207 protein-coding genes and 1 tRNA gene (2 of these 208 cut by a window edge) are annotated in these 230,686 nt (G+C 59.8%); 122 read left to right on the top strand and 86 right to left on the bottom strand.

What is annotated here, in order from left to right; genetic code table 11:
• On the bottom strand, positions 1-666 hold the 5' portion of the coding sequence (gene tsaD, locus ACHQGU_RS05105) for a tRNA (adenosine(37)-N6)-threonylcarbamoyltransferase complex transferase subunit TsaD (RefSeq protein WP_395496073.1). It extends 447 nt beyond the left edge of the window; the window shows 666 of its 1,113 coding nt (coding positions 1-666); it begins with the start codon at positions 664-666; its stop codon lies beyond the left edge, outside the window.
• A gap of 172 nt (positions 667-838) precedes the next feature.
• Here tsaD and hemC point away from each other — a divergent pair, with 172 nt between their 5' ends.
• Complete coding sequence (gene hemC, locus ACHQGU_RS05110; RefSeq protein WP_062250647.1) at positions 839-1,912, top strand: hydroxymethylbilane synthase; 1,074 nt, start codon at positions 839-841, stop codon at positions 1,910-1,912.
• Between the two features lie 9 nt (positions 1,913-1,921).
• Positions 1,922-2,671: a uroporphyrinogen-III synthase gene (locus ACHQGU_RS05115; protein ID WP_395496074.1), complete on the top strand. Its 750-nt coding sequence runs from the start codon at positions 1,922-1,924 to the stop codon at positions 2,669-2,671.
• A 133-nt stretch (positions 2,672-2,804) separates the two neighbouring features.
• On the opposite strand, the gene secB is transcribed toward ACHQGU_RS05115, so the two are convergent.
• Together secB and ACHQGU_RS05125 are read right to left on the bottom strand one after the other, a co-directional pair.
• Positions 2,805-3,302 (bottom strand): protein-export chaperone SecB, encoded by a 498-nt coding sequence (secB, locus tag ACHQGU_RS05120; protein ID WP_043552122.1) that lies wholly within the window; start codon positions 3,300-3,302, stop codon positions 2,805-2,807.
• A gap of 124 nt (positions 3,303-3,426) precedes the next feature.
• Positions 3,427-3,945, bottom strand: a complete 519-nt coding sequence (locus ACHQGU_RS05125) for a histidine phosphatase family protein (protein ID WP_395496075.1) — start codon at positions 3,943-3,945, stop codon at positions 3,427-3,429.
• A gap of 164 nt (positions 3,946-4,109) precedes the next feature.
• Here ACHQGU_RS05125 and ACHQGU_RS05130 point away from each other — a divergent pair, with 164 nt between their 5' ends.
• The 4 genes from ACHQGU_RS05130 to ACHQGU_RS05145 all read left to right on the top strand — a co-directional run bounded on the left by ACHQGU_RS05130 (position 4,110) and on the right by ACHQGU_RS05145 (position 7,925).
• Entirely contained in the window at positions 4,110-4,787 is a 678-nt protein-coding gene (locus tag ACHQGU_RS05130) for a Tim44/TimA family putative adaptor protein (protein ID WP_043552126.1), read from the top strand.
• A complete protein-coding gene (locus tag ACHQGU_RS05135) occupies positions 4,784-5,629 on the top strand; it encodes a DNA-methyltransferase (protein ID WP_395496076.1) in 846 nt (281 codons plus the stop codon). Before ACHQGU_RS05130 ends, ACHQGU_RS05135 begins: the two co-directional genes overlap by 4 nt.
• A 125-nt stretch (positions 5,630-5,754) precedes the next feature.
• Positions 5,755-7,188 carry a cytochrome-c peroxidase gene (locus ACHQGU_RS05140; protein WP_395496077.1) on the top strand — a complete coding sequence of 478 codons (1,434 nt, stop codon included), beginning with the start codon at positions 5,755-5,757 and terminating at the stop codon, positions 7,186-7,188.
• A gap of 113 nt (positions 7,189-7,301) precedes the next feature.
• On the top strand, positions 7,302-7,925 hold the full coding sequence (locus ACHQGU_RS05145) for a Smr/MutS family protein (protein WP_062270895.1): 624 nt from the start codon (positions 7,302-7,304) through the stop codon (positions 7,923-7,925).
• Here the strand turns inward: ACHQGU_RS05145 and ACHQGU_RS05150 are convergent.
• Positions 7,890-9,050 (bottom strand): hypothetical protein, encoded by a 1,161-nt coding sequence (locus ACHQGU_RS05150; protein ID WP_395496078.1) that lies wholly within the window; start codon positions 9,048-9,050, stop codon positions 7,890-7,892. The genes ACHQGU_RS05145 and ACHQGU_RS05150 overlap by 36 nt on opposite strands.
• Positions 9,051-9,184: 134 nt before the next feature.
• Entirely contained in the window at positions 9,185-10,099 is a 915-nt protein-coding gene (gene hemF, locus ACHQGU_RS05155; RefSeq protein ID WP_062250663.1) for an oxygen-dependent coproporphyrinogen oxidase, read from the bottom strand.
• 176 nt (positions 10,100-10,275) lie between these two features.
• Here hemF and ACHQGU_RS05160 point away from each other — a divergent pair, with 176 nt between their 5' ends.
• The 4 genes from ACHQGU_RS05160 (at position 10,276) to ACHQGU_RS05175 (ending at position 14,169) form a co-directional block, all read left to right on the top strand.
• A complete protein-coding gene (locus ACHQGU_RS05160; RefSeq protein ID WP_395496385.1) occupies positions 10,276-11,538 on the top strand; it encodes a cytochrome bc complex cytochrome b subunit in 1,263 nt (420 codons plus the stop codon).
• Positions 11,535-12,404 (top strand): cytochrome c1, encoded by an 870-nt coding sequence (locus ACHQGU_RS05165; RefSeq protein WP_395496079.1) that lies wholly within the window; start codon positions 11,535-11,537, stop codon positions 12,402-12,404. Before ACHQGU_RS05160 ends, ACHQGU_RS05165 begins: the two co-directional genes overlap by 4 nt.
• Entirely contained in the window at positions 12,391-13,275 is an 885-nt protein-coding gene (locus ACHQGU_RS05170) for an S-methyl-5'-thioadenosine phosphorylase (RefSeq protein ID WP_395496080.1), read from the top strand. Before ACHQGU_RS05165 ends, ACHQGU_RS05170 begins: the two co-directional genes overlap by 14 nt.
• A gap of 81 nt (positions 13,276-13,356) precedes the next feature.
• Complete coding sequence (locus tag ACHQGU_RS05175; RefSeq protein WP_395496081.1) at positions 13,357-14,169, top strand: SDR family NAD(P)-dependent oxidoreductase; 813 nt, start codon at positions 13,357-13,359, stop codon at positions 14,167-14,169.
• 228 nt (positions 14,170-14,397) lie between these two features.
• Here ACHQGU_RS05175 and ACHQGU_RS05180 read toward each other — a convergent pair.
• A tRNA-Tyr gene (locus ACHQGU_RS05180) sits at positions 14,398-14,483 on the bottom strand.
• Between the two features lie 165 nt (positions 14,484-14,648).
• Here ACHQGU_RS05180 and panB point away from each other — a divergent pair.
• Positions 14,649-15,470 (top strand): 3-methyl-2-oxobutanoate hydroxymethyltransferase, encoded by an 822-nt coding sequence (panB, locus tag ACHQGU_RS05185; protein ID WP_062140796.1) that lies wholly within the window; start codon positions 14,649-14,651, stop codon positions 15,468-15,470.
• A 252-nt stretch (positions 15,471-15,722) separates the two neighbouring features.
• Here panB and ACHQGU_RS05190 read toward each other — a convergent pair whose 3' ends face one another.
• Positions 15,723-16,814, bottom strand: coding sequence for an NADH:flavin oxidoreductase/NADH oxidase (locus ACHQGU_RS05190; RefSeq protein ID WP_395496082.1), 1,092 nt, complete (start codon positions 16,812-16,814; stop codon positions 15,723-15,725).
• 95 nt (positions 16,815-16,909) lie between these two features.
• On the opposite strand from ACHQGU_RS05190, the gene ACHQGU_RS05195 reads away from it, so the two are divergent.
• Complete coding sequence (locus tag ACHQGU_RS05195) at positions 16,910-17,239, top strand: ArsR/SmtB family transcription factor (RefSeq protein ID WP_395496083.1); 330 nt, start codon at positions 16,910-16,912, stop codon at positions 17,237-17,239.
• A 116-nt stretch (positions 17,240-17,355) separates the two neighbouring features.
• On the opposite strand, the gene ACHQGU_RS05200 is transcribed toward ACHQGU_RS05195, so the two are convergent.
• The 6 genes from ACHQGU_RS05200 to argH form a co-directional block, all read right to left on the bottom strand.
• Complete coding sequence (locus ACHQGU_RS05200) at positions 17,356-18,096, bottom strand: trypsin-like serine peptidase (RefSeq protein ID WP_395496084.1); 741 nt, start codon at positions 18,094-18,096, stop codon at positions 17,356-17,358.
• 106 nt (positions 18,097-18,202) lie between these two features.
• Positions 18,203-19,189, bottom strand: coding sequence for a UDP-glucose 4-epimerase GalE (gene galE, locus ACHQGU_RS05205; RefSeq protein ID WP_395496085.1), 987 nt, complete (start codon positions 19,187-19,189; stop codon positions 18,203-18,205).
• 91 nt (positions 19,190-19,280) lie between these two features.
• A complete protein-coding gene (locus ACHQGU_RS05210; RefSeq protein ID WP_395496086.1) occupies positions 19,281-22,115 on the bottom strand; it encodes a DUF4175 domain-containing protein in 2,835 nt (944 codons plus the stop codon).
• Positions 22,112-23,455, bottom strand: coding sequence for a diaminopimelate decarboxylase (lysA, locus tag ACHQGU_RS05215; protein WP_395496087.1), 1,344 nt, complete (start codon positions 23,453-23,455; stop codon positions 22,112-22,114). Before lysA ends, ACHQGU_RS05210 begins: the two co-directional genes overlap by 4 nt.
• A 134-nt stretch (positions 23,456-23,589) precedes the next feature.
• Positions 23,590-23,733 carry a hypothetical protein gene (locus ACHQGU_RS05220; RefSeq protein ID WP_167375208.1) on the bottom strand — a complete coding sequence of 48 codons (144 nt, stop codon included), beginning with the start codon at positions 23,731-23,733 and terminating at the stop codon, positions 23,590-23,592.
• 2 nt (positions 23,734-23,735) lie between these two features.
• The gene (argH, locus tag ACHQGU_RS05225) at positions 23,736-25,196 is read right to left on the bottom strand and encodes an argininosuccinate lyase (RefSeq protein WP_395496088.1); all 1,461 of its coding nucleotides are present in this window, start codon (positions 25,194-25,196) and stop codon (positions 23,736-23,738) included.
• A 248-nt stretch (positions 25,197-25,444) separates the two neighbouring features.
• On the opposite strand from argH, the gene ACHQGU_RS05230 reads away from it, so the two are divergent.
• From ACHQGU_RS05230 to ACHQGU_RS05255, 6 genes are all read left to right on the top strand, one after another.
• Entirely contained in the window at positions 25,445-25,768 is a 324-nt protein-coding gene (locus tag ACHQGU_RS05230) for a hypothetical protein (protein WP_395496089.1), read from the top strand.
• Positions 25,769-25,862: 94 nt separating this feature from the next.
• Positions 25,863-26,720, top strand: a complete 858-nt coding sequence (locus ACHQGU_RS05235) for an N-formylglutamate amidohydrolase (RefSeq protein ID WP_395496090.1) — start codon at positions 25,863-25,865, stop codon at positions 26,718-26,720.
• A 244-nt stretch (positions 26,721-26,964) separates the two neighbouring features.
• Positions 26,965-27,840: a shikimate dehydrogenase gene (locus ACHQGU_RS05240; RefSeq protein WP_395496091.1), complete on the top strand. Its 876-nt coding sequence runs from the start codon at positions 26,965-26,967 to the stop codon at positions 27,838-27,840.
• A 50-nt stretch (positions 27,841-27,890) separates the two neighbouring features.
• Positions 27,891-28,478, top strand: coding sequence for a dephospho-CoA kinase (coaE, locus tag ACHQGU_RS05245; RefSeq protein WP_395496092.1), 588 nt, complete (start codon positions 27,891-27,893; stop codon positions 28,476-28,478).
• Positions 28,475-29,152 carry a DNA polymerase III subunit epsilon gene (gene dnaQ, locus ACHQGU_RS05250; protein WP_062250689.1) on the top strand — a complete coding sequence of 226 codons (678 nt, stop codon included), beginning with the start codon at positions 28,475-28,477 and terminating at the stop codon, positions 29,150-29,152. Before coaE ends, dnaQ begins: the two co-directional genes overlap by 4 nt.
• 145 nt (positions 29,153-29,297) lie before the next feature.
• On the top strand, positions 29,298-29,804 hold the full coding sequence (locus tag ACHQGU_RS05255; RefSeq protein ID WP_395496093.1) for a hypothetical protein: 507 nt from the start codon (positions 29,298-29,300) through the stop codon (positions 29,802-29,804).
• A gap of 109 nt (positions 29,805-29,913) precedes the next feature.
• Here ACHQGU_RS05255 and ACHQGU_RS05260 read toward each other — a convergent pair whose 3' ends face one another.
• The 6 genes from ACHQGU_RS05260 to purM form a co-directional block, all read right to left on the bottom strand.
• On the bottom strand, positions 29,914-31,026 hold the full coding sequence (locus tag ACHQGU_RS05260; protein ID WP_395496094.1) for a glycosyltransferase family 4 protein: 1,113 nt from the start codon (positions 31,024-31,026) through the stop codon (positions 29,914-29,916).
• Between the two features lie 8 nt (positions 31,027-31,034).
• Positions 31,035-33,224 carry a heparinase II/III family protein gene (locus ACHQGU_RS05265; RefSeq protein WP_395496095.1) on the bottom strand — a complete coding sequence of 730 codons (2,190 nt, stop codon included), beginning with the start codon at positions 33,222-33,224 and terminating at the stop codon, positions 31,035-31,037.
• 93 nt (positions 33,225-33,317) lie between these two features.
• On the bottom strand, positions 33,318-33,989 hold the full coding sequence (gene rpe / locus ACHQGU_RS05270) for a ribulose-phosphate 3-epimerase (protein ID WP_215753489.1): 672 nt from the start codon (positions 33,987-33,989) through the stop codon (positions 33,318-33,320).
• 63 nt (positions 33,990-34,052) lie between these two features.
• Positions 34,053-35,381 carry an RsmB/NOP family class I SAM-dependent RNA methyltransferase gene (locus ACHQGU_RS05275; protein ID WP_395496096.1) on the bottom strand — a complete coding sequence of 443 codons (1,329 nt, stop codon included), beginning with the start codon at positions 35,379-35,381 and terminating at the stop codon, positions 34,053-34,055.
• A 75-nt stretch (positions 35,382-35,456) separates the two neighbouring features.
• Positions 35,457-36,083, bottom strand: coding sequence for a phosphoribosylglycinamide formyltransferase (gene purN, locus ACHQGU_RS05280; protein ID WP_395496097.1), 627 nt, complete (start codon positions 36,081-36,083; stop codon positions 35,457-35,459).
• Positions 36,080-37,162, bottom strand: a complete 1,083-nt coding sequence (purM, locus tag ACHQGU_RS05285) for a phosphoribosylformylglycinamidine cyclo-ligase (protein ID WP_062140831.1) — start codon at positions 37,160-37,162, stop codon at positions 36,080-36,082. The genes purN and purM overlap by 4 nt, the downstream gene beginning before the upstream one ends.
• A gap of 102 nt (positions 37,163-37,264) precedes the next feature.
• On the opposite strand from purM, the gene ACHQGU_RS05290 reads away from it, so the two are divergent.
• The 10 genes from ACHQGU_RS05290 (at position 37,265) to ACHQGU_RS05335 (ending at position 51,446) form a co-directional block, all read left to right on the top strand.
• Positions 37,265-38,032: a chromosomal replication initiator DnaA gene (locus tag ACHQGU_RS05290; protein WP_252353723.1), complete on the top strand. Its 768-nt coding sequence runs from the start codon at positions 37,265-37,267 to the stop codon at positions 38,030-38,032.
• 85 nt (positions 38,033-38,117) lie between these two features.
• Entirely contained in the window at positions 38,118-40,217 is a 2,100-nt protein-coding gene (locus ACHQGU_RS05295; protein WP_395496098.1) for a S46 family peptidase, read from the top strand.
• A gap of 269 nt (positions 40,218-40,486) precedes the next feature.
• Positions 40,487-42,757 (top strand): RNA degradosome polyphosphate kinase, encoded by a 2,271-nt coding sequence (locus ACHQGU_RS05300; RefSeq protein ID WP_395496099.1) that lies wholly within the window; start codon positions 40,487-40,489, stop codon positions 42,755-42,757.
• A gap of 91 nt (positions 42,758-42,848) precedes the next feature.
• Positions 42,849-44,339 (top strand): Ppx/GppA family phosphatase, encoded by a 1,491-nt coding sequence (locus ACHQGU_RS05305; RefSeq protein ID WP_062249814.1) that lies wholly within the window; start codon positions 42,849-42,851, stop codon positions 44,337-44,339.
• Positions 44,340-44,517: 178 nt separating this feature from the next.
• Entirely contained in the window at positions 44,518-46,842 is a 2,325-nt protein-coding gene (locus ACHQGU_RS05310) for an adenylate/guanylate cyclase domain-containing protein (protein ID WP_062270857.1), read from the top strand.
• Positions 46,839-47,732 (top strand): MlaE family ABC transporter permease, encoded by an 894-nt coding sequence (locus ACHQGU_RS05315; RefSeq protein WP_395496100.1) that lies wholly within the window; start codon positions 46,839-46,841, stop codon positions 47,730-47,732. The genes ACHQGU_RS05310 and ACHQGU_RS05315 overlap by 4 nt, the downstream gene beginning before the upstream one ends.
• Position 47,733: 1 nt before the next feature.
• Positions 47,734-48,435, top strand: coding sequence for a hypothetical protein (locus tag ACHQGU_RS05320; protein WP_062249821.1), 702 nt, complete (start codon positions 47,734-47,736; stop codon positions 48,433-48,435).
• Positions 48,435-49,385 (top strand): MlaD family protein, encoded by a 951-nt coding sequence (locus ACHQGU_RS05325; protein WP_395496101.1) that lies wholly within the window; start codon positions 48,435-48,437, stop codon positions 49,383-49,385. Before ACHQGU_RS05320 ends, ACHQGU_RS05325 begins: the two co-directional genes overlap by 1 nt.
• Positions 49,382-50,317, top strand: coding sequence for a hypothetical protein (locus tag ACHQGU_RS05330; RefSeq protein WP_395496102.1), 936 nt, complete (start codon positions 49,382-49,384; stop codon positions 50,315-50,317). The genes ACHQGU_RS05325 and ACHQGU_RS05330 overlap by 4 nt, the downstream gene beginning before the upstream one ends.
• Positions 50,318-50,573: 256 nt before the next feature.
• On the top strand, positions 50,574-51,446 hold the full coding sequence (locus ACHQGU_RS05335; protein WP_231866215.1) for an ion channel: 873 nt from the start codon (positions 50,574-50,576) through the stop codon (positions 51,444-51,446).
• Between the two features lie 22 nt (positions 51,447-51,468).
• Here ACHQGU_RS05335 and ACHQGU_RS05340 read toward each other — a convergent pair whose 3' ends face one another.
• Positions 51,469-53,676, bottom strand: a complete 2,208-nt coding sequence (locus tag ACHQGU_RS05340) for an FUSC family protein (protein WP_408874600.1) — start codon at positions 53,674-53,676, stop codon at positions 51,469-51,471.
• A gap of 98 nt (positions 53,677-53,774) precedes the next feature.
• On the bottom strand, positions 53,775-55,958 hold the full coding sequence (locus ACHQGU_RS05345; protein ID WP_215753479.1) for an FUSC family protein: 2,184 nt from the start codon (positions 55,956-55,958) through the stop codon (positions 53,775-53,777).
• 254 nt (positions 55,959-56,212) lie between these two features.
• Between ACHQGU_RS05345 and ACHQGU_RS05350 the strand changes: the two genes are divergently transcribed.
• A complete protein-coding gene (locus ACHQGU_RS05350; RefSeq protein ID WP_395496103.1) occupies positions 56,213-56,587 on the top strand; it encodes a YidB family protein in 375 nt (124 codons plus the stop codon).
• Positions 56,588-56,702: 115 nt separating this feature from the next.
• Positions 56,703-57,230 (top strand): hypothetical protein, encoded by a 528-nt coding sequence (locus ACHQGU_RS05355; RefSeq protein ID WP_062140857.1) that lies wholly within the window; start codon positions 56,703-56,705, stop codon positions 57,228-57,230.
• Here ACHQGU_RS05355 and ACHQGU_RS05360 read toward each other — a convergent pair whose 3' ends face one another.
• Entirely contained in the window at positions 57,231-58,208 is a 978-nt protein-coding gene (locus ACHQGU_RS05360) for a hypothetical protein (RefSeq protein ID WP_231874727.1), read from the bottom strand.
• A 324-nt stretch (positions 58,209-58,532) separates the two neighbouring features.
• Here ACHQGU_RS05360 and ACHQGU_RS05365 point away from each other — a divergent pair, with 324 nt between their 5' ends.
• Positions 58,533-59,789, top strand: a complete 1,257-nt coding sequence (locus ACHQGU_RS05365; RefSeq protein ID WP_043552179.1) for a dicarboxylate/amino acid:cation symporter — start codon at positions 58,533-58,535, stop codon at positions 59,787-59,789.
• Positions 59,786-60,376 carry a GNAT family N-acetyltransferase gene (locus tag ACHQGU_RS05370; RefSeq protein ID WP_231558295.1) on the top strand — a complete coding sequence of 197 codons (591 nt, stop codon included), beginning with the start codon at positions 59,786-59,788 and terminating at the stop codon, positions 60,374-60,376. The genes ACHQGU_RS05365 and ACHQGU_RS05370 overlap by 4 nt, the downstream gene beginning before the upstream one ends.
• A gap of 135 nt (positions 60,377-60,511) precedes the next feature.
• On the opposite strand, the gene ACHQGU_RS05375 is transcribed toward ACHQGU_RS05370, so the two are convergent.
• The 11 genes from ACHQGU_RS05375 to ACHQGU_RS05425 all read right to left on the bottom strand — a co-directional run bounded on the left by ACHQGU_RS05375 (position 60,512) and on the right by ACHQGU_RS05425 (position 68,485).
• Complete coding sequence (locus ACHQGU_RS05375) at positions 60,512-61,414, bottom strand: NAD(P)-dependent oxidoreductase (protein ID WP_281701066.1); 903 nt, start codon at positions 61,412-61,414, stop codon at positions 60,512-60,514.
• A gap of 18 nt (positions 61,415-61,432) precedes the next feature.
• Positions 61,433-61,822 (bottom strand): cupin domain-containing protein, encoded by a 390-nt coding sequence (locus ACHQGU_RS05380; RefSeq protein WP_281701067.1) that lies wholly within the window; start codon positions 61,820-61,822, stop codon positions 61,433-61,435.
• Between the two features lie 28 nt (positions 61,823-61,850).
• Positions 61,851-62,393, bottom strand: coding sequence for an RrF2 family transcriptional regulator (locus ACHQGU_RS05385; protein ID WP_395496104.1), 543 nt, complete (start codon positions 62,391-62,393; stop codon positions 61,851-61,853).
• Between the two features lie 61 nt (positions 62,394-62,454).
• On the bottom strand, positions 62,455-62,913 hold the full coding sequence (locus ACHQGU_RS05390) for an N-acetyltransferase (protein ID WP_062249838.1): 459 nt from the start codon (positions 62,911-62,913) through the stop codon (positions 62,455-62,457).
• Between the two features lie 195 nt (positions 62,914-63,108).
• Positions 63,109-63,840, bottom strand: a complete 732-nt coding sequence (gene ccmI, locus ACHQGU_RS05395) for a c-type cytochrome biogenesis protein CcmI (protein WP_395496105.1) — start codon at positions 63,838-63,840, stop codon at positions 63,109-63,111.
• A gap of 4 nt (positions 63,841-63,844) precedes the next feature.
• On the bottom strand, positions 63,845-64,321 hold the full coding sequence (locus ACHQGU_RS05400) for a cytochrome c-type biogenesis protein (RefSeq protein WP_197463903.1): 477 nt from the start codon (positions 64,319-64,321) through the stop codon (positions 63,845-63,847).
• Positions 64,315-64,890, bottom strand: coding sequence for a DsbE family thiol:disulfide interchange protein (locus ACHQGU_RS05405; protein ID WP_395496106.1), 576 nt, complete (start codon positions 64,888-64,890; stop codon positions 64,315-64,317). Before ACHQGU_RS05405 ends, ACHQGU_RS05400 begins: the two co-directional genes overlap by 7 nt.
• Positions 64,887-66,872 carry a heme lyase CcmF/NrfE family subunit gene (locus ACHQGU_RS05410; protein ID WP_395496107.1) on the bottom strand — a complete coding sequence of 662 codons (1,986 nt, stop codon included), beginning with the start codon at positions 66,870-66,872 and terminating at the stop codon, positions 64,887-64,889. The genes ACHQGU_RS05405 and ACHQGU_RS05410 overlap by 4 nt, the downstream gene beginning before the upstream one ends.
• A gap of 121 nt (positions 66,873-66,993) precedes the next feature.
• Entirely contained in the window at positions 66,994-67,542 is a 549-nt protein-coding gene (gene ccmE / locus ACHQGU_RS05415; RefSeq protein WP_395496108.1) for a cytochrome c maturation protein CcmE, read from the bottom strand.
• A complete protein-coding gene (locus ACHQGU_RS05420) occupies positions 67,539-67,700 on the bottom strand; it encodes a hypothetical protein (protein WP_167347358.1) in 162 nt (53 codons plus the stop codon). Before ACHQGU_RS05420 ends, ccmE begins: the two co-directional genes overlap by 4 nt.
• Positions 67,697-68,485, bottom strand: coding sequence for a heme ABC transporter permease (locus ACHQGU_RS05425; protein WP_061492022.1), 789 nt, complete (start codon positions 68,483-68,485; stop codon positions 67,697-67,699). Before ACHQGU_RS05425 ends, ACHQGU_RS05420 begins: the two co-directional genes overlap by 4 nt.
• A 170-nt stretch (positions 68,486-68,655) precedes the next feature.
• Between ACHQGU_RS05425 and ACHQGU_RS05430 the strand changes: the two genes are divergently transcribed.
• Both ACHQGU_RS05430 and ACHQGU_RS05435 read left to right on the top strand, forming a co-directional pair.
• Positions 68,656-68,949 (top strand): YciI family protein, encoded by a 294-nt coding sequence (locus ACHQGU_RS05430; RefSeq protein WP_062143237.1) that lies wholly within the window; start codon positions 68,656-68,658, stop codon positions 68,947-68,949.
• Positions 68,950-68,951: 2 nt separating this feature from the next.
• A complete protein-coding gene (locus ACHQGU_RS05435; protein WP_062143250.1) occupies positions 68,952-69,368 on the top strand; it encodes an EVE domain-containing protein in 417 nt (138 codons plus the stop codon).
• 99 nt (positions 69,369-69,467) lie between these two features.
• Here ACHQGU_RS05435 and ACHQGU_RS05440 read toward each other — a convergent pair whose 3' ends face one another.
• A complete protein-coding gene (locus ACHQGU_RS05440) occupies positions 69,468-69,803 on the bottom strand; it encodes a TIGR01244 family sulfur transferase (protein WP_062249845.1) in 336 nt (111 codons plus the stop codon).
• A gap of 164 nt (positions 69,804-69,967) precedes the next feature.
• On the opposite strand from ACHQGU_RS05440, the gene ACHQGU_RS05445 reads away from it, so the two are divergent.
• Positions 69,968-70,936, top strand: coding sequence for a threo-3-hydroxy-L-aspartate ammonia-lyase (locus ACHQGU_RS05445; protein WP_395496109.1), 969 nt, complete (start codon positions 69,968-69,970; stop codon positions 70,934-70,936).
• A 123-nt stretch (positions 70,937-71,059) separates the two neighbouring features.
• Here the strand turns inward: ACHQGU_RS05445 and ACHQGU_RS05450 are convergent, their stop codons facing one another.
• Entirely contained in the window at positions 71,060-71,764 is a 705-nt protein-coding gene (locus tag ACHQGU_RS05450) for a hypothetical protein (protein ID WP_395496110.1), read from the bottom strand.
• Between the two features lie 369 nt (positions 71,765-72,133).
• On the opposite strand from ACHQGU_RS05450, the gene ACHQGU_RS05455 reads away from it, so the two are divergent.
• On the top strand, positions 72,134-72,970 hold the full coding sequence (locus ACHQGU_RS05455; protein ID WP_043552205.1) for an EcsC family protein: 837 nt from the start codon (positions 72,134-72,136) through the stop codon (positions 72,968-72,970).
• A gap of 80 nt (positions 72,971-73,050) precedes the next feature.
• Here ACHQGU_RS05455 and ACHQGU_RS05460 read toward each other — a convergent pair whose 3' ends face one another.
• Together ACHQGU_RS05460 and ACHQGU_RS05465 are read right to left on the bottom strand one after the other, a co-directional pair.
• Positions 73,051-73,233 carry a hypothetical protein gene (locus ACHQGU_RS05460; RefSeq protein ID WP_062143259.1) on the bottom strand — a complete coding sequence of 61 codons (183 nt, stop codon included), beginning with the start codon at positions 73,231-73,233 and terminating at the stop codon, positions 73,051-73,053.
• Positions 73,234-73,246: 13 nt separating this feature from the next.
• Positions 73,247-74,221 (bottom strand): 2-hydroxyacid dehydrogenase, encoded by a 975-nt coding sequence (locus ACHQGU_RS05465; protein WP_395496111.1) that lies wholly within the window; start codon positions 74,219-74,221, stop codon positions 73,247-73,249.
• Positions 74,222-74,381: 160 nt separating this feature from the next.
• Between ACHQGU_RS05465 and aat the strand changes: the two genes are divergently transcribed.
• The 4 genes from aat to ACHQGU_RS05485 are packed head-to-tail and all read left to right on the top strand — an operon-like array spanning position 74,382 to position 77,388.
• On the top strand, positions 74,382-75,059 hold the full coding sequence (gene aat, locus ACHQGU_RS05470; protein WP_062270840.1) for a leucyl/phenylalanyl-tRNA--protein transferase: 678 nt from the start codon (positions 74,382-74,384) through the stop codon (positions 75,057-75,059).
• 55 nt (positions 75,060-75,114) lie between these two features.
• Entirely contained in the window at positions 75,115-76,023 is a 909-nt protein-coding gene (locus ACHQGU_RS05475; RefSeq protein ID WP_062270838.1) for a hypothetical protein, read from the top strand.
• Positions 76,024-76,070: 47 nt separating this feature from the next.
• On the top strand, positions 76,071-76,709 hold the full coding sequence (locus ACHQGU_RS05480; RefSeq protein WP_395496387.1) for a hypothetical protein: 639 nt from the start codon (positions 76,071-76,073) through the stop codon (positions 76,707-76,709).
• Between the two features lie 34 nt (positions 76,710-76,743).
• Positions 76,744-77,388 (top strand): hypothetical protein, encoded by a 645-nt coding sequence (locus ACHQGU_RS05485; protein WP_395496112.1) that lies wholly within the window; start codon positions 76,744-76,746, stop codon positions 77,386-77,388.
• Here the strand turns inward: ACHQGU_RS05485 and ACHQGU_RS05490 are convergent.
• The gene (locus ACHQGU_RS05490; RefSeq protein ID WP_395496113.1) at positions 77,346-80,603 is read right to left on the bottom strand and encodes an AsmA-like C-terminal region-containing protein; all 3,258 of its coding nucleotides are present in this window, start codon (positions 80,601-80,603) and stop codon (positions 77,346-77,348) included. The genes ACHQGU_RS05485 and ACHQGU_RS05490 overlap by 43 nt on opposite strands.
• Before the next feature lie 38 nt (positions 80,604-80,641).
• Here ACHQGU_RS05490 and ACHQGU_RS05495 point away from each other — a divergent pair, with 38 nt between their 5' ends.
• Positions 80,642-83,788, top strand: coding sequence for a bifunctional [glutamine synthetase] adenylyltransferase/[glutamine synthetase]-adenylyl-L-tyrosine phosphorylase (locus ACHQGU_RS05495; protein ID WP_395496114.1), 3,147 nt, complete (start codon positions 80,642-80,644; stop codon positions 83,786-83,788).
• Positions 83,789-83,858: 70 nt separating this feature from the next.
• Positions 83,859-84,350: a thioredoxin-dependent thiol peroxidase gene (bcp, locus tag ACHQGU_RS05500; RefSeq protein ID WP_395496115.1), complete on the top strand. Its 492-nt coding sequence runs from the start codon at positions 83,859-83,861 to the stop codon at positions 84,348-84,350.
• A gap of 41 nt (positions 84,351-84,391) precedes the next feature.
• Here the strand turns inward: bcp and ACHQGU_RS05505 are convergent, their stop codons facing one another.
• The 3 genes from ACHQGU_RS05505 to ACHQGU_RS05515 all read right to left on the bottom strand — a co-directional run bounded on the left by ACHQGU_RS05505 (position 84,392) and on the right by ACHQGU_RS05515 (position 87,551).
• Entirely contained in the window at positions 84,392-84,796 is a 405-nt protein-coding gene (locus tag ACHQGU_RS05505) for a hypothetical protein (RefSeq protein ID WP_062272520.1), read from the bottom strand.
• 129 nt (positions 84,797-84,925) lie between these two features.
• On the bottom strand, positions 84,926-86,188 hold the full coding sequence (locus ACHQGU_RS05510; RefSeq protein ID WP_395496116.1) for an MFS transporter: 1,263 nt from the start codon (positions 86,186-86,188) through the stop codon (positions 84,926-84,928).
• Positions 86,189-86,258: 70 nt separating this feature from the next.
• On the bottom strand, positions 86,259-87,551 hold the full coding sequence (locus ACHQGU_RS05515) for a dicarboxylate/amino acid:cation symporter (protein WP_395496118.1): 1,293 nt from the start codon (positions 87,549-87,551) through the stop codon (positions 86,259-86,261).
• 175 nt (positions 87,552-87,726) lie between these two features.
• Here ACHQGU_RS05515 and ACHQGU_RS05520 point away from each other — a divergent pair, with 175 nt between their 5' ends.
• The 48 genes from ACHQGU_RS05520 (at position 87,727) to ACHQGU_RS05755 (ending at position 130,387) form a co-directional block, all read left to right on the top strand.
• Positions 87,727-89,007, top strand: a complete 1,281-nt coding sequence (locus ACHQGU_RS05520; protein WP_395496119.1) for a DNA recombination protein RmuC — start codon at positions 87,727-87,729, stop codon at positions 89,005-89,007.
• Complete coding sequence (locus tag ACHQGU_RS05525; protein ID WP_062272527.1) at positions 89,004-89,756, top strand: response regulator transcription factor; 753 nt, start codon at positions 89,004-89,006, stop codon at positions 89,754-89,756. Before ACHQGU_RS05520 ends, ACHQGU_RS05525 begins: the two co-directional genes overlap by 4 nt.
• Entirely contained in the window at positions 89,743-91,113 is a 1,371-nt protein-coding gene (locus tag ACHQGU_RS05530; protein WP_062141839.1) for a HAMP domain-containing sensor histidine kinase, read from the top strand. The genes ACHQGU_RS05525 and ACHQGU_RS05530 overlap by 14 nt, the downstream gene beginning before the upstream one ends.
• A gap of 116 nt (positions 91,114-91,229) precedes the next feature.
• Positions 91,230-94,403: an efflux RND transporter permease subunit gene (locus ACHQGU_RS05535; RefSeq protein WP_253555253.1), complete on the top strand. Its 3,174-nt coding sequence runs from the start codon at positions 91,230-91,232 to the stop codon at positions 94,401-94,403.
• Positions 94,400-95,746 carry an efflux RND transporter periplasmic adaptor subunit gene (locus ACHQGU_RS05540; protein WP_062141837.1) on the top strand — a complete coding sequence of 449 codons (1,347 nt, stop codon included), beginning with the start codon at positions 94,400-94,402 and terminating at the stop codon, positions 95,744-95,746. The genes ACHQGU_RS05535 and ACHQGU_RS05540 overlap by 4 nt, the downstream gene beginning before the upstream one ends.
• Positions 95,747-95,826: 80 nt before the next feature.
• Positions 95,827-97,359 (top strand): efflux transporter outer membrane subunit, encoded by a 1,533-nt coding sequence (locus ACHQGU_RS05545; protein WP_395496388.1) that lies wholly within the window; start codon positions 95,827-95,829, stop codon positions 97,357-97,359.
• 106 nt (positions 97,360-97,465) lie between these two features.
• Positions 97,466-97,897 (top strand): 50S ribosomal protein L11, encoded by a 432-nt coding sequence (gene rplK / locus ACHQGU_RS05550; protein WP_062141835.1) that lies wholly within the window; start codon positions 97,466-97,468, stop codon positions 97,895-97,897.
• Between the two features lie 4 nt (positions 97,898-97,901).
• On the top strand, positions 97,902-98,594 hold the full coding sequence (gene rplA, locus ACHQGU_RS05555; RefSeq protein WP_043552226.1) for a 50S ribosomal protein L1: 693 nt from the start codon (positions 97,902-97,904) through the stop codon (positions 98,592-98,594).
• 286 nt (positions 98,595-98,880) lie between these two features.
• Positions 98,881-99,405, top strand: a complete 525-nt coding sequence (gene rplJ / locus ACHQGU_RS05560; RefSeq protein WP_025826432.1) for a 50S ribosomal protein L10 — start codon at positions 98,881-98,883, stop codon at positions 99,403-99,405.
• A gap of 98 nt (positions 99,406-99,503) precedes the next feature.
• Entirely contained in the window at positions 99,504-99,878 is a 375-nt protein-coding gene (gene rplL / locus ACHQGU_RS05565) for a 50S ribosomal protein L7/L12 (RefSeq protein WP_062141832.1), read from the top strand.
• Between the two features lie 230 nt (positions 99,879-100,108).
• Entirely contained in the window at positions 100,109-104,281 is a 4,173-nt protein-coding gene (gene rpoB, locus ACHQGU_RS05570; protein ID WP_215753459.1) for a DNA-directed RNA polymerase subunit beta, read from the top strand.
• A 93-nt stretch (positions 104,282-104,374) separates the two neighbouring features.
• Entirely contained in the window at positions 104,375-108,550 is a 4,176-nt protein-coding gene (rpoC, locus tag ACHQGU_RS05575; protein ID WP_062141830.1) for a DNA-directed RNA polymerase subunit beta', read from the top strand.
• 350 nt (positions 108,551-108,900) lie between these two features.
• Complete coding sequence (gene rpsL, locus ACHQGU_RS05580; protein ID WP_025826436.1) at positions 108,901-109,272, top strand: 30S ribosomal protein S12; 372 nt, start codon at positions 108,901-108,903, stop codon at positions 109,270-109,272.
• Positions 109,273-109,286: 14 nt separating this feature from the next.
• Positions 109,287-109,763 carry a 30S ribosomal protein S7 gene (rpsG, locus tag ACHQGU_RS05585; protein WP_043552235.1) on the top strand — a complete coding sequence of 159 codons (477 nt, stop codon included), beginning with the start codon at positions 109,287-109,289 and terminating at the stop codon, positions 109,761-109,763.
• A 91-nt stretch (positions 109,764-109,854) separates the two neighbouring features.
• On the top strand, positions 109,855-111,045 hold the full coding sequence (tuf, locus tag ACHQGU_RS05590; protein WP_062272538.1) for an elongation factor Tu: 1,191 nt from the start codon (positions 109,855-109,857) through the stop codon (positions 111,043-111,045).
• Positions 111,046-111,149: 104 nt separating this feature from the next.
• Positions 111,150-111,458, top strand: coding sequence for a 30S ribosomal protein S10 (gene rpsJ, locus ACHQGU_RS05595; protein ID WP_007282720.1), 309 nt, complete (start codon positions 111,150-111,152; stop codon positions 111,456-111,458).
• Positions 111,459-111,468: 10 nt separating this feature from the next.
• Complete coding sequence (gene rplC / locus ACHQGU_RS05600; protein ID WP_043552239.1) at positions 111,469-112,152, top strand: 50S ribosomal protein L3; 684 nt, start codon at positions 111,469-111,471, stop codon at positions 112,150-112,152.
• A gap of 4 nt (positions 112,153-112,156) precedes the next feature.
• Positions 112,157-112,771, top strand: coding sequence for a 50S ribosomal protein L4 (rplD, locus tag ACHQGU_RS05605; RefSeq protein ID WP_395496121.1), 615 nt, complete (start codon positions 112,157-112,159; stop codon positions 112,769-112,771).
• The gene (locus tag ACHQGU_RS05610) at positions 112,768-113,103 is read left to right on the top strand and encodes a 50S ribosomal protein L23 (protein WP_043552242.1); all 336 of its coding nucleotides are present in this window, start codon (positions 112,768-112,770) and stop codon (positions 113,101-113,103) included. The genes rplD and ACHQGU_RS05610 overlap by 4 nt, the downstream gene beginning before the upstream one ends.
• Before the next feature lie 16 nt (positions 113,104-113,119).
• Entirely contained in the window at positions 113,120-113,950 is an 831-nt protein-coding gene (gene rplB, locus ACHQGU_RS05615; protein ID WP_043552244.1) for a 50S ribosomal protein L2, read from the top strand.
• A 13-nt stretch (positions 113,951-113,963) separates the two neighbouring features.
• Positions 113,964-114,242, top strand: a complete 279-nt coding sequence (gene rpsS / locus ACHQGU_RS05620) for a 30S ribosomal protein S19 (RefSeq protein ID WP_025826448.1) — start codon at positions 113,964-113,966, stop codon at positions 114,240-114,242.
• 1 nt (position 114,243) lies between these two features.
• The gene (gene rplV, locus ACHQGU_RS05625; protein ID WP_043552246.1) at positions 114,244-114,654 is read left to right on the top strand and encodes a 50S ribosomal protein L22; all 411 of its coding nucleotides are present in this window, start codon (positions 114,244-114,246) and stop codon (positions 114,652-114,654) included.
• Positions 114,655-114,657: 3 nt separating this feature from the next.
• Positions 114,658-115,335 carry a 30S ribosomal protein S3 gene (gene rpsC / locus ACHQGU_RS05630; RefSeq protein ID WP_043552247.1) on the top strand — a complete coding sequence of 226 codons (678 nt, stop codon included), beginning with the start codon at positions 114,658-114,660 and terminating at the stop codon, positions 115,333-115,335.
• Between the two features lie 18 nt (positions 115,336-115,353).
• The gene (gene rplP, locus ACHQGU_RS05635) at positions 115,354-115,770 is read left to right on the top strand and encodes a 50S ribosomal protein L16 (RefSeq protein ID WP_025826454.1); all 417 of its coding nucleotides are present in this window, start codon (positions 115,354-115,356) and stop codon (positions 115,768-115,770) included.
• A 1-nt stretch (position 115,771) separates the two neighbouring features.
• Complete coding sequence (rpmC, locus tag ACHQGU_RS05640; protein WP_061509090.1) at positions 115,772-116,011, top strand: 50S ribosomal protein L29; 240 nt, start codon at positions 115,772-115,774, stop codon at positions 116,009-116,011.
• A gap of 13 nt (positions 116,012-116,024) precedes the next feature.
• On the top strand, positions 116,025-116,297 hold the full coding sequence (gene rpsQ / locus ACHQGU_RS05645) for a 30S ribosomal protein S17 (RefSeq protein ID WP_043552251.1): 273 nt from the start codon (positions 116,025-116,027) through the stop codon (positions 116,295-116,297).
• Between the two features lie 18 nt (positions 116,298-116,315).
• A complete protein-coding gene (gene rplN / locus ACHQGU_RS05650; protein WP_006557767.1) occupies positions 116,316-116,684 on the top strand; it encodes a 50S ribosomal protein L14 in 369 nt (122 codons plus the stop codon).
• Positions 116,685-117,005 carry a 50S ribosomal protein L24 gene (gene rplX, locus ACHQGU_RS05655; RefSeq protein ID WP_043552253.1) on the top strand — a complete coding sequence of 107 codons (321 nt, stop codon included), beginning with the start codon at positions 116,685-116,687 and terminating at the stop codon, positions 117,003-117,005.
• A gap of 10 nt (positions 117,006-117,015) precedes the next feature.
• Positions 117,016-117,585, top strand: a complete 570-nt coding sequence (gene rplE, locus ACHQGU_RS05660) for a 50S ribosomal protein L5 (RefSeq protein ID WP_061509091.1) — start codon at positions 117,016-117,018, stop codon at positions 117,583-117,585.
• 83 nt (positions 117,586-117,668) lie between these two features.
• Positions 117,669-117,974, top strand: a complete 306-nt coding sequence (rpsN, locus tag ACHQGU_RS05665; RefSeq protein WP_025826462.1) for a 30S ribosomal protein S14 — start codon at positions 117,669-117,671, stop codon at positions 117,972-117,974.
• Between the two features lie 9 nt (positions 117,975-117,983).
• Positions 117,984-118,382, top strand: coding sequence for a 30S ribosomal protein S8 (gene rpsH / locus ACHQGU_RS05670; RefSeq protein WP_025826465.1), 399 nt, complete (start codon positions 117,984-117,986; stop codon positions 118,380-118,382).
• A gap of 10 nt (positions 118,383-118,392) precedes the next feature.
• Positions 118,393-118,926, top strand: a complete 534-nt coding sequence (rplF, locus tag ACHQGU_RS05675; RefSeq protein WP_061509092.1) for a 50S ribosomal protein L6 — start codon at positions 118,393-118,395, stop codon at positions 118,924-118,926.
• Complete coding sequence (rplR, locus tag ACHQGU_RS05680) at positions 118,926-119,288, top strand: 50S ribosomal protein L18 (protein ID WP_043552261.1); 363 nt, start codon at positions 118,926-118,928, stop codon at positions 119,286-119,288. The genes rplF and rplR overlap by 1 nt, the downstream gene beginning before the upstream one ends.
• Before the next feature lie 15 nt (positions 119,289-119,303).
• On the top strand, positions 119,304-119,882 hold the full coding sequence (gene rpsE / locus ACHQGU_RS05685) for a 30S ribosomal protein S5 (protein WP_061490106.1): 579 nt from the start codon (positions 119,304-119,306) through the stop codon (positions 119,880-119,882).
• Positions 119,875-120,060, top strand: coding sequence for a 50S ribosomal protein L30 (gene rpmD, locus ACHQGU_RS05690; protein WP_043552264.1), 186 nt, complete (start codon positions 119,875-119,877; stop codon positions 120,058-120,060). Before rpsE ends, rpmD begins: the two co-directional genes overlap by 8 nt.
• A gap of 1 nt (position 120,061) precedes the next feature.
• Entirely contained in the window at positions 120,062-120,553 is a 492-nt protein-coding gene (gene rplO / locus ACHQGU_RS05695) for a 50S ribosomal protein L15 (RefSeq protein WP_061509093.1), read from the top strand.
• A gap of 136 nt (positions 120,554-120,689) precedes the next feature.
• The gene (gene secY, locus ACHQGU_RS05700) at positions 120,690-122,048 is read left to right on the top strand and encodes a preprotein translocase subunit SecY (protein ID WP_061509094.1); all 1,359 of its coding nucleotides are present in this window, start codon (positions 120,690-120,692) and stop codon (positions 122,046-122,048) included.
• Positions 122,045-122,695, top strand: a complete 651-nt coding sequence (locus tag ACHQGU_RS05705; protein ID WP_062141825.1) for an adenylate kinase — start codon at positions 122,045-122,047, stop codon at positions 122,693-122,695. The genes secY and ACHQGU_RS05705 overlap by 4 nt, the downstream gene beginning before the upstream one ends.
• Positions 122,696-122,833: 138 nt before the next feature.
• Positions 122,834-123,211 (top strand): 30S ribosomal protein S13, encoded by a 378-nt coding sequence (rpsM, locus tag ACHQGU_RS05710; RefSeq protein WP_062141824.1) that lies wholly within the window; start codon positions 122,834-122,836, stop codon positions 123,209-123,211.
• Between the two features lie 67 nt (positions 123,212-123,278).
• On the top strand, positions 123,279-123,671 hold the full coding sequence (gene rpsK / locus ACHQGU_RS05715; protein ID WP_006557780.1) for a 30S ribosomal protein S11: 393 nt from the start codon (positions 123,279-123,281) through the stop codon (positions 123,669-123,671).
• A 112-nt stretch (positions 123,672-123,783) separates the two neighbouring features.
• Positions 123,784-124,803: a DNA-directed RNA polymerase subunit alpha gene (locus ACHQGU_RS05720; protein WP_043552272.1), complete on the top strand. Its 1,020-nt coding sequence runs from the start codon at positions 123,784-123,786 to the stop codon at positions 124,801-124,803.
• Between the two features lie 30 nt (positions 124,804-124,833).
• Positions 124,834-125,259 carry a 50S ribosomal protein L17 gene (gene rplQ, locus ACHQGU_RS05725; protein ID WP_043552274.1) on the top strand — a complete coding sequence of 142 codons (426 nt, stop codon included), beginning with the start codon at positions 124,834-124,836 and terminating at the stop codon, positions 125,257-125,259.
• A 317-nt stretch (positions 125,260-125,576) separates the two neighbouring features.
• The gene (locus tag ACHQGU_RS05730) at positions 125,577-126,905 is read left to right on the top strand and encodes an MFS transporter (RefSeq protein ID WP_395496123.1); all 1,329 of its coding nucleotides are present in this window, start codon (positions 125,577-125,579) and stop codon (positions 126,903-126,905) included.
• Between the two features lie 317 nt (positions 126,906-127,222).
• Positions 127,223-128,263 carry an ABC transporter substrate-binding protein gene (locus ACHQGU_RS05735; protein WP_395496124.1) on the top strand — a complete coding sequence of 347 codons (1,041 nt, stop codon included), beginning with the start codon at positions 127,223-127,225 and terminating at the stop codon, positions 128,261-128,263.
• A gap of 107 nt (positions 128,264-128,370) precedes the next feature.
• Positions 128,371-129,024, top strand: a complete 654-nt coding sequence (locus tag ACHQGU_RS05740) for an ABC transporter permease (RefSeq protein WP_233420016.1) — start codon at positions 128,371-128,373, stop codon at positions 129,022-129,024.
• Positions 129,021-129,833, top strand: a complete 813-nt coding sequence (locus ACHQGU_RS05745; protein WP_395496126.1) for an ABC transporter ATP-binding protein — start codon at positions 129,021-129,023, stop codon at positions 129,831-129,833. The genes ACHQGU_RS05740 and ACHQGU_RS05745 overlap by 4 nt, the downstream gene beginning before the upstream one ends.
• An 85-nt stretch (positions 129,834-129,918) precedes the next feature.
• The gene (locus ACHQGU_RS05750; RefSeq protein ID WP_062249789.1) at positions 129,919-130,158 is read left to right on the top strand and encodes a hypothetical protein; all 240 of its coding nucleotides are present in this window, start codon (positions 129,919-129,921) and stop codon (positions 130,156-130,158) included.
• Positions 130,159-130,210: 52 nt separating this feature from the next.
• Positions 130,211-130,387, top strand: coding sequence for a DUF1328 domain-containing protein (locus ACHQGU_RS05755; protein ID WP_043552281.1), 177 nt, complete (start codon positions 130,211-130,213; stop codon positions 130,385-130,387).
• Positions 130,388-130,450: 63 nt separating this feature from the next.
• On the opposite strand, the gene ACHQGU_RS05760 is transcribed toward ACHQGU_RS05755, so the two are convergent.
• From ACHQGU_RS05760 to ACHQGU_RS05780, 5 genes are all read right to left on the bottom strand, one after another.
• A complete protein-coding gene (locus ACHQGU_RS05760) occupies positions 130,451-132,007 on the bottom strand; it encodes an efflux transporter outer membrane subunit (RefSeq protein WP_062141820.1) in 1,557 nt (518 codons plus the stop codon).
• A gap of 8 nt (positions 132,008-132,015) precedes the next feature.
• Positions 132,016-135,312 carry an efflux RND transporter permease subunit gene (locus ACHQGU_RS05765; RefSeq protein ID WP_395496129.1) on the bottom strand — a complete coding sequence of 1,099 codons (3,297 nt, stop codon included), beginning with the start codon at positions 135,310-135,312 and terminating at the stop codon, positions 132,016-132,018.
• The gene (locus ACHQGU_RS05770) at positions 135,309-138,500 is read right to left on the bottom strand and encodes an efflux RND transporter permease subunit (protein WP_062272562.1); all 3,192 of its coding nucleotides are present in this window, start codon (positions 138,498-138,500) and stop codon (positions 135,309-135,311) included. Before ACHQGU_RS05770 ends, ACHQGU_RS05765 begins: the two co-directional genes overlap by 4 nt.
• A complete protein-coding gene (locus ACHQGU_RS05775; protein WP_062272844.1) occupies positions 138,497-139,756 on the bottom strand; it encodes an MdtA/MuxA family multidrug efflux RND transporter periplasmic adaptor subunit in 1,260 nt (419 codons plus the stop codon). The genes ACHQGU_RS05770 and ACHQGU_RS05775 overlap by 4 nt, the downstream gene beginning before the upstream one ends.
• Positions 139,757-140,023: 267 nt before the next feature.
• Positions 140,024-141,418, bottom strand: a complete 1,395-nt coding sequence (locus tag ACHQGU_RS05780) for an MFS transporter (protein ID WP_395496130.1) — start codon at positions 141,416-141,418, stop codon at positions 140,024-140,026.
• A gap of 112 nt (positions 141,419-141,530) precedes the next feature.
• On the opposite strand from ACHQGU_RS05780, the gene ACHQGU_RS05785 reads away from it, so the two are divergent.
• The 3 genes from ACHQGU_RS05785 to ACHQGU_RS05795 all read left to right on the top strand — a co-directional run bounded on the left by ACHQGU_RS05785 (position 141,531) and on the right by ACHQGU_RS05795 (position 143,713).
• Positions 141,531-141,836 carry a CsbD family protein gene (locus ACHQGU_RS05785; protein ID WP_395496131.1) on the top strand — a complete coding sequence of 102 codons (306 nt, stop codon included), beginning with the start codon at positions 141,531-141,533 and terminating at the stop codon, positions 141,834-141,836.
• Between the two features lie 126 nt (positions 141,837-141,962).
• On the top strand, positions 141,963-142,592 hold the full coding sequence (locus ACHQGU_RS05790; RefSeq protein WP_062249779.1) for a ribonuclease HII: 630 nt from the start codon (positions 141,963-141,965) through the stop codon (positions 142,590-142,592).
• Positions 142,589-143,713, top strand: a complete 1,125-nt coding sequence (locus ACHQGU_RS05795; RefSeq protein WP_062141814.1) for a site-specific DNA-methyltransferase — start codon at positions 142,589-142,591, stop codon at positions 143,711-143,713. Before ACHQGU_RS05790 ends, ACHQGU_RS05795 begins: the two co-directional genes overlap by 4 nt.
• Positions 143,714-143,824: 111 nt before the next feature.
• Here the strand turns inward: ACHQGU_RS05795 and ACHQGU_RS05800 are convergent, their stop codons facing one another.
• The 5 genes from ACHQGU_RS05800 to ACHQGU_RS05820 all read right to left on the bottom strand — a co-directional run bounded on the left by ACHQGU_RS05800 (position 143,825) and on the right by ACHQGU_RS05820 (position 151,778).
• A complete protein-coding gene (locus ACHQGU_RS05800; protein ID WP_395496132.1) occupies positions 143,825-144,433 on the bottom strand; it encodes an ankyrin repeat domain-containing protein in 609 nt (202 codons plus the stop codon).
• Positions 144,434-144,504: 71 nt separating this feature from the next.
• A complete protein-coding gene (locus ACHQGU_RS05805) occupies positions 144,505-146,676 on the bottom strand; it encodes a VWA domain-containing protein (protein ID WP_395496133.1) in 2,172 nt (723 codons plus the stop codon).
• Positions 146,677-146,681: 5 nt separating this feature from the next.
• Positions 146,682-149,684 carry a DUF4159 domain-containing protein gene (locus ACHQGU_RS05810; protein WP_395496134.1) on the bottom strand — a complete coding sequence of 1,001 codons (3,003 nt, stop codon included), beginning with the start codon at positions 149,682-149,684 and terminating at the stop codon, positions 146,682-146,684.
• Positions 149,681-150,754: a DUF58 domain-containing protein gene (locus ACHQGU_RS05815; RefSeq protein ID WP_395496135.1), complete on the bottom strand. Its 1,074-nt coding sequence runs from the start codon at positions 150,752-150,754 to the stop codon at positions 149,681-149,683. Before ACHQGU_RS05815 ends, ACHQGU_RS05810 begins: the two co-directional genes overlap by 4 nt.
• Before the next feature lie 4 nt (positions 150,755-150,758).
• A complete protein-coding gene (locus ACHQGU_RS05820) occupies positions 150,759-151,778 on the bottom strand; it encodes a MoxR family ATPase (protein WP_301272436.1) in 1,020 nt (339 codons plus the stop codon).
• A gap of 131 nt (positions 151,779-151,909) precedes the next feature.
• Between ACHQGU_RS05820 and ACHQGU_RS05825 the strand changes: the two genes are divergently transcribed.
• The 5 genes from ACHQGU_RS05825 (at position 151,910) to ACHQGU_RS05845 (ending at position 158,484) form a co-directional block, all read left to right on the top strand.
• A complete protein-coding gene (locus ACHQGU_RS05825; RefSeq protein WP_231866271.1) occupies positions 151,910-152,479 on the top strand; it encodes a DUF1285 domain-containing protein in 570 nt (189 codons plus the stop codon).
• Entirely contained in the window at positions 152,476-153,690 is a 1,215-nt protein-coding gene (locus tag ACHQGU_RS05830) for a CCA tRNA nucleotidyltransferase (protein ID WP_395496138.1), read from the top strand. Before ACHQGU_RS05825 ends, ACHQGU_RS05830 begins: the two co-directional genes overlap by 4 nt.
• 45 nt (positions 153,691-153,735) lie before the next feature.
• The gene (locus tag ACHQGU_RS05835; protein WP_395496140.1) at positions 153,736-155,523 is read left to right on the top strand and encodes an ABC transporter ATP-binding protein; all 1,788 of its coding nucleotides are present in this window, start codon (positions 153,736-153,738) and stop codon (positions 155,521-155,523) included.
• A 187-nt stretch (positions 155,524-155,710) separates the two neighbouring features.
• The gene (locus ACHQGU_RS05840) at positions 155,711-156,910 is read left to right on the top strand and encodes an HlyD family secretion protein (RefSeq protein ID WP_082782849.1); all 1,200 of its coding nucleotides are present in this window, start codon (positions 155,711-155,713) and stop codon (positions 156,908-156,910) included.
• Positions 156,907-158,484 (top strand): DHA2 family efflux MFS transporter permease subunit, encoded by a 1,578-nt coding sequence (locus ACHQGU_RS05845; protein ID WP_062141807.1) that lies wholly within the window; start codon positions 156,907-156,909, stop codon positions 158,482-158,484. Before ACHQGU_RS05840 ends, ACHQGU_RS05845 begins: the two co-directional genes overlap by 4 nt.
• Positions 158,485-158,635: 151 nt before the next feature.
• Here ACHQGU_RS05845 and ACHQGU_RS05850 read toward each other — a convergent pair whose 3' ends face one another.
• The 11 genes from ACHQGU_RS05850 to carA all read right to left on the bottom strand — a co-directional run bounded on the left by ACHQGU_RS05850 (position 158,636) and on the right by carA (position 175,299).
• Positions 158,636-161,041: a TonB-dependent receptor gene (locus ACHQGU_RS05850; protein ID WP_395496142.1), complete on the bottom strand. Its 2,406-nt coding sequence runs from the start codon at positions 161,039-161,041 to the stop codon at positions 158,636-158,638.
• A gap of 273 nt (positions 161,042-161,314) precedes the next feature.
• Positions 161,315-162,157, bottom strand: coding sequence for an SDR family oxidoreductase (locus tag ACHQGU_RS05855; protein ID WP_395496144.1), 843 nt, complete (start codon positions 162,155-162,157; stop codon positions 161,315-161,317).
• Positions 162,158-162,305: 148 nt separating this feature from the next.
• Positions 162,306-162,824, bottom strand: a complete 519-nt coding sequence (locus ACHQGU_RS05860; protein WP_395496146.1) for an RNA pyrophosphohydrolase — start codon at positions 162,822-162,824, stop codon at positions 162,306-162,308.
• The gene (locus ACHQGU_RS05865; protein WP_395496148.1) at positions 162,821-164,002 is read right to left on the bottom strand and encodes a divergent polysaccharide deacetylase family protein; all 1,182 of its coding nucleotides are present in this window, start codon (positions 164,000-164,002) and stop codon (positions 162,821-162,823) included. Before ACHQGU_RS05865 ends, ACHQGU_RS05860 begins: the two co-directional genes overlap by 4 nt.
• Positions 164,003-164,025: 23 nt before the next feature.
• The gene (locus ACHQGU_RS05870; RefSeq protein WP_395496149.1) at positions 164,026-165,477 is read right to left on the bottom strand and encodes a S41 family peptidase; all 1,452 of its coding nucleotides are present in this window, start codon (positions 165,475-165,477) and stop codon (positions 164,026-164,028) included.
• Between the two features lie 171 nt (positions 165,478-165,648).
• Positions 165,649-167,187: a murein hydrolase activator EnvC family protein gene (locus ACHQGU_RS05875; RefSeq protein ID WP_395496151.1), complete on the bottom strand. Its 1,539-nt coding sequence runs from the start codon at positions 167,185-167,187 to the stop codon at positions 165,649-165,651.
• Entirely contained in the window at positions 167,188-168,726 is a 1,539-nt protein-coding gene (gpmI, locus tag ACHQGU_RS05880; protein WP_395496153.1) for a 2,3-bisphosphoglycerate-independent phosphoglycerate mutase, read from the bottom strand.
• A gap of 88 nt (positions 168,727-168,814) precedes the next feature.
• Positions 168,815-170,011 (bottom strand): threonine ammonia-lyase, encoded by a 1,197-nt coding sequence (locus tag ACHQGU_RS05885; protein ID WP_062250989.1) that lies wholly within the window; start codon positions 170,009-170,011, stop codon positions 168,815-168,817.
• Between the two features lies 1 nt (position 170,012).
• The gene (gene greA / locus ACHQGU_RS05890; protein WP_062142243.1) at positions 170,013-170,486 is read right to left on the bottom strand and encodes a transcription elongation factor GreA; all 474 of its coding nucleotides are present in this window, start codon (positions 170,484-170,486) and stop codon (positions 170,013-170,015) included.
• 142 nt (positions 170,487-170,628) lie between these two features.
• Positions 170,629-173,883, bottom strand: coding sequence for a carbamoyl-phosphate synthase large subunit (gene carB / locus ACHQGU_RS05895; protein ID WP_062250990.1), 3,255 nt, complete (start codon positions 173,881-173,883; stop codon positions 170,629-170,631).
• Between the two features lie 6 nt (positions 173,884-173,889).
• Positions 173,890-175,299 (bottom strand): glutamine-hydrolyzing carbamoyl-phosphate synthase small subunit, encoded by a 1,410-nt coding sequence (gene carA / locus ACHQGU_RS05900; protein WP_395496156.1) that lies wholly within the window; start codon positions 175,297-175,299, stop codon positions 173,890-173,892.
• 180 nt (positions 175,300-175,479) lie between these two features.
• Here carA and ACHQGU_RS05905 point away from each other — a divergent pair, with 180 nt between their 5' ends.
• The 8 genes from ACHQGU_RS05905 (at position 175,480) to ACHQGU_RS05940 (ending at position 183,632) form a co-directional block, all read left to right on the top strand.
• Positions 175,480-175,935, top strand: coding sequence for a GatB/YqeY domain-containing protein (locus ACHQGU_RS05905; protein WP_395496158.1), 456 nt, complete (start codon positions 175,480-175,482; stop codon positions 175,933-175,935).
• Between the two features lie 311 nt (positions 175,936-176,246).
• The gene (gene dnaG, locus ACHQGU_RS05910) at positions 176,247-178,082 is read left to right on the top strand and encodes a DNA primase (RefSeq protein ID WP_395496160.1); all 1,836 of its coding nucleotides are present in this window, start codon (positions 176,247-176,249) and stop codon (positions 178,080-178,082) included.
• 156 nt (positions 178,083-178,238) lie between these two features.
• A complete protein-coding gene (gene rpoD, locus ACHQGU_RS05915) occupies positions 178,239-180,218 on the top strand; it encodes an RNA polymerase sigma factor RpoD (protein ID WP_062250996.1) in 1,980 nt (659 codons plus the stop codon).
• Positions 180,208-180,792: a GNAT family N-acetyltransferase gene (locus ACHQGU_RS05920; RefSeq protein WP_062250997.1), complete on the top strand. Its 585-nt coding sequence runs from the start codon at positions 180,208-180,210 to the stop codon at positions 180,790-180,792. The genes rpoD and ACHQGU_RS05920 overlap by 11 nt, the downstream gene beginning before the upstream one ends.
• A 156-nt stretch (positions 180,793-180,948) precedes the next feature.
• Entirely contained in the window at positions 180,949-181,422 is a 474-nt protein-coding gene (rpsF, locus tag ACHQGU_RS05925) for a 30S ribosomal protein S6 (protein WP_062142236.1), read from the top strand.
• A 5-nt stretch (positions 181,423-181,427) separates the two neighbouring features.
• Complete coding sequence (gene rpsR / locus ACHQGU_RS05930; protein WP_025827993.1) at positions 181,428-181,703, top strand: 30S ribosomal protein S18; 276 nt, start codon at positions 181,428-181,430, stop codon at positions 181,701-181,703.
• Between the two features lie 10 nt (positions 181,704-181,713).
• Positions 181,714-182,313, top strand: a complete 600-nt coding sequence (gene rplI, locus ACHQGU_RS05935; RefSeq protein ID WP_062142235.1) for a 50S ribosomal protein L9 — start codon at positions 181,714-181,716, stop codon at positions 182,311-182,313.
• 107 nt (positions 182,314-182,420) lie between these two features.
• Positions 182,421-183,632 carry a cyclopropane-fatty-acyl-phospholipid synthase family protein gene (locus tag ACHQGU_RS05940; RefSeq protein ID WP_215753436.1) on the top strand — a complete coding sequence of 404 codons (1,212 nt, stop codon included), beginning with the start codon at positions 182,421-182,423 and terminating at the stop codon, positions 183,630-183,632.
• A 4-nt stretch (positions 183,633-183,636) separates the two neighbouring features.
• Here ACHQGU_RS05940 and rsmA read toward each other — a convergent pair whose 3' ends face one another.
• From rsmA to cysG, 8 genes are all read right to left on the bottom strand, one after another.
• Entirely contained in the window at positions 183,637-184,476 is an 840-nt protein-coding gene (rsmA, locus tag ACHQGU_RS05945) for a 16S rRNA (adenine(1518)-N(6)/adenine(1519)-N(6))-dimethyltransferase RsmA (RefSeq protein ID WP_395496162.1), read from the bottom strand.
• Complete coding sequence (locus ACHQGU_RS05950; RefSeq protein ID WP_395496163.1) at positions 184,473-185,828, bottom strand: peptidylprolyl isomerase; 1,356 nt, start codon at positions 185,826-185,828, stop codon at positions 184,473-184,475. Before ACHQGU_RS05950 ends, rsmA begins: the two co-directional genes overlap by 4 nt.
• Positions 185,829-185,908: 80 nt before the next feature.
• Complete coding sequence (locus ACHQGU_RS05955) at positions 185,909-188,236, bottom strand: LPS-assembly protein LptD (protein WP_062251149.1); 2,328 nt, start codon at positions 188,234-188,236, stop codon at positions 185,909-185,911.
• Positions 188,237-188,242: 6 nt separating this feature from the next.
• Positions 188,243-189,355, bottom strand: a complete 1,113-nt coding sequence (lptG, locus tag ACHQGU_RS05960) for an LPS export ABC transporter permease LptG (RefSeq protein WP_062142232.1) — start codon at positions 189,353-189,355, stop codon at positions 188,243-188,245.
• Between the two features lie 17 nt (positions 189,356-189,372).
• Entirely contained in the window at positions 189,373-190,518 is a 1,146-nt protein-coding gene (lptF, locus tag ACHQGU_RS05965) for an LPS export ABC transporter permease LptF (protein ID WP_062272610.1), read from the bottom strand.
• Positions 190,519-190,695: 177 nt separating this feature from the next.
• Positions 190,696-191,523, bottom strand: coding sequence for an aldo/keto reductase (locus tag ACHQGU_RS05970; protein WP_062272612.1), 828 nt, complete (start codon positions 191,521-191,523; stop codon positions 190,696-190,698).
• A 137-nt stretch (positions 191,524-191,660) separates the two neighbouring features.
• Positions 191,661-193,331, bottom strand: coding sequence for a porin (locus tag ACHQGU_RS05975; RefSeq protein WP_395496165.1), 1,671 nt, complete (start codon positions 193,329-193,331; stop codon positions 191,661-191,663).
• A 432-nt stretch (positions 193,332-193,763) separates the two neighbouring features.
• Positions 193,764-195,173 (bottom strand): siroheme synthase CysG, encoded by a 1,410-nt coding sequence (cysG, locus tag ACHQGU_RS05980; RefSeq protein ID WP_062142250.1) that lies wholly within the window; start codon positions 195,171-195,173, stop codon positions 193,764-193,766.
• A gap of 183 nt (positions 195,174-195,356) precedes the next feature.
• Here cysG and ACHQGU_RS05985 point away from each other — a divergent pair, with 183 nt between their 5' ends.
• Positions 195,357-197,195 (top strand): ABC transporter ATP-binding protein, encoded by a 1,839-nt coding sequence (locus tag ACHQGU_RS05985; protein ID WP_395496168.1) that lies wholly within the window; start codon positions 195,357-195,359, stop codon positions 197,193-197,195.
• Entirely contained in the window at positions 197,182-197,874 is a 693-nt protein-coding gene (locus tag ACHQGU_RS05990; protein ID WP_082779895.1) for a GntR family transcriptional regulator, read from the top strand. The genes ACHQGU_RS05985 and ACHQGU_RS05990 overlap by 14 nt, the downstream gene beginning before the upstream one ends.
• A gap of 86 nt (positions 197,875-197,960) precedes the next feature.
• Here ACHQGU_RS05990 and minE read toward each other — a convergent pair whose 3' ends face one another.
• From minE to minC, 3 genes are all read right to left on the bottom strand, one after another.
• Positions 197,961-198,284, bottom strand: a complete 324-nt coding sequence (gene minE, locus ACHQGU_RS05995; RefSeq protein WP_062142227.1) for a cell division topological specificity factor MinE — start codon at positions 198,282-198,284, stop codon at positions 197,961-197,963.
• Complete coding sequence (gene minD / locus ACHQGU_RS06000; protein ID WP_062251008.1) at positions 198,281-199,096, bottom strand: septum site-determining protein MinD; 816 nt, start codon at positions 199,094-199,096, stop codon at positions 198,281-198,283. Before minD ends, minE begins: the two co-directional genes overlap by 4 nt.
• Positions 199,097-199,237: 141 nt before the next feature.
• Positions 199,238-199,936, bottom strand: a complete 699-nt coding sequence (minC, locus tag ACHQGU_RS06005; RefSeq protein WP_061507064.1) for a septum site-determining protein MinC — start codon at positions 199,934-199,936, stop codon at positions 199,238-199,240.
• Between the two features lie 175 nt (positions 199,937-200,111).
• Between minC and ACHQGU_RS06010 the strand changes: the two genes are divergently transcribed.
• Both ACHQGU_RS06010 and ACHQGU_RS06015 read left to right on the top strand, forming a co-directional pair.
• Positions 200,112-200,780: a glutathione S-transferase family protein gene (locus ACHQGU_RS06010; protein WP_061507063.1), complete on the top strand. Its 669-nt coding sequence runs from the start codon at positions 200,112-200,114 to the stop codon at positions 200,778-200,780.
• 83 nt (positions 200,781-200,863) lie between these two features.
• Positions 200,864-202,012 carry an NAD(P)/FAD-dependent oxidoreductase gene (locus ACHQGU_RS06015; protein WP_395496389.1) on the top strand — a complete coding sequence of 383 codons (1,149 nt, stop codon included), beginning with the start codon at positions 200,864-200,866 and terminating at the stop codon, positions 202,010-202,012.
• 6 nt (positions 202,013-202,018) lie between these two features.
• On the opposite strand, the gene rsmI is transcribed toward ACHQGU_RS06015, so the two are convergent.
• Complete coding sequence (gene rsmI, locus ACHQGU_RS06020; protein ID WP_253555511.1) at positions 202,019-202,999, bottom strand: 16S rRNA (cytidine(1402)-2'-O)-methyltransferase; 981 nt, start codon at positions 202,997-202,999, stop codon at positions 202,019-202,021.
• On the opposite strand from rsmI, the gene ACHQGU_RS06025 reads away from it, so the two are divergent.
• On the top strand, positions 202,987-204,408 hold the full coding sequence (locus ACHQGU_RS06025) for a penicillin-binding protein activator (RefSeq protein ID WP_395496390.1): 1,422 nt from the start codon (positions 202,987-202,989) through the stop codon (positions 204,406-204,408). The two genes, rsmI and ACHQGU_RS06025, sit on opposite strands and share 13 nt — an antisense overlap.
• Positions 204,409-204,492: 84 nt before the next feature.
• Here the strand turns inward: ACHQGU_RS06025 and ACHQGU_RS06030 are convergent, their stop codons facing one another.
• The 3 genes from ACHQGU_RS06030 to ACHQGU_RS06040 form a co-directional block, all read right to left on the bottom strand.
• The gene (locus ACHQGU_RS06030; RefSeq protein ID WP_395496171.1) at positions 204,493-206,103 is read right to left on the bottom strand and encodes a tetratricopeptide repeat protein; all 1,611 of its coding nucleotides are present in this window, start codon (positions 206,101-206,103) and stop codon (positions 204,493-204,495) included.
• A gap of 117 nt (positions 206,104-206,220) precedes the next feature.
• Positions 206,221-206,811, bottom strand: coding sequence for a CarD family transcriptional regulator (locus ACHQGU_RS06035; protein WP_043552352.1), 591 nt, complete (start codon positions 206,809-206,811; stop codon positions 206,221-206,223).
• 79 nt (positions 206,812-206,890) lie between these two features.
• Entirely contained in the window at positions 206,891-207,766 is an 876-nt protein-coding gene (locus tag ACHQGU_RS06040) for a bestrophin family protein (RefSeq protein WP_395496173.1), read from the bottom strand.
• Between the two features lie 314 nt (positions 207,767-208,080).
• Between ACHQGU_RS06040 and fghA the strand changes: the two genes are divergently transcribed.
• On the top strand, positions 208,081-208,947 hold the full coding sequence (gene fghA / locus ACHQGU_RS06045; protein WP_395496391.1) for an S-formylglutathione hydrolase: 867 nt from the start codon (positions 208,081-208,083) through the stop codon (positions 208,945-208,947).
• A gap of 207 nt (positions 208,948-209,154) precedes the next feature.
• Here the strand turns inward: fghA and ACHQGU_RS06050 are convergent, their stop codons facing one another.
• From ACHQGU_RS06050 to ACHQGU_RS06065, 4 genes are all read right to left on the bottom strand, one after another.
• Positions 209,155-211,506, bottom strand: coding sequence for an SIR2 family protein (locus tag ACHQGU_RS06050; protein ID WP_395496175.1), 2,352 nt, complete (start codon positions 211,504-211,506; stop codon positions 209,155-209,157).
• Positions 211,507-211,669: 163 nt separating this feature from the next.
• The gene (locus ACHQGU_RS06055; protein WP_062142083.1) at positions 211,670-212,224 is read right to left on the bottom strand and encodes a YdcF family protein; all 555 of its coding nucleotides are present in this window, start codon (positions 212,222-212,224) and stop codon (positions 211,670-211,672) included.
• A 65-nt stretch (positions 212,225-212,289) separates the two neighbouring features.
• The gene (locus ACHQGU_RS06060) at positions 212,290-213,240 is read right to left on the bottom strand and encodes a cell division protein FtsX (protein WP_215753584.1); all 951 of its coding nucleotides are present in this window, start codon (positions 213,238-213,240) and stop codon (positions 212,290-212,292) included.
• Between the two features lie 3 nt (positions 213,241-213,243).
• Positions 213,244-213,915 (bottom strand): cell division ATP-binding protein FtsE, encoded by a 672-nt coding sequence (locus ACHQGU_RS06065; protein ID WP_062272624.1) that lies wholly within the window; start codon positions 213,913-213,915, stop codon positions 213,244-213,246.
• A 267-nt stretch (positions 213,916-214,182) separates the two neighbouring features.
• On the opposite strand from ACHQGU_RS06065, the gene ACHQGU_RS06070 reads away from it, so the two are divergent.
• Positions 214,183-214,344, top strand: a complete 162-nt coding sequence (locus tag ACHQGU_RS06070) for a hypothetical protein (RefSeq protein WP_156482818.1) — start codon at positions 214,183-214,185, stop codon at positions 214,342-214,344.
• Between the two features lie 8 nt (positions 214,345-214,352).
• Here the strand turns inward: ACHQGU_RS06070 and ACHQGU_RS06075 are convergent, their stop codons facing one another.
• Complete coding sequence (locus tag ACHQGU_RS06075; protein WP_062272626.1) at positions 214,353-214,766, bottom strand: hypothetical protein; 414 nt, start codon at positions 214,764-214,766, stop codon at positions 214,353-214,355.
• A gap of 379 nt (positions 214,767-215,145) precedes the next feature.
• Here ACHQGU_RS06075 and ACHQGU_RS06080 point away from each other — a divergent pair, with 379 nt between their 5' ends.
• From ACHQGU_RS06080 to ACHQGU_RS06100, 5 genes are all read left to right on the top strand, one after another.
• Entirely contained in the window at positions 215,146-216,930 is a 1,785-nt protein-coding gene (locus tag ACHQGU_RS06080) for an ATP-binding protein (RefSeq protein ID WP_395496176.1), read from the top strand.
• Entirely contained in the window at positions 216,920-218,914 is a 1,995-nt protein-coding gene (locus ACHQGU_RS06085) for a response regulator (RefSeq protein WP_062142088.1), read from the top strand. The genes ACHQGU_RS06080 and ACHQGU_RS06085 overlap by 11 nt, the downstream gene beginning before the upstream one ends.
• A 62-nt stretch (positions 218,915-218,976) precedes the next feature.
• A complete protein-coding gene (gene hslV, locus ACHQGU_RS06090; RefSeq protein ID WP_253553246.1) occupies positions 218,977-219,582 on the top strand; it encodes an ATP-dependent protease subunit HslV in 606 nt (201 codons plus the stop codon).
• Entirely contained in the window at positions 219,582-220,895 is a 1,314-nt protein-coding gene (gene hslU / locus ACHQGU_RS06095; RefSeq protein ID WP_395496177.1) for an ATP-dependent protease ATPase subunit HslU, read from the top strand. Before hslV ends, hslU begins: the two co-directional genes overlap by 1 nt.
• Positions 220,895-221,338: a SufE family protein gene (locus tag ACHQGU_RS06100; RefSeq protein ID WP_395496178.1), complete on the top strand. Its 444-nt coding sequence runs from the start codon at positions 220,895-220,897 to the stop codon at positions 221,336-221,338. The genes hslU and ACHQGU_RS06100 overlap by 1 nt, the downstream gene beginning before the upstream one ends.
• Before the next feature lie 217 nt (positions 221,339-221,555).
• On the opposite strand, the gene ACHQGU_RS06105 is transcribed toward ACHQGU_RS06100, so the two are convergent.
• The 4 genes from ACHQGU_RS06105 to ACHQGU_RS06120 all read right to left on the bottom strand — a co-directional run bounded on the left by ACHQGU_RS06105 (position 221,556) and on the right by ACHQGU_RS06120 (position 227,583).
• Positions 221,556-223,880, bottom strand: coding sequence for a molybdopterin cofactor-binding domain-containing protein (locus ACHQGU_RS06105; RefSeq protein ID WP_395496179.1), 2,325 nt, complete (start codon positions 223,878-223,880; stop codon positions 221,556-221,558).
• Complete coding sequence (locus tag ACHQGU_RS06110; protein ID WP_062142092.1) at positions 223,873-224,346, bottom strand: (2Fe-2S)-binding protein; 474 nt, start codon at positions 224,344-224,346, stop codon at positions 223,873-223,875. The genes ACHQGU_RS06105 and ACHQGU_RS06110 overlap by 8 nt, the downstream gene beginning before the upstream one ends.
• Positions 224,347-224,366: 20 nt before the next feature.
• A complete protein-coding gene (locus ACHQGU_RS06115) occupies positions 224,367-225,698 on the bottom strand; it encodes a cytochrome c (protein ID WP_062142093.1) in 1,332 nt (443 codons plus the stop codon).
• A 412-nt stretch (positions 225,699-226,110) separates the two neighbouring features.
• A complete protein-coding gene (locus tag ACHQGU_RS06120) occupies positions 226,111-227,583 on the bottom strand; it encodes a mannitol dehydrogenase family protein (RefSeq protein WP_395496180.1) in 1,473 nt (490 codons plus the stop codon).
• Between the two features lie 308 nt (positions 227,584-227,891).
• On the opposite strand from ACHQGU_RS06120, the gene rpmI reads away from it, so the two are divergent.
• The 4 genes from rpmI to pheT form a co-directional block, all read left to right on the top strand.
• Positions 227,892-228,095, top strand: coding sequence for a 50S ribosomal protein L35 (gene rpmI / locus ACHQGU_RS06125; protein ID WP_006557067.1), 204 nt, complete (start codon positions 227,892-227,894; stop codon positions 228,093-228,095).
• A 14-nt stretch (positions 228,096-228,109) separates the two neighbouring features.
• On the top strand, positions 228,110-228,469 hold the full coding sequence (gene rplT / locus ACHQGU_RS06130) for a 50S ribosomal protein L20 (RefSeq protein WP_025825489.1): 360 nt from the start codon (positions 228,110-228,112) through the stop codon (positions 228,467-228,469).
• Between the two features lie 146 nt (positions 228,470-228,615).
• Positions 228,616-229,686 (top strand): phenylalanine--tRNA ligase subunit alpha, encoded by a 1,071-nt coding sequence (gene pheS, locus ACHQGU_RS06135; protein WP_253553255.1) that lies wholly within the window; start codon positions 228,616-228,618, stop codon positions 229,684-229,686.
• 3 nt (positions 229,687-229,689) lie between these two features.
• Positions 229,690-230,686 carry the beginning of a phenylalanine--tRNA ligase subunit beta gene (gene pheT, locus ACHQGU_RS06140; protein WP_395496181.1) on the top strand. The gene runs 1,463 nt beyond the window's last position, so the window shows 997 of its 2,460 coding nt (coding positions 1-997); the start codon lies at positions 229,690-229,692; its stop codon lies off the right edge, out of view.

The following is a 230,686-nucleotide window of genomic DNA, read 5'->3' on the forward strand; positions in this document are numbered from 1 at the left end:
ACACCCTGCGCGGCCCATTAGCGGGCGGGGCAGGGGGATGGCCTTCGGGTTGCCGGACTGCGCCAGTTTTTCCAGTGCGGGGCCGCCGGGCCAGCCAAGGCCGAGCATCTTGGCGACTTTGTCGAATGCTTCGCCCGCCGCATCATCAATGGTGCCGCCCAGCTTGCGGTAACGGCCCACACCTTCCACGGCAATGCACTGGCAGTGGCCGCCAGAGACCAGAAGCAACAGGTAGGGAAAAGCCGCTCCTCCCGGCACCAGACCGGGCAGGCGCGCCGTCAGCGCGTGGGCTTCTACATGGTTAACGGCCACAAACGGCTTGCCGAGTGAGAGCGCCAGCCCCTTGGCAAAACTGGCCCCCACAATCAGCCCGCCAATCAGCCCCGGCCCTGTGCTGGCGGCCACAAACCCGACCTTATCCGGAGTCATGCCTGCGTCTTTCAGCGTGGCCTGCACGAGTCCGGGCAGCAGGGCCAGATGGGCGCGGGCGGCAATTTCCGGCACCACGCCCCCAAAATCTGCATGGCCGTCCTGCGAGACGACCCTTTGAGCAAGGCAGACGCCCTCGCTGGAGAGGATGGCGCAGGCGGTCTCATCGCAAGACGATTCGATAGCCAGCACAGGTCCGGCAAGGGCGCTGTTTTTCGGCAGGTTCTGGTGGCTCATTGCCCTGTGGCTCCATGTGCTGTGATGGGAAACAAGCCCTGATATTCCGTATGCTGTCCGGGGTCGAAACGGTCTGCTGCGCGTGCCGTGCGTCTCTGGGGCGCAAGTTTTTCAGGCCTTTCGGGTATCATGGCTTCTTGTCCTCTCTCCATTCCCGGTAATAGACACTCTTATGGACTCAGCCTACCCTTCCTCGCCCGCCCCTTCGCCCGCGCTGCAGAAAGTTGCGGCGGAAGCGGCAGCTCGCCAGAAAAAGACCTCCGGGCATGCGTCCCGTCGTCTTCTGCCCCTCCGTGTCGGAACGCGAGGCTCCCCCCTCGCGCTGGTCCAGACCCGTGCCTTCCTGACCATGCTCACGCGCTTCTGCCCCGTGCTGCGGGATATGGGTGCGTTTCAGGAGCATCAGATCAACACCACGGGTGATCAGGTGCAGAACCGCCGTCTGGCTGAAATTGGCGGTAAAGGGCTGTTTGCCAAGGAAATTCACGAGGCCCTGTCTGACGGACGCATCGATTTTGCCGTCCACAGCCTCAAGGACCTTGAGACCACACTCCCCCCCGGCCTTGTGCTGGCCTGCACGCTGCGGCGTGAAGATGCGCGGGATGCGCTGATCCTCGGCCCCAACCTTGCCCCGACTGACCCGGATGATCCGTATTCCGCTCTGCCGGAAGGCGCGCTGGTAGGCTGTGCGTCTGTGCGCCGTCAGGCCCAGATGCTGCATGTGCGGCCCGACCTGAAATTCGGCCTGCTGCGTGGCAACGTGCAGACCCGACTCGACAAGCTGGCTGCCCGCCAGTGTGACGCGACGCTGCTGGCTCTGGCTGGCCTGCGTCGTCTGGGTATGGCGGAACGCGCCTCTCTGGTGCTGTCCCCCACCGTCATGGTGCCAGCCGCAGGGCAGGGCATTGTGGGTGTGACAGTGCGTGAGGACGATATTGAACTGCGCGAACTGCTGGCGGCCATTGAGGATTATGAAGCCCGCGCTGTCGCCACGGCAGAACGTGCCCTGCTGGCCGAACTGGATGGCTCCTGCCGCACGCCGATTGGTGGCTATGCGCAGTTGATTCCGGTTGTGGCGGGTGAAGAACCTAAACTGCACCTGACCGGCCTTGTAGCGCGGGAGGATGGGTCCTTCCTGCTCAAACGCGCCATCAGCGGCTCACCGGAAGATGCGGCACGTCTGGGTAAGGAACTGGGTGAAAGCCTGCGCGCCGATAGCCCCGCCGATATTTTTGAAGACAAGTAAGGCAGCCTGATGCCAACCCCCGGCACCAGCCCCGGCGTGCTGGTCACGCGGCCGGAGCCGGGGTTGTCTGAAACGCTGGCCGCTGTTTCTGCCGCCGGATGGGTGGCGTATGCCTCTCCGGCGTTGTGCATTACGCCCCATAGCCTGCGGGCTTTGCCGCACCACTTTGCCGCCTGTGTGCTGACAAGCGGGCAGGCCGTGCAGGCCGCACAGGCTTCTCTTCCCCCCACATGCCCAGTTTACGCCGTAGGTGACCGCACAGCGCAGCGCGCGCAGTCAGCCGGATTTACGGCTGTGCAAAGTGCGCGAGGCGATGCGGAGGCTTTGGCAGCGCTGATTATCCGCACCCGGACGCCAGAGTCTGGCCCGCTTTTGCTCCTCTCCGGCGCGCGGCAGGGCATGGAACTGGCGGACAGATTGCGGCAGGCGGGATTTCGGGTGGTGCGGCGTGTGGCCTACACAGCCCGGCCAGCCCGGCAGATTGCACCGGACGTGCTGTGCGCTTTGCGGGCAGGCGAGATTAGCCACAGCCTGTTTTTTTCTTCGGAAAGTGCCGTGAGTTGGCTGGCGGCTTTGCCCGAGGCGTATCGGGATGCCGCGTGCCGAACCACTGCGATTGTTATCTCGCAGGCGGCGGCAGCCGTGCTGGAAAAGGCCGGGTGGACGCACTGTGTGGTGGCGGAAAAACCCACGGCACAAGCGATGCTGGCGGCACTGGGTGTTTGCCCTGCGGGTCGGATCTTACGGTCTTCAGACTAGGGCGCCAGGAAGCTGGACGCAGGAAACGTGGAGGCACAAAAAAACCGGCCTCCGGAAAACTCCGAAAGCCGGTTTTTAAGAAACCGTTTAAAAACTGAGGCCCGCAGCATGTTACCGGCGCAGGCCGTCAGTCTCAGGCATTGCCAGCGGTCTGCGGGAATTCCGCACGCTTGGCCTGCCACAGGGCCACAAAGTCGATCGGCTGCAGCACGATCGGCGGGAAACCGCCGTCACGCGTGACATCGCTGATGATGTTGCGGGCATATGGGAAGATCAGACGCGGCACTTCAACCAGCAGCATCGGCTCAATCAGCTCCTGCGGCGGGTTGGTCAGGGTGACAACAGCAGCATAAGCCAGCTCGGCAATAAATACCGTGCGGCCAGCAGCGCCACCTTCCGTTTCCGGAGCTTCTTTTGCTTCGGTCTTGATGGCCAGCGTCACTTCATAAACGGACTCGTCGTCCTGAAGTTTGGAGGCCTGAACATCAATGTTCACGGCAATGTTGGGCTGAGAGCGCAGTGTAGCAAAAATTTCTGCGCCACCGGGCACTTCAAAGGACAGGTCCCGCGTGTACTGCAGGTTAATGGCCAGCGGAAGGGCGGGCGGGGCAGACTGTTCAGAGTCAGACATGGAAAAATGCGCTTTCGTAATCAGGTCACACTGAGGTCTTTAGCGGTAGCATGCTGGTCTGGCTTCGCCAACCGTCAGAATGAGACAGAAAAAATTAAAAGGATTTTCAGGCAGTAAGCCGGTGTCAGGCAGAAAGATGCTGCCAGTCCCCATTTTCCAGGCTCTCACCACACAGGCCGAGCAGGAACCACCAGTGGGAGACAACAAGCGTTGTTCCGGCATCCGGCTGCTGCGCCATAAAGGTGCGGAAACGCTGCACGCGGTTCTGCATCATGCCGTCACTTTCCGGTGCGGCCGTCCACCAGACTTCCTCCAGGGCATCAAAATTCAGGTGGGGCCAGCTTTCATACAAGGTGGAGGCGCACGAGCCTTCATCGCACGAATACATGGCGCGTTCCCGCACCAGCGGGGTGACTTCCGGCGTGATGTTCAGCGCGCGGGCAAGAGGGGTGGCGGTCTCCAGCGCCCGGGTGAAAGGGGAGACGAGGATGCGTGTAATGCCTTCCCCCGCCAGTTCCTGCACAAGGCGCTGCGCATGCACGCGGCCCCGGGTGGACAAGGGAGGGTCTGAGAGGCCGGGGTCACGCCCTGTGGCAGTGTACAGCCGGTTGAATTCGCTTTCGCAGTGCCGCAGAATAATCATGGTCTCAGCACTTAGGAACAGCGGCCGGACTTCCGCAAGGGGCAGAGAGAGTGTGCCGCACGCATTGTATCGGGCAGGGGGCTTGTCTATGTATAAAGACGAGGTCTCCTGAACGATAAGGCTGCGCCTGAAGCCCGGGCTGGTCGAACATGGACGTGTGACAGATGGATTTTTCTTTCGGCCATTTTCCGGTCGATCTGATTCTTTTCGCTCTTGTGGCGGCGTTTCTGGCGCTGCGGCTGCGTAGTGTGCTGGGCAAGCGCGTTGGCATTCAGCCGGCCCCCATGCCCGTGCCCCCGCGCCCGGATGCAGCGGGGAAGGTGATAGACGGCAAGGCGGAACAGGTTGAAGCCGTGGCCTATGATATCCCCGGTCAGGGCACACGGGTGGGCCAGCTGCTGCTGGATGTGCAGCGGCAGGACAGCACGTTTACGCCGCAGCAGTTTCTCACTGGTGTGCAGACCTCTTTCCAGCAGGTGGTGAAAGCCTTTGCGGAGGGGGATCGCGCAACCCTGAAAACCCGCCTGACCCCGGCTGTCTATGCCTCGTTTGAAGCCGCCATGGATGCGCGGGACGCAGCGGGTGAAAAACAGCGCAGTGAGATCAAAACGATTCGGTCTCTGGCGATTGAGGATGTGCGTCTGGTGACACTGGATGTTGGCACCGGGGCCTCCATTGATGTGCGGATTGTATCCGACCAGATCAGCCTGCTGACGGACGCACAGGGCCAGCCCGTCACCGGGACGGATGCTGTGACCGAATTTTCTGATCTGTGGACGTTTGAGCGCCTTCTGGGTGTTAACGGCAGCAGCTGGCGTCTGGCTTCGGCGCGGAGTGCGTGAGAGCACGGGCCGGGGCTAAACCCAAACCGCCTGCCCGAGCGCAGCGGTACAAGGTTGGCCAGCAACAGATTATCCGGGGGGACTGCCAGCGTGCGCTGCGGCGCATGGAGGCGGACTCCGTTGATGTCATCATCACGTCACCTCCCTACAATATCGGCCTGTCCTACCGGAGCTATCCGGACAGGAAGGAAGAGGACGAGTATCTGGACTGGATGCTCGACGTAGCACACGGCCTGCGCCGCGTGCTGCGGGCAGATGGCTCCTTTTTCCTGAATATTTCAGGCTCATCCGCTCAGCCCTGGTTGCCGTTTGAACTGGCGGTCCGGCTGCGGGACCTGTTCGTGCTGCAAAATCATATCTCGTGGGTGAAGTCTATTTCGGTGGGTGAGGACAGTTTCGGCCATTTCAAACCCATGAACAGCCAGCGTTTCCTCCACCGTGGGCATGAACATCTGTTCCACTTCACTCTGAGCGGGGACGTGAAGCTGGACCGGCTGAGTGCCGGGGTGCCGTATAAGGATAAATCCAATATTGCCCGCCGTGGGCATGAGCAGGACCGGCGCTGCCGGGGCGATGCGTGGTTTATTCCGTATGAAACTGTGCGGGACCGTAAACAGAAATTCGACCATCCGGGCACTTTTCCCGTGGCGCTGCCAGAGCAGTGCCTGCTGCTGCACGGGCAGGAAGAAGCGCAGGTGCTGGACCCGTTTATGGGTACGGGCACCACGCTGTTAGCCGCGCAACGCCTCGGTTGTTTTGGGGTGGGGATTGAAATTGACCCCGATTATGTCGCCATTGCGCGACAGCGTCTGAGAGAGGATCTGGAGGCTGCGGAAGACTGACAATCGAATGTTTAAATGATTTTTATGAAAATAATCGTTTTGACATTTTGACATGTATCAAACACAACCCTGGCAACAGCGAATAAAAGCTATGCAGTGTTTCTAAGAACTCAGGAGTTGTGGTGTTGCGCAGATTAATAGCCTCGTTAGTAGGGGTAGGTGTTCTGGCTTATGGTGGAACAATTGCCTTCCTTACCCATTTTGACCATGTGACGGCCCCCGAATTACCTGCTGCTTCACCGACGTTAAAAGACCCCGTGGCTCTTGCCGCCTTTAATGCTGTGCGGGAATCCCGCTGTGATTACTGCCACGCGACGGGCCGTGATCTGCCGTTCTATTTCAAGCTGCCGATTGCCAACCAGTTGATGGAAAAAGACCTGCATGAAGGTCTGCGTCATTTCCGTATTGAGCCGGTGCTGGAAGCCTTCAAGGAAGGCAAGCCGTCGACGGAAGAGCAGCTGTCCCGTATTGAAGAAGTCATTACGCAGAACCGTATGCCGCCGAGCATGTATCTTCTCATGCACTGGCATGCACACCTCTCTGACGGTGAGCGTCAGGCTGTGCTGAAGTGGGTGGAAGACACCCGCCGCAAATACTACGCCAACACGGGTGCGGCCTCCCAGTTTACCGGGGAGCCCATCCGCCCCGTGCCGGAAAGCGTGCCGGTGGATGCCGCCAAAGTTGCGCTGGGCCGCAAGCTGTTCTTTGACAAAAACCTCTCTGGGGACGGCACCCTGAACTGCGCAAGCTGTCATGACTTGAACCACGGTGGCGTGGACCATCTGGTGACGGCCACGGGCATTGGCGGCCAGAAAGGCCCCATCAATGTGCCGACGGTGTATGACGCGTACTTCAAGATTGCGCAGTTCTGGAACGGTCGTGCGGATGATCTGGCAGCACAGGCTGCTGGCCCCGTGATGAACCCGGTAGAAATGGGCTCGCATGACTGGGCCGGTGTGGCGCAGAAGCTGGCGGGCAATCCGGAATACGCGCCGATGTTCCAGTCCGCCTTTGGCACAGATGCGGCGATGGATCAGAACACCATCACCTCTGCGATTGCCGAGTTTGAAAAAACGCTGATCACGCCGGACAGCCCGTTTGATGACTATCTGAAGGGCAACAGCAGCGCGCTGAGCGAACAGGCCAAACGTGGCTATGAAAAGTTCAAGAGCATTGGCTGCTCTGGCTGCCACAGCGGCATTGGTGTGGGCGGTGGTGCCTATGAAGCGATGGGTCTGGAAGGCGATTACTTCAAGGATCGTGGCGGCAAGCTGACCGCTGCTGATGAAGGCCGCTATGATGTGACGCACAAGGACGAAGATCACTTCCGCTTTGTGGTCCCGACCCTGCGGAACATTGACCAGTCTGCCCCGTATTTCCACGATGGCAGCGTGAAGACGCTGGACGAGGCCGTGCGGAAAATGGCGAAATATCAGACGCCGGATGCGGCTATTTCTGATCAGGACGTGAGCGACATTGTGGCGTTCCTCAAGAGCCTGACCGGGAAGTATGAAGGTCACTCTCTGGCCGACATGGGGCAGCCTGCTCCAGCCCGGTAATGCGCAGAAAAAACGAGGGATCAGCCAGATAAATGCGCTGGTCCCTTGAAAGACGGCCCCTCGGCAGGTGATAAGCTTGCCAAGGGGCCGTTTTTATTTGGGAAGGAATACCAGTGGTCAGGCGGCGTCATCTCCGTGAAGAAGAAAAGGCGCTGTGGTCCATAGTGGTGCGGGACGTAGCGCCCTTGCACGTGCCGCGTGCCGGCCTATCCCCCGAGAATGCTACTGAAGATGAGCAGGCGACTGCGGCGGAAGAGGCCAAAGGCAAGCGTCTGGCTCTGGCCGCGCAGAAAAAACAGCCCCGGCATAAAAGACGTCTGACGACGGTGGATATCCCGCTGTTTGTGCCAGCTGCCGTGCCTCCTGTGCGGGTGCAGCATGTGGTGCAGCCGGTGGAGGAAATCGGGCGGCGTTCTCCGGGTGTCGATAATTACAGCTGGCGCACCTTTACCGACGGCAAGATGAAGGTGGAGCGGCGGCTCGACCTGCACGGCATGGTTGCGGAAGATGCGTTCCGCCGACTGATGGAATTTATGGATGTGTCGTTCCGGTGCGGCCTGCGCTGCGTGGAAGTGGTGACAGGCCTTGGCACCGGGCAGGAGGGCGGCATCCTGCGGCGGGAGCTGCCACACTGGCTGGCCCGCGCGGAGATGCGCCACCGGATTCTGGGCGTGACCTATCCCCATGCGGGGAATAAGGGGTCAGTCCGTATTCTGTTGCGTCGCCGTCGGCGGTAACGGCTTGCCCGCAGGGGCATCCCGCCAGCGCGGAATATTAACGGACAGCCACCGGCGGAGCGCCAGAATACGGTCCAGATCCGGCATCATATCCGCATAGAGTGTTGAGCAGGGAAGACCTGCAAAAAGCAGCTGATTCTGCTCCCGGGCGTGGGCGCGTAAAGCGGGCTCATTGGCAGCGACCTGTGCGGCGTGCCGGAACCGGGCGACCAGATCTGGCGGAGACAGGTTGGGCAGCATCAGCCCGGCTTTCAGGCTGGCAGCCGAAGCTGCTGTTTTCCACACGTCATAGAGCCGGCCTGCGGGCAGGCGCTTTCTTTCCTGTTTGAAAATGGTCGTGAAGTCAGGTGGCAGCCGCAGGCGCGGGGAGACTGAAGCCGGCAGCACATTGGAGAAAAGGGGCTGCGTGTTCGGCTCATCATCCTGCAGGGAGGCCATCCGTTCTTCATATTCTTCGTCAAACGGAAGCTGAATGACATCCACAGTGCCAGCCTTTAGCGCGGCAATGGCGGTGTCCGGCGTGCCGTAGCCCGGAGCGGGCAAAGGATGCATGCCCAGAAGGTCCAGAGCTACAAGGGTGGGCAGTTCCGGGCCGGAAACAGCAGAAACGGCCACGCGTAAGGGGCGGCCCTGCAGGAAGCTGGCAAAGCTGCGGTGCAGGCTGATTTTGCCAATGGTGACCGTTGGCTGACAGCTCATGAAAACGGGGAGCCAGCGCTGGGCATCGTAATGCACGCGGGGATCGCCCGTCAGAGCGGCAATCAGGCCGGAGCCGGGCACGACTAGGCCAGAAGGCGGGGTCGCCTGTTCCTGCTGAATGTCAAACAGATTGCCACCCGTCACACCATCCCAGCCGGTGGTCAGGCGGAGGGGGAAGGGATCTGCATAATGCATCTCTTCCGCAAGGATCGGGGCCAGCAGGGCGGCCCACTGGCCACAGATGCTCTCGGAGGAGCCGCCTACAATCAGCGGCGGCAGAGGCTGGGTATTCAGCGGCGTGGCGGAGCGTGCGGGGTGGCGCGGCAGCAGAGACGCGACAGCGGCGCCTCCCAGACCGCTCAAGAGCAGGCGGCGGGAGATCGGTCTGGCGGAAGAAGAATGATCTGGCTGATCAGTGCGCGGCACGTGTGAAAAACCTCCCAGTCGGCGTATCTGTCTGAGCGTCCTTAAAGGGGCGGGGCCGGGAGACTTAGGGAGTGGAGTCCTGCAAGCCCCGCCAGACCGCACCAGCGATCTGCGGCAAAATTACGGTTGGTCGCTCAGGGCCACTTCACTTCCGGCGGCATGCTCATCAGAATCGCTTCCGTATGGCCGCCGGTTTTCAGGCCAAACAGCGTGCCGCGGTCATGCAGAAGATTGAATTCCACATAGCGACCACGGCGGATGAGCTGCGCCTCGCGCTGTTCCGGCGTCCAGGGTTCCATCATCCGGTCGCGGATAATTTCGGGATAGGTTTCCAGAAAACCAAGGCCGACATCTTTGGTGAAGGCGAAGTCCTGCGCGGTGTCCCCGCTATCCAGCCGGTCATAAAAGATGCCGCCCAGACCGCGCGGTTCGTTGCGGTGCGGCAGGTAGAAATATTTGTCACACCAGGCTTTGAAGCGCGGATAATACTCGGGGTCATGGCGGGCGCAGGCCTGCTCAAACCCGGCGTGGAAACGGGCGGCGTCATCAATGGCTTCCGCACTTTCGGGGAACATGGGGGTAATATCCCCGCCGCCGCCAAACCAGCCCTGCGTGGTGATGATCATGCGGGTATTGAAGTGCGCGGCAGGCACCAGCGGGCTGCACATATGCGCCACAAGGCTGATGCCGGTTGCAAAAAAGCGCGGGTCTTCCGACGCACCGGGAATGGTGGCAGCAAATTCCGGGGAGAATGTGCCTTCCACCGTGGAGACATTCACGCCCACTTTTTCAAAAACGCGGCCCCGCATCAGGCTCATCACACCGCCACCGCCGGGGGTGCCGTCCTGATTCTGGCGGTTCCAGCTTTTGCGCTCAAACTGGCCTGCGGCTTCATGCCCAGGCAGGATAGGCGCGTTCTGCTGCACGGCGTCCTGCTCTATCTGCTCAAAGGCAGCGCAGATCTTATCACGCAGGGTTTCAAACCACTCTTTAGCTTCCGCTTTCAGAGCTGTATGGGCGGGCACAGAATACGCTTTGGTGGGAGTCATAGCCGGGTCTTTTTTCCTCTCACGCGCGGATGGAGGCTCACCCGCGCCTGCTAAAGGCCTTAGAGGTGCGCCTTCCTGACGATCATTGCAAGATCATGCCGTTCATCGTTAAACACGACAACACTGTTCTGTACGGCGTTCGGGATGCCGTGTCTGGCAGAGGTGAGGGGGAACGGATGGCAGGCACACCATCGTGTCAGGATCAGGCCTATCAGCCGCCAACGGGGCCGGTTTCGGTGCAGCCCGTGCCGGAAACGTCGGCTGGTTCCGCAGCGGGTGGTGCAGCTCAGACGCATACGGCCTATGGGTTTGTGCGGGAGTATATGGCGTTTCTCCTGCCGCGAGACCTCAACCTGCTGTGGACCATTGGCGCCATGCTGGTGGCCGTTCTGGCTCTGATGCTGCTGAGCGGCCTGACACTGGCGCTGACTTATACGCCCGATGCCTCGCTGGCCTTTACCTCTGTCGAAACGCTGGAGCGACGCGTGCCCTTCGGCTGGCTTCTGCGCAGTATGCATATGACGGGGGCTACGTTCTTTATGGCTGCCCTCTATCTGCATGTGTTTCGGGGGCTGTGTTACGGCTCCTACCGTGCGCCGCGTCAGGGGCTGTGGGGCGTTGGCACGGTTCTGCTGATGATGGTGATGATCACCGCCTTTGCCGGATATGTGCTGCCATGGGGCCAGATGTCCTATTGGGGGGCCGATGTAGCAGGCAAAGCTGTTGGCGCGATCCCGCTGGTAGGGAACACGCTGGAGCGGGTTTTTCTGGGCGGTGATGCACCGGGCACTGCCACATTGCACCGGATGTTCGTGCTGCACTTCACGCTCGCTTTTGCCATTGTCGGCATGGTCATCCTGCATGTGGCAGTTCTGCATGCCAGAGGCAGCACAAGCCCATCGGGTGCCATGGGGCAGAACCGGGCGCGGATGCTCCCGTTCCATCCTTATTTTACCGTCAAGGATGGTCTGGGCGTGGTGGTGCTGGCCATTCTGTTCACGCTGGTGATGTGCTTCTGGCCGGGGCTGGTGACCGAGGTGGAAAATTATCGCCCGGCCAACCCTTTGCACACCCCTGCGGACATTGAGCCAGAATGGTACTTTCTGCCATTTTACGGAATGTTGCAGGCTGTGCCCTCCAAGTTTTTCGGGTTGCTGGTATCGGGTGGTGCTGTGGCCATCCTGCTGTTTGTCCCCTGGCTGGACCGGGGTAATTCCGCCACTTTCGCGGTTGGTCGCTGGGGTGGCTTGCGCTGGCTGCCGCGTGTGGCGCTGGCGGTTCTGGTCTGTTCCTTCGTGCTGGCCGGGCTTGCGGGGCGGCATCATGTGCAAGGCGTCTGGTTGGTGGTCGGGCGATTGGCGACGCTGGGCTACTACCTCTATTTCCTCGGTTTTTTGCCGTTTTACAGTCGGTTGGCGCGTAAGGAGGCACTGTCTTGAAGGCGCGGATGTCTTTCGCGGCGCGGTCCCTTGCGGTTGGCCGCAGGGGGAACGTGCGCAGGCTACCGCAGGTGGTGGCGGGCGTGCTGGTGTGCTCCTTCGTGCTGGCCGGGCAGGGAGCGTTGACGGCCTCTGCACAGGCTGCGCCTCCCTCAGGTGCCCCGGCGCATGCGCCCGCACAGAACTGGTCTTTCAACGGGCCACTCGGGCATTTTGATCTGGGGGCTGTGCAACGTGGCTATGCTGTGTTTGCCGGTGTTTGTGCCTCCTGTCACAGCCTGACGCAGGTGCATTTTTCCGACCTTGGCGATATGGGCCTGACGCCTGAGCAGGTGGCAGCCCTTGCAGCCTCCTGGCAGGTTGCCGCAGGTCGGGATGCGGAAGGGCACCTTAAACATCGCAAAGCCACGCCGGATGATGCGCTGCCCCGGCCCTATGCTGACCCGGATGCCGCACGGGCTGCAAACCGTGGCGCGGTGCCCCCTGATCTGTCCCGTATCACGCAGGTCTATCCCGGCGGCCCAGACCGTGTGTATGCGCTGCTGACGGGCTATGCGCCAGTAAAGCCACCAACGGCGGAAGCCGGAGCTGCTCAACCCGAAGCAGGCTTTGCAAACCCCTATGCCATTGGCCACCGCACAGCCATGCCACCGCCTTTGCGGGATCATGCCGTAATGTATGCCGATGGCACCCAGCCCACTGCGCAGCAGGAAGCGCGGGATGTCACAGCCTTTCTCGCGTGGATTTCCAACCCGCATGCGGATGACAAACGCAGGCTGGGGGTTGGGGTTGGGCTCTATCTGTGTTTTCTCGCCTGTTTGCTTGTTATCCTGAAACGGAGAATCTGGTCTCATGTTGCAAAATGAAGTTGTGGAACCCGTCATCGGTCTTATCGGTGGGTCCGGTCTGTATGATATTGACGGGCTGGAAGAGAAGGAATGGCGCACTGTTGAAACCCCGTGGGGTCTGCCGTCTGACCAGCTTCTGTTTGGCAGACTGGATGGTGTGCGCTGCGTCTTCCTGCCGCGTCATGGCCGGGGGCATCCCATTCCGCCGTCTCGTCTGAACTACCGTGCCAATATTGCCGCGATGAAGATGTCGGGTGTGACCGACATTGTCTCGCTCTCTGCGGTCGGGTCTTTGAAAGAAGAGCTGCCGCCGGGGCATTTTGTGATTGTCGATCAGTTTATCGACCGCACCATCTGGCGGGAAAAAAGCTTTTTTGACACTGGCTGCGTGGCCCATATCTCCATGGCAGACCCGCTCTGCGCCCGTATTGGCGACGTGCTGGAAGCCCAGACCAAGGCGCTGAATATCGAAGCGACCCGTGGCGGCACATATCTGGTGATGGAAGGCCCGCAGTTTTCCACCCGTGCGGAAAGCAACCTGTATCGTTCATGGGGCTGCTCCGTAATTGGCATGACCAACATGCCGGAAGCGACTTTGGCGCGGGAAGCCGAGATTTGCTACGCGACCGTCGCCATGGTGACGGATTATGACTGCTGGCACGAAGACCACGATAACGTGACGGTAGAAAGTGTGGTGAAAACCATGCAGGGCAACTCCGCCAAAGCGAAGGCGCTGGTGAAAGCGGTGATTCCCGCCCTTGGTCAGCCGCGTGGCCTGTGTTCTGCCGGGTGTGACAGAGCGCTGGAATATGCCCTGATTACCGCCCCGGAAGCGCGGGACCCTGCGCTTATCAGCAAGCTGAAAGTCATAGCCGGGCGCGTACTGTAAGGCTGCTAACCAGGCAGCCTCTCTTGCACGTCTCACCAAAACGGGCGAATGCTAGCCAAAAGAATGGATGGCTTTGCTCTCGTGACGACTTCTGAACATCTTCGCTCTTTAACCCGCCCGCTGGCCCTTGTAACCGGGGCCGCGGGTGGCATTGGTGTGCCGCTTGTCAGCCGTCTGGTGGCGGCGGGCTACCATGTTCTGGCGCTCAGCCGGAGTGGGGGCGAGGAACAGCCATTTGTCACGCCGATATCGTGTGACCTGACAAAGCCTGAGCAGATTGAACATGTTGTCGCGCAGGTTGCAGCACTTGGCCGCCGCGTACAGGTGCTGGTGCATTGCGCCGGGGTGATTGTGCCGCAGCGCATGGGGGGCGGGGATACGGCCTCTGTTTCCTGCCAGCTGGCCGTCAATCTTGAAGCCCCCATTCTGCTGACCATGAAGCTGCTGCCACATATCCCCTCAGGCGGGCATGTGGTGTTCATCAACTCCATGGCCGCCCTCGTGCCGCTGGAGGGCAGCAGTATCTATACGGCCAGCAAATTCGGGCTGCGTGGCTTTGCGCTTTCTCTGGCGCAGGATGTGCGTAAACGCGGCATCCATGTCTCGTCCGTTTTTCCGGGCGCAGTCGATACGCCCATGCTTAAGCGCGAGATTGATAACGGTGGCTCACCGCTGAACTTCGTCACGGCGCCCGCTACGGCAGATGGCATTGCTGTCATTGTCATGGGCCTGCTGCGCCGCCCGCGTGCGGAAGTGTTCTGCCCCAGCTCAGACGGTATTCTGGCTCAGCTCATGCTGATGATGCCCCGCGTCTGGCGGCTGATCCTGCCAATCCTGCTCAAAAAAGGCCGCAAGGGGCTGCGGAAGTATCTGGATGGGCAGGGAAGGTGCTGAGGCGGCACTCCTGAGGGCTCATTTTCTCCGGTGCTGTGTTTTGCGGCTTTGACGGTGGAGATGGAGTGTGAACTTGCCGTGCACAATGCTGCGTGTGACTGGCACTCCATGCTGGCGTTTTGAGAGCGTGTACACGCAAAATTGCCCCACAGATGAAATCTGTAGAGTAAACGCAGCACAATTCGCATTTACGAAGTGCTAAGCAGCTATTTTTATTTTCAGGAAAAATGGTGGAGGAGGTTGGATTCGAACCAACGTAGGCGTACGCCAGCGGATTTACAGTCCGCCCCCTTTAGCCACTCGGGCACTCCTCCGGGGTTGTTGAGGGAGGAATTAGAGGTCAGGCGGCCTGTTGTCAACACTCTGTTTTCATTCTCTTTCCGTATTCAGGAAAAAACTTTGCGGGCGATGGGTGGACAGGGGTGCCATCAGGCGTGAAAGGTGCCGCTCAGCAGCTTTTTTGAGCAGGAGAGACAGTCTTGAGCAAACATGTGACAGCCAGACGGCACACCCCGCGGTCCCTCGCGGCGCTGGACGCCCCCATTGTCGCGCTGACGGCCTATACCACCCCCATGGCCCGCCTGATGGACCCGCATTGTGACCTCCTGCTGGTGGGGGATTCTCTGGGCATGGTGGTCTATGGCATGGACTCCACGCTGGCCGTCACGCCGGAGATGATGATTGCGCACGGGCAGGCCGTGGTGCGCGGCAGCCAGCGTGCCTGTGTGGCGATTGATCTGCCATTTGGCAGCTACCAGCAGAGCCCGCAGCAGGCCTTTGCTGTCTCGGCTGAAATCATGGCGAAAACCGGGGCTGGCTGCGTGAAGCTGGAAGGCGGCGTGGAAATGGCTGAAACCGTCCACTTCCTTACCCAACGCGGTATTCCGGTCATCGGCCATATCGGCCTCAAGCCGCAGGCTGTGCATACGCACGGCGGTTTCCGCACCGTAGGGCGTGGGAGCGAGGCCGAGCAGGTGATGCAGGACGCAAAAGCGATTGAAGCCGCCGGGGCTTTTTCCATTGTGATTGAAAGCACCATGGAGCCGTTGGCGCGTGAGATTTCAGAAACGCTTTCCGTGCCGACAATCGGCATTGGGGCCTCTCCGGCCTGCGGTGGTCAGATTCTTGTCGGGGAAGATATGCTTGGGCTTTTCTCTGATTTCACTCCGCGTTTTGTTAAACGCTTTGCGGCGATTGGCGAACAGGTGGACAAAGCCGTGGCAGAGTATGCCGAAGCCGTGCGCAACCGCAGTTTTCCGGGGCCGGAGCAGTGCGTTGGGATGCCAAAAAAGGAATCCTGAAAAACTGTTCGGGAGTAAGGTATTTTACAGAGTGTCTTTAAATGGCTGCTTTAAAAAAGCAAGCCAGAGGCGTGCTGGCGTAATTTGAGTCTGCGCAACAGGATTTTAAAATACCCTCTTGCTATCAGACTATATCTGAGAGAGCAGGGCGTATGGCTCCGTTCTCTCAGGCTTTTACAAAGAAATCATGTCCGCAAGGAACGCCTCTCTGTTCCCCGTGATTGGGACAAACAGAGAGGAATCTAGCAGGCTTTACTGGTAACGGTTCAGCCACCAGCCATACGGCGGGGGCAGAACGCCAGCGGGCTGCTTTTTATGCACGGCCCGCGCCGCAGCGTAGGGCCAGTGCGGGTCAGCCAGCAGCGGGCGGCCAAGAGCTACCGCGTCCAGCGTGCCGGTGCGGATCAGCGCATCAGCCTGTCGCCCTTCACTGATATACCAGGAGGTGGAAACGGGCAGGCCGGTTTCCTGTTTGATCTGGTGTGCATAGGGCGCCATGAACGCCGCACCCCACGGGATCTGGCCGTTTGGGGTGGAGAAGCCGATGCTCACATCCAGAAAATCCAGCCCGGATTCTTTGAGTTTTTTAAGCAGGGCGACGGAATCCCGCAGGTTTTCGTCATCATGGCCGTCAAATTCAATTACGCCAAACCGAATAGTCAGCGGCAGGTTTTCCGGCCAGACTTCCCGCACAGCCTCCAGTGTTTCCACCAGAAAGCGCCCGCGGTTTTCAGCAGAGCCACCATACTGGTCTGTGCGTTTGTTGGCGTCCGGAGAGAAAAAACTCTGCGCCAGATAGCCGTGCGCAAAATGCAGCATCAGCCACTGGAAGCCTGCATCCCGTGCGCGTTCCACGGCTTTGACAAAGTCTGCTTTCACGCGGGCAATATCGTCCAGCGTCATTTCCGTCGGCGTGCGGGGCAGGTTGGCACCAAACGGAATGGCAGAGGGGCCAATGGGTTGCCAGCCGCGCGGGTCGCCTTCAGGGATATGGTCGTCCCCTTCCCACGGCAGGTTAGCGCTTGCCTTGCGGCCTGCATGCGCAATCTGAATGCCCGGCACAGCGCCAGCCTTGCGAATGGACTCCACAATCGGGGCGAAGGCTGCCGCCTGCTCATCATTCCACAGGCCGAGGCAGCCCGGGGTGATGCGGCCTTCGGGAGAAACGCCCGTGGCTTCCACCACCACCAGACCGGAGCCGCCACGGGCTAGGCCGGCGTAATGCACATGGTGCCAGTCATTCGGCACGCCATCCTGCGCCATATACTGGCACATGGGGGCAACGGTAATACGGTTGCGTAAGGTGACGTCTTTTAAGGTATAGGGGTCAAAGAGAGTTGGCATGGATGAGGCCCTTTTTCAAAATGAAGCGGGTGAGTGAATAGTTCGACAATAATCGAACTATTATCGTGCGCAAGGGCAAAGGGCAGGAAAAACGTATGAAGCAGTATGAACATCCGCCTGCAGAGGCGTTTCAGTTAACGGCCATTCTGCATGCGCTGTCCGACCCGTATCGGCTGTCCATTGTGCAGAAACTCTCGGTTTTGCAGCCGCAACCCTGCGCTCCGTTGCAGGGAGACAGGCCGAAATCCTCCGTCTCTCACCATTTTAGCGTGCTGCGAAAAGCGGGGCTGGTGCGGACTCTGGTTGTGGGTGTGACTCACATGAACAGCCTGCGGGATGCTGAGCTGGAGGCGCGCTTTCCCGGTTTGCTGAAAACGATTCTGGAGGCTGCGGCGCGGAGTGCGGAACTAGCTGCGCAGGACTGACGGCGGCGGGGATGTCCTGCGTTTCCTGGAAGGGCGCACGTGGATGGCTGCCGAAAGTGTGTTGGCCCCTGCACGGTAAGATGGGGGATAGCGCATCGCGCCGGGAAGAAAAAACGCTATTGCGGATCTTCCGATGTGCCGCCCGGACTATTTAAGAGCGGCACAGCCTGACCGCCTGCGTGGGCGCTGCTCGCCAGAACCTGCACCCCCAGCACATGCCACCCTGAAGCGTCCTGATAGAGCAGGGGCGCGCCGCTGCTGCCGTGTGTGCCGGCGCAGTCATGGGAGAACAGAGGATTGCCGCTCCTGTCGTGCGTCAGGCCGGTCATATGGCAATGCAGATCCGCCGTGATGACGTCCGGCATGTTCTGCTCGTAGCCTCCCAGCACAACCGCCATACCGGGTTTAATGTCGTCGGGTGTGGTGCTGACGTGAAAGGCCTCATCCGGGCGCGCAACCGGGTGGTCCAGCACCAGTGTGGCATGGTCCAGCCCGGCACTCAGGCTTTCTTTAGTGGGAGAATAACCGGGGGGCACAATAAAGCGGACAACGCGCGCATGGGCCGTGAATTTATCGCCACTATAGGCGCGCAGAAAATGCACGCTGCTGGGCTGAACGAAACGTTGAGGCTGCGTGAGCCAGAGGCAATGGGCTGCTGTTTCCACCAATACAGGGCTGATCAGAAAGCCGGTGCAGCGGGAACCGAGTTCCGTCTGCACCCGGCCAATGGCAGACCACGGGGCCTGTGTGGTGGAGACGCGCTGCCGAGGGTCCGCAAAGGGCGTGACCCCGGCCAGATGAGTACGGTAGTCCGGCCCCTCTGCATAAGCAGGGAGAGGGGGTAACAGCAGGGACATGGCGGCCCCGGCTGTTACAAATGCGGCGGCCCCAAACCCCGCGGCCAAAGCCCTGTGTAATGTCTGCAAACAGACGGTATGCAGGGCCAAGGGAAAGTGTTTCGACTTAGTCTGCATAACCCTGCGGGTGGTCTTTGCGCCATGCAAAGGCGGTTTCCACAATACGGTCGATATCCGTGAATTCCGGAGCCCAGCCGGTGGCGGCCATCAGGCGTTTGGGGCTGGCCACCAGACACGGCGGGTCACCGGGGCGACGGTCACCGGCCTGCCATGGCACCTCGAGCCCGGTCACGCGGGCGACGCTTTCAATAATTTCACGGTTGGAATTGCCGCGCCCGGTGCCAACGTTAAACGTCACGCTCTTCTCGTTCAGCAGGGGCAGAACGGCCAGATGCGCGCGGGCCAGATCCGTGACATGCACATAGTCACGGATGCAGGTGCCGTCTGGCGTGGGGTAATCCTGCCCGAACAGGGTCAGAGCCGCGCGGCGCTTGAGGGCGGCATCGATCACCAGCGGGATCAGATGCGTTTCCGGGCGATGATCTTCCCCGGCGCGGCCGGCAGGATCAGCACCGGCGGCGTTGAAGTAGCGCAGGCAGGCGCTTTTCAGCCCATGGATACGGTCGGCCCAGTACAGGGCGCGTTCCACCATGTATTTGCTCTCACCATACGGGGAGCCGGGGTCAACAGGGGTGTCTTCGCTGATCGGTTCATCCCCGGCAGAGCCGAACAGAGCCGCCGTGGAGGAAAACACAAACCGTTTGATGCCGTGGCGCACGCAGGCATCAATCAGCCCGAAGCCGATGCCCGCATTGGCGGACATATAGAGCATCGGGTCCTGCATGCTCTCACCCACCAGAGAGAGGGCGGCAAAATGCAGCACACCATCCCACGGGCCATCGGCCAGCACGCGGTTCAGGCACTCCAGATCTGCCAGGTCCCCATGAATGAAAGTTGCCGCATCCGGCACGGCAGAGCGATGGCCCGTGCGCAGGCTGTCGAACACCACAACGTCATGCCCATCATCCAGAAGGGCAAGAATAACGTGGCTGCCAACATATCCGGCGCCACCAGTAACTAGAAAACGAGCCATGAAAGCCGATACTCATATCCATTAAAAGATGGCTGAGACCCTAGGGCTTTTGAGCGACCGGAAGCAAGGCCGAGGCGGCCCTTTTCTGGCTTCAGAAGGGTTTGAGCAGGCGGTCCAGATAGTCCAGTTCCTGCTGCGGGCGGGTGCGATCAGAATCGCGGCGGCGCAGTTCCTGCTCAATCTCACGCGCGCGCTGGCGGGCGACGTTATCGGGGATATGCGTGCCGTCGTCCGGGGCCTGATCCCCGCCTTCACCCATGCGACGCCCCAGCGGGTCACGCTTGTCTTTGCCGTTCTCCTGACCGTCGCTGTCATCCGCGTCATCAGAGGGCGAGGCTCCCCCATCGCCTTCGTCTGCGCTACCCTGACCTTGCGACCCTTCACCCTGTCCACCGGACTGGCCGCCACTATTGCCGCCAAAAGCAGGGAGGAAACTGGGTGTGGCGTTCTGGCCGTTGCCCTTCATGGTGTCCTGCATCTGCTGGCGGCTTTTGCGCAGGGCTTCCAGCACTTTTTCTTCCGCAGTGGCGGCGGTGGCATCATCCCCGTCGGCCAATGCCTTGCGGGCATCGTGCATGCTTTTCTGTGCGTCTGAGAAGGCCGGGGGCGTTTTGCCGGTCAGTTCCTTGAATTCGTCTTTCAGCTCATCCAATGCCCGGTCCAGCGCGTGCTGAGTGGCGCGCTCTGTGCGGCGTGCAGCGGCCTGCGCTTCGGCTTTGGCCGGGTCCAGAGCGGGTTGCTGCGCATCGCCTGAAGAGGCGTCTGGATGCTGAGGGGCTGCGTGCGGCGAGGGGGCATTCTGGTCAGTGCCCGGGGGCACGGGCAGACCCAGCTTACGCAGCAGTTCGGAGGTGGACATCGCGCCGTAATCTTCGTCGCCGTCTTCGTCCTGATCCATGTCGTTCTGCTGGCGGGACTGGGCGCGGAGTGTTTCATCCAGACGCGACTGTGCGTGGTCCAGCAGGGATGTTTCCTTGCCTGTCAGGTCCCGCAAGGCGGCGCCCTGTTCACGCGCTTTCTGCTGCGCCACCATCTGTTGCGCCATGGCTGCCATATCCTGCGGGGTGGCGTTGCGCATGCGCTCGGTGGCGTCTTCCATTTGTTGCAGCCGTTGCAGAGCATCGGCAGAATGGCCGTTGGCGGCATCACGCTGCAACTGCTGCATCAGGCGGGAAAAGGCCTTGTCCCCGGCTTTGGAAAAACCGGGCAGATCCGGAATGGCCGTATGTTCCCGCATGGCCTGCGCTGCGAGAGCCTGCATCTTGCGGGCAATGGCGTCTTTCAGGGTTTTCAGCCGGGCTTCCAGTTCCTCCCGCGCCTGCGGGGATTGCTGGCCGTCTTCCCGCATGTGCTGCAACTGCTGGGCCACGGCAGCCTGAGCGGCGCGTACCTCAATGGAGGCCTGAGCACTGGCGTCATCGCCTTTGCGGCGGTCTTCAATATCCAGCGCCAGATCCCACAGCAGATTAGTGGTGCTGGTGCGGGCGGTTTCCGTATCCACTTCCTTGTCGTCCAGCATGGCGACGAGGCTGGTGAGGGCTAGGAACATGCCCGTGTGGTCATTAATCGGGCCGGGGGTTTCGCCAAGGGCGGCGAGGTCTGTAGCGGTCTCGCTCCGGCTTTCGCGCCCCAGAGCAAAGCGTTTGCGCAGGTCCAGCACCGCGCGGGCCACGGGGGAGTGGAACACGCGCGCGCCCAGCCGGAAGGTGGCGGGTTTGCTCTGGCCCTCATGCCCGCTGACGGCAGTGGCCACCACGTTGCCGGTTACTTCCTCGCCCGCCCATGGGTCTTCTGAGAGGTCCGGCGTGCTGATACCCTTGGCTGATTTGGGATGACCGCTGAGAGGCAGAGGCACTGTGAGCGTGCGGGACGGCCCGCGCCCCGGATGAACCAGATGTAGCTGCACAGAGAGCGAGGCCAGCCCGTAGGCATGCGCGGCTTCATACGGCAGGCGGGTGCGCCAGTCTGTTTTGCCTGCGCCCGGGTTAGGGCCCCATGCAGCGGTCGGGGCCGCATCGGGAAGAACCGTGACCGGCCAGCGGGCCAGCGTGCGGCCTCGTCCCGCGACGCGCACAAGGCCGCTGTGGCGCAGGGTGACTTCAATTTTCCAGCTCTGACGGTCCAGTGTCTGACGCGCTTCATCCTGCATGACCAGCCCGCCTGCGCTGCGCAGAACGGGGTGGGAGGACAGGCCCGTGACAATAACGGTCAGCCGCGCGCCTTCCGGGACGGAAGGAGCGGGAGCATTGGGGTTGAGGAAAACGGGTGCTTCCGGCGCGTAAGCCGGAGGCGTGATCCACGCTTCCACATGCGCCATCGGCACGTCCGGATCATCCCGGCCGGGGATGAACGCGGCGAGAAGACGACCGGGCGCGGACGACCCCGCCATAACCCCGGTGCCAACGAAAGCCGCCAGCAGAGCCGCCCCAATCCAGCGGCGCGCCGGACTGGCAGGCAGCAAACGTGGCCATCCGGCGCGTAACGTGCCCAGAGTGGCCAGAACGCGCTGCTGATGCGCCTGCCACAACGGCTGCGGCAGGCCTTTGCGGGCACCGGCGGGCTGATCTGTCAGGGTGGCAAGCGGGCGGTTGTGGAGACCGGAGGCGCGTTCAATCCGGCGGTCAATGGCGTCCGCGGTGGGGGCCTTCAGGCGGGAGAGGTCATTATGCAGCCGCCATCCGCACAGGCTGAGCCATCCGGCGACTGCTACAAGCCGCAGGCCGTCCGGCAGGTGTTGCGGCAGGCGTAAAAGCCCCGCTACGCCATACACGCCAAGGAGCGCCAGCGTGGGCTGAAGAGCGGGCCAGAGCTGTTCGGTATGCAGCACAAAGGCCGCGTGCTGGCGGACGGTCGCCAGCCGGGCCGCCAGAGAACCTCCGTCCGCAGTGGAGGAGGCCAGATCCTGTTTCAGATCCGCCGTCTTCATGCGGTTCCGGCAAGGTGGGAGGGCACGCTTTCATCCTGCCACAGGGCTTCAAGCGGCTGGCGAGGGCGGATAACGTGCCATGAGCCCTTGTCCACCAGCACTTCCGCCGCCAGCGGGCGGCTGTTGTAGGTGGAACTCATCACAGCGCCATAGGCCCCGGTATCCAGAATAGCGACGCGTGCGCCGCGCTGCATGGGGGGAAGGGCGCGGTCCCGGGCGAAGGTATCGCCACTTTCACACACCGGGCCGACGACATGGGCCGGGGCAGCGGGCAGGGCGGCGTCATGCGGGCTGAGGGGAACAATGCCATGCCACGCATCATACATGCTGGGGCGCAGCAGGTCATTCATGGCGGCATCCAGCACAAGGAACGGGGCTTCATCACCACGCGCCTTGTTCAGAATAACGGTGCTGAGCAGCAGGCCGGAGGGGCCAACGGGCCAGCGCCCCGGCTCAATGGCCAGACGGACATTCAGGCCGCCGAGTTCCGCCCTGATGGCCCCGGCCAGTGCTTCCGGCTGGCCTTCCGGCTCGTTGCGATAGGAAATGCCAAGGCCGCCGCCGCAATCCACGACTTCAACCGTCTGACCCGCAGCGCGCACGGCCTGCACCAGTTCGGCAATGCGGGCATAGGCTGCGCGATAGGGCGCGACGGAAGTAATCTGGCTGCCTATGTGGGTGGAGAACCCGACCGCCCGGATGCCCGGCAGGCTTGCGGCTCGGGCGTAAAGGGCTGCGGCGTCATCATACGGGATGCCAAACTTGTTGGCGGCCAGACCGGTGGTGATTTTGGCGTGGGTTTTGGCGTCCACGTCCGGGTTCACGCGCAGGGTGATGGTGGCGTCTTTGCCCAGTTTGCGGGCAATGCCGGAAATAATGTCCAGCTCTTCCGCACTTTCCACATTGATCTGCCCGATGCCCAGACCGATGGCATGCTCCAGCTCGGCATCACTTTTACCCACGCCTGAAAAGACAATGTGGCTGGCCGGGATGCCGGCTTTGAGTGCGCGGGCCAGTTCGCCACCACTGACGATATCTGCACCAAAGCCTTCTTCACGCAGGAGAGAGAGAACGGCCAGATGGTCATTGGCTTTCACGGCGTAATGGATGGAGGCGTTCAGCCCGGCATCCTGCATGGCCTGCCGCATCCGGTGCATGCGTGCGCGCAGGGTGTCACCGCTCAGCACCCAGCAGGGGGTGCCGACTTTATCCGCAATGGCGTTAAGCGCCACGCCATCCAGCATCAGGCCGCAGAGCGGGTCCATTTCCAGAAACGGACGGCTGGCCAGCAGCTCCGCAACGGATGGGTCCGGGTCATGAAACGTCACATCATCGGCCATGGGGCGCGTAAGCCTTGAAAATAAAATGCTCCGGCACCCATGGGGCAGGGCGGCTTCTGCCGGACCCGGAGCGTGTTTGTTCTGTTATACCGCCAGCCTGACAGATTGCCAGTCATCATGCCAGTGCAGCCAGCTTAGTCGGCGGGCGGATAGCCCTGCGGATAAATGATTTTATCCTGCGGTCCCGGCGCATGGGGAGAGCCTTTTTTGCCGCAGCCGCTCAGCGGCAGGGCCAGCACGACCAGTGCCAGAAAACTGACAATCAGACGGATCTTCATGCTCAGGCCCCTTTGTGTTCAGCCACAGGTTCAGCGTCCAGTGCTGCCAGCCATTTGCGGGCTTCACGCTGCACATTGCTGCCGGCGGTGCCGCCCTCACTGGTGCGGGAGGCAATGGAGGCTTCAACCGTCAGTACGGAATAAATATCATCCGTAATGCCGGGTTCTTCCGCCTGCATCTCTGCCAGAGACAGATCGGCCAGATCCACGCCTTTTTCTTCCGCTTTGGCGACCAGACGGCCTGTAACGTGATGCGCGGTGCGGAACGGCACCTTGAGCACCCGCACCAGCCAGTCGGCAATGTCGGTCGCGGTGGAGAAGCCGGAGCCGGCCAGCGCACGCATCTGTGCCGTGTTGGCCGTCATATCCCGCACCATGCCGTCACAGGCGGCGAGGGAGAGGGCGGCGGCATCGGTGGCAGCAAAAACCGGCTCTTTATCTTCCTGCATGTCCTTGGCGTAAGCCAGCGGCAGGCCCTTCATGACCGTCAGCAGGCTGACAAGGCTGCCGGTAATGCGGCCCGTTTTGGCGCGCACCAGTTCAGCAGCATCCGGGTTGCGCTTCTGCGGCATGATGGATGAGCCAGTGGTGAACGCATCGGACAGCCGGATGAAGGAGAACGGTGAGGAACACCAGATCACAATCTCTTCCGCCAGACGGGAGAGATGCATGGCCATGATGGACAGAGCTGAGAGATATTCCAGCGCGAAGTCCCGGTCCGATACGGAATCGAGTGAGTTGGCCGTCGGGCGGTCAAAGCCCAGCGTGCGGGCTGTCATCTTCCGGTCGATGGGGAAGGACGTGCCAGCCAGTGCTGCTGAGCCAAGCGGGCATTCGTTCAGGCGTTTGCGCGTGTCTGCCAGACGGCCACGGTCACGGGCCAGCATTTCCACATAGGCCATCAGGTGGTGGCCGAACGTTACGGGCTGTGCGGTTTGCAGGTGGGTAAAGCCGGGCATGGGGTCTGAAGCATGCTCTTCCGCCCGGCGGGCGAGGGCACGCATCAGGGAAGCCACCTGCTGGTCCAGCCCGTCCAGCGCGTCACGCGTCCACAGGCGGAAGTCGGTCGCGACCTGATCATTCCGGGAGCGGGCGGTGTGCAGGCGTTTGCCGGGTTCACCAATCCGTTCGGACAGGCGGGCTTCGATATTCATGTGAATATCTTCCAGCGCTTCGGAAAATTCAAAGCGTCCGGCTTCAATATCCTGACCGATGGCTGTCAGGCCCTCGCGGATGGCGGCTTCATCCTCGGCAGAGATAATGCCGGTATGGGCCAGCATGGCAGCATGGGCCAGAGACCCTGCAATATCCTGCTTCCACATGGCTTTATCAAACCCGATCGAGGCGTTGATGGCCTGCATGATCTGGGAAGGGCCACCGGCAAACCGGCCGCCCCACTGCATGTTGGCGTCTGCTTTGGCCCCGGCGGCCGTGCTGGTGGTGTCCGTGCTGCTCAGAGACATGTCATGCCCCAACCCGTATCCTTAAAAAGTGTCTGTGTGCTGCATCCGGTGGGTCAGGCCCGTGGGTGCAGCGTGCAAAGCGTGCACCCTACTGATGCGCGCGCCGTGGCGCAAACCGTGAGGATACGCCATGATGCCGTTATCACCTGTTGTGAGGGCGGGGCTGCCCTGCTACGCGGCATGGGTTTTCGTAATGCGGGATCATCCCTATCTTGCGCAGGCAAGAGGAACAGGATTCCAAGGAGTTCATGACTATGAGTGCAACGAACAAACTTACGACCTACGCTGTGATTGATCCCGGCCCGAATGTGCTGCTGGAAGTCATGAAGGCCGCAAGCCCGATTGAAGCCGTGAAGAAAATCGAAGAGAAAATGCGCGGGCCTGAGTATGTGGCAGCCCGTTCCTACGATCTGGGCGGTGAAGAATCGCTGGAGGGGGCCGACCCGGTCTATCTGGTGTATGACCTGACGGACGCGGAACTGGATGATGAAGGCCTGACGGGTGAAGATGCCGGTCTGGTGCGCGCTCAGGCTGATGAAGCGGGCGTGGTTGTCTCTTCCGCCAAAGGCTGAGGCATGATGGTCTCTGGCAAAACGCCGGAGTGCTGAGCAGGAGGCCGCCCGGTTTTGTCCGTGGTGGCCTTTTTGCTTATTGGAAGGATGCAGGATGACGGACAGTACCGCAAAAACAGCTTCAAGTTTTGCCGTCTATGGCACCGATCAGGGCGGCCCCTTTGTGCTGGTGAGTGACCATGCAGGCCGCGCCGTGCCGCCCGCGCTGGGGGATCTGGGCGTGAGTGCGGAAGAGCGCGCGCGCCATATTGGCTGGGATATCGGGATTGATGGCGTGGGCCGTCATCTGGCCGCTCTGCTGCCTGCCATGCTGATTGAGCAGGTTTATTCCCGGCTGGTGATTGATTGCAACCGCGCCCCCGGTCACCCGACCTCCATTGTCAGCGTGAGCGACGGCACGGCGGTGCCTGCCAATGCGGGGCTGACGCCGGAGCAGATTGCCGACCGGCATGAGACCATTTTGCATCCCTATCACGGTCGTATTACGCAGGAACTGGATGCCCGTCTGAAAGCCGGTCGCCCGACGGCCGTTGTGGCGCTGCACAGCTTCACGCCGGAAATGCGGGGCTTTAAGCGCCCCTGGCATGCCGGCATTCTGCATAATCATGATTCGCGTCTGGCCCACATCATGCTCGACCTGCTGCGGCAGGATGGTCTGACGGTGGGGGACAATGAGCCTTATGCGCTGACCGATACGTCCGACTACACCATTCCGCTGCACGGTGAAAAACGGCAGCTGCCGCATCTGGAAATTGAAATCCGGCAGGATCTGATTGCTGATGAAGCTGGCCAGAAAGATTGGGCTGAGCGTCTGGCGCGCCTGCTGCCGGAGGCATGGGCGCAATTCTGCAAAATCTATGGGGCCAGTCAGATCACGGAAGCGCTCACCGCGCAGGATAACCAGCAATCCGCTCCGGCATCTGCAAAGCAGGCGGGTCAGGCCAGCCGGTAGTCTGGCAGGTAAGCGTGTGTCTTGGCTGAGTATAAGGCGAGAGAGAGTGGGACTGAAACGGAGAGGTATGCAGGTTGCATGCGTGCGTTTCAGAACTGTTCCGGTCGCTTTATGTGTCGCCTTTGCGTCCGTGTGTGTTGCCCTTAATGTTTGATAAAGCCATTTTTTGAAACAGAAGCCCCTTTCGCCGTCGGTGCGGAGGGGGCTTGCTCCCGTTTTCCCGTCTGAAACGCCAGAGAACAGCATGACCAAAACGCCCGATTCTGTTTCCACCAAACCTCAGATCATCACCGGCAAGGCACGTCTGGCCGGGGTGCTGGGCTGGCCGGTTTCGCACTCCCGTTCTCCCGCGCTGCATAATTACTGGCTGCGACGGTACGGGATTGATGGCGCGTATGTGCCGCTCCCCGTAAAGCCGGAACAGTTTGAAGCTGCCGTGCGCGGTTTGCAGGCCGCCGGGTTCCGGGGCGCGAATGTCACCATTCCGCACAAGGAAGCTGCCTGTGCGCTGGCGGATGAGCTGGACCCGTCCGCTCAGCGGGCCGGAGCAGTTAATACGCTGGTGTTTGAAGAGGATGGCCGGATTCGGGGACTCTCAACCGATGGCGGAGGCTTTGTGGCCAGCATGGACGCCAGCGGCATCAGCCTTCCGGCGTCTGGTCGGACGTTGCTGCTGGGGGCCGGGGGGGCTGCGCGGTCAGTCGCGGCGGCGTTGCAGGACCGGGGGCTGCATGTGGCCGTGACCAACCGCACACAGGCGCGGGCCGAGAGCCTTGCCGCTGTTCTGCCGGGGCTGGAGGTTGTGCTGTGGGAGACGTGGGAAGCCGGACTGGGCGGGTATGACCTGCTGGTGAACACCACCTCACTGGGCATGGAAGGCGGTCCGGACCCGATGTTCTGTCCGTCTCTGAAAGCGGCCTCTCATAAACTGGTTGTGGCGGATATTGTTTACGTGCCGCGCCTGACCCCACTGCTGGCTGAGGCAGAACAGCACGGCCTGAAAACGCTGGGGGGGCTGGGCATGTTGCTGCATCAGGCGCGCCTCGGTTTCCGCGAATGGTTCGGGCAGGACCCGGTCGTGGATGCGGAGACAGAAGCAACTGTGACGGCTAGCTTGTAACGCGCTGGCGGGGGAGCGCGGCGCGCATCAGGCAAACAGAAAGGTCTGAGATGAAGGTTGTGGGGCTGACAGGCGGAATGGGCATGGGCAAAAGCACCGTGGCCAGCATGTTCCGGCAGGCGGGCGTTCCGGTGTTTGATGCCGATGCCACCGTACGCCAGCTTCAGGCCGATCATGGCCTAGCCCTTGGGCCGATTGCGGAACTGGTGCCGCAGGCGGTGGTGAATGGGCATCTTGACAGAGCCGTTCTCCGGCGGGCCGTGGCGGAAACGCCGGGTCTGCTGCGGCAGCTTGAGGCCATTCTTCACCCAATGGTGCGGGCGGCCCGACAGGATTTTCTCAGCCGCCACCGTCGGCAGGGCGCACGCTGCGTGCTGCTGGATATTCCGCTGTTGTTTGAAACCGGCAGCCAGCGGGCCTGTGACCATGTCCTGCTGGTGTCCGCTCCGCCCCGTTTGCAGGCTGAGCGGGTGGCGCGGCGGCGTGGGTTGCCAAAAGCCGAGGCCCGGCGGCTGATGGTCCGGCAAATGCCCGATGCCAGAAAGAGACGGCTGGCGGATACGGTGATAGAGACTGGTGTGGCTCTGGGCGCAACGCAGCGGCAGGTTCGATCTCTGATTAAGGCACTAAAGGCATGAAACGCTCCATTCTGTTCGATACGGAAACCACAGGGCTGGACCCGGCCACCGGCGACAGGGTGATTGAAATTGCGGCCCTTGAGCTGGTGGGTGACCTGCCAACTGGCAAGAGCTACCGCGTATTGATTGACCCGGAGCGGGACGTGCCGGAAGAGGCCTCCCGCGTGCATGGCTTTACGGCAGCGGACCTTCAGGGGAAGCCGAAATTTGCCGAGGTTGTGGATGAATTTCTCAGCTTTATTGGCGATGACCAGCTGATTGCCCACAACGCCCGCTTTGACTTTGGCTTTCTGAATGCGGAACTGAAACGGGCGGGGCGTAAGCCGCTGGATCTCGGCCGCATGGTGGATACGCTGGATATGGCGCGTGAGCGCTTCCCCGGTATGCCCAACAGTCTGGATGCGCTGTGCCGCCGTTTTGGCATCGATCTGTCTGCCCGAACCACGCATAACGCGCTGCTGGACTGCAAGCTTCTGGCCGATGTGTATGTGGAGCTGATGGGCGGCCGCCAGCACGGGCTCGGGCTGGTGGCAGACGGCACCAACGGCCATGCCGTGATGTATGAGGGGCCGGTGAATCGTCGGGTTGTGCGGGTTGTGCCCACGCAGGAAGAACTGGCGGCGCACCGCGCTTTTGTGGAAGAACTCAAGGAACCTGTGTGGACTGCTGAATAGAGGCAGCATATCTTTTTAAAAAGGTTACTGTCTTTATGGTCTTGCCGTGTTTCTTCTTTCCGTAAAACATGGCAAGACGAAAAGGCGCTGCATCTGGATCCCCCGGACTTTGGCGGCCGCCATCCTGACAGCAAGGAGCCTGTTGATGCGCTCTGCATCCCTTCACATTGCGACTGCCCTGGCCTTGTGTGGTACATGGTCTTTGACCGCCTGTGCCCAGACGACGCTTGGGCCTGTAACGGGTGAAGTCTCGTTTCACACCAGTTCAGCCGATCTGGGTGTGGGCTATACGTGGGGCCATGGGGTTCTGACTTACGGCGGGCGGACCTATCCGTTCTCCGTCAAGGGCGCTTCCGCCGCAGCAATCGGCTATTCATCCGGTGACAGTGTGGGCAAGGTCTATAATCTCCAGCGGATTGAAGATTTTGCCGGTACGTTCTGGGCGCTCTCTGGTGAAGCAACCGTGGGGCGTGGCGTCAGCGGCCAGCTGATGGAAAATGACAACGGCGTGCGGATTCGTCTGGACTACACGCGCGGCGGTGCACGAATTGCTGCTTCTCCGTCTCGTCTGACTATCCGTTTGCTCAAAACGCCGGAGCAGTCTTCCGGTGAGCATACAGGCAGCGTAAAGGCCCATTCTGCGGCCAAATGAATTTTGAGATCTGACGGGGCGCAGAGGGTATGAGAGGGGCAAAGCCTCTCGCCTGCGCCCATCATTTTGTCTGCTTAGCGCACCAATTTTTTGACGGTCTCTGCGTTGCTCAGCCGCTGGTAAGCAAGCGGACTGTTTTCTGAATAATCTGCTTTTCTTCAAACAGTGCCAGAGCGCGCTGGCGTCCGGCTTGCCCCATGCGGGTGCGCAGGGGCACGTCCTGCACCAGCTGGCGCAGGGCCGCAGCGAGGGGTGCGACTGTAGCAGGTGGCACCAGCAGGCCGGTTTCTCCTGAGACAACCTGCTCGCGCGGGCCGCTGATATCGGTGCTGACCACGGGCAGGCCCGTCATCATCGCTTCGATAATGGACATGGGCAGCCCTTCAAAATGGCTGGGCAGCGTGAAGATATCCGCAGCAGCCAGAACCGCAGGCGTATCAGCCCGATACCCCAGACATTTCAGGCGCGAGCCAAGGGCGGCCTGTGCTTCGGCAAAGCAGCTATCCAGTGCTGCACCGTGGTCGGAGGTCAGTCGTTCGCCCACCACCCACAGTTCGGCTTCAGGCACGCTGCGCATGGCGTCCAGCAGTTCCGGATAGCCTTTGTGACGCACCAGACGGGAGACCACCACGATAACCGGCGTTTCTTCTGCCGTGCCCAGTTCCGCACGGATGCGGGCGCGGGCTGCCGGGTCTGGCCGGAAGCGGGAGCTGTCCCGTCCATTGCCAATGGCGATGGGGGTGCGGGCGATATGCAGCCGTCGGGCATCCTCGGCTTCTTCCTGCGAGACGGTGAGATAAACATCTGTGATGCGCCCGCAGAGAAATTCCAGAACCAGCGCCAGTCCGCGCCGCAGCGCAGACCCCGGCTGATTGAACAGAAAACCGTGGCAGGTATAGGCAATGCGGGGCACGCCACAGAGTTTGGCGGCCACGCGGGCCAGAATACCGCTGATGGGCATATGTGCATGCACCATGTCCGGTTTTTCCCGCCAGATCAGCCGCACCAGCGCCCAGAACGCCCGGGCCTGCGCCAGAGGGGAAAAAGAGCGGGCAAAGGGCAGCGTTTCCACCCGAAACCCGGCCTGCCGGGGCGGGGCGACCAAAGGGCCATCTGCACAAACCCCGACCACCTCATGCCCCTCTTCCCGCAGGGCGCGCATGAGGGGGAGAAGGAAGTGATTCAGGGAAAAATCGACGTTCGTGATTTCAAGAATTTTCACGCCCGGCCTTACTCAGTCATCAGGGTGAGTGCCCAGCGGACCGGGCGCATGGCCGGGGCGGAGGGGGCAGTTCCGGCAGGTTTGCTGGAAGCTGCGGATTCAGAGGCCTGTGCGGATGTCCCGTGCTCTGTGGGACCTTCCGTCTGCGGTGCATGGTCAGCCGCCGCATCCTGCCCGGCAAAAAGCGCCTCCGCCATGCTCGGCGTTTCCTGCGTGGCGTGTTCGGACTGGCCCGTATGGCTCAGGCCCGTCGTGCTGGCAGCCTGATAGGGCATGCTGTCGGCGGGAGGTGCATCATGCAGCAGCGGGCTGAAGGCGTCTTCTTCGCTGTGTTGCGGGGCTGCGGCGTAAGCTTCACCCTCCTGCACATAACCCTGCATGTCCGTCTGGGCGTAGGCATGGTCTGGGTAGGCGGCTGACGCATCCTGTTCGGCGTAGCCCTCGTTTTCTGGCTGATAGGCCTCGTGCTCAGTTGCCGCATGAGACTGGCCGTAAAACGCGTCCTGTTCACTGGCGGTGTGTGCGTGGTCGGCGGAATAAGCGGCATTGTCTTCCGGGTAGGTATCGCCCTGCGCATGGGCTGCGGCGTGGTCTGCACCGTGCGCCTCGGTTTCCAGAGCCTCTTCTTCGCCTTCAGCAGCACGTTCTTCCGGTGGTTCGGGTGCTTCTGGCGGGCAGAGGACAATTTGCAGAGAGTCCACGCGCTCGCCACTGCCCAGATAGACGCTGTCTTCCAGATAAGCGGCCACGTTGGCCTGAAACAGCCAGCTTTCTTCCTGCGTGTAGAGCAGGAAGCCGTGTTCGATTTCTTCCACGGTAATGTCCGGGTGCAGATGGAAGCGCACACAGAAATCCCGGCTTTCTGTGCCCTCAAGGGCTTCCGCCCCGCGCAGGGTCTGGCCATCCTTGCCCAGATAAAGCTGGCGGGAATACACGCCGCCGCCCTGGGGCTTGTAGCCATCATGCGTCATGTGCAGCCAGTGCGCGCCGTCCTGCGAGGCCTGTGCGCGCGTGACGGTTGGCCGGTGCGTAATGGCCCCGCTCTGGTTGCGCGTAAGGGGGGAGAGTGAGCCCATTTCCAGCACGGAATGCGCCGCCGGGACGCGCAGCGCCTCAGCCCAGCCACGCTGTGTGCTGGACCCGCAATTGACGATAATCCGCTGGCGGCCAGAGGAAAATTCAAAGGAAAGCATGCCCGCATGGGCCGTGCTGTCATAACCCGCCGGGGCGGGGCCGGAGGCATCGGCAAACAGCATGGTGCGGCCGCTTGTCAGGCGGATATAGCCGCTTTCCGGCTGGCTGGCGGCGACGACGCGCCCGCGGGAGGCACGGTTGAGCACCTGCTCGATCAACTGCGGGTCGCGTTCCCGGCTGCCGTTAAAGAGCATCAGCCCGCCATCCCCGTGCCGCATGGCGCGTAGGGCCGGAGCTGCGCGGTCGGCCACTTCCATCAGGCGGGAGGGCAGGGGCAGGCGGGCTGTCTGGAGAATGCTGAGCATTTCAGCCAGTTCCCGCACGGCCTGAAACTGGTCTTCCGGGCAGCGGGTGATGTGGCTCCCATCCGCAAGGAACTGCTGATCAATTTCCTGATCAATCAGTTTGAGATAGCGGGACAGAAATTCCGGGTGGTCAGGAATGGCGACAGCAACGGCGAGCAGGCCTTTCAGGGCTGTCAGCGCGCGCCAGCCACGGGCTCCCTCCGGCATCAGCGCCATAATGGAGCGGGCTTCCATAATCAGCGCAGCCATCAGGTTCTGCCGGAAATTGTCATCCGCAGCAGCAGCGAAAAATTCGTAATAGGAGAGCCACGCGGCCAGACGCGCCCCGGTTACGGAAGGGTCAGTAATCGGGCGTTCAGAGGCAGGCTGGCCAATCCATGTGGCGACCATGCTGCGCGCCTTGATGCGGGCGGATTCCGCACCCAGTTCCCGCAGGTCCCGCAGCCAGGTAAAGCCTTGCAGCCAGCGGCGATAGGCTTCCGGCCAGGCGGGGTTATCCCACTGCAAATGCTGGAGGTTGCGCACAACCCCTTCAAACAGGCTCTGGTTCCGCACCAGACGTTCACCCACCAGAGGGTCCCCCGGCCAGAGGTCTCGCAATGTCAGGGCCGGTGCGGCAGGCACACGGCTAAAACCACCCAGCGGGTTCCGCATGGCAAAGGTCAGACGGGCATCACGGGTCCAGCGGCGCAGGGGCATCAGGCAGGGAGTGCTCCGAAGTGAGAGGGCAGGGAGGACAGAGGATCTGTCAGGAGTGATAAAGCCCTGTGCAAAGGGGCGGAATGATCTGCATCATGCTGTAACTCGAGACCGCAGGGCGTCTATGGCTGCGGCGTAGTCCGGCTGAGCGTAAATCGCACTGCCGGCAATCAGCACATCCGCTCCGGCCTCTATCGCCAGAGGGGCGGTTTTCGGGTCAATCCCGCCATCGACGGCCAGACGGATGTCCCGGCCTGTGGTGGTAATCATTTCCCGCAGGCGGCGGATTTTGGGGAGCTGACTGGTCAGAAATTTCTGGCCGCCAAACCCGGGATTGACGCTCATTACCAGAATCACGTCCACCAGATCCAGAATTTCGCTCACCGCTTCTGGCGGCGTCGCCGGGCACAGCACAATACCGGGTTTGGCCCCAAGCGCACGGATATGCTGGAGCGAGCGGTGTGCATGTGGCCCGGCTTCAATATGAATAAGGATATGGTCCGCGCCAGCCCTGGCGAAGGCTTCCAGATACGGGTCAGCGGGCTCGATCATCAGATGCACGTCAAACGGCAGCGTGCTGTAAGGCCGCAGGGCTTTGACCACCTGTGGGCCGAAGGAGATGTTGGGCACAAAATGCCCGTCCATCACGTCCAGATGAATCCAGTCTGCCCCGGCTTTGGCCACGGCCTGCACTTCCTCGCCCAGACGGGCGAAGTCGGCGGCGAGAACACTGGGAGCAATAAGGGGGCGGGTTACAGAGTGCATAACTTTTGTTATCCGCAATCCCGCCGCCCGACGCAACTCTGTTAAAGCGCGTTTGGAAGATTGTTACGCAGGCACGATGAAGCGGGCTGCAAAAAAACCATCCATGCTGCCTTTGTCCAGCCACATACCCGGGTGGGTGCGCAGCCAGCCTTCCGGCGTAAGAGCTTCTGGCAGAAAGGAAAGTTCTTCCGGCGTAAAGGGGGAGGGGATCAGCCCCATCTCCTGCGCAGCGCGGGCGCGGGCCGGGCCTTCCTCATCCTGCAGGGAGCAGACGGCATAAATCAGCCGACCACCGGGGCGCAGCATGGATTTGGCCGCAGCAAGCAGCCGATCCTGTCCAGCTGTCAGCGCGTTCAGGTCACGCGGGCGTTTGACCCACAGCACATCCGGGTGGCGGCGTGCCGTACCGGTGGCGGAGCAGGGCGCATCCAGCAGAATGGCGTCAAACAGCGCATCCGGTTTCCATGTGGCAGCGTCGTCCTGCACAATCTGCACAGGGTAGGCCAGTCGCGCCATGTTTTCCTGCAGGCGCAGCAGGCGGGTCGCGTTCTGCTCCACCGCCGTCACGTCTGCGCCAGTGGCGGCAAGCTGCGCGGTTTTCCCGCCCGGGGCGGCGCACAGATCGGCCACGCGTTCACCCGGCTTGGCCGCGAGCAGGCGCGCCGGGAGGGTTGCGGCGGCGTCCTGCACCCAGAATGCGCCTTCCTCATACCCCGGCAGTTCCGTTACACGGGTGCCAGCGGGCAGGCGAATGGAGCCGTTGGGCAGTTCCACGCCGCCTTCCGGGGCAGTCGCGCCGGGGCGGAGGGTGATGTCCAGCGGGGCTTCATGACTGATCCCCTGAGCAATGGCGCGTGCAGCCCCTTTGCCCAGCGTGTTCCAGGAACTCCACAGCCAAGAGGGGATATTCAGGCGTGGCTGGTCCAGCCCTTCCAGCAGAGCGGGACCCTTATCGGCCACCTTGCGCAGCACAGCATTGGCCAGCCCGGCAAACGGGGCCAGCTTGCGGCGGCGCAGCAAAGAGACCGTGGTGCCAACGGCGGCATGCGGCGGTGTTTCCAGAAACAGCAGTTGCGCACAGCCCATCATCAGCGCCACGCGCACCGGTTCCGGCGGTTCCTTGCGCAGGAACGGTTCCAGCACGGTGCGCAGCGTGCCCATGTGGCGCAGGGTAGCTGCGGCCAGACGGTGTGCTGCCGCACGGTCACGCGGCGGGGCCTCGTGCTCGTTAGCAGAGCGGGACAGGGTGGTTTCCAGCATGCGCCGGTGTTCCACCACGCCGCACAGAATATCAAACGCAACGTCCCGCGTGGGGTCAGCAGGCTGGGGGGCGTTGTTCCGGCGCGCTGCATTGCGTCTGGGGTTACGGGGGCGGCGGGGTTCTGCTGTCATCAGCTCACTATCTGTTCAGGCAATCAGGTCAGGCCATAAAGGCGGGGGAGGTGGCAGGCCAGACCTGCCGGAGCATTACGCCACCAGCAGGGCGGCGTCTGCTGATGTCGGGGCTTGGCTCTTGGTCAGATACCGGCGAAGCACGTCGGGGTAGAGCTGGTGTTCCTGCCGCAGCACGCGCGCAGCAAGGGTATCAGCCGTATCACCCGGCAGAACTGGAACCGCTGCCTGCCCCAGAATGGGGCCTTCATCCATGCCTTCTGTGACCAGATGCACGGTGCAGCCGTGGATGCGCACGCCAGCGTCCAGCGCGCGCTCATGCGTATGCAGGCCGGGGAACACGGGCAGCAGACTGGGGTGAATGTTCAGCATTTTCCCCGCCCACTGGGTGGTGAGGAACGGCGTGAGGAGGCGCATATAACCCGCCAGACAGACGACTTCCGCCCCGGCGTCCCGCAGGGCGGCATTAACGGCGCGTTCATGCGCGTCACGGTCTTTTTTATACAGGCGGTGGTCGATCGCCACGGTCTCAAGGCCTGCGGCGCGAGCCATGTCCAGCCCCGGTGCGTCTGGTTTGTTGCTCAGCACAAGGCAGATGCGGGCGGGGAAGTCCTGCTGTTTGCACGCTTCAATCAGGGCCGTGGCGTTGCTGCCCCGGCCACTGAGCAGAATGGCGACCGGGGTTTTAGGCGTCTCACTCATGCTGCGTGAAAATCCGGGGACGCAACCATCTTCAGGCCAGCTTTGGCGGCGCTGTCAGCAGCCTTGGCGATATGGCCAATCAGCGTGCCCTCTTCGCCCAGTTCTTTCAAGCGGGCCAGAACTTCGTCCGGTTTGGGGGTGATGAGCACCATGCCCACGCCGCAGTTAAACACGCGCAGCATTTCTTCATTCGCCACGTCACCCGTGCGGGCCAGCCAGTTGAAGACGGGCGGGACAGGCCATGCGGCGTCAATCACAGCGTCCAGCCCGTCGGGCAGAATGCGGGGCAGGTTGCCCGGCAGGCCGCCACCAGTGATGTGCGCTGCGGCATGCAGCAGGCCTGCGCGATGCAGGTCCAGCACCGTACGGACGTAAAGTTTTGTCGGGGTCAGCAGGGCTTCACCCAGATTTTTGCCCGGTGCAAAGGCAGCCGGGTCCGTCCAGGCCAGATGGGCATCGGCCACAATGCGGCGCACCAGAGAATAGCCGTTGGAATGCACACCGCTGGAGGGCAGGGCAATCAGCGCGTCCCCGTCCGCAATGCCAGCGGGCAGCAGGGCGGAGCGTTCTGCCGCACCCACAGAGAAGCCCGCCAGATCATAATGCCCATCGGCATACATGCCGGGCATTTCGGCCGTCTCACCACCGACCAGCGCACAGCCGGACTGTTCACAGCCCTGCGCAATGCCGCGCACAACCTTGGCGGCACTTTCAACAGACAGGCGGCCCGTTGCAAAATAATCGAGGAAGAAGAGCGGTTCCGCACCCTGCACAATCAGGTCGTTCACGCACATGGCGACCAGATCAATCCCCACAGTTTCATGCAGACCCGTTTCAATGGCCAGCGTGAGCTTGGTGCCGACCCCATCCGTGCAGGAGACCAGCACCGGATCTTTAAAGCCTGCGGCCTTCAGGTCGAACAGCGCACCGAATCCGCCAAGGCCACCCATGGTGCCGGGGCGGTCTGTTGCTTTGGCTGCGGGTTTGATGGCGTCAATCAAAGCTTCTCCGGCTTCAATATCCACACCGGAGTCACGATAGGTGAGGCGGGAAGAGGGAGAACTGGAAGAAGACGTCATGACAGGTGCTCTTGGTCTGAAAGGGGTCGATGTAACGGATCGGGTAGGGTAGGAATCCCTGAGGACAGTCTTTACGGCAGGTGAAGCAACACGCAAAGCGGCATGAAACGGATTACGGAAACAAAAGAGGCCGCACAGCAGCCTGTGGCGGACGGAAAGGAGGGTGGAGTGAGCGGGCAGATTGCTCTGCCGTTCGCGCACCGCCCCCGATTCGGACGCTCAGATTTTGTGGCGGCTCCCTCCAATGCGGCAGCGCGCGGCTGGGTGCTGGATGCGGAAGCAATGTGGCGCTGGCCGGAAGGCCGCATGGCCCTGTGGGGGGAAAGCGGCACTGGCAAGACGCATCTGCTCTCCGTCTGGGCGGCGCGGCATGGTGCGCCTGTTATTGAAGGCCGCCGCCTGAATGAACAGGATGTGGCCAATCTGTTTCATGAAGGCGGGTTCCGCGCGCTGGCGCTGGATAATGCGGATCAGGTGCGGGAAGAGGCAGACCTTCTGCATCTGATCAATCTGGTGCGAGAGCGGCGGATGGCGCTGCTCATGGCTGGCCGGGCTTCCCCCGCGCGGTGGCGTGTCTCTCTGCCGGATCTGGCCAGCCGCCTGCGGGCCACGGCCTCTGTGCCCATTGGGCAGGCGGAGGAGGAATTGCTGCGGCGGCTGTTCCTGCGTTTGCTGGCGGAACGGCAGATGGTGGTGGCTCAGCCGGTGACGGAATGGCTGCTGCGGCGTCTGCCCCGCAATGCCGGAGCGATTCGGGATATGGCCGCCCGGCTGGATCAGGCGGCCCTTGCGTCTGGTGAAAAAGTGACGCGCGCTCTGGCCGCAGGCGTTCTGGAATCCTTGCTGGAAGACGACGCAGGGGCCTCTTAACGTCTTGCTCTGCGGGCGTGTCTGCGTCACTGTGCGGAACGATTTCGTTATAGTGTAACATTAACCTGAAAGTGGTTTCTGCATCATGAGCAGCTTTTTCAAGCGTTCTCTGTTGCCTCTGGCGGTGCTGGCGTGCGCTCCGGCGGTTCTTCCTTCCATCCCCTTCGCGCATGCGGATGAGGGGATGTGGACCATGGACCATCTGCCCGCAGACCTGATGAAGCAGCGTTACGGCTTTACCCCGACCGCCGCCTGGACGGAGCGCGTGACCAAGGCGTCCGCCCGTCTGGCACTGGGCTGCTCGGCCTCTTTTGTTTCCGCCGATGGGCTGGTGATGACCAATCACCACTGCGCCAATGAATGCCTCCAGCAGCTTTCCGGCAAAGGGAAGAACTACTTTCAGGATGGCTACAGTGCCAAAAGCCCTGCGGATGAGCAGCGCTGCCCTGCCATGGAGCTCAACCAGCTGGATAGCATTACCGACGTGACGGACCGGATGCAGACGGCCCTGCGCGGCAAGGATGGTGCGGCCTACACTACGGCGCGTCAGGCCGAGGAAAGCGCCATTGAAAAAGAATGCGCCAAGGATGACCCCAAGAAATGGCGCTGCGATGTCATCAGCCTGTATCATGGTGGTCGCACGGCGCTGTATCGCTACCGCCGTTATCAGGACGTGCGCATGGTGATGGCGCCGGACCAGAACGCGGCCTTCTTTGGCGGGGACCCGGATAACTTCAACTTCCCGCGTTATGATCTCGATATGGCGTTCATGCGTGTTTACGAAAACGGGAAGCCTGCCAAGGTTGAAGCCTTCCTGCCGTTTGACGCCGCAGGGCCGAAAGAAGGAGAACTGGTGTTCACCTCCGGTAATCCGGGGTCCACAGAACGTGAAGTTCCGCTGGCGGATCTGGAATTTTCCAGAAATGTGACGGTGCCGTTCATCATTGATAACTATTCCGCACTGGATGGCGCGCTGTGGCAGTACAGCCGGGAAAGCACGGCACATCATCAGGAAGCGCAGGAACGGGTCTTCGGGATTGAAAACAGCCTGAAAGTCTATCGTGGCCGCGTGGATGTTCTGTCTGACCCCAAACTACTGGATGCCAAGGCAAAAAATGAAGCCAGCCTGCGCGACTGGATCAACGCTGACCCCAAACGCAAGGAAGCCTATGGCGACCCGTGGGCGAAAAACGCACAGGCGCTGGCCGTCAAGAAGCGTATTTTCAAACCTTACGTGATGCTGGAAGGTGCTTTTGGGATTCAGGGTGAGCTGTTCCAGTATGCCAAGCTGCTGGTGCGCGCTGCGAACGAACGCCAGAAACCCGATGCTGAACGTCTGACAGCGTATCATGATGCCCGCCTGCCTGCGCTGGAAGCCGAACTCGGTTCCACGGCCCCGGTCTATCCTGATCTTGAAAAGACAGAACTCGCCTTTTCTCTGACCAAGCTGCGGCAGGTGCTGGGCGCGGATGATGAGATGGTGAAGCTGGTTCTGGGTAAAGCCGCACCGGATGATCTGGCGGAAACGCTGGTCAAGGGCACCAAACTTGCAGACCCCAAGGTGCGTCTGGAGTTCTGGAAAGGTGGGGCAGACGCCATTGCCGCCTCCAAAGATCCGATGATTGTGCTGGCCCGCAGCATCGAACCGCAGACCCGTGCCCTGCGTAAGCAAATGGATGATGAAGTAGCCGCTCCGTCTCGTCAGGCGAGCGAAGCGATGGCCAAGGCCCGTTTTGAGCGCGATGGTGTATCGTCCTACCCGGATGCCACATTTACGCAGCGTCTGTCTTTCGGTCAGGTCAAGGGCTGGGATGAAAACGGAAAAGCCGTGCCAGCCTTTACCTATTTCTCCGGCCTGTATGACCGCGCAACCGGGTCTGACCCGTTCAAGCTGACCAAGCCCTGGCTGGACGCCAAGGCGCACGTCAACATGAAAACCCCGTACGATTTTGTCTCGACCAATGACATTATTGGCGGCAACTCAGGTTCTCCGGTCATCGACTCTGAGGGTCATGCCGTGGGTCTGATTTTTGATGGCAACATTCACTCTCTGGGTGGGGATTTCTATTACGATGAAACCACCAACCGTGCTGTTGCTGTCGATACGGCTGCCATCATGGAAGCGCTGAAGGTGGTTTATAAAAATCAGGCGCTGGCTAACGAACTGTCTCAGGGGCATCTCTGAGATCTGACGCATGACCCGCAAGGCCTCGCCGCGTAAGGCGCAGGGCTTTGCAGGGGCAGCGCACACAAGCAACAGGCTCGCCGGGCAATGGCTCTGCGGGCCTGTTTTGCGTTCTGCGCAGGCTCTCTGGAATGCGAGCGACATAAAACCGTAACATGTGTCATTCTTTTCCAGTCAGAAGACTCTACAGTATGATGTTAAGTCTTAAGAGACGATGAGCCCTATGCCCGCAAGGCTGATGCGGGCAGGATGAGGGCAAACAGGGGAGAATGGGTGTGACGACGGGGCAGGACAAAAAGACGGGTCAATCAGCCGGAGCCAAAGTGCCCGCCCGCAGACGCACGCCGGCAGTTCGTCGAACCAGAAAAAAGCCGGTCCAGAAAAAGGTGACGCTGGACATGCCCGAGCGGTTTATCAACCGCGAACTCTCCTGGCTGGCCTTTAACCAGCGTGTGGTGGAAGAGGCGGATAACGCGCGCAACCCGTTGCTGGAGCGCCTGCGTTTTCTGTCCATCAGTGCCAGTAATCTCGATGAATTTTATTCTGTGCGTGTGGCCGGTCTTGTCGGGCAGGTGCGGGAAGGGCTGGTGGCGTTCTCGCCCGATGGTCTGACCCCTGCCGAGCAGCTGGATGCCGTGCGGGAACGCTGCGCGCAGCTTCTGCGTGAACAACAGCGTATCTGGGTAGAACTGCGCGGCCTGCTGGCGGATGCCGGTGTGGTGCTGTGTGAACCGTCTGATCTGGATGAAGCCGACCGCGCCTGGCTGCACACCTGCTTTATGGACCGCGTTTTTCCGGTGCTGACGCCGCTTGCGGTGGACCCGGCGCACCCGCTGCCCTTCATCCCCAACATGGGGCTGGCGCTCGGCCTGCGTCTGCTGCTGGCGGAAAACGGCGCGTTTGCCATGAACGCGCTGATCCTGCTGCCTGCGCAGGTTGAGCGGTTTATTCGCCTGCCCAGCAAAGACGGTGCAGGCAACCGCACGGTGCGCTTCATCCGTCTGGAAAACCTGATTACCCTATGTATGGACCAGCTTTTCCCCGGTCTTGTGGTGGGGGAAAGCGGTATGCTGCGCGTGGTGCGCGATACCGATGTGGAGTTTGAGGACGAGGCAGAAGACCTTGTCCGCTCTTATGAGAGCGCACTCAAACGCCGTCGCCGTGGCGTGGTGATCCATCTGGATATGGAAAAGCGCGTGCCGACGGAACTGGCGGACGCCATTGCCTCCGGGCTGGATCTGCCGCCGGAAGAAATTGCCGTCCATTCCGGCATGATCGGTGTGGTGGACCTCAAGCAGATGATTGTGGATGACCGCCCCGATCTCCTGTTCCCGCCCTACACGCCGCGCTTCCCCGAGCGGATTCTGGACTTCAATGGTGATTGTTTTGCCGCCATCCGGGCGAAGGATCTGCTGGTTCATCACCCGTTTGAAAGCTTTGACGTGGTGGTGCAGTTCCTGCGTCAGGCAGCGCTCGACCCCAACGTGATTGCCATCAAGCAGACACTGTATCGCACGTCCCGCGACTCCCCCATCGTCAAGGCGCTGATTGAAGCCGCTGAGGCCGGGAAGTCCGTCACCGCCATGGTGGAACTGCGGGCGCGGTTTGATGAAGAAGCCAATATTCGCCTCTCCCGCGCGCTGGAAGCCGCAGGTGTGCAGGTGGTGTTCGGTTTTGCGGACCTGAAAACCCACGCCAAGCTCAGCCTTGTGGTGCGGCGCGAGGGTAATCAGGTGCGGTCCTACGCGCATTTTGGCACGGGCAATTATCACCCGATTACCGCCAAGATTTACACGGACCTCTCCTTCTTTACCTGCAAGCCGGAACTGGCGCGGGATTCCGCACGCCTGTTCAACTACGTGACCGGCTACGCCATGCCGGCCAAGATGGAAGCCATTTCCTTCTCGCCCATCACTATCCGCAGCACGCTGCGGGAGTTGATTGAGGAAGAAATTGCGCATGTCAAAGCCGGGCGTCCGGGCACCATCTGGCTGAAGATGAATGCGCTGGTGGACCCGGATCTGATCGATTGCCTCTATCGTGCCTCCTGCGCCGGGGTGCGGATTATCGGGGTGATCCGGGGCATCTGCTGCCTGCGGCCGGGTGTGCCAGGGCTTTCTGAAAATATCCGCATCAAATCCATTGTCGGACGTTTTCTGGAACATTCCCGCATTTTCGCGTTCGGCAACGGCCATCGCCTGCCGTCTCGCTATGCCAAGGTCTATCTGTCCTCTGCGGACTGGATGACGCGGAATATGGACTGGCGGGTGGAAAGCATGGTGCCCGTCACCAATCCGACGGTGCATGCCCAGATGCTGGGGCAGATCATGGTCTCCAACCTCAAGGACAATCTGCAATCCTGGGGGCTGGAAGCCAGCGGCACATGGCGCAGGCTGACGCCGGGGGCGAGGCCTTTTTCTGCGCATGAATGGTTCATGACGCACCCGTCGCTCTCGGGCCGCGGCTCCGCTGCGCATGAAACACCACTCCGCGCACCGGCCTCTCTGCCGACGTCAAAAGACCTGATGTTTGATGACTGATTTCAGTCAGCAGGGCGGGAAAAGCAGAATGCGTGCTTTTGGCATCTGTTCTCGGTTTTCGTGAACGATTTTCGGGAGTAGAGTGCCGCCCATGCAGACTGATATGCCGCGCCGCTCGGCCGTTGTTGATCTTGGGTCCAATTCTGTGCGCCTCGTGGTGTTCGAGGGCGTATCGCGCAACCCTGTGCCTATCTTTAATGAAAAGGCGGTGTTGCGACTGGGCCGGGGCCTGACAGCAACAGGCAAGCTGAATGAAGAAGGCGTGCAGATGGCCATGGAAGTGCTTAGCCGCTTCCACGCTATTGCCCGTGCTATGGATGCGGACCCGTTTGAAATTCTGGCGACTGCTGCAGTAAGGGATGCGCTGAACGGGCCGGAGTTTGTCGACGCCCTGCGCAGGAACATGCCGGGGGTGCCCATCCGTATTCTGAGCGGGGAAGAAGAGGCCGATCACTCCGCCATTGGCGTGATGTGCGGCATTCCCGGCGCAAAGGGGCTGGTGGCCGATGTGGGCGGCGGCTCTCTGGAACTGATCCGTCTGGCGGAAGATGGTCGCCACGATGCCAATACCCTGCCGCTGGGCGTTATCCGCCTGAGTGACCGCGCCAGGGGAGACCTCGGCGTGGCGCGCACGCTGGCGGATGAGGATATCGGGCGCGTCAAATGGCTGTCTCAGGTCAAGGGGAACACGCTGTATCTGGTTGGCGGGGCATTCCGTGCGCTGGCCCGCCTGCATATTGCCCGCATGCAGTATCCGCTGAATATCGTGCATTATTATACGCTGGGGCTGGAAGAAGCGCGGGAGATGACCGGCTGGCTGCTGCATGCGCAGCGCCGCAGTCTGGAACGTCTGCCCGGTGCCCCCAAAAAACGTCTGGATGATGTACCGTTTGCCGCGACTGTGCTGCGCAGATTGCTGCGCAAGGTGCAGCCGGACCGGGTGGTGTTCTGCGTGGATGGCCTGCGGGAAGGGTGGTACATGCTGAATGTCGCCCCGGACTGCCTGCCGCAGGACCCGATGGACGTTGTGGCGCGGGATATGTGCGCACGGCTCGGCCGCAGCAACACGCTGCCGGATGTGCTGTGCCGCTGGACAGATGGCCTGCTGCCCAAGGAAAGCAGGCAGGAGCAGCATCTGCGGCGTATTGCCTGCCTTCTCTCGGATGTTGGCAGTCACGATCACCCGGAATATCGGGCAGAGCAGACCTACTGGCGTATCCTGCGCATGCAGGGCGTGGGGTTTGATCATGAATCGCGGGCCTGGCTTTCTCTGGCACTGGCCGTGCGCTATGCGGCGGATACCAATGCAGAGTTTCTGGGGACGTCCCGCACGCTGCTGAGTGAGGCCGCATGGCGGCGCGCCATCGTGCTGGGGCAGGCGCTGCGTCTGGCATATTCCCTTTCCGGTGGGACGGCGGTGCTGCTGGATGGCACGGCTCTGCTGTGGCAGCGCAAGGAGCTTGTGCTCAAACTTGTGTCATCCCGTGTGGCTGTGCGGGGGGAAACCGTGGGGCGTGGACTGGCCCGGCTGGGTCAGGCGCTGGATGTTTCCACCCGCTTTGAGTCTGATCTGGAAGCCTGATACAGCCTTTTGCCTGTTCTCTGTCAGGAGCAGATGTGTGCGGGGAGCAGGGCATAGAGGCTCTGCGCTGGCGGGCACAGTCATGGGACTGGACAAGCTGCGGCGTTCTGGGCACCTTAAATTTCAGACATCTGCCGGGGATGGGGATTTATGACCAGTAGTCAGGGGAAAAAGTGACGTGTCTTCTGATGAGATAGTCGATCCGACAGTGCAGAATGATGCGTCCGTGCGGCGTGTCCTGCTGCATCTGGTCCTGCCTTTTGGCTCGCTACTGCTGGTTGTAGGGGCAATTGTGGCCATTGGGCTGCATTCCTACCGCTCCACGCGGGCCGGTGTGGTCTCGCTGACCCATGAGCTTCTGGGCGCGGTCCAGCAGAATATTTCTCAGGAAGTGTCTGATTACATCATGCCCGCTGTGGCGGGGAACGTCATCGCCAGTGGCATGATTGCGCATGCGCCGCCGCAGGTGGCGGACCGGGTGTTTAATTCCTATGGCGCGGCCATGCTGCAAAGCGTGCCGCAGTTGCAGTCCTTCTATCTGGGGGATGAAGACGGCCATTTCCGCCTGATTACCCGTGGGCCTGATGGCAAAAATGAGGAACGCACCACGTTTGAAGTGCGTGATGGCAAGCAGGTCTATCACCGCGAATTCTATACGAATGACGGCGTAAAAACGGGTGAGGAATACACGGACGCAACCGGGTATGACCCGCGCAAGCGCCCGTGGTACAGCAATACGGAAGGCAAGACGGACGTCCAGTGGACGCAGCCTTATCTGTTCCCCTCCGCGCGCCAGTTTGTCATGACAAGCTCTCTGCGATTTAAGGCCGCAAACGGGCATACCTATGTTTTTGCCACCAATATTTCCCTGAATGAACTCAGCACGTTTCTGGATCATCTGAAGGTCGGCAAGACCGGGAACGCCATTATTCTGGACAGTAAGGGCCGGGTTATGGCGGGGCGTAACATCATGCAGCAGGCGGAAGCTGCCGGGTGGGACCCCAACAAGATGGTACTGGACCCCAAGACCCATCCGGTTTTTGCCCGTGGGTATGACCATTACCGGGTGCGGGGCTTTGGCCCGCGTAGTTTTGAGCTGAACGGCAAACGCTATGTGACCATTGCCTCACCGCTGAAAAGTTCTGCCGAGGGCTGGATTTTACTGCTGTCCGCCCCGGAAAATGACTTTGCCAGTTTTGCCCGCCAGAGCAGCCAGCAGAGCCTGCAATTTGCCGGGATTATCATAGTGTTCTCGCTGGCGCTGGCCGGGTTCCTTGTGCGGCAGGTGCGGCGTTCGGAACGAATGGCGCGCAAACTGGCGCAGCAGGGCGTGCAAATTACGCATGAAAGTGCCGCAGTGCAGCAGGTGGCCGTCACGCCGCGTCTGTTTGACCCGACTGCCGAACCTCTGGTGCTCACAGAACAGCTTGCGCACGTGACGGATGCGCGCCGGGCCAGCATCTGGCGCCTGCTGCATGACGGGCAGGCGCTAATCTGTGAAGATTCCTATGATCAGAAACAGGATGCGCATTCCGGTGGTTTTGAAATGTCCCGCGCGGAGCTGGGGGCGTTTTTTGAAGCCATTGAATCCGGTGATGTGCTGAGCGTTGAAAACGCGGCAGCGGATAATCGGACAACGCAGTTCGAGCGGCTGGTCATGCGTGAACTGGGCACCCGTATGCTCGCCATTTACCCCATTCATGGTCCGAAAGGCATTATCGGTGCCGTGGTGCTGGAAGATGCCCATATGGCCCCGCATCTGGTGTATTTTGTGGACCTGATGGCGTCTATTGCCGGGGTCAGACTGGCTGAAACGACGGAAGACACCACCACCGGGCACGGCCTGCCTGCCGATGAAGTTCCCGGTGCGGTCAATTCCGCCAGACCGCAGCCGCCACCACAGTATGATAATATGCTGATGCGTGCGCCGCAGGTGGCTGGCGTGACGACGTCCGGGATCTATCCGTCCGTTGCCGTGCTGGTCATCACCTTCTCCGATCCGGTGGTCGATGGGGATGCGGAAACGCAGGCTCTCCTCACGTTGATCAACCAACTGGCCACGGATGTGCAGCGCATCTCCAAAGAACGCGGCCTGTTTGGCGTGGAAGTGGCCGGCCATCGCATGATCTGCATGGCGGGCTGCACCACGGAGGAAGATCCGACAGCCATTATCCGTATTGCCGATGCTGCGCTGACCATGCGGGAAACCTTCATGGCGGCACTCGCGGCCGCTAATCTGGAACCCGTGTTTGCCATGGGGCTGGATTACGGCGCAGCCTTTGGTGGTGCTGTGGGGGAAGAGCCGAAAGTGTTCAACCTGTGGGGGCAGACGGTCTCTCTGGCGGAACTGATGGCGCAGGGCGCGACAGATGGCGGCACCATTCAGGTAACAGACCGGGTGTATCAGGCGCTGCGTGACCGGTATCTGTTCCGCTCACGCGGGTCCTTCTTTGCGCCGCATCTTGGGCTGGGTCGGGCCTATGTTCTGGCGGCGCGCCGATGAGTGGCGCGAACGAACCACGTAGTCCGGGTGGTGAACGGGACCCGATTTTAGAGGCAGATGCCTCCACCCATCCGCAGCACAGGCAGAAGTTCGTGCTGCATGAGTGGGTGCGGGAGAAGCTGGCCTGGACAGGCCGCCTGACGCGGCGGCAGATCCGCTTTTTCCTGATCATGCTGGGGGCAAGCTGGGGCGTTATCTTTGAGAGTTTTCGTTCTCATTCCTGGCGGCGGACCGTGCGCTACGAGTTCGGCACAACCCTCAACAGCGTGATTGGCGGCGGCCTGATCGCCACCATGTTTGCGGGCACACTGACGGGCGTGGCTGCGGTCTCGCAGACCATTTACTGGCTGGGTCTGGCGGGCATGGCCAAGATGACCGGCACCATTCTGATTGATGTGGTCATTCGGGAAATTGCGCCCATTCTGGTGGGCATCCTGCTGCTGGGCCGCAACGGCATGCTCTCCGTCACGGAGCTGGGCCTGCTAACAACAGGGGGAGAAATCCGCTCCATGCAGGCGCAGGGGCTGGACCCGTTTCTGCTGCTGGTCATGCCCCGTACGCTGGCGTTTACCGTGGGCGGCTTTACGCTTGGGATCCTGTTCTCCTTCGCCGCACTGGTGACAGGCTATATCATCAGCCGCATGTCCGGTGTGGTGACCAATCCGGTCTGGACGTTTCTCTATGACGTGATTACCGCCATGTCCCACGCGGATTATCTGGTGATCCCGCTCAAATTCATCACCGTCGGGTTTGTGGTGGGGCTGGGTGGCTGCCTGACCGGTCTGACCGCCACCAATGAAGATAATCTGCGCACCCTCCTGCCGCGAGGCTTCTCCCGCGGAATGCTGATTGTGATGGCTGTCAGCGTGCTGTTCAGTCTGGACTTGTAAGATGGATACACGCACTGCCGGACCGCTGCTGGAACTGAACAAGGCTGTGCCCTCTTTTGAGGAAAGCGGCCTGCCGCCCGTGCCCTTCAGCATGAAGCTGATGCCGGGGGACTGTATGGTGGTGGAAACCCGCTCCAGTTCCCGCGCCACCATGTTTGCGGATCTATGCTGCGGGCTTGTGCCGCTGGACGCAGGTGTTGTGAAGTTTATGGGGCTCGACTGGTCAGACCTGCATGACCGGGAAATGAATGCCCTGCGTGGGCGCATAGGTCGTATTACCCGCAGGCCCAGCTGGCCAGAGTTCCTGAACACGCACCTTGCCATCACCCTGCAGCAACTGCACCATACCACCCGCCCGATGGATGAGGTTGTGGCGGAAGCGGCCCGGCTGGCGGAATGGTTTGGCCTGCCCGGCCTGCCGGTTTTGCCGCCCAGCCGGTTGTCCGATTCCGATTTGCTGCGGGCGGCCTGCGTGCGGGCTTTTATAGGGCACCCCCGGTTGCTGCTTCTGGAAGACCCGCTGGAAGCAAGTCCTGTGGAACTGCAAAATCCGTTTCTCAGTGCGATAACGGACGCGCGGGACAAGGGGGCTGGTGTAATCTGGCTGGTGCGTAATAATGCCATCTGGCAGGGCTACCGACAGGGGATTACGAGTATGTGGCGCCTGGCTGATGACGGGCTTGTAGAAGTACGGACGGCATAATGTTCCAGATCCGCTTACGACAGAAAGTCAAACCACTCATTTCTCTGCGCTATGCGGATGAATGGGTTGGGTTCCTCGTGCTGCTCAGCGTGGTGCTGTTTGCTGGTGCCGTGGTTGAGGCCGGGGTGCTGCAGAACTGGCTGACACCGCCAGCGCGGCTGCACGTCACGCTGCCAGCCTCTGGCGTGGGCGGCCTGACTGTGGGGAGCGACGTGCAGCTGCTCGGCACCCATGCCGGCACCATTCGCGCCGTCAAGCTCAACCCCTCGGGTGAGATGTATGCCCAGGTGGATCTGGACCCGCAGGCCAAACCGTTTATCCGGCGGGACAGCACGGCCATTATCCGCAAGCAGTTTATTGTGACGGGTTCTTCCTATCTGGAACTCAGCCGCGGGCATGGGGATGCAATGGACTGGAGCTATGCGGTGCTGAGCGCCACACCCGCTCCCAACCCGGCGGACCAGATTACAGCCACGCTGAATGATATTCAGGCCCAGATCATGCCTGCCATTGCCAGTGCCCGGCACATGATGGCCGAACTCGACGCCACCATGACCGACATGCACGCGGGCAAGGGCACAGTGGGGCAATTGCTGACCAATGATGAACTGCTCAAGCAGGCGCAGGCGGCAGCTGTTTCTCTGAACACCGTGATTGATCGCCTCAAGCCGATTGAACAGCAGGTGTCCGGCATCATGACCAAGACGGATGGCACCATGAACAATCTGCGCTCTGCCTCGCATGACCTGAAAGGGGCCACCCCGCATCTGCCCGCTATTGCAGGCAGCGTGGAGGCCAGCACGGCTGATCTGCCCGCATTGCTGGCACAGGCCCAAACCACGCTTTACGGGCTGGAGAAGCTGACTGACCAGTTGCGTGGCATGTGGCTGCTGGGTGGGCAGAAAACCACTAAAAAGAACCGCCTTGCACCCCGGCAGGTGCGGCCATGAGGCGCGTTGGCTCTCTCGCTCTGCTCGCACCCTTGCTGCTGGCAGGGTGCGGCGGAGGGGCTGTGGAAGCACCCTCTGCGCGAGATGACGCCGCGTGGGATCAGGCGATGACGGCCGGGCAGGATTCCTTTGAGCTGGGGCGCTACAGCGTCGCTATTACCCAGTATCGCAAGGCCGCCGATCTGGCGCTGCTGCGGGATGATGGTGTCGCGGCGTCCGAAGCAGGGTATGACCTCGCCGTGTCGCAACTGGCGGGGGATGACCCGGCAGCAGCGGTTGAAACCGTGCAGACCACCCGGCAGGCTGCCGCTGTGCGCGGGCAGACTGCACGCCCGGAATTTGATCTGATTGAAGCGGCGGCCCGGTACCGTCTGCGGCAATATCCGCAGGCGATTGCGCTGGCATCTGGCGGCATGGCCTCCACCGATACAGCCTATGCCGCCCGTTCCGCCCTCGTGCTGGGGCTGGCGGCGGATGCAGGGCAGGATGCAACGGCGTTCCAGAAGGCTCTGGCCTATTTTAACGGATTGAAACCGCCACTGTCCCGCACGGAGCAGGCGGATAAGGCGGAAATTCAGGCGCGTGCCGTTCTGGCGTCCAACCCGGCACAGGCGGAGCAACTCGCAGAGCAGGCGGCGACCTTGCGGCGGGATGATGCCTCTTATCGGGATATGTCCCGTGCCTTGGCTCTGGCGGGGCAGGCAGCAGATCGCAGTGGCGACCACCAGAAAGCCGCCAGCTTGTGGGCGCGGGCTGCACAGAGCGCCTCCATGCAGGCTAACTCCGCCAACACGGTGGATGCCGCAACCGTCACGCAGGGTTCCAGTCTGCTGCGCGGCGGGGCGACAACAGCAGAGAGCGATGCGGCGCAATGGGCGCATCTGGCGGGTGGCGTCTCCCTGCATCCGTTTGCGGAGCCGAAGAAGCAATAAGCAAAATCGCTGCAAAGTGATGCGGATTTGCTATGCGTAATTGATGGAAGCAAGCCTTTCTGAGGCCGTGTATCACCGTCTGATCGCAGGGTCGCGCGGCATGGCGGCCTTTCAGACCAGAAGGGCGGACATGAAAAGCGTATTTCAAAAGCTGAAGGAAAAGCGTCAGGCGCGGCTGACAGCGCGTTACAACAGGCTGGACGATACGCCGCTTGAAGAGACAGGCAAGAAGTCTCATTTCACCACCAAGGAAGCCATGCGCCGGTTCCGGGCGCATGCGCTGGTGGAAGAAAAAGGCCACCGCGATGTAGTACGTGTCGGCCTGTCCGATAGTGTCTGGACGGACCTGTATCACCACGCTTTGACGGCAAGCTGGACGGCTTTTGTTTATACATCCGTTATTTTCTATTTTCTGATCAATCTGTTCTTTGCCCTGCTGTATCTGATCGCCCCTTCACAGGTGACGGGGGATGGCCAGCATACGCTGCTTTCCCTGTTCTTCTTTAGCGTGCAGACCCTCTCGACCGTCGGGTATGGCGGCATGGTCCCGGTGGGGCCCTATGCCAACATTGTGGTCTCGTTTGAAGTGCTGGTGGGGATGATGATCAACGCGCTGGCAACAGGCGTTGTGTTTGCCCGTTTTGCCCGCCCACGCGCGCGCATCATGTTCAGCAATACAGCGGTTATCAGTAATGAAAACGGCATTCCGGCGCTGTGTATTCGCATTGCCAACCTGCGGCTAAGCGTCATTTTATCCGTGGATGTGGAAGTCTCGCTGTCCCGACTGGTGATGAGTGAAAACGGGCATCTGGTGCGGCAGTTTGACCAGCTTTTGCTGGTGCAGTCGCATGTGCCGGTGCTGCGGTTTGCGTTTGTCATGGCGCATGTCATCGGGCCGGAAAGCCCGCTGCACGGCAAAAGCATGGCGGAACTGGAAAAGGAAGAAGCCGAAATTGTCGTGACAGTGACCGGCACGGACGAGGCACTGGGGCAGACCGTGTTTGCCCGAACTGCGTATCGGTTTGACCGGGTGCACCATAATCACCGGTTTGTGGATATCGTGCTCTCCCGTCCGGATGGCCGGATTGCCGTGGATTACACACGCTTTCACGATATTGAAAAACACTGAGAGAGCTGTGCAGAACGGTCCTTTAGGCCGCTGAAGGCAGGTGAAAGCGGCGGGTTGTGTCCAGAAAGGTGACATTGTCCGCCAGTTCCCGCTTCATCACTTCCAGACTGCCCACGGCGCGGGTCAGGTCCATCTGCAAGGAGAGGTTTGGCTCCCGCAGGGCTGCGGGCCGTAACTGCGCCAGCGCGTTGGCCGCGGTCTCCGCAGGCCGTGTGGTGTGACCATGCAGCGTGGCGATACTATGCATCACAGACTGCAAGAGTTGAGTCTGTTCTGGCGATAGGTCGTGATGCTCCAGCACATGCTGAATACGCAGCACCAGTAGCCCGACCGTCATGATCCCCATTGCCCCGGCCAGATAGGCTTCCGTCAGCGCATCGGGTTTAACGCCGGCATGGTGAATAATCTGCGCAATGCGTCCGCAGGAGCGGGCCATCCATTCTGCCGGACTAAAGGTGCTTTTCTGCCCGGCAAGCCTGCGTAAATCCCGCACCAGCTTGCGGCGCAGGCGCCAGCGTTCGGCAGCGGCATCAAATGGCAGCACAAGGCGGAAAGCCCAGACCCCCAGCGCAATCCCCAGAACAACAGCCGGGGTGGTGTTGAACCAGATAATCTCATTCATGCGGCTATGGTTGGCCGGGCCGATCATGAACGGCATGAAATTGTTATAGGCTGCGGCGGTACCAATGGAATTCGGGGCGCGGAGGGCAAGACCGCCCACCAGCATGGGGAAAAACAGGGAGGCCAGCAGGGTCTCATTACTGGCCTGATCCGGCAGGACCAGAAACACCAGAACCCATGAAACCGCAGCAGCCCAGACGGCCCCCCTCAGAAAACCACTTGAGGCCAGAACAGGATTTTCAAAAGAGGAAAAGCGTGTGCTGGTCACGGCCACAAACATGGCCAGCGTGGAGCCATCCGGCCAGGCGGTGACTTCCCAGATCAGGCCACCAATGCAGATGGCAGCGGCTGCACGCAACCCATTGTTGAGGGCCAGGACAGGATCTTTTTCGATGTGCTGCGCAAAACGGAAGTGGTCTTTGGGGTTGGGTTCCTGCGTTGCAATAAAATGCTCAAGGGCTTCATCCAGTTCCAGAATGAGCTTTGCAAGAGCGGTTGCCAGAATGCGGCTTTCCAGCAGGTCACGCATCAGCTCTTCGGAACTGTTGGGATGTGTTCTCGCCTGTTCAAAAAGGATCAGTGTATCCGTGGCAGTTTGCAGGCAGTTTGTGCGGGCGTGATACAGGTCTGCCCGGATCTGTCTCGCGGCGTCTACCGGATCAGAATCTTTGAGGTGATTCGGAATAGTTTTCAGGATTTGTGCAAAGTCTGAGAGCGATTTTTTAAACGTTTCTGGCAGCGGGGCGGCGGCTTCCATATGGATATGCATGCTTAGCCCGCGCGCCAGAAAGGTCGAGATACTGGCCAGCACGGCGCGGGCGTGGTCGCCCACATGCGCATGCGGTCCTAACTCGATTTCACTGAATTCTACCTGATCAGCCAGAGAGGGGATGCTGCCCATCAGCGCGCGGGAGCGGAACAGGCCATCCTTTTCCCCCAGCAGCAAACCGGTCATGCTCAGGCAGGCGCCGCTGAGAGCGTCCTGCAAGCGACTGCGAATTTCTTCATGCGCAACAGTATTCAGGCGAGGGGCGAACAGGCCCGCCAGCGTGCTTTCACACACAATGCCCAGCGTGATGTAGGTGGTGCGAGACATGGCGATCATAAACACATTGTCCGGCTGGTTCGCCGCACTCAGCACAATGATGGTGCAGGTAAAAGCCACCAGCACCAGCGCGTAGGACCGGAAGTTGCGCAGAAACGTCGCTTCCGCGCAGCAGGCCCCGGCTCCTAAGGCCAGCAGGGGGAACAGTAGCCAGGGTTCCTGCGGAAAGGCGGCCAGAAAGGCAATGCCACATATCGCGCCAATACAGGTGCCAATCAGTCGCCATTTGGCTTTGGAAATACTTTGTCCGCGCGAATTCTGCGCCACAATCCATGTGGTCATGGCAGCCCATTGCGGGCTGTCCAGTTCCATCCACAGCGCAAGGCTCAGCGCCAGTAGGGCCGCAAAGGTTGTGCGCAGGGCAAACCCCAGATTGGCCGGGGAGGGCGCAATCAGCCAGGCAAGGGGGGCATTTTCTGAAAGACCGGTTCGGCCCTGTGAGAGTCTGGTGGCCCACGCACGTATCTGCTGCGAAAGGCGATCAGAGAATGAAGACACATGCACGGACCGATTATTCCTCCAAGCCTTCTGTTATAACATGAAGGTGAGGGTCCGGTACATATTAAAATAGTTTTTCAAAACGGGGAGAAATGCGTTCCCCCTTACGCCGCCTTGTAGGGCTTGGAGGCATCAAGGAACACGGCGTTAGCATCCAGCTCGTGCGAGACGACGATCAGATACGCAATGGCGCGGGTCAGTTCGATACGGGTGGTGATGTTGGGTTCCATCGCTTCGATACGGCGCAGCGTATTGGTGGCGAGGCGCGCGCTCTGGGCGGTGCGGCCATATTTACCTGTAAAGCGGCTCATGCGGGCCATCACGACTTCAATCGGTCTGCGGGCTGAGCGCGGGATCTGGTTACGTTCAAGCAGGTTACGCAGGCGGATAATGTTGAGGCCGATGGTCATGGCGGCCAGTGTGCCCTGCAAACAGCCCTCAATGGTAGGAGAGGGCGTTGGGCCTGCATGGCGGATCAGCCGCGCAAAGCGGTCAATATTCCGGCCAATCCAGTTCTGGTTGAGCGGAATAGGTTCGGCAGAGGCCAGTGTGCGCAGGTCGCGCAGCAGCGTGCGGCGCATGCGCCAGCGTTCTGCCGCACTGCTGAACGGCATGACCGCCCGGAACATGATAACGGCAAACGCCACACCCAGCAGAATAGCGGCGGTGGTGTTGAACCAGGCAATTTCGTTTTCACGTCCCTGATTGAACGGGTGAACGAAGTTGGGCAGCAGCAGGGTATAGGCGGCGGCGTGCAGGGCCGTGCCAGCATTCCGGCTGGCCAGCCCGCCTGCAATCATGGGCAGGGCGAGGGAGGCGACCAGCATCTCGTAATTTTCCTGCGTGGGCAGCACCACAAACACAAGAAAGAAGGAAACGAGGGCCGCCCAGAGGCTCCCCACCATGAACTGCGTGGTGGCCACAACCGGATTTTCACGGGTGGCGAACAGGCCGCAGACAATGGCGACAAAGGTGATAAAGCCAAGGCCTGCGGACCATGCGGTGACTTCCCACACCAGACCCGCACTGGTAATGGCGACCGCCGCACGGATGCCGTTATACATGGCCTCGCGCTTGTCCACATGGGACTGGAGGCGGAAGTGGAAGTGATCTCCGCGGATAAAGTGCTGGCTGGCGTCATATTCCCGAATGGCCTGTTCCAGCTCACCCAGCAATTCATCCAGCGCGTTGTGCAGAATACGGCCATCCAGCAGCGCCTGAATTTCCGGATTATCCTGTACGCGGACCTGCTGCATGCTGATTTCGGTCGTCAGCGCATCCACAATCTGCTGCCGACATTCCCCTCGGATCAGGCGCAGGTTTTCCAGCAAATGCTGGACGGTATCGTCAGTTTCCAGCTGGGGCGGCAGGGCGTTGAGAAAAGCGCTGACTCTGGCCGCTGTGGCGCGGAAAACCGGCTGGTCTGTCTCCACATATTGCAGCCGGACGGCCATGCCCAGACCGCGGGAAAGCAGCACGGAAACAGCGGCGAGGGCAGCGCGGGCGTGGTCGCCCTCATGCCCGTGGGGGCCCATTTCCACTTCGGAAAATTCAATCTGGTCATTGATGGACAAAATGGGGCCGAACATGGCGCGGGAGCGCACAAGGGCTTCATCATCCCCGGAGAGCAGGCTGGAGACGGAGCCGGAGACATTCCCGAGCGCTGTGCGCAGCTTGTCACGGATGTTCCGGCGGGCTGTGGCGGCCAGATTATGGGCGAACAGCCCCGCCAGCACGCTCTCACACGTAATGCCCAGCACAATGTACGTGGCGCGGGACATGGCTGTCATGAACACGTTGGCGGGGTTGGGAATGGCCCCAATGGCAATGATGGCGCAGGTGTACCCGGCCAGAACCAGCGCGTAAGAGCGGAAGTTACGGACCAGCGTTGCCATCGTACAGCAAAGCCCTACCCAGATCCCCAGAGCCGGGAAGAACAGCCAGGCCTGCTGGATAAAGGCGGAAATCAGCGTGATGGACATCACCACGCCAATGGCGGTGCCGACCAGTCGCCATTTCGCTTTGGAAATACTTTCCCCGCGGGAGCCCTGCGCCACAATCCAGACGGTCATGGCGGCCCATTGCGGGTCATCCAGTTCCATCCACAGCGCAATGATCAGGGCGATCAGCGCCGCGGCGGTGGTGCGCACGGCAAAGCCGAGTGCGGGAAGGGATGGGGCAAACAGCCATCGCAGCCGGCCACTCTGCTGCTCGCCGGGGCGGCGCAGCGGGCGCAGATGGCGCAAGGGGCCGATGCGGTCGAGAAGGAAGACGGGGAGACTGGGCAAAGGTGCTACTTTTTCGGCTGCGGCTGTTTGAAGCGTTTCAGACTTTCAAAGTAGCCCGATTCCCTGAATTTTCCTTGAGGTGTCAGACGCATATCAGCTATCGGTCCATCTCAGTGGGGTGCCGGGATGATAAGAAAGGCAGTTATTGATCTCGCACATGACTGCTATTTGGTCCATGATCATCTTAACTGATGCCCGCCTGGAACAGTGTAAGACTTACACACAGGCTTAATGGAAAAGCAGAGAGGCTTTACATGTCCGATTTCATTCAGAACCTTGTTGGAAAAGTGGAAGGCGCACTTGGCGTCAGTCTTCAGGGGGAAATGCAGCAGCAGCTCCAGAAACTGCTCCAGCCTGATACGCTCCAGAGTATTCTGACGCAGGCTGATCAGGCCGGTCTGGGTGATAAGGTTCGGTCATGGATCAGCCAGGGTTCCAATGTGCCTGCAACGGCTGATGAAATCCGCGATATTCTGGGCAGCAGCACCGTGCATGATCTGGTGCAGCGCACCGGCCTGCCGGCTGATGCCGTTCTGACCACGCTGGCGCACTTCCTGCCGCAGGCCGTGGATAAAAAGACGCCGGAAGGCACGCTGCCGGCTCCGACCGAGGCAACAAAAGAAGCCTGAGGCTTTTACCTGCCCCCGGCCACTCCATGCGCCGGGGGTGGGGCTTTGCCACTGAGATGGCAAACTTGCACGATTGAAAGGTGCATCAAGCCAGACAATCCGTTATGATGCCCGCATGAACCTTGGTGAGCGCATCACACGTGTTGATAGCTGGCTGCTGGATGACCTCTGTCAGCCTCTTGCAGACAGGCTGCCCGAGCGCATGCCTGCGCTGGAAGTTGGCATGAGCTGCCAGCTTGGCTCTCTCCTGTTTTCTGCCGTGTCCATTATCGCCGTGTTCGTCATTGGCGGGATGGAAGACATCACCAACATGATGTTCAACGTGCTGGTCTGGGGCCTGTGCGTGACGTTCTTTATCGGCCTGAACCGCATGCGTGTTCTGGTGCAGCCCGGCAGGCCCAACCCGTTGCGCTATATGCTGGTGGGGGTGCGGCTGGTGTCCATCCCGTTTACGGCCTACGTGCTGTATCAGGCGTACGATGCACCTGCGCCGTTCCAGCTCCCCATGTGGTTTAACGCCCTCTCCAACCTCGTGTTTGTGGTGGGGCTGTATTTCATTTCCTGCCAGCCCCGGCCGCCGCAACGCCGCGCGCGGGAAGATATCTGGGCGCGGACCCCGCTGCAGGAAGCCGGGAACAGCTGATCAGAATACCGCGTTCACGGCAAACTGCGGGGCGACTTTAACCCCGGTATTATGCCCGGCGTAATAAACAGCAGCCCCTGCAATCACGCCCCAGCGTGGGTTCCAGTTATATTCAACCGCCGGTGCAATCTGCCAGTCCGTTGAGGCTGCGCTGATCTTGTTTACGCGCGTGCCCGCAGCGGTCCAGCCTTTCAGGTGCGATCCGTTGGCCCAGTCCCGCGCCAGATCCATTGCCAGAACCCAGCGCTGGTTAATGCCGTATTCCAGAGAAAACCCGGTCTGGCCGCTCATGCCTGGACGCCCCGTGCCATGAAAACCCGCTGAGGTGCCATAAGTGGTCATGTCGTGCAGGCGTGCGCTGGTTAAAGCATGCCGCCACCAGTTCCAGACACGCAGGCGGAGGGCATGGTTGCCGGGCAGGGTGTAGGTGGATTGCTCGGTAACGGCCACGCGGAAGACGTAGGCACCGGTCCCCGTGCCATCCTGTGTGCTGCGCAGGCGGGAATAGGCCCCCGTTGGCATGACGACACCGGCAAATAGGTTGAGGTCCGGGATAAAGCGTTTGGGGTCCGGGTGGAGAAACCGCCAGATGAAATCGACCGGGAAATCCCCAAATTGCGGGCCATGCGAATGGCCAGCGGTGTGCTTCCACCCATAACTGATGACCGTATGGGTCTGAATGCTGATGTCATCCGTAATGCCGTATTTCCACAAGGTGGAATTACTAAAGGTCTGCTGCCTTGGGTGGAGCGGGTGACTGGTGCCGTTTGATGCAAACGTGCCGACCGGCTGGCTGTAGGTATAATAAGGCTCGATCCCCAGATCCCCCGCATGAGACTTTGCGCCCGATGGTGAGACCAGAGAGCCGGTATACCACTGTGCAGCATGCGCCGGGCGGGAGGAGAGGCTTGCAAGGCATGATCCGACCAGCACCGCACACAAAGACCGGGAGCAGGGAGGGAACGATAGTCTGACCATAACCGTTAAAAACGCCTTATTTTTTTTCTCCTGGGCCGCAGAAGGCCAGCAAATGTGTTTAAGATCAAGAACAGGCGGAAGTTTTAACGAAAGATTTTATGGCTCTTATTGAAAGAGTCTGAGTTTTCTGCGGGTCTTGTGGAAATTTTATTTCGTTACACTTGGATATCGAAACTTTATTGTTACGATATTTTATCTATTTCATGGAGTCTGCTTTGTGGGGAAGAATTCATGATTTGAGCGCGGTCTGGTCTTCAAATATTGCCGCCAGTAGCGTAGAAACCGGCACAATAGTGATAAAAAATTAGAACAGGGAACAACGCGATGGCCATTGGGACGCAGCCGGTCAACACCAGACGGCGGACTTATGCCATTCTGATAGCCCTTGTTCTGGGTGTGATGAGCGGGCTTTTCATTCACACGCTCTCACCCGCTGTCATTCATTTTGCCGAACAGGCAGCAACCCTGATGACGGGGATTTTCCTGCGGCTGATCAAGATGGTCATCGCCCCACTGGTTTTTGCCACGCTGGTGAGCGGGATTGGCAAGCTGGGTGATGACAGTCAGGTTTTCCGTATCGGCGGCAAAATCCTGCTGTGGTTCATCAGCATGTCTTTTATCTCGCTGCTTATCGGGCTTCTGGCCGGGAATATCTTCCAGCCGGGTGCCGGGTTTGAGCCTCCGGCCGTGGAAGATCTGGCCAGCCTGAAGCACCCGTTCCTGCCGGTTGATTTCCTGCTGCATATCGTGCCGACCAGCGTTCTCGATGCCATGTCCCGCAATGACATTCTTCAGATTGTGGTGTTCTCCGTGCTGTTTGGTCTGGCCCTACCTGCTGCGGGTAAGGCTGGAAAGACCATGCTGGGATGGACGGAAGAACTGGGTCACATCATGCTGCGGATGACCGACATGGTCATGCTGCTCGCCCCCATGGCCGTTTTCGGCTCCGTTATGGGCAGTATTGCGCATAGTGGCGGCGGGATGCTGATCCAGTACAGCCGCTTTCTGGTTGAGTTCTACAGCACTATTCTGGTGCTCTGGGTTGTGCTGACCACACTGGCGTTTCTGGTGCTTGGTCCCCGGATTAAAGACCTGATCCGGGAGCTTATTCAGCCGCTTATTCTGGGTTACGCGACGGCCAGTAGTGAATCCGTCTACCCGCTGCTGCTGGAAAAGCTGGAAAACTTTGGCGTGCCGACCCGCATCAGCGGCTTTGTGCTGCCGCTGGGCTACAGCTTCAATCTGGACGGCTCCATCCTGTTCCAGAGTTTTGGCGCGCTCTTTATCGCGCAGGTGTATGACATCCACCTGTCCGCCATGCAGCAGTTCACCATGGTGCTGGTCATGATGCTGAGCAGCAAGGGCATTGCCGGTGTGCCGCGCGCGTCCATTGTCACACTGGTGGCCGTGCTGCCGCAGTTTGGCCTGCCGGAAGCCGGGATTACCCTGATCCTCGGCATCGACCACTTCCTCGACATGGCCCGCACCGCCACCAACGTGCTGGGCAACGGCTACGCCGCCGCCATTTCCGCCAAGTGGGAAGGTGTGCTGTCTGACGGGCCGACGGAGGATCGGCTGTGACAGACGACCCGGAGGGGAGTGGCTTCATGACGATCACAACAGAACGGCTGCGGTTGCGGGAATGGACTGATGAGGATCGGTCGCCATTTGCAGATATGTCCGCTGATCCTGATGTCATGGAGTTCATGATGCCTCTCCCCCGTGACAAGGCATTTGGTCCGTGGGTTGATGATCAGATCGCTCACATGCAGCAGCATGGCTTCTGTTTTTGGGCTGTTGAACGTAAGGAAGACGCCGCATTCATCGGGACCGTGGGCCTGCGCAGGGTGGGGTATGATGCCTCCTTTACCCCGGCAGTCGAACTCGGGTGGCGGATTGCGCGCCCGTTCTGGGGGCAGGGCTACGCGCCGGAAGCTGCAAAGGCCTGTTTGCAGTTTGGGTTTGAAACGCTGAATTTACCTGAAATTCTTGCCATCACCGTGCCAGCTAACCTTAAATCACGACGGGTGATGGCAAAGCTTGGTATGACGCATAATCCCAACGAAAATTTCGATCATCCCTATGTTCCGGAGGGACACCGTCTTCGTGGTCACGTTCTTTATCGGCTCCGTCGTGAGCAATGGGACAACGAGGCACATTGCTCCTAATCATGACACTGAGCAGGTAGGGGGGCTGACGTCCCGACGGAGGGCAGGTTGTAAGAGGCTATGTCACCTGCTGTCCTATAAGGTCGGAGCGGATAACCTGTTTCTTTCCTGTAGAAACAGGCCTCCGCTCTCTTTCTAAAGCCAGGGGAGTGGTTGCGGATTGAGGCTCAGGATTTCCAGCGCCTTGCGATTGGATGTTCCCGTCAGGTTGTTTTGATAATAAATGCTTTCCTCGCCCATCAGGCGAAGAGCCTCCTGCTCATTCATGTGGGGTGGAGGCGCAGATCCAATCCAGCGGGCATAGGCTGGCAACCACGCAGACATTTTTGTCGGCTGATTATCCACGACGTTATAAACCCCGGCAGGTGCAGTTAAAGCCGCGACCGTTGCCTGTGCGGCATCGTCCACATGGATAAAGGAAAACGTGCTGCTTCCTTTACCAATCAGCGAAATCTCGCCTTGTGCAAGATGGTGGCTGAATGCGCCATCCGGCCAGTACCATGTGCCCGGACCATAAAAGAAACCGTAGCGTAACCCGATACCGTCCATAGACGGTGCGCTCAGCACTCGCCTTTCCAGCTGCGCATACATGCGGGCACTTTGCCCAATCGTGCCGGGGGCGTTGAGCCGCAACGGAGAGGCCTCAGTGGCTAGCCCATCGCCGCCATCCAGATAGAAACCGGATAATTGCTGGATATAGCGCTGCACCCCGAAGGTGCTGGCTGCCGCAAACAGATTGCCGCCGCCTTCCAGACGTAATGTGCAATCGGCAGGAATGCGCTTTGCTAAGTCGAAAGGGCTGGCGGGAAGCGAGGTCAGCTGGTCGATCACTACGTCTGGCCGGAGACGCTCCATCAGATCAAAAACACTGCTCCGATCCAGCGCATTGCCTTGCAGTGGGTGCGCGCCGAGCGTTTCGATCGCTTTCAGACTCTCCGGGCGATGAGCCAGTCCCCACACGTCATGCCCCGCATCCCGCAGGCGCGTTATAAGCGGACGGCCGAGCGCTCCGCTGGCTCCGGCAACAAGAATTTTCATGGTGCGGTCTCCTTTGGCTTAATGCGCGGGAAAGACGAAGGGCGCTGCTTTATCCTTGACGAAGAATGCAAGGAAACGGGCAGGCTGCGTCTGGCTGGCATTACGCCCAACGAGATGAACGTCATCCGGCCCTTCAAAGAAGCTCTGCCCTTCTTTCAGAGTAACGGGTGCGCCTCCCGCGACCTGCATGGTGACGCTCCCTTTCAGGACATAGACAAACACGGAGGCATTATGTCTGTGGATGGGGTCTGAACCACCGGGTGGGTAATCGACTGTCAGCATGGCTCCTTCCTTGCCGGGAATGCCTTGCAGGTCATGCGTCATCAGAGGTGTGACTTTGGTCTCTGCGTGAAGAGGTGCAGCAAATAAACCTGCCGTTATGGCCGCGAGAATGGCAAATTTGCGCATACTCAATACTCCTTTTGAGAAGACGGGTTCAGGGTGTGTCAGACCGTCTGCGTTGTCTGACTTTGCTGGTGCGGCGGGTTTGAATACGCTCGTCAAACCATGAGTGCGCCTCTCCGAAGAAAGGAGGGGGAGCTTTGTCCCGCACTGATTGCGCCAGATCCGCCAGTGAGGTCTGTGCCAGTTCCCGCCGCATGGCCTGTTCCGCCCGCAGCATGACGGCATGAATTCCGCAAACACCCTGCGTTGCCCATTGGGGTGGGTGTTGGCCGAAGAGAACGCAGCGGCCTCTGATTTCCTGACAGTTAAACAGGCTTTTTTCGCCTTCAACAGCATCCACAACGGTGAGCACGCTGATCTCGCTGGCTGGTCTGGCCAGCGTGTACCCACCTTTCATCCCTTCGGATGCGGCGAGAAGGCCAGCCTTTTCAAGCCGGGGCAGGAGCTTGGCGACGAATGCCGCAGGGATGTTCTGAAGCTCCGCGAGGTCAAGACTGCTGACAGGTTCAGGATTGTCCACCAGCCAAAGCAGGCTGTGCAGGACATATTCGGTGCTTGCGCCGTAAAGTGACATACGCGGACCATATAAGTCCGCGTTTAGATTCGCAAGATTTTAAACCCGACTGAACCGTCGTTCAGATGGTCTTGTTCATATTGATGCCAGTTACGCGAAACCCACTGGCTTCATAGACATGCTGAGCGCGTGTATTGTCCGCCGCCACACGAAGCTTGATGTGTTTGAACCCTTGTTGGCTCAGGTTTTCTTCCAGAGTTTTTAAAGCTTGCTTTCCATAACCCTGACCCTGCTGGTCAGGGAGAATGTGGAAATCATAAATATAGACTGATTGATTATTTTGGTCGGGGCGATACCAAATATACCCGATGATTTCGCCAGATTTTATAATGCACAGAAGGGTTTCGCTTTCTGTGAGCGCGCCTTGAGGAAAGCTGGTTTCTATAGTTTCGTGTGCCTGCTTGAGAGAGTCTGAAAGAGATAAGCCGTAATTTTCTGATATCTCATGAGCATAATCGGATACAAAATAGTCAGTGTAACGAGAAAATTCGTTTTCCTGCATTGGTCTGAATGAAATCATAAAAGCTTTTCTACCTTTTGAATTCCGGTATTGATTTTGATTTGAAATATTGGAGGTCTGTCTCAATACAGAACTCAAATAAGTATTGGAGACTCTTTTGGCGTGGGCGCAATATTTGGTTAAAAGGCTGTTGGCACTATGGAAGTATAGTGCCAACAGCCTGCTTTCTGGTGAACTTTTCGGTTTAAAAGCTGCTCACGGATTATCCTGCTCATGCTCGCCCTCAGCAATGCGGGCCTGAATGGCGCCGCGCCAGGGGGCGTCTTTGGGGGCGGCGTCCAGCGCTTTGCGGAACAGGTCGAGTGCCTGCGGGGTGACGTGGCTTGCTGCGCGGGTCAGGGCCTCCCCGGTGCGGGCGGCAACTTCTGCGTCAAAGCCGAGGGAGAGGGCGTGGTTCCACGCTTCGGCGGCTTCCGCATAATGCTCGCGGGTCGCTTCGGCCTGCCCAAGCAGCAGGTAGCCCTGCCGCAGGTTGGGGTCGCCTGCGGGGATCATGGCCAGCGTGGCTTTCAGGCGCTGGACCACGGCATCACCGCGCGTGTTTTGCTCATGTTGCGCTACCAGACGCGGCCCGAGCGGCTGCGCGGGCAGGGAGGGCACGCCATTGGTCAGATACAGCCCAACTGCTGCGAGGGGGATCAGCCCCAGTGCGCTCCATACGGCGACTGGCGGAATGGCATCGTCCGCGTGTGTTGGGGCGGTGTCGGCCACCAGAATGCGGCGCTGGATTTCCAGCCGGGCAATGTCATGCTCCGCCGGGGCAATCAGGCCGATATCCAGATCACGATCAATTTCAGAAAGCTGGGCTTCATGCAGCGAGAGTGCCGCACTCCGTTCATCCCGGACCTGCCGGGTGCGTCGCCATAGGGGGAGGACCGCCGGAGCCAGAGCCAGACAGCTTAACAGCACAATGGAAAGCCAGATCATGCGCTCAGTCCTTCGTCAGGTCGGCCAGACGGGCCTTTTCTTCCGCTGTCAGCGGCGGGGGGGCAGCGGGGGCCGCATTGCGGCGGCGATAGGCGAAAAATGCAGTGGTCAGGCCCAGCAGCAGGGCCAGAACCGGCATGCTCCATAGCAGCAGTGTGCCGATGGAAAGCGGCGGACTGAGGCGAATGAAGTTGCCGTAGCGGTTCACCATCCAGTCCATGATCTGGCGGTTGCTCTCACCCTTGGCAACGTGTTCCCGCACCACGCGGCGCAGGTCCCGCGCCAGCCCGGCGCTGCTGTCCTCAATGGATTCATTCTGGCAGACCAGACAGCGGAGTTGAGAGCCAATGGCCTCGGCCCGTGCTTCTTCCTGCGGGTTGGGCAGCATTTCGGCAGGGTCATCCACGGCCAGAACCAGAACCGGGGCCAGCAGCAGGGCGCAGCCCAGAAACAGGGCGGACAGACGGCGCAGCATCATGATTTTTTCAGGCTTTCCAGCAGGGGCACCAGCGTGCCGCGGATGGTGTCCACATCCAGCGGGGCGGCGCTGTGCCAGCGGATAATGCCGCCGGGGCCGATCAGGAAGGTTTCCGGCACCCCGGAAATACCCCAGTCGATCCCCACACGGCCATCGCGGTCACTGCCCAGACGGGTGAACGGGTTGCCGGAATGCTTCAGGAACCCGGCTGCGTTTTCCGGGCGGTCCTTATAGGCAATGCCCCACATCGTCAGGTCATCCTTCAGGCCCATCAGGGTTGGCATTTCTGCAAGGCAGGGGATGCACCATGAGGCAAAGAAGTTGACCAGAACCGGCTGGGTGAGCGCGCGCAGGTCCTGCGCGCTGAAGCCCTGACCCGGCGCCTGATCCGGCACACTGAAATCAGGCACCGGGCGGTTGAGCACCGGCGCGTTGATATCATGCGGGTTGAAGGAGCCGTGCTGCATGCCGGAGAGCATCTTCCAGAAGCCAACACCAACAATCGCGGCTCCGGCCAGAGGGGCGGCCATCAGCAGCCGCCGGCGCGTCATGTTTTCAGGAAGGTTGCTCATGCTGCCGTCACCGTATTGGGGGAAGTTTTGGCACGGCGCGGTGCACCCACGCGCATGCGCCGGTCGGAAAGGGAAAGCACGCCGCCAATGGCCATAATCAGCGCACCCAGCCACATCCACGGGGCCAGTGGGTTGTAATGCAGGCGCAGTACGTAGGTGGGGGCGGCGTCCGTGCCGTGTTTGTCCCCCAGCACGCCATACAGGTCAGCCAGCAGATTGGTGTGGATGGAGACTTCCGTCGTTGTCTGGTTCTGGCTGTTAAAGCTGCGTTTGGACGGATGCATGATGGTGACAATCTTGCCGTTATGCCGCACCTCAAGGGTTGCAACCATAGCGGAATAGTTCGGCCCCGGTTCCTGCGTCACGTTGGTCAGCGTCCAGTCATAACCGGCCAGATGCTCGGTGGTGCCAACCGGCACTTCCACAATTTTGTGCTGGGCCTGAGACATGGCGGCCAGCCCCAGAATGGTCACGCCCACACCCGCATGGGCAATGGCCGTGCCAAAAATGGAGCGGGGCAGCATGCGGGCACGCTGGAGACTGCCGGAGAGCGGCATGCGGAACAGGCGCATACGCTCCGTGATATCGAGCACGGAGGCCGCAATGACCCACACCGCCAGCGCGCTGCACAGGATAGGCAGAATGCCGGACATGCCGAAGGTAAACACTGCAAACGCGACACCAGCCAGCAGAGCGGCAATCCACAGCCGTTGCAGCACCGGCCAGAGCTGGGCGCGCTTCCACGGCAACATGGGGCCAAAGCCCATGAAGATGAACAGCGGGATGGCCAGCGGAATGGTCGTGGCATCAAAGAATGGCTTGCCGACGGAAATGGTGCGGTCAAACAGCAGAGACATGAAGGGCGGATACATGGTGCCGGTCAGCACCACGGCGCATAGGGAGCACAACAGGATGTTGTTGAGCACCAGCGCACCCTCACGCGAGATGGGGGCGAACAGGCCACCCGCCGTCAGGGTAGGAGCGCGATAGGCAAACAGCGCAAGAGAGCCACCGATCACCACCGCCAGCAGGCCGAGAATGAAGATGCCGCGGGCCGGGTCATTCGCGAACGCATGCACGGAGTTCAGAATGCCGGAGCGGACGAGGAACGTGCCGGAGAGCGAGAACGAGAACGTGGCAATGGCCAGCAACACCGTCCAGATTTTCAGGCTTTCACGCTTTTCCACCACAATGGCGGAATGGATCAGCGCCGTGCCGGTCAGCCAGGGGATGAGGGAGGCGTTTTCTACCGGGTCCCAGAACCAGTAACCGCCCCAGCCCAGTACGTAATAGGACCACCATGACCCCAGCGCGATGCCGCAGGTGAGGAAGCACCATGCCGCCACCGCCCACGGGCGCACCCAGCGGCCCCATGCGGCATCCACTCGGCCTTCAATCAGGGCCGCAATAGCGAAGGCAAACGGCACCGCAAACCCGACATAGCCGGTGTAGAGAATGGGCGGATGGAAGGCGAGGCCCGGGTCCTGCAACAGCGGGTTCATGCCCTGCCCATCCATCGGGGCGGGCCAGACGCGGGCGAACGGGTCTGACGTGGTCAGACAGAACAGTTCAAACCCGGCAGCCACGGCCCCCAGAACAGCAATCACCCGTGCCCGCAGAGCAGACGGCAGGTTACGCCCGAAGGCGGCCACGGCAGCGCCGCAGATCCCGAGGATAAGCGCCCAGAGTAGAATGGAGCCTTCATGATTGCCCCACACACCGGTGATTTTATACAGCAGCGGTTTGGAGACCGCGCTGTTGGCCGCAATGTTCTGGACCGAGAAATCATCCGTAACGGCGGCGTACACCAGACAGAGGAAGGCCATCAGCAAGGCCAGAAGCTGCCCTACGGCCAGCCCCGGCGCGAGCATCATCACCCGTCTGTCGCGTCGTTGCGCACCGATAAGAGGCAGAATGCCCTGCGCGGCGGCAAGGATGCAGGCAAGGGCCAGCGCATAATGTCCGAGTTCAGGGCTCAGCATGTCAGAGGGATGTCTCCGGGTGGCGGGCTGTCAGAACAGCGTAAAAGAGGCTGGCAGGGAAAGAGACCTGCCAGACAGAGGCAAAAGACGCAAAAGGGGATGTGCGGCGTAACACAGGGTTTTAGTTGCCAGCCGGGGCAGGGGGCGCAGGAGCGCCGGACGCGGGAAGACCTTTCTTTGCGTCCTGCACCGTCATGCTGTTCCAGCTTGCTGCACTGGGCGGCGGGCCAAAGCGCGGGTCCCACTTGCCGGATTTTTTCAGGGCTTCCGCCACTTCCTTCGGCATGTAGGTTTCATCATGCTTGGCCAGCACTTCACTCGCCACAAACCCGTCCTTGTGCATGGTGCCGACGGCCACCACGCTCTGCCCCTCGCGGAACAGGTCGGGCAGGATGCCTTCATACCGCACGGTTACAGCGGCCTGACCATCTGTGACGTCAAAGCGGGCAATTGGAGTTTCCCCCCGTTTTTCCCGTTTGACGGAGCCAGCCACCACCATGCCACCCAGCCGCACGGTGCGGTCAGCCGGAGGCGCGGACGCCGCCACCTGAGAAGGCGTGACAAAGAAAACAATATCGGAGGAAAACGCCTTGAGCATGAGGGCTGCGGCAGCCCCCAGACAGGCAACGCAGGCGATAACGAGCCAGAGGCGACGTGTCTTGCGGGTCATAGAGACGAAGTGGCTCCTGTGGTGCGGTCCGAGGGGCGTTCAAGAACGGCCAGCCGCATACGGGCCTTTTTGAGGCGGAGGGCCGCCCCGATGGAGAGGGTCAGCGCGATGACAGTGGCCAGACCATAGCTGGCCAGAATATAGGGCAGATGCGTCATGCGGCGTCTCCCGAAGCATTGCCAGCGCGGCGGCGCGGGCTGGAGAGCAGGCTGCGGATGCGGCTTTCCATCACGGCGGCCCGGGTGCGGGCCAGCACAATGGCGGCAAACCCCAGCGAGAAGCCCAGCGTGGATAGAGCCAGCGGCCACAGCATGGAAGAGGACATGGTGGGCGCGCCTGTCAGCGTGATGCTGTCCGGCTGATGCAGGGTGTTCCACCACTGCACGCTGAATTTGATCACCGGCAGATCGACTGCGCCCGCAAGTGCGAGAATGGCCGCAGCTTTGTAGCCGCGCTGCGGATCATCAAACGCGCGGATGAGCGCGATATGGCCCAGATACAAAAAGAACAGCACCAGCACGGAGGTCAGCCGGGCGTCCCACACCCACCATGTGCCCCACATCGGCTTGCCCCACAGGGAGCCGGTGGCCAGACACAGTGCGGTAATGCAGGCACCCACCGGGCCGATTTCCACCGCAGCCAGATCCGCCAGCGGGTGCCGCCAGACGAGTGACAGTACGGCGCATACGGCAAGCCCGGCATAACCGGCAGAGGCCAGCATGGCGGCTGGCACGTGCACATACATAATGCGGACAGAATCGCCCTGCTGCCAGTCGGCAGGCGAGAAAAACAGCCCCCAGCCCAGCCCCGCGAGGGTGAGCAGCAGGGCTGGCCATGTCAGCCAGGGCTGAAGGCGTGCGCCCAGCTTGAGAAACCGGCCGGGATTGGCATACCGATGGAAGAATGTCCCGGCACGCGCGACGAGGGTCGGTGTGGCGCTCAAATGTCAGTCCGTTCCGTATCTCAACAAATCACGTGAGCTTGCAGGGGCCTTGCATGCAGGAGTTTCCTGCCCAGACATGCGCTCGCGCACCTTTTACATCATTCGGGGCATCTTGACACGAGGCAGTTATTCATGGGCGTCCTGTCCCGACAACACAGCGGAGAGAAGACATGTTGTTTGCCGTTATTTGCACAGATCGCCCCGGAGCCCTTGAAATACGTAAGGCTACGCGAGAGAAACATCTGGCTTTTCTGGAAAACTACAAGCAGGCGATTCAGTTCGCCGGACCTCAACTTGACGTGAACGGCACCCCCTGCGGCAGCCTCGTGCTGCTGGATGTGCCCGATCGCGCGGCGGCGGAAGGCTTTGCTGCGGCTGATCCGTATGCCGAGGTTAATCTGTTTGAAAGCGTGATCGTGCGCCCCCTGCGCACCGTGTTCCGTGATGGCGCGCTGGTGGAATAGCCATGGCCTACTGGTTGATTAAAAGCGAGCCGGACGCCTTTAGCTGGGATGAGCAGGTGGCTAATGATGTGGAACCCTGGACCGGGGTGCGCAACCATCAGGCCAAAAAGAATCTTGCTGGCATGAAGGTGGGAGACCGCGCCTTTTTTTACCATTCCAACGTGCAGCGCGCGATTGTGGGGGTGGTGGAAATTGTGCGCGAAGCCTACCCGGACCCCACGGCGGACAGCGGCAACTGGGTGTGTGTGGACGTGAAAACCGTTGGCCCCATGCCCAGCCCGGTTACGCTGGCGGATATCAAGCAGGATGAGGCGCTGGCGGATCTGGCTCTGGTCCGGCAGTCCCGCCTTTCAGTGTGTCCGGTTTCTGCGGAACACTGGCAGTATCTGTGCCGCATGGGCGGCTGGTCTGGCGACTGACGACCAGAAGCAGGCCGGGCTTTGTTCCCGCCGCATCAATAAAAAAGGGAGCACCCAGACCGGGCGGCTCCCTTTTTTGTTGGCCGTAGTCAGAGCGGCTTAGCCCTGTGTGGCAAGCGCCCAGAGCTGGCCCGCGCGGTTGCCGGAGCGGCAATAGCTGAAGATCGGGCCGGGCAGGGTGTTGAGGGATTCCTGCATGATGATCACGGCATCCGAAGACGGAGCCTGACCGCCAGCAACCGGAATGGAGATGAAGGACAGGCCAGCCTGCTTGGCGGCTTCCCCAATGGTTTCAGCCGTCGGCTGGCCCGGGTCTTCCCCGTCCGGGCGGGTGCAGATGATGGTTTTGAACCCGGCCTCTTTAATGGCGGGGATGTCGCTGACGGCAATCTGCGGGGCAACAACAAAATCGGGGGACAGGCTGCGATAGTTCATGGTCAATAAAGTCCTTTCAGACAGCATTCTGCTCACAAGCTCCCTGACCTTGTAGGCCCGGACAGAGCAAGCGGAAAGAGGGGGGCATACTGCTCTGGCTGTATGCCTGCCCTGAAATCCGGCATGGTGGGCTTGGATCAGAAAAAAAAGAAGGGCGGCGGGACATGCAGAAAGAACCGGGTTTTGCAGATGTTGTGGCAGCATCGGTGCGTCTGAAAGGGCATGCGCATCGCACGCCGGTTCTCACCTCTCGCTATCTGAACGGAGTGAGCGGGGCGGAGCTGTTCTTCAAGGCGGAAAATTTCCAGCGTGTGGGGGCGTTCAAATTCCGAGGCGCGCTGAATGCTATTCTGGCCCTGCCGGAAGCGGTGCGTCGCCGGGGTGTGGTGGCGTATTCCTCCGGTAATCACGCGCAGGGTGTGGCCTGTGCGGCGCAGCAGGCTGGGATTCCCGCCGTAATTGTCATGCCGGAAGACGCCCCGGTCATGAAGCTGGCTGCCACCCGGGGCTACGGGGCGGAAGTGGTTCTGTATGATCGTTACACGCAGGACCGGCAGGCGATAGGCGGCGCACTGGCCGCGGAGCGAGGGGCGACGTTGCTCCCTCCGTTTGACCATCCGGATATTATTGCCGGGCAGGGCACCGCAGCGCTGGAATTGTTTGAAGAAACCGGACCGCTTGATGCGTTGTTTGTGCCGGTTGGCGGCGGTGGTCTTGCCTCAGGCTGTGCGCTGGTTGCGCATGCGGTCTCGAAGGGGTGCACCGTAATTGGGGTGGAACCGGCAGCCGGGGATGATGCGCGACAGTCTCTGGCCGCAGGTCACATCGTGCAGATTGAGGTGCCCAAAACACTGGCGGATGGAGCGCAGACCACAGCCATCAGCCCGCTCACTTTTGGGATTATGCGCAGGCTTTTGCGGGAGATTGTCACGGTGGACGATGCCACGCTGGTTGCGACCATGCGCACCCTGGCGGAGCGGATGAAAATTGTCGTCGAGCCGACGGGCTGCCTTGGCGTCGCTGCCGCTCTTGCGGCTGCTTCCGAATGGAAGGGGAAGCGTGTCGGCGTGATTATTTCCGGCGGCAATGTTGATATGGCACGGTTTTCCAGACTGATGCAGGAGGGCGCGTAACACAGCCGGAGACTGAAAAATTAGTCGCGCTAAATTTTAAGGGATTTTTAAAACGCCTGTCCGGATAAGGGATAATTGTCCCTCTTGTCCCGGACAGGCGATGTGTAGGCTGTAAAGCCTGTTTTAGCGATGAATGAAATACAGGTCTGAATACAGGTCTTTCAGTGCGGCTTTGTTGGCCAGGCAGCGACGGACCAGATGGGCACGGAGGTCGAGCGCGCCTTGCTGCACGATCGGGTCTTTGGACGGTGCATCAAAGGCCGGATAGCGCTGGATGCAGGATTTCAGATCCGGATTGTTCATGTCCAGACCGGCTTCAATCTGCTTCATGGTCGCATCATATTCCTGCGTGACTTCCGCATCGGAATACCATTCGCTCAGCGCGGACTGCACCTTGTTGTTGCGGATCAGGTAGGTGAAGGTCAGAAACCCGTTTTCCGTGGTGCCATTGGGCAGTTTGGTGCTCAGGCGGCAGACGCGGTGGAAATACGGCGGCAGGCTGAGGTCCGGCATGGCGGTGGCACCCGTCACGCTGATCTGCATGGTCGGCTGGAAAGAGGAATCCGGCTTATCATCCCGGTCCGGCGTCTTGCTGGATTGCAGGCTGTGGTCGCGCTGCATGGCTTCGGCCAGAAGCGTGTCATACTGGTGGGAATAGCAGTAGGACGGGTCCGTCCGCGCATGTTCCAGCGCAGAATGATAGGCTTGCTGCTGCGGGGTCTGGGCGCAGCCTGTGGCAGCCAGAACGGCGGCAACGGAGCCAGCGCGCAGCAGATTCTGCCAGCGTGGGGTACGGGCCGGGCGGGAGGAAGGCGTGGTGTGCGACATGGAACAACTCCTGTTGGCGCACAGTCTGCGCCGGGATGGTCTCACTTTCGGCTGTGTAAGGTGTTCCGATGCACGTGACAACCACCGTGAAGTCTGACGCCAAAAGGGTTCACGCATGCCGGAAAACCACGGCAAAAATCAAAAAGGAAAAGGGATAGGAGGCAACTTCTTAGCCCGTGGGGCTTTTGTGAGGGAAGGTGGACATCGCTGTTCAGGAGATGGGAGGCATATGCCGGACGAGGGGCGGCCCGTGTCGCTTTTCGGGCGTGCTATGCTACACTCTCCTTTACAAAACAGACTATTGCGGGCGCTCGACTGCGCCCCGGCCCGGCCTTTCACGGCAGGGCAGAGCAAGCAGAAAGGGCGCAAATGAGTACGCAGGACATGACAGGGAGCGAGATGGTGACGCTCAAGCTCAGTGGTCACGATCTGGGAGAGCTGGAACACGCCCTCGCACAGGTCGAGTCTGGCAAAGGCGTTCTGGTACGTCTGGCGGACCTGATGGGCGGCGCTGTTGGCCACGCCACGCGGCTGGGTCTGCGTGGGTTGGGCATGGCTCCCGGCATGGAAGACAAGCTGCGTGGTCTGGCGGAAAGCGCCATTGCCCGTGCCTTTGATGTTGCCATTGTCGGGCTGCGCAGCCCCGGTGATGCTCTGGCGGAACCGCAGCCCTGGCGTGGCCCGGCGTTGCAGGCGGCTGTTGCCGTCTCCGGCGCGGTAGGTGGCTTTGCTGGATTGGCCGGTCTGGCCCCGGATATCAGCTTTACCACGTTGACCATCATGCGTGAGATTGGCCGCATTGCGCGCGAAGAAGGCGAGGATCTTTCCGACCCGGATGCACGCCGCGCCTGTCTGGAAGTATTCGCACTGCGGGCCTTCCCCAATGCGCGGAAGGCGGAGGATAGCGAACTGGGCTATTTCTCAGCCCGCGCGCTGCTGCGTGGCCGCCCGGTTGTGATGCTGATTGCGGAAGTTGCCTCGCATTACGGTCTGGCTCTGGGGCAGAAAGTCTCTCTTCAGCTTATGCCAGTGGCGGGTGCGCTGTGTGGGGCGTCGCTCAATACGGCATTCCTTAACCATTACCGGGCACTGGCGCGGGCGCACTTCACCATCCGTCGTCTGGAGCGTGAACATGGTCCGGTGGTGCGGGATACGGCTGAGGCCCTGCGGGATCATGTCGCAACGCGTAACGGTCGCGTTTCCTGAAGGGAGTGAGGCATTAAAAAAGCCGGAGGCAGATCCTCCGGCGTGGTCTCAAACGGTCTTATCAGAGAGCCAGCTTCCCCTCAGGAGGCTGGCTCTTTCTGTTTTTTGACCGGTGGCGGTTCCTCATCAATCAGCGTGCCGATGACGGCAAGAAACAGCATGAACCCGCCCACAATCATGCAGGTCTGCTGGTAGTGGAAGTCGATCAGTCTCACCACCACGCAGGCAAGAATACCCAGCAGGCAGGCTATTCTTAAGGTCATCAGTCTCTCCGGTTCAGGCCGTTACAGGGGTGACAAGCGGCTTATTGGCGGCGAGAGCGGCCACATTGTCCAGCGAGAGCATGCCCATGGCCGTGCGGGTTTCCACTGTGGCGCTGCCGGTATGGGGCGTCATGAAAATCTTCGGCAGGGCGAGAATGCTGGGGTTCGGGTTGGGTTCGTTCTGATAAACATCCAGCCCGGCATTAAACAGATGGCCGGAGCGCAGGGCGTCCAGCAGAGCCGTCTCATCCACCAGCGCGCCGCGCGCCGCGTTCACCAGCACACTGCCGCGCGGCAGCAGGCCGAACATTTTGGCTGTCATCAGCGGCGGTGCGCCGGGGGTGGCGGGCATGTGCAGGGTGAGAATGTTGCAGTGGGGCAGCATCTCTTCCAGATTTTCAAAATAGGTCGCGCCTTCCTCCTGCGCAGGGTCCAGCCTGCGGCGGTTATGGTAGAGCACCTTCATGTCAAAACCACGCGCCCGCCGGGCCACGGCCTGCCCGATGCGGCCCATGCCGACAATGCCCAGAGTCTTGCCGGTCACGCGCATGCCCAGCATCTCATCCATTTCCAGCGTGCGGCCCCAGCCGTTCTTCATCAGCGTGTAATATTCCGCAGCGCGGCGGCAGGCGGCCAGAATCAGCATCATGGTCAGGTCGGCATTACAGTCGGTCAGCACGTCCGGCGTGTTGCAGACTTTAATACCGCGGGCCAGCAGGGCGGGAACGTCCAGATGGTCCAGCCCGACACTGACGGTTGCTACCAGCTTCACACAGTCCGGAATGGCCGCCACATCCGCGCCTTTCAGTGGACAATGATGCGTGACCAGCATGGCAAACGCCTGCTGCTTTTCCGCCAGAGCCAGCATGCCAGCGGTATCCAGCGGCGCGTCGGGGGCAGGGGGAGCGGTAAAGTCGGTCTCAATCCGCTTTTCAACAGCGGCAGGCAGCCGGACGGCACGGATCAGGCGAGGCTTTTCGGAAGGCATGGGCGTTCCTTTTTTCAGTGGGACAGATTGAGTTTCCGTAATGACAGACTAGCATGACCCTTCAGAAAAGCCATGACGAGCGTATAACGACGGAAACGGACGCGGGATCAGGCGCGAGCGTTATAAAGAACGCAGATCTCATCTGTTTAAAGGAGGCGACATGACTGACGCGCTGACGCCGGAACTGATTTTAGGCGCGTATGCGGCCGGGATTTTCCCGATGGCGGCCGATGCGGATGATGACGAGCTGCAATGGTATGATCCGGACCCGCGCGGCATCCTGCCTCTGCGTGGTTTCCACCTCTCGCGCCGTCTGCAACGCACGGTGTTGTCAGGCCGGTTTGATGTCAGTGTGGATCAGGATTTCCCCGGCGTGATGAAGGCCTGCGCAGCGCCTGCACCGGGGCGTGAGGACACATGGATCAATGGTGAGATCTTCCGCCTGTTCTGTGCCCTGCATGACATGGGATACGCGCATAGCGTGGAATGTCGGCAGGACGGAAAGCTGGTGGGCGGCTTATATGGCGTGGCGCTGGGCGGCGCATTTTTTGGGGAAAGCATGTTCAGCCGTGCGACCGATGCCTCCAAGGTTGCGTTAGTGCATCTGGTGGCGCGGCTGCGGATTGGCGGCTTTATCGTGCTAGACACCCAGTTTGGAACAGACCATCTCGCCCGCTTTGGCGGGGAGGAAATTCCGGCAAGCCTGTATAAGGCAACCTTGGAACGCGCTGTCCAGATGATGCCATGTTGGCAGGCTAGCATTCCTGCAGATGAGCTGGAGGCTGAAATTCGCGCCATGCGGGCAGAGACGCAGGCGGCAGACTCTCAGGACAGTTAGGGACCGGCTCTGGGAGCAGAGCGGTCTGGATGAGAAACAGGAAAGACGAAGACGTATGACACACTGCCAGCCGGCCCGGACGCGCCGTATGCTGACCCTTTGCAGCCTTCTGGCCACCGCACCGCTGGCGGCAGGACTGCTGAGTCAGCCAGGCCATGCCGCCGAGACAGCAGCAACACCTGCGGCCCCGGCAGGCGCACCGGCTCCCGCCCCGCAGATGGACCACCCGCGCCTGATGCCCGGACGTGATGCCACTATTGATTACGTCTTTCAGCCGCGCCCGCCTGCGGGTGGGGGCCCCGCAACGGCCCTGCCGATTAAGGACCGGCATGTGCAGGTTCTGTTTTCCGGTGATGGCGGGTTGATGCGGATCAACTACATGCTCAGCATGGATGGCCCGGAAAGCCGGGGGGCGGTCATCATCAACCGGGCGGCGCAGGAAGTGATGATTATCCTGAACGACCGCAAGATTTATACCCGGCTGGTGCAGCAGGAGGTGGCGCGCAGTCCGTTCCTGCTGGACATGTCCATGAGTTTTACGCGCAAAGGCAAATCCGAAGTCATCGGCCAGCCCTGCACCCTCTGGGGCGTGGTCTCCGCGCAGGGGAATGGGACTGCCTGCGTGACGGATGACGGCTTTATTCTGGAGCAGGACGGCGTGGATGTGGATGGTCTGAACGGCCACCTCAAGGCGATGAAAGTCTCCTATGACGACGTGCCCGCCACCTCTTTCCAGCCGCCTGCGGGTTTTCAGGAAGTCACGCCGCATTCCCCGGGATCTCAGTCTGGTGGGAATGAGGACGGTTCAGCACCCCCTTCCGTTATGCGCGGGCCAACCAGTGTGCAGCAGCAGGAACATTCCAGCGTGCCCTCCGCCACAGGCGTTGTGCCGGGCGTTGGTCCTGTAACGACCCTGCCATCCACGGATTCCAACGCGCATGATGCGTCAGGCAATACGCCATGAGCGGGCTGCGTGCGCGGCGGCTGTTTGGTGCCGGGCTGGGTGTTATGATGGGTGTGGCCTCTCTGCCCGTGGCGCAGGCGCAAACGTCTGCTACGGGTACCGACGCAGGCAACGCTGTTTCCGCAGGTGCGAGCGGTGCTCAGGCGGGTGCCAATCCTGCCCCTGCGCCAGTCGCCCCGCAGGATGCGCCGTTTATCACGCCGTCTGTGGATGCGGATGTGCTGTATGAACTGACATCGCCCACCGGGGATGCGGTGATGAAGCAGCGGATGCGCTGGCAGGTGGGCAGCCTCCGTCAGCGGCTGGACCCGGAGGGGTCTGACCTGTTCATGATCACCTCCTGGCCCGAGCACACGCTGACCGTGGTGGACCCGAGCCGCAAGCGGAAGAGTGTGATGCCGGCCCCCAGTCAGGGCCTTACGCCGCCCGGTCACCCGGCCATGGTTGGCACCTATGCACGATTGGGTGGTTCCGTGGTGGCGGGGGAAAGCTGCATTATCTGGCGCACCAAAGACGCCGACGGACATGCAAGTGATGTCTGTTACACGGCGGATGGTCTGTTGTTGCAGGTTGCACAGCAGGGACAGATTACCGTCCGGGCGCTCCGTGTCAGCCGGGTGGCCCAGCCTGATGATGTGTTCGCCATTCCATCGGGCCTGAAGCAGGAGGCCCCCGCCAGACCGTAATCCGCCCGGACCGTTACGACGGAAAGGAAAGGGTATGCGGTTGCGTTACCCTGTTGTGCTGGGTCTGGCGCTCAGCGCGCTGATTGCGCCCGGCGAGAGGGCATCTGGACAGTCGGTGGACCATGCACCTCAAGATGCTGGTGCAGGCACATCCGCCGGGGCTCAGGCCGTTTCCATCTGTGTCAAACCTCCGCCGGGAGCGGCGCGGGATACGTTACTGGTCATACCCTCCGGCACTGTGCTGGTTGGTCAGGCTGCGCCGTCTGGCCGTCGGCAAAGTGCGCAGATGGAAGCCGTTGTTACCACAGAAACCGTAACGCTGACAGAAATGCAGCCCTGTAGCGGTGCGGATGCCTCCACGCTGGTGTCCCGCACGCGCCACTGGCTGGTGGACCCGGTGCGGCCTCAGGCGGCTGTGGTGTTACATCCGGTGGGGGAAGTCAGCGGCAATGGCGTGGATACGTCGTTTGAGGAAGAACCCGACGCGTTTCGCAGTGCTGTCAAAACAGGGGCCATTACGGCCCATGTGCAGGGCACCCTGAAAGAAACTGTCGCGCTGACGGAAACGCAGGCGGATATCCCTGAAGAGCCCGATAACAGCATGGGCCCGGACTGGGCGCACAGCACCGGCTGGGATCAGAACAGCTTACGCAAAACGCCGGGCAGCAGGACGGAATAGGGGTTTACGCTCAGATCCGGGTTTTCCAGCTTACCCGCAATGCCAAAGGTCATGGCAACAAGGCCGCCTTCTTTTTCCGGGCTGAACAGTTTGCCAATGCCGGGGAGCTTGCCGGGGAGTTTGTTGATGGCAAAAACCGGCACCACGGTCCCGTTCAGGTCGAGTGTGCTGTGGTCCAGATCAATCTTGCCCTCCAGCGTGGCTCCCAGCGCATCATTCCCCATGTGGCCATTCTCAATAGTCAGAACGCCGTCAGAAAACGCGACGGGCATGGTCAGGGTGGAGACTTCAAATTCCGGAGATTTGCGGGCATTTACCCAGCCATAGAGCGACAGATTGCGGGCCAGCAGCACCGTGGCAGGGGCTTTCTTCAGCACAAACGGGCTGACATGCAGCGTGCCTTTGAAGGGTGCTGTAGCCTGTGTGTCATCAAACGCACCATTTAGCGTGGCGTGGCCGCCCTGCACGTTGGGCAGGATGTTGAGGGCTGCCAGAAACCCGCCCATGTCCGGAATGGTCACATGTAGGGCGCGGGTGGCCCCTTTGGGTTCCAGCGTCATGGTAACGGGGGACGGTCCGCGCATGGCAAAACGCATGCGTTCCAGCCGCTGGCCGTTATCTTCAAAATGCCCGGTGACGGCCCGCAGGGGCTGCTTGGTCTGGCTGTAATACAGGGCGTTGGCCGTCATATCGATGGTCCAGGCGTTGCCCGGCGGCCCGTGCAGCTTGCCTGTCGCCGCTTCCGGCACATGCAGGCCGGGGGAGGCAGCCTGTTTGGGGGCGTTCGGGTCGCCCTCCATCAGGGGGGCGAGGTCCAGCGTATCGGCATAGACCCCCACCTGAATGGTTTTGTCCTGCGAGGCATAAGGGAGCACAAGGCGGGCATGGCCGGAGGAGCGTTCGATCTTGAAGGATGAAATCAGCAGTTCCGGTGCTGCTTTTTCCCGCAGCACGGCACGGCCCCGCACATCCAGTTCCGGCCCTGTGGCAAAAATTTTCTCAACGGAGGTAATCCGCCCGTCCAGCAAGGCGAGAGTGGCGGTGACCTGTGCCGTGCGGCCTGCTGCCTTATGCCAGAGGGGGATGACAATGCGGGAATGCTTCAGGTCAAGATTGATCTGAACCGTGCCCTGCTTGTTCGCCTGCCGGGCATAATCCACACCAAGATCGGCGTTGCCATAGAAATGGGAGCTGGTGTCGATGCCCGCAGCCGTCGCCGTTTCCGGCGTGATGCGGGTGAACAGATGTGCCTTTTCCGCAATTTCCTGCGGCTGCAGGGAGCGGAAGTTCATGAAATAGGTAATGTCTGACGGCAGGCCACCCAGCACGCCATGCCCGTTCAGATCCATTTGCTGCGTGGTGGCGGCAATCTGGAACGTGCCATTGGTAATGGCGCGGCCTGCGACAACATTGCCCAGATGGGTGTGGCTGACCTGTGCGTGGGCGTCCACGATCATCTGATCCGTTGTGACATCACTTTCCAGCGGCAGGGTCAGGGAGAATTTGGCGCTGGCCTGCCCGGAGGGGTTGGTAAAGCTGATGGGGTGGCGGGCCAGCAGATGCAGCCGCGGTTCAGCCAGCATGGCCAGCAGATCGCGCAGATTGCCGTGTAGCTCCGTGACAATGGTGCCCATCTGGTCCTTTTTGGACAGACCGGTAATTTCCATGGAGCCGGGACCTGCAGCGACGCGCCCGATACCGGTGGCCCCCACATTCTTATCGGCCCGGTCCACCAGCTGATAGGCGTGGTCGAAATGGATGGTCAGTTTATCGAGATCATTCACCTCAAGATGCGCATCCAGATGATGCAGCGGTGAGATGGGGCGCAGCCAGTGCACCGTAAGATCTGACCCTTCCACGCTCCCTTTGATGGAGGTGAGCTTGATGCCGTTCCAGCCTTTATCACTATGCAGCGTGACGGCGGTGTGCAGGTCATGCGCTGTGCCGTCGGTAATGTTGGTATCTACCCACTTCCGGCCACCTTTTGCCGCTTTGGCGGGCCAGTAATTGGCAATATCGCCAAACGGAATGGTGGGAATATCGAGTGCCATCTGGCCAGACAGCACGGTGGGGCTGAACAGGTCGGACGCATTCAGCTGGCCCGTCAGGCTGACGGTGATGCCACCGTTCACATCTTCCGGATGTTCCGGGTTCAGCAGGGCCAGCGTCAGACCTTGCAGCGTGATGGTGGCGGGCGTGTGGGTGGCAGAGCGGTGGTCAAGGGCTAGATGGGCCAGCAGAGACCCATGATTAAGCAGATAGGTGGAGCCGCCGCCCTGAAGTTCGCCTGCGCCGAGATCGGTTTTCAGGTCCAGCCCCTGCGGGAGCAGCCAGCTGCTGTGGGGGGCGGGTGCAAAGACGGTATCCGCCGTCAGGCTCACCGGCACATCCAGCGTTTTCAGAGCCGGGGCCAGACCGGCAAAGGTGCTGGGGCGCACGGGTGCGAGGGCTGCATGCCACTGGATGGTGCCGTGATCGGTCTGTGTGCCCTGTGCCGTGACACTCAGCCGTTCCGTGCTGTCCTGCTCTGCCTGAAAGGTGAGGGCAACGGAGCCGGTCAGACCATTGCCCCCATGCAGGCTGACGGCATGCAGGGTGGACGTGATGGGCGAGGCAATCCACTGCGTATGGGTCAGCCGGTCATCAATCGTAACCTGTGCGTCGGTCAGGCCAATGCGTTGCAGGGTGCTGGGGTCGAGCGTGTTGGTACTGTCAGGCGGCGTGGCAGGTGTGGGGGGCGCGTCCACATCCAGCCCGACGCTGCCATCTTTCTCACGCCGCAGGGCCATACGCACGCCGCTGAGGTCCACCGTATTCAGTGCCACGCTGCCGTGGATCAGCGCCAGCGGGTCGAGCGTGACGTTGGCGGACTGAATGGTATCGGTTGTGGTCTTGTCGGCTTTGAGAATGCGAACGTCATGCAATGAGAGCATAACAGGCACGCTCAATCCGTCCCGCAGGCCATTCCATGCCAGATCGGCCCGCCGCAGCGTGAGGGTCGCGGCGGCGGGCTGACCGGGCTGCCCGTTGAGGACTGCAACCGGCAGGAAGGGCCGGACAAAAGGGGTGACGTTAACCGGCCCGAACAGCATGCGCACCAGCAGAGCCGCCACACACAGCACCGGCAGCACCAGCACACCCACCGCCAGAACAGTCAGAACGCGCAGGGCCCGCTTGTGCAGGGGGCGCGGGAGGTCTTGACCCGTGGAAGTCAACGCAGCAACCCTTTGCGTTCAATAAGAATGGTCAGATTATGACAGCAAGCGTTGTTTCTTCTTACTTCCGGGATGTGCGGGCGCCGCGCGGTGCCCGCACGCGTCTGTGGCCCGATGCGAACTGGGCCGCGCCCGCTGATGCGCAGGCGGCTACGCATTTTGCGCAGGATATGACGCTGGCTTTGCAGGAGGCCGGAGGGCCGGGCGATGTGCTGAACCTGCCGGGTGCTGAAGGGCTGGTTGCCTGTCTGGGGGGCAACAGCCCGTATCTGTCTGATCTGGCACGGCAGGACCCGGTGTTTTTTGCAACGCTGGTGCAAAGCGGACCGGAGCCCTGTGCGAAGGACGTGTTTGCAGCATTTGCCGATTTTGACATCACATCGGGGCGAGAGTGTGTTGCCCGCTTCCTGCGCGAGGCCAAAAAACGCACAGCCCTGATATGCGCTGTGGCGGACCTTGGGGGATTCTGGTCGCTGGAGGAGGTGACGCAAACGCTCAGTCGGCTGGCGGACGCGGCGCTGGAGGTGGCTGTCAGACATTTGCTGTGGAGTGCTCATCAGGCTGGGCAGATTCAGTTACGAGACCCCAAACGTCCGGCGCATGCCAGTGGTTTTGTTGTGCTGGCAATGGGAAAACTAGGGGCACGGGAACTGAATTTCTCCTCGGATATTGATCTGATGGTGCTGTACGATCCGTCCGTGCAGTCTCAGCCTGATACCGTGCGGCGCGTCTTTATCCGTATGACTAGCGATCTTGTGGGCCTCATGGAAGCGCGGGATGCGGATGGCTACGTTTTTCGGACAGATTTGCGCCTGCGGCCAGACCCGTCCTCCACGCCTCCGGCAGTCTCCGTGCAGGCGGCCATCCAGTATTATGAAAGTCTGGGCCAGACATGGGAGCGCGCCGCCATGATCAAGGCGCGGCCGGTTGCAGGCGATATGGCGTTGGGGCGGCGGTTTCTGGCGGCCATTCGCCCGTTTGTCTGGCGCAGGCATCTCGATTTTGCGCTGATTGACGATATTCACGACATGAAGGCCCGCATTGACCGCTACCGCAAGGCGGGGCGCACCGGCCTGGCGGATCTGCCGGATGCGGTGCTGGCGGACCCGGCAGCCAGCCGGGACTGGCTGCTGGGCCATAACGTCAAGCTGGGGCAGGGCGGGATTCGGGAAATCGAATTTCTGGCGCAGGCCATGCAGCTTGTCTGGGGTGGGCGCGTGCCTGCGCTACGGGACCGCACCACCTTTGGCGCGCTGAAAAAACTGGTGGGGTCCGCCTACCTCCCGCGAGAGGAAGCAGAAGTGCTGGCGCGGACCTATCGGTTTTTGCGGGATGCGGAACATCGGTTGCAGATGCGGGCTGACCATCAGACGCATGATCTGCCGGACCGACCGGAGGCGTTTGATGCCTTTGCCGTGTTCATGAATTATACGGATGGCGAGGCACTGGCGCTGGAAATGCTGCCCCGTATGCGGGAAGCCCGGCGTATTTTTGAGCGGCATTTTGCCACCCCGCAGGTGAGCGCCCCCGTACAGGATGCGACCCTTCTGGCCGTGGCCCCGGATGATGAAAATTCTCCGGCCTTGCTGGAACGTCTGGGTTTCCCCGCTGCACAGACAGAAGAGGCGGTGCAGGTGCTGGCCCGCTGGCAGACCAACAGCCTGCGGGCGCTGCGTTCCGAGCGGGCCCGGGCCTTATTGCGCGGTTTGTTGCCTGCGTTGCTGGCCAGTTTTGCAGCGCGTAGTAACCCCTTGGCCTGTCTGCGCCGTTTTGAGGCCTTGCTGGCGCGTCAGCATGCCGGGGTACAGTTGCTCTCCCTGTTCGAGCGGAACCCCGCGCTGATTGACCGGATTGCCGCCCTGTTTGATTCCTCGGCCTTTCTGGCGAACCATCTGGCCGATACGCCCTCTGCCCTGGAAGGGCTGCTGGAACCCGAGCCCGAAGAAGGCCGCAACGTGCTGGACCGCCTGCGGCATCTGGCGACGGAAGTGGATTCAGCGGAACTGCTGGTGACAGCCCTGCGGCCTCTGTTGCGCGGGGAGGAGTTTCGTCTCTCCGTAGCTGTTCTGGAAGGTCGGCTGGGAGAAAATGAAGCCGAGAAGCAGCGGACCGCATTAGCCGATACCATCATGATCGTGCTGATGCGGGCCGTGGAAAAGGAGCATCAGCAGCGCTATGGCCGCGTGCCCGGCGGCGGCATGGCCGTGTTAGCGCTGGGCAAGGCGGGCTCTCGGGAGATGATGCCGGGGTCTGATCTGGATCTGCTGCTGGTGTTTGATCACCCGGAAGATGTGCAGGCCAGTCAGGTGCCGGAGAACGCACTCAGACTTCAGAATGGTCTGTCGGTGCGTGCGCCCCGGTCTCTGGCGGTGTCGCAATATTATACCCGTCTGGCTCATGCTTTTATTGCAGCACTCACCGCTCCCGGCCCGGAAGGCCCGCTTTATGCGGTGGATATGCGGCTGCGTCCCTCCGGTGCGGCGGGTCCGGTCGCCGTCTTCCGCACCGCGTTCCTGAAATACCATGAGGACGCCGCCTGGACATGGGAACGCATGGCGTTGACCCGCGCCCGTGTGATTACGGCCCCCGTGGCACTCAAGGCGCGCTTGCAGGGCGATCTGGTGCGGATTTTGAATGGCGATCTGCGCAAGCCGCGACCCTCCGCCGAAACGCTGCTGGAGGATGCCCGGCATATGCGCGCCCGTCTGGCGCGGGATCTGCCAGCCTCCAGCCCGTGGGATATCAAACGCCGGGCCGGCGGGTTGATGGAGGTCGAGTTCATCGCCCAGATTCTGCAACTGGTGGCAGGCACGAAAGATGCCAGAAACCCCTGCACACGGCGGGCGCTGGCGCTGCTGAAAAAAGGCGGCTTGCTGAGTGCGGCGGAAACAAAACTGCTGCTGGAGGCCGATGCCGTCTGGCGACAGCTGCAATGTTTGCTGCGGCTGCTGTGCGGCCCTGTGCCACCGGTTGATCTGGAGCGGGGACTGGCGCCCGGTGCGGTAAGAATCCTGCTGCGTGTGATGGGAGAAGCCACTCTGCCGGACCTGATGGCGCGCACCGCGCATCTGGCGCAGGCTGTGCGGCAGATCTTCGAGCATCGCGTCGGGCCGGTTGGTGGGGAGGCCAGCTTTGCGGAAAAAGCTGCTGAAGAACGTTCCGCACCCTCAGCCGTTGAGTTTTGAAGGCTGCCTGACAGGGAAATTTTTCAGGCAGCGTTTTCCGATACATCATTTTTCAAGGAAAGAACCGACCATGACAGACACGCAGGACACCACAAAAAACGGCCTGAAAGAGGGCGATATCGCTCCGGATTTCAAAATGGAGGCCAGCCGGGGCCGCACCGTCAGTCTCGCGGAGCTGAAAGGCAAACCGTTTGTGCTGTATTTCTACCCCAAGGCAGACACACCCGGCTGCACCAAGGAAGCCTGTGGCTTCAGTGAGGCTCTGGGGCAGTTTGAAGGGGCGGGGCTGACCGTGATCGGCGTCTCGCGCGATCCGCTTAAAGCGCTCGATAAATTTGCTGAGAAATATGACCTCACATTCCCGCTGGCTTCAGATGAAGCAGGGAGCGTGACGGAAGCCTATGGCGTGTGGGTCGAAAAATCCCTCTATGGCAAAACCTATATGGGGATTGATCGCACCACGTTCCTGATTGGGGCGGATGGCAAAATCGCCCGTATCTGGAAAAAGGTGAAAGTGCCGGGCCATGTGGAGGCTGTGCTGGACGCCGCGAAGGCTCTTTAACAGCACGCCTCCTGCAATCAGGGCCCTCAATCCGGCTGGGGTTACCAGCCGGAGTAATAGCTGCCGGGGGCGGCGTAATAGCCCGGAGCAGGAGCCACCGGCACTGCGGGCACCACCGGCACGGCATAGCCCATAGCGGGCGGCGGCGGAGGTGGCGGCGCATAAGCCACCGGCGGCGGTGCGGCATTGCCCATGGCAGCACCGGCCAGAGCGCCAACAGCCAGACCACCAATCAGCGCGCCGGCAATGGCACCGCCACCGGGGCCACGGTGCCAGCCTCTGCGCGGGCCACCACCCCAGTAACCACCACGCGGCGGCGGAGGCGGACCACCCCAGCCGGGACGGCCCCAGCCGCCGCCCGGATGCGCCTCTGCGGCGGGCAGTGTCGCCAGTGTCGTGCCTGCAATAAGGGGCAGGGCGAGAAGAAGTTTTGTCATACGGCGCATCGTGTGCCTCCTCGAAACTGACAGAGGAAACACCGGAGCGTCTCCTCTTCACGTCCTAATAACGCGCTGCCTCATGGCAATTTCAAGGCCGCTTCCGGGCAATTTGTGTCCCTTAAAAAAGGGCGACTGTTATCCCTGATCAATCACGGTTGTCCGGGGCAGGGTTAGCACCGTCAGCAGCGTGACAAGGGCGCAGGCGGACACGTAATAGGCAAACCACATCTCGTGCCCCGCCTGTTTGCACCACAGTGCGACATATTCCGTTGTGCCGCCAAAGACGGACACCGTAACAGCATAAGGCAGCGCCACACCCAGCGCGCGGATGCGGGTCGGGAAGAGCTCCGCCTTCACCACCGCATTGATGGAGGTGTAGCCAGAGGCGATAAACAGCGCGCCCGTGATCAGCCCAAATGCGGCCCATGCAGAGTGAACACCGGAGAGAATGGTCAGCAGCGGGACGGTGCCCAGCGTAGCGCAGACGCCAAAATACAGTAGCAGCGGGCGGCGACCAATGCGGTCAGACAACGCCCCGAACGCAGGCTGGATGGCTGCAAAAATAATCAGGCAGGCGGAGGAGATCAGCGTTGCAGTCTCTTTGGGAAAACCCAGCGTGTTGGCAAGGTATTTCTGCATATAGATGGTGTAGGTATAGAAAATGACCGTACCACCCAGCGTCATGCCACAGACCGTCAGCACGGCACGCGGGTGCTGAAGCAGGACGCGTAGTCCCCCTTTTTCCTTCTGTGTGCTCGTCTTTTTAAAACGCTCGCTCTCCTGCATGTGGCGACGCAGCCAGAACACCAGCAACGCTCCCATCGCCCCGATAACGAACGGCACGCGCCAGCCCCACGCCGCAATCTGTTCCGGTGTGAGCAGGACATATTGCATCAGCAGTAGAAGCAGCAGTGCCAGCAATTGCCCCATAACCAGCGTGACGTATAGAAAGCCAGACCAGAACCCGCGATGTTCCGGGGTAGCCATTTCCGCCAGATAGGTGGCGGAGGCCCCATATTCCCCACCCAGACTGAGGCCCTGTACCAGTCGGGCCAGCAGCAGCACGGCTGGTGCCAGAAGGCCGATTTGCTCATAGGTCGGGCAGACGGCAATGGCCAGCGAGCCAAAGCACATGGCAGTGACGGAATAAGTCAGTGCGGTGCGGCGGCCATAACGGTCCGCCGCCATACCCAGAAGCCATCCCCCCACCGGACGCATGAAGAAGCCAACGGCAAAAATGGCTGCGGCATTCAGCAATTCTGCGGTTTGGTTGCCACGTGGGAAGAAGGCGTGTGCGAAATAGATGGTAAAGGAGGAATAGACATACCAGTCGTAATATTCCAGCAGGTTCCCGGCAGAGCCTGCCAGAATGCCACGAAGGCGCTGCGCCGTTGTCATTCCGGTTCTCATGTAAAATCTCGCATCTGATAAGAGGCTTTTAAAGGCTGAAAAAGGAGAGGGAGCGGCTTCAGATGTCTGATTTTCCGCTCAGGGCTTTGTGGAGTTTCTGTGTGTCCAGAGAGTTTTCCCAACGGGAAATAACAATGGCAGCGACCGCATTGCCGACCAGATTGGTCAGGGAGCGACATTCCGACATGAAGCGATCAATTCCCAGAATAAGCGCCATGCCACCGACCGGCACGCTGGGGACCACGGAAAGTGTTGCTGCCAGCGTGATAAAACCTGCTCCTGTGACGCCGGCAGCCCCCTTGGAGCTCACCATGGCAACAAGCAGGAGGGCAATCTGTTCCCCAAGGCCCAGATGCACGTCGGTCGCCTGCGCGATGAACAGGGCGGCGAGGGTCATGTAAATATTGGTGCCGTCCAGATTGAAGGAATAGCCCATGGGTACCACCAGCCCGACAATCCCTTGCGGGCAGCCAGCGTTTTCCAGCTTGGAAATCAGCCCCGGCAGGGCAGATTCAGAGGAACTGGTGCCCAGAACAATCAGCAGCTCTTCCTTGATGTAAGCCAGCAGGCGAAAAATGCTGAAGCCCATCATGCGGGTCACCAGCCCCAGAATACCGCAGACGAACAGAATGGCCGTCAGATAGAACGCCAGAACCAGCCCGACCAGATGCCCGATGGACGCCACGCCAAACTTGCCCACCGTAAAGGCCATGGCCCCGAAGGCCCCAATGGGGGCGACATACATCACCAGACGCACCACGCCGAAGACCAGCTCCGTCAGGCTGCGGAACAGGGTGAGAACTTTCTGCCCGCTTTCACCCATCTGCGCGAGGCTGACGCCGAACAGGATGGCAATCAGCAGCACCTGCAAAATCTCGCCCGATGTGAAGGCCCCGGCGGTGGTGCTGGGGATGATGCGCATCAGGAACTCCGTAAAGGAGTGGGAATGCGCTTCACTCACAAAACTGGCGACAGAGCCGGTGTCCAGCGAGGCAGGCTGGATATGCAGCCCCGCGCCGGGGCGGGCGATATTGGCCACCAGCATGCCGACAATCAGCGCCAGCGTTGAAAAACACAGGAAATAGGCCATGGCCTTTCCCGCCACGCGGCCCGTCTGCTTGAGGTCCGCCATCCCGGCAATGCCGGTGCAGACGGTCAGAAAAATGACTGGTGCGATGACCATCTTGATGAGTTTGACAAATCCATCTCCCAGCGGACGCAGGGCCGCGCCAATGTTGGGGAAGAAGGCGCCAACAAGAATGCCCGCAATAACCGCAATAATCACCTGAATATAAAACAGGTGCGCGCGGGAGGAGCCGGAGGGGGCGGAAGCAGTGGTAGGATGAGGCATGGCGAAAAGGGTATTTTCCCGGTTTGTTCATTATTCTTGTCAACGCTGGAGCAGCGCGGCAAACCTGAATGCTGTTGTATACAGGCTCTTCGTTGCATTGGCGTCATAATTTATTACGGGGACCAGATCAGCACGAACCGGCCTCCCTGCCGAGAGAAAATGAGACGGATCACGGATGGATGATGGAATAATGCTGGTTGTTGTGGCTTTGGGAGCACTTGCACTGGGGGCTGTGCTGGCCTGGCTGCTGGGTGGCGGCCGCAAGGGGCAGGGCGGGGCAGATGCGGATCTGCTGGCCCGGCTCTATGTGCTTGTGGAGCAGGAAACCGCCGCCGCCCGGACGGAATCCGCGCACCAGAGAACGCATCTGTCGGAACTGGAACGGGTGATGACCGGGCGCATTGAGCAGGTGCGCTCCGAGCTGGCTGAACGTCTGGCTGGCATGGTTGGCAGTATGGGGCGTGAGCAGGCCGAAGTGCGGGCTGCGCAGGCCGAGGCGCTGCGGGAAATGGCGGAAACCTCCGCCCGCCAGTTGTCCGCCATTCGTGTGGCGGTGACGGATCAGCTGCATGAGGCCGTAGAGCGGCAGATGCAGACCTCCTTCCAGCGTGTGCTGGAGCAGTTTAGCGCCATGCAGAAGGCCATGGGCGAAGTGCGGGCGATGACGGCGCAGATCAGCGACCTCAAACGGCTGTTCGGCAATGTGAAGACCCGTGGCGGCTGGGGAGAAGCGCAGCTCAAGGCCATTCTGGATGATGTGCTGCCGGAAGGGTCTTACGAATCGAACGTACGGCTGGGGCCGGGGAATGATGTAGTAGAATTTGCCATCCGCATGCCGGTGCGTTCCAGCACGCCGCCGGTGCTGCCGGTGGATAGCAAGTTCCCGACCGAAGCCTATGAGCGTTTGCTGAACGCCGTGGAGGAAGGCGATACGGTGGCCGAGAAAGCCGCCCGCAAATCGCTGGAAAGCACGCTGCGGCTGGAAGCACGAAAAATTGCGACCAAATATATTCACCCTCCGCGCACGGTGGAATTTGCCGTGCTGTATCTGCCAACCGACGGCCTCTATGCGGAAGCGGCCCGCATCCCCGGCCTGATTGATGAAATTGGCCGGACCTGCCGGGTGATGATTATGGGGCCCGCTCTCATGCCCGCTCTGCTGCGCACTGTGCATCTGGGTTATGTCACGCTGGCGCTGGAAGACCGGACGGAAACCATTGCCCGCCTGCTGGGCGCAACCCGGCAGGAAATGATCCGCATGGATGGCGTGCTGGAAAAACTGGCGCGGAATGCGCAGGCTATGTCAACATCCATTGAGGAAGCCCGCAGGCGCACCCGTGTGGTCAGCCGCCGCTTGCGGGAACTGGATGCCCCGGAGACGGAAGACGTAGCACTTAATCCTGAAATGGAATTTACTGGCCCTGAACCGGGGAAAACAGCATCAGGACAGTTATGACGGAAGAGACAGCACTGAACACAGATCCGGATACAGCACAGCTCGGCCAGCCCCGAGGCCCCGAGCAGTCCCGAGGCGTTGTGCTGCTGATAGAAGATGACAGCGCGATTGCTGAAGAAATTGTGGGCGAACTGACGGCCCATGGTTTTGAGGTGCGGCACGAGGAAACCGGCGATGCTGGTCTTACGGCTGCCCTCACGGGTGAGGCGCACGTCATGGTGGTGGATCGCCTGCTGCCGGGGATGGATGGCCTGAGCGTGATTGAGGCGGTGCGCCAGCGCGGCATCCGGACGCCGGTGCTGGTGCTGTCCGCTCTCTCCGCTGTGGATGACCGCGTGACCGGTCTGAAGGCAGGCGGCGATGATTACCTGACCAAGCCCTTCGCCATGGAAGAGCTGATGGCGCGGGTGGAAGCGCTGCTGCGCCGCCCGGATGATACGCGCAGCACCCAGTTGCGGGTAGGGCCGCTCTCCATGGATCTGATCGAGCGACGCGTCTGGCGGGATGGTCGGGAGATTGAGCTGCTGCCGCGCGAGTTTCGGTTGCTGGAATATCTCATGCGCAGGCCCGGACAGGTGCTGACCCGCTCCATGATGCTGGAAGATGTCTGGCAGTATCGCTTTATTCCGCGCACCAATCTGGTGGATGTGCATATCGGTAAGCTGCGCCGCAAGGTGGATGCGCCCGGAGAAGAGCCGCTGATCCGCAGCATTCGCGGCACAGGATTCCTGCTGCGTGTTCCTGACTGAGCTTTTCCGCACCGCAACCTTCCGCCTCACACTGGCTGCTCTGGCGGCCATGGCAGGCGTGATGGTGATGCAGTTCGGGCTGGTTTATACCCAGATGGAAGCGGTGGAATCCCGTCGCTCGACCGAACTGCTGCGTGGCGAGGCCCATTTACTGGCGCAAATGACGCCGGAACATCTGGAATATGTCATCCGCAAACGCGCAACGGATGATCTGCGGCTGGTCATCAGCAGTGCCGGACTGTTTGACGCCAGCCACGCCCTGATTGCCGGGGATCTGCACGCATGGCCCAAAGGGCTGGTGGCGGACGGCAAGCCCCATAATATCGAAATCTACCCGGAGGAGGGCGCAGCCTATCCGCTGCGCCTGCTGGCCGAGACCTTGCCGGATGGCACCATTCTGGTGCTGGGGCGCAGCTTTCACCTGCTGGCTGAGCAGAAGCTGATGCTGCGGCATGCCACGGTGGTGGCGGCCATTCCCACCCTGTTATTCGCCCTGTTGCTGGGCATGGTGCTGAGCCGCCGCGCCCTGTTCCGGGTGAAGGAAATGCACGAGGCCATTGACCTGATCATGGCGGGCGATATCCACGAGCGTCTGCCTGCCGGGAAGGAACGGGATGATCTGGAGCGTCTGGCAGGGAGCGTGAACCGTATGCTGGACCGTCTGGAGCACCTGATGGACGGAATGCGGGAGGTCGGCAACGATATTGCACATGATCTCCGCACACCGCTTTCCCGCGTGCGCGCCAAGCTGGAGCGGGCGCTGGCCTCTGGTGGCGAGCGCGAGGCGCTGGAAGATGCCGTCAGCGGGGCAGTCGGCAATCTGGACCAGTGTCTGGGCATTATCACCGCCCTGTTGCGGATTGCGGAGCTGGAAAGCAGCCGCCGCCGCGCCGGGTTTGCGATGGTGAACCTGAACGATCTGGGCGCTGATGTGGTTGATCTCTATGAACCGATTGCGGAAACGGAGGGGGTGACGCTGATTATGCAGCCGACCGCCGTGCCAGTCTGTCTGGACGGGGACCGGCATCTGCTGATCGAACTGCTGGTCAATCTGGTGGATAATGCCATCAAATTCACCCCAGAGGGTGGGGAAGTGACGGTGAGTGTAAGCCGTCAGGCCAGCACGGTCTATTTGACTGTGACCGACACTGGCATTGGCATCGCCCCGGAAGAACGAGGCGCGGTTTTGTCCCGCTTTTACCGCTCGGACAAGAGCCGCCATGTGCCGGGTAGCGGGCTGGGGCTCAGCCTCGTTTCCGCCATTGCCCACCTGCATGACGCGACGGTGCAGATCGATGCGGGGCCGGAAGGGCGTGGAACCCGCTTCACTGTTATATTTGTGTTACAACATTCCTGAAACGCCCAGATTAAAAGCATTTTTATTGGCGCTGAGAGGGGATGTCTGTATCTCAGTTTGTATGAGCGATTTATCTGGATGCTGGCGTTTAGACGTGTCGGCAGGGGCTGTCACGTATGAATGAGATTGTCGTAACGGCGCTTAAAAAGCCGTATACCTTTGTGGTGCTCTCCATTCTTATTCTGGTGTTTGGTATCAGAGGTGTCTTCACGACACCGACTGACGTCTTCCCCAGTATCAAGATCCCGGTGGTGGCCGTGGTCTGGACCTATACCGGCCTGATGCCGGAGGATATGTCCGGCCGTGTGGTTTATTACTACGAGCGCGCGCTGACCGCGACGGTGAACAATATCGAGCATATTGAAAGCCAGTCCTATTACGGCCGCGGGATTGTCAAAATCTTCTTCCAGCCCGGCACGGATACCGCCGTGGCGCAGACGCAGATCACCTCGGTCTCCCAGACGGTGATCAAGCAGATGCCCACCGGCTCCACGCCACCGCTGGTGCTGGCCTATAACGCCTCCTCTGTGCCGGTCATCACGTTGCAGGTCTCCTCGACCTCCATGACGGCCTCACAGATCTACGATATGTCGTCCAACCTCATTCGACCGGCGCTGGTGTCTGTTGCGGGGGCGGCCATCCCGAACCCCTATGGCGGCCAGCCCGGTAACGTGATGGTCGATCTGGACCCCGTCAAACTGCTGGCCCACCGGCTCTCGCCCATCGATGTGTCCAAAGCCCTTAACAGTCAGAACATTGTGCTGCCCGCGGGTGACCAGCGGATTGGCGCGTTTGACTGGATGGTGCAGACCAACGCCTCGCCGCGGGATATGGATGACCTCAACATGCTGCCCATCAAGCAGGTGGGGAATGCTGTGGTCCGCCTGCAGGACGTGGCGTGGGTGCATCAGGGCGGGCCGCCACAGACCAACCTCGTGCTGGTTAAAGGCCAGCAGGGCGTTCTGATTGTGGTCATGAAGAGTGGTGACGCCTCAACACTTGAGGTTGTGGCGGGCGTGAAAAAGCTGCTCCCCGGGATCGTGAAAACCCTGCCCGAAGGTGTCAACATCAAGGTGCTGAATGATGCCTCCACTTTCGTGAAGGAATCCGTGCAGGACGTGCTGCGGGAAATGCTGACCGCTGCCTGTCTGACCGGGCTTGTGGTGCTGCTGTTCCTCGGCTCCTGGCGCTCGACTGTCATTATCGCCACCTCCATTCCGCTGGCCATGCTGTGCTCCATTATCGGGTTGGGCTGGGCCGGGCAGACCATTAACGTCATGACCCTCGGCGGGCTGGCGCTGGCCGTGGGTATTCTGGTGGATGATGCCACCGTGATGATTGAAAACATCGATGCGCATCTCGAGATGGACAAGGATCTCGAGACCGCGATTATCGATGCCGCCAATCAGATCGTGATCCCGACCTTCGTCTCCACGCTGTGTATCTGTATCGTCTGGATGCCGCTGTTCCAGTTGACCGGCGTTGCGGGCTGGCTGTTTATGCCGATGGCTGAAGCCATCATCTTCGCGATGATCGCCTCTTTCATCCTTTCCCGAACCCTCGTGCCGACCATGGCAAAATACATGCTGGCCGCTCAGGTGGCTGCGCATGCCCATGGCCCGGTCGCGCCGAAAACCATTTTCGGCCGGTTCCAGAAGGGGTTTGAGCACAAGTTCGAGCAGTTCCGTCACGGATACCAGAACCTGCTGACCCATCTGGTCGCTACGCGCGGCACCTTCATCCCGGTGTTTGTGGTGTGTTCGCTCGGGTCTCTGGGGCTGCTGTTCTTTGTGGGGCAGGATTTCTTCCCGGAAATCAATTCCGACACCATGGCCATTCACATGCGCGCGCCGCTGGGCACCAAGCTCTCAGAAGCTGGCAAGATTTCTCAGCTGGTGAATGACGAAATTGAACGCACGCTGCCGGGGCAGGTGGAAAGTATTGTCGATAACTGCGGTCTGCCGTTCAGCCCGCTTAATCAGGCCTATATTCCCACCCCCACGGTCGGCACGCAGGATTGTGACCTCACGGTTTCACTGAAAGACCCGGACTCCCCGGTGGCGGAGTATCGCCGGATGATCCGCCATAATCTGGGCGAGAAATTCCCCGGTACGCAGATTTCCTTCCTGCCGGGCGATCTGACCGCCAAGATCCTGAACTTTGGTCTGCCGTCGCCGATTGATGTGCAGATTACGGGCCGCAACCTTGCGGAGAATTTCCGCTTTGCTAACCGTCTGGCCGATCGCCTGCGGCACGTCACGGGGCTGACAGACGTATCTGTCCAGCAGCCGATGACAACGCCCACCCTGCGGGTCAACACGCGGCGAACCTACGCGCTGGGCACCGGCATTACGGAATCCGACGTGGCGAACAACGCGCTGGTTTCGCTTTCCGGTAGCTCTCAGGTGGGGCAGGTCTACTGGCTGGATACCAAGACGGGTGTTTCGCATCTGATTGATATCCAGACGCCAGCGACCTTCCTGCAGACCATGAATGATCTGGAAATCACGCCCATTGATAAGGGTGACGGCAACCCGACGGGCCAGACGCCGCAGATTCTGGGTGGTCTGAGTCAGATCGTCCAGACCGGCACGCCGGGTGAAGTCTCGCACTATAACATTCTGCCGGTGTTCGACATTTACGCTTCTAACGAGGGCATTGATCTCGGCACGGTCTCCCGTGAGGTGGAGCGTATTGTGGATGAGGTCCGCCCGGACCTGCCGCATGGCTCCGCGCTGGAAGTGCGCGGGCAGGCTGTCACCATGAACAGCGCCTATGCGCAGCTGCTCGGTGGCCTCGCCATGTCCGTGCTGCTGGTCTACCTGCTGATTGTGGTCAACTTTCAGTCCTGGCTGGACCCGTTCATCATCATCACAGCCCTTCCGGGCGCACTGGCCGGGATTTCCTGGAGCCTGTTCCTGACGCACACCACACTTTCGGTGCCTGCGCTGACAGGGGCCATCATGTGCATGGGCACGGCAACCGCCAACGCCATTCTGGTGGTGTCCTTTGCGCGGGAGCGGCTGGAAGAGCATGGCGACGCCATTAAGGCCGCCATTGAATCCGGGTTTGAGCGTATTCGCCCCGTGCTGATGACGGCCTCCGCCATGATTATCGGGATGTTGCCAATGTCCCTCAGTAATTCTCAGAACGCGCCACTGGGCAAAGCCGTCATGGGCGGCCTGCTGGTGGCAACAGTTGCAACCTTGCTATTTGTGCCATGTGTTTTCGCCATGCTGCATAATCGAAAAAAGCCGACCACGACGACGGAACAGGGAGAAGGCGCATGAGCGGGTATCATGAAGACGGTGGCCAGCCGGAGCAGACCACACAGCATGATGCGGCGTCTTCCCGCAAAAGGACGATCGGGATCATCATTGTCGCGATAGTCGCCATTATTCTGGCGGTCGTCGGCATTGTGCAGCGGCAGGCGCATTACATGCATCTGGCCAGGGAAACGCAGGAAAACGCGATACCCGCCGTGCAGGTCATCTACCCGCAGCCGGGGCCGTCTGTCCGTACGCTCTCGCTGCCAGCCAATATCGCCGCATGGTATCAGGCTCCCATTTACGCGCAGGTCTCTGGCTACGTGAAAATGTGGTACAAGGACTTTGGGGCCGTGGTGAAAACCGGCGACGTTCTGGCGGAAATCGACACGCCGGGACTGGATGCCCAGTATGCCGCCGCCAAGGCCAATCTGGATGTGGCTCAGGCCCGCTACAAGCTGGCGCAGATTACGGCGCGGCGCTGGAAGGCGTTGCAGGGCACGCAGGCTGTCTCGCAGCAGGAAGTGGACGTGCAGGCTGCCAACGCCGAGGCCCAGCAGGCACAGGTGGAAGCCGCACGCCATGACGTGGAACGGTTTGCCGCACTTGAAGGCTTCAAGAAAATCGTCGCACCGTTTGATGGCATCGTGACGTCACGTTTTGCGGACGTGGGTGATTACGTCAACGCCGGGCGAGGGGATGTGGACTCTCACGGGAATGCCACGGAACTGTTCAGCGTGGCGGATGTGCATGCCATGCGCGTGTTCGTCGCTGTGCCGCAGGACTATGCGGACATTATCTCCCCGCGTCTGGAAGCCGATCTGAGCATCCCGCAATATCCGGACCGCACCTTCAAGGCGAAATTCCTGGCGACCGCGACCGCCTTTAACGCTTCGACCCGTACGGTGACGACGGAACTCACGCTGGACAACAAATCTGGCGAACTCTGGCCGAACTCCTACGCTACCGCCAACTTCAAGGCACCGGGTGACCCCGATATGCTGATCCTGCCGGAAGGTGCGATTATTTTCCGCGCGGAAGGCACGCAGGTCGCGCTGGTGGATGATTCCAACCATGTGCATCTGGTGGGTGTAACGGTCGGGACCAATCTGGGCACGACGGTGCAGATCCTGCGCGGTGTGAAGAAAACGGACCGCGTGGTGAACAGCCCCTCTGCCGGCCTGCTGGATGGCCAGAGCGTAAGGATTGTCAAAGGCACGCCGGGCTACAACGTCGCCCCCAAAAAGCCGACCCCGCCTAAGGCAGAGCAGAAGGCTCCGGCTGAAAAAGCCGAGCAGGGCAACGATGATATCCGCGCCATGCCGGAAGATAATCAGCCAGCGGCAGAAGAAGGAGGCCGCCCATGACAGGGTGCGCCGTGACGCTGCGACTGAAGCGGAGTTTTCTGGTTGGTCTTTCGCTGGCCACCATCCTCTCGGGGTGTGACATGGCCCCGCGCTACAACCCGACAAAACTGAAGCTGCCTGCCCAGTGGGAAGGGCAGAATCACGGGGTTCTTCAGCCCGGTCAGCCGGCGGATGATGCGATCCGCCCGGACTGGTGGACCATGCTGGGAGATCCGCAACTCAACCAGCTGGAAGAGCAGGCCATGCGCCTGAACCCGAGCCTTCAGGCGCAGGCGGAAGCCTTCATGCAGGCGCGTGATGTGGCGATGGAAGCCAAGTCCCACCTGTATCCGCAGGTCAATGGTGCAGCGAGTGGTGAGAAATATAAGGGCTCGCGCCACAGGCTGTGGCGCGGGGCAGGGTCCGCTGGGCCGGTCTATATGTCGTCCGAGCAATATTCGGGCACAGCGACATGGGAGCCGGATTTCTGGTCGGCCATCCGCAACAAGGTGCGCATGGCCAAGCAGGGCACGCAGGCTGAGGCCGCAGCCTATGCGCTGGCACGCCTGAGCCTGCAGGCCGAACTGGCGAGTGATTACGTGACGCTGCGTGGTCTGGATGCGCAGGATGCAGTGTATCGGGATTCCATCCGCTACTATCAGACGGCAGTGCAGGTCACCAAAATGCGTCTGGCAGGGGCGATTGCGCCGGGGATGGACGTCTCACGTGCAGAAACCCAGCTCTACACCACGCAGGCGCAGGAAACCGAAGTGCGCTCCCAGCGGGATGTGATGGAGCATGCCATTGCGGTGTTGGTGAATCAGGCTCCGGCCTCGTTCCATATCGCGCCGGTCACGCGTCTGGGGTTTGCTGAGGCGCAGCCGCCGGTTGCTCTGCCATCCACGTTGCTGGAACGGCGACCGGATATTGCCGAGGCCGAGCGGCGTATGGCGCAGGCCAACCGGGCGATTGGTGTTTCACGCGCGGCGTTCTATCCGCATATTACCTTCAACGCCATGACGGGCTTCATGGATAACGGGTTTGACCTCGCGTCTCTTTCCAACTCCATGTACCAGTTTGGCGTGCAGGCGCTGTTGCCGTTGTTTCAGGGCGGCCTGCGGCGTGCCGAGCTGCAACGCAACTGGTCGCAATACCGGGAGCAGGAAGACCTGTATCGCAGCACTGTGCTGGATGCGTTTCAGGAGGTGGAAGATAACCTGACGCGCACCAGCCGCCTGAAGACGGAAGCGCAGCAGCAGAGCAGCGCAGTGGATGCCGCCCTGCATACCCAGACCATGACCATGGCGCTCTATACCGGCGGCCTGACCAACTACCTTGATGTGGTGGTGGCACAGGTGGCGGCGCTGAACGCGCGTATTGCCCTTGTGCAGGTGCAGACCCGCGCTGTTGATGCGCGTGTGGAGCTGATTCGCGCGCTGGGTGGTGGCTGGTCTCGGGCAGAGCTGCCGCAGTCTGATAAAATCATGCCGTTCCACCCGTTGCAGTATGGTAATCTGCGCCATGCAGCCCCGCTTGGTGGCATCAGCACACAGACTGATCCGGCTGCTTCTGACCTGACATCGGGTAGTGCAAATATGCGTCAGCCTCTTGACATAAGCGGCGCGCACCGGTAAGCGCGCCTTTCCTATCGGAACGCGGGAGGCTCGTCCTGTGCCATAACCATGGCTCAGAGGAGTCGTGAGAACCGCGGTCCGGGTTCAATAATGAGGAGTCCCGGATATGGCCAAAAAAGTTGTTGGCTACATCAAGCTTCAGATTCCTGCTGGCAAAGCGAATCCTTCGCCGCCGGTTGGTCCCGCGCTCGGTCAGCGTGGTCTGAACATCATGCAGTTCTGTAAAGAGTTCAACGCCAAGACCCAGGGTCTTGAGCCTGGTATGCCGATCCCGGTCGTCATCACCGCTTATGCAGACCGCACGTTCAGCTTCATCACCAAGACGCCGCCGAACACTTATTTCCTGCTGAAAGCTGCCAAGATTTCCAAAGGCAGCCAGACGGTTGGTAAGTCTGCTGCTGTTGGTAAGGTGACCATGGGTCAGCTGCAGGAAATCGCAGAGCAGAAGTTCAAAGACATGAACGCTAACGATATCGATGGCGCTGTGCGGATGCTGGCAGGTTCTGCCCGCTCCATGGGTCTGACGGTGGAGGGCTGAGAGCATGGCTAAGAACAAGCGTATTGCCGCTGCACGCAGCAAAGTCACTCACGGTCAGTCTTACGGTCTGGACGAAGCTATTTCCCTGGTAAAGGGCAATGCAACGGCCAAGTTTGACGAAACAGTTGAAATCTCCCTCAACCTGGGCATCGACCCGCGTCATGCTGACCAGATGGTCCGCGGTTTTGTTTCCCTGCCGAACGGCACGGGTAAGACGCTGCGCGTTGGTGTGTTTGCTCGTGGCGCGAAAGCTGAAGAAGCAACCGCTGCTGGTGCCGACGTTGTTGGTGCTGAAGACCTGATGGAAAAAGTGCAGGCTGGCGAAATCGAATTCGATCGCTGCATTGCAACTCCGGACATGATGGCTCTCGTTGGTCGTCTCGGTAAGATCCTCGGTCCGCGTGGTCTGATGCCGAACCCGAAGCTGGGCACCGTGACCATGGACGTTAAGGGTGCTATCACGGCAGCCAAGTCCGGTCAGGTCGAATACCGCGCTGAAAAAGCCGGTATCGTGCATGCTGGCATCGGCAAGGCTTCTTTCGATGAAGCGAAGCTGATTGAAAATGCTCGCGCATTCATCGATGCCGTGCAGAAAGCTCGCCCGACGGGTGCAAAGGGCACGTATCTGAAAAAGATCGCTCTTGCGTCCACCATGGGCCCGGGCGTTCAGGTCGATATCTCAGCTTTCGCAGGCTGAGTTTGAGATGCTGCTGTGCCGGGCTTCGGTCTGGTGCGGCACATTAAGGGAAGTGCCTTCGGGTTGCTTCCCGATCCTGTCCGAGATCACACGTGGCCTTGTGCCGTAAAAAACCTTACAGGTTTGCGCGTGTAAGACGGGGATGCTGGTTGCAGGCTGTTTTTCGGCAGGCTCCGGGTATTCCGTTTGAAGGACAGGCGAGCGGATTTCACACTGTTTTTGTGAAATCCTGAGGGCAACCCGCTTTATTCGGCCAAGGCTGGATGAAGCAAGACGGAGACGGGATTTGAACCGTACGGAAAAGCAGGCCGCTGTTGCCGCCCTTGCCGCCGTGTTCGCCGAAACGTCCATGGTTGTGGTGACCCAGAATGCTGGGTTGACCGTAGCTGATGTGACGGATCTGCGACGCAAAGTGCGTGCAGCGGGTGCAACTTACAAGGTCGCAAAAAACCGGCTGGCAACTCTCGCCCTGGATGGGACCCAGTTCGACGGCATTAAGCCGATGCTTAAAGGACCGACTGCTCTTGCATGGGCAGCTGATCCGGTAGCAGTGGCAAAGGTGATCGTCGAGTTCGCCAAAACCAATGACAAGCTTGTGCTGGTCGGGGGTTCTCTTGGTTCGCAGGTGCTTGACGCCAACGGACTGAAGGCTCTGGCCGAACTGCCGTCTCTGGATGCACTGCGCGCGCAGCTCGTGGGTCTTATCTCCACGCCCGCTACGCGTATCGCAGGTGTTGTTCAGGCGCCGGCAGGGCAGCTTGCCCGGGTTTTTGGGGCCTATGCCAAAACGGGTGAGGCGGAAGCCGCCTAAAGCACGCCTTCATCTGAAGACGTGTTCAAGAAATCGCATGGCCTTCCACCGGGGAGGTTGTGCTTTGCAAACCAGTGTTTATATTAGGAAGTCTAATCATGGCTGATCTGAACAAGCTCGTTGACGAACTGTCTGCTCTGACCGTTCTCGAAGCTGCTGAACTCTCCAAGCTGCTGGAAGAAAAGTGGGGCGTTTCCGCCGCTGCTCCGGTTGCTGTTGCTGCTGCTGGTCCGGCTGCTGCCGCTGCTCCGGCTGAAGAAAAGACCGAATTTGACGTCGTTCTGACCAAAGCTGGCGACAAGAAAATCAACGTCATTAAGGAAATCCGTGGCATCACGGGTCTGGGCCTGAAAGAAGCCAAAGACCTGGTTGAAGGCGCACCGAAGACCGTTAAAGAAGGCGCTAGCAAAGACGAAGCCGAAAAAATCAAGAAAGCTCTTGAAGACAACGGCGCCAGCGTCGAAATTAAATAAGTTTGCCAAAGTCCCGCTGCCTCAGGGTGGCGGGGTAATGGAAAAGGTTTTCGGGTGGGGGTATGTTGCCTCTGCCCGTTTGCCTGTTTCGGATCCGGTTCGGAGCAGGTATAGAGGCCGGGGTCTTCCCGGTATCAGTGAAGGCCGGTTACTACAGATCGGACCATCAGGCTCGCGGTAGAGCGCGGCGGGCCTGATGGTCCGAGACAAAGGGCAGGGCAGGAGCGACGATGAACGCAATCACCAAATCGTTCACAGGACGGAAGCGGATTCGCAAGAGTTTCGGGCGGATCCCCGAAATCGCTCCGATGCCGAACCTGATTGACGTGCAGCGGGCGTCTTACGAGACGTTTCTTCAGGCGAATGTGTCGCCTGATGCGCGCACGCCGACAGGTTTGCAGGAGGTTTTCCGGTCTGTATTCCCGATTAATGACTTTGCAGGTCGCGGGCGGCTGGAATTCGTTAGCTACGAATTCGAAGAGCCGAAATATGATGTTGAAGAATGCATTCAGCGCGGGCTGACCTATTCCGCTCCGCTGAAAGTGATCCTGCGTCTCATTGTATGGGACGTGGATGAAGATACGGGTTCCCGCTCCATCCGGGATATCAAGGAGCAGCCGGTCTATATGGGCGACATGCCCCTGATGACCGACAACGGGACCTTCATTATCAATGGCACCGAGCGTGTTATCGTCAGCCAGATGCACCGGTCTCCCGGTGTGTTCTTTGACCACGATAAGGGCAAGACGCACTCTTCCGGTAAATATCTGTTTGCCGCACGCGTCATTCCGTATCGCGGTTCCTGGCTGGACTTCGAGTTCGACGCCAAAGATCTGATTTATGTGCGTATCGACCGGAAGCGTAAGCTGCCTGTCACCACGCTGCTGTATGCGCTGGAAGGCGAGGCATCTGCCGCTGCCCGTAAGGCGAAAATGGCTGAAGGCGGTGACGTCGACGCTCTGGATATCAAGGGGATGGATGATAATGAAATCCTCTCCTACTTCTATGACACCGTCACCTTCACCAAAACGGCTAAAGGCTGGGCGCGTCCGTTCGATGCGGACTCTTTCCGTGGTCTGAAGCTGCTGGCACCGCTGGTTGACGCAGAAACCGGCGAAGTGGTTGCTGAGGCAGAAGCCAAGCTGACTGCTCGTATGGTGCGCAAGATCGCTGAAAAAACCCGCGAAGTGCTGGTTGGCGAAATTGACCTTCTGGGCCGCTTCATCGCCCGGGATATGGTCAATCTCGAAACAGGCGAGATCTACGCAGAAGCTGGTGATGAGATCACGGAAGCAACGCTGACGGGTCTTGACGACGCTGGTGTAACAGAGCTGCCGGTTCTGGCGATTGATGCTGCCAAGGGTCCGTGGATCCGCAACACGCTGACGGTTGATAAAAACACCGCGCGTGATGAAGCGCTGATCGACATCTACCGCGTCATGCGTCCGGGTGAGCCGCCGACGGCTGAAACCGCTGACGCCATGTTCCATGGTCTGTTCTTCGATCCCGACCGTTACGACCTCTCTTCGGTCGGTCGTGTGAAGATGAACATGCGCCTTGATATCGATGTGCCGGATACCGTGCGCGTGCTGCGCAAGGAAGACATCCTGCGCACCATCAAGGTGATGTGTGAACTGAAGGACGGCCGCGGTCAGGTCGACGATATTGATAACCTTGGTAACCGCCGTGTTCGCTCGGTTGGTGAACTGATGGAAAACCAGTATCGCGTTGGCCTGCTGCGTATGGAACGCGCTATTCGTGAGCGTATGGGCTCCGTCGATATTGATACGGTCATGCCGCATGATCTGATCAACGCGAAGCCTGCTGCTGCTGCTGTGCGTGAATTCTTCGGGTCTTCCCAGCTGAGCCAGTTCATGGATCAGACCAACCCGCTGTCTGAAGTCACGCATAAGCGTCGTCTCTCAGCGCTTGGCCCGGGTGGTCTGACACGTGAGCGCGCAGGGTTTGAAGTCCGTGACGTTCATCCGACCCACTATGGCCGTATCTGCCCGATTGAAACGCCTGAAGGCCCCAACATCGGTCTGATCAACTCTCTCTCCACCTACGCCAAGGTGAACAAATACGGCTTTATTGAAACGCCGTATCGCCTGGTGAAAGACGGCGTTCTTCAGGATGGCTGGAAATATCTTTCCGCCATGGAAGAAGAAAAGCTGGTGGTGGCACAGGCCGACGCCAAGCAGGATGCTGATGGCACCCTGACGGGTGATCTGGTGTCCGTGCGTCGTGGCGGGGACTTCCGTCTCGTGCCGCCGACCGAAGTGACGGCTTGTGACGTTTCTCCCAAGCAGCTGGTTTCCGTCGCTGCTGCGCTCATTCCGTTCCTTGAGAACGATGACGCGAACCGCGCACTGATGGGCTCCAACATGCAGCGTCAGGCTGTGCCGCTGGTGCGCTCTGATGCGCCGCTGGTTGGCACAGGGATGGAAGCCGCAGTGGCTCATGACTCCGGTGCAACAATTGTTGCCCGTCGTCAGGGTATTGTGGATCAGATCGACGGTGCTCGTATTGTTGTGCGTGCAACCGATGAGAACGGGTCTACGCAGGGCGTTGATATCTATCGTCTGCGGAAATACTCCCGCTCCAACCAGTCCACCTGCATCAACCAGCGCCCGCTGGTGCATGTTGGGGATACGGTTCGCGCTGGTGACATCATTGCCGATGGTCCGTCCACGGAGCTGGGTGAACTGGCTCTGGGCCGTAACACGCTTGTCGCGTTCATGCCCTGGAACGGTTACAACTTCGAAGATTCGATCCTGATCTCCGAACGTATTGCGAAGGATGACGTGTTTACCTCGATCCATATCGAGGAATTCGAAGTCATGGCGCGTGATACCAAGCTGGGTCAGGAAGAAATCACGCGTGATATCCCCAACGTGGGTGAAGAAGCGCTGCGTAACCTGGACGAAGCCGGTATCGTTTACGTCGGTGCTGAAGTGAACCCCGGTGATATCCTCATCGGTAAGGTCACGCCGAAGGGTGAAAGCCCGATGACGCCGGAAGAAAAACTTCTGCGCGCCATCTTCGGTGAAAAAGCGTCTGACGTGCGTGACACGTCTCTGCGTCTGCCGCCCGGCACGACCGGTACCATTGTTGACGTCCGCGTGTTCTCACGCCGCGGCGTGGACAAGGACGAGCGTGCAATGGCGATTGAACGCGCCGAAATCGAACGTCTGTCCAAGGACCGTGATGACGAGCGCGCCATTCAGGAACGCTCCTTCTATAGCCGTCTGCGTGAAAAGCTGCTCGATCAGACCGCAGGCGCTGGCTTCAAGGGTATTCGCTCCGGCACCGTGATTACGGATGAAGTTCTGGACGAAAACCCCCGTGGCACCTGGCGCAACATTGTTGTGGCGTCTGATGAGGTCATGGCTGAGCTGGAAACACTGCGTCGTGAATTTGATGCCTCTGTGGCAAAAATTCAGGCTCGCTTTGAAAGCAAGGTTGAAAAGCTTCAGCGCGGTGATGAACTGCCGCCCGGCGTGATGAAGATGGTCAAGGTGTTTGTCGCGGTGAAGCGTAAGCTGCAGCCGGGTGACAAAATGGCCGGTCGTCACGGGAACAAGGGTGTGGTTTCTCGCGTGGTGCCTGTTGAAGACATGCCCTTCCTGGAAGATGGCACGTCTGTGGATATCGTGCTGAACCCGCTGGGTGTGCCGTCACGTATGAACGTGGGGCAGATTCTGGAAACGCATCTTGGCTGGGCTTGCGCCAACCTTGGTCGTGGCATTGGTGAACTGGTGGATGAATACCAGCGCACTGGTGAAAAGCGTCAGGAACTGCTGGACCGTCTGAAAGACGTGTATGGGCAGAATATCTATGACGAAGCCATTGCCGATATGGACAACCGCGAGCTGACCGAGTTGTGCAACAATCTGCGCAAGGGCGTGCCGATTGCAACGCCGGTGTTCGATGGGGCCTCCATCCCGGATATTGAAGCCATGCTTGAAAAAGCCGGTGTTCATAAATCCGGTCAGTCTCAGCTGATTGACGGGCGCACGGGCGAGCCGTTTGAGCGTAAGACCACGGTTGGTTACATTTACATGCTCAAGCTGCATCACCTTGTGGATGACAAGATCCATGCTCGTTCCATCGGTCCGTACTCCCTTGTGACTCAGCAGCCGCTGGGTGGTAAGGCGCAGTTCGGTGGTCAGCGCTTTGGTGAAATGGAAGTCTGGGCTCTTGAAGCCTATGGTGCTGCGTATACGCTGCAGGAAATGCTGACGGTGAAATCGGATGACGTGTCCGGTCGAACCAAGGTCTACGAAGCCATTGTGCGTGAGCAGGATGACTTTGAAGCCGGTATTCCGGAAAGCTTTAACGTTCTGATCAAGGAACTGAAGTCCCTTGGCCTGAATGTTGAGCTGGAGCAGGGGGCCAAATAAAGGTGACCCTTAGCAGCACGATCCGTTTTTATTTTGAGGGGGAGGCCGGAATGACGATTCCGGCTCCTCATTTCCCTTTGGGGGCTTCGGCACATGAATGAACTCATGAAAATTCTTGGCCAGACCGGCCAGGCGATGACCTTCGACCAGATCAAGATTCAGCTCGCATCGCCTGAGCAGATCCGGTCCTGGTCGTTTGGTGAAATCAAGAAGCCCGAGACAATCAACTACCGGACATTCAAGCCGGAGCGTGATGGTCTGTTCTGCGCACGTATTTTTGGCCCGATTAAGGACTACGAATGCCTGTGCGGCAAATACAAGCGGATGAAGTTCCGCGGTATTGTCTGTGAAAAATGCGGCGTTGAAGTCACCCTGGCAAAAGTGCGGCGCGAGCGGATGGGTCACATCCAGCTGGCCAGCCCTGTTGCCCATATCTGGTTCCTGAAGTCTCTTCCGAGCCGTATCGGTCTGATGGTCGATATGACGCTGAAAGACCTCGAAAAGGTTCTGTATTTCGAGAACTATCTGGTTCTTGAACCCGGCACGTCTCCGCTCAAGCAGTATTCTCTGCTGACGGAAGAACAGTATCTCGACGCCATGGATGAATATGGTGAAGAGGGTATTGAAGTCGGGATTGGCGCTGAAGCCATCAAGAAGGTGCTTGAACGCATCGACTGTGATGCCGAAAAGGTCGAACTACGTCAGGAACTGAAAGAGACGACGTCTGAAGCCAAGCGCAAGAAGCTTGTCAAACGTCTGAAGCTGATTGAGGCCTTCTCAGAAAGCGGTTCCCGCCCTGAGTGGATGATCCTTGATCTGGTTCCCGTCATTCCGCCGGAACTGCGTCCGCTGGTGCCGCTGGATGGTGGTCGCTTCGCTACGTCCGATCTGAACGATCTGTATCGTCGCGTTATCAACCGTAACAACCGTCTCAAGCGCCTGATGGAGCTGCGTGCGCCCGATATTATCGTGCGTAACGAAAAGCGTATGCTTCAGGAAGCTGTTGACGCCCTGTTTGACAACGGCCGTCGTGGCCGTGCCATTACAGGTGCCAACAAGCGCCCGCTGAAGTCTCTGTCCGACATGCTGAAAGGCAAGCAGGGCCGCTTCCGTCAGAACCTTCTTGGTAAGCGCGTTGACTACTCTGGCCGTTCGGTCATCGTGGTTGGCCCGGAAATGAAGCTGCACCAGTGCGGTCTTCCCAAGAAAATGGCGCTGGAACTGTTCAAGCCGTTCATCTACTCCAAGCTGGAAAAATACGGCCACGCCACAACCATTAAAGCTGCAAAGCGCATGGTTGAAAAAGAGCGTCCGGAAGTCTGGGATATCCTTGAAGAGGTCATCCGCGAGCATCCCGTGATGCTGAACCGCGCACCGACCCTTCACCGTCTCGGCATTCAGGCGTTTGAGCCTGTGCTGGTTGAAGGTAAGGCCATCCAGCTGCATCCGCTCGTTTGTACTGCGTTTAACGCGGACTTCGACGGTGACCAGATGGCTGTGCACGTACCGCTGAGCCTCGAAGCCCAGCTTGAAGCACGCGTGCTGATGATGTCCACCAACAACATTCTCAGCCCGGCAAACGGTAAGCCGATTATCGTGCCGTCTCAGGATATTGTTCTTGGTCTGTATTACCTCAGCCTCGAAACGCCTGAATTCGGTGTGACGCCGGACCGCAACGAGTATGACGACACCACTGGTAAACTGACGACCAAAGGTGCACCGTCCTTCTCGTCCATCGGTGAAGTGGAATACGCTCTGAATGCCGGCGTCCTGAAGCTGCACGACAAAATCCGTGCCCGTTTTGAGACGATCGATGCAGACGGCAAGAAGCACCACGAAACGGTTGTGACCACTCCGGGCCGCGTGCTGATTGCTCAGATCCTGCCGAAGAGCGAAGCCATTCCGTTCTCGCTGATCAACAAGCAGCTGACCAAGAAAGCCGTGTCTGACGTTATTGATACGGTTTATCGTCACTGTGGTCAGAAAGAAGCGGTGATCTTCTGTGACCGTCTGATGGCACTTGGTTTCCGTCACGCGGCAAAAGCCGGTATTTCCTTCGGTAAGGATGACATGATCATCCCGGCTGAAAAGAAAGTGCTGGTTGACCGCACGGCGGCTGAAGTGAAGGAATTCGAACAGCAGTATCAGGATGGTCTGATCACGGCTGGCGAACGCTACAACAAGGTGGTGGATGCCTGGTCTCGCTGCACGGACGAAGTCCAGGCTGCGATGACCAAAGAGATTTCCCGTCAGGAAGTCGGTAAGCCCATCAACTCTGTGTGGATGATGAGCCACTCCGGGGCTCGTGGGTCACCGGCGCAGATGAAGCAGCTTGCTGGTATGCGTGGCCTGATGGCCAAGCCTTCTGGTGAGATTATTGAACAGCCGATTATTGCGAACTTTAAAGAAGGTCTCTCGGTTCTCGATTACTTTACGTCTACCCATGGTGCACGTAAGGGTCTGGCCGATACCGCTCTGAAGACCGCAAACTCCGGTTATCTGACGCGTCGTCTGGTCGACGTGGCGCAGGACTGCATCATTGTCGAAAATGATTGTGGCACCGAGCGCGGCCTGACCATTCGTGCGGTGATGGATGGCGGTGAGGTTGTTTCCTCTCTGTCCGAACGGATCCTCGGCCGGACACTGGCTGCAGACGTGATCGATCCGGCTTCTGGTGAGGTTGTTGCGCCGCGCAACTGCCTGATCGACGAAGCCGACGCAGAACGCATTGAAGCATCCGGCGTGGAAACGGTTCAGATCCGCTCTGTGCTGACCTGTGACAGCCGCGTTGGCGTGTGTGGCCACTGCTATGGCCGTGACCTTGCACGAGGCACGCCGGTCAACATTGGTGAAGCTGTCGGTGTTATTGCCGCCCAGTCCATCGGTGAGCCGGGCACTCAGTTGACCATGCGTACCTTCCATATTGGTGGCGCGGCGCAGCGTGGTGCTGAGCAGTCCATGATCGAAGCGTCTCGTGACGGTAAAGTGGTTATTCGTAACCGCAACGTCGTGCAGAACAGTCAGGGCGTGCCGGTTGTCATGGCCCGTAACTGTGAAATCCTGCTGACGGACGAAGCTGGGGTCGAAAAAGCCCGCTATCGTGTGCCGTATGGTGCTCGTTTGCTGACGACGGAAGGTGCGGAAGTCACACGCGCTCAGAAACTGGCCGAGTGGGACCCCTATACCCTGCCGATCATCACCGAGAAGGCTGGTAAGGTTGAGTATCTTGACCTGATCGACTCCATCACGCTTGTCGAGCGTATGGATGAAGTGACGGGCCTGACTGCCAAGACTGTGGTGGACTACAAGCAGGCAGGGAAGGGCGTTGATCTGCGTCCGCGCTTGCAGCTGAAGGACGCCAAGGGCGATGTGATCAAGCTGGATAACGGCAACGATGCCCGTTACTTCCTGCCGCCTGAATCACTTCTGTCTGTTGAAAACGGTGCGGAAGTTCATGCGGGCGACGTTCTGGCACGTCTGCCGCGTGAAGGGTCCAAGACCCGTGATATTACCGGTGGTCTGCCGCGTGTGGCCGAGCTTTTCGAAGCCCGTCGCCCGAAAGACCATGCGATTATCGCGGAAATGGAAGGCCGTGTTGAGTTTGGGAAGGATTACAAGTCCAAGCGCCGCGTTATCGTGAAGAACGATGAGACGGGTGAAGAGACTGAATATCTGATCCCCAAAGGCAAGCATGTGTCCGTTCAGGAAGGCGACTTCGTCGAGAAGGGCGATCCGCTGGTTGATGGTCCCCGCGTGCCGCATGACATTCTGAAAGTCATGGGGGTTGAGGCTCTGTCCGACTACCTCGTGAACGAAATTCAGGATGTGTATCGTCTGCAGGGCGTGAAGATTAACGATAAGCACATTGAAGTCATCGTCCGTCAGATGCTCCAGAAGGTCGAAATTCTGGAGCCTGGTGATACGACGTATCTCATTGGCGAAACCGTTGATCGGATTGAGTATGAGACCGAGAATACCAAGCGCATGAATGCTGGGGAGCGCCCTGCGCTTGCTATGCCGGTGCTGCAGGGTATTACCAAGGCCTCTCTGCAGACCCAGTCCTTCATCTCTGCTGCATCCTTCCAGGAGACCACACGTGTCCTGACAGAGGCTGCAACGGCAGGGAAGGTGGATACCCTGAATGGTCTGAAAGAGAACGTCATTGTCGGTCGTCTGATCCCGGCTGGTACGGGGAGCGTCATGAACCGTCTGCGGGCAATCGCAGCGTCTCAGGATCGTCAGCGCGTCGGGCGGTCTGCTGCCGAGTAAAGAGCAGGCGTCATTAAGACGTTAGAAGAGGAGGGATCAGGGCTATGCTCTGGTCCCTTTCTTTTTATGTGAGGGCTTCTTTCTTCTTTTCGCGGTCGAGAATCGCGTACCCCGCTTGACTTAAGGGGGGGGGAGAGGTAGTTAGCAGCCCTCAGCTTCTGCTCCCGTGCCGGAGCGGAGGTAAATTCGTAATTCTTGTGTAAGCATGCGGTTGGCTTTCTCTGGGAAGTTAGAGCCGGATGCCTAGATAGCCCCACACGGGTGTTGTTGCCTGGTGGGTTTTTCAAATGACAGTCGGCAGCCGATAAAAAGGTTAGCCGGCCGAACTGTGTAAGGATCGGGAAAGGCGCATGCCGACCATCAACCAGCTCATTGCCAAGGGGCGCAAGCCTGCAGTCAAGCGCAACAAAGTGCCCGCGCTGCAGAGTTGCCCCCAGAAACGTGGTGTTTGCACCCGTGTTTATACGACGACGCCTAAAAAGCCGAACTCCGCACTGCGTAAAGTTGCAAAGGTGCGTCTGACGAACGGCTATGAGGTGGTGAGTTATATTCCGGGTGAAGGCCACAACCTTCAGGAACATAGCGTCGTGCTTATCCGTGGGGGTCGTGTAAAGGATCTTCCGGGTGTGCGTTATCACATCCTTCGCGGTGTCCTGGATACCCAGGGTATTGCTAAGCGTCGTCAGCGGCGTTCGCTCTACGGCGCGAAGCGTCCGAAGTAAGAGGAAGTTAAGGTATGAGCCGCCGTCACCGCGCTGTTAAGCGTGAGATTCTTCCTGATCCGAAGTTCGGAGATATTGTCATTACGCGTTTCATGAACGCTCTGATGTATGATGGCAAAAAATCCACTGCGGAGAGGATTGTTTATGGAGCTCTCGAGGCGATGGTTCGCCGGAGTGGAGCTTCTGCAGATCCGGTCGCATTGTTCCACAATGCTCTGGATAACGTTAAGCCTGCAGTAGAAGTTCGCTCTCGCCGCGTTGGTGGTGCGACCTATCAGGTGCCTGTTGAAGTTCGCACTGAGCGCCGTCAGGCGCTGGCCATCCGCTGGGTGATCGACGCTTCCCGCAAACGGGGCGAGAACACCATGCAGGACCGGTTGTCCAACGAACTGATGGACGCTGTGAATAACCGTGGCGCTGCTGTAAAGAAGCGTGAAGATACCCATCGTATGGCCGAAGCCAACAAGGCATTCAGCCACTATCGCTGGTAATCTTTTAGGTGTGGCATTCACTCCTTGTGGAGTGGGGGCGGACTTATTAAAAACTGCATCCCGATAAGTTTTCGGGGTATGGAGTAGAGAAATGGCTAAGGCTAAATTTGAGCGGAATAAACCGCACTGCAACATCGGCACCATCGGCCACGTTGACCATGGCAAGACGTCTCTGACGGCTGCTATCACGAAGACGCTGGCAAAATCCGGTGGTGCTGACTTTAAAGCATACGACCAGATCGATGCGGCTCCGGAAGAGCGCGCTCGTGGGATCACCATCTCCACGGCTCACGTGGAATATGAAACCGACAAGCGTCACTACGCGCACGTCGACTGCCCCGGACATGCTGACTACGTGAAGAACATGATCACGGGTGCAGCGCAGATGGACGGTGCTATTCTCGTGGTTTCCGCAGCTGATGGCCCGATGCCGCAGACCCGTGAGCACATCCTGCTTGCTCGTCAGGTTGGTGTGCCGGCTCTGGTTGTCTTCCTGAACAAAGTTGATCAGGTTGATGATCCGGAACTGCTTGAGCTGGTTGAAATGGAAGTTCGTGAACTTCTGTCTTCCTATCAGTTCCCTGGCGACGATATCCCCATCATCAAGGGTTCCGCTCTGGTAACTCTGGAAGATGGTGATCCGGAAGTCGGTGAAAACCGCGTTAAGGATCTGATGGATGCGGTCGACTCCTACATCCCGCAGCCGGAGCGTCCGGTTGACCGTCCGTTCCTGATGCCGATCGAAGACGTGTTCTCCATCTCCGGTCGTGGCACCGTGGTGACGGGCCGTGTCGAGCGTGGCGTTGTGAACGTGGGTGACGAAGTTGAAATCGTCGGCCTGAAGGACACCGTTAAGACGACCGTTACGGGCGTTGAAATGTTCCGCAAGCTGCTCGATCGTGGTGAAGCTGGTGACAACATCGGTGCGCTGGTGCGTGGCACGAAGCGTGAAGACGTTGAGCGTGGTCAGGTTCTGGCTAAGCCGGGCTCCATCACCCCGCATAAGAAGTTCAAAGCTGAAGCTTACATCCTGACGAAGGATGAAGGTGGCCGTCACACGCCGTTCTTCACCAACTATCGTCCGCAGTTCTATTTCCGCACGACCGACGTCACCGGCGTTGTTCACCTGCCGGAAGGTACGGAAATGGTCATGCCTGGCGATAACTGCGCCATGGATGTTGAACTGATCGCTCCGATCGCCATGGATGAAGGCCTGCGTTTCGCTATTCGCGAAGGTGGCCGCACCGTTGGTGCCGGCGTGGTTGCTTCTATCACCGAGTAATCGGTTAGAAGCCTAGGACTGGATGGCCCCGGCTGAGTCTTCGGCCGGGGTCTTACTTGGCGGCCGGGTTACCCCGGACCAGTAAAGTGTTGGACTAAGAAACAATGGACAACCAGAACATCCGCATTCGCCTGAAGGCGTACGATCATCGTGTTCTCGATAACAGCACGAAAGAGATCGTCAATACGGCGAAGCGTACGGGTGCGCGGGTTCGGGGTCCTATCCCGCTGCCGACGCATATCGAGCGGTTTACAGTGAACCGTTCTCCCCACGTGGATAAGAAGAGCCGCGAACAGTTCGAAATTCGGACTCATCGCCGCCTGCTCGATATTGTCGAGCCGACTCCGCAGACCGTGGACGCTCTCATGAAACTCGACCTCGCCGCTGGCGTGGATGTCGAGATCAAACTTTAAGGTCCAGACGATGCGCACCGGATTGATCGCAAAAAAGTTGGGCATGTCCCGACTGTTCAAGGAAGATGGCACACATGTGCCCGTTACCGTCCTGCATGTGGATTCCGTGCAGGTGGTTGATGTCCGCACCCAGGAGCGGGATGGCTACACAGCCGTTCAGCTGGGTATGGGCAAAGCCAAGGTAAAAAATGTCTCTAAGCCGAACCGCGGCCATTTTGCCCGCACAAAGGTAGAGCCGAAGAAGAAGCTTGCTGAATTCCGTGTAGCTGACGATGCTACGCTGGACATCGGTGCTTCTCTGTCCGCTGCTCACTTTGTTGTGGGGCAGAAAGTCGACGTGACAGGCACCAGCAAGGGTAAAGGGTTCGCAGGCGCCATGAAGCGCTGGAACTTTGCCGGTCTGGAAGCCTCCCACGGCGTATCCATCTCTCACCGTTCACATGGTTCTACCGGTAACCGTCAGGATCCCGGCAAGACCTTCAAGAACAAGAAGATGGCTGGTCATCTTGGCGATGAGCGTATTACCACGCTGAATCTTGAAATTGCTGCGATCGATCCGGAAAAGAACCTGATCATGATCCGTGGTTCCGTTCCCGGAGCTAAAAACGGTGTCGTTCTGGTCCGTGATGCGATTAAAAAAGCCCGCCATGTCGATGCGCCTTACCCGGCCGCTCTCGTGACGGCGGAGGGCTGAGGTCATGGAAATCGAAATCAAAACGCTTGATAACGGCACCGCAGGTTCTGCAACGCTCCCCGAGGCGCTGTTCTCCGTAGCACCGCGTAATGACATCATGGCGCGTGTTGTGCACTGGCAGCTGGCTAAGCGCCGCGCTGGTAAGCATAAGGTCAAAGGCATGGGCGAAGTGTCCGGCACGACCAAAAAGCCGTACCGCCAGAAAGGCACCGGTAGCGCCCGTCAGGGTTCTCTCCGTGCGCCGCAGTATCGTACCGGTGGCGCTGTCCATGGTCCGGTTGTGCGTGATCATGGCTACGACCTTCCCAAGAAGGTGCGTCGTCTGGGTCTGATTTCTGCGCTGTCCCAGAAAGCAAAAGAAGGCAAGCTTGTTGTTCTTCAGTCTGCTTCTGGTGTGGCACGCACGAGCGAACTGGCTGCAAAGCTGAAAACGCTTGGCTGGACGTCTGCCCTGATTGTTGACGCCGCTGTTGATGAAGGCTTCCTGCGCGCTGCAAGCAACCTGCCGCGCATTGATGTCCTGCCGACAATCGGTGCCAACGTTTATGACATTCTTAATCACGAGGTCCTGGCAATTACCCAGGCTGGCCTCGAGGGTCTGAAGGAGCGCCTGGCATGACGAACATTCTTGCTCTGCGCAAGAAAGCCGAGCGTCTTTCTCGGGAAGCGATGTACGACATTGTTCGTTCTCCGCTGATCACCGAGAAAGCAACTGCGCTTTCAGAGAAAAATCAGGTTGCTTTCAAGGTTGCGATCTCTGCAACCAAGCCTGAAATCAAAGTGGCTGTGGAAACACTGTTCGGCGTCAAGGTCGTTGGCGTTAACACGCTTGTCCAGAAGGGCAAGACCAAGCGCTTCAAGGGGCGTCTGGGGCAGCGTTCTGATATCAAGAAGGCGTTCGTCCAGCTTGCGGAAGGTCAGTCCATCGACCTTACCGCCAAACTGGCGTGACGTGGGGTAGGAACAAATGGCACTGAAGCACTTTAATCCCGTCACGCCGAGCCTTCGTGGTACGGTTCTGATCGATCGTTCCGACCTCTGGAAGGGCAAGCCGGTCAAGCAGCTGACGGAAGGCAAAAACAAGACGGGTGGTCGTAACAATAACGGTCGCACCACGTCTCGTTTCCGTGGCGGCGGGCACAAGCAGTCTTACCGTTATGTCGACTTCAAGCGTCGTAAATTTGACGTGCTGGGCACAGTTGAGCGTCTGGAATATGACCCCAACCGTACCGCCTTCATCGCGCTGGTGAAGTATGAAGACGGTGAACTGGCTTACATCCTGGCACCGCAGCGTCTGAAAGTTGGTGACAATGTCATCGCTGGCACGCGCGTTGACATCAAGCCGGGTAATGCGATGCCGCTGGCATCCATCCCGGTTGGCACGATCGTGCATAACATCGAACTGAAGCAGGGTGCCGGTGGCAAGCTGGCCCGCTCTGCCGGGACGTATGCACAGCTGGTTGGTAAAGATGCCGGCTATGCACAGATCAAGCTGCAGTCTGGTGAACTGCGTGTTGTGCGCGGTGAATGCATGGCAACGGTTGGGGCAGTTTCCAACCCGGACAACATGAACCAGCACATGGGTAAGGCTGGCCGTGCGCGCTGGCTGGGTCGTCGTCCGCATAACCGCGGCGTTGTGATGAACCCGGTCGACCATCCGCATGGTGGTGGTGAAGGCCGCACCTCTGGTGGCCGTCATCCGGTTACGCCATGGGGCAAGCCTACCAAAGGTTACAAAACTCGGGTCAACAAGCGTACGGACAGTCTGATTATCCGTCGTCGGAAGACCGGCAAGTAAGGGGCAATAGAAGATGGCACGTTCCGTCTGGAAAGGCCCGTTCGTCGACGGGTATCTGCTGAGCAAAGCTGAAACGTCCCGCGCGTCGGGTCGTAATGAAGTGATCAAGATCTGGTCACGTCGTTCTACGATCCTTCCGCAGTTCGTTGGTTTGACGTTCGGTGTTTATAATGGTCAGAAGTTCCTGCCCGTGCAGGTGACGGAGAATATGGTCGGACACAAGTTCGGCGAATTTTCTCCCACCCGTACATTCCACGGGCATGGGGCCGACAAGAAGTCGAAGCGGGGCTAAGATGAGCAAGCCGAAGCATCCGCGCACGCTCGCGGAAACAGAAGCGCAGGCGATTACGCGCAACATCCGGGTTAGTCCCCGCAAGTTGAACCTTGTTGCGGGTCTTATCCGCAACAAGCCTGCGTCTCAGGCTGTCGCAACCTTGACGTTCTCCAAGCGTCGCATCGCCCAGGAAGTCAAAAAGACCCTGGAAAGCGCGATTGCTAATGCCGAGAACAATCATCAGCTGGACGTTGACCAGCTGGTTGTAAAGACGGCTGAGGTCGGAAAGTCTATTGTCATGCGTCGCTTCCATGCGCGTGGCCGTGGTCGTTCCGCCCGTGTGGAAAAGTTCTTCAGCCATCTGAAGATTGTTGTTGCCGAACGGGCTCCGGAGCCCGAAGCAGCTTCTCCTGAGCAGAAGGCGGCCTGACGTATGGGACATAAAGTCAATCCAATCGGGCTGCGGCTCGGAATCAATCGCACCTGGGATAGCCGTTGGTACGCTGACTCCGACTATTCTCGTCTGCTGCACGAAGACCTGAAGCTGCGCGCTTTCCTGCGTCGCAAGCTGTCTGGTGCTGGCGTGTCTCGCGTTGTGATCGAACGCCCGGCTAAGAAGCCGCGCGTGACCATCTATGCGGCTCGTCCGGGCGTTGTGATCGGTAAAAAAGGTCAGGACATTGACGCTCTGCGCAAAGAGCTGACCAAAATGGCCGGTACGGAAGTGGCTCTCAACATTGTTGAGATCCGCAAGCCGGAAATCGACGCAACTCTGGTGGCTGACAACATTGCTCAGCAGCTCGAACGTCGTGTGGCTTTCCGTCGCGCCATGAAGCGCGCCGTGCAGTCCGCTATGCGTCTGGGTGCACAGGGGATCCGGATCAACTGTTCCGGTCGTCTGGGTGGCGCAGAAATCGCTCGTATCGAATGGTATCGTGAAGGTCGTGTGCCGCTGCATACGCTCCGTGCTGATATCGATTACGGGACGGCTACTGCACAGACCACGTATGGCGCTTGCGGTGTGAAGGTGTGGATCTTTAAAGGTGAGATCCTGGCCCATGACCCACTGGCTCAGGACCGCCGGGCGGCCGAGCAGGCCCCTCAGCGCTGAGGCGAAGGATAGAAGACAATGCTCTCTCCGAAGCGAACTAAATTCCGTAAGGCTCACAAAGGTCGTATTCACGGCCTGGCCAAAAGCGGTACGACGCTCAACTTCGGTACGTTCGGTCTGAAGGCTCTTCAGCCCGAACGTATCACCGCACGGCAGATTGAAGCCTCTCGTCGGGCTATCACCAGGGCGATGAAACGTGCAGGTCGCGTGTGGATTCGTATTTTCCCTGACCTTCCGGTCTCGACAAAGCCTGCAGAAGTGCGTATGGGGTCGGGCAAGGGATCTCCCGAATACTGGGTGGCCCGTGTGAAACCCGGTCGCATTTTGTTTGAAATCGAAGGCGTGCCGCCCGAGATCGCGCGTGAAGCGCTGGCTCTCGGTGCAGCAAAGCTGCCGATCAAGACGAAATTTGTGACCCGAATTGGAGATGCGTAAGATGGCGAAGGCAACAAAGCCCGCTGACCTGCGTGCCAAAACGGCCGATGAACTGAACGCGCTTCTGCTCGAACTGAAGCGCGAACAGCTCAATCTCCGGTTCCAGCAGGCAACCGGGCAGAACGAAGGCCAGAGCCGCATTCGTGTGGTCCGTCGTGAAATTGCGCGCATCAAAACGATCGTCGCGCAGAATACTGAGAAGTCTGCGGCAGGTGCGAAAACATCTGCTGCCATTTCCTGAAGGGAGTTGGACGATGCCAAGGCGCGTCCTTACCGGACGTGTGACCAGCGACAAGATGGACAAGACCGTAACGGTTCTTGTCGATCGTCGCGTCATGCATCCGCTGTATAAGAAGTTCATCCGTCGCTCTAAGAAATATGCAGCGCATGATGAAGAGAATGTCTGCAAAGTGGGCGATACCGTGCGCATCATCGAATGCACACCGATTTCCCGGCGCAAGACGTGGGCCGTGGTGGCACGCAACGGTGAGGTTGTTGATGCGTCCTCCGCTGGCGTGTCGGCGTAAGGTAAGGATATCTAGATCATGATCCATCCCGAGACCAACCTCGACGTGGCCGACAATTCTGGTGCGCGTCAGGTGCAGTGCATCAAGGTGCTGGGCGGTTCCAAACGGAAATCCGCCTCGGTCGGCGACGTGATCGTCGTGTCTGTCAAGGAAGCCATCCCCCGCGGGAAGGTGAAAAAAGGCGACGTACACCAAGCTGTTATCGTGCGTACCTCTTATCCGGTTCGTCGCCCCGACGGGAGCGCCATCCGTTTCGATAAGAATGCTGCTGTGCTGATTAACAAGCAGCAGGAGCCGATCGGCACCCGTATCTTCGGCCCGGTTGTTCGTGAACTGCGTGCGCGCAAGTTCATGAAAATTATCTCTCTGGCGCCGGAGGTTCTATAAATGGCTGCTCGCATTAAAAAAGGCGATACGGTTGTTGTCATCAGCGGTTCCTCCAAAGGGACCCAAGGTGAAGTTCTTTCCGTCCGCCCGGCTGAAAATCGTGCGATTGTGCGTGGCGTTGCAATGATCAAGCGTCACCAGAAAGCAACGCGCATGGGTGAAGAAGGCGGCATCATCACGCGTGAAGCCCCGATTCATCTGTCAAATCTGAAACTGATCGATCCGGCCTCCAAGAAGCCGACCCGCGTTGGGTTCCGCGTTCTTGAAGACGGACGGAAAGTTCGTGTTGCGAAAGCAACCGGCGAAGTGATTGAAGGCTGAGGGGGCGAGAATGAGTGAGTCTAAGGGCGTTCGTTCCGTTCCTCGTATGCAGGAACGTTATGAAGCCGAACTGCGTGCCAAGCTGCGCGAGCAGTTCGGTTACAAAAACATCATGCAGGTTCCTCGGCTGGAAAAAATTGTCCTGAATATGGGCGTTGGTGAAGCTGCGGGCGACCAGAAGAAGCTGGACGCTGCTGTTGCTGAAATGACGCTGATTGCAGGTCAGAAGCCGGTCAAGACTGTTGCTAAAAAAGCAATCGCGGGCTTTAAGATCCGTGAAGGTCTGCCGATTGGTTGTAAAGTTACGCTGCGTCGTGCGCAGATGTATGAATTCCTTGACCGTCTGGTCACGATCGCAATGCCCCGCATTCGCGATTTCCGTGGTCTGCCGGCAAATAAGGGATTTGACGGACGTGGTAACTTTGCTCTCGGTCTGAAAGAGCAGCTCGTTTTCCCGGAAATCGACTACGATAAAGTGGACGAAGTTCGTGGGATGGACGTGGTGTTCGTGACCAGTGCAAAGACGGATGCGGAAGCTAAGGCGCTTCTTAAAGCATTCGATCTGCCCTTTGCTGCCTGAGTGAAATAGGTTATCTGTCACCAGGTGTTGTTGTCTTGGAAAACCGTCGAAGGTTTTCGAAGGGTTCCGGAGGATAAAAATATATGGCTAAGACTTCTGCCATCACGCGCAATGCCAAGCGGACACGCATGGCTGCGCGGGACAAGGAAAAGCGTGCGGCGCTGAAAAACATCGTCATGGACCGCTCGCTTCCTGTAGAAGATCGGTTTGATGCGTCTTTAAAGCTGGCTGAACTGCCGCGGAATGGTTCACGCGTTCGCGTGCGTCTCCGTTGCAAACTTACGGGGCGCTCTCGCGGTAACTACCGCAAGTTTGAGCTGTGCCGTATCGCACTGCGTGATCTGGCTTCAAACGGGCAGATCCCGGGCCTGGTCAAAGCTAGCTGGTAAGGGCGCACAATGTCACTTTCTGATCCGCTGGGTGATATGCTCACCCGTATTCGTAACGCACAGCGTGCACGTCACGTGTCCTGTGTGTCGCCGGCTTCCAAGCTGCGTTCGAATGTTCTCGATGCCCTGCAGCGTGAAGGCTACATCCGTGGCTATTCACACGAAGAAATTCGCAAAGGCATCACTCAACTCCATATCGAGCTGAAGTATTCCGAAGGCGAGCCGGTTATTAAGGAAATTCATCGCGTGTCCCGCCCGGGTCGCCGTGTGTATTCCAAGATTAAAGAATTGCCGCGGGTGCGTGCTGGTCTCGGGGTTTCGATCCTGTCCACACCGCGTGGTGTTCTGTCTGATGTCGAGGCTCGCGCTGCCAATGTTGGCGGCGAAGTCCTCTGTCGCGTGTTCTGAGGAGGGATAAATGTCACGTGTAGGCAAATATCCCGTTGATGTTCCCGCCGGGGTGACTGTCTCGATTGCAGACGGTGTGTTCAAGGCGAAAGGGAAGCTGGGCGAACTCGCGTTGCCGCTTTCCTCTCACATTGAGGCGGAAATTTCAGACGGGAAAGTCGCGGTGCGTCCGGTTGGGACAGCAGCGCAGGCTCGTATGATGTGGGGTACAACCCGCGCACTGATTGCAACTGCAATCAAAGGCGTGTCTGAAGGGTTCTCAAAAGCTCTTGAGATTAACGGTACTGGTTACCGTGCTGCAGTGCAGGGTTCTAATCTTGTGATGAATCTGGGCTATTCTCACGACGTGGTTTATCCGATCCCGCAGGGTATCAAGATCTCCACGCCGCGTCCGACAGCTATTCTTGTCGAAGGTATCGACAAGCAGCGCGTTGGTCAGGTTGCTCTTGATATTCGCAGTTTTCGTAAGCCTGAGCCTTACAAAGGCAAGGGTGTGCGTTATGAGACGGAAACCATTCGTCGCAAGGAAGGCAAGAAGAAATAATGAGCACTCAGCAGGAACTGCGGAACCGTCGGCGTGCTCGCCTGCGTTTTCAGCTCCGTCGCAAGGCTGGTGGTCGTCCGCGTCTGTCGGTCTTCCGGTCTGGCAAGAACATCTATGCACAGGTCATTGACGATGTGCGTGGCTGCACCCTTGCTGCCGCTTCCAGCCTGGATAAAGAACTTCGTCCGTCTCTGAAGAGCGGTGCCAACAAGGATAGCGCTGGCGCTGTCGGTAAACTTGTTGCGCAGCGTGCTGTGGCTGCAGGCGTCTCCCAGGTTGTTTTCGACAGGGGGTCGTATCTTTATCATGGGCGCGTGAAAGCCCTGGCGGAGGCTGCCCGTGAGGGCGGTCTCTCCTTCTGAGGAAAGGATCACGTAATGGCTCGTGAACCAAGAGAAGGCGGTCGAGGCGGCCGTGATCGTGAACGCGAAGGTGATGAACTGGTTGATAAGCTGGTAACCATCAACCGTGTTGCTAAGGTTGTTAAGGGTGGTCGGCGCTTTGCCTTCGCTGCTCTGGTTGTCGTTGGCGACCAGAAAGGCCGTGTTGGGTATGGTGCTGGTAAGGCCCGTGAAGTGCCGGAAGCCATCCGTAAGGCTACGGAACGTGCCAAACGTGGCATGATCCGGGTGCCGATGAAGGAAGGCCGTACGCTGCATCACGATGTGGCTGGTCACTTCGGTGCTGGTAAAGTGATCCTGCGCTCTGCGGAAGCAGGGACTGGGATCATCGCTGGCGGCCCGATGCGCGCTGTCTTCGAAAGCCTGGGCATCAATGATGTGGTTGCTAAGTCCCTCGGGACCCGTAACCCGCATAACATGGTGAAGGCGACGTTCTCGGCGCTGGAACGGTGTGCAAGCCCGCGTTCTGTCGCCAACCGTCGCGGTAAGAAGGTTGCTGAAATCTTCGGTAAGCGCGACCAGGCTGCTTCGGCTGTGGAGGCTGCAGATGTCTGAGGCGAAAACCTTTAAGGTCACCCAGATTGCGTCCGGTAACGGTCGCAAGCCTGGTCAGAAAGAGACCCTTGTGGGTCTCGGCCTGAACAAGATCGGTCGTGAGCGGGTGTTGGAAGACACCCCCTCAACCCGCGGTATGGTCCGTAAGGTGGCCCACCTTGTGAAGGTGGAGGATTGATATGAATCTGAACGAACTGCGTGATAACGAAGGCTCTCGTTATCGCAAAAAGCGTCTCGGTCGTGGTATCGGTTCTGGCAAAGGCAAGACCTCCGGTAGAGGTGTGAAGGGGCAGAAAGCACGTGAAGGCGTGTCCCTGAACGGCTTTGAAGGTGGTCAGCTGCCGATCTATCGTCGTCTGCCGAAACGCGGCTTCAAGAACATCTTCCGCAAGGTTTATGCTCCGATTAACCTCGGTGCGATTGAAAAAGCCTTTGCAGAAGGCAAGCTTGAAGCTGGCGCGGCTGTGACGGAAGAAACGCTGAAGAATGCTGGTCTGATCGGCACGGGCAAATATGCCGGTGTGCGTATTCTGGCTGAAGGCGAACTGACCCGCGCTGTCACGTTCGAAGTGTCTGGTGCTTCTGCTTCTGCAGTGGCAGCTATTGAGAAAGCTGGCGGGTCGATTAAGGTCCTGGTAGCTCCCAAGGCTGCTGAAGCCAGCGCATCCTGATGCTTTGGCCAGAAGGACGGTTTCGTACTGTTCTTCTGGCCGATGCCTCTCCAGATGTGGTCTGGGTTAACTCTTAGACTATCATGACAGCGTCCCGCGTTACGTGGTGGCGCTGTTTGTGTGAAAGGACGGATGCATGGCTTCCGCGGCCGAACAGTTGGCTGCCAACTTTAATGTGGGCTCCTTTGCCAAGGCAACCGAACTCAAAAAGCGGATTTGGTTCACTCTTGGTGCGCTGATCATTTACCGTCTTGGTACTTACATCCCGGTTCCGGGGGTGGATGCCACGGTTATGGGGCAGTTGCTGGCCCAGCATCAGGGTGGCATTCTGGGCATGTTTAACATGTTCACCGGTGGTGCGCTTGGGCGTATGACCGTCTTTGCCCTGAATATCATGCCTTACATCTCTGCCTCGATTATCGTGCAGCTGATGTCTACGGCTGTTCCTTCTCTGGAAGCCTTGAAAAAAGAGGGTGAACAGGGGCGGAAAAAGCTTAATCAGTACACCCGCTATCTCACTGTGTTTATTGCTTTGTTTCAGGCTTACGGCATTGCTGTCGGTCTTGAAAACATGCACAGCGCGGCTGGATCTGCGGTTGTTAATCCCGGTGCGTTCTTTCTGGTTTCCTGCGTGATCACCCTGGTGGGTGGCACCATGTTCCTGATGTGGCTGGGTGAACAGATTACCTCCCGCGGTGTTGGGAACGGGATCTCACTGATTATCTTTGCCGGTATTGTGGCAAACCTGCCGCATGCGATGGCAAGCTTGTTCCAGCTTGGCTATACGGGCGCGCTTTCACCCTTTTTTGTGTTGGTGTTTCTTGTTCTGGCTGCGGTGACCATCACGTTCATCGTCTTCATGGAGCAGGCACAGCGACGCGTTGTGATCCAGTACCCCAAGCGTCAGATGGGGCAGAGGATGTTTGGGGGGGATACCACCCATATGCCTCTCAAAGTGAATACAGCGGGCGTAATCCCGCCGATTTTCGCATCATCTGTGCTGCTGATCCCTGTAACGATTTCTGGCTTCATGAACGGCAAATCCATGCCGGGATGGCTTTCGTTTCTGGGTGAAGAGCTGGGGCAGGGGCAGCCGCTGTATATGCTGTTCTATGCGGCGATGATCGTGTTCTTCTCGTATTTCTATGCGGCGGTTACGTTCAATCCGGCTGAGACGGCAGATAACCTGCGCAAGCAGGGGGGCTTTATTCCCGGGATTCGTCCCGGTGCTGCGACGGCAACCTACTTTGATAAGATTCTGACGCGCCTGACGACGATTGGCGCTGCCTACATGGTTCTTGTGTGTTTGCTGCCGCAGATTCTGATCAGCCGTTACAACGTGCCGTTCTACTTTGGTGGCACCAGTCTGATCATTATCGTGTCAGTCACGATTGATACCGTGACGCAGGTGCAGTCGCATCTTGTTGCGCACCAGTATCAGGGGCTTATGCGGCGCTCCCGTGGAGGCAAGAAGCAGAGGATTATCAGACGATGAACGTTATTTTTCTGGGACCTCCCGGTGCCGGGAAGGGGACGCAGTCCAAGCGGCTGGAAGAGCAATACGGTCTGGTGCAGATCTCAACGGGGGACATGCTGCGTGCAGAAGTTGCCCGGGGGTCTGACATCGGGAAGCAGGCGAAATCACTCATGGATGCCGGGCGACTGGTGCCGGATGAGCTGATTATTGCCATGCTGCACTCCCGGATTGCGCAGCCTGATTGTGCAAAAGGATTCATCCTGGATGGATTCCCGCGCACGCTCGGGCAGGCGGATGCTCTGGATAAGATGCTATCTGCCGAAAATAAAAAAATAGATGTGGTTTTGTTTCTGGATGTTGATGAAGACATTCTGGCTGACCGAATCTCCGGCCGCTTTACGTGCAGCAAGTGTGGCGCGACGTACAATGAAGTCTCCAAGCCTCCCCAGAAGGAAGGCGAGTGTGATGTGTGCGGAAGCCATGAGTTCAAGCGTCGGGCGGACGACAAGCGTGAAACGGTTGTGGAGCGCCTGAAGGAGTATCGGAATCTTACGGCTCCGATTCTTCCTTTTTACGAAAAAACCGGACGGCTTTATAAAATTAATGGAATGCTTCCGACCGCTCAGGTCACGGCAGACATTGAAGCTGTCATGGCTGGGAAGTGACAGCTCACGAAAAAGTGATCTGTTTTCGTTGACTTGTGCGGGTGGCCGGTATATTTCGCGGCCACTGATTGAAATCATGCATCCATGTGGATGCCAGTAGTGTTCGACCAGCGAGTTGGACCGACAGGAGTGTAAAGCGTGGCACGTATTGCCGGCGTGAATGTCCCGACGAACAAACGGGTTGTTATCGGGCTTCAGTATATTTACGGAATTGGCGCAACCAAAGCGGCTCAGATCTGCGAGAAAGTCGGCATTGCCGATGCAAAGCGCGTGAACGAGCTGAGCGATGACGAAATCGCAAAGCTGCGTGAAGTGATCGACGCCGATTATCGCGTTGAAGGTGATCTGCGTCGTGAAGTCGCAATGAACATCAAGCGTCTGATGGATCTGGGTTGCTATCGCGGTCTTCGTCACCGTCGCGGTCTGCCGGTGCATGGTCAGAGAACCCACACCAATGCCCGTACGCGTAAGGGTAAGGCTGTGGCTATCGCTGGTAAGAAGAAAGCCACGCGTTAATCTGATTTGTTGAGGATCTCCGGACGGCTTTTGCGGGCTTCTGGGCAGGGACTGAGGTAGGAAAACAATGGCGAAAGCCGCTACACCGCGTATTCGTAAAAAAGAGCGCAAGAACATTATTTCTGGCGTGGCACATGTTCTGTCCACGTTTAACAACACCATGATCACCATCTCTGATGCCCAGGGGAATGCAATTTCCTGGTCTTCCGCTGGTGCTCAGGGCTTCAAAGGCTCCCGTAAGTCTACGCCGTATGCGGCGCAGGTTGCTGCTGAAGATGCAGGCCGTAAGGCCCGTGAACACGGCATGGAAACGCTGGAAATCGAAGTCTCCGGTCCTGGGTCAGGGCGTGAGAGCGCTCTGCGTGCTCTGCAGGCAGTCGGTTTTTCCATCACCTCTATCCGTGACATGACCCCGGTGCCGCACAACGGTTGCCGCCCGCGTAAGCGTCGTCGCGTCTAAGCATTGAGGCTGTGCGGCTACCTTACAGTAGCCGCCGTCTTTTCGCTGTTCTGTTAATTTTCTGAGAAATCGCTGCATCAGCAGTGTTTTTTCATATTGAAAGGCCGGTACCTTGGTCCTTCAGAAAAACTGGCAATCTCTGATCAAGCCCGAAAAGCTTGAAGTCGAATCCGGTGTGGAACCGACACGTATTGCGACAGTTGTGGCAGAACCGCTTGAGCGCGGTTTTGGTATGACACTGGGCAACGCCCTGCGTCGTGTGCTGTTGTCTTCCCTGCAGGGGGCAGCTGTTACGGCCGTGCAGATTGACGGCGTCCTGCATGAGTTCTCTTCCGTTGCTGGCGTGCGCGAAGATGTGACGGACATTGTCCTGAACATCAAACAGCTTGCACTGCGTATGCATGGTGAAGGGCCGAAGCGCATGGTGCTGACGGCGACTGGCCCCGGTGAAGTGCGTGCCGGCCAGATCCAGACCGGGCATGACATTGAAGTCATGAATCCTGACCTGGTGCTCTGCACGCTGGATGACGGCGTGAAGCTGGGCATGGAATTCGTGGTGAACATGGGCAAGGGCTATGTCCCTGCTGCTGCAAACCGTCCGGAAGATGCGCCGATCGGTCTTATTCCGATTGATGCCATCTATTCTCCGGTTAAGCGCGTGTCTTACAAAGTGGAGCCGACCCGCGTTGGGCAGGTTACCGACTTTGATAAGCTGCTGCTGACGGTGGAAACCAACGGCGCCATCACGCCGGAAGATGCTGTTGCTCTTGCTGCCCGAATCCTTCAGGATCAGCTGCAGCTGTTCATCAACTTTGACGAGCCGCGTCCGGTTCAGGCTGAAGAGCCGCAGGATGACCTGCCCTTCAACCGTAACCTGCTGCGCAAGGTGGATGAGCTTGAACTGTCTGTTCGTAGCGCAAACTGCCTGAAGAACGACAACATCATCTATATCGGGGACCTGGTCCAGAAGAGCGAGCAGGAAATGCTGCGCACTCCGAACTTCGGGCGTAAGTCTCTGAACGAGATCAAGGAAGTCCTGACCTCCATGGGGCTTTCTCTGGGTATGAATGTGCCGGCCTGGCCGCCGGAAAATATTGAAGATCTGGCAAAGCGGCTTGATGAGCCGTTCTAAGTCCATATCTTACTGACTAGGAACTGAACTATGCGTCACCGGATGGCCGGCAGAAAGCTCGGCGTAACCTCTTCTCACCGCGCGGCAATGTTTCGCAACATGGCCGTTGCTCTCATCAAACACGAGCAGATCACGACCACTCTGCCCAAGGCGAAGGAACTGCGTCCCGTCGTCGAAAAGCTGATCACGCTGGGCAAACGTGGTGATCTGCATGCACGTCGTCAGGCTTATGCCATGCTGCGTGACGAAGTGATCGTGAAGAAACTGTTCTCTGCGATTGCTGAACGCTACAAAGGCCGCACCGGTGGGTATTCCCGCGTGATGCGCGCTGGCATGCGTTATGGCGATGCCGCCGACATGGCTGTGATCGAACTGGTCGACCGCGATGTCAGCGCGAAGGGCCAGGACAGCGGCCCCCGTCCGGAAGTGACGGAATCGCACGATCTGGCAGCCTGAGGCTTTCAGAGTTTGATTTGGGAGGCCGGCTTCTTCATGCCGGTCTCTTCTGCCACTCTGGCAGAGGCGCCCACACACGGTGGGCGTTTTTATCAGCCCGGATGTTGAGTTTTGCTCCGTCCAAGCGGCTGTATGGGTGAGATCTCACGATCTGTCTATTTCGTCTGAAGTCTGACGGATACCCAACCAAAAATCGTTTTTTTCGGTTCTTTGCGAGCACTCCCGCAAGGTCCCGTAAGGTGATGCGCCCAAAGCCCCCGCAATGAGGCGAGGTGTCTTTATTTCGTGCCGTCACCGCATGTCAGGAGAGCATGTAGATGCAGACAGCAACACAGCAGGAAAAACCACACTTAATAGACAGGATGGGCATACCACGTCCCTTACTCTGGGGCTTTGTCGGGCTTTTGCTATTCATGATCGGGGACGGGGTTGAAGCCGGGTATCTGGCACCGTACCTAGAAGGGCAGGGGCAGTCCTCCACACGCGTTGCACTGCTGTTTACCATTTACGGTGTTGCTGTTTCCATTTCATCCTGGCTTTCCGGCCCGCTATCTGACCTGTGGGGCCCAAAGAAGGTCATGTGGGCCGGCCTGTGGATCTGGGGTATTTTTGAAATCCTGTTCCTGCTGCTGGGCCTCCAGCCGAACAACTATCAGATGATGATGGTGGCCTATACGGCCCGTGGTCTGGGCTATCCGCTGTTTGCCTATGGCTTTCTGGTGTGGATTGCTGCGGCAACGCCGGCCCGTCAGCTTGGCTCTGCGGCTGGCTGGTTCTGGTTTGCCTTCTCGGGTGGTCTGCCCACGCTTGGTTCTCTGTTTGCCAGCTTTGCCATTCCGCGCATTGGGGAAATGGGCACGTTCTGGTCTTCTCTGATCCTGGTTATGGCTGGTGGCCTTGTGGCTCTGCTGTTCACACGCGAACCGCGTGGCATGCAGCGCCTTAGCCCGCCGGACGTGACGCTGAAGCAGGCCATGTTTGGCTCTATCAGCATCATCTGGAGAGAGCCGAAGACGCTGGTGGCCGGCATTGTCCGCACCATCAACACGTCCTCTGAATATGCTTTTCTGGTCATCATGCCGGGCGTGTTTACCAAGCTGGTCGGGTTCTCTCTGGAGCAGTGGCTGCAACTGCTGTCCATCGTGTTCCTGAGCAACATCATCTTCAACCTGCTTTCCGGGATGATGGCCGATAAGCTGGGCCCGCGGACGGTTGTGGCTGTTGGTGGCGGTCTTGGTGCGGCGATCTCTGTTCCGCTGTTCTATTATGTGCCGCTGTCCTTCACGCATAACTTCCCCATCGCCGCTGCCATGGGTGTGCTGTATGGGGCGTCTCTGGCGTCCTTCGTGCCGCTGTCTGGCCTGATGCCGCAGGTTTGCCCGCGTGAAAAAGCCGCAGCTCTGTCCATTCTGGGTCTTGGTGCTGGTGCCAGCACATGGGTTGGCCCGGCGATTGTGACCTGGTTTGAAGGCTGGCGCGGTGTTGAAGGCGTGATCTGGATCTTCAGTGGTCTGTATGTCGTCTCTGCGCTGCTGACGCTGATGATCACGGTTTCTCCGGAAGCTCGTGCGCAGATCCGCAAGGATGAACTGAGCGAAGCACAGGCCGACCGTGAAGCTGCGATGCATGCCGTCGGTAACCAGTAAAAACCGGGAGGCAAACGCCTCTTTGGTCTGAAGACGTCTGGTTTGTGAAAAACCGTGCCGCTTCCGGTTTCAGGGTGACCTGAAAGGAAGGGGCACGGTTTTTTGCTGTTTGGTGGTTTCGGTAATGGTGGCAGGAGCGTGCTGTGGTGGGGTAACCCCATCGCGGGCGTTTCTGTTTTTTTGTCAGGGTCTCAGATTACCCAGAAGCTATGGCGAAACGGAATAATCCCCATTTCCGATTGTAGCATTGACAGAGAGTCGTATTTTCTCACTATTACGTTTAGGTATTAAACGCTTTTTCTCAGCGTGGTGATGAAATGAAACGGCTCTTTTCCCGATTAATGGTTTTAGGCGCGTTGACGCTCTCCGTGCTGAGTGGCACGGCGCAGGCCGGCACGCCGGTAAGAATTGGCTACATCCCGGTTTTGGGATCGTCCGCACTGTTTGTGCTGGATGGCGAAGGCTGGGCGAAGGAAGCAGGGCTGGACCTCAACCTGGTGCGCTTTACCTCTGGCCCGCAGGCTATTCAGGCACTGGTGTCCGGCCGGATTGATGCCTATGTGGCCGGTGTTCTGCCGCTGTTGCAGGCACGGGCGCATGGGGCCGACGTGAAAGTGGTGACGGCTGCGTCTGTCGAAGAGCTGGAAGTGGTATCTCGCGGTGCGCTGAGTGCTCTGCTGCCTGAAGGAACAGAAGGCGGTCTTTCTCCTGATGCTCTGAAAGGCATTCTTGATAAATTCAGGCAGGAGCAGTCTCGCCTGCCGCGCATTGCCGCTCAGCCGTCAGGCTCTGTGCCGGATAGCCTGCTGCGGTTCTGGCTGCAGAAGCGCGAGGGGATTAACCCTGTCACATCATCCGTGAACATTATCGGCGTGGATATTGATGCCGCTCAGCAGGCCTTTCTGGCCGGGGCGGTGGATGCTGCTGTGCTGAGAGAACCGGCTCTGACGGTTGTGCGCAGCCGCCTTAAGGATGTCAGAACGCTGGCCAGCGGGCATGACCTGCTGCCGGACCAGCCCGGTTCTGTGCTGGCCATTGTCAAACCGGATGCGCCGGACCGTCAGGCATGGGCCAAAGTGCTGGGCGGCCTGTTTGTGCGGGCGACAACACTGCTGTCTACGCACCCGGATGAGGCTGCGCCGTTTGTGACCAAAGCGCTGGGTGGCGGCATTCTGAGCGAAGACGTTCTGAAAAAAGCCCTGGAAGGCTCGGCCTCCCGTTTTGTGAGTGACCCGACCCGCATTATCGAAGGTGTGCGGCAGGTGCAGGATTTTGAGGTTGAGCAGGGGCTTCTGCGTAAGGCGCAGCCGGTTGAAGAGCTGTTCGATCTGGACCTGTGGCGGCAGCTGAAACCGTGAAGGCTGCTCTTTCCCGACGGCAGCGCGTTGCGCTGTCGGGCCTTGGTCTGGTTGTGTTTTTTGGAGGTTGGGAAGCGGCAGTCCGCACCGGCCTCCTGCCGTCCGGCATGGTACCTGCGCCCAGTTCCCTCTGGCAGGCCTGGCTGGATGAAGTGCATGGCGGATTCTGGCAACAGGCCATTCTGGATAGCCTGAGCCATTATGCGCTGGGGCTGTTGTTCGGGTCCGTGCTGGGCGCGTTGATTGGGCTGCTGTGCGGCATGGTGCCGGTGCTGGATGCGTTTCTGGCTGGCATTGTGCATCTGCTGCGCCCGGTGCCGGGACTGGCATGGGTGCCGTTCGCCATTTTGTGGTTTGGGCTGAACACATCCGGGGCGACCTTTGTCATCGCCATTTCCGTCTTCTGGATCAATTTCTACGCAGCCTATGCGGCGGTGCGCAGTGTGGACCCGGAACTGTATGAACTGGCCTCAGCCTTCGGGCATGGCAGCTTTTTGGGGCGTCTGTTCAAGGTTGTGCTGCCGGCGTCTGCCCCCGGTGTGATGGCCGGGCTCAGAACCGGGCTGGGGCAGGGCTGGATGTCGGTTGTGGCGGCGGAGCTGTTCGGTGTGCCGGGTATTGGCGCACGGATGATGCAGGCCTCCAGCCTTCTGGCGACCGATGTGGTTGTGGTTTATATGCTGACCATGGCTCTTCTCTATGCGGTAACCGATTTTCTGTTCGGGTTTGTGCGTCTGCGTGTGTTGCGGTGGCAGGCATGAGTGATGCGACGCCGCTGGCGCGGCTGGATGATGTCGGGCTCTCGCATGATGGCGGGGAGACCTTTATTCTGCGCCATGTCAGCCTGAATTTGCACAAAGGTGAGTTTGTTGCCCTGTTGGGGCCGTCCGGTGTGGGGAAGTCCACGCTGCTGCGCGTGCTGATGGGGCTGAGCAAGCCGTCCGAAGGCACCGTGACAGGCCCGCAGGACGATGCTGGCGCGGCAGAAGGCCGCTCTGCTGGCAAGCGTCGGGCGCAGGCGCTGGTCTTTCAGGATGCGCGGCTGATGCCCTGGCGCTCGGTGCTGCGGAATGTTGCCTTTGGTCTGGAAGGGTTGGGGCTGAACCGGCAGGAAAAGCGGGAGCGCGCTCTGGACGCTTTGCGGCTGGTAGGGCTGGAAGAAGCCGCGGATCGCTGGCCCAAGCGGCTCTCTGGCGGCCAGCGGCAGCGTGTTGGCGTGGCGCGGGCTTTGACCGTGGACCCGGACCTGCTGCTGATGGACGAGCCCTTTGGGGCTCTGGACCCCATTACACGTAACAGTTTGCAGGATGAGCTGCTGCGGATCTGGCAGCAGACCCACAAGACAGTGCTGTTTGTTACCCATGATATTGAGGAAGCCCTGAAGCTGGCGACCCGTATTGTCGTGCTCTCCGGCTCACCCGCAGGGATTACCGGAGAGCTGACAATTGGGGCTGAGCAGAAGACGCCGGACTCTCCGGCCTTCAGAATGTATGCGGCCCGGCTGCGCGCCATGATTGCGGGAGAACCCGACCCCGGTGGCGCTCCTTACTGGCGTTCTGCTGAAATTTAATTTTTTTCTAAGAAAGTGCCGTCATGACGCATCTCTCTGCGCAAGAGTGCGTTATGAGGAGTCACGAGTAAGGGGAGGGTTTCCTATGAGCGACGAAAAAACAGTTGAGCACAAACTGGAAGACGGCATTGGCCGCGTGCAGGACGGTGCTGAAGACCTTTTCAACAAGGCAAAAGATAAGGCTGATGATCTGACCTCCTGCAACAAGGGCTGTGCCGCACTGGATGCGATGCGGGACTGCGTTGCAGATCAGCCTGTGATTGCAGCCTCATTTGCTGGGCTGCTTGGCTTTATTTTGGGCGCCGTGATTGCCCGCAAATCCTGATTTAAAGCAACCGACGGGTCTGTTGGTTCAAAACATATAAGGACGCACGTACATGCTGAAAATGGCGCTTTTCTTTCTGGTCATCTCCATCATCGCGGGCCTGTTCGGCTTTGGGGGGATTTCCTCCGCGGCTGCCGGAATGGCAAAAATTCTGTTTTTTATTGCGATTGTTCTGTTCGTGGTGTTCTTGGTCATTGCCCTGCTGGCAGGCCGGTCGCTCACCCGATAAACGGTTCAGCCCGCTTTAATAAAAAAGCCCCTGTCCGAAAGGAGAGGGGCTTTTTTTGTGACCTCAGTTTTTGTCTTTCTGAATGAAAGACGGCAGGAACGGATTATCCGTCTGCATGGAGTTCTTGCTGGGTAGTTCGGCCGCATCCCAGCCGCCGCCCAGATTTTCAATCAGTGTCACAGAATCCAGCATCCGGCTCTGCTGGATCTGGAGCGCGGTCTCCGCGTTGGAAAGCGCTGTAACTTCCGACGTGATGACCGTCGTATAAATCTCGGTGCCTGCCATATACTGGTTAAACGCCACATTCACGGCACGGTTGGAGGCTTTGACGGCGATATCCTGCTGGTCAGCCTGCTGAGCCAGTACGCGCAGGTTAGCCAGCTGATCTTCCACGCCTTGCAGGGCGGTCAGCACGGTCTGACGGTAAGTCGCGACGTAATAGTCGTAATTGGCATTGGCTTCATGCACCGCCGCAGTACGGCTGCCACCGGAGAACAGCGTTTCCGTGGCTGAGGCCCCCAGAGCCCAGATACGGTTAGCCACCTGCACCAGCGTACCCACCGGGTCCCCGCTATAGGAATAGGAGGCTGTGAGCTTTACGTCAGGGTAGAAGGCGGCAATGGCAGCGCCAATCTGGGCATTATATTCTTCCATCCGGCGTTCAGCCGCAGCGACGTCCGGACGGCGTTGCAGCAGGTCGGCCGGGACTGTCACCGGAATGGCCGGGATGCTGCGTGGCAGGGCGCCCGGGGCGATGGAGACATCCGCAGGGGCCTTGCCAATCAGAATGGCAATGGCGTGCTCATACTGCGCACGGGCCGCCTGTGTGGCGGTGGACTGGGCGCGGGTCTGCTCCAGCTGGGTCTGCGCCTGCAGCAGCGTGGTCGGGGTGGCTGTCCCGGCGTCATACTGGTTTTTGGTGATCTGGTAGGAGCGTTCATAGAACCTCACGTTCCGCTCCAGCAGGTCATGCAGGCTGTCCTGATAGCGCATGTTGAAATACGCCGTGGCGAGCTGGGCCTGATAGGACAGGCGCGCATTGGCGAGGTCCGCTGCGGTGGCCTGTGTTTCCGTCACCTGTGCCTGAATCTGGCGGCGGATCTTGCCCCACAGATCCAGATCCCATGAGGCCGTTGGCCCCATGCCGTAGGTGTTTTCCGTCGTGTTGGACGGGGTGTAGCCCGTAGAGGATGACCCATCCCCACCGTAATTGATGATGGTGCCGGAGGAGCGTGAACCACGGCCCGAGCTCTGCCGGTTGAAAGACAGGGAGCCGCTGAGCGTTGGGTAGAGCTGCGCGCGCACCGAGTTGATGGTCGCACGGGCGTTCCGGTAGCGGGCGTCATACTCCAGCACGTTCTGGTTGTTCAGCGCGACCTGTGCTTCCAGTTCGTTCAGCGTGGGATCGTTATAAATGGTCCACCATGTGCCCTTGGGCAGCTCCGCCAGAGCGGGTTTGGCATAGTTCCAGCCCGGTGCGGGGCGCAGTTCCTTGAACTGCGGGGAGACAATGGCGGACGGGCGCTTGTAGCTGGGGCCGACCATGCAGCCCGTCAGAATAAGCGGGGCCAGCAGGATACTCAGGCGGCGAGAAGACGGACGGAGAGGGAAATGCTTCATCGGGCGTATCAGGTATCTTGCATGTTGTGAGAGAGGCGGAGGGAGCGGGTGCGCCGCCGGGTAAAGCGCAGGCGTAACCCATCCATAACGAGGTAGATAACGGGTGTCGTATAGAGCGTGAGCGCCTGACTGACGATAAGGCCGCCCACAATCGCAATTCCCAGCGGGCGGCGCAACTCGGCGCCGTAGCCATTGGCGATAATCAGGGGCGCAGCCCCCAGAGCCGCTGCAACAGAAGTCATCATAATGGGCCGAAAACGCAGCAGGCAGGCCGTGCGAATGGCCTCCAGCGAGGACAGGTTCTGGTCTCGCTCGGCTTCAATGGCGAAGTCCACCAGCATGATGGCGTTTTTCTTGACGATGCCGATCAGCAGAATCACGCCAATCATGGCAATCAGTGAAAATTCCTCGCCGGCCAGTTGCAGCGCCAGCAACGCACCCACGCCTGCGGAGGGCAGGGTGGAGAGGATGGTCAGCGGATGCACGTAGCTCTCATACAGCATGCCCAGCGTAATATAGACGGCGGCAAGGGCTGCCAGAATGAGGATAGGTTCGTCATTCACCGTCTGCTGGAACTGCGCGGCATTGCCCGCAAAGCTGCCGTGGATGGTCGGCGGCATGTGCAGGGACACCTGCGCCGCCTGCAGAACCTGCGTGGCCGTCCCCAGAGAGACACCCTTGGCCAGATTGAACGAGATGGTGGTGGCGACGGACTGCCCCTGATGGTTGATGGACAGCGCTGTTTTGGCGGGCACCAGTTTGGAGACCAGCGTAAGCGGCACCATGGTTTCCGACGAGGTGCTGACCGCCGAGCCATTGGACGCGCTCGCGCCACCTGCCAGAGCGTTGGCAATCTGGTTCTTGAAGGACTGGCTGCTCAGGCTGGAAGAGCTGCTGTTGCCAGCGGAATCCAGACCAGAGGAATCCCGCCGGACACGCACGGTATTGGACTTTGTGCCGCCCCCGGCAGACCCGCCGGAGACACTGATCCAGACCTGATTGAGTGAATTGGGACTGGACCAGTGCTGAGGGTCCGCTTCCATCACCACATGATACTGATTGAGCGCGTTATAAATGACGGACGCTGAGCGCTGGCCGAAGGCGTCATACAGCGTATTGGCCAGAAGCTGGGGGGTAATCTCCACACGGGCAGAGGTGTTGCGGTCAATCTGCACATCAATAGCGGCACCGCCCTGCTGCACGTCGGAGGAGAGATCCGTAAATTCCGTGCGGTGTTGCAGGGCCGCCAGCAGCTTGCTGGTCCATGTATAGAGTTCGGAGGCGGACTCCCCTTCCAGTGTATACTGATACGAGGCATTGCTCTGCCGTGCCCCGGCCCGCACCGCGCCGGGCTGCATCAGGAAGAACTGCGCCCCCACCAGATGACTCAGCTTGCGTGTGACGCGGGCAATCAGATCGGTCGGGGTGTCTGAACGGTCGGCCTTGTCCTTGAGTTGCAGGAACAGGTTGGCCTGATTGGAGCCGCGCCCGCCGATAAAGCTGGAGACGCTCTGCACGTCCTTGTCTTTCAGGATGGTCTTCTGAACATCCACCAGCTTTTGCGACAGAGCGGTGAAGGAAATGGACTGGTCACCCTGCAAATGGCCCATCAGCATGCCGGTATCTTCCGTGGGGAAGAAGCCTTTGGGCATGTGGATAAACAGCGCCACAATCAGCGCCAGCGTAACCGGCAGGCTGAGCAGCACCAGTTTGCGGTGGCTGAGGGCCATATCCAGCGTGCGCGTATATCCTGCCTGCAGACTGTTGAGCACCGAGGTAATGGCCGCGGCGATGCGACGCAGAAAGGCCGGTGTGCTGCCGGGCTTGCGCGGCGTGAGCAACTGCGCGGCCATCATGGGGGTGAGGGTGAGGGACAGCACCATGGACACCAGAATGGTGATGGAGACCGTCATCGCAAATTCATGGAACAACCGCCCGGCCAGTCCGCCCAGCAGCAGAATGGGCAGGAACACCGCAATGAGCGAAATGGAGATGGAGAGCACCGTAAAGGCGACTTCACCCGTCCCGCGGATGGCGGCATCCCGCGCGGAATAGCCCTGCTCGATATAGCGGGCGATATTTTCCATCACCACAATGGCGTCATCCACCACAAAGCCGGTGGAGACGGTCAGCGCCATGAGGGACATATTGTCCAGCGAATAGCCGAGGGTGGCCATCACGCCGAAGGTCGCAACAATGGAGGTCGGCACCACGACGGCGGGGATGAGCGTCATGCGGCCGGAATGCAGGAAGGCCAGCACCACCAGCACCACCAATATTACGGAGATGATGAGGGTGTATTGCGTATCCGCCAGCGAGGCGCGAATGGTCAGCGAGCGGTCCAGCCCCACATGCAGATCGACCCCGCCGGGGAGGGCCGCCTGCAGGAGCGGCATTTTGGCGTTGATCTGGTCCACCGTTTTGATGGTGTTCGCCCCGGCCTGCGGGAAGACAACGGCAATGACGGAGCGGGACCCGTTGTAATAGCCAGCGTTGCGGAGGTCTTCCACGCTGTCCTGCACATAGGCCACGTCCGCCAGGCGCACCGGGCGGTTGTTCCGCCAGGCAATAATCAGATCGCGGTAATCCTGTGCGCTGCGGGCCTGATCGTTCGTATCCAGCGTAAAGCGCAGGCCGTTCTGGTCCACAATGCCTTTGGGCGTGTTGGCGTTGGCGGAGGCCAGCGCTGCCCGGACGTCTTCAAAGCTGATGCCGTATTTGTAGAGCGGGTGCGGGTTGATTTCCACGCGCACAGCCGGAAGCGCACTCCCGCTGATTTCCACTTCCCCCACGCCCTCAATCTGAGAAAGCTGCTGCTCCAGCACGTTAGTGGCGTAATCATACAGCTGCGGCTGGGTGTGGGTGTCTGACGTGAGCGCCAGAATCAGGATGGGCGCGCCGTTAGGGTTGGCTTTTGAATAGGACGGGTTTTGCCGCAGGGTTGAGGGCAGATCCGCATGGGCGGCCTGAAGAGCAGCCTCCACATCCCGCGCAGCCCCGTTGATGTCCCGCGAGAGCGCGAATTGCAGGGTGATGCGCGTTGTGTTCTGGGAGGACTGGGACGTCATTTCCGTGAGGTCCGCAATCTGGCCCAGATGCCGCTCCAGTGGTGCGGCGACCGCACTGGCGATTTCTTCAGGCGAGCCGCCAGCCTGACGGGCCTGCACCTGAATAACCGGGAAATCGACGTTCGGCAGGTCCGCAACCGGAAGGCTTCTGTACCCCAGCACCCCGGCAAGCAGAAGCGCTACGGTCAGCAGAATGGTGGCAACAGGCCGGTCAATGAAGATCCGGCTGAAGTTCACGAGTTAACCTGTCCGGCTGGAGGAGGCTGGGTGGGAGGCAGGTCATGGCGGTGGCGCCATGTATTCCAGCGGTGTGCCCATGTATCCAGCGTCAGATAGATCACCGGTGTGGTGAATAGCGTGAGCAGCTGGGAGAGTGCCAGACCACCAATAATGGTCAGCCCCAGCGGGTAACGCAGTTCAGACCCCGTGCCATTGGAAATGACCATCGGCACAGCGCCCAGCATGGCCGCCAGCGTCGTCATCAGAATGGGACGGAAACGCAGGGTGGCAGCCTGACGGATGGACTGGAGAGAGTCCATGCCGTGCTCGCGCTCGGCGTCCAGCGCGAAGTCGATCATCATGATGGCGTTTTTCTTCACGATGCCAATCAGCAGCACGATGCCGATAATGCCCATCACATCCAGATCGACCCCGGCCACAATCAGCGTCAGCAAGGCACCAATGGCGGCGGAGGGCAGGGTGGAGAGAATGGTGATGGGGTGAATGAAGCTCTCGTAGAGAATGCCCAGCACGATATAGACCGCGATCAGCGCTGCTGCGACGAGGAACAGCTCGTTGCTCAGAGAGCCTTCAAACGCGGCGGCTGTGCCCTGGAAGGACGTCTGGAAGGACGACGGCAGTTTGATCTCTTCTTCCACCTTGCGGATGGCCGCCGTGGCATCCCCCAGCGCGTAGCCGGGTGCGAGGTTGAAGGAGACGGTCGTGGCCGGGAACTGCCCGAAATGCGTAATCAGCAACGGGGCCTTGCCTTTTGTCACCGTGGTGACAGCGGCCAGAGGCACCAGTCCGGAGGTGGGGGAACGGGTAGGGCCGGAGGCGCTTTCTCCCGAGTTCCCGCTAATTCCGGGCAGGTAAATCTGGTTGAGCGAGGCGAGGTTGGTCTGGAAGGCCGGGTCTGCTTCCAGAATCACGCGGTACTGGTTGGACTGCGTATAGATGGTGGAAATCTGCCGCTGGCCGAAGGAGTCATACAGCACGTTATCAATGGTCTGCGGCGTGATGGAGTAGCGGGCCCCGGTGGTGCGATCCAGCGTGACATGGGCCACCAGCCCTTCGGCCTGAAGGTCAGACGTGACATCGGCCAGAGCCGGTTCCTGCCGCAGCCGGTCCAGCAGTTTGGGGATCCATGTGTTGAAGGTTGCGGAATCCGGGTTTTCCAGCAGGAACTGATACTGCGTAGCGGTGACGGTTGTATCCAGCGAGAGATCCTGAATGGGCTGCATATACAGCTTGATCCCGGCGACCTGCGACGTTTCCTCTTCCAGACGGCGTGCAATGGTCGAGGCACTGTCTGAGCGGTCATCATGCGGGCGCAGGTTGATAAGGAAGCGTCCCTGATTAAGCGTGGCGTTCTGCCCGTCCACCCCCACAAAGGAGGAGAGGGAGACCACATCGGGGTCTTTCAGCAGCACACGCGCCAGTTCCTGCTGGTGCTCCTTCATGCTCTCGAACGAGATAGCCTGAGAGGCAACGGAAATACCCTGAATGACGCCGGTATCCTGCGCGGGGAAGAACCCCTTGGGGATGATGAACGCCAGAACGCCGGTCAGCACCAGTGTGCCAACTGCCACAAACAGGGTCAGAACTCTGTGGGCCAGAACCACATCCAGAGCGCGGTCATAGCCGGCAATCAGCTTTTCCGTTGCCACTTCCATGCGGGCGGACCAGCGCTGGAAGGCGGTGGTGGCGTGGGCTTCATCATGCGGGCGCTCGCTGAGGATGCGGGCGCACATCATGGGTACCAGCGTCAGCGAGACCACGGCGGACAGGACGATGGTGATGGACAGCGTCAGCGCAAATTCATGGAACAGGCGACCAACCACATCGCCCATGAACAGCAGCGGGATCAGCACCGCAATCAGTGAGATGGTCAGCGAGATAATGGTGAAGCCGATTTCCCCGGCACCTTTGATGGCGGCGGTCATCCGGTCTTCGCCCGCTTCCACGTAGCGCGAGATGTTCTCAATCATCACGATGGCATCATCCACCACAAAGCCGGTGGCGATGGTCAGAGCCATGAGCGAGAGGTTATCCAGCGAGAAGCCGAGCAGATACATGATGGCCAGCGTGCCGATAATGGAAAGCGGCACGGACAGGCTGGGGATGATGGTGGCCGGAATGTTGCGCAGGAAGACGAAGATCACGCCAACAACCAGCACCAGTGCCAGAAACAGCTCGAACTCCACGTCCGAGACGGAAGCGCGGATGGTGGTGGTGCGGTCTGTCAGCGGGACAATATCAATGCCCGGCGGCAGCGCCTTGCGCAGGACGGGCAGGGCGGACTGAATATTGTCCACCACGGAAATGACGTTGGCCCCCGGCTGGCGCTGCACATTCATGATCAGCGCCGGGGTCAGGTTGGACCATGCGGCAAGCTGGGTGTTTTCCGCACCGATGACGACGGTCGCCACATCCCGGATCCGGACGGGCCCGCTGTTCTGATAGGCGATGACCTGATTGAGCAGCATATCGACATTGGTAATCTGGCCATCAACCCGCAGCGTTGCTGCACGGGTTGCACCGTCAAACGTGCCGGTCGGGGAGTTGACGTTGACGTTGCCAATGGTGGTGCGCAGCGTGTCCAGATCAATCCCGTAAGATGTCAGTTTGGGGATGTTGACGCGGACGCGAATGGCCTTGCGGTTGCCGCCAGAGAGCGTGACCAGCCCGACGCCGGAAATCTGACTGATTTTCTGGGCCAGACGGGTATCAACATAGTCTTCCACTTCCGGCAGCGGGATGGTGGAGGACGTGATGCCCAGTGTCAGCACGGGCGTGTCTGCCGGGTTGACCTTGGCGTAGACCGGCGGGGCCGGAAGGTCGGTCGGCAGGAGGGAATTGGCCTGATTGATGGCCGCCTGCACTTCCTGCTCCGCCACATCCATGGACATGGTGAGGTTGAAGCGCAGGGTAATGACGGACGCGCCCCCGGAGGAGCGGGAAGTCATCTGGTCCAGCCCCGGCATCTCGCCAAACTGGGTTTCCAGCGGGGCGGTGACAGAGGTCGCCATCACATCCGGCCCGGCGCCGGGGTAGAACGTCTCAACCGTAATAGTGGGGTAATCCACCTGCGGCAGCGCCGAGACCGGGAGGAAGTGGTAGCCCAGAAGCCCGCTCATCAGAATGGCGAGCATCAGGAGCGTCGTGGCGACGGGCCTGCGGATAAAGAGGCTGGAGGGGTTCACTGGGCAGGCGTACCGGCAGGTGTGGTGGTGGGAGACGTATCGGCTGCCGTCCTGGGATCAGGAATAGTGACCTTGCTGCCAGCGCGCAGGTGGTCCACGCCGTCCGTCACCACGCGGTCCCCGGCCTGCAGGCCGGTTTTCACGACCGTGTTCGTGCCGTCGGAAATCCCGATGTTGACCTGACGCACTTCTACCGTGCTGTCTGCCTTGACCACATACACAAACTGGCCGGAGGGGCCCGTCTGCAGGGATGTGGAAGGCACCAGAATGACGTTCTCCAGATCCTTCACCAGCAGGCGTGCGTTGACGAACTGGTTGGGGAACAGATGCTCATCGGTATTGGGGTAGATGGCGCGCAGGCGGACCGTGCCAGTGGCCGTATCAATCTGGCTGTCCAGTGTGCTGACGGTGCCGTCGGCAATCTTGGTGCTGTTTGAGCTGTCCCATGCTTCCACCTTCAGGGAGCCCTTGGCGCGGAGCTGTTCCGCAACCTGCGGGAGCTGGTCCTGCGGCAGGGTGAAGATGACGGAGATGGGTTGCATCTGGGTCAGCACAGCCAGACCGCCGGACTGACCAGCACTGAGGTAGTTGCCCTTATCCACCGCGCGGATACCGATACGGCCATCCACCGGGGCGGTGATGTGACAGTAGATCAGCTGAAGTTTCTGGTTATCCACCAGAGCCTGATCAGACTTGACGGTGCCTTCATACTGCTGGACCAGAAATTCCTGATCCCGCGCAGTTTTGGCGTCGATACTGTCCTGCTTGATCAGGCGCTGATACCGGGCGTTATCCACGCGGGCCTGCGCCAGTTGGGCTTTGTCGCGCTCAAGCTGGCCTTCATACTGAGCAAGCTGCACTTCATAGGGGCGCGGGTCGATAACGGCCAGCAGATCGCCTGCATGCACATGCTGCCCTTCCGTGAAGAGCACCTGCATCAGGTAGCCTTCCACGCGGGTCTGCACCGTTACGTTGGTGACAGGCACAACCGTCCCAAGTTCCGTCAGGACCACCGGCATGGTGCCGGTTTTGACGACCTGCACAGCAACGGGCTGGGCCGTGCTGCTATCGACGGCGGCATGGCGGCTGGAATGCTTGCCTGTTGTAGTTGTGTGGTGCGGGCGCAGGAAGGCAAACGCCAGCACGCAGACGCCAGCAACGGCTACGCCGCTCCAGAGGAGACGCTTTTTCCGGCTTGATGTGCGGGGAGGAGGCGTGGGTGAATCGGATCGTGTGTCCGTGGTATGATCATCCATAGGGCGCGCGGCTCGTTTCACCTGACAGCTAGAGTGGACAGCAGAGGCTGCAATGCAGCCCTGCGGGAAACCAAAGGGCACAGTAGCAGCTTTTCCCAACCGTTCAATTTCAATCCTGACAAGAAACTGACGGATGGGAGGCGGCTTCTGTTGTAACAAAAACAAGATTCGAGTTTACACGGACTGAAAGTGCCATCCAAGATTTATTACGGAAAGAGAACACTATCAAAGAGCGTTTAAAATAAGGTTTAAGATCGGAAGGCGGGGTCAGGATTTGTTGCCGCTCATGCTGGCTCCGGCCTGTGGGGAAAGACACGCCGCAGCCGGCACGGCCAGCATGGAGATGGTGCCCGTCACCAGAAAGGCGATTGAGAAATCATGCAGGGTGGGTGTGGCGTGCTGGCGGAGGATGTGCGTGAGCGTGAGCGTTCCTGCTGCCGTGCAGATGCCCACCGAGAGCATGAGCTGTTGCAGGGTGGAATAGAGGCTGGTGGCCGCACTCATGCGCTGCCGGGAAATATCCGCATAGGCGATGGTGTTATAGGCCGAAAACTGCGTGGCCTGCGCCATGCCGGCTACGAACAGAATCAGCGATAGCGTCCAGAGCGGCTGGCCTTTGTGGAAGCCTGCAATCAGAGCGAACAGAATGGCAGCGGAAAACCCGTTGGCCATCAGTACGCGCCTGAAGCCCCAGCGGGCCAGTGTGGCGGGCACAAAAGGCCGCATGGCAATGGCCCCGAGGGGCGCAATAAAGGTGATAGCCCCGCTCTGTGCCGCATTCAGGCCCGCGCCAATTTGCAGGAACGTGGGGAACAGGAACGGGAGTGAGCCGACAGCGACGCGGGACGCCGCGCCACCCACCACGGAAATGGCGAAGGTCGGCACGCGAAACAGGCTGAAATCCAGTAACGGGGCCTCCGTACGGCCCGCATGCAGGCTATAAAGCCCCATCAGGCTGCTACCGCCTGCCAGCATGCTCACAACCAGCATGCCGCCGCCTTCACCATGGCTGAAGAGTTCCGCTGCGATTGAGAGAATGGCAAGTCCGCCACCCGCCAGAACCATGCCGCGCAGGTCAAACGGTGGCGGGTTGGGCGCGCGGACATTGGGGATGAAGCGGCGCGTCAGCAGCAGCCCCACAAGGCCAACCGGGATGTTGAGATAGAAATTCCAGCGCCAGGACAGGTAGGTGGTGATGAAGCCGCCCACCACAGGCCCCATCAGCGGGCCGAGGGTGGCGGGAAGCATCATCCACGTCATGGTGCGCACCAGATCTTCCCGCGCTGTGCCGCGGAGCACCACCAGACGCCCCACGGGGACCATCAGTGCGCCACCAATGCCCTGCAAAGTACGCATACAAGCCAGAAAAATCAGGCTGGTAGAGGATGCGCACAGCACCGAGCACGCAACGAACATGATGATGGCGCCGGTCAGCACCGTGCGGCTGCCCAGCCTGTCGGCCAGCGCGCCGGAAGCGGGGATAAATATGGCCAGACCTATGATGTAGGACGTCAGCGCCACGGAGGTGGACACCGTATCAACATGCAGGCTGTGGGCGATGGAAGGGAGTGCTGTGGCCAGAATGGTGCCGTCCAGCTGCTCCATGAAGAACATGGAAGCGACGATAAGGGCGATCAGATGAGGGCGGCTTATAGACGGCATGCTAGCCAGAGACGTGTTTTTGCGGTCTGATGCAACAGAAGACCGTGCTCAAACGCTATTTTATGGCGACCGGCATTCTGAATACGGAACGGTCTAAAAAAGGAGAAAGTTTATGGCTGACGATAAGCTCAAAAACATCGGCACGAAACTCGAAGGCGCAGCTGATGAAGCCAAAGGCCGCGTGAAAGACGCAGCCGGTGGTCTGACGGGTGATCTGGGTCTGCAGGCCGAAGGCAAGTACGATCAGTTCTCCGGCATGGCACAGCAGGAATTTGCTGACCTGTATGAAGAAGGCGAGGGTGTGGTGGAAAAAGCCGTGACCTTCGTGCGGGATAAACCCTTGCTTTCACTGGGTATTGTGTCCTTCGTGGGCGTGCTGCTCGGCTGGCTGGTGTTCCCGCGTTCCAGGCGTTCCTGACAAAACATTTTCACCGGGACTCTTGCGCGTTCCGGTGAAAAGTGATTCTCCTCTTTCCACGGAGTCGGAATTGGTGCGACTCGGTTATTTTAACCGAGTCCTGCCAAACGAGTGGAAAGAGGGACCATGCCGGATTTTACACGGGAGCAGCAACACGGCGGACGCGTCGCCGGTGTTGATGAAGTCGGGCGTGGCCCGCTGGCTGGTCCCGTGGTGGCTGCCGCTGTGGTGTTTGGCGCTGGTGTGCCGGATGACCTTGCAGCCGTTATTGATGATTCCAAAAAACTGAAGCCTGCTGTGCGTGAGGCCATTGCGGCCCGCCTGCCTGATGTCCCCGGCATTGAAATTGGCCTGGGCGCCGCGTCTGCTACCGAAATTGATACGCTCAACATCCATCACGCTGCCCATCTGGCCATGCAGCGCGCCGTCGCGCGTCTGCCCCGTCTGCCGGACCATGTGCTGGTGGATGGAAACAAGCTGCCGTCTTTCGGGTGCAGTGCGGAAGCGATTGTTGGGGGCGACAGGCTCAGCCTTTCCATTGCAGCAGCATCCATCGTGGCCAAAGTGGTGCGGGACCGCATCATGGCCCGTCTTGACGTGCGCTGGCCCGCTTATGGCTGGGAACGCAATGCCGGATACGGCACCGTGGTCCACCGCGAGGCTCTGAGCAGCGTGGGGGTGACCCCGCATCATCGTAAAACATTCGGCACTGTGCGCCGGCAAATTGAACATCTTGCTATGGAGGGCCGGGCATGAGCGGCGCAAAATCAGTCACTATGGAACTTCCTCTTGATCAGATTCTGCGTGGCGAATGCGTGGAAACCATGCGCAGCCTGCCGTCTGGTTCTGTGGACTGCGTGTTTGCTGACCCGCCGTATAACCTCCAGCTGCGCGGTGAGCTGCGTCGCCCGGATGATTCCCTCGTGGATGGCGTGGATGATGACTGGGACAAGTTTTCCGATCTGGCTGAGTATGACCGCTTTACCCGCGCATGGCTGACGGAAGCGCGCCGCGTTCTGCACAAGGACGGCACCATCTGGGTGATTGGCTCCTACCACAACATTTTCCGCATTGGCGCGATCCTGCAGGATCTGGGGTTCTGGATTCTGAATGACATCGTGTGGCGCAAGTCCAACCCGATGCCGAACTTTCGTGGTCGTCGCTTTACTAATGCGCACGAGACGATGATCTGGGCTGCCCGCAGCGAAGACAGCCGGTATCGCTTCAACTATCAGGCCATGAAGGCCCTGAATGATGATGTGCAGATGCGCTCCGACTGGTATCTGCCGCTGTGCACAGGCAATGAGCGCCTGCGCAACGAACATGGCCTGAAGCTGCACCCGACGCAGAAGCCGGAAAGCCTGCTGCATCGCGTTCTGCTGGCCTCAACGTCTGTTGATGATGTGGTGCTGGACCCCTTCACCGGCACGGGTACCACGCCAGCTATGGCGAAGCGTCTCCGCCGTCGGTTTATCGGTATTGAGCGTCACCCTGATTATGTGGAAGCTGCTCTGGGCCGTGTGGCGCGGGAAGAACCGCTGTCTGACGATGCCGTGATGACCACGCAGGACAAGCGCGAAGCGCCGCGTGTGCCGTTTGGCAGTCTGGTTGAGCAGGGCCTTCTGTCTGCCGGTGTCGTTCTGGCTGACAAGAAGCAGCGCGTGCAGGCCACGGTTTCGCCCGATGGCACACTGGTGAGCGGCGACAAGCGCGGCTCCATTCACAAGATGGGCGCAATGCTGACCAATGCGCCGTCCTGCAACGGCTGGACCTTCTGGCACTTTGAGCGTGATGGCGTCTGGCTGCCGCTGGATGTGCTGCGGCAGGAAAGTCTGGTGCAGTCTGGCCGTGGGGCCAGCAACGTGATTTCTGTCTGAACCGGAAACGGGGCAGGGGCCGGTCAGGCTTCGCCCCGTTTGCGTCAGGTCGATGGTATAAAAAAAGCCGCCTCTTATGGGCGGCTTTTTTCGTGGCTAGACCTGATTCGTTTAGCTGCCGCCAAACCCGAGGAAGCCGATATCGGGGCGGGCAGCGCCACCGGATTTATCATAACGGCTGCTGGTCGCGGCTTCAGCATTATGTCGGCCAGCCGTGCCGCCAATGGTCAGATGGCCTGCGCCATTTTGGGTATCCATGCCGCGGGTTTGCGACGCGATATCGGTGCGCGGGCGGTCATCATTGCCGCGCATGGACAGTAGCAGGAAGATGATGGGGTTCCGGTTGAGGTCAATCGCCATATCCAGCGGCGTCTGACCCAGCATGTTGCGATGGTTCAGATCCGCACCACGGTTCACGGATTCCTTGGCAGAAAGCAGGCTGCCGCGATTGATGGCATCAAACAGTGCGGCGGTGGGTTCCATATCCGCATTGGTGCGGTCACCCTCCTCGTCATCATTGCCTTCGGCACCGGGGATGGAGGCCGGAGGGGCGGCGCGCTTCATGGCCTTGGCGGCTTCCGCTTTCTGGGCAGCTTCTTCAGCAGCCGCCTGCGCTTCAGCCTCGCGGGCGGATTGAGCCCAGACGGGCGTAGCACAGGCAAAAAGAAGACTGCCACCAACCATGAGAGCAGCCGGAGTAAAGCGGAAGAAACGGGTCATGATCTGTCCATAGGTGGAACCTGACTTCATTATTTATCACACCCGCGTGCGGGCGGAAAGGAAAACGGTAGTCAGCGCCGTCCTTCCCGCCACCAGCCTGCAAACAGCAGGCAGAGGGACAGGCCCAGCATCAGCCATGCAGGTAGCAGGGGCGTTGCACTTTTCCCCGTGACGACATGCGCGTTCCGGTGCGGGAAGCCCATCCAGTCCGCCCCGTGCCGGGTGCTGCCATCAGCCAGCCGCAGGGGCGGAACGCTGGGGGAGGCACTGTTATCCCCCGTCCAGAACACGCCGCCGCCAGAGGCTGAAACGACGGAGCCGATCCGGCTGGCTGTGGCCCGGAGATCTGCAAATTCCTGCGGGTCTGGCTGCACAGGGGCAGCAAAGGCTTTGTGCGTGCCGTCATCCACCTGCCAGATTCCGGGCTTATCGGCCTGCATGCGGCCCACGCTGAGGCCGGTTGCGTCTTCCTTATTTCCGGCGTCTTCCGCTGGCGGCTTTAAAGCCAGACTGATCGCAGGGCTGCCGGGCGGGGTCACGGTCACACTTTTTTGCGCGGCATCTGCCGTGCTGCGACGGGTAACGGTGAGTTCTCCTCCAGCAATCGCGGCCGTCAGTTGCTCTTCTTCCAGCTCCGGCTCTTTCATCAGCCAGTGTGAAATCCGACGCAGCAGTTCGGCCTGCGGGCCGCCACCACCTTCACCACGCGACCACAGCCAGATCTGGTCAGACAGCAGGAGGGCCACACGCCCCTGATCCACATGGTCCAGCACCAGCAGCGGAGCGTTATCCGGCCCGCTCATTAGCGTCTGGCCATGCGTGGAATCGGGCTTGAGGGCGCGATACCACGGACCCCACTGGCCAGGGACGGTCTGGGCTGTGTCTGCTGCACTGTTCTGTGGCGGCGCACCTGGCAGGGCAGCCGTGACCGGATGGCGGCGGCCTTCAGCCGTCAGCTTTGGGCGGAAACGCTGTTCGACCATGCCGCCTTCAGAGGGCACATGCGCGGGCAGAATGTCTCCCACAGGCGTGTCCTGCAACGTGCCGGGGCCAACAAATTCCGGCCCACCCGTCAGCAACAGGCCGCCACCTTTGCGCACAAAGCTGGCGATGTTGTTCAGATAGGCGTGCGGCAGAATGTTTCTGTTCTCGAACCCGTCCAGAATGATCAGATCAAACTGGTCGATTTTGTCCTGAAACAGCTCCCGCACGGGGAAGGCGATCAGCGCCAGATCAGAAAGGGGGGTGCCATCATCCTTGTCCGGCGGACGCAGAATGGTGAAGTGAATCAGATCAACGGACGGATCAGCCTTCAGCAAACGCCGCCAGACGCGCTCACCCTGATTGGGTGTGCCGGAAATCAGCAGAACGCGCAGCCGGTCCCTGATGCCGGTAATGTGGGTGACGGACTGGTTGTTGAGCTGTGAGACCTCGCCTTCCAGCGGGGCCACGGACAGGCTGACCAGCATCTGGCCCGGATGCGGCACGGGCAGGGAAATGTCCTGCGGGGAGCCTGTGCGCACGGGGATCACAACCGGATCCTCCCCATTCACCCGCAGGGTAACGTCTGCCTGTGCGCCGGGCGTGGTGCCCGGCCCGGCATCATCCACCTGCACGCGCAGTTTGGCGGGCTGGCCGACAATGGCGTAGGGCGGGGCTTGCAGAATGCGCAGTTGCCGGTCGGTTTCCTCGCCTTTGGCAGGCAGCAGGACATGCAGGGGTAGGGTGAGCCGTTTGCCGTCTGGCGTGGTGGGGCGCAGGCGGTCTGGTACGCTGGCCGGGATATCGGCCACCTGACCATCCGTAATCATGACCGCGCCTGCCAGCTGGTCCGGCGGAACATCGGCGGCGGCCTGTTCCAGCGCATCAAACAGGCGGGTGCCGTTATGGCCGGAATTGCGGACGGTGACGGTGCGCAGGTTCAGCCCATCCGTATGGGCCTGCGCCATCGTGCTGGCCGCCTGCCGGGCGATGGAGGCCCGTTGCCCGACGGACATGGAGGGCGACTGATCCACCAGCAGCAACGCCGTTTCCGGCAGCACATGCCAGCTTTCATGCAGGCGCTGCGGCCCGGCCAGCCATACCAGAACGGAGAGCATGGCCGCCAGCCGGAAGAAAGCCCCCTTGGTGCGGCGGAAAAGCGCATAGCCGCAGAGGATAACAGCAAGAATGCCAAGCGTTACCAGCACCCAGAGCGGCACCAGCGGAGCAAAACCAAGAGAGCGGGCGAGAGACTGAGGCATGGTGCTTATTCTCCCAGCCGCTTGAGCAACATGGGCACATGCACCTGATCGGCTTTGTAGTTGCCTGTCAGCGCATAAATGATGGTGTTGACGCCAAAGCGATAGGCCAGTTGGCGCTGGTCCGCACCATCAGGCAGGACGGCGAAGGGGGTATTGCCGCTTTCATCCACCGCCCAGGCGTGTGCCCAGTCTGCGGAGCCGATAATCACCGGGCTGACATCATCATTTTCGGCTTCTCCTTCCCGCGCGACCCAGACGGGCTGTTCCGCGTAACGACCGGGAAATTCGTGCAGCATATAGAAGGTGTGTGCCAGCAGATGATGGTCCGTCATGGTCATGAGCGGCGGAATGGGCAGGCCAGCCGTAACGCGACGCAGGGCCGAGCGCGTGCCGGGGGCATCACCCGCATAAGGGCCGGAAGGGTCAGTCTGACTGCCGGCATCCTGCCCCTGCGTATCAATCAGCACAATGCCGCCATGGGCCATGAAGGCGGTGAGGGCGGCGGTCATGGCTGGTGTCGGCGCGGCGTCCGGCGTGATGGGCCAGTAGAGCAGGGGGTAATAGCTCAGATCATCCTGCCCCGGCCTGACCCCATCCGGGTGGCCGAGCATGGCGGAGGTGCGGGCGTTGGTATAGTCCGACAAGCCCTGAAGCCCCTGCCGGGAGACGGCATCAATATCGTCATGCCCGGTGATGACATAGGCCAGCCGTGTTTCGAGCGCCGCTCCGGGGACAGGCGTCGGGCCGGAGGGGGCTGTGGCGGAAGACGGCGGGGACGAAACCGCTGCGGCATTGTCTCCGGAACCGGAACCGGAAGCTGATGCCGACGTGGAACTGGACGCTGTTCCGGCTTTCGTTCCAGTGGCTCCCGCGGAGGCCCCGACGGAGGCTGTTGGAGTATGCCCGGAAGACGCACTTTGTGCAGAGGCGAGAGCGGGGAGCGTCAGTGCACCGGCCAGCAGTAGAGACAGGCCATGTTTGCCCGCGCCGTGCTTTGTCATGGAGCGCAGAGAAAGGCCTGCACGCATGGCCAGAACCAGCAGGCCATCCAGCAGAAGCAAGACGGCTGCAGCACAGAGGAAGACCGGAGCCAGCGCCGTATCCGCCCTGCGTCCACCGGGGCTGGTGACGGTGCCGACCGGCGTTGCGGGGGTAAGTGCTGTGATCTGGCTGCTGGCATTCAGCGCACGGCGGGCGGCACGTGGACCATAGAGGCCGGGTGGATGGGCAGGAGAGACGGCTGTGCGGGCGAAGTCGCTCGCTTTCAGGCCGCGGGCTGCGGGCGGCGGCGGCCCGAGCACGCCGTCTCCATCCAGTGTGAGAACCGGGGCCAGAAGCGTGTCATCTGCCGGAATGGTCACGCCATTGGCGTGGTCTGTCAGCCTTTGCAGCATGGAGACAAACAGGCCGGAGAGCGGCAGGTTGGACCAGTCCGCCGTGCTGCTGACATGGAAGAGGATGATGTCACCCTTGCCCAATGCCGCGTGCGTCACCAGTGGCGTGCCATCGGCCAGCCGTGCCCAGCTATGGGCGGCGAGGTCCGCCACAGGGCTGGCCAGAACCTGCCGGGAAATGGTGACATCTGCCGGAATATCCAGCCCGTGGAACGGAGACGTAGCATCAAACGGGGCCAGCTTTTGCGGCGCGCCCCACGTCATGGTGCCACCGAGCTGGCGGGAGCCATCGAGCAAAGCGACGGGCAGCAGGTCAGCCGTTGGGTCTGCTGAAGGAGTGCCCGTTGCGGAGCGGGTTCCCGGTGTGTCTATATCGTCTCCCGCGGGGGCCTCAGGGGCAGCTTCAGCCCCATCTGCGTTTGCGCCATGTTGTGCGCCGGCCAGAGCGGGGCCAGCAAAGCGGATCAGTGTGCCGCCATTTTTCACCCAGTCCTTCACCTTCTGGCGGATGGCCGGGTTGGCCAGCGTGCCATCTGGTGCGATGATGACGGAGAGCGGCTGAGCGAGCAGGGTGGCCGGTGTGCCCTCATGAAGATCGGCCGTGGGGGCAAGGGCGCGGCGCAGATAGAACAGCGGGCCGATGAGCGGGGTGTCCGCTGCGCCGGAGGTCATGAGTCCGACAGGGCGCAGGCGATCCCCTTCATCAAACAGGAGCGTGGTTGCAGCACTGGCCTGACCGGCCAGAGAAAGCTGGTCAATCCGGTTGCGCACGGCTGTTGGCAGCGTGACGGGCACATCTATCTGCGAGGCGCCGGCAGGCAGAACCAGCGGCAGGACCGCCAGCGTGCCACCATCCTGCGCATGCACACGCACGGACAAGGAGCGTGGAGCGGGCTGTGGCAGAGCCAGAAGACGCGCCATCTGGGTGCTGTTGCGTTCAGCCGCCGGGGCAAGAGCCAGCACAGAGGCGTCCGGGAAATGGATTTCCTGCACCGGACCAAAAGCGCGCAGGGCGCGGGCAAAGGCGTCATCACCCGGGGAGGCGACGCCATCTGCCAGATAGAGCACGCTGCCATCGGCATGCGGCAGTTTGCTCAGCGCACGCGCTACGGCAGCGCGGTCTGTGCGCCAGGGGGCCGGGCGCATGCTGTCCAGTTCCTGCCGCACAGCGACGGCGGCGCGGGGGGCGGGGGGCTGGATTTCGTGGCCGTCGGCGGCGGGAGCGGTGCGGACAAACAGAATGGTGCGACCGGCGTGGTCGGCGTCATCCACCAGTCCTTGTGCTGTGGCAATGCGGCGGCCCCAGTCTGAGGCAGAGAACAGGCCATCATCCATGACCAGAAGCAGAGGGCCATGCCCGGTGCTGGGCAGGCGATCCCCCGGAAGCACCGGCTGAGCCAGCCCGAGAACCAGACAGGCCACAGCGGCAAGTCGGACCAGCAGAAGCCACAAGGGGGAGCGAACGGCGTCATTCTGATGCGGGAGCAAAGTGCGCAGCAGGGCGACTGCGGGGAAAATCTGGGCACGCGGAGCGGGCGGTGTGGCGCGGAGCAACCACCAGACAACCGGGAGTGTCAGCAGGCCCAGCAGGGCCAGCGGGGCAAGAAAGATCATGAGCGCACCCCGGACTGGCCAGACAGAAGAGCGTGAAGCGCCAGCAGCGTGGGCATGGGTGGTGCTTCCGTGCTGTGCAGAACAAGGTCATGCCCGTAACGGGTGGCGAGGGTGGCAAGCTGCGCGTTCCGGGCTTCGACCAGATGCACGTAGTCCTGTTGCAGGCTTTGCACGTTGGGCAGGTCGATCTCCGGTTCGCCTTCCAGCCCTTCAAACCGCACGCGGCCCTGATACGGCAGGGTGCGTTCAGCCGGGTCTGTCACCTGCACCAGATGAGTGCGAACGGGGCGACCGGCCAGATGATGCAGGCAGGTTTGAAAGGCGTCCTCCGCACAGAGAAAATCACTGACAACCAGCAGTTGTGCATAGCGTGGTAACACGGCGGAGGGAGGCAGTGCCGGACGCTTGGCCTCCGGTGTGCTGGCAAGCTGGGCCAGCCCTAAGGCCAGCCGTTCCAGCGGGCTGCCACCGGGGGGCAGAATGGCCGGGCCGGTGGGGGTGAGAAGCTGAACACGCTCCCCGTTCCGCAGCAGGAGGGCGGCGGTTGCGAGGGCAATCAGAATGGCGCTGTCCTGCTTTTCCGGCAGGGACGGGCTGGAGCGCCACACCATGGAGGGGGACAGGTCACACCAGATGAAAACGGTCTGGGCGGATTCGGCTTCTGTTTCACGCACATAGGCATGTGTGCTGCGGGCGGACTGGCGCCAGTCGATATGGCTGGCAGGCTCGCCGGGCAAAGCCTGCCGGTATTGCCAGAAGGTTTCTCCCCCGCCGGCGCGCCGCTGGCCGTGCTGCCCGGCAAACAGGGCTGCGGTAATATGGTCGGCCTGCAAGACCAGCCCCGGCAGACGCGCCGCCAGAGCGGAGGCCGTGTTGGTGCTGTTTGTTGCCAGAATCGGGGAGGAAACAGGCTGCCCGGTTCTGGGGCGCAAGGCTCCAAACAGACCGCCAGAGGAGTCAGTCGCGCTGCCGTTCGCTCCACGTCGTGCGGAGGGGCGCGCATCGGACGGCGCGCCCTGAGCGAACAGGCGGCGGAACAGGCTGGATGGAGAAAAAGCAGACCGGGCCAAAGGGTTAGCCCAGCCGGTTGACGAGCCGCGTCAGCACATCGTCCAGCTGCACGCCGTCTGCCCGGGCAGCAAAGGTCAGCGCCATGCGGTGCGCCAGCACGGGGCGGGCAAGGGCAATCACATCATCCAGACTGGGGGAGAGCCGCCCATCCAGCAGGGCGCGGGCACGGGTAGCCAGCATCAGCGCCTGTGCGGCACGCGGGCCGGGGCCCCAGGCGATCTGGCTGCGGAGGGTGTCATCCGGTGAGGTCTCCGGTCGGGCGGAGCGGACCAGAGCCAGAATGGCATCCACAATTTTTTCACCCACCGGCAGGCGGCGGACCAGAGCCTGTGCGTCCATCAGCCCGGTGGTGTCCATAATCGGCTGGGCCTGCGCGTCCTGCGTGCCGGTGGTGGCCAGAAGCATGGTGCGTTCGGCCTGCTCATCCGGGAAAGTCAGCGGGATTTGCAGCATGAAGCGATCAAGCTGGGCTTCTGGCAGCGGGTAGGTGCCTTCCTGCTCCAGTGGATTCTGGGTGGCCAGCACATGGAAGGGGCGGGGCAGCGGATGTTCGGCCCCGGCAATGGCCACGCGACGTTCCTGCATGGCTTGCAGCAGGGCAGACTGGGTGCGCGGGCTGGCACGGTTGATTTCATCCGCCATCAGCAACTGGCAGAACACGGGGCCGGGCACAAAGCGGAAGCTGCGGCGGCCGGAGGCGTCTTCATCCAGAATTTCACTGCCGGTAATGTCAGACGGCATCAGGTCCGGCGTAAACTGCACGCGGCGGGCATCCAGCCCCAGAACGGTGCCAAGCGTTGTTACCAGCAATGTTTTGCCCAGCCCCGGTGCGCCCACCAGCAGCGCGTGGCCACCGGCCAGAATGGCGGTCAGTGTCTGGCTGATCACTTTATCCTGACCAAAGATGATACGGGACGTTTCCTGCCGGGCACGCTGGAGGCGTTCACAGATCATATCCGCTTCACGCACGTCGGGCATGGTGGCAGGCTGGCTGGCGAGGGGCGATGTGTCTGATGAGGTCATGGGTCCAGTCTGACAGATACAGGGCTTACATCAAGCGGGGTATCATCCCTATATCATGCCCTAAGCAGTGAAACAGTCACGAACAGGATGATCCACCGGTGAATGCTGAAGGCCAAACCCAGAAGAATGCGGTGTCCCGTCACACCGCCTGCACGGAAAAAGCCGCAACGGGCGAGGCGCCGGGGAAGCTACCGTTTCTTATTCGTCGTGATGGCGTCTGGCTTTATCGCGGGTCCCCCATCAAGCGGAAGGAAATGGTCTGTCTGTTCGGCTCCTTGCTGACGCGGGATGAGGCGGGAGGGTATCTGCTGCGCTCCCCGTTTGAGACGGGCTATATTGACGTCGAGGACGTGCCCTTTCTGGCCGTAGAACTGGACTGGAAAGGCTGCGGCCGGATGCAGAAGCTCTGCTTTCGTACCAATGTGGATGAACCGGTGGTCGCTAGCCGGGAGCATCCGATTCGGGCCATCTGGAATGTGCCGAGTGAGGCCTGTGGCGATGGTGGCTGCCCTCCGTATCTGCTTGTACGGGCAGGAGAAGGCCAGTTCCCGATAGAAGCGCGGCTGTCCCGCCCTGTCTGGTATGAACTGGCGGCTTTAGCCGAGCCCGGCATGTGTCAGGGTGTGCCCTGCATGGGCGTGTGGAGTTGTGACTGCTTCTTCCCGCTGGCCCGGATGCCTGCCGAAAATTCCGACATATGATCACCGCACTGCAAGCCACGGAAACACGCCTTTCCCCGCAGCAAACGCACGCTCTGGGGCAAATCTGGCAGGTGCTGCCGGAAGCGCGTCTGGTCGGCGGTGTCGTGCGGGATTTGCTGGTGGGCCGCGCCGTGGCCGATATTGATATGGCAACCCCGGAGCCGCCGGAGCAGGTGCTGGAAACATTGAAAAAGGCCGGGATCAAGGTCGTGCCAACTGGTCTGGCGCATGGGACGGTGACGGCGGTGATTGACACAGCCCCGTATGAAATCACCACCCTCCGGCGCGATGTGGAGACGGACGGGCGGCATGCCGTCGTTGCGTGGACTTCGGATTGGCAGGAAGATGCTGCCCGGCGCGATTTTACCATCAATGCCATGTCGCGCGGGCGGGATGGCGTTCTGCATGATTATTTTGGCGGCCGGGACGACTTAGCGCAGGGCCGGGTGCGCTTTGTGGGGGAGGCCGCGACCCGCATTGAGGAAGATGCTCTCCGGATTCTCCGCTTTTTCCGTTTTCAGGCGCGGTATGGTGGCAGCCAACCGGACCCGGAGGCCATGCAGGCTATTACGCAGAATACGGCTTTGTTGCGCGGCCTTTCTGTTGAGCGAATCTGGTCCGAACTTAAACGGATTCTGACTGGCCCGAATGTGCCGGACGTGCTGACGCTCATGGATCAGGTCGGCGTGCTGGCGGTGCTGTTCCCGGAAGGCGTTGCGTGTGCGCGGCTGGTGCGGTTGGTGGAGGTTGGTGCCCCTGCCGATGCGGTCCTGCGTCTGGCGGCTCTGGCCCCGGAGGATAAGGCCGGGCTGGCGCGTCGTTTGAAACTCTCAAAGGCGGAGGGCGCGTTTTTGATTGGCGTGTCTGATGGTCCAGTGCCGGAACCCGGCATGACGGATGCCGATTTGCGCCGCTTGCTGGTGAAGGACGCACCGGAAGTGCTGCTGGGGCGCACATGGTTGCAGCAGGCGGAGAGGGCTGACGGCGTAGATCAGGATGACTGGCTTGCTCTGAGAAGCACGCTCTCTGCAATGTCTCCGCCAGTTTTTCCGCTGGCCGGGCGTGATGTTCTGGCCGCAGGCCACCCGCCGGGGCCGCAGGTTGGTGCGGTGCTGGAACAGGTGCGGGCATGGTGGCTGGCGGAGGGCTGTACGCCATCGCGGGAGGCCTGTCTGACCTTCCTGAAAAAGGTTTTAAAATCCCAAAGCTAGGGTGCCCCTTTGCATAGCGAGGCATGAGGCTGGTAGAGGTCTCGCATGACTTCTGCAAAGCCTGATGCTGCGGCTGCTGCCCGCCGCCGTTCCCTGCTGCCCGATGACTCACGCGTTCTGCTGCAACGCCTCTGGCGGGAGCAGGTGCGTCAACACCCTGCGCGTATTACTGCGGTGATTGGGCTGACGGTGCTGACCGCCGCTCTGACGGCTCTGTATCCGCTGGTCATTCAGCGGGCGCTGGACATGTTTGCCACACATGATTCCCGCATTCTGTATCAGGTGCCGTTGCTGGTGGTGCTCATCACCATTTCCAAGGCGGCCTCGCAATATGCGCAGACTCTGGCAGCGCAGGGGCTGGTGCTGGTGGTGATTCGTGGCTTACAGGGCGAGATGTTTGACCATCTGGTGCAAACTGACGTGACCCGTATTGAGAGGGAACCGCCTGCCAAGCTGGCCGCTCGCTTTACGACAGATGCCGTCTCCATCCGCGAGGCAATGATCCGCGCCGTCAATTCTCTGGGCGATGTGGTCACGGTGGTGGGGCTGATTGCTTCCATGTTCTACATGGACTGGGAACTGAGCCTGATTGCCGGTCTGCTGTACCCCATTGCCGCTGTGCCCATTCAAAAGCTCGGCAAGCGTGTGCGCCGGGCATCCGGTGGGATGCAGGAGAGAATCGGTGAGACGGCAGCCTTTCTGACGGAAAGCTTCTCTCAGGCCCGCACCGTTCGCGTGTACGGCATGGAGCAGAAAGAGAGCGCACGGGCCGCCCTGTCTTTTGATCATCTTTATAGCGCGATGCTGCGTATTACCCGTGGCCGTGCCCGTGTGGACCCTCTGTTGGAGGCGCTCGGCGGCTCTGCCGTGGCGGCTGTACTGGGTTTTGCGGGCTGGCGCGCAGCAATGGGCGGGGCGACGCTAGGGGACTTCTCCGGCTTTGTCGCGGCTCTGCTGCTGGCCGCACGACCGCTGCGGGCGCTGGGTGCGCTGAATGCGGCCTTGCAGGAAGGTCTGGCAGGCCTTGTGCGTGTGTTTGATGTGATTGATGAAAAACCGGCTGTGCTGGAACGGGCCGGGGCCACTACGCTGCCGCCGGGGCAGGGGCATCTGGCGTTTGAAGATGTCGGCTTTATCTACCCGGACGGGCGCGTGGGGCTGGATGGGTTGAGTCTTGAAGCCGCTCCCGGCTTTACCGTCGCTCTGGTTGGCCCCTCTGGCGCGGGCAAGTCGACGGCCCTGTCTCTGGTGCCGCGTCTGCATGATGTGACGTCTGGCCGGATCAGGCTGGACGGGGTGGACCTGCGGGATCTCACGCTCTCCAGTCTGCGGCATGCCATTGCCTATGTCAGTCAGGACCCGCTGCTGTTCGACCTCTCCATCCGCGATAATATTCTGATCGGGCAGGAAGATGCGTCCGATGAGGCCGTGCGGGAAGCCGCCCGAGCCGCTGCGGCAGAGCCGTTTATTCTGGCGCTGCCGGATGGGTATGACACGGTGGTTGGCCCCGGTGGCCAGCGCCTGTCCGGCGGCCAGCGGCAGCGCGTGGCGCTTGCTCGCGCTCTGCTGCGGAATCCGCGCCTGCTGTTGCTGGATGAAGCCACCAGCGCACTGGATAGCGAGAACGAGGCCGCCGTGCAGGAAGCGCTGAGCACGCTTCGCCATTCCCGCACCACCATTGTTGTCGCTCATCGGTTGTCCACCATCCGTTCGGCGGATCTGGTGGTGGTCATGCGGGAAGGGCGTGCGGTGGAATATGGCACGCATGACGAACTGATCGCGCAGGATGGTCTGTATGCCCGACTGGTCCGCACGCAGGGTCTGGATCGTTAAAGCGGGTCTTTTTTCCCACAGCGGATAAGGCTTTTTGGCTGGAATAGGGGCTGCGCGCTGCATGCACGCTTGAAGCCTTTTTCCGATCATGCCACATACTGACCGAACCGGTCGGTCAGCGGGGCGGGGGCGAGAGCTTCCGTGACTGGCTTTGTGTATGAAGTGTGTCTCAGGGACGGGAAACAGAATGGCCGAAGACCATAACGAACAGTCTGATGCAACGTCTGATAACGGGCAGGCCCCGCCGGAGAAAAAGAAAAGTGGGCGCGGCAAGGTTATTCTGACATGCGTTGTTATTGTGCTGGCGGTGGCGGCCGGGGTTTACTGGTTCCTGACGCGCAATGAAGTGGAAACGGACGACGCCTTTACCGCAGGCCGCGCCGTCTCCATCGCCCCGCATGTGGGCGGCTATGTGACGGAACTGCTGGTGAACGATAACCAGTTTGTTCGCAAAGGGCAGGTTCTGGCCCGCATTGACCCCAGAGACTGGCAGGCTGCGCGTGATAAAGCCGCAGGCCTTTTGGAAAAATCTCAGGCCGGTATGCAGGCCAGTGACATGATGCACATAGTTGCCATGCAGAGCTATCCGGGGCAGCTGGTCCGCGCGCAGGGGAACCTGGCGGCTGCCAAAGCGCAGTTGTTCAAGGCGGAAACCGATTATAAACGGCAGCATTCAGTCGAGCGCGCCGCAACCTCGCAGCAGGATATCGATTACGCCCGCGCTGCGCTGGAAGCCGCAAAAGCGCAGGTGCAGGAAGCGCAGGGTGCCGTGCAGATTGCCACCCCGGTGCAGCCGAACATCAGGAACGCGCAGATTACGGTCAGCCAGCAGGAAGGTCAGGCCAAAGCGGATCAGGCCGAGCTGGATAACGCAAACCTCAATCTGGAATGGACGGTGATCCGTGCTCCGTGTGATGGCTGGATTTCCCAGCGTAATCTGGAGCAGGGCAACTACGTCCGCGCCGGGCAGGTTGTGCTGTCCATTGTGGAGCCGGAAGTCTGGGTTATGGCCAACTACAAGGAAACGCAGATCACCCGTATCCGCCCCGGTCAGACGGTGGATATCAAGGTGGATGCCTATCCGTCTCTCAAACTGCACGGGCATGTCGATTCCCTGCAGAAGGGTACCGGGGCAACCTTCAGCGCCTTCCCGCCTGAAAACGCGACCGGCAACTACGTGAAGATCGTGCAGCGTGTGCCGGTGAAAATCCTGATTGATGACGGTCTGGACCCCAACCAGCAGCTGGCTCTCGGCATGTCCGTGATCCCCGTTGTGCATGTGGATACGCAGGGCCATTCCGACGCCGCGCCGCAGGATGTGCAGCAGGCCGTGGCGCAGCGCCAGAAAGCAGCCTCCACAGCTGGTCATGAGACCGCCGCGCAATGAGTGCTCAGGACGAGGTCGCCGCCGGAGGGTGGAAGCCCAAGCATAATCCATGGTCCGTCGCCTTCATTGTGACGATGGCGGCGTTCATGGAAATTCTGGATACGACAATCGTCAACGTGTCCCTGCCGCACATCGCCGGGAGCTTATCCAGCACCTACGATGATGCGACATGGACGCTGACGGCTTACCTCGTCGCAAATGGTATTGTGCTCACCATCTCCGGGTGGCTGGGTAAGGTTTTTGGCCGAAAACGGTACTTTCTGATCTGTATTGTGATGTTTACGGTCTCTTCCTTTCTGTGTGGCATGGCCACCAGTCTGGCGGAGCTGATTGTATTCCGCATGATGCAGGGCTTCTTTGGGGGAGGCCTGCAACCCAATCAGCAGTCCATTATTCTGGATAGCTTCCCGCCGGAAAAACGCGCGGCAGCCTTCGGGCTGACGGCGATTGCTGCGGTGGTCGGGCCGGTGATTGGCCCGACGCTGGGCGGCTGGATTACCGATAACTTCTCATGGCGCTGGATCTTCTTCATCAACGTGCCGTTCGGGATTCTGACAACGCTGGGTGTGGCGGCTCTGGTGGAAGATCCGCCGTGGGCCAGAAAGCGAAAAGCCCCGGTTGATCTGATCGGTATCAGTCTCATCACCATCGGGTTCAGCTGTCTGGAAGTGATGGTGGACCGTGGGGAAGATGCCGACTGGTTCGGCTCCACCTTTATCCGCGTGATGTGCGTGCTTGCCGTGCTGGGGCTGGGTGGTGCCGTGATGTGGCTGCTGCATACGGATAAACCTGCGGTGGATCTGCGGGTGTTCAAGGACCGCAACTTTGCCGTGGGCACGGCGATGATGGGGGCGATGGGCGCACTGCTTTATTCCTCTGCAATTATCGTCCCGCAGTTTGCCCAGCAGGTTATGGGTTACACGGCCACGCTGGCCGGGCTGGTTCTTTCTCCGGGCGGGATTGCGGTCATTATCCTCATCCCGATTGTGGGAAAGCTGATGAGCATTTTCAGCGTCCGTAGCGTCATCGCGTTAGGTTTTACGCTGATGGGGCTGTCGCTGTTCTTCTCAGCACAACTGACGCCGCTGCTGGATTTTAAGCATCTGGTCTTCTTCCGTATGAGCCAGACGGCATGCCTTGCGTTCCTGTTTGTGCCGCTTTCCACCATTGCGTATTCCACTATTCCGGGACATCTGAATGCGGATGCGTCGGCGCTGTTCAGTATGTCGCGTAACGTGCTGGGGTCTCTGGCTATTTCCGGGGCCACGGCGCTGCTGATGGAGCGCAAACAGGCGCATCAGGCGCATATGGTCCATTGGATGACGCCTTATAACCAGCCGTATAATGAGTATCTGACGCAGGCCCAGAACGCAGGCATCAATCGGGGGCTGACGCCTGAGAGTGCGCAGGCTGTGGCCCAGCATGTGCAGTATCTGGAGTTCTCCCGTCAGGTTGCCATGCTGACCTATAACGAGGTCTTCATGATCCTCGGGATTGGCGCGTTCCTGTGCGTGCCGTTCTGCTTCCTGCTGTCCAACATCAAAAGCGGCGGCAAGCCGACGGGCGCGCACTAGAGTGCGCTGTAACTCGTGATTCAAACAGATTGAATCACGAGGTTCCCGGAGGGCGAGGGAGGCCCGCCTTGATGCCGAACCTGATCTAATCCTTGCCGCTTTGCGCACGGCGCAGGAAGCCGCATATGCGTCAACCTCATCACAGCATGCTCTAAAAGCCGGTTGAGACGGAAACGACCCCGGCAAAGCCACCGCCCACAAAATAGGTGGGGGCCTTTCCCGTAATGGTGGTGCCGTAAACTCCCTGTGTGGTGCGGGCGTTTGCAGAAACACTGTTAACCCCCGACAGATAACCCGACTGACCAAGATTGATCAGGTTGAGCTGGATCTGGGGAGAGCGCGCAAAGCCTACCTGCCGCAGCCGGTAGCCCATGCTGAGATTGGCCGTCATAAAGCCCGGAATACGCTCATCATTCATAAAGGTGGAATAGGTGGGGCCCACGTAATTGAGCGTGAACTGACCAAACAGATGCGTGTCATCATAGGACAAACCAAGACTGCCGGAAAAATCGGGGGTGCGAATGGCCTTTTTGCCGCGTGTGGGCAGGTAGTCCATGCCTGATTTCAGGTTATTGTCGATGGTGGCGTGAATATACTGGCCCGAGAGATAAGGGCTGAAATGGTGCCAGGGCTTGAGGCCGACCTCAAGCTGTGCGCCGCGGGCTGTCTGCCCCCCTCCGTTGAGGGATTCCGTCACCAGCGCACCATTCAGGTTGCTTGTTGTACTGATCTGGCGATTTGTAAAATTGTAATTGAAAAGGGCGGCAGAGACGTTGACCTGCCCGATGTGGCGGTAGCCCACTTCTTCACCAATGGAATATTCGGGCCGTGTGTCACTGGTGGCGCTACGGGTCTGTGCGCCGGTGGCGACGCTGAAACGGTCATTATAGCTGGAAATGCCAGAGGGGGCGCGGAACCCCGTTGTCCCGTTCAGGAAGATCTGGTCGTGGGGCGTCAGGTCATAACTGGCGGAAAGCTGTGGCTGGGGCGAGAAATAGCTGGCCCCGTTGCGGTAGCGTGCGCCTGCAAGCTGATTGCTGACGGTGCGCGTAACCATAATGGCGCGAAACGTGGCGGAAAGCGTCAGTCGGTTGGACAGGGCACGAAAACGGTCCTGCACAAACAGGGCATTCACCTGCTGCACCAGATGCGAGTTGTAGGATGTCAGCGGGTCTCCTGATGCCGTCAGAATAGGGTAAGAACCCCGCATGTTGGAAACCCCGCCATCTGCATTCACTGCGGCATAACGGGAGGGGTTTGAGTAATCATAATAGGAATACCACGCGCCCCCTGTCAGGCTGTTGCGCCCTGCATCCCAGCGCAGGGACGCCGTGATGCCGGAATGGGCCTGCTTAAAGGTATCCGTCGCAACTGCGGTAATCAGGCCTGTTCCGGGGGCAGCACTGGCCTGTAGCGGCCCGGCGGGCTGGTTGCCCTGATAGCTGTGCTGCGGGTCAAGCGTGGTGCCAAACCCATCATACCCTGAGACATAAATGAAATAGGGTGTGAGTGAGAGATGGAAATGCTGGCTCAGCCTGAATTCCAGAGGGGCTGTCAGCAAGGTCTGGGCGCGGGCGTTCTCCTGCAACAGGTAATAGGAACTGTCACCCTCCGTATAATGGGATGAATAATTGAAATGGGTGCCACTGGCATTCCACTGCGTACGCGTCGGTGCGCGCAGGTAATATTGTCGCTGCCGGTTGAAGGAAAAAATGAACGAGGCCGAGCTGCCCTTGCCCCATTCCCGCAGCAGGCGGCTGTCCACATGGTAGCGTGGGCTGTCTCCGGCCCCGCGCCACTGGTTGGCATTGCGGTAGGAAAAGGAGGCAAAGCCGGTTACCCCTGTATGCCCTATTTCTCCACTATCCAGCCGCAGAAATTCTCGGTTGAGCGCATAGGATCCGTAAGAGAGATCCATAAAACCGCCTGCTGTTTTGCGCGGTTTGATCATGTGTACACTCAGCTGGCCGCCTACTGCGTTATAAAGCGGTGCCGTCGCTTCTGCTGCGCCCTGTGTGAGGGTAACGGAACTGATGTTTTCCGTATCTGCCGTGGCGGAGGTGTAAGGCATCAGGAAAAGCGGCGGGGCAGCGGGCACGCCTTCAAACAGATACCCGATTTCCGTCTGGTCCAGCCCGCGGATGGAAAGGCCCTGCTGGTCATCATTCGTGCCGAGCGGGTCATTGGCGGAATAAATCACGCCGGGCAGGGCGGCAATCATGGCCGTGGGGCTCTCAGTGGGGCTTTGGCGGGCAATGTAGTCTCGCGTCAGGCCGCTCTGCGCGTGGGGCGCATGCTGTTGCGGCATCAGGCCACCGCCGGCAGTGCGGCCCGTGGTGCCATCTGCGGTGGTATGGCTTTTGACGGTAACGTATTCCGGGTGCGCAGGTGCTGAGCTTTTCTTTTTCTGCTCGCGTGTTGTTTCTTCCGTTGTGGTGCTGGATATTTCCGTAGCGGCATCCGCCTCAGGCGTACCACACAGGCCGGATAATGCCGTTGCCAGCATAAGCATGGAGACGAGAGTGCTGTCGGGAAAAGAAGAGGAGGCGCGCGGCATGCAGGTCAGACTTTTCATCGGATTTTATTGATTTTTTCATAGCCTATCGGTCTTCTGGGAAGACTCAAATGTTATATCATAACATTTCTGTTAGGAGGCCTGTGAAGCATCGTCCAGCCTGCCTGCGCGCGCATTAAAGGTGCTTCGGGCGGTAGATACGGAAAGGGGGAAAGAGACGTGCTCTTCCCCCTTTTTTGTGCCCGCATGATGCGCCCGGGCTTTTTGTAAAACTCTGGAGATAAGCCCCGGTTTTGCGTGCCGGGGTTTATTGCATCAGACCGGTGTGCCGGGCTTGATATCGTAGGCTTTCTGGACAATTTCCGGGCGTGTGCCCAGACCGTCTGTGACTTTCTGTGTCCAGGCGGCGTCCATCTGTTCGCGCTGTTGCGGGATGATTTCCTTCGGCTCCACGTTCCGATAGGACTTGATGCTTCCGTTGATGACCCCAACTGTGGTTTTGAAAACCGGCTCCGGATCATACTGCTCATGCGGGAAGGCAATTTTACTGTAATCGAACAGGCGTTTTGACGGATCGTCTTCCCAGCTTTTCCATGTGTCAAACATGCGGTCATTAAAGCCGGTGAGGAACGGGCCGGGGTTGACGGTGGCAACCTCAATACCGAATTCGCGCACTTCCTGACTTAAAGATGCGGCAATGGCTTCCACCGCATGTTTGGAAGAGGAATAGGCTGCGGTGAAAGGATCTGCCGTGAGGCCTGCCACGGAGGACATGAATACGACCTTGCCCTTTTTCTTCGCCACCATTTTTCTCAGGACAATCTGCGTCAGCAGGACCGGGCCGATAATATTGACTTCATACTGACGGCGCAGGTTTTTAGCCGGGATATCGGCCACAGCGCCGCCTTCGGAAATGCCGGCGTTATTCAACAGAATATCAACATCCCAGTCTTCGGCCTTCTGGCGATCGCCATCATGCGTGACATCAAGCTTTTCAACCTGAAGCGTGACATTGCGGCTGCGGGCTTCTTCTGAAAGTTCGTAAACCTGCGGGGCAATTTCCACACCAGCGATGACGTCAAAGCCTTCGGCTGCAAGACGGAGAGCAACTTCACGGCCAAAACCCGTGCCTGCGCCTGTAATCAGGACTGTCGTCATGGTGTTTTCCTTTAAGCTTAAGGGAAGGGTGCTGCCGTCACGCCAGACAGCCCCCGTTGCTTAAAGGGACGCACAGCCTCGCCCGGAGTTCCGATCAACTCTCAGGCGGTTCTGGCAGGGGAGATATGTTTTTAGAGAAAAATGGGGATCAGACTGGCGTTGCGAGCGGCCCGAAATCCTGCACCAGACGCTCATAAATCGGCTTTTTGAACCCGACATTGCCGGAGGGCAGGTCGGCCAGTTCGATCCACTGGAAAGCATCAAATTCCGGGGGTGTCTGGGCGTCCAGCCGGATATCGGCATCGGTGCCGGTAAAGGCCAGCGCAAACCATTTCTGGGTCTGCCCGCGGAAGCGGCCACCCAGCGCCTTGCCGATCAGATAATCCGGCAGATCATACGTAATCCAGTCCGGATGTTCCTGCAGGATGCGCAGCGTGCAGGCATCTAAGCCCAGTTCTTCCTGCACTTCCCGGAAGACGGCTGTTGTCGGGTCTTCCCCTTCATCAATCCCGCCTTGCGGGCATTGCCAGACGCCTTCGGAAAGCGGGCCGCCTGCGCCGGGCTGGTCCGTGCGGCGGGCGATAAGGATACGGCCATCGGCCCGAAAAATCATGGCCGCGACATTCGGGCGGTAGGGCAGGCTTTCTGCCTTAGGGCTGGTGCTCATTGCGGAAGTCCGAGAGAGGTGGGGCCGTTCTGGGCGTTGGGTGTGGCGTTGTGAACGTTCACATGCATGGCGCCAGTTGCGGCTGTGGGCGGCGGCGGTGCCGGAGGTTTTGCTGGGGCTGGCGGCGGTGCGGGAAGGGGGGCAACCAGCATGCTGACGGGCACCAGCGTAATCCCGACATTGGTCAGATGCGGAATCCACGCCTTGAGGCAGGAAAGAGCCACGGGGCGCAAGGGGCCGATAACGCCAATGGCGCGCCCGTTCTTGCGGGCCAGCTGCTGGAGCCTGAGAAGCTGAATGTCGATCGTGACGATATCTGCATCGGTATTAATGGCGACATCAGCCGTGCCAATCAGCCCCGGCCCGTCGGACGTGGTTGCGGGTGTGGCGTTCAGATAAAACAGGCCGCGCTGATGCACGGCTGAGAGAATGGGTTTGAACGCCGGAGAATGCGGATATTCCCCGCCATTCTGCCCGGAAAACGCATTTGTCACCCCGGCATAGCCCGCCAGATGAGAGAGCGTTTCGTTCAGGTTCTCAATGTTTTTTCGCTCAGGCAGAGAGGCTTGCAGGGCATTCGGCAAAGCCTCTTCACCCGCGGCCTTGCCATTGGCAGGGCGGTCCTGCATCGGCAGAGAAAGCAGTGTTTCATGGTTATGCGTTCTGGCGCGGTCCATCAGGCTGCTCGGGTCCGACGCATACGGGGAAATAGCCAGAGAAACCGGGCCGGGTAGATTATCGATGGCCTGATTGCTCAGTTCATCATCAGATTGTCCAATGCCATCAATCAGTAGGGCGACCTGTGCATTGCCTGCGGGGACCGGCACTGCCGGTGCGGCATACACCTGCCGGGGCAGGAGGCCATGCGGACCGACTTTGGGCAGGGCAAAGCCCCCGGGGCCAAGGTCGCTTGTCAGCAGATCCCCCATGGGGGCGGGAATGTCCGTTTTGCTGGCTAATGCTGCAATGGCGGCGGGGGAGGTGGTGCCAACATCAATATCGTCCCCGCTCACCTCAGCATAAGGCGGCCCCATGATCTGCAGGGTGAGGGCAACAACCCCCGCCAGCGCCGTGCATCCGCCCCAGAAGTAGATAAAAGCGCGGCCAGATGCAGGCATCTTCTGCCACAGAGAAGCCCCGGAGGGCTTCCCGGGCGTGCCAGGAGATGAGCTGGACATAAGGGCGTTGGCTCCAGTTCGGGTTAGTGGTGCGCGTGGTCATCCTTAGCCGCCGGTGCCGGAGGCTTGGCGGCGGGCAGGGAGGATGACGGATCTGGCGCAGGCAGCCCGGCCATGGAGCGCACAACGCGCAGGCCCTGCTGGAGCTGGAAGTCCGTTGCAGGCTTGGTGTAGTCAAACTCCGGCCAGTTTGCCGGCGGTTCGCCCGGAATATCCTTGGCAATGGCGGGCAGGTCCGTGCGCGGAGAGGACTTGGTCTGGTTCCCGCCCTGATTTTTCAGGATATGTTCAAGGTCGGCTTCATGCAGGCTGAAGCCGGGGTCTTCCCGCGTTTCCTTCACGGCGATATCGGGCGTGATGCCCAGCCCCTGAATGGACCGGCCGGAGGGGGTGTAATACCGCGCTGTTGTCAGACGGATGGCCCCGTTCCCCGGAATGGGCATGATGGACTGCACGGAGCCCTTACCAAAGGATTTGGTGCCCAGCAGCACGGCGCGGTGATGGTCCTGCAGGGCGCCGGAGACGATTTCAGACGCGGAGGCAGAGCCACCGTTGATCAGCACCACAACCGGCAGACCATCGGTAATATCCGTGCCGTGGGCATCCCAACGCTGGCTGTCCTTAGGGTGGCGGGCGCGGGTGGAAACAATCTCGCCCGAGCGGATGAAGCTGGAGGAGACATCAATAGCCTGATTCAGCAGGCCACCGGGGTCATTCCGCAGGTCCACCACCAGTCCGGCCAGCTTGCCGCCAGCCTGCTGCTTGAGCTGGTTATAGGCCTTGAGCAGACCTTTTTCCGTTTCCTCATTAAACTGGGCAATGCGGATATAGCCAATCCGGTCATACAGTGCGGATTTGATGACCTCGATATGGATATTCTCACGCGTCAGCGTCAGGATAATCGGCTTGGGGGTTTTCTCGCGCACCAGCGTGAGGGTGATTTTGGTGTTCGGCTTGCCGCGCATTTTCTTCACGGCTTCATCAAGCGGGGTGCCGTCTACCGGATGGCCGTCCACGGCGATAATGTAATCACCCGGCTTGATGCCTGCGCGGAAGCCCGGCGTGCCATCGACGGGGGAAACCACGCGGATGTGTCCGTCCTGCTGCTGGAGCTCCAGACCAAGGCCGCCGAATTCGCCCTTCATCTGCACCATCATGTCCGCATACTGTTTTTCGGTCATGTAGGAGCTGTGGGGGTCAAGGCCTGTCAGCATGCCGTTGAGGGCATTGGTGATGAGGTCTTTATCAGAAACCGGCTCAACATAATCCGCCCGCACAAGGTCCAGCACAGTGCCGAACAGGGTGAGCAGGCGATAGGTTTCGGCATGGTTGCTGGTGGGAGAGGCGTCTGGAGCCTTTTCCGCCATGGCGGGGGAGGCGAGCATGCCTGCGCCGGGCAGCACTCCGGGGTGGGAGGCCAGGGCAAGGCCTGCCAGGAAAGTGGCGCCAAGCATCAGACCTGTGCGGAACTTCATGCGATCTCGTCTCCTGTCGCCGGGTGCAAAACCCGTGCGGTCGTGTCCTGTCGAATGTTACAGCGTATGGCTAACTTTGCCTTGTAGCGCAAAGCCCTGCCTGTGTCCGCCATGCAGTTGGGCGAGATTAGCCGCTTCCGCCGGGCAGGCAAACTGTCTGTCCGCTTTTCCTTACAGGAAAGGTGCCGGATTGACGGGTTTTTGCCCATGCCGGAGCTGAATGAACAGCGTGCCGGAACTGCCGGAAGAGCCCATATGCCCGATGGGCGCGCCTTTGGACAAGCCTTGCCCGGTCGCCACATCCAGCCCGGAAAACCCTGCCATCACAAAGCGATAATGCTGCCCGCAATTCAGAATGACCATCTGCCCGTAGGTGCGGAACGGCCCTGCAAAATCAACGCGGCCAGAACAGGGGGTGCGCACGCTGGCACCGGGCGCGGTGCGGTAGGTGATGCCCGTGGCTGGGCCAGATTCGGTCGCAGAACCCCATGTGCTGACGAGTGTTCCGACCACCGGGCGCGTGCCGCCGCCTGCGGGCGGATGGTCTGACAGGCCGGGACCTGCGGCTGAGGCCATGGCGGCCATTTTGCGCCGGGCGGCGTCGGCCCGTTCCTGCGCGCGGCGTCGGGCGGCTTCATCCCGCGCGGCCTGATGGGCTTTTTCTGCTGCGGCAATTTCTTTTTGCAGGGCAGATTCTGCATCAGCTTGCAGGGCATCCAGTCGGGAGACGGCATCCTGCAGGCTGGAGGCCTTCTGCGTAGCGCTCTGCAGGCGCACGGCAGCGGCACGGGCAGCGGCATTGGCCTGCTGCTGGGCTGCGCGGGCTTTTAAAGCCTGCTGCCGGACCTGATCGCGCTGGCGGCTCTGAGTTTCCTGCAACTGGCCGAGTGCTGCGAGTTTGGCGGTAAGGTCAGCATCCAGTGCGGTCAGCTTTTCCTGCCGGGCGCGCATGTCTTCGGCCTGATGTTCCAGCCCGCGAGACAGCCCGCGCAGCACCAGAAAGCCGGTGACGGCCTCACCCTGCGGCACGGGGGCGGCCAGCAGCGTATCGGATGGATACAGAGACAGCCGTTCGGCCAGCGGCAGAACCGGGGCGAGGGCTTTGGCATCTTCCGTCAGGGCGTCGCGCAGGCTGGCTTGCTCCTTACGGAGATCGGCAATGCGGGAATCGAGATCCGCGACCTGTTGTTCCGTAGTCTGAAGCTGGGCCGTGGCGGAGACGGTGGCAGCGGACAGAGCCGAGGCCTTGGCAGCACTCTGCACAGCGACGGCCTGAGCGGCCTCATTTTTAGCGCGAGAGGCCGTAACGGCAGCGGCCTGTGCGGCTTTCTGTTTGTCCATGGCGGCCCGCTGGGCCTGCGTGGCAGCGAGGGCGGCCTGTGCCTGCTTGACGGAGCGTTCGGCCTCGGCCTCCGCGCGGGTGGAGGCTGCGCGGGCTGCGGTTGAAGAGGACCGGGTGCCGGAAGAGGACGAGCGCACACGACTTGTGTGACCGGAGGCGCGATGGCTCGTGCTTTTTGGTGCACTATGCGTGGTGTGTGTTGTGTTTTTCTTAGCGGTGGCGGCCTGTGCAGGCGGGACGCAGGCCAGCAAGACGAAGATCCCGACAGGCAACATGCTCAAACCCCGGCTCCCATAGCCCCGGTCTCCCCACCCGCATTTTGCGGGCAGGGAATAAGGCAACAGGGTGGGAGGCAGGGTGAAAAGCATTCAGTCCGTTAGCAGGGAAGTCCCGGTCATGTCATCAGGTTTGGGCAAACCCATCATGTCCAGCAGGGTGGGGGCGAGGTCGGCCAGCCTTCCGTCTTTCAGCGTCTTGTTGCCAACCCCAAAGGCCACCAGCGGAACCACGTTCAGCGTATGGGCTGTGTGCGGCACGCCGGTCTCCGGGTCTTTCATGGTCTCACAGTTGCCGTGGTCGGCGGTGACCAGCAGAGAACCGTCCTGTTTTTTGAGGGCGTCGATAATGCGGCCCGTGCCGGCATCCACCGTTTCAACCGCCTTGATGGCGGCTTTCAGGACACCGGTATGGCCCACCATATCCGGGTTGGCAAAGTTCAGGACAATCAGGTCGTACTGTCCGCTTTCAATGGCGGCGACGGCTTTGTCCGTCAGTTCCGGCGCGGACATTTCCGGCTGAAGGTCATAGGTGGCAACCTTGGGGGACGGGACCATGATGCGGTCCTCACCCTCGAACAGCTTTTCGCGCCCGCCATTGAGGAAGTAGGTGACGTGCGGGTATTTTTCCGTCTCGGCCATGCGCAGCTGGGTGCGGCCTGCACGGGAGACGACTTCCCCCAGAATGTTTTCCAGCGAGTCCGGCGGGAACAGCACCGTCAGGCGTTCGGCCAGCGTGTCGCTATAATGCGTCATGCCCAGAACGGTGGAGAATTTCACTGCCTTGCTGCGTGTGAACCCGTCAAAATCCGGCTCCAGCATGGCGTCCAGAAGCTGGCGGATGCGGTCTGCCCGGAAGTTGAAGGAGAGCAGGCCGTCTCCATCTTTCATGCCCGTGTAGCCCTCGAGCACAGTCGGTTCGATAAATTCGTCCGAGATATCGGCCTGATACGCTTTGGTGATGACATCCTGCGCCGTCGCGGCTTTCGGGCCTTCTGCGCTGACCATTGCGTTGTAGGCTTTTTCCACCCGGTCCCAGCGTTTGTCGCGGTCCATGGCGTAATAGCGGCCAGAAACGGTGGCGATCTTCACGCTGTCCGGCAGGGCAGCGCGCAGGGTTTCCAGGTAGCCCTGTGCGGAACGGGGCGGGGTATCACGCCCATCGGTGAACACATGGAACGCCACCGGCACGCCAGCCTCTGCCACCATGCGGGCGAGGGCCGCGGCATGATCCTGATGCGCATGCACGCCACCGGGGGAGACAAGGCCAAGCAGATGGCAGGTGCCACCGGTTTTTTTCAGGGTGTTGATAAAGCTGGTCATGGCGGAACTGCGAGCCACGCTGCCATCCTGAATGGCGGTGGTGATGCGTGGCAGTTCCTGCATGACGACGCGGCCTGCGCCGATATTCAGGTGGCCGACTTCAGAATTGCCCATCTGGCCATTGGGGAGCCCAACGTCTTCCCCGCTGGTGCGCAGGAAGCTGCGGGGGCCATTTTTCCAAAGCGCATCAAAAACCGGGGTGTGGGCCTGCCGGACTGCGTTATCTGACGAGTCTTCTCTCCAGCCGAAGCCATCAAGAATAACCAGCATAACAGGGCGTTTCGTCTGGGAAGGTGCTGAAGCACTCATAGAACCATGCCTTCTTATTGTTTTATGGCGTGACTATGCCACTAAAACAGCTGGACACAAAATGCCTGGCAGGCATGGTTCCTAAGTGTTAGGCGCGGCGAACGATGTAGTGTTCGCCCAGTGCTTTGGTAATCAGGGCCGCGTGTTCCGGGTCCCGCGCTTCAATCATCACTTCAAGTTCAGCCGCCTGCACGGAGGGGGCTGCAAACAGGCGCTGATGAGAGACTTCGATGATGTTGCCGCCTGCTTCCCCAATGCTTCTGGAAATATCAGCCAGCACGCCGGGGCGGTCGGGAATTTCCATAATCAGGCGCAGGATGCGGCCATCACGCAGCATGGCGCGCAGAAGGGTGTTGGCCAGAATGCGGCTGTCGATATTCCCGCCAGAGATGGGCAGGGCGACCTTCTTGTCCCGGAACAGTTCCGGGTAGGTCATGACGGCAGCAAGACCGGCAGCGCCAGCCCCTTCGCTCACCTGCTTGGCGCCTTCAGCCAGCAGGGTAATGGCGGTTTCCACTGCGCATTCCGGCACCACCAGCACTTTGGAAACCAGCTTGCGGATAATTTCATCCGGGCGCTGGCCGATCTGCATGACGGCAATGCCCTCTGCAATGGTCGAACCACCCGAAGGATGCGTGGCCGGGCCGGGGAAGGCGGAGAGCGAGTTGTAGCTTTCCACCTGCACGCCAATCAGTTCCACCTCCGGTCGCATGGCTTTGGCCGCAACAGAACACCCGCCCAGCAGGCCGCCGCCGCCGATGGGGGCAACCAGCATGTCCAGCGGGCCTGCATCTTCAAACAGTTCCAGCGCACAGGTGCCCTGACCGGCCATGATCGCGGGATCATCATACGGATGGATGAAGGTGCGGCCTTCACGCGCCTGAAGGTCCTGCGCAAACAGCAGGGCTTCGGCAAAGCTTTCGCCTTCCAGAATAACCCGCGCGCCCCAGTTGCGGGTGCGCACCACTTTGGCCGCTGGCGTGAATTTGGGCATGACGATAACAGCATCAATACCCAGCAGGCTGGCATGGCGGGCAACGCCCTGCGCATGGTTGCCAGCCGAGACGGCAATCACGCCGCGCTTGCGCTCATCCTCGGACAGCAGCGCGAGTTTGTTGGCTGCTCCGCGCTCCTTGAACGAGCCGACAGCCTGAAGATTTTCCAGCTTCAGGGTAATGTCGGCGCCGGTCGCTTTCGAGAGAGACTGAGAGGAAATCGTGGGGGTGCGGAGTACATTGCCGTTGATCCGCGCCGCCGCGGCGGTGATATCCTCAAACTTCAGCATCTCAGATGAATTTCACAGACAGGATCTCATACGTCCGGTCACCACCGGGGGCGGGGACGGAAACGGTATCGCCTTCATGCTTGCCAATCAGGGATTTGGCAAGCGGGGAGGAGATGGACAGCAGGTTCAGCTTGATGTCCGCTTCATGCACACCAACAATCTGGTAGGTGGCTTCCTTGTCTGTATCTTCATCAACCACGGTGACGGTTGCACCGAACTTGACCTGATCACCAGACAGAGTTGTGGGGTCAATCACCTCAGCCGTGGAGATGATGCTCTCCAGTTCAAGAACGCGGCCTTCGGTAAAGGACTGCCGTTCACGCGCGGCGTGATATTCCGCGTTTTCCGAAAGATCGCCGTGGCTGCGGGCTTCCGCAATGGCGCGGATGATGGCCGGACGCTCTACAGATTTCAGATTACGCAGTTCGTCTTCGAGCCGCCGTAAACCTTTTTCCGTCATCGGAGTTTTCTGCAAGACATGTCCCCAGAATAAATCTGCCGGACGATCTGGCCGGCATGGAAGTTACAAAAAAACACGGGTACAGGCGGCCATGCCCTCAGGCAGGCCGCTTGCCCTGCGGAACGTGGAAGGCAGGCCCGAAGGCCCGCCCTCCTGTTCAGAACGATCCACTAAAGTATGACTGAAGCGGCGCAACTTCAAGCGGTCCTTCACGCATTGCCGCAATTGCATAGGTTGCAGCCCGTGCGCCGGCCATGGTGGTGTAGTGCGGAATGCCCAGCACAAGGGCAGAGCGACGGATGTCAAAACTGTCCGCCACGGACTGTGCGCCACGGGCAGTGTTGATGACCATCTGCACTTCACCCGAGCGGATGGCGTCCACACAATGCGGGCGGCCTTCCAGCACCTTGTTCACCACATCGACCTCAATCCCGGCATCACGCAGTTTTTTGGCTGTGCCGCGTGTGGCCAGAATTTTCAGGCCCATGCTGGCCAGTTGGCGGCCAAGAGCGGGCAGATGCGGCTTGTCACTTTCCCGCACGGACAGAAAGACCGTGCCAGAGGTGGGCAGGCGCACCCCGGCACCCAGCTGAGACTTGGCAAAAGCGCGCTCAAAGGACGTATCCAGCCCCATGACTTCACCCGTGGAGCGCATTTCCGGCCCCAGAATGATGTCCACTTCCGCAAAGCGGTTGAAGGGGAAGACAGCTTCCTTCACGGCCACATGCGGCACCACGGCGCGGTCATCCAGATTGAAGCTGCTCAGCTTGGCGCCAGCCATGACGCGGGCACCAATCTTGGCCACTGGAACGCCCGTTGCTTTCGCCACGAACGGCACGGTGCGGGAGGCACGCGGGTTAACCTCAAGAACAAAGATTTCCTGATCCTTGATGGCGTACTGCACGTTCATCAGCCCGACGATACCCAGCTCACGCGCCATGGCTTCGGTCTGTGCTTTCAGTTCCGTCACAATGGCGGGGGAGAGGGTGTAAGGCGGCAGGGCGCAGGCGCTGTCACCGGAGTGAATGCCGGCTTCTTCAATATGCTCCATTACACCGGCCACATACACGTCCGTGCCATCTGCAATGCAGTCCACGTCCGCTTCAATGGCTTCGTTCAGGTAGTGGTCAATCAGCACCGGGCCGGAGGCAATGTCATGTCCGGCAAGCTGAAGGGCACCGCGCATATAGCGCTGGAGGCCTGCACGGTCATACACGATTTCCATGGCTCGTCCGCCCAGCACGTAGGACGGACGCACCACAACCGGGTAGCCAATGCGTTCGGCAATATCCTCAGCTTCTGCCGGGGAGCGGGCAATGCCGTTGGCAGGCTGAAGCAGGCCGAGCTTGTGCAGCAGCGCCTGGAAACGTTCGCGGTCTTCCGCGCGGTCAATGGCGTCTGCCGGGGTACCCAGTAGCGGGATGCCCGCTTTTTCCAGCGCGTGAGACAGCTTGAGCGGCGTCTGACCGCCATACTGCACAATGCAGCCTTTAACGGTGCCGTTCTGCTGTTCCTTGCGGATCAGCGCGACCACATCTTCTGCCGTCAGCGGTTCGAAATACAGACGGTCGGATGTGTCATAGTCGGTGGAGACCGTCTCCGGGTTACAGTTGACCATAATGGTCTCAAACCCGGCTTCACGCAGCGCGTAGGCGGCATGCACACAGCAGTAATCGAACTCAATACCCTGACCAATCCGGTTCGGGCCGCCGCCGAGAATGACAATCTTCTCGCGGTCGGTCGGCTCGGATTCACAGGCCGGAGGGGCAAACACGCCTTCATACGTGGAATACATATAGGGCGTGCTGGAAGCGAACTCACCGGCACAGGTATCAATGCGCTTGTAGACGGCATTGACGCCGACCTGATCCCGCAGGGCGGACACTTCATCTTCCTGCAGGCCGGAGAGGCGGGCCAGCTGGATATCGGAAAAGCCCATGGCTTTCAGGCGGCGCAGGCCCTGTGCATCACGCGGCAGGCCGTGGTTCTGGATAGCGCGTTCAGCGTGGACGATTTTTTCCAGCTCACGCAGGAACCACGGCTCAAAGCGGCAGGCTTCGTTAATGGCTTCAACAGACAGACCGGCACGCAGAGCCTGAGCGGCCATCAGAATACGTTCCGGGCGCGGCTGGGAGAGTGCTGCGCGGAAGGCGTCTTCGCCCCCATCACCGGGTATCTCCACCGGGTCCAGCCCATGCAGGCCGGTTTCCATGGAGCGCAGGCCCTTTTGCAGAGCTTCCGTGAAGGAGCGGCCAATGGCCATAGCCTCACCAACGGACTTCATGGAGGTTGAGAGCAGGGCCGGTGCGCCGGGGAACTTCTCAAACGTAAAGCGCGGGATTTTGACGACCACATAGTCAATGGTCGGCTCGAAGGACGCAGGGGTGGAGCCGGTGATGTCGTTCTTCAGTTCATCCAGCGTGTAGCCTACAGCCAGCTTGGCGGCGATCTTGGCGATCGGGAAGCCGGTGGCTTTGGACGCCAGCGCGGAAGAGCGGGACACGCGGGGGTTCATTTCAATGACCACCATGCGCCCGTCTTTCGGGTTCACGCCGAACTGCACGTTCGAGCCACCCGTTTCCACGCCAATGGCGCGCAGGCAGGCAATGGAGGCGTCACGCATCCGCTGGAACTCTTTGTCCGTCAGCGTCAGGGACGGGGCGACGGTAATGGAGTCCCCGGTGTGCACACCCATCGGGTCGATGTTTTCAATGGAGCAGACGATGATGCAGTTGTCCGCTTTGTCGCGCACAACTTCCATTTCGTACTCTTTCCACCCCAGCAGAGATTCTTCAATCAGCACTTCCGTGGTGGGGGAGGCATCCAGACCGGAGGCGACAATCTGCTCAAACTCTTCACGGTTATAAGCAATGCCGCCGCCGGAACCGCCCATGGTGAAGGACGGACGGATGATGGTGGGGAAGCCGATTTTTTTGAAGGCTTCCCGCGCTTCTTCCATGCTGTGAGCAATGAAGCTGCGGGGGCTTTCAATGCCGATGGCATCCATGGCTTCACGGAATTTCTGACGGTCTTCCGCGCGGTCGATCACGTCGGCCTTCGCACCAATCAGTTCCACGCCATGCTTTTGCAGGAACCCGGAGGCATCCAGCGCCATGGCGGTATTCAGCGCCGTCTGGCCGCCCATGGTGGGCAGAATGGCGTCCGGCTTTTCTTTCAGAATAATGCGTTCAACGCAGTCCGGCGTGATGGGCTCCACATAGGTGGCGTCCGCAAGGCCGGGGTCCGTCATGATGGTGGCGGGGTTGGAGTTCACCAGAATGACCCGGTAGCCTTCTTCCCGCAGGGCCTTACAGGCCTGTGCGCCGGAATAGTCGAACTCGCAGGCCTGCCCGATGACAATGGGACCAGCGCCAATAATGAGGATGGAGCGGATATCTGTCCGTTTTGGCATGATGCGTTAGTCCTTGCTGCCGTGCGCATCAATCAGCGCGACAAACCGTTCAAAAAGATAAAAGCTGTCAGACGGGCCGGGGCTGGCTTCCGGGTGATACTGCACGGAAAAAGCCGGGAAGCGGTCAGACGCCAGACCTTCGTTAGAGCCATCAAACAGGCTGACATGCGTGACATGCGCGTCGCCCGGGAGGCTGTCCGCATCCACCGCAAAGCCGTGGTTCTGGCTGGTGATTTCCACGCGGCCTGTGCCCAGATCCTTCACGGGCTGGTTCGCGCCGCGGTGGCCACGGGCCAGCTTGTAGGTCTTGCCCCCCAGAGCGCGGGCCAGAAGCTGATGCCCAAGGCAGATGCCAAACAACGGCAGGCCAGCATTCAGCACACCCTGAATGGCCGGCACGGCATACTCCGCCGTTGCTGCCGGGTCACCGGGGCCGTTGGAGAGGAAGACGCCAGCGGGCTTGAGCGCCAGAATTTCTTCTGCCGTCGTGGTTGCGGGCACAACGGTTACGTCACAGCCCGCAGCGACCAGACAGCGCAGGATGTTGCGTTTCGCGCCGTAATCCACAGCTACAACCTTGCGGCGGTTTTCCGGAGCGGGGCGGGTGCCTTTCGGCCATTCCCACACGCTTTCGCTCCAGGTGTAAAGGGCTTTGCAGGTCACGGTCTTAGCCAGATCCATGCCTTCCAGCCCCGGCCATGCGCGGGTGGCATCCTGCAGGGCGGCCAGATCAAACTGCCCGTTTTCCGGGAAATACAGAGCCGCCGTCTGCGCGCCGTGGTCACGGATCTTCAGGGTGAGGGAGCGGGTATCAATCCCGGCAATGCCCGGAACGCCCTGTGCCTTCAGCCATGCGTCCAGACTTTCCGTGGCGCGCCAGTTGGCCGGTTCTGTCAGATCTTCCTTGGTGACGAGGCCAAGGGCCGCAATGCGGGAGGCTTCATCATCTTCCGGCGTGGTGCCCACGTTCCCGATATGCGGGAAGGTGAAGGTGATGATCTGGCCCGCAAAGGACGGGTCCGTCAGCGTTTCCTGATAGCCGGTCATGCCGGTGGAAAAGCAGATTTCACCGAGGGCAGGTTTCTGCGTGAAGGCGCCAAAGCCTTTCCCCCACAGAATGGTTCCGTCTGCAAGAACAAGGGCGGCGGTTGCGCCGTCCGGGCGGGCGTCTGGCATGGGTATTCCTGTTGTGCTGCCTCCCGGTGCCGGGGAGGATTGGTCTGGGGATGTGGGGCTGGCGGGGTCCAGATCTGTCAGCGAAAGACCTGTGGCGCGTGCTATGACGGGCCAGTGGCGGGATGGAATGGCCTGAGCCTGCCGCCATTTGCGGATAGCTTCTGTGCCAACGCCGGTCAGGCGTGCTGTTGCGTCCGGCCCGCCAAGTCGGGCAATGATGGTATCGATTGAAATGGGCATAAGGTAGACTGTGCCTCCCGTTCCGCATGGTTTAGCAGTCTGTGGAGTGGGTGGGAAGAAATTTCCCACCGGCTTGGGCGGGTTTTAATCCGGGGTGGGAAATTTCTTCCCATCTGATGATTTTATGCCACGCCTGTGCGGTGTGGCCTCTGATGTACATGATATGGAGTATGAGTGGTTATGTCCCTGCGTGAACGCCTGATGGCTGATCTCAAGACGGCAATGAAAGCCGGAGAAAGTGCGCGTGTGGGCACGATCCGCATGATTACGGCCAAACTCAAGGATGTTGAGATTGCGGGCCGCGCCAAGGGTGGCGAAGGGCTGAGCGAGGATGAAGGCCTGTCCGCCCTGCGCGGCATGGTCAAAACCCGCACCGAATCGGCCACCATGTATCGGGATGCCGGTCGCCCGGAACTGGCTGAGAAGGAAGAGGCGGAAATTGCCGTGATCCGTGGCTACCTGCCGCCGGAAATGGATGATGCCGCTCTGGAAGCTGCCGTGAAAGACGCGCTTGCCGCGACGGGTGCCGCAACCATGAAGGATATGGGTAAGGTCATGGGCGCACTGAAAGCCAAGTTCGGCGCGGGCCTCGATATGGGTCGTGCGAATGCGGTGGTGAAAGCCAGCCTGAGCTGAAAACCTCTGTGCGGACTGCTGCCCCGAATGGCGGTGGCAGCCCGCGCTGAGGCTACGCTGGTGGAGTTCGGCTCTGTCAGCGCCCGGAGTATGCTGAGGGAAATCCCGCCAGTGGCTCCGGCAGGGCGGAAAATGTCGCCCTAAAAAATATTTAGATGTACGGGGACGGATACTTTCGTTCCGAAGTCCTTTCATGTCGTCAGCAAAAATTCTGAGAGCTGCTGAACATCCTTTTGGTGCGGGCATCATCGTCCCCGAAACCATGTCGGTGGTGTAGTGTTTTATTGGCCTGCAGATGATATCACCCGCCTATGGCAATTGAGGCAGGCTTTCTGGATGAACTCCGTGCCCGCACGCCGCTGTTTTCAGTGGTGGGGCGGAGGGTTAAGCTTGCCCGGTCCGGCAGGAACTGGAAGGGCTGCTGCCCGTTCCATGGTGAAAAAACGCCGTCTTTCTACGTATATGACGATCACTTTCACTGCTTTGGCTGCGGTGTGCATGGGGATGTCATCTCCTTCGTCATGCAGATGGAAGGCAAAAGCTTTCCGGAGGCGGTGGAAGAACTGGCTTCTGCGGCTGGGCTGGATGTTCCCAAAGACACGCGACGCTCTCAGGAAGAAGTGGCGCACACCCGGTCTCTGGGTGAGGTGCTGGAGCTTGTGCAGGAGATCTGGTCGTCTGCGCTGTATTCGCCCTCAGGGCGGGCCGGGCTGGACTATCTGCTGGGGCGCGGGCTGACGCGAGAGACCATTGAGACCTTCGGGCTGGGCTGGGCCGGAGACGGGCGCGGGAGCCTGACGACGGCGCTGGCGGCCAAAGGGGTAACGCCTCAGATGATGGCGGAAGCCGGGCTGATGCGTCTGGATGAGGACGGACGCCCCAAGGGTGAACTGTTCTGGGGGCGCGTGACGTTCCCCATCCGCGACCGCAAAGGGCGGCTGGTGTCCTTTGGTGGCCGTATTTTGGGGGATGGTCAGCCTAAATATCTGAATGGCCCGGAAACGGCGCTGTTTTCCAAGCGGCGCCTGCTGTTCGGGCTGGATCGGGCGCGGGGGGCGGTGCGGGCGCCCCGGCCTAAAGGAACGCCTGCGACGGATCTGGTCGTGGTCGAAGGCTATATGGACGTCATTGCCCTGCATCAGGCCGGGTTTGGTGGCGCAGTCGCCCCGCTGGGGACCGCGCTGACGCCAGAGCAGCTTGAAGTGCTCTGGCAGGTCGATCGCGCACCGGTGCTGTGCTTTGACGGGGACTCTGCTGGCCGTCGTGCCGCGGCGCGGGCGGCGGAGACGGCTCTGCCACTGTTGAAGGAAGAGCGCTCGCTCCGCCTTTGCCTGCTGCCGGAAGGGGAAGACCCGGATAGTCTGGTGCGCTCACGTGGGGCGCAGGCGGTGGGGGATCTGTTCGCCTCGGCCAGTCCGCTTTCTGATGTGCTGTTTGATCTGCTGGCGGGAGGGGTGAGTAATCCGGGGCCGGAAGAGCGGGCGGCCTTGCGCCGCAAGCTTGTGGAAGCTGCGTCTCTCATTCCTGAAAAAAATCTGGCGGCAGAATATCGCTCCACGCTGCTGGATCGGTTTTTTGAAACCTTCCGGCGGAAGAAGGGTGGCGGCTCTTTTGGGAGGGGGAATTCTGCCCCTGGCGGCAGTGGTAGCCGCGTGCCGCAGGATATGCAGCCATCCCGCGTGGACCCTGTGCGGGAGCGGCAGCGTATTCTTCTCGCCCTCCTGCTGCGCTACCCGGAACTGGTGACGGAGGTGGAGGAAGCCCTCTGTCGCCTGAGCCTGCCGGAGGATTATTCCGAGCTGCGTGCCCTGCTGCTGGATATGTCCGCAGAGGGTCTGCTGCCCGAAGATGGCAAGACGCTGCTGGATGAACTGGCCGGCCGGGAGGAAGAGGTGCTGGTCCGATCCGTAATCACGGAAGGCCCTTTGCCGTTGAATCTGGAAGAAAAAGACACCTCGCTGGCTGTGGCCATAAGAACACAGTGGTGGCATTTTTACGGATTATTGAATTTTGGTCAGTTTCGAAAAGAAGTTGAGCAGGAGGTTGCGCGCTTCGCACAGGATGGGGCAGATATGGCGGAATGGAAGCGGCTACAGCCAAGGCTGGAGGCTTTGGCGGCGCTGCGGCGTGGGGAGATAGACGAGTAGTTTTTACGAGGCGTGGGGAATGTTCGGCCCGCGTTCCTCTTGACTTCGGGGGCAGTATATCCCACGTCCTGCCCGCCCTGGAAAACTGAACAATTTGTGTTGAGCTGGTCGTTCTGCAACTTGTCAGAATGCAGCGGGGGGAGGAGCAGGTCTGGCATGGCAACAAAGACAGCATCGGGTAACGGAGCGCACTCAGCGGAGCAGGATGGTGACACCACCACTCTGGATACGCAGTCTGCCGCGGTCAAAAAGCTGATCGCGAAGGGGCGTGAGCGCGGGTACATCACGTTTGACGAGCTGAATGCTGTGCTGCCTCAGGACAAGATGTCCTCCGAGCAGATTGAGGACATCATGGCGATGTTGTCCGAAATGGGTATTCAGGTCGTCGAGAACGAAGAGAACGAAGAGACCGAGTCTCAGAAGACAGAAAAAGCTGAGGGCGAAGAGGCGGAGGAAGCCGAAGAGGCTGAAACCGAAACCGCTTCCGGCAACGTCAACGCAGAAAATCTTGGCCGCACGGATGACCCTGTGCGCATGTATCTGCGCGAAATGGGCACGGTGGAGCTGCTCTCCCGCGAGGGCGAGATTGCCATTGCCAAGCGCATTGAGGCTGGCCGCGATGAAATGATCGGCGGTCTGTGCGAAAGCCCGCTGACCTTCCGTGCCATCATCTCCTGGCATGAGAAGATCCGTAACAATGAAATGCTGCTGCGTGACATTGTGGATCTGGAAGCCATGCAGGCTGCCACTAACCCCATGGGGGAAGTAGGCTCCGGCGATGCGTTTGAAAACGCAGAAGGTGAGAGCGAAGAGGGCGATGAGCCGGAAAATGAAGCTGAAGGCGAAGTTGAGGGGGAAGGCAGTGGCCTGTCTCTTTCCGCGCTGGAAGAAAAGCTGAAGCCGGAAATCCTCGCGCATTTTGAAGAAATTGAGCCGCTGTACGAAAAGCTGCGCAAGCTTCAGGTCAAGCGCATTGATGTGCTGACCACCGGTGAGGAAGTGCAGGATCGCTCTGAGAAGATCTATGCCGCCCTGCGTGATGAACTGGTGGGCAAGGTTGAGCAGGTGCATCTGCACAACAACCGGATTGAAGATCTGGTTATCCAGCTGAAAGAGCTGTTCCGCAGCCTGAACGTGCTGGAAGGCCGCATGCTGCGTCTGGCGGAAAGCTGCCGCGTATCGCGTGAAGACTTCCTGCTGAAATACCGTGGCCGTGAGCTGGACCCGGCATGGATGGATATGGTTTCCGCACTGCCGGGCAAGTCCTGGAAGAACTTTGTCGCCAAACATTCTGAAACCGTGATTGGTTTGCGGAATCAGGTTGCTGAGCTGGCTCAGGATACAGGTCTGCCGATTGGTGAATTCCGCCGCGTTTACGCAACCGTTGCGCGCGGTGAGCGCGATTCCGCTCGCGCCAAGAAGGAAATGATTGAGGCCAACCTGCGCCTCGTGATTTCCATTGCGAAGAAATACACCAACCGTGGTTTGCAGTTCCTCGATCTGATTCAGGAAGGCAATATCGGCCTGATGAAGGCCGTGGATAAGTTTGAATATCGCCGCGGCTACAAGTTCTCCACCTATGCAACCTGGTGGATCCGGCAGGCGATTACGCGGTCCATTGCGGATCAGGCGCGGACCATTCGTATTCCGGTCCATATGATCGAGACCATCAACAAGCTGGTGCGGACCTCCCGCCAGATGCTGCATGAGATCGGTCGGGAACCGGCGCCGGAAGAACTGGCTGAAAAGCTGGGGATGCCGCTGGAAAAAGTTCGGAAAGTTCTCAAGATCGCCAAAGAGCCGATTTCTCTCGAAACCCCGATCGGGGATGAGGAAGATAGCCATCTGGGTGACTTCATTGAGGATAAGACGGCGATTATCCCGCTGGATGCCGCTATTCAGACCAATCTGCGTGAAGCCACAACCCGCGTTCTGGCCTCGCTCACACCGCGTGAAGAGCGCGTGCTGCGCATGCGCTTCGGGATTGGGATGAACACGGACCACACGCTGGAAGAAGTCGGCCAGCAGTTCAACGTGACCCGTGAACGTATCCGTCAGATTGAAGCCAAGGCTCTGCGTAAGCTCAAACACCCCAGCCGCAGCCGCAAGCTCCGGTCCTTCCTGGATGATAACTGAGGTTCTCATCCGGCAGGCTGAGCCTGTCACACGCATGAAGGTTGATGTGACCTTCATGCGGATGCTGCGCCCCCCTGAGGGGGAAGGGCTTGCTCTGCCGGAAGGCTGGTCCGTCGAGACCAATGTCCGGCCAGATGTGGCCGGATACCGCCTGCTGCAGGACAAGGTTGGGCGGGATTATTGCTGGTGGATGCGTCAGGCTGCGTCTGATCGCGATTTGCAGCATTTTCTGGAAGAAGGGCCGGCCAGCATTGCGTTGCTCCGCCAGGGGCAGGCAATCCGTGGCTTTTATGAGCTCAATCTGTTTAATCCGCAGGATATCAACCTGTCTTATTTTGGCCTCTTCCCGGAAGCCATTGGGCACGGGGTAGGGCGCGCTTTTCTGGACATGGCTGTGCGCCATGCCTGGGCGCTTGGCCCGCTGTGTGTGCGGGTGAATACCTGCTCGGCGGATCATCCCCGCGCTTTGCCGCTGTATAAGCAGGCAGGTTTTGAGGCTGTGCGCACGGTGGAAGAAACGTGGGACGTGCCGAACAGGCTCGGCTTAAAGATTCCTGAGAGATTTCTGGTCTGAACTCTTGCTTTCTGGCCGGAAATGTGGTTGACACGCCATCTTCCCTGCCGGGTGCGCGGCATCGCTCCGGCTATACCCAATGCTCTGCTTGTGCAGGGCGCTGTTTGCCGGAACGGTCTGGCGCAGTTGGGTTGATACGATCCGAAGGGAGTACCCATGCCACTTTACGAGACCGTGCTTATTGCACGTAATGACATTTCCCAGCAGCAGGTCGATGCGATCATCGACGGCATCATTGCTCAGGTCGAAGCCGACGGCGGCTCCGTCAAGAAGCGCGAATACTGGGGTCTGCGCACGCTCGCTTACCGTATCAAGAAAAACCGCAAGGGCCACTACGTCCTGCTGGGTCTTGATATGAAAGCCGAGATGCTCAAGGAAATCGAGCGTCAGCTCGCCATCAATGAAGACGTTCTGCGTCTGCTGGCGCTGCGCGTTGATGAAATTGATGAAGCTCCGTCCCCGGTTCTGTCCCGCAAGGGTGATGACCGCGGTGACCGTGGTTTCCGTGGCCCGAAGCCGGCCGGACGCTTTGAAAGCGGCCGTGGTGGCCGTCGTTCTTCCGAAGATCGTGAAGAATATCGCGCCCGTGATGAAAAGCCGGCTGAAGCAGCCAGCACTGAAGCGGAGTGAGCAGCATGTCTGAAACGACCGAAATCAATCCCGCCGCACGTCGCCCTGCTGTAGGTGCCCGTCGTCCGTTCTACCGTCGTCGTAAGTCCTGCCCGTTCTCCGGCCCGAATGCGCCGAAGATCGACTACAAGGACGTACGTCTGCTGAGCCGTTTCCTGTCCGAACGTGGCAAGATCGTGCCGAGCCGTATTACGGCGGTTTCCGCAAAGAAGCAGCGTGAGCTGGCCCAGGCTATCAAGCGTGCCCGCTTCCTTGCTCTGCTTCCCTACGTGATGAGCTGAGAGGGCGATCATGGCTGCTACAGAAGTGATCCTGCTTCAGCGCGTTGAACATCTGGGTCAGATGGGCGATGTGGTGAAGGTTCGTCCGGGTTATGCCCGTAACTTCCTGCTGCCGCAGGGCAAGGCTATTCGTGCAAACGAAGCCAACCGTTCACGCTTCGACCGTGAACGCGCCCAGCTTGAGGCACAGAACATCAAACGTCGTGAAGAAGCCGAGCGTCTCTCCGAGCGCATGGACGGTCTGGCCGTTGTGCTGATCCGTCAGGCTGGTGACAGCGGCAGCCTGTATGGCTCCGTGTCCACCCGTGACGTTGCTCAGGTTGTGACCGAAGCTGGTTTCACCATCTCCCGTCAGCAGGTCTTCCTGGCTCATCCGATCAAGTCTCTTGGTCTGTATGAAGTCAAGATTGCTCTGCACCCGGAAGTTGTTGTGCCGGTTGTGGTCAACGTTGCCCGCTCTGCTGAAGAAGCTGAGCGTCAGGCACGCGGTGAAGCCGTGAGCGTTGAAGAAGAAGCAGAAATGGCTGGTGATGAAGCCGAGATCGAAGGCGAAATTGTCGCTGACGACGCGGAAGCACCGGCAGCAGAAGAAAACAAAGCCGACGCCTGATCGTCGTCTTTTTTCTGCTATGCTTTCAAAAGGGTCCGGAAAGTATTTCCGGGCCCTTTTTTGTGTTTTATCATCACGTATTTTCATGGCCATGACGGAGTAAGTGCATGAACCGCATTCTGGACCGGATATTACGGCACTTCATTTCCTCGGGGCTGCTGCATGTTGCCTGGCCCGACGGAAGCCTGACGCATTATCGCGGCAGCAAGCCGGGCCCTGAGGCCGGGATGAAGCTGGTGGATAATGCCAGTGCGCGCGCTCTGGCCATGAACCCCGGTCTGGCCTTTGGCGAAGGCTATATGAATGGCGGCATCCAGCCGATGGATTGCACGCTGTATCAGCTGCTGGACCTGCTGATGCTCAATGCCATGTCTCCCGGCCATTTGCCGGAGCAGATTGCCAGCACGTTTCGCTATGCCTGCCGGAACTGGATCCAGTTCAACCCGATCAAACGTGCCCGTCAGAACGTGGCGCATCATTATGATCTGGATAGCCGTCTATATGACCTGTTTCTGGACAAGGATAAGCAGTATTCCTGCGCATATTTTCGCCGGGGTGATGAAACGCTGGATGAGGCGCAGGAAGCCAAGAAAAAGCACATTGCTTCCAAGCTACTGCTGAACAAGCCGGGGCTGGAAGTTCTGGATATTGGCTGCGGCTGGGGCGGTATGGCGCTGACACTGGCGCGGGATTACGGTGCGATTGTGACCGGCATCACGCTTTCAGAAGAGCAGCTGACCATTGCCCGCCGCCGTGCGAAGGAAGAGGGCTTAGAAGGGCGTGTGCGCTTTGAAATGCTCGATTACCGCAATCTTAACCGGCGGTTTGACCGGATTGTCTCTGTTGGCATGTTCGAGCATGTGGGCGTGCATCACTACCACCAGTTTTTCGAAATTCTGAAAAACAACCTGACAGATGATGGCGTGGCCCTTGTGCATTCCATCGGGCGGAATGACGGCCCCGGCACGACCAACCCGTGGATCAACAAATATATCTTCCCCGGTGGATATTCACCGTCACTGAGTGAAGCCTTTGCAGCCGTGGAGCGGTCTGGCCTGTGGGTGACGGATTGTGAAATCCTGCGTCTGCACTACGCCAAGACTATTGCCATCTGGCGGGAGCGGTTTGCCGCTAACCGTTCTAAGGCAGTTGCGCTGTATGATGAACGGTTTGCGCGGATGTTTGAGTTTTATCTGGACGCCGCAGAACTGTCCTTCCACGTGCAGGGGCACATGAACTTCCAGATGCAGATTGCCCGCTCCATTAATGCGGTGCCTCTGACGCGGGATTACATGGCGGAAGCGGAAGGCCCAGCCTGAAAAATTAGCCCCTGGCGGAAAGAGCCAGATGGGCGCGGGCGAGGCTGTCAAACTCTGCGATGGTGAGTGTTTCGGCCCGGCGGGTGCCGTCAATGCCGGTTTCAGCCAGCAGGCGCTCGCCGTGCAGCCCTTTCAGGGAGCCACGCAGCATTTTGCGGCGCTGCCCGAAGGCGGCGGCGGTGACCCGTTCCATGGCCTTGAACAGGGCAGGTTCAGGCTGCTGGGCGTGGGGCGTGATGCTGACAACAGCAGACCAGACCGCAGGCGGCGGAGAAAAAGCCCCCGGCGGCAGCTTCATGACAATGGCGCACTGGGCGCACCACTGGGCCAGAACACCCAGCCGCCCGTAATGGGATGAACCCGGTACCGCGCAAATTCGCTCGACAACTTCGAGCTGGAACATGAGGGTGAGGCGTTCCCACGCGCTCCCCTGTCGCAGCCAGCCAACCAGCAGCGGCGTAGCCACATTATAAGGCAGGTTGGCGACAATATGCCGGGGAGCAGGGCACAGGGTTGTCAGATCCTGTTTGAGAGCGTCCGCTTCCACCAGTTTCAGGCGGTCGGGGTAAAAGGCGATGAGTTCGCGGATAATTTCGGCGGCACGCGGATCAACTTCCACGGCTGTGACGGAGGCCGCTTTGGTGCCCAGTAGCGCACGCGTCAGGCCACCGGGGCCGGGGCCAACTTCCACCACATGCCGCACGTCCAGCGCGCCTGCCAGAGCGGCAATGCGGTTGGTGATATCAGGATCAAGCAGAAAGTGCTGACCAAGCGCCTTACGGGCGTCCAGCCCGTGGCGGCTGATAACGTCCTTTAAGCTTTCAAGACCGGAGAGGGACGTCATACGCCCTTCAGCTTGATACGCATGTCGATCATGGCTTTGCGGTGCAGGTCGCTGTCCAGCTGGCGAGCTGTCTGCTCCACGCGTTCATTCATCAACTGGTCAGCAATTTCGCTGGGTGAGCGGTCGGCAAAGTTCTTCTCTTTTTTGGAGCAGACCATGATCAGGTCAATCCCATCCGTGGAAACCAGAGGGCGGGAGACCTTGTTCAGCGGCAGGGATTCCAGCAGGCCGCGCATCTGCGGGTTCATGCGTTCCAGCTGGAGTTCACCGGGGTCAGACGGTCTTCTTTCCCCATTCTGCTGGTTGATGGCGGCCACTTCGTCACAGGAATGCACAGTCTGTGCAATTTTGACGGCTTTTTGCAGGGTCTGCTGCTGCTGGGGCGTAATGTGTTCCGGGTTGAGCTCGGCATCAAACGGCAGGAAAGCCTGACGAATGGAAATGACATGCCCCGGCTGGTGGCCGATAATCCGCTTGCCATTAACCGTGATAATCACAAACCCGCCGGGCACCTTGATGGGGTTGGAGATAGCGCCAGCGCCCACCGGCATCTGTTTGATCATGTCGATCACAGCCGGGTCCAGCTCATCTTCCTGCACCCAGCCCATGGAACCGCCATCCAGAGCCGTCTGGCTCTGGGAGAACTGGGCCGCCACAATCGGGAAAGGTGCGCCTTTGCGCAGTTCCTGGATAACGGTGTTGGTAAAGGCCAGCTCTTCTTCCGCGTGGCGCGGATCTTCCACCTTCACGAAGATTTCGCTCAGGTTATATTCTGTCCGGCCATCCTGCCGCTTCAGAGCATCTTCACGCTGAGCAATTTCTTTTGCGGAGACGCGGCCACGCGCCCCAAGCTCCTGCCGCAGCACCTGCACCCAGCCAATCTGGACCCGGATCTGGTCGATCAGGGTCGTCAGAGAGACACCGTCCTGCGCCAGTCGATCACGCAGGGCGTTTTCCGGCATACCGTTGCGGCGTTCAATCCCGGCAATGGCGGCGGCAATCTGTTCGGGCGGCGTGTTGATATGGCGCGAGAGAATTTCCTGCGTGCGCAGGCGTTCATCAATCAACTGGCGGATAATCTGCGGGCGCAGGCGCTGCATCAGCTCATCATTGACCGGCAGACCGGTGGAGAGCGCGAACAGCTTGCCGCGATTGTTCACATCACGCGTGGTCAGCGGAATGCTGTTGACCACGGCAATAATGGTGTCGTCCGGGAGGGGCGCTTTGACCTGGGTTGAGGAGGCGGACGCCGCCTGTGTCTGCCCGGTATGGGTATGGGGGGCAGCATTGGCAACGGAGGCCAGTGTCAGAGCCGTAAGGGAGCAGGCCAGTGTAAGAGAGCGCAGACGCATGCAGGACAGTCTTTCAGCTTTCCGCTGGAGAACGGGAATAATCTTGAATACCGGAGACGACGGGTTTTTTGAAGCACTGATCATTTGAGACCAAACGCCCCCAGCGTTTTGAAGCTGACAGTGAACAGATAAGTCGAGTTACGCTGCTGACCACCGATGGACGTGTATTGTTTGAGATACATGAAATCAAGGCCGAAGCAGTCGTTGTTATAGCCGATATCGCCACCCAGAGAGACAAATTCCTTACGGGAGAGACTGCGGCGGGCAAAGCCGGACAGGTGCCAGTTGGCCCAGTCGGTGGAGAAGCCGCCGCTCAGCTCGCTGGTGCGCACGTAATAGAGCTGCGTCGGGCCGGAAGAGCGATAATCGGTTGCGTAATAGTAGTACGGGGTGACCGGCTCATAGATATACCCGCCGCGGACGCGGAAGTGCGGCACCCCGGCGCTGAACAGCGCATCCCCGAAATCAAACTTGGAGGTGTAGGGGTTCAGCCGCATACGCGCCGTGAAGTCGAAATACTGGTTGGGGACAACGCGCGCGCGGGCCACGATGTCAGACACATGGTGGTCCAGCCCGGAATAGGGCAGGCGGTCCTGCGTAATATGCTCCTGGAAACTAGCGCCGCCCAGCAGGTCGATTTCATGACCGTCCCACGTCCAGTTGGCATGCATGCCAACATTGCCGCGCAGCCCGCCATCCAGCCTGTCCGTGCCCTGATAGCGGTTGAGCGAGAACAGGGTTGAATCCGTAAATTCGTAGGCCAGACTGTCTTCGTTCGGAATGTTGTCGTTTGTGCCTGCCCCGGTGTTGGGGGCGTAAATGGCCTGCACGATCGGCTCGAGAATCTGCGTGCCGTGGCCATGTTCAAACGTGCGGATGAACGGCCAGTTGGTCTTCAGCGCGATGGTCGGCAGAACCTGCCCGCTGACGGAGGTTGCGCCGGTTTTGTAGAAGTTGGGCTGCTGGTAAAGCTTGCGGGCCCGGTAGACCATGGAATCCAGATGCAGGGTCAGCAGGAACTTCTGGCCCAGACGGTTGGTAAACGGGCGATCCCAGTTCAGCGCAAGCTGGCCGCGCATGTCGGAGGTGCCGTTGTCACGCCGGACGTTGAAGTCTGTGGTGGATACCCCAAAACGGCCGCCCCACGCATCGGGCTGCCCGAGGTAGCTATAGGTATAGCGCGGCAGCACGAACGGCAGGTCCGAGTTACGGATAACACCCTGGTTCAGGCCCTGATAATACTGGGCGTCCACGCGGCTGTAAGCGCCGGTGCCAAAGCCTTCCAGATAGGCGTTGGAGTTCAGGGTGTCCGAGCCATAACCCTGCACACGGTAATCGCGCATATAGTCCGCGGATGTGGCCAGATTAATATTGGCCCCGGCGCGCCAGTATTTGTTGATGGAGAACTGGCCATTGGCAAAAATATAGCCCTGCATACCATGGCCGTTACCCCGGCCGACAGGTTCCCCGAAGTTGTTGGTGTAGCTGCTGGAGCGGTGGGTATCGTAAGCGATACCTCCCTGCACATTCAGCATGCCGAAGTTGAAGAGCTTTCTGTACTGCGCGCTGAGCTGCGGGCCTGTTTTGGTAGAGAACAGCCCCTGCACCGTGACGTCGGACGTATCATCCAGCACCCAGTAATAGGGGATGGTGAAGTAGGTGCCCAGATAGCGGTCATGCGGGGTCACGCCCGGCATGAGGAAGCCGCTATGCCGTTTGGAGGAGGGGTCCGTCATGGAGAAGTAGGGCAGATAGATAACGGGGATACCGAAAATATCGATAAACGTATCCCGGAAATCAATCCGCTCGTGCTGCAGATCCTGCGTGGCGTCATAGGCGCGGAACTGCCAGAACGGCGCACGCGTCTTGTCTTTTTCGCAGATTTCGCAGGCCGTATAGACCGCGCGGCTCATGACGTTGACCTTGCCGCCGGTGCGGCGCAGGCCGTTGGCGGCCAGCTTGGCGTTTTCCGGCAGGCGCGCGTTGACGTGCAGCATAATGCCGTCGCGCATATTGCCCGTCAGTTCCGCATAATTGGCGTACATGACTGAGCCATCCGGCTGGATGGTCGCCACGTTGCCACGTGCGGCGACGATGCCGGTATCCCGGTCAAAAACAATCTTGTCCGCGCGCAGCACATGGTCGCCCTGCCAGACCTGCACATTGCCAGTCCAGGTGACCGTGTTAGCGTGGTCATCATAGTCCACGCTGTCAGACTGGAAGGTTGCCGGTTCATCAGGGGACGTTTTGGCGCCGGTGTTCAGATGCATCGGTTGCGGCCTGAACTGGGCGTGCGCCTCCTTGGGCGTTACGACCAGAATGCACGCGGTCATGCCTCCCAGCGCCGTGGCGGCGGCAAGCGTGCGCCGGCGGTGCAGAAGCCGGAAACGGGAAGGCCGAGAGGCCACGGTCAATCAGCCATCCTCCAGATGAAGAAGCAGTGAGATAGCGAGGCAAAGTCCGGCAACGGTAGGAGCCCATGCCGCCAGAACGGGGGGAAGGGCACCGGAGTTACCAAACTGCTCCGCAACTTTTGATACTGTGAAAAGCAGAAATCCCGCCGCAACGCCAGACCCGATCATCTGAGCTACGCCGCCGCGCCGTGTTGGACGCATGGAAAATCCTGCTGCCACAAGAGCCATAGTGCCTGCCAGCATAGGGAGCGCGAGCAGAGACTGGAAGTGAATCCGGTGGCGGATGGAAGAAAATCCGGAGCGGTCCAGCAGCGCGATAAAGCTCGGCAGAGCCCAGACAGAGAGGGTTTCCGGCGAGGAAAAACTTTCCTGCACACGGGCGACTGTCAGATCAGTCGGCAGATTCATCTGGCCGAGGGGATGAAGAATTTCATTCGGGCGGACGGTCTGCGCGCTTTTCAGTTCCCAGACGCGGTCCCCCAGAATGCCATCAGGCGATTCGATTCTCATGACCAGCTTGTCGTTTCGGTCCAGCCGGAAAACGCTGACATCATGAATGTGCAGAACCCCTTTCTCCAGCTGCACACCACGGGCATGCAGGATAGCCACGCCTTTAGGGTCATACTGGCTGTCTGCCTGCCGCAGCCACAGCGAGCCGCTGGACAGGCTGAGCGGGCCGCCGCCGGTGCGCAGATATTGCTGGTCCAGCTCTTCCGCCCGGCGATACATGGCGGAGGAGAGCGGGGAGATCAGGGCTGTTGCGATGGTGCCGATCAGCATGGCGCAGGCCAGCGGGCCGGCCAGAAACTGCCAGGCGGAAATACCGGCGGCACGGGCCACAATCAGCTCTGAAGAGCGGGTCAGCCGCCAGAAGCAGATAATGCCCCCCAGCAGAATACCGAACGGCAGGATTTCCACAGAAAAATAGGGGACGTGCAGGGCTGCAATTTCTGTCACCACATTGGTGGAGACGTCCGGCCGGGTCGCAACGCGGCGCAGCAGATCGATAAAGTCGAACAGGCAGACAATGCCGGTCAGGGACGCAATCATGGCCACGACGGAAAAGACGAACTGGCGCGCGATGTAGAGCGAGAGGGTGACGGAGACAACCATAAGGGGCGCGTTCTTCCTCAGACCGTGCGGGTGCTGGAGCGGAGGCGCAGCTCCGGCAGAAACAGGATGGCCGCACACGCTAAGCCGGGCAGCAGGGCCACCAGCGGGATAAGCGGAATGAGCGCCATATTCCGGCTGGCAAGATTTTGCAGCAGCAGGTTGAACGCCAGCAATCCGACCACGCTGAGCACAGCAGCCAGTGGGCGCTTGATGTTACCGTGGCGCGAGAACACCCCGCGCAGCACCGCAAACAGGCCGACCATGGCAAAGGAGAAGCAGGTGAGCGGGGAGGTTAGCCTGCGCCAGCCCTCCACCTTGAACTTGCCGGTATCACGCGGGGCGACCTCTTTTGGGTCCGGGTTCAGCAGTTCATGCAGGGACATTTCCGCCGCATCGCGGAAGCGGGAGTCTTCCTGATGTGTGGAGGAGAGATCCATGGAATCCTGTTGAAAAACCAGCATATCCAGACGCCCCGTTTTATGGTCGATCACCTGACGGGAGCCGTCATACAGGATGACGCGGGGTGTGTCGTTGACAATCATCATGGTGCCGCGATTGGCCAGAATTGTGGCGCGGCTGTTGGGCTGGCGGTCATCCTCCACCACAATGCCGTGCAGCGTGCCGTCATGGCTGCGCTCACGGATATAGACCGTCATCACGTCGGAAACTTTGGTGAAGACGCCTTCCTGCAGCATGAAAGCCGCCATCTTGTTCCGGATCTGGAATTCAAACTGCCGGAAGTGATGGTAGGAGACGGGCACGACCCACAGATTGAGCAAAAACCCGATAAATGTCGCCATCAGGGCGCAGGTCAGGCCGGGGCGCGCCAGAGCAATGGGCGAAAGCCCTGCGGCGCGCATCACCGTCAGTTCCCGGTCTCCTGCCAGCCGTTGATAGACAAACAGGCTGACCACAAACGTGGTGATGGGGAGCACAACGGCGACAAAAGAGGGAATAAGCAGGCTGGTCAACTCGATAAAGACCCGCAGGGACAATCCGCGATCGACCACCAGCGAGACAAAGCGCAGCGATTGCATCAGCCAGATAAGCGCCGCCAGCCCCCCGGTGGTGGCCAGAAGGGCAATCAGAAGCTGATGAAACACGTAGCGGTCCAGCGTGGAGACGCGTGCTTTCAGCCATGATGGAAATGAACGGACGGTCATATCTGTCTTATCTACCCCCTCCCTCTCTCAGAGCAACACCCCCTTGTGACAGAATAATGAGGGCGGGAGAGGAAGAGTGGTTCCGGCTTGCGGCTTTATGAGGGCGAAGAGCGCCGCCACAGGCCGGATTACGCCCGTCAGACGGCCAGACATGTGCTGCCTGACGTGTATAAAAAATTATTCTTCTACGTGAGTATCCGGGTCTCCGCCCAGACGGTTTCCGGCTTCCAGCCCCGCAATGGCGGCAAGATCGCCTTCGTCCAGCGTGAAGTTGAAGATATCCAGATTGGCGCGCATCCGGTCCGTGTTGCTGGATTTTGGGATGGGGATGATGTCGTTCTGGGTAAACCAGCGCAGCATGATCTGGGCCGGGGTGCGGTTGTGTTTGTCCGCAAGTTCCACAATTACGGGGTTATCCATCAGCCCCTTGCCAAGCGGCCGCCAGCCTTCCGTCAGAATACCATGTTTGGCATTGAAGCGGCGCATGTCGGCCTGCTGGAAGTCGGCATGGATTTCAATCTGGTTGACGGCCGGCACGACGCCCGTTTCCTGAATGAGGCGCTCCAGATGGGCGGGCTTGAAGTTCGAGACGCCGATGGAGCGGATCTTACCGTCCTTCTGTGCGGCAATCATCGCCTTCCAGCTTTCCACATACAGGTCTTTTTCCGGCAGGGGCCAGTGGATGAGGTAGAGGTCCACATAGTCCACATTCAGCCGCTGGAGGCTGCCATCCAGCCCTTTGAGCGCGGCGTCATAGCCCTGATCTGCCCCGCGCAGTTTGGTGGCGAGAAAGATATCTTTTCTTTCAACTTCAGAGTCTTGCAGCGCGTGGCCAACACCCGTTTCGTTCCCATAGCTGGCAGCGGTGTCAATCAGGCGATAGCCGGTGAGCAGGGCGGCCTGCACGGCGGCTTCCACTTCCTGATCATTCATGGGGTAGGTGCCAAATCCCATGCCGGGAATTTTGTGGCCGTCATTCAGGGTAAGGAGGGGGGCTGAGGGCATGGGGCGCAATCCTTGAAAGTCTTGTCAGAACATCAGAGGCACAAACCGGCCTCCGAGCGGCACAGGGCCGGGAGGCAGGGGGCGGCTTTCTTTCTTAACGTTTCGGGGTGGGGATGGTTCAGAAAAACCAGCCGCCCTCAGAACAGCAGGATGACGCCGGCGGAGGCGGAGTTATCGCTTTCCTTGTTCGGGCCGTGGGCGGCAGATTCCGTGTGGGCGTATTCCGCTACAAGGTTCAGCCAGTCGGTCAGGCTATAAAAGGCAGCGCCGACTTCGGACTGGTTGCGACGCACCAGCAGAGAGCTGTTTTCGCCCGGAGCCTGATAGAGATTACTCACACCATAACTGCCGACCAGCTTGAACTTCTTGGTGAAGTTATACATGGCCTGCACGTAATAGCCTTCCGACGCCCGTTTGCGGCCATTGTTGGCAATGCCGTCAAAGAACAGGCCGGTCGTGCCCAGTCCGCTGCCCCGGTAGTAATAGGCCACACCCTGAAAGCCTTTGTAGGTGATCTTGGTGCCGATTTCCCCAGCTTCTACCATCGCCCCGCGGCGGCTGCTGGCATCCAGATCCGGGCTGGTCAGGCCCTGTTGATGCTGCACAAGGAAGCTGGCCCAGATACGGGTTTGCACGCCACCAATCGTAAAGTCGTAGGTGCCTTTACCCTGCACCATGGGAGAGGAATGCTGCGTGGAGGAGGCCGAGAGTGCGCGGCCTGACGCATCACCCCCGGCAAAGTTGAATTCATCAAGAGGCTGGAAAACACCGACGGAGCCCTGCAACCCGTGATATTTGGGAGAGACGTAGGAAATCTGCGGGATCCAGTCCGCATACACATAACCGACACCGATACGACCGAGCGACGTATTGCCCGGTGCCGCGTTGCTGCCGGTGGACCCCACACTGAGCAGGGTGGCATCGTTCAGGATGGCGTCGCTGCCGAAAATGGCGAGGTCACGCCCGAACTTGAACGTCCCGACTGCCTTGGTGCCGACGGTTACGTAAACCTGTCGCAGATCGATCCCGGCCGTGCCTAGTCCGACCGGGCTGCCGCCTGTATTGGCGTTGAAGGCCCCGTTCTTGGCGTTGTCCACGCCCGGATACATGCCCAGCACGGCGGACATATCAATGCCCGACTGGGTGGTGCTGAGCTTGAGGATAAAGCCTGCGGGCAGCAGGCCGTTACGCACGGAAGAGGAATCAAACCCGCTGGAGCCGGTGGAGACGCCACCCGCCACCGGGCGACCGCCTGCGGGGCTGTTATAGGTGTAGAACCCGTTCACGAAGCCGGAGAAGTTGATGTCGATCGGGCCGGCCTTGAAGGTCAGGCCTTTGCCGGGAACGTATTTGGCCACGCGGACGATGCTGTTGCTGTTCAGGGCCTCATTGGTGGAGCGCATTGCTTCCTGAGCGGAGCGAGCGCTGGCTTCGGCCCGGTTGGCTGCCAGTTCTGCGCGGCTGGAGGCTTCATCCGGCGCGCCCGGATCAAACCGGATGCCATCTTCATAGCCTGAGCCGAGGGTGTGCGCAGCCGGGCTGCCATGATGCGGGGCAGACGCAGTGGCCGTGCGGACGGGGCGGGCTGTACGCGCCGGGGCTGTGTGCTGCGTTGTGCCTGCGGTGTGGCTCAGATGTTTGGCCAGAAGGGTATCGTGCTCATGCCTGGTCAGGCTGCCTTTGAGCTGAAGAATATCCAGCAGGTCACTATAGTCGTCAGCCAGAGCAGATGGCGCAGTCATAAATGGCGCGCAGGCAACAGATGTTACCACAACAGGTAATAGAAGTGCCCGTTTTCTCGATGCCATAAAAGTCTGCTCCCTCACGTCGTTTGCTATCTCTGAGAGATTGGACTTCCCTCCGTCAACACCCTGATAAGAAGAGTTTCCTGCCAGTACAAAGGCCTGAACGGCAAGGAAACAGGGCTGAGGTAAAGGGACCGGAAGAGGGAGTGCCGCCCCGGAGCTGTGAGGCTTTCAAGGGGCTCTTATGCAGCGCAAGCGGGCTGGATTATGCGGCATTTTGAGGGTTTTTGTTTGTTGTCAAAATGTTATGCGGATTTGTTCGGGGACGCGGAACGATTTTAAATCGAAACAAAATCGCTAAAGCACGCTCCCTTGCACGCTTGTGGCGGAGGGGTGCTATGCGGGAATAGAACTTGTCCGGCTTAAGAGAACGGAAAAACCCTTGGTGTTATAACGAAAAATACCAAGGGAATACGGGCGCAGGTCACGCAGTTGTTACGCCTCCGGCAGCGTCGGGCTGACCCGATGCCGCACAACTTCGCCAATAATGATCAGGGCAGGGCTGGTCACATTTTCAGCAACAGCCTGTTCAGGCAGCGTGGCGAGGGTGCCGGTAATCACGCGCTGCTGCGGCGTTGTGCCACGTTCCACCAGGGCGGCGGGCCAGTCGGCGGGTAGGCCATGTTCCATGAGTTGCGCGCTGAGTTGGGGCAGCATGGTCAGGCCCATATAGATCACGACCGTCTGGCTGCGCAGTGCGATGGTCTCCCACGCCAGATCCAGCGTGCCATCGGCCTTGGCGTGGCCGGTAATAAACAGGCACGCCTGTGCGCAGTCCCGGTGCGTCAGCGGAATGCCGGCATAGGCCGCGCAGCCATTGGCGGCGGAAATGCCCGGAATAATGCGGAAGGGCACGCCTGCTTCTGTCAGCGTTTCGATTTCTTCCCCGCCACGGCCAAAAATAAACGGGTCTCCGCCTTTCAGGCGCAGTACGCGTTCACCCGCTTTGGCACGGCGGACGAGTTCGGCGTTAATCCCTTCTTGCGGCAGGGTGTGCCGGTTACGCTGCTTCCCAACAAAAATCAGCTCGGCGTCGCGCCGGACATAATTGAGGATGTCCGGGCCAATCAGATTGTCATACAGAACCGTATCTGCATCCTGCATGAGGCGCAGGGCGGCGAGGGTGAGTAGGTTCGGGTCTCCAGGGCCAGCGCCGACCAGCCAGACTTCGCCTTGCCGGGTGTGACCGTCCAGCAGGTTGTCAAGTTCCCGGCTGGCGGCTTCTGTCTGCCCGCTCATGGCCAGATTGCCGCCGGAGCCATCAAGAAACCGTTCCCAGACCTGCCGCCTGTCAGACGGGTCGGGCAGGCGTGCGCGCAGAGGCAGGCGGGCGTTCTGCATAAAGTCCGCCAGCAGATGCAGGCCAGCGGGCAGAATTTCTTCAATCTTGGCGCGCAGGCGGCGGGCGAGCACCGGCGCCGCCCCACCTGTGGAGACGGCGACCTGCACCGCGCCGCGCGTGCTCAGCGCCGGGGTGATGAAGCTGGAATTACCCGGATCATCCACCGCGCAGACCGGCACGTTCTGCTGCTGGCACAAAGCGGCAAGGCTGCGGTTCAGCGTGGTATCATTGGTGGCGATATAAACCAGACGGCAGCCGGGCAAGCGGGCGCGTACGTCGTCTTCCGACACCAGACCCGGCACATGCGTCAGAACGCCGTCATCCGCCAGACGCTGCAATTCGGGGCAGAGCGTGGGGGAGAGGAGTTCAATCCGCGCGCCGGTGGGCACCAGAAGGCGCACCTTGTTGGCGGCGATATTCCCGCCACCAATGACAAGGACACGAGCTTCGTCGAGGCGAAGCATGATGGGAAACCAGCTGGTTTTTTCAGAAGACGACTGCATAACACCCTCAGCAAGCAGGCTTGTGCGCGGGACGCAAGGGTTCTGATGCGTTGAGCGCACAAAAAAGCTTTTTTAATCTTTCTGCGTTTCAGTGGCCTGTTGCCATGATAGCGCCGTCTTCCCAAGTGACAGGACACAAAAAGTGTGCCGCAACGCAGGCTTCACCATCACAAAGAGGGCAGAATGGCAGGAACGGTCACACAGTCTGGCATGCAGAGTAATCAGACCGATAAAACCATCGTGGTGCCAGACCGCGAGCTGCATGTGTATGCCGGGCGGCCCGTGGCTTTTCTGCTGCGCTATATGCGCAATCGGGCCATGGCGCATGTGATGGTGTTTGGCTCGGTCGGGCTGGCGATTGGCTGCGCGGTTCTGTCCTCCTACGCCATCCGGCATCTGGTGGATGTGATGACGGCCACGGCGCATAATGGTCCGGTCGAGGCCGTCTGGCAGGCGGTGGCCATTCTGGCGGTGCTGATTGCCACAGATAATATGGGCTGGCGTATTGCAGGCTGGTTTGCCTCCCGCACCTTTATTGAAATGACCGGAGATATCCGGCGCGATCTGTTCCGGTTTCTGACAGGCCATTCCCCGGCGTATTTTTCCGAGCGGATGCCGACCTCTTTAGCGGCGCGGATTACCACGGCGGGTAATGTCTGCTTCACCCTCGAAAATCTTCTGGCATGGAGCGTCCTGCCGCCTGCTCTGAATGTGGTGCTTTCTGTCACGCTCATGCTGTCCGTGAGCTGGCTTATGGGAGGCGTGACGGTGGTTCTGGCAGCGGCTCTGTGCCTGCTGATGTTCCGTCTGGCGGTGCGCGGGCGCACATTGCACGGAGAATACGCTGCGGCTGCTGCCGGGCTTGAGGGCGAGACGCTGGATGTGATGGGCAATATCGCGCTGGTGCGCGCCTTTGGGATGCGAACGCAGGAGCGTCTGCGCTTTAACACGCTGGCGGGCAGGGAGATGGGCGAGCGTCTGCGTTCCCTGCGCTACATGGAAAAGCTGCGCATGGTACATGCCGTGCTGACGGCTGTGCTGACGGCGGGTTTGCTGATCTGGGCGGTGCTGCTCTGGCAACATGGCGAGGCCAGTGTGGGGGAGGTGGTAATGGTCATCACCCTCGGTTTTGCCATTCTGCACGGCACGCGGGATCTGGCGATGGCGCTGGTGGAGACCATTCAGCACAATGCGCGGCTTTCTGAAGTGCTGTCTGCCTTGCTGGTGCCGCACGATATGCCCGACCGGGATGACGCCGTGCCGCACCCCGGCCCGGTGCGCGGCGAGATTGTGTTTGAGGATGTTGGCTTTGCCTATCCCGGCGGGGCGAAGGTGCTGGATGGCTTTAACCTGCATATTGCCGCAGGCACCCGCGTGGGGCTGGTGGGGCGCTCCGGTTCCGGCAAGAGCACGGTTTTGGCGCTGTTGCAGCGGCTCCGCTTTGTGCAGTCTGGTCGTATTCTGATCGACGGGCAGGATATTTGCAGCCTGACGGATGATGGCTTGCGGGCCTGCCTCTCCATTGTGCCGCAGGATGTCTCTCTGCTGCATCGCAGCGTGATGGAAAATATTCGTTACGGGCGGCCTGATGCGACGGATGAAGCCGTGCGTGCCGCAGCGGCTGCTGCTGGCTGTGCGGACTTTATCGAGGCCATGCCGGAGGGGTTTCAGACGCTCGTGGGGGATAGGGGCGTAAAGCTGTCCGGCGGCCAGAGACAGCGGATTGCCATTGCCCGGGCCTTCCTGCGGAACGCGCCGATCCTCATTCTGGATGAAGCGACCAGTGCGCTGGACACGGAAAGTGAAGCGCATGTGCAAAAGGCGCTGGAGCGGCTAATGGTGGGCCGGACTGTGATTGCGGTGGCACACCGGCTTTCAACTTTGCGCAACTTTGATAGAATTGTTGTGATGCAGGACGGCAGGATTGTGGAGGACGGCTCTCCCACCCTGCTGGAACAGCAGGACGGCCCGTATAAGAATTTTTTGAACCAGCAGGTGACCCATACGAATGATGTTGCATGACGATGCGCCCGCTCTGGACTCTGATCGTCCGGCGGCAGCTAAAGGGGCTCTTGCCGCTTACGCTTATCAGCAGATCAGAGAACGCCTGATCCTGAGCACTTATAAGGGCGGTGAAAGGCTGGTTCTGCGTCCGCTGGCGGCGTCTCTTAACCTCAGCCCGACCCCGGTGCGGGAGGCCCTGCTGCGGCTGGTGTCCGAACAGGCTCTGGAACTGGATGACCGCAATACCGCACGCGTGCCCGCTCTCTCGCGGGAGGTGTTTCAGGAAGTGCATCCACTGCGCGGGGACCTGGAAGAGCGCCTGACACGCAATGTGGCGGGGCGGATAACACCGGAGCAGATTGGCGTGCTGGAAACCTGCCATCAGTCCTTTATTGATGGCTATCTGGCCGGAGACCCGCATCAGGCGGCTGTCGGGAATGCCGCCTTCCATAGTGCGATTGCTGACTTTTCCAGCATGACCATTACAGCTGGCATCATGCAGCGCCTGTGGGCGCGGATTGGTCCGTTTTATGCGGGTACCAATGGTTTGCCGCCTGCCAGCCCGGTGGAGGCTAATCATCCGCACATGCTGCTGCTTGAAGCCTTCCGGCGGCATGATGCGGAAGCGGCCGTGGCGGCAATCCGGCAGGATTTCCAGCAGGCCCGCAGCTGGCTGGAACCGCTTTTGCCGGCCTGACCCTGTTTGAGAGTGTTCGGGCAAAGAAAAACCCGGTCCGCTGCAAGAGCGGGCCGGGTTTTTTTATATCGTGATGACGGTAAGCCTCAGGCTTTTTTGGCCTGAGGAGCAGCCTTGGTAGCCTGAATAGCGGGCTTTTCACCCGGTTTGACGTCCGTCAGGCCGGGTACTTCCACGTCAATTTCCAGCGTGGAGCAGTGGGCACCGCGATCCAGCTTGATCTGCACCTTGTCCTGATCCACGGCGACGTGCCGTTTGATCACTTCCATGATTTCCCGGTGCAACTGGGCCAGCAGATCATCTTTGCCTTCCCCACCGGAAATCCGTTCATGAGCGAGGAGAATCTGCAAACGGTCGCGCGCGACGGGTGCCGAGGAGCGGCGTTTGAAGATATTGGAGAGGAAGGTCATGAGACTCTCCGTTTAAACAGCCAGTCAAACAGGCCTTTGCGTTCCGTGGGAATAGTGACTTCCAGCTTCTCGCCTGCCAGACGCCGCGCCGCATCGTTATAGGCGCGCGCCGCTGCACTTTCAGGCTCAGCTATCGTAACCGGGGCTCCCACGTTTGAGGCCCGCAGTACGTCGCCGCTTTCCGGGATGATGCCCAGAAGCGGAATGGACAGGATTTCCAGCACATCGTCTGTCCCCAGCATGTCACCCCGGGAGGCGCGCTGCGGGTCATACCGGGTGAGGAGGAGGTGTTTTTCCAGCTTCTCACCTTTTTTGGCTTTTTCCGTTGTGCTGTCCAGCATGCCGATAATGCGGTCACTGTCACGCACGGAAGAGACTTCCGGGTTGGTGACAATCACGGCCATATCGGCGTGATACATGGCCATCTGTGCGCCGCGCTCAATCCCGGCAGGGCTGTCACAGATCACCCAGTCAAACTTCTTGCGCAGTTCCGCAATCACCTTGGCCACGCCTTCAGACGTCAGGGCATCCTTGTCCCGCGTCTGGGAGGCAGGCAGCAGGGAGAGGGAGGGGACGCGCTTATCCTTGATGAGCGCCTGCGCCAGATTGGCATCACCCTGAATCACGTTGATCAGGTCAAACACCACGCGGCGTTCTGCGCCCATTACCAGATCAAGGTTCCGCAGGCCGACATCGAAATCAACCAGCACAACGCTCTGACCATTTTGTGCCAGCGCTGCGCCTAAGGCTGCGGTGGTGGTGGTCTTACCCACGCCACCTTTGCCGGACGTGACGACCAGAACCTTTGACATCCGTGTTATTCCTCTTTGGTCTTTAAGGCTGCTTTGCCGTCAGCTTAGTACGACAGCCGTGTAGGAACGCAACCTTACAATCTGTCATCAAAAATGGAACGCAGAATATTCGCCTTAAGCGAAGTCTTTTGCGTAAAAGTGTTACGTGAGAGGAAGGAAAGTGAGTGTTTCCCCGGAAAGTGCAACCTGAGCTGGTTTACTTGTCTGGTCCGCATTCATTTCTTCCGCGGTGGCGTAAAAACCGTCAATCGCCACCAGTTCGGCTTCCAGCGCACGGGTGAAGATACGGGCTTCCCCATTCCCGCCAATCCCTGCAATGGCCCGGCCACGCAGAGGGCCGTAGACGTGGATGGAGCCGCCGGCTGAGACTTCCGCCCCAGAGGCGACGGAGCCAAGAATGATCACATCACCATCCGGCCACACGACCTGCTGGCCGGAGCGGATGGGGCTTTCAAGAATAAGCGTGCGCGGGCCGGGGGCTTCGGGCACGTCATCTTCCGGGATATCGATCTCGGCAGAGGCGCGGCCACCGGCAAAGTTTTCCGGCCATTCCCAGTCCGCCAGCGCGGGCCAGGAGCGGTCCCCGCCTTCAATCCCCATCACGCGGATGCCGCGCTCCTTCAGGGCAGGCAGCAGATCAGCCAGATGCTGCGTTTCAGCATCCAGCATCCCGAGGTCCAGAATAATGGGCTTGCCGGCAAAGAACCCGGCGGAGCGGGCAATCTGGTGATCCAGCGCGCTCAGCCAGTCTTCCAGCGGGGCTTCCGGGGTGAGCGTGAGCGCCAGAAAGGACCGGCCGGAGATACGGATGCGGGGCAGGGGGGATGTCGTGGCGGACAAGGACGTGAGATCTCGCTTGCGTAGGATCGGACGGGAAAGTGCAGCAGTGGTACACGCTGCAAGGGTTGTCTGTCGAGCATCTGTGCAGAACGCGCAGGGACCCTGTGCATTATTTGATGCCCGCAGGCCCGATTACCCTCTGGCGCGCTGGCAGACAATGTCATAAATCTTGCGCATGCGTACCCTGTATCATCTCCCCCTCTCCCCCTACTGCCGGAAGATCCGGCTTGTGCTGGGTGAAAAACGTCTGCCGTTTGAAGCCATCGTGGAACGGGTGTGGGAAGAACGCCCGGAATTCTACGCCATGAACCCGGCAGGTGAAGTGCCGGTTCTGGTTGAAGATAACGGGTTGGTTGTGCCGGATTCCTCCGTGATCTGCGAGTATCTGGAAGAAGCCTATTCTGATACGCCGCTGCTGGGCCGCACGCTGGCTGAGCGCGTGGAAGTGCGGCGTCTGGTGGCGTGGTTTGACCAGCGCTTTGCCCGCGATGTCTCCCGTCGTTTTATTGGCGAGCGCGTCATGAAGCGCATTAGTGGCCGCGGTAACCCGGATGGCACCATTCTGCGGGAAGGCTATGCGGCCATGAAGCCGCACCTGAAATACATCAACTTCCTTGCGGAAAACCGGAACTGGCTGGCTGGTAACTTCCTCTCTCTGGCGGATTTTGCGGCAGCAGCCCATCTCTCCAGCCTTGATTTTATTGGGGATATTGACTGGTCCAAAGCGCCTGCGGTGCGGGACTGGTACGCCCGTATGAAGTCTCGCCCCTGTTTCCGCCCCCTGCTGGGTGACCGCGTATCTGGCATTACCCCGCCGGACTATTACGCCAATCTGGATTTCTGAAGAGCGTGACCTTTCATAATGGCGGCGACGCAGCGCGTCGTGCGCCCGATGTGCTGATTATTGGTGCCGGTGCTGCCGGGCTGATGGCGGCGTTTACAGCAGCCCGGCGTGGTCGGCGCGTTGTGGTGCTGGACCATGCGCCGGAGGTTGGGCGTAAAATCCTGATTTCTGGTGGTGGACGCTGTAATTTTACCAATACCGAAATGCGGGCCGAACGCTTTATTTCCCAAAATAAACATTTTGCCCGCTCAGCCCTCAGCCGGTACACGCCTGCGCAGTTTCTGGAACTGCTGGCGAAGCACAAAATCCCCTGGCACGAGAAAAAGCTGGGACAGTTGTTCTGTGACAATTCCGCGCGGGATATTGTGCAGATGCTGCTGGCGGAATGTGCGGCCGCCAATGTGACCATTCTGACGGATGTGCGCATTACCGATGTCACCAAGCCGCAGGATTTCCGGGTGCAGACCTCTGCCGGACCCTTCACCAGCAAGGCGCTTGTGCTGGCGACGGGTGGCCTCTCCATCCCCAAATTGGGTGCGACCAGCTTCAGCTATAATATTGCCCGCTATTTTGGTTTGTCGGTTGTCTCGCCGGAGCCGGCTCTTGTGCCGCTGGTGTTTGGGCAGCCTGACGAAAGCTGGGTACAGTCTCTGGCTGGCGTCTCTCTGCCGGTGCGGGCGTCCTGCGGGAAAATCGGGTTTGATGAATCGCTGCTGTTCACGCATCGGGGCCTGTCCGGCCCGGCGTTGCTGCAAATTTCGTCTTACTGGGAACCCGGCCAGCCGGTGCGGATCAATCTGCTGCCCGGTGAAGATCTGAACGCGCTTCTGGCCGGATTGAAAAAAGCCAAAGGGCAGATGAAAGGCCCGGCAGCATTGGGCCGCTGGTTGCCGCATCGTCTTGCGCAGGAACTGGCTCGCCAGGGTGCGCCGGAAGAGCGTCCCGTTGTGGAATGGCCGGACCGTACGCTGCGCGCTCTGGCTGACCGCATCCATCGTCTGGACCTGCACCCCACCGGTACGGAAGGGTTTGCCAAGGCGGAAGTCACGCGCGGCGGGGTTGATACCCGGAAACTGTCTTCCAAAACCATGGAAGCGCAGACCGTGCCAAACCTTTATGTGATTGGCGAGGCTGTGGACCTGACCGGCTGGCTGGGTGGCTATAATTTCCACTGGGCGTGGGCCAGCGGACATGCGGCAGGGGAAGCACTTGGAGAAAGTGCTGCCGCCTGAGACGATTTAGTCCGAGCTGTTTTTAAGTTCCGCAGCCAGTTCCAGCGCACGGGCGTAAACCGTGCGGCGGGGCAGGCCGATGGCGGTGGCGGCGAGGGCTGCGGCGTCTTTGACGGAATGCGTGCTCAGCAGGGTGCGCAGGGTCGTATCCAGATCATCCGCGCTGCTTTCTTCCGCTTCTGCCGGGCCAAGTAGGAGAGTGATTTCCCCGCGGGGTGCTGTTTCAGCATAGAAGGCGGCGAGGGTGCCTACCGGCCCCCGTTTGACTTCTTCAAAGCGTTTCGTGAGTTCCCGTCCCACGGCGCACGGGCGGTCTTCCCCAAAAACTTCGGTCATGTCAGCCAGCGTATCCGCCAGACGGTGGGGGGCTTCATGCCAGATCAGGGTGGCGCTCAGGCCCGCCCGTTCAGCGGCGCGCAGTTTGGCGAAGGCTTCCTTACGGGCGGCAGAGCGCGGGGGCGGGAAGCCGATGAACATGAAGGGGTGCGGCGGCAGGCCGGATAATACCAGCGCCGTCAGGGCCGCATTAGGGCCGGGGATGACGGTTAGCGAGAGATCGGCCTCAATCACTGCCCGCACCAGCCGGAAGCCGGGGTCGGACATCAGCGGCATGCCGGCGTCGGACACCAGCGCCATGCGGGTGCCGTTCTGCATCCGCTCAATGAGGGCCGGAACGCGCTGGCGTTCATTATGCTCGTGCAGGGCTTCCGTGCGGGTCGTAATATTCCGGTCAGACAGCAGGCGGGCTGTCATGCGGGTATCTTCACACAAAATCAGGTCGGCTTCGGCCAGAGCTTCCGCGCCACGCAGGCTGAAATCTCCCAGATTTCCTATGGGAGTCGCAACCAGCGTGAGGCCTGCCGCACTACCGGAGGAAGAGAAGGCATGACGAGAGGCCTTTCCTTCGCTATGGAGTGTGGAAGTCCGGTCATAAGCTTCATCAGGCCGGTTGTTTGCGGAGGACGATCTGGATGATGACGCGCACATATTCTTTCCTGTCAAAGGCATCCACGCGAGGTCTGGCTGGAAATGGCGCAGGACGCAAGGCCGGAATGGTTGTTTTGGGTACAGTAGGGCTTGCAATGGCGGGATGTGCGGACCAGTCCGGCCCCGGTGCAGCCACTGGCCCGCAGGCCCCAAAGGCCGCGACCAGCCACAAGATTGGCGTTCTGCTGCCGTTGACGGGGCCTAATGCCGCCCTCGGGCATGAGCTTCTGGCCGGGGCGCAGCTTGCCCTTGCAGAAAACGGAACGTCCACAACACAGGGGCAGGCCTCTGCCCTGCAAATGGATGTGCATGACACGGCAGCCGTCGGGGGCGCCTCCGCTGCGGCCACGGCGGCAGCGGAGGCTGGCGATGGCATTATCCTCGGCCCGTTGACGGCAGTGGACACCGCTGCCGCAGCGCCTGCTGCGCAGTCTGCAAGCATGCCGGTTCTGGCTTTTACCAGTGATGTTGGTCAGGCCCGGAATGGTGTGTGGGTGATGGGCATTACGCCGGAGGATCAGGTGGAGCGTCTGGTCGCCACGGCACGTCAGGAAGGGCGGCATCGTTTTGCGGCCTTCCTGCCGGATAACCCGCTGGGCCATGCGCTGGGGAATGGTCTTCTGGCGTCCTGCCGGGATCAGGGCCTGATGTCCCCCACCATTGTTTATCATACCGGCTCTCAGGCCAGCATTACGCAGATGATGCGGGAGCTGTCCTCCTACGATACGCGCCGCGCAGAAGCGCAGCCGGATGGCAATGCTGCGGCTCCTGCAAGCACGCCTGCGGCACCGGCTACGGGCAGCACGGACACGGCAGACAAGGCGCTGCCGTCTGATCTGGCTGCCGCGCTCAAAGGTGGGTCTGATACATCCGCCACCGCTTCGGCTGATGGCGCAGCGCAAACCCCGGCCGTGCCCAAACTTGCGCCGCCGCCGTTTGATGCGCTGCTGCTGGGTGATACGGGCCTCGGCCTGAAAAACGTGATTGGTGCGCTGGCAGATAGTCAGGTGTCCTCCGCGAATGTGCGGATTATGGGGCCGGGTCTGTGGGCTGCGTTTGCAACCAAGCTGGGTGCTCTGAAAGGCGCATGGTATGCGGCGCCGGATCCGTCATCCCGCCAGAGCTTTGCCAGCCGCTTTATGGCGCGCAACCACCACATGCCGCGTCCGCTGGCGGATCTGTCCTATGATGCCGCGAAAGTTGCCACCACCGTGGCGCGCGTGGCCCCCAATGGTTACCCGGCTGATGTGCTGACCCGTTCGGAAGGGTTTGCCGGGGTGGATGGTCCGTTCACACTGCTGCCGGATGGCCGCACGCGCCGTGCGCTGGGTGTGTTTGAAGTGCTGGATAATGGTGGCGGTGCAAAACTGCTGGTTCCGGCCACCACCAAAAGCGCTGTTTCAGGCTGATCTGAACGCGGCTTGAAAAAGCAAACGGGGCACCGGGGAGAATTTCCCGGTGCCCCATTTTTGTTTCAGGCGTAGTCCGCTGTGTCAGGCGCGATAGGCGGCCATCACGCGCAGGCGTTCAGCGACTTTTTTCACCACATCATCCCACCTGCGGGGCGTAGTCTGGCGGATGATGTGCATGGTTGGGTACCACGGGCTGGTGTCCTGCCCATGCAGCCAGCGCCAGCAATTGTCATACCGATCCATCATGATGACCGGCTTGCCCAGCCCCCCGGCCAGATGGACGGACGAGGTATCGACGGACACAATCACATCCAGTGACATCATGAGCGAGGCTGTATCGTCCATGGTATGCAGGTCATCCGTGGGGTCATACAGCGTCATGTTGCGGGGCGGGTCCAGCATCTGGTCCGCATACGGGCCTTTTTGCAGGCTGATGAGGTTGATGCCCGGAATAGCGCTGAGCGGTTCCAGTGTTTTCAGGCTCATGGAGCGTCTGCGGTCCACCATATGCGGGCCAATCAGATTAGGCCGCGGCGCACCACCCCAGATGACGCCGACATTCAGCTTGTGATTGTCCGGCAGGAGTTCGGCAAACTCTTTTACCTTGTTGGGGTCGGCTTTCAGATACGGGACGGGCGCGCCCATGGCATCCGGCGTAGCGGAAAAAACGCGGGGCAGGCTGATAAAGGGGCAATGCCAGTCATACGGCGGCACCTCGCCTCCCACCTGCACGGTGCCAACGCCTTCAAGACGGCGGCAGAGATCTTCCAGCGTATCCGGCACCCAGAGGTGAACATGCGCCCCCCGGCGGGCTAGCGGTTCCACATAGCGCAGATACATCAGCGTATCGCCGAGACCTTCTTCCTGCGTGACCAGAACGCGCTGGCCGGTCAGGTCTGTGTCCGGGCCGAGGGAGGGGAGCAGGCGGTCCTGCGGTAGGCTGCTATGGCCCGGCAGCTTCAGCCGCCATTCATGCTCGGCCCAGCCCTGCGCATAGCGTCCGGCCTTGAGCAGGGTGATGGAGTGGTTCAGGCGGATCTGGGCATCTGTGGGGCGGAGGGTAATGGCGCGACGGTAGGCGTTCAGGGCCTCCTCAAACCGGCCTTCACCGGCCAGAATGCAGCCGATGTTGGAGAGAGTGCCGGCATGGTCCGGGTTTTCAGCCAGCACGCCTTCCAGCACGCTCAGCGCCTCAGCCATATCTCCGCGCTCCGTGAGTGCCATGGCCAGCATGTTGTAGGAATAGGTGGCATTGGGGCGGAGGGCGATGGAGTGGCGCAGAGTTTCAACGGCCTCGTCAAACAGGCCCATCTGGGTCAGCACGCCGCCCAGCACGTCATAAATACGGGCATCCTGCGGGGTGACCTTCAGCGCGGCGCGGCAGGTCGCAACGGCATCCGGCCTGCGGTCCAGCTCGGCCATGATGTCGCTCAGGTCCTGCAGGGGGTGAACGGTGGTGGGGCTTTTCTGCGCAACGCGGCACAGAAGTTCCGCAGCCTGTTCCGGCTTATTGGTTCCTGCCAGACAGAAGGCGCGTAATATATCAACGGAATTCTCCCCACTGCTGGCGTAGGGACTGAGGGCCTTCAGAGTGCTTTCAAAGTGCCCGGCTTTGATCTCACTCAGCGCCCGGCGCAGAATGGCAGGATCAGGGGCCGCAGAATGTGCGGGGGAGGAGGCTTTGCGCGTCATGGCCGCCAGCCTACTGCGCTGATGCAGTGCTGAAAAGAGGAAGCGCGCCCGCCATCAAAAAACCCGGTCAGGCACTGGGCCGGACCGGGTTTTTGCGTCAGATCTGGAGCGGGAGCCTCAGGCTGCTTTCATCACAGCCGTGAGGGAGTCCAGAACTTCCGTGGGGTCTTTTTTCTCAAGAACTGCGACTTCCGCCACAAAGCGTTCCTGAGCGGCTTCAAACAGCTTCCGTTCACTAAAGCTGCCGTCCAGACTGTCCACATTGCGGCGCAGGTCACGCAGGACTTCGGCAATCTGAACCAGATCACCAGAGTTGATCTTTTCCTGATACGCAACAGCGCGGCGGGCCCACATGCCTTTGCTGACATGCGGTTTGCCCTTGATGATCGCCATGGCTTTGTCCACAATCTCGCGCGAGACGATTTTGCGAAGGCCAGCCTTACGGGCTTTTGTCAGCGGGATGCGCAGGGTCATCTGGTTGCCGGGGAAGGAGATCTGAATCACTTCCAGCTTGGTCCCGGCAATCTCGTCAACACCGATGCGGTCTACACGGCCCACGCCATGGGCGGCATAGACAATGGCGTCACCTTCCTGGAAGGGGTCGTCATCTTTAATTTTGGTTTTGGCCTGCGCTGCGGTTGTTGCGGCGGCAGTGCGTGCCATTGCGTCTGTCACGCCGCCTTTCGGAGTTGTTCTGAATGTGCTCATAACCAAACCTTATACCACAATTTCGGTGGCCTGTCTTCCAAAACGGCAGACAGGCCCGTATGGCAGATGGAGCCGCAGATCAGGGCTGAATGCCGTTTACTGCGGTAATGGGGGGCGGCAGGGGCAGGCCTGTTGGCTGGACCACATCAATTTCAATCGTGCGGGCCATGGCAGCCATGGGGAGCGCATGCGGCGTGCTGGCAAACGGCTCCTGCAGGTCATTCGCACTTTTATCGAGCACCAGAAACAGAATACCCACCAGAGATGAGCCAAGCGGCGTAATCCATTCCAGCGTCTGCACCATGGACAGGGGCAGAAGGATGCAGAAGACGTTCACCAGCGCACGGGGCAGGGCGGAAAACTGCATGGGCAACGGCGTGTTGCGAATACGCTCAAGCCCACCCTGCGCGTTGGCGAGGTCCGAGAGAATGCGGTCAATCTGGCCATGCACTGCGCCATCAATGCCCTTTTTGGCGACTTCATCACTCACGCCCAGCCCGAGTTGATAGAGAATGGCGTTAGGCTGGTTGCGCCAGCCTGCAATGGCCTTTGCCATTTCCGGGGGGAGCAGGCGGTTGACGTCGGCAGAGACATCCACATTCCCCAGCGCGCCACGCAGGGCGTGCGGGTAGGCGGCCATGCCCATCATCAGGTCTGGCCGGTCTTTAAGCAGCGTGCCGACCTGCCGGCCAAAGGAGCGGCTGTTATTGGTAATGGCCCCCCACAGGGTGCGGGCCTCCCACCAGCGGGCATACGCACTATTGCTGCGAAAGCCCATGAACAGGGCCAGCGCTGAGCCAATGAGCGAAGTGGGCAGACTTGGCTGCTCCATCCATTCCTGATGGAATACCTGGAACAGGATAACCACGATGAAATCCCACGCCGCCATAAGCAGGATAACACCAAAAATTTCTTTCGTGATGATGCGCAGGCCGATCCGCTGGTCAACGATCATCCATTAAATCTCCATTTTCTCTGATGTCAGGCACCGGGGCCGGACCATAAAAAGCAATGTTGCTTAACAGCTTAGCCCCCAAAGGGTTTCCATGGATGCAATGCTGTATCGCGCAGAACGGGACAATAGCATGGTCTGGCGCGTGTGTGGCGGGGGTGGGGAGGGCTTTTTAAAAAAATCGTCATGATTTTCTTGTGACCCCGGACGCGAGAACAGCTCTGGCCCGTCCGTTAAAAAGCGGATTATCGTGATCGTATTGCGTCAGGGCGGCAGAGCATTTGCGCTGTGGCTTGGGGAAAGTAAGGAGTGTCGGGCTGATGACGACCAGCAGCATGCTGAAAACCAGATCGGAGCATCTGTGCCACGGGGGGCGTGTTGGCTTTTACAGCCATCAGTCCGACGTGCTGGGGCTGGAAGCCCGCTTTGCCGTGTTTGTGCCGCCCGGTGCCACGGCGGCGCGGCCTGTGCCGGTGGTGCATGTGTTGGCGGGGCTGACCTGCACGGAGGAAACCTTCTTTATCAAGGCGCATGCGCTGGCCGAAGCCGCCCGATTGGGGATTGCGCTGGTGGCGACGGATACCTCGCCACGCGGAGCGCAGGTGCCGGGTGAGGAGGAAAGCTGGGATTTTGGCACGGGAGCCGGGTTCTATCTGGACGCGACGCAGGAACCGTGGAGCCGCCATTACCGCATGGGCAGCTACATTGCGCAGGAACTGCCTGCTCTGACAGAACGGCTCTTCCCGCTGGACGGCACACGCCGCGGCATTATGGGGCATTCCATGGGCGGCCACGGCGCGCTGGTGCATGGGCTGCGGGCACCGGAGTTCTGGAAATCCATTTCCGCCTTTGCGCCCATTGTGCATCCGGCAGCCGTGCCGTGGGGTGAGAAAGCCTTTACCGGCTACCTGGGGCCAGACCGGCAGACATGGCGACGGGAAGATGCCGTCTGCCTGCTGGAAGATGGCTACCGTCACCCGGCGGATATTCTGATTGATCAGGGCGAGGCCGACCAGTTTCTGGAACGCGAACTGAAACCGGAACTACTGGAAGAGGCTGCACGCAAAGCAGGCCAGTCCCTCCGCCTCCGCCGACATGCGGGCTATGACCATTCTTACTGGTTTGTGCAGAGTTTTGCTGCGGATCATGTTCGGCATCATGCGGGGGTGTTGAGAGGGTTGTGAGTGAGCCTCAATAGAGTGAGCGAAAGCAGTTTGTCGGTTTTCGCTCACCTCAGCTATTAGGCGCACATGACTATTCCTCATAAAGTGGGCAATCTCGAAAACCTTCCATTGAGAGATTTTCAGATAGTAAATGCGTCTTACGAGGAATAAAATCATCATAGCACAAAACAATGATTTGAGGCGTTCGCGTTCCAATGGTGAAATTACTCAGCGAGTGAGTAAGCTTACTGCGGCTTGAATTTTTGCGCGGATAATTTCTGACCCAGAATATATCTGTTCATCAATTGAAAGATTGCTCAGTGCTTGTGACACACGATTTAACTGGAAAACAAGGGCAACTTTTTCAGGTTGTGTAAATGCAGTTAATCGTGTTTCTACAAATAGGGGTATCTCGCCTATTACTTGGATTGCGTATTGCCGATTGCTTTGATCTGTGATCATATCAGTTACAGTATTGATAGCGCCAAGAATGTCCTCCAAGCCTTCTACATTGCTATTCGGGTTCTCGATTTCCTCAATAAGATATATGCTTAACGCCTGAGTATCGAGTTGAAAGGTCTTAAAGCCTTTGATTTTTCGAGCACGCTCATAGCTAGCATCAAGGAACATTCGAGCTTTAGGTATTTCACCCAAACTTTTCATTAAAATTGAATACTGCAACCAAAATAAAGGTTCTTCATTTACAGATGTGTCACGTGACAGTCGTATAAAATATTTATCAATTAATACATCTGATGTTGCGTGATTCTGTAGGAAGCTCTGTAAGGTTGAGACCTTCATCAATTCTCCGGCCAACCGACGATGTATGCGCTCCTGCCGACGTCGGGTTGACGAAGTCGCGATCTCGTAGCAGGCATCCAAGATGTCTTCAGAAGAAAAAATATGCTGAATTAAGAATTCCGAGAGTAGTGATGAGCGCATCTCGATTTTATCATTGTGAACATCAAGAAGGTCGTTCGATATTCCTGCTGCCCCTCGTAATTCGATATAAACATCCCGTCCAGCAAGTTCCTGAAGATAGTCATCTTCTATGTCAACGCCTACCCATTTAATTAGTGATGAAAAAACCAGAATTTGGCGAATTCCTGTCCCAGCAGAATTTACGACCTCATGGATCTTCTGCCTAATTTCGGTATGGTTATAAAGTTGAGTTACAATATCACGAATTTCTCGTGCGGAGTGGACGATTTCAGCCAGATCGCGTGTCTGTAATCCAGCGCGGTAGAGGATGGCTAGAAGTTGTTCGCGATCATTAGTATCAAATATATTCAGGTTTATGCGCCTGATTTCCGGTGGAAGCCGTTTAGAAATTTCGTGGAATCGTACTTCTTGTTGGCCGGTTCTTACGGTAACAATGAATTTTGCATCAGGAACACTAGTGGCAATACGCTCTATATTTTCAATGGCCTCATCATAGTCATCGAAAATTATCAAAACACGCTTATGTCCTGAAATGACGTCGAGATCCTGCGCTAAATTCCGCTTCGCACTGCGCCAAAGTAGGCAAACAAATCCCTGCTTCATAGCATTCAAGGCTAAAATTGAAGAAAAAATAGTTTTGCCGTTCCCAAGTTTAGAGTGAACTAAAATTGTTTTTGCATTTTTAAGAGCCGCAAGAGTGTCTTCTGCTGCTTTACTTCGTAACGCAACGTAACTAGATTCATCTTGCGTATTGAAAAAACGTCCTTGATTAAATGCTCCAAAGCTTACGAGATTAAAAATTTCGACTGGTGTAGGATTAGCTAAAACTTTACCGTCCAAACCTGGTCGCAAATATTTAAAGGATTGTAAGGCATTCAAAGTTTGCGGCTTATTAGGTTTTGGAAGAGTTTTCGCAAGCGTAGCAAAATTTCCAAATCCAATAGGTAGAATCTGACCATAATCAGATGCTCGCCGCACGAAACTGCGCTGCGGATTTTCTCTTGTCACAAAATAAGTCCGTTTAACGGCACCTTCTCCGGCAGTCATCAGTCCAGAGATATGATGATCTCGGAGGCTGAAACCCATGAAATAACATGCCTCAAACGTTCGACGATCACGCTTGAATTCATCAAACCATTCCGGAAACTGGTGTGCGATGATATCGTAGGAGCGGTTATTGAGAATTAATTGTTCCGAAGCGTTTTCTTCATTTGCCTTTCGGATTGATCCATGTAAATAAACAGCGAATGCGCGAGGTAATTGACGAGGACGTGTTTCGTCAAATGTGAATATTGGAAAATTCGGTCCTTTGACTGCATTTACCATATCATCGTAATTTGTTGTATATATCCTAGCCCAAGGAAACGACAAAATATCGCGTTGGTAATCTAGAGTTTTGGATATTGTAAAAGTTTCGGACAGAAGTTGGTAAAGGCTAAGGTCGGACCTCTCTAAAAATTCGTCTGCCGCAGCCTTAAGATCTAATTCTGCTGGATCTTCCTCGAGTTCGCTGGCTAGTCGGTTTAGAAGAGGATCGCTGGTAGGCACTAAATCGTCAGCAATATTTGTGGCCTTCGCCGAGAAGCCAGAACCTAAAAAAAGTACTGAATTTTCAGGATCGAAATTTTTTATTGACATATCATCCTCCCTTTATTTTGTAGTATGCGCAGATATTTGTTGCTAGCAAACAGGTTGCTCACCAGATTCTGATTATGCAAACGTCTGTTTGCTTATACCTACTATTTAAAAGCGGTTCTTCTTCTTTTGCGTTTAATGCGGTAATCATTCTGTTTGCCTACAATCACCCCGCAACACGCGACGGGTTATGCGCAAAACCTGCTAGTGCGCCGAGCCATTTTGCAAATTCTCGCAGGAGGAGTTGCAGGGTTGATGTTTCGAGTGGATGTTCGAGTGCTGGCGGGATAACCGGGTAGGGGTAGAGGGTGACGCCCGGCAGGGTGCGGCGGAGTTCTACCAGAGCGCGGCGCATGTGGTAGCCAGCCGTGACGACGGTGAGTGTGTGGACATGGTTGTCCACCACCCATGCGGCTGTCTCGCTCGCATTTTCAATAGTGGAGCGGGCCAGATAGCCGAGGGTTACGCGGTCCTTGAGGCTTTCTGGCAGGTGCGGGGGGAGCAGGTCCTGTTGGGTGGCTTGTGGGTCTACTCCGGAAATTAGCAGCTTATCACCTCGGTTTTGCATAAGCAGGCGCAGGGATGTATCCACGCGGCCTTGCCCGCCTGTGAGCGCGACGATGCCATCGGTGTGTGGCATGTTGTCCGGTGCAGGCTTCAGCGCATCATACACAAACCAGCCAAACGCCCCGCAGAGCGCCAGACTGGCCAGCAACCCCATTTTAACCCACCAGAAGATGAAGCGAGACAGGCGTGAGGGGCGATGAGGGCGATCGGCCTCGTGTCTCATGGGAGCCGTCGGAGCCAGACGCGAACCATGAACTGTGTCGTCACCCAGCCAATAAAGGCGGCCACAAACGGCAGGGCGGCGAGCCCCACCAGCATGTCACCGGGCAGAAGGTCCGGCAGGGTGCGCCAGTCCGGCATGGTTGTGCTGGCAGCTTGCAGCGTGGAGGCCGCAAACGGGGCGGCCATTCTGAACAGCAGGAGCAGCGGGGCCATGGCCAGCAGAGTGCCGAGCAGGCCGCCGCCAAGCGCCAGCCCGCCTGTGCGCCACGCAAAGCGGCCAGCAATGTAGCTGTCTGTCGCGCCCAGACCGTGCAGGATTTCAATAATATCGCGCCGGGTGGACAGGCCCGCTTTTGTGGCCAGAGCGGTGATCATGGTGGCAATGCCGCCGACTGTGGCGAGTGCTAAAGCAGCGCAGGCCAGCAGGCTTTGGGCCAGAGCCCGCAGGCGGGTGCTCCATTCCGCATTATGTTCCACCACCGTGCCGGGCACGTGCGCGTCCAGCGTCTGTTCCAGATTGGCCGGGGCTTCCTGCCCCTCGGCCAGACGCACTTCAATAACGGCAGGCAGGGGAAGGGCCGTTTTGCCAGCGTCCCCCAGCCAGGGGGTGAGTAGTCTGGCCAGTTCGTCCTGCGTCAGCCGATGGACCTGCGTGCCTGTGGGCAGGGTCGCAAGGTCCGCCAGCACGGCATCGGCGCGGGTTGGCTGGGCCGTCTTGTCGGCTTTGCTGGTTGCGGCAAGGGGCTGGTCGGGTTCGGAAACCTGAATGGTCAGCAACTGCGCGGCACCGCCTGCCCAGCGGGTGGAGAGGGTGCGGGCACCGGTGGCACCCGTCAGCGTCAGGGCGGCCAGAAAGCTCATCATGGCGACCAGAATGAACAGGCTTCTGTCCGGCAGCGCTTCTGAAAGGGAGAGACCGTCTTTACGGCCAGAAAAGGGAAGGGCCACGGCTCAGGCTCCGTCCTGCACAAGGCGACCGCGTTCCAGCACTAAGGCCGGTCGGGGCAGGCGGCGGACCAGTGCCTCATTATGGGTGGCGACAATCACGGTGGTGCCCATGCTGCTCAGCTCACTGAACATATCCAGCAGCTTGTGGGCCTGCGGTTCTTCCAGCGCGTTGGTGGGTTCATCCGCCAAAATCAGGCCGGGGCGATGCACAATGGCGCGGGCAATGGCGGTTCTCTGCTGCTCACCGCCAGACAGGCGGGAGGCGCGGACGCCGAGCCGGTCGCCCAGACCCACCCATTTCAGGATGGACTGAACTTCATCCGTAATTTCATCTTCAGGCCTGTGTTGCAGGCGCATGGGCAGCGCCACGTTATCGGCCACGGAGAGGTCCGGCATCAGCCGGAAATCCTGATGCACCATACCGATTCTTTGCCGCAGGCGGACCAGAACGGAGCGGTGTGTATGGGCGGTTACATCCTTGTCCAGCAGGCACAGCGTGCCATCGGAGGGCAGGCTTTCCACATGCAGCAGGCTGAGCAGGCTGGTCTTGCCAGCGCCAGACGGGCCAAGCAGCCAGCGGAAGCCGCCCTGAGGCACTTCAAAAGACAGGTTGGAGAGCACGGGGGTGCTGGCCTTGCGCTCCCTGCGCCATGAGACGTTGGTGAGACGAATCATGGTGAAAGCACAGTTCTGCCACTTGGCAGCAGGCAAAAAGGACGGGGGTTACGCATAGAAATAAGTGTAACGGAGGGAAGGTGGTGCTGTCGATCAGAAGCCGTAGGGGAAGCTAAAATAGCAGACCGGGGCCTCCGGTCTGGCGTGGCGTTCCGTCTGTTGTGTATAAAGACGGCTCCCGCGGCTGGTCCGACAAACCTGCCGCCAGCGTATCCCTCCGATTCGAGCCCTGAAGCCAGTCGGCAGACCAACCAGCAAGAGGTAAGAATGCCCGCTTTACGAGAACTGATGCTGACGGACAGGTTCTGGCGGTGGGCATGGATGGCCAGCGGTATAGTCGCTACGCTGGTGATCCTGTCAGTCAGTTTCTGGTGGCAGGATATTGTGCAGGTCTGGCCCGCAGCAGCCCGGCTGCATCAACCGGGCTGAGTTACCTTTTACATATTGCGCCCGGCCAGCGTGGCCAGTGTGGCCCCGGCAGCGGCCAGACCCATCAGCAGAATGCCGTCCCAGATCATGCCGCTGGCTGTCAGCGTATGGCCGGCCAGGGTGAGCTGTTCCGGAATGGCGGAGGCGACGTTGGCAATGGCGTCCCGCGCCTGCGGGTCAGCTGAGGCGCTGACGTGGGAGACGGCGCCAATCAGCACAGGCAGAGCTTTCCACGCCACGCCGGCAATCAGCAGCAGCGGGGCAAACAGCTCTGCGAGTTGCTGGATAAAATAGAAAACAAAATAGCAGATGGACCACAGGCCGGCACGGGCCAGCTTGAGCCCCAGCGGCGTAGAAGTCTGCGCGTTGGATAAAAAGGAAAGGGGCCGCTGAGCATCAGCGCGGTTGGGGGTGTGGTCCATAGGTCTGGTGTGTCCTCAGCCAGTAAAAACAGGGTGCGGCGGCGGTCAGAAACCATCAGGCACGCACAGATTGCCCGGGATTATACACAAGTGCCGCCCAAGCACACACACGCTTGCCGCAAAAGGCGGATGCTGTGGCTTTGCTGCTATAGGACTTTGTTATAACAATCATGTGGGTGTTAGCTTTTCTTGCTCAGGTAACGCATTCGCGAACAGACGGGGGTGCCGGGATCGGGTTAGATGAATTCACGCTCATGAACGCGTAGCACCTGTGGTCGTGAGGCAGGGGCATGATGTAGAAGACGGCAGCAGAAGAAAGCAGGACACCTGAAAACGTGATGGACGCTCCGGGGCAACAGGTGTGGGATGCGGAATTGAGATGACGATCCGCTCGGATAATATTTTGCTGGTGGGACTGGAGCCTGAGCGGCGTGAGGCGTTTTCTGCGCTTTTGAACCAGCGCGGCTTTCAGGTGCGGTCTGCGCTCAATGGTCGTCAGGCGTTTGAAGGGTTTGAGGACCATTTGCCGGATTTGCTGGTGGTGCCTGCCGCGCTGCCGGATATGTCCGCTGCACAACTGTGCCAGCGCCTGCGGCTGAACGCGGTGACGCGGGGCATTCCTGTTCTGGTGCTGGTGGAAACGCAGAACCCGGAGCAGGAACGCCTGATTCTGGAGCAGGGCGCGGATGCCTGCCTGAGCAGCCAGACCGAACCGGCTTTTCTGATGTTTCGGATCTGCACCCTGCTGCGGGAGCAGGAGGAAGATCCGCTCTCTCGCCCCGGGGGAACATTCCGCCAGCCCTGTGTGGCGATTGTCACGGCGCCGGGCGGTTTGTTGTGGTCATGGCGAGGGGAAGGGCGGGATACGCCGCCTGTTCTGTCAGACCTGCTGCGGCGTAATGGCGCCAGCGTCGTGCTGATTGATGACCCCGATGATTTTAACCTGACAAACTGGCCAGTTGGGAAAGACCAGCCGGATTGTCTGGTGGTGGATCTGGGGTGCCCGTTATTTGATGGGCTGGCTTTTGCCCACACCGTTGTCGCCATGCGCCGCAGAACCCGGCAGTGCATGCGTGTGCTGGGGATGGTGGATGGCGGCCAGCTGTCTGGGCAGATGGCCAGCATGGCCTTTACCGCCGGGGTGGATGATCTGGTAGATGCGGATATCGCCCCCGATCTGCTGGTGGCCCGCATTGGCAGCCTTGTGCGCCGCAAGATGGTGCAGGATGAAACCCGGCGGGAAGAAGCGCATATTGAAAGTGCGCGTGCCCGTATGGCGCTGGCAGATGCCCTGCGGCGGGTGAATGCGGATCTGGCAGCCGCTAACCGCAAGTTGATTGAGGCGCAGGCCAAGCTGGTTCAGTCCGCCAAAATGGCCTCGCTGGGGGAACTGGCGGCCGGGATTGCGCATGAGTTCAACAACCCGCTTGCGTTTGTTCTGGCGCATGAAAATACTGTCAATCGCAGCATTGCCCGCGCGCTGAACGCCGTGCGCGAAGGCGATAGTCTGACGGCCGAGCAGGCGCTGGCCAAAAGCAGTGAGCGTCTGGCTGCGTCTCTCGTCGGGCTGTCCCGTATGCGGGATCTGGTTGTCAGCCTGCGGCGGTTCTCCCGGCTCGAGGAAGGGGAGTTCAGCCGTCTGGATGTGCCGGATGCCATCAGCATGGTGCTGACCTTGCTGGCCCCTAAACTTGGGCAGAATATTCGGGTGATATGCGCTCTGGATGCGCCGCCGGATCTGTTCTGTCAGGCGGCTTTGGTCAATCAGGTTGTCATGAATATTGTCAGCAATGCCGCCGACGCCATTATGGAAAAGCAGCGTGAGCAAGAGGAAGTCGGCCTGCCTGCGGGTGAGGAAGACCGGATTGAAATCACCTCTACTCTGGAACCGGCCACCACGCATGCCGGACAGGATTACGTGATCAGGATTAGCGATACAGGACCGGGTGTGCCTCAGGATCTTCAGGAACGCGTTTTTGAACCGTTTTTTACAACAAAACCTGTAGGCTCAGGGACAGGGCTGGGACTGGCGACCGCGTATGGCGTTGTACAGGCGCATGACGGGAGTATTGTTGTGACCGATGCGCGCGAAAATGGCGGAGCCTGCTTTACATTGCGTGTGCCCTATCGGGCCGAAGAGGAGAGGCGCACTCATGCTGCCTGAACCTGACAAGCGGTCTGTTGTCCTGATTGTGGATGACGAGCCGGAGATTCTGGTCGCGCTGACGGATCTGCTGGAAGACACGTATGAGGTTCTCCCGGCATCTTCGGGTGAGCGCGGGCTTGCGCTGCTGAAGGAACGCCCTGACGTTGCCGTCATTGTGTCCGACCAGCGGATGCCGGGTATGACGGGGGACGTGTTTCTGGCGCGCGCCAGATTACTTTCCTCTGCCGGGGCCATTTTGCTGACGGGGTATGCGGATATCACGGCAGTAGAAGCGGCTCTGAACCAGGGACAGATTTCCTTTTTTGCGTACAAGCCGTGGGATGATGAAACGCTGCTCTCCATGGTTGGGCAGGCGGCGTCTCGCTATCGTTTGGAAAAAGAGCTGCAATGTGAACAGCTTTTGCTGCGTGGCCTGCTGGATAATCTGCCGTTTGGTCTGGCGTTCAAAGAGCAGTCCGGGCGTTTTATCCGCCTGAATAGCCAGATGGCGCAGCAGTTCGGGCGCAGTGTGGACGCATGCGTGGGCCATACGGAAGAAGAACTGGTGGACGCCACGCGTCTGGATAGCCTGAAGGGGGCGGAGAGAGTTCTGAACTCTTCAGGGCGAGACCAGCAGATTTTGCAACTGGCCGGGCCGGATGGTCAGGCGCGCTGGCATGATCTGACGCGCGTGCGGCTGGATGGTGCGCCGGACGGTACACCGCCTGCCGGGGCCTCTGCTCTGGAAAACTATTCCATCCTGATTGATCGGGATGTGACCGATTTGCTGGCGATGGAGCAGCGCCTGCGTCAGGCCGAAAAAATGCAGGCCATTGGCACACTGGCAGGCGGTATTGCGCACGATTTTAATAACCTGCTGACGGCTATTCTCGGCTCCCTTGAACTGGTGATGGATCTGGAGCCGCCCAAAGAGCCGGGTGTTTCCCGCCTGTTCCATAACGCGCTGGAAGCGGCGCGTCGTGGCGGTGCGCTGACGCAGAAACTTCTGGACTTCAGCCGGCCACGCCATCTGGTGTGCCAGCAGGTTGATTTGCGGAACTTGATGGCGTCCCTGCAAAGTTTCATGACGCAGGGCAAAGTGCCGGATGAAATTCAGGCCGTGCTGGGGGCTGCGGCACTCTCCTCCAGCAGCCGGATCAGCACCGTGCAGTTTGATATCCCAGCCACGCCGCTGCCGGTGGTGTGGACGGATGCCACACAGCTGGAACTGGCGGTGTTCAATCTGTGCGTCAATGCGCTGGATGCACAGCCCGAAGGCGGGGCGACCACGGTTTCCGTCCGGCAGGCAAACCGGCCTCTGGGTCTGACGGGTAGCGCCACCCACGGGGAAGCCTGGGTGGTTGTGCAGGTGATGGATCGCGGTGTGGGCATGACGGAAGAAATGCAGGCCCGCATTTTTGATCCGTTCTTTACCACCAAGGGGATCGGGCAGGGCACAGGGCTGGGCCTGTCCATGATCTACGGCTTTATCAGCCATTGCGGTGGGGAAGTGCGGGTGGAAAGCGTGCCTGGTGGCGGCACGTCCATTGAGCTCTGGCTGCCTGCCATGGTGGAAGAGCGTGCACCGGTCACGCCGGTTCGATCTGTTCGCAGCGGGCAGGTCACACCTCAGGCCTTGCCGCCGGTTCAGCACGGGGAAACCATTCTGGTGGTGGATGATGAGCCGGGTGTGCGGGCTGTTACGGCAGGCTTCCTGCGCCGGGCCGGGTATGACGTTCTGGAATCCGCCAGTGGTGCCGAGGCGCTGAGTGTAATTGGCGATAAGCCGGGGATTGCACTGGTGGTGATGGACGTCATGATGCCGGGCATGAACGGGGATGAAGTGGCTCGCCGCCTGCATGAGGTGCGGCCAGAGTTGCCCGTCCTGTTTGTAACCGGCTATGCCGACCTCGCCTTGCTGCCGGAAGGCGTGACGGTTTTGCACAAACCCTACACGCGGGATGCCTTGCTGGGGGATGTCAGGGCCATGCTGGCCGCATAACGAGCGGTTTCCTGCCCGCTGGCCTCTTGTGCTGGCGGCAGGAAAGCTTATCTCTTTCTACCATGCAAAGCTTTCAGACAGCCTCCTCCTCGCATGATCCCGTCGGATGGCACGGGACAACCATTCTCTGTGTTCGGCGCGGCCCGACTGTGGCCATGGCCGGGGACGGGCAGGTGACGCTCGGTCAGACCGTCATCAAGGGCAACGCCCGCAAGGTGCGGCGTATCGGGCCTTCTGGCTCTATTCTGGCCGGGTTTGCCGGGGCGACGGCAGATGCCTTCACTCTGCTGGAACGGCTGGAAGGCAAGCTGGAGCGCTACCCCAATCAGCTTGAACGCGCGTGTGTGGAACTGGCCAAGGACTGGCGGACAGACCGCTACCTGCGGCGGCTGGAAGCCATGATGGCAGTGGCGGATGCGGAGCATTCCTTCACGCTGACGGGGAATGGCGATGTGCTGGAACCTGAAGATGGCATTATCGCCATTGGCTCCGGCGGGAACTTTGCTCTCTCGGCAGCCCGTGCGCTGCTGACGGTCGAGGATCTGGACGCCGAGGAAATTGTGCGTCGTTCCATGAAAATTGCCGGGGATATCTGCGTTTATACCAACCACTCCGTGCGGGTGGAAACGCTGACGGCTACTCCTTCAACCGATAAGGCTTCTTCCTGATGGACGCACCGACATTTTCTCCGAGGGAAATTGTCTCGGAGCTTGATCGCTTTATTATCGGGCAGGCTGACGCCAAGCGGGCTGTGGCCATTGCGCTGCGCAACCGCTGGCGGCGTGCCCAGTTGCCGGAAGCACTGCGTGAAGAAGTGGTGCCCAAGAACATCCTGATGATTGGACCGACTGGCTGCGGTAAAACCGAGATTGCCCGCCGTCTGGCTAAACTGGCGCAGGCCCCGTTCCTGAAAGTGGAAGCCACCAAGTTTACGGAAGTAGGCTATGTGGGGCGCGATGTGGAAAGCATTGTGCGGGATCTGGTTGAAGCGTCCATCACCATGCTGCGGGAGGTCAAACGCAAGGACGTTGCCACCCGTGCCGCGCAGGCTGCGGAAGACCGGCTAGTGGATGCGCTGGTCGGTGCCAGTGCCTCGGCTGATACCAGGAACAAGTTCCGCAGCATGCTGCGGGATGGCCAGCTGGAAGATAAAGAGGTGGAGGTGGCTGTTGTGGAAGCAGCCCCGGCAGGGGGTGGTGAAATGCCGGGGATGATGCCCGGTCAGGTCATCAACTTCAGCGAGATGATGAAGACCTTCATGAACAAGACACCCCAGCAGCGCCGCCTGAAAGTGGCAGCCGCGCGGGAGTATCTGGAGCGTGAAGAAGCCGACAAGATGCTGGACAATGAAGCCCTGACGCGGGAAGCCGTGGCGCATGCGCAGGAAAACGGCATTGTCTTTCTGGATGAGATCGACAAGGTCTGTGGTCGTGCAGCCGATGGCGGTGGGCGCAGCGGCGATGTCTCGCGCGAAGGTGTGCAGCGTGACCTGCTGCCGCTGATTGAAGGCACGACGGTTTCCACCAAATATGGCGCGGTGAAAACCGACCATATTCTGTTTATTGCCTCTGGCGCGTTCCATCTGGCCAAACCGTCTGACCTGCTGCCCGAGTTGCAGGGGCGTCTGCCGATCCGCGTTGAGCTTCAGCCGCTCTCCCGTGAGGATCTGCGTCGTATTCTGACGGACCCTGAACATTCTCTGCTCAAACAGTATATCGCGCTGCTCAGCACGGAAAACGTGACGCTGACGTTCTCGGATGGTGCTGTGGAAGCACTGGCCGAACTGGCCGCCGATATCAATGATCGCGTGGAAAATATTGGTGCCCGACGTCTTGCCACGGTGCTGGAAAAGCTGCTGGAGGAAATCTCCTTCACAGCGTCTGACCGGAAAGGCGAGGTCATTCACGTCGAAGCCTCTCTGGTTCAGGAAAAAGTTGCTCCTCTGGCCCGCAAGGGCGATCTCAGCCGGTTTATTCTGTAATGAACGCACCCTTTTTACTGCCCGAAGAAGAGACCGCCGCTGAGGCGATTGAAGCGATCCGCGACGAACTCGAAGTCTTTGATGACTGGATGGAACGCTACCAGTACATCATTGAGATGGGCCGCAAGCTGCCGCCATTCCCCCCGGAATGGTGCAATGATGAGCACCGCGTTCCGGGCTGCCAGAGCCAGGTGTGGCTGGAAGCACGGGAAGAGGGCGGCAAGCTCTACTTCGCCGGTCTGTCTGATGCCGCGATTGTCTGCGGTCTGGTCGCGTTGCTCTTGCGGGTTTATTCCGGCCGCACCTGTGAGGAAATCATGGCGACAGATCCGCACTTTCTGCGCGATCTCGGGCTGGTGCAGGCGCTTTCCACCAACCGTGGTAACGGGGTGGAAGCTATGGCGCGGGCGATCCGGTCTGCTGCGGTATCTTTGAAAGTCTAAGACGGGATTTCTGGTTTTCAGATTTTTTTCTGGTTGATTGTGCCAGATAAATAGAAAGCCCTTCAGGCCCTAAACGGTCTGGAGGGCTTTTTTTTATGGGCGGATCGTTGTCTTTCACAGGCATCTTTTAAAGCGTTGCGCATAAAAAAACCGGCGGCTGAAAACAGCGCGCCGGTTTTTTTTGTAACCGTTTTATCCGTTCAGGAAAAAGCCTGCGTTAGGCTGACTTTTTCTCGGAAAGGCCTTTCAGAACATCCGCAGGGCGGATGGGCTGGTGGCGCAGGCGGACACCCACGGCATTGAACACGCCATTGGCAATAGCCGCGCCAATGGTGGTCACACCCGGTTCACCAAGGCCCATGGGCTTTTCGGTGCTGTCCACAAATTCGATATCCATTTCCGGGATGTCGGTAATGCGGAGCGGGGTGTAGGTGTTCAGGTTGCGGTCCCGCACGTTGCCGTTTTCGATTTCGGTGTTCTCAAACAGCGCCATGCTCAGGCCCCACAGAGCACCGCCTTCCGTCTGGGCCATAGCGCCATCGGGATCAACAATCGTGCCGGCATCCAGAACCAGCCAGATTTTCTGGCAGGTTACAGCGCCGGTTTTGCGGTCCACATGCACCTGCACAGCGCCTGCGGTCCAGGTCGGCATGGCGCGTTCCTGACCGAAGGTGGTGGCAATGCCAATGGCCGTGTCTTTAGGCAGCTGAACTTTGCCATAACCGCATTTTTCAACCAGACGCTTGAGCACGTTGGCCTGACGGGTGGCACCACCGACAGAGTCCGGTGCCTTACCTGCATTGCGGCCTTTGGCCGTCAGCAGGGAAAGGCGGAACTCAACCGGGTCATGCCCGAGTTCGTGGGCCAGTTCATCCAGAAACGCTTCATGCGCCCATGGCGTCCAGCCGGAGCTCACGGAACGCAGCCAGCCCGGACGGAAGGTGGCGTCTGCCAGATCGTTATCCAGCGCACGCACACGCATCGGCCCAACGTCATACCAGTGGTCAGCACCAGCAATGGCGAACTGATCGTACGGTTTGCCGTCTGCACCTTTTTCCATGAAGGCCGCAGCCATCACGCCAGTCGGCCAGCCTGCGGAGGCGTGGTGCTGCCAGCCTTTGAGGGCTTTCTGGTCATCCATAGCCACGCGCACCGTTTGGATGGACGGGGAGCGGAAGGAGTCAAACTGCATATCGTCAGAGCGGGTCAGGATCAGCTTGACCGGCTTGCCGCCGAGTTCCTTGGAAATCAGCGCGGCAGGAACAGCGTAATCCCCGTTCAGGCGTCGGCCAAAGCCACCGCCCAGCAGGTAGCTGCGCATAACAACGTCGGACTCTTTAACCTGCAGCGCCTTGGCGATAACCGGCAGGAAGAGAGACTGCCACTGGTTCCCACAATGGATTTCCCATTTACCGTCCTGCAGGCGGGCCAGAGCGTTCATGGGCTCAAGCTGATAATGCAGTACGGATGCACAGGTGTAGGTGCGTTCAAACACATGCTTGGCGGACGCGAAGGCTTCATCCACGCCGTCATCATTGAACACGCAGGAGCCGCCGGTTTTCTCGGCAATCTGCTTGCGACCGTGCTCGATAATGTCTTTTTCCGAGACATTGGCCGTCTTGCCCGGAGTCCAGGTGACCTTCAGCGCATCGGTTGCGCGGATGGCTGCCGGATAGCTGGAGGCCAGAACGGCAACCCAGCCGGGCACCGTGTCGGACGGGTCGTTCAGAACGATGTAGCGGATATAGCCTTTGATCTTTTTGGCTTCGCTATCATCAACCGAGACAACCTTCGAGCCATAGCGCGTGGGCGGCAGTTTGGGCCGCGCATACACCATGCCTTCCAGCTTGGCGTCGATCCCGTAAATGGCAGTGCCGTCGGTTTTGGACGGAATGTCCAGCGCCTTGACCTCTTTACCAATCAGGCGGCGTTCAGCTGCGGGCTTCAGCGGCAGCTTGGCCATTTCATCCGGGCTGAAGGAGCGCGTGGGGCGGGCATGGCTGACAATGTCCCCAAAGGAGACAGAGCGGTTGCCGGCAATCACGCGGCCATTGCGCGCAACGCAGTTAGCGGGGGAGGTGCCGAGCAGTTTGGCGCCTTCTTCCACGAGCACGGTGCGGGCTGCGGCACCGGCCTGACGGAAGACATCCCATGTCATCCACACAGACCATGACCCACCGGTGACCATCAGGCCCCATTTGGGGTCTGTATCCACATAGGTGATGCGGACCTTGTCCCAGTCGGCTTCCATTTCGTCCGCAATGATACGGGCGAGGGCGGTGCCGATATGCTGGCCCATTTCTGCGCGGATGATGTTGACGTTCACCACGCCATCCGGGCCAACGGAGCACCAGACAGTCGGTTCAAACGCGCCGTTGCCGGGCAGGCTGGCATTCTGCGGGTAGGTCTGCGCGGCAGAAGCCTCCCGCGCGAACCCGAACATGAACGCCGAGCCAAGGCTTGTCAGCAGCACACCACGGCGGGTCGGGCCACGCCCGGCCGCACGGTCCTGCCGGGCTGCAATGCGTTCCAGTTTACCCATTAGATTTCTCCTCACGCATGGCGGCAGCGGCTTTCTTGATAGCCTTGCGGATGCGGACATAGGTCATGCAGCGGCACAGGCTGCCGCCCATCACGCCGTCAATTTCCTCATCCGTCGGGTCCGGGTAGTCCTTCAGCAGGCTGACAGCCTGCATGATCTGGCCGGACTGACAGTAACCGCACTGCGGAACCTGAATGTCCCGCCATGCCTGCTGCACGGGGTGTTCACCCTCAGGGTGCAGCCCTTCAATCGTGGTGATCTCAGCGCCTTCTACAGAGCTGATCGGCGTGATGCAGGAGCGGGTGGCGCGGCCACCTACATGCACGGTGCAGGCACCGCACTGGCCAACACCACAGCCAAATTTTGTGCCTGTCTGGTCCAGCTCGTCACGCAGGGCCCAGAGCAGGGGGGTATCTTCTGGCACATCGACGGAAACGTCACGGCCATTGAGTTTGAACTTAATCATGAGTGGCTCCGTGTGCCGCCTTAGTGAGAAGAGTTAACGGGAGGGGTTTTAACGGTCTTGCGAATTTCCGCGGCTTTCTTCTCAAGGTCTGTCCAGGGCGGCAGCGTGGTGCGTGTGCGGCGCAGATAGGCAGCAATGCGGGCCATGTCTGCATCGGACAGAGCGTTATAGAAGCTGGGCATGGCAACACCGGACTGGCCTTCTTCAGCCGTCAGGCCGTGCAGCATGACCTGATAGAGGTTTGTCGGTTCATCCAGCCACAGCGCGTTGTTCAGAGCCAGATCCGGGCGGCCGAGGACGGGCATAGGGGCTGCATTGTAATGGCAGGCTCCACAGGCGCCCTGATACAGGCGTGCATCCGGGTCCAGCGTGTTCGGGCCGATCAGGTCCTTCTTGGACTGCTCCATGGCGCGGGCAAGAGCGGCTTTGTCATGACCCTGACGTTCCGCAGCGTGGTCCACATCCGCATAGTAATGCGCAATGGCATGCACATCATATTCCGGCACCTGCGAGAGGAAGCGGTGCGGAACGGGAGACATCGGGCCGCCAGCCGGGCCGTGCAGCGGGGCTACGCCAAAGCGCAGATACTGGTACAGCTCGTCTTCCGTCCACGTGGTCGGGGTCGGGTTCTTGTCGTTCAGCGGCGGAGCAATCCACGCATCCACAACAGCGCCGTCATACATGGAGCCCTTCTTTTCAGCACCCATCAGGTTACGCGGCGTATGGCATGCGCCACAGTGAGCGTTGCCTTCGGCCAGATACGCGCCACGGTTCCACAGCGCATCATGGCTGGGGTCGGGCTTGTAGACGCCGGGGGTGAAGAACAGCAGCTTCCATGCAGCCTGACCAATGCGGAGGCTGAGCGGGAAGGGGAGTTCATTCGGGCGGCGCGTCATATGCACGGCAGGCCGTGTCATCAGATAGGCATACAGATCAGAAATGTCCTGATCCGTCATTTTGGTGAAGTGATCGTACGGGAAAGCCGGGATCAGATGCACGCCCTTGCGGGACACGCCATAGTGCAGGGAGCGGCGCAAAGCCTCTTCCGACCATGCGCCAATGCCCATTTCCACATCGGGGGTAATGTTAGAGGAATAGATGGCCCCGAACGGGGTTTCCATCTTGTAGTCACCGGCAAGCTCAGGGCCGCCGCCGTTATCTGTGCGGGTATGGCACTCCGCGCAATAGCCTTCAGCCGCAACAATGCGCCCGCGCTCAATCTGCTCGGCAGAGAAGCTGCTGGCCGCAGGCCGCTCTATCGGGGCAATTGGCGGATACCATGCATAATACAGAAACCCGAGCCCACCCAGGACACCAGCCCCGACAGCTCCTGCTAAGAGACGTTTGATCACTCTACCCCCAATCCTGTGCATACGACAGCCAGCCGAAGCTGAAAGACTGAAAACATCCAGTCCCTCCTCTTCGGGAGGTCCGGGAACCTGCCGTCTGAAGGTCTGTTATTTAATAGTGGACAAAACTTATCTGGATTTGGGTTGCAAATAAACGCATAGGTTTGTGCGTGAAGCGGTGAAATCTGAATAAGATTTATTTGAAACACGAGAATGTTATGGAAATCAGCCAGTTTCTCTCTTGACTATATTTTCATGTATATGGACAGAGGCTCTTTTGCATGCAAGGCATGCGTCTGTCGCGTAATAAAAAGCCTGATTTCGTGGGTGTTCTTGCCGGTTTGCGCTGTGTCTTAAGTTACCAAAAGGGTTCTGCTCCCAAAAAAGCGAGCAGAACCCAGATGTTATAACAGATTTACAGGCCGAGTTGTTTAAGTGTTTGGCGTGCGCCCTGTGTGCGGAGGCTGCTACGCAGTTTGGTGACATCCTCAACAAACGCCGGATACTGATCCAGACCCCAGCCGGAGAAGACCGGCATGGTCAGGCCAGCAGCCAGATCGTCTTTCAGCGCCAGTTCTCTGGCTGCATCAGGCAGGCCGGGTTCAGAAATTTTGTAGGTTTTGTGGCTTTCTGTCTCGCCGCGTAGATATTCCAGGAAGCAGGCGACACCAAAGGCAACGCGCCGATGGTCCTTGCCGCCTTTCAGAACGCCCTTGACGGTGTCGGTCCAGAAAACCGGCAGCTTGGAGGCGCTGTCTGAGGCGATGCGCAGAAGCTGGTCACCCACAGCGGGATTGCGGAAACGGTGCAGAATCTGACGCGCATACTCGCTCAGGGACACACCTTTCGGCGGGGTGATGAGCGGACTGGCATCATTGGCCAGAAACTGCTCAAGCAGGGTGACAAGCCCGTCGTCCGCCATGGCGTGCGGCACGGTGTCGTAATCCATCAGCACGCCGGGCAGGGCGAGCATGGAGTGGGAGGCGTTGAGCATGCGCAGTTTGACCTGCTCATACGGGCCGACGTCATCCGTAAATTCCACGCCAACCGCTTCCAGTTCCGGGCGGCCTGCGCAGAATTTGTCCTCAATGACCCACTGGGTGAAGTCTTCCGCAAACAGCGGCATCTGGTCCGCGATGCCGCTCATGTCGTCCAGCCGGGTAATGTCGGCTTCGGAAACGGACGGGGTGATGCGGTCCACCATGGTGGAGGGAAAGGTCACGTTTTCTTTGATCCACGCGCCCAGAGCCGGGTCCCGCGCTTCTGCAAAGGAGCAGAAGGCCGTGCGGGCGACGGTGCCGTTGTCGCGCAGATTGTCGCACGTCATGACGGTGAAGGGGCCGACGCCACTATCACGCCGCAGGCGCAGGGCTTCCGTCACCAGACCGAAAGCGGTTTCCGGCACGTCGCGCTTGAGATCTTCCGCAATGGCAGGATCATTCAGCATGAACTTGCCACTGGCATCCACATAATAGCCGCCTTCTGTAATGGTCAGGCTGACAATTTTAATGGCGGGGTCGGCCAGCCGTTTGATGGCGGCGGCGCGGTCCTTCGCGGCCTGCACATATTCGGTAATAGCCCCCAGAACGCGGATGGTGTGCGTGTTGTCCGGGGCAAATTCCGTCAGCGTATACAGGCCGTCCTGTTCCGCCATGATTGCGGCGCGGCGTGTTTCCCGCGCATTGTCACGCAGCCCGACGCCCACAATGGCCCAGTCCTGCTGGCCGGGGCGCGCCAATACCCGATCAACATACATCGCCTGATGCGCCCGGTGGAAGTTGCCGACGGCCAGATGGGCAATGCCCGGTGTGGTCTTCTGGCGGTCATAGGCGGGGGTGAGAACCTGCGGCGGAAGCTGTTTGAGGGTGGTATTGGAAAGGGCAATCATGAAATCGGCGTACCTCGTTCTGTTTTCAGACAGATCTGGTGCAGGCTAAAAATCTTTCAATCACAGCGCACTGGATGGCTGTGCTGCACAGGGTGCGGTGCCCGGTTTGCGGGCGGGAAAGGCCTGACCATGGGAGACTATACCATGGTTGCGCAGAAAAATCCCGGTGAGATGCCGCTTGAAACTCTCCGCACTTTCCGTTATGTCAGCGCCTTCGTTACACGCGTCCGGGCTTGTGGGGCATGCCCGGCCGTGTTTTGCCGCTCTGGCAACAGAGGGGCGCGGTTCGAGCTTTCAGGAGTAAAGAAATGCCCAAGATGAAGACCAAGTCGTCGGTCAAAAAGCGGTTCAAAATCACCGCAACCGGCAAGGTGCTCTCAGGTCCGTGCGGTAAACGTCACGGCATGATCAAGCGTCCGCAGAAAATGAAGCGCACCAACCGTGGCGCACAGGTGATGACACCGCAGGACGGTCGTACCGTCAAGCAGTGGGCACCCTACGGGCTGGTTTGAGGAGCATCTGAGATATGGCACGTGTAAAACGCGGTGTAACAACCCACGCTCGTCACAAAAAAGTCCTGGACATGTCCAAGGGCTTCCGTGGCCGGTCTTCTACAAACTATCGCATTGCTCTGGAACGGCTTGAAAAGTCTCTCCAGTACGCATACCGCGATCGCCGGAACAAGAAGCGCGAATTCCGCGCTCTGTGGATCCAGCGTATCAATGCTGCTGTGCGTGAGCACGGCCTGACTTACAGCCGTTTCATCAACGGTCTGGACAAGGCTGGCATTGAAATCGACCGTAAAGTTCTGGCCGCCATCGCTTTTGATGACGCAGCAACGTTTGCGGAAATCGTGAAGAAAGCTCAGGCCGCTCTGGCTGCCTGAGGCTTCTGGCCGATTTGTCCTGAAAAAGGCCGTCCGCAAGGGCGGCCTTTTTTGTTCCGGCGGCTGTTTTTCTGGCTAAGGGGTTTTCTCTGCGCGGCTGAGCGGCTATCCGCCTCCTAGCATTTTCCCCTCTCGTGTGAGGTTTCATGAGCGACGATCTTGAGATTCTCCGGCAGGACGTCCTGTCGGAACTGGCCGGTGCGGCCGATATGCGGGCATGGGATGCCGTGCGTGTTGGCACACTGGGTAAATCAGGCCGCCTGACGGCGTTGCTCAAGGCACTGGGGAAAATGGCCCCGGACGAGCGCAAGGCGCGTGGCGTGGCGCTGAACCGCCTACGCGATGACCTGACGCGGGCCATTGAGGACCGTGGGCGTGAGCTGGAAGCCGCTGCGCTGGAAGCCCGTCTGGTTGCCGAGCGTGTGGATGTCAGCCTGCCGCCGCCCGTGACGGCACAGGGGGCTATTCACCCCATCAGCCGTGCTGTGGAGGAAATGACCGCCATTTTCGGAGCCATGGGCTTCAGCGTGGCGGAAGGGCCGGATATCGAGACGGACTGGCATAACTTCTCCGCCCTGAACACGCCGGACCATCACCCCGCCCGGACTGACCATGATACGTTCTATCTGCCGCCCGTGCCGGGGCTGGATGTGGCGCGCGTGCTGCGCACCCAGACCTCTGGCGTGCAAATCCGCACCATGCTCAGCCAGAAGCCGCCGATCCGCGTGATCTGCCCCGGCCGGACCTATCGTGCTGACCATGACGCGACCCATTCTCCCATGTTCCACCAGTGCGAAGGTCTGGTGGTCGGGCAGGGCATTACGCTGGGGCACCTCAAGGGCTGCCTGATTGAGTTTCTGCGGGTGTTTTTTGACAAGCCGGATCTGCCGGTGCGGTTCCGCTCCTCCTACTTCCCGTTTACCGAACCCTCCATGGAGGTCGATATCGGCTGGTCTCGCCGCACGGGTGAGATTGGTGGCGGGGAAGACTGGCTGGAAGTGCTGGGCTCCGGCATGATTCATGCCCGCGTGCTGGCCAACTGTGGTCTGGACCCGCGTGAATGGCAGGGCTTTGCCTTCGGGATGGGGGTTGAACGCCTGACGATGCTGAAGAACGGCATTCCGGATCTGCGTTCGTTCTATGAGAGTGATATTCGCTGGTTGCGTCATTACGGGTCCGACCCGCTTGCGCCCGCACTGCTGCACGAAGGGGTGTAAGACATGAAATTTACGCTTTCATGGCTGTATGACCATCTTGAAACCTCAGCCACGGTTGAGGAAATCTGCGCCAAGCTGAACCAGATTGGCCTTGAGGTTGAAGGGGTGGAAAACCCCGGTGCTGCGCTGGAACCGTTCCTGACCGCCCGTATTCTGGAAGCCACCCAGCACCCGAATGCCGACCGTCTGCAGGTCTGCCGTGTGGATGCCGGGCCGGGCATGAATGATGTGCAGGTTGTGTGCGGTGCGCCGAACGCGCGCGCCGGTCTGGCGGTCATTTTTGCAAAGCCGGGCACGTATGTGCCGGGGCTGGATATCACCATTAAGGCGGGCAAGATCCGTGGTGAAGCCAGCGGCGGTATGCTGTGCTCCCTGCGTGAGCTGGGCATGGGTGAAGATACTGGCGGCATTGCGGAACTGCCTGAGGATACGCTCCCCGGTCAGTCCTATGCCGATTTTGCCGGTCTGGACGATGTGGTGATTGAAATTGCCATTACCCCCAACCGGGGTGATGCGCTGAGCGTGCGCGGGATTGCGCGTGATCTTGCTGCTGCTGGTCTGGGCACGTTGCGTCCGTGGATGGCCGAGGCTGTTGAAGGGACGTTTGAGTCCCCCATCACGTGGGAAAATTCCTATCCGGAAGCCTGCCCGTGGGTGCTGGGGCGCACCATTCGTGGTGTGAAGAATGGTCCCAGCCCGGAATGGCTGCGTCGCAAGCTGGAAAGCATTGGTCTGCGGTCCATTTCCACGCTGGTGGATATTACCAATTACTTCTGTTTTGATCTTGGCCGCCCGTTGCATGTCTTTGATGTTAAAAAACTTTCAGGCAGCCGTCTGACGCTGTGTCATGGTGCCGGAGAGACCTTCAAAGCGCTGGACGGGCAGGACTATACGGTCACGCCGGATGACTGCGTGATTACCGATGCCAACGGTGTGCAGTCCGTTGCAGGCATTATGGGCGGGGACGCCTCCGGTGCGGATGAGGGCACGACAGACGTGT

It is taken from the genome of Acetobacter sp. KSO5 (assembly GCF_044094635.1).
Taxonomy (GTDB): Bacteria; Pseudomonadota; Alphaproteobacteria; order Acetobacterales; family Acetobacteraceae; genus Acetobacter; species Acetobacter cerevisiae.

Coding starts and splice junctions, on each gene's coding strand:
- rpmD (WP_043552264.1), top strand. CDS start 119,875: ATGTCTGAGGCGAAAACCTTTAAGGTCACCCAGATTGCGTCCGGTAAC.
- ACHQGU_RS05785 (WP_395496131.1), top strand. CDS start 141,531: ATGGCTGACGATAAGCTCAAAAACATCGGCACGAAACTCGAAGGCGCA.
- ACHQGU_RS05485 (WP_395496112.1), top strand. CDS start 76,744: ATGCGGTTGCGTTACCCTGTTGTGCTGGGTCTGGCGCTCAGCGCGCTG.
- bcp (WP_395496115.1), top strand. CDS start 83,859: ATGACAGACACGCAGGACACCACAAAAAACGGCCTGAAAGAGGGCGAT.
- ACHQGU_RS05170 (WP_395496080.1), top strand. CDS start 12,391: ATGTTGCAAAATGAAGTTGTGGAACCCGTCATCGGTCTTATCGGTGGG.
- dnaQ (WP_062250689.1), top strand. CDS start 28,475: ATGAAACGCTCCATTCTGTTCGATACGGAAACCACAGGGCTGGACCCG.
- ACHQGU_RS05255 (WP_395496093.1), top strand. CDS start 29,298: ATGCGCTCTGCATCCCTTCACATTGCGACTGCCCTGGCCTTGTGTGGT.
- ACHQGU_RS05940 (WP_215753436.1), top strand. CDS start 182,421: ATGAACCGCATTCTGGACCGGATATTACGGCACTTCATTTCCTCGGGG.
- tuf (WP_062272538.1), top strand. CDS start 109,855: ATGGCTAAGGCTAAATTTGAGCGGAATAAACCGCACTGCAACATCGGC.
- ACHQGU_RS06010 (WP_061507063.1), top strand. CDS start 200,112: ATGCGTACCCTGTATCATCTCCCCCTCTCCCCCTACTGCCGGAAGATC.
- ACHQGU_RS05740 (WP_233420016.1), top strand. CDS start 128,371: ATGGTACCTGCGCCCAGTTCCCTCTGGCAGGCCTGGCTGGATGAAGTG.
- rplC (WP_043552239.1), top strand. CDS start 111,469: ATGCGCACCGGATTGATCGCAAAAAAGTTGGGCATGTCCCGACTGTTC.
- rpsG (WP_043552235.1), top strand. CDS start 109,287: ATGAGCCGCCGTCACCGCGCTGTTAAGCGTGAGATTCTTCCTGATCCG.
- rpmI (WP_006557067.1), top strand. CDS start 227,892: ATGCCCAAGATGAAGACCAAGTCGTCGGTCAAAAAGCGGTTCAAAATC.
- ACHQGU_RS05920 (WP_062250997.1), top strand. CDS start 180,208: ATGATAACTGAGGTTCTCATCCGGCAGGCTGAGCCTGTCACACGCATG.
- minD (WP_062251008.1), bottom strand. CDS start 199,096: ATGTCAAAGGTTCTGGTCGTCACGTCCGGCAAAGGTGGCGTGGGTAAG.
- rsmI (WP_253555511.1), bottom strand. CDS start 202,999: ATGTGCGCGTCATCATCCAGATCGTCCTCCGCAAACAACCGGCCTGAT.
- rplA (WP_043552226.1), top strand. CDS start 97,902: ATGGCTAAGAACAAGCGTATTGCCGCTGCACGCAGCAAAGTCACTCAC.
- secB (WP_043552122.1), bottom strand. CDS start 3,302: ATGTCTGACTCTGAACAGTCTGCCCCGCCCGCCCTTCCGCTGGCCATT.
- ACHQGU_RS05795 (WP_062141814.1), top strand. CDS start 142,589: ATGAGCGGCGCAAAATCAGTCACTATGGAACTTCCTCTTGATCAGATT.
- ACHQGU_RS06105 (WP_395496179.1), bottom strand. CDS start 223,880: ATGGGTAAACTGGAACGCATTGCAGCCCGGCAGGACCGTGCGGCCGGG.
- ACHQGU_RS05870 (WP_395496149.1), bottom strand. CDS start 165,477: ATGAAGTTCCGCACAGGTCTGATGCTTGGCGCCACTTTCCTGGCAGGC.
- rplO (WP_061509093.1), top strand. CDS start 120,062: ATGAATCTGAACGAACTGCGTGATAACGAAGGCTCTCGTTATCGCAAA.
- ACHQGU_RS05755 (WP_043552281.1), top strand. CDS start 130,211: ATGCTGAAAATGGCGCTTTTCTTTCTGGTCATCTCCATCATCGCGGGC.
- ACHQGU_RS05405 (WP_395496106.1), bottom strand. CDS start 64,890: ATGAGCAACCTTCCTGAAAACATGACGCGCCGGCGGCTGCTGATGGCC.
- ACHQGU_RS05865 (WP_395496148.1), bottom strand. CDS start 164,002: ATGTCCAGCTCATCTCCTGGCACGCCCGGGAAGCCCTCCGGGGCTTCT.
- ACHQGU_RS06050 (WP_395496175.1), bottom strand. CDS start 211,506: ATGTCAATAAAAAATTTCGATCCTGAAAATTCAGTACTTTTTTTAGGT.
- ACHQGU_RS06015 (WP_395496389.1), top strand. CDS start 200,864: ATGGCGGCGTTTACAGCAGCCCGGCGTGGTCGGCGCGTTGTGGTGCTG.
- lptG (WP_062142232.1), bottom strand. CDS start 189,355: ATGGTTGTCTCCGTCACCCTCTCGCTCTACATCGCGCGCCAGTTCGTC.
- ACHQGU_RS05855 (WP_395496144.1), bottom strand. CDS start 162,157: ATGACGACAGTCCTGATTACAGGCGCAGGCACGGGTTTTGGCCGTGAA.
- ACHQGU_RS05975 (WP_395496165.1), bottom strand. CDS start 193,331: ATGGCATCGAGAAAACGGGCACTTCTATTACCTGTTGTGGTAACATCT.
- ACHQGU_RS05705 (WP_062141825.1), top strand. CDS start 122,045: ATGAACGTTATTTTTCTGGGACCTCCCGGTGCCGGGAAGGGGACGCAG.
- hslV (WP_253553246.1), top strand. CDS start 218,977: ATGCAAAGCTTTCAGACAGCCTCCTCCTCGCATGATCCCGTCGGATGG.
- rplF (WP_061509092.1), top strand. CDS start 118,393: ATGTCACGTGTAGGCAAATATCCCGTTGATGTTCCCGCCGGGGTGACT.
- hemC (WP_062250647.1), top strand. CDS start 839: ATGGACTCAGCCTACCCTTCCTCGCCCGCCCCTTCGCCCGCGCTGCAG.
- ACHQGU_RS06085 (WP_062142088.1), top strand. CDS start 216,920: ATGCTGCCTGAACCTGACAAGCGGTCTGTTGTCCTGATTGTGGATGAC.
- ACHQGU_RS05350 (WP_395496103.1), top strand. CDS start 56,213: ATGTCCGATTTCATTCAGAACCTTGTTGGAAAAGTGGAAGGCGCACTT.
- ACHQGU_RS05760 (WP_062141820.1), bottom strand. CDS start 132,007: ATGAAGCATTTCCCTCTCCGTCCGTCTTCTCGCCGCCTGAGTATCCTG.
- rpmC (WP_061509090.1), top strand. CDS start 115,772: ATGGCGAAGGCAACAAAGCCCGCTGACCTGCGTGCCAAAACGGCCGAT.
- ACHQGU_RS05460 (WP_062143259.1), bottom strand. CDS start 73,233: ATGACCTTAAGAATAGCCTGCCTGCTGGGTATTCTTGCCTGCGTGGTG.
- ACHQGU_RS05745 (WP_395496126.1), top strand. CDS start 129,021: ATGAGTGATGCGACGCCGCTGGCGCGGCTGGATGATGTCGGGCTCTCG.
- ACHQGU_RS06100 (WP_395496178.1), top strand. CDS start 220,895: ATGAACGCACCCTTTTTACTGCCCGAAGAAGAGACCGCCGCTGAGGCG.
- ACHQGU_RS05375 (WP_281701066.1), bottom strand. CDS start 61,414: ATGAAAATTCTTGTTGCCGGAGCCAGCGGAGCGCTCGGCCGTCCGCTT.
- ACHQGU_RS05440 (WP_062249845.1), bottom strand. CDS start 69,803: ATGAACTATCGCAGCCTGTCCCCCGATTTTGTTGTTGCCCCGCAGATT.
- rplI (WP_062142235.1), top strand. CDS start 181,714: ATGGCTGCTACAGAAGTGATCCTGCTTCAGCGCGTTGAACATCTGGGT.
- purN (WP_395496097.1), bottom strand. CDS start 36,083: ATGAGTGAGACGCCTAAAACCCCGGTCGCCATTCTGCTCAGTGGCCGG.
- rplL (WP_062141832.1), top strand. CDS start 99,504: ATGGCTGATCTGAACAAGCTCGTTGACGAACTGTCTGCTCTGACCGTT.
- carA (WP_395496156.1), bottom strand. CDS start 175,299: ATGCCCATTTCAATCGATACCATCATTGCCCGACTTGGCGGGCCGGAC.
- ACHQGU_RS05885 (WP_062250989.1), bottom strand. CDS start 170,011: ATGCTGAAGTTTGAGGATATCACCGCCGCGGCGGCGCGGATCAACGGC.
- rplT (WP_025825489.1), top strand. CDS start 228,110: ATGGCACGTGTAAAACGCGGTGTAACAACCCACGCTCGTCACAAAAAA.
- ACHQGU_RS05235 (WP_395496090.1), top strand. CDS start 25,863: ATGACGGACAGTACCGCAAAAACAGCTTCAAGTTTTGCCGTCTATGGC.
- ACHQGU_RS05320 (WP_062249821.1), top strand. CDS start 47,734: ATGGATACACGCACTGCCGGACCGCTGCTGGAACTGAACAAGGCTGTG.
- ACHQGU_RS05305 (WP_062249814.1), top strand. CDS start 42,849: ATGCAGACTGATATGCCGCGCCGCTCGGCCGTTGTTGATCTTGGGTCC.
- ACHQGU_RS05990 (WP_082779895.1), top strand. CDS start 197,182: ATGATGTTGCATGACGATGCGCCCGCTCTGGACTCTGATCGTCCGGCG.
- rplB (WP_043552244.1), top strand. CDS start 113,120: ATGGCACTGAAGCACTTTAATCCCGTCACGCCGAGCCTTCGTGGTACG.
- ACHQGU_RS05510 (WP_395496116.1), bottom strand. CDS start 86,188: ATGACAACGGCGCAGCGCCTTCGTGGCATTCTGGCAGGCTCTGCCGGG.
- ACHQGU_RS05335 (WP_231866215.1), top strand. CDS start 50,574: ATGCGCCGGTTCCGGGCGCATGCGCTGGTGGAAGAAAAAGGCCACCGC.
- ACHQGU_RS05835 (WP_395496140.1), top strand. CDS start 153,736: ATGACTTCTGCAAAGCCTGATGCTGCGGCTGCTGCCCGCCGCCGTTCC.
- rpsH (WP_025826465.1), top strand. CDS start 117,984: ATGTCACTTTCTGATCCGCTGGGTGATATGCTCACCCGTATTCGTAAC.
- rplX (WP_043552253.1), top strand. CDS start 116,685: ATGGCTGCTCGCATTAAAAAAGGCGATACGGTTGTTGTCATCAGCGGT.
- ACHQGU_RS05465 (WP_395496111.1), bottom strand. CDS start 74,221: ATGCCTTCCGAAAAGCCTCGCCTGATCCGTGCCGTCCGGCTGCCTGCC.
- rpsC (WP_043552247.1), top strand. CDS start 114,658: ATGGGACATAAAGTCAATCCAATCGGGCTGCGGCTCGGAATCAATCGC.
- minE (WP_062142227.1), bottom strand. CDS start 198,284: ATGACCTTCCTCTCCAATATCTTCAAACGCCGCTCCTCGGCACCCGTC.
- pheS (WP_253553255.1), top strand. CDS start 228,616: ATGAGCGACGATCTTGAGATTCTCCGGCAGGACGTCCTGTCGGAACTG.
- ACHQGU_RS05950 (WP_395496163.1), bottom strand. CDS start 185,828: ATGCGTCTGCGCTCTCTTACACTGGCCTGCTCCCTTACGGCTCTGACA.
- ACHQGU_RS05390 (WP_062249838.1), bottom strand. CDS start 62,913: ATGATTTCATTCAGACCAATGCAGGAAAACGAATTTTCTCGTTACACT.
- rpsL (WP_025826436.1), top strand. CDS start 108,901: ATGCCGACCATCAACCAGCTCATTGCCAAGGGGCGCAAGCCTGCAGTC.
- ACHQGU_RS05905 (WP_395496158.1), top strand. CDS start 175,480: ATGTCCCTGCGTGAACGCCTGATGGCTGATCTCAAGACGGCAATGAAA.
- ACHQGU_RS05545 (WP_395496388.1), top strand. CDS start 95,827: ATGGCCCCGCGCTACAACCCGACAAAACTGAAGCTGCCTGCCCAGTGG.
- ACHQGU_RS05750 (WP_062249789.1), top strand. CDS start 129,919: ATGAGCGACGAAAAAACAGTTGAGCACAAACTGGAAGACGGCATTGGC.
- rpsN (WP_025826462.1), top strand. CDS start 117,669: ATGGCTAAGACTTCTGCCATCACGCGCAATGCCAAGCGGACACGCATG.
- ACHQGU_RS05735 (WP_395496124.1), top strand. CDS start 127,223: ATGAAACGGCTCTTTTCCCGATTAATGGTTTTAGGCGCGTTGACGCTC.
- ACHQGU_RS06065 (WP_062272624.1), bottom strand. CDS start 213,915: ATGATTCGTCTCACCAACGTCTCATGGCGCAGGGAGCGCAAGGCCAGC.
- rpsQ (WP_043552251.1), top strand. CDS start 116,025: ATGCCAAGGCGCGTCCTTACCGGACGTGTGACCAGCGACAAGATGGAC.
- ACHQGU_RS05515 (WP_395496118.1), bottom strand. CDS start 87,551: ATGCCTCATCCTACCACTGCTTCCGCCCCCTCCGGCTCCTCCCGCGCG.
- rplP (WP_025826454.1), top strand. CDS start 115,354: ATGCTCTCTCCGAAGCGAACTAAATTCCGTAAGGCTCACAAAGGTCGT.
- carB (WP_062250990.1), bottom strand. CDS start 173,883: ATGCCAAAACGGACAGATATCCGCTCCATCCTCATTATTGGCGCTGGT.
- ACHQGU_RS05410 (WP_395496107.1), bottom strand. CDS start 66,872: ATGCTGAGCCCTGAACTCGGACATTATGCGCTGGCCCTTGCCTGCATC.
- purM (WP_062140831.1), bottom strand. CDS start 37,162: ATGACGTCTTCTTCCAGTTCTCCCTCTTCCCGCCTCACCTATCGTGAC.
- coaE (WP_395496092.1), top strand. CDS start 27,891: ATGAAGGTTGTGGGGCTGACAGGCGGAATGGGCATGGGCAAAAGCACC.
- rplR (WP_043552261.1), top strand. CDS start 118,926: ATGAGCACTCAGCAGGAACTGCGGAACCGTCGGCGTGCTCGCCTGCGT.
- rpoD (WP_062250996.1), top strand. CDS start 178,239: ATGGCAACAAAGACAGCATCGGGTAACGGAGCGCACTCAGCGGAGCAG.
- ACHQGU_RS06110 (WP_062142092.1), bottom strand. CDS start 224,346: ATGATTAAGTTCAAACTCAATGGCCGTGACGTTTCCGTCGATGTGCCA.
- ACHQGU_RS05495 (WP_395496114.1), top strand. CDS start 80,642: ATGACAGCAAGCGTTGTTTCTTCTTACTTCCGGGATGTGCGGGCGCCG.
- ACHQGU_RS06075 (WP_062272626.1), bottom strand. CDS start 214,766: ATGGACCACACCCCCAACCGCGCTGATGCTCAGCGGCCCCTTTCCTTT.
- ACHQGU_RS05810 (WP_395496134.1), bottom strand. CDS start 149,684: ATGATCTTTCTTGCCCCGCTGGCCCTGCTGGGCCTGCTGACACTCCCG.
- ACHQGU_RS05820 (WP_301272436.1), bottom strand. CDS start 151,778: ATGACCTCATCAGACACATCGCCCCTCGCCAGCCAGCCTGCCACCATG.
- ACHQGU_RS05985 (WP_395496168.1), top strand. CDS start 195,357: ATGGCAGGAACGGTCACACAGTCTGGCATGCAGAGTAATCAGACCGAT.
- argH (WP_395496088.1), bottom strand. CDS start 25,196: ATGTCTCTGAGCAGCACGGACACCACCAGCACGGCCGCCGGGGCCAAA.
- rsmA (WP_395496162.1), bottom strand. CDS start 184,476: ATGACGTCCCTCTCCGGTCTTGAAAGCTTAAAGGACGTTATCAGCCGC.
- ACHQGU_RS06025 (WP_395496390.1), top strand. CDS start 202,987: ATGACGCGCACATATTCTTTCCTGTCAAAGGCATCCACGCGAGGTCTG.
- rplV (WP_043552246.1), top strand. CDS start 114,244: ATGAGCAAGCCGAAGCATCCGCGCACGCTCGCGGAAACAGAAGCGCAG.
- ACHQGU_RS05220 (WP_167375208.1), bottom strand. CDS start 23,733: ATGAAGATCCGTCTGATTGTCAGTTTTCTGGCACTGGTCGTGCTGGCC.
- ACHQGU_RS05480 (WP_395496387.1), top strand. CDS start 76,071: ATGGGTGTGGCCTCTCTGCCCGTGGCGCAGGCGCAAACGTCTGCTACG.
- ACHQGU_RS06035 (WP_043552352.1), bottom strand. CDS start 206,811: ATGAGCACATTCAGAACAACTCCGAAAGGCGGCGTGACAGACGCAATG.
- ACHQGU_RS06080 (WP_395496176.1), top strand. CDS start 215,146: ATGACGATCCGCTCGGATAATATTTTGCTGGTGGGACTGGAGCCTGAG.
- ACHQGU_RS05330 (WP_395496102.1), top strand. CDS start 49,382: ATGAGGCGCGTTGGCTCTCTCGCTCTGCTCGCACCCTTGCTGCTGGCA.
- ACHQGU_RS06055 (WP_062142083.1), bottom strand. CDS start 212,224: ATGGGGTTGCTGGCCAGTCTGGCGCTCTGCGGGGCGTTTGGCTGGTTT.
- hslU (WP_395496177.1), top strand. CDS start 219,582: ATGGACGCACCGACATTTTCTCCGAGGGAAATTGTCTCGGAGCTTGAT.
- ACHQGU_RS05850 (WP_395496142.1), bottom strand. CDS start 161,041: ATGCCGCGCGCCTCCTCTTCTTTTCCCGACAGCACTCTCGTCTCCATG.
- ACHQGU_RS05365 (WP_043552179.1), top strand. CDS start 58,533: ATGGCCATTGGGACGCAGCCGGTCAACACCAGACGGCGGACTTATGCC.
- ACHQGU_RS05360 (WP_231874727.1), bottom strand. CDS start 58,208: ATGGTCAGACTATCGTTCCCTCCCTGCTCCCGGTCTTTGTGTGCGGTG.
- gpmI (WP_395496153.1), bottom strand. CDS start 168,726: ATGAGTGCTTCAGCACCTTCCCAGACGAAACGCCCTGTTATGCTGGTT.
- ACHQGU_RS05845 (WP_062141807.1), top strand. CDS start 156,907: ATGAGTGCTCAGGACGAGGTCGCCGCCGGAGGGTGGAAGCCCAAGCAT.
- rpoB (WP_215753459.1), top strand. CDS start 100,109: ATGAACGCAATCACCAAATCGTTCACAGGACGGAAGCGGATTCGCAAG.
- ACHQGU_RS05445 (WP_395496109.1), top strand. CDS start 69,968: ATGCAGAAAGAACCGGGTTTTGCAGATGTTGTGGCAGCATCGGTGCGT.
- ACHQGU_RS05190 (WP_395496082.1), bottom strand. CDS start 16,814: ATGCCAACTCTCTTTGACCCCTATACCTTAAAAGACGTCACCTTACGC.
- ACHQGU_RS05875 (WP_395496151.1), bottom strand. CDS start 167,187: ATGCTTTTCACCCTGCCTCCCACCCTGTTGCCTTATTCCCTGCCCGCA.
- lysA (WP_395496087.1), bottom strand. CDS start 23,455: ATGGCCGATGATGTGACGTTTCATGACCCGGACCCATCCGTTGCGGAG.
- rpsS (WP_025826448.1), top strand. CDS start 113,964: ATGGCACGTTCCGTCTGGAAAGGCCCGTTCGTCGACGGGTATCTGCTG.
- dnaG (WP_395496160.1), top strand. CDS start 176,247: ATGGCAATTGAGGCAGGCTTTCTGGATGAACTCCGTGCCCGCACGCCG.
- ACHQGU_RS05200 (WP_395496084.1), bottom strand. CDS start 18,096: ATGTCCCTGCTGTTACCCCCTCTCCCTGCTTATGCAGAGGGGCCGGAC.
- ACHQGU_RS05160 (WP_395496385.1), top strand. CDS start 10,276: ATGGCAGGCACACCATCGTGTCAGGATCAGGCCTATCAGCCGCCAACG.
- hemF (WP_062250663.1), bottom strand. CDS start 10,099: ATGACTCCCACCAAAGCGTATTCTGTGCCCGCCCATACAGCTCTGAAA.
- ACHQGU_RS05970 (WP_062272612.1), bottom strand. CDS start 191,523: ATGCCCTCAGCCCCCCTCCTTACCCTGAATGACGGCCACAAAATTCCC.
- rpoC (WP_062141830.1), top strand. CDS start 104,375: ATGAATGAACTCATGAAAATTCTTGGCCAGACCGGCCAGGCGATGACC.
- ACHQGU_RS05420 (WP_167347358.1), bottom strand. CDS start 67,700: ATGACGCATCTGCCCTATATTCTGGCCAGCTATGGTCTGGCCACTGTC.
- ACHQGU_RS05430 (WP_062143237.1), top strand. CDS start 68,656: ATGTTGTTTGCCGTTATTTGCACAGATCGCCCCGGAGCCCTTGAAATA.
- ACHQGU_RS05265 (WP_395496095.1), bottom strand. CDS start 33,224: ATGCCCCTGCGCCGCTGGACCCGTGATGCCCGTCTGACCTTTGCCATG.
- ACHQGU_RS05860 (WP_395496146.1), bottom strand. CDS start 162,824: ATGAGCACCAGCCCTAAGGCAGAAAGCCTGCCCTACCGCCCGAATGTC.
- ACHQGU_RS05435 (WP_062143250.1), top strand. CDS start 68,952: ATGGCCTACTGGTTGATTAAAAGCGAGCCGGACGCCTTTAGCTGGGAT.
- ACHQGU_RS05730 (WP_395496123.1), top strand. CDS start 125,577: ATGCAGACAGCAACACAGCAGGAAAAACCACACTTAATAGACAGGATG.
- ACHQGU_RS05315 (WP_395496100.1), top strand. CDS start 46,839: ATGAGTGGCGCGAACGAACCACGTAGTCCGGGTGGTGAACGGGACCCG.
- lptF (WP_062272610.1), bottom strand. CDS start 190,518: ATGACCGTCCGTTCATTTCCATCATGGCTGAAAGCACGCGTCTCCACG.
- cysG (WP_062142250.1), bottom strand. CDS start 195,173: ATGCAGTCGTCTTCTGAAAAAACCAGCTGGTTTCCCATCATGCTTCGC.
- ACHQGU_RS05380 (WP_281701067.1), bottom strand. CDS start 61,822: ATGCGCAAATTTGCCATTCTCGCGGCCATAACGGCAGGTTTATTTGCT.
- ACHQGU_RS05610 (WP_043552242.1), top strand. CDS start 112,768: ATGACGAACATTCTTGCTCTGCGCAAGAAAGCCGAGCGTCTTTCTCGG.
- ACHQGU_RS06030 (WP_395496171.1), bottom strand. CDS start 206,103: ATGACGCGCAAAGCCTCCTCCCCCGCACATTCTGCGGCCCCTGATCCT.
- ACHQGU_RS05230 (WP_395496089.1), top strand. CDS start 25,445: ATGACTATGAGTGCAACGAACAAACTTACGACCTACGCTGTGATTGAT.
- rplK (WP_062141835.1), top strand. CDS start 97,466: ATGGCCAAAAAAGTTGTTGGCTACATCAAGCTTCAGATTCCTGCTGGC.
- ACHQGU_RS06040 (WP_395496173.1), bottom strand. CDS start 207,766: ATGATCGTTGACCAGCGGATCGGCCTGCGCATCATCACGAAAGAAATT.
- rpsE (WP_061490106.1), top strand. CDS start 119,304: ATGGCTCGTGAACCAAGAGAAGGCGGTCGAGGCGGCCGTGATCGTGAA.
- rpsK (WP_006557780.1), top strand. CDS start 123,279: ATGGCGAAAGCCGCTACACCGCGTATTCGTAAAAAAGAGCGCAAGAAC.
- ccmE (WP_395496108.1), bottom strand. CDS start 67,542: ATGACCCGCAAGACACGTCGCCTCTGGCTCGTTATCGCCTGCGTTGCC.
- ACHQGU_RS05355 (WP_062140857.1), top strand. CDS start 56,703: ATGAACCTTGGTGAGCGCATCACACGTGTTGATAGCTGGCTGCTGGAT.
- ACHQGU_RS06120 (WP_395496180.1), bottom strand. CDS start 227,583: ATGATTGCCCTTTCCAATACCACCCTCAAACAGCTTCCGCCGCAGGTT.
- ACHQGU_RS05790 (WP_062249779.1), top strand. CDS start 141,963: ATGCCGGATTTTACACGGGAGCAGCAACACGGCGGACGCGTCGCCGGT.
- galE (WP_395496085.1), bottom strand. CDS start 19,189: ATGGCTCGTTTTCTAGTTACTGGTGGCGCCGGATATGTTGGCAGCCAC.
- rplN (WP_006557767.1), top strand. CDS start 116,316: ATGATCCATCCCGAGACCAACCTCGACGTGGCCGACAATTCTGGTGCG.
- rpsJ (WP_007282720.1), top strand. CDS start 111,150: ATGGACAACCAGAACATCCGCATTCGCCTGAAGGCGTACGATCATCGT.
- ACHQGU_RS05275 (WP_395496096.1), bottom strand. CDS start 35,381: ATGACAGCAGAACCCCGCCGCCCCCGTAACCCCAGACGCAATGCAGCG.
- ACHQGU_RS06070 (WP_156482818.1), top strand. CDS start 214,183: ATGCCCGCTTTACGAGAACTGATGCTGACGGACAGGTTCTGGCGGTGG.
- ccmI (WP_395496105.1), bottom strand. CDS start 63,840: ATGATCTGGCTTTCCATTGTGCTGTTAAGCTGTCTGGCTCTGGCTCCG.
- ACHQGU_RS05800 (WP_395496132.1), bottom strand. CDS start 144,433: ATGACCCGTTTCTTCCGCTTTACTCCGGCTGCTCTCATGGTTGGTGGC.
- ACHQGU_RS05780 (WP_395496130.1), bottom strand. CDS start 141,418: ATGCCGTCTATAAGCCGCCCTCATCTGATCGCCCTTATCGTCGCTTCC.
- ACHQGU_RS05240 (WP_395496091.1), top strand. CDS start 26,965: ATGACCAAAACGCCCGATTCTGTTTCCACCAAACCTCAGATCATCACC.
- ACHQGU_RS05830 (WP_395496138.1), top strand. CDS start 152,476: ATGATCACCGCACTGCAAGCCACGGAAACACGCCTTTCCCCGCAGCAA.
- rplQ (WP_043552274.1), top strand. CDS start 124,834: ATGCGTCACCGGATGGCCGGCAGAAAGCTCGGCGTAACCTCTTCTCAC.
- ACHQGU_RS05505 (WP_062272520.1), bottom strand. CDS start 84,796: ATGCGCCGTATGACAAAACTTCTTCTCGCCCTGCCCCTTATTGCAGGC.
- ACHQGU_RS05195 (WP_395496083.1), top strand. CDS start 16,910: ATGAAGCAGTATGAACATCCGCCTGCAGAGGCGTTTCAGTTAACGGCC.
- ACHQGU_RS05535 (WP_253555253.1), top strand. CDS start 91,230: ATGAATGAGATTGTCGTAACGGCGCTTAAAAAGCCGTATACCTTTGTG.
- rpsR (WP_025827993.1), top strand. CDS start 181,428: ATGTCTGAAACGACCGAAATCAATCCCGCCGCACGTCGCCCTGCTGTA.
- ACHQGU_RS05475 (WP_062270838.1), top strand. CDS start 75,115: ATGACACACTGCCAGCCGGCCCGGACGCGCCGTATGCTGACCCTTTGC.
- ACHQGU_RS05455 (WP_043552205.1), top strand. CDS start 72,134: ATGAGTACGCAGGACATGACAGGGAGCGAGATGGTGACGCTCAAGCTC.
- ACHQGU_RS05300 (WP_395496099.1), top strand. CDS start 40,487: ATGGGTGTGACGACGGGGCAGGACAAAAAGACGGGTCAATCAGCCGGA.
- ACHQGU_RS05385 (WP_395496104.1), bottom strand. CDS start 62,393: ATGTCACTTTACGGCGCAAGCACCGAATATGTCCTGCACAGCCTGCTT.
- ACHQGU_RS05290 (WP_252353723.1), top strand. CDS start 37,265: ATGAAACGGATTACGGAAACAAAAGAGGCCGCACAGCAGCCTGTGGCG.
- ACHQGU_RS05210 (WP_395496086.1), bottom strand. CDS start 22,115: ATGAAGACGGCGGATCTGAAACAGGATCTGGCCTCCTCCACTGCGGAC.
- ACHQGU_RS05540 (WP_062141837.1), top strand. CDS start 94,400: ATGAGCGGGTATCATGAAGACGGTGGCCAGCCGGAGCAGACCACACAG.
- ACHQGU_RS05840 (WP_082782849.1), top strand. CDS start 155,711: ATGGCCGAAGACCATAACGAACAGTCTGATGCAACGTCTGATAACGGG.
- ACHQGU_RS05525 (WP_062272527.1), top strand. CDS start 89,004: ATGACGGAAGAGACAGCACTGAACACAGATCCGGATACAGCACAGCTC.
- ACHQGU_RS05115 (WP_395496074.1), top strand. CDS start 1,922: ATGCCAACCCCCGGCACCAGCCCCGGCGTGCTGGTCACGCGGCCGGAG.
- ACHQGU_RS05325 (WP_395496101.1), top strand. CDS start 48,435: ATGTTCCAGATCCGCTTACGACAGAAAGTCAAACCACTCATTTCTCTG.
- ACHQGU_RS05295 (WP_395496098.1), top strand. CDS start 38,118: ATGAGCAGCTTTTTCAAGCGTTCTCTGTTGCCTCTGGCGGTGCTGGCG.
- ACHQGU_RS05450 (WP_395496110.1), bottom strand. CDS start 71,764: ATGTCGCACACCACGCCTTCCTCCCGCCCGGCCCGTACCCCACGCTGG.
- rplE (WP_061509091.1), top strand. CDS start 117,016: ATGAGTGAGTCTAAGGGCGTTCGTTCCGTTCCTCGTATGCAGGAACGT.
- rplD (WP_395496121.1), top strand. CDS start 112,157: ATGGAAATCGAAATCAAAACGCTTGATAACGGCACCGCAGGTTCTGCA.
- rpsF (WP_062142236.1), top strand. CDS start 180,949: ATGCCACTTTACGAGACCGTGCTTATTGCACGTAATGACATTTCCCAG.
- secY (WP_061509094.1), top strand. CDS start 120,690: ATGGCTTCCGCGGCCGAACAGTTGGCTGCCAACTTTAATGTGGGCTCC.
- ACHQGU_RS05125 (WP_395496075.1), bottom strand. CDS start 3,945: ATGATTATTCTGCGGCACTGCGAAAGCGAATTCAACCGGCTGTACACT.
- rpe (WP_215753489.1), bottom strand. CDS start 33,989: ATGCACTCTGTAACCCGCCCCCTTATTGCTCCCAGTGTTCTCGCCGCC.
- ACHQGU_RS05775 (WP_062272844.1), bottom strand. CDS start 139,756: ATGGATGATCATACCACGGACACACGATCCGATTCACCCACGCCTCCT.
- ACHQGU_RS05130 (WP_043552126.1), top strand. CDS start 4,110: ATGGATTTTTCTTTCGGCCATTTTCCGGTCGATCTGATTCTTTTCGCT.
- ACHQGU_RS05805 (WP_395496133.1), bottom strand. CDS start 146,676: ATGCCTCAGTCTCTCGCCCGCTCTCTTGGTTTTGCTCCGCTGGTGCCG.
- aat (WP_062270840.1), top strand. CDS start 74,382: ATGACTGACGCGCTGACGCCGGAACTGATTTTAGGCGCGTATGCGGCC.
- ACHQGU_RS05520 (WP_395496119.1), top strand. CDS start 87,727: ATGGATGATGGAATAATGCTGGTTGTTGTGGCTTTGGGAGCACTTGCA.